This window comes from Pseudomonas sp. BF-R-01 (genome assembly GCF_019946615.1).
Lineage (GTDB): Bacteria > Pseudomonadota > Gammaproteobacteria > Pseudomonadales > Pseudomonadaceae > Aquipseudomonas > Aquipseudomonas migulae.
Genome location: NZ_JAGYFX010000002.1, coordinates 1 through 185,926, shown reverse-complemented (window position 1 = coordinate 185,926; position 185,926 = coordinate 1). Strand labels below are relative to the sequence as shown.

Genomic DNA, 185,926 nt, shown 5'->3' with positions numbered 1-185,926 from the left:
GCCTCGCTCCTACAGGGGGGTGCGCAATTCCTGTAGGAGCGAGGCTTGCCCGCGAAGGCGATCTGGAAATCAACGCATGACGCGAATGGATTAACCCAGGTTTTGCTCAGTCAACCGCTGCACCGCCAACCGCCGATAGTGCGACGGCGTCATGCCTTTCAACTGCTGAAAACGCCGATTGAAATTGGAGATATTGTTGAAGCCCGACTCGAAACACACATCGGTCACCGGCTTGTCGCCGTCGGCCAGCAGTTCACAGGATTTGCTGATGCGCAGCCGGTTGACGAACTCGATGAAGCAGCGCCCGGTGGCTTGTTTGAACACGCGACTGAAATAGGTCGGCTTCATGCCCAGGTGCTCGGCGACTTCCTCCAGCGGCAGTTCACGGGCGTAGTGGGCAAAGATGTAATCCACCGCGCGGTTGGTGCGATCGATATTGTGTTCATCCGCCAGTTGCGGCGTTGTGGCACCGGACAGCAGTTGGTAGTCGTCGGTGGCTGCGAGCAACTCCAGCAAAATGAAAAAGTGCCCGAGGCGGGTCATGCCTTTGGTGTCGGCGATCCGCTGCATCAAGGTCATCGCCTGGCGGATGGTGTGCTTGCAGCGAAACTCGATGCCGTACTGCGCGCGCTCCAGCAAGGGCGCCAGTGTCTTGAGTTCGGCAAACACCTGGTGGCCGCTCTCGAACAGCTCGTCGGTGAAGTTGACCAGCATGTCCCGCTTGGGCACCACTTCGTCCTCGGCGACCTGGCTGATCCAGTTGTGGGGCAGGTTGGGGCCGGTGAGGAAGAGAGTTTCCGGATAGAAGTTGCCGATGTAGTCGCCAATGAACACCTTGCCGGAGCTGGCGACGATCAGGTGCAGTTCGTATTCCTTGTGAAAATGCCAGCGCACCAAGGGGCAGGGGAAACCGTGCTGGCGATAGATGATCGACAACCCGTTATGGTCGTCCATCAGTTCGTAGGAAGGATCGGTGACTCTGGCAGTCCGGGTCATATCAGGGCGCTTTTATTGTTATTGCGCCCTGATCATGCCTCTTTACCGGCCGACATTGCCAGCCTGGGGCATGTCGACCGACGTCATGCGCCCGGTTACGGATGCAGGGCGCTGCCATAAACCGCCTTCATGCTCGACGCGCTCCAGCAGTAACGCACGATGTCTGACTCATCGAAAAAGTCGGTGCTGACAATGCTGCATCGCGTCACCCAGTCCCGGGTCGGGTTGAACCAGGCGTTGATCTGGTTCTTGATGTCCTGAGGCCCGCCCAGAAAACCGTAGCTGGTGGCCGACAACGACCAGAGAAAGCTCTCGAACGGTGCGTCTTGCAGCTCGTTGGCAATGTGGCGTTCCAGTTCCGCCGTGTCGGTGAAGGTTTCGCCGCTCCATTTGTGCGGGATGCGCGGCCAGAAGTAATCATCGTCCAGCCCCCGCACAACGTGCGCTGCCAGCACCAGCCTGCGGCGGGTGCTCATGCGTTTGAGTTGGCCCACCGTTTTCGACGCGTCGTAGGACGGTATGACTCGGTGCCCGAGTCGACTCACCAGCAGGTCATTGAGTTTCTTGTGGTCAAAACGCTTGGCACCGTCGCCCATTTGGTGGAAGTCGAAGACGATGAACTCGTCCGGGTTTTGATCAAGAAACGCGGTTGTCGCGTCGATCAGCTCATCAAGGACACGATGAGACTGAAAGCCATTGTGATGAAAGTAGAAGATCGATTGATCGCGCCCCTCGGTGTAACCAAGTCGGATATCAAATGCCCGTGCACCATTGGCCAGTTGCCACGCAAATGAGTCGTTTTGGCACGTGGTCCAGTTACCAATGACAACATCATAGTTAGGGGCTTTTTTGTCCATGCCGCTGTTGTGAGTGCCTGGCCAGATCAAGTCGGTCAACTTCAGGCGGTCGACGTCGAGCACATTACTCATCCATTTCTTTTTGTCGAACGTACCTTGTAAAGATTGGGTCATTGTCATTCCTGATAGTGGCTTCAGCCCATCCGTGGGATGAAGTGGATATATGTAGTTTCAAGCATAGGGGTGCGTTCCAGCATTGCCAGTGACGGAAACATCTGCACAAATTAATAGTGTCAGGCGTTGGCTTTGATCAGATTGGCCATCCGGCAATGGCTGACCAGATTCGATGTTTCAAAAAAGTCCGCGTTGATAATGCTGCACCTTAGAATCCACTCGCTGACGGCCGGGTCAAACCATTGATCAAGCTGCTCGCCGATGTTCACCGGACCGCCCACGGCGTGGTAACTGGTGGCGGAGAGCGACCATGGCATGTCGCTGGTTGGCGGGTATCGCATGACCTGCGAGATATGCGCGTTCAGCTCACTGATGCTGGTCGTCCCGATTCCGCTCCATTCGTGCGGAATGTACCGGCAAAACAAGGTGGCATCGAAGCTCGGGTGATATTCGGCGGCAACCAGCACACGCCGGGCATGACTGGCCCGTTTCAATTGACCGAGTGTCAGGCCTGCATTCCTGTAAGGAATTATCCGGTCACCCAAATGAGTCATCAGCAGGCGGTTGAACTCCCGATGGTCAAAGGCCTGGTTGCCTGCATTCAACTGATGAAAATCCAGCACGATGAACTCATCGGGGTTTTCCTGCAGAAACCGGATCACGCTCGTGATCAGGTCTTCCAGGGAGCGGGAGGAGCGAAAACCGTTGTGCTGGCACCAGAAGGTTCCGACGCCATTGCGACCGATTTCATACTCCAGCCTGACATCGAGCGCGCGGGCGCCTTGGGTCAATTGATAGTAGAACGTATGGGTCTGGCAAGCGGCCCAGTGACTGATGCCCGGTGCCGCATACGAGGCCTTTTTGTCCACGCCGGCATTATGCGCGCCAGGTAAAACCAGTTCCGCAAGCGAGAGTGAATCAATGACCGGAAGTTGGGTCATCCAGCGATGGGTGGTAAATGATTGGTTGTTGTAGAGGAAGTTAAGCTTAGTTGCTGTTAGATCGTTATTCATCGTGCGTCCTTGCACAGTAGGTTAATCGTCAGAGGAGACGATTCTAACGATCAAGTGTCATCTTTAGTTCTGTTTTTCGCTTCAATCCATTGCGCCATGTATTGAGTGCTTTTATGTTGGTGGTGGCGCAGCATGCTGCCGGTAAAGTTGTCCCGTCTTAGTGTCCGCAAGTGCTGTTGGCAATACTCTAGTTTTGCAATCAACGCCGGGCCGTGGGTGTGCAGCTGATAACGTTCGGCCAGCAGTTCCAGGCCAACAGCCTGGGCGTTCGACCATTGGGCCTGGTCTTTATAGAGTTGCACCGCGCAATCGGCAAACTCGCGTGCCGTGCGGGTCACGGCGCCCGGCCAGGGGCCTTGGCCATACATGGCTTCGGCACCGATCGGCGTGGTGACATTCGGTGTACCGCAAATCATCGCATCGACGATTTTGCCCTTGATGCCCGCACCGAAACGCAACGGCGCCAGGCATACGCGAGCGGCCGACATCACTTGCAACGCATCTTCTGCCCAGTTCATTACATGGAAACCTTGCGCCGCATTGTGCAGCGCGGTCGCCTTGGGTGGCGTGTAGGCCCCGTAGATGAGCAAGCGAGCGGTGGGCAATTGCTCGCGAATCAGTGGCCAAATGGTGGTTTTCATCCAGAGCACCGCATCCCAGTTGGGCGCGTGACGGAAGTTGCCGATACTAAGGAAGTCCGCGCGCTCCTCAAAACCCGCCAGCGGCGCGCTCGGTGGATCGACCATCAACGGGCACCAGTGCAGCAGGCTGCGTGGCACCTTGAACTGCTCGACCAGCAACTCGATTTCCGTTTCGGAAATCATCAGGTTCAAGTCGCAGCGATACAACGCAGCGATTTCCCGTTTCGCCAGGTCGGTGTCGGCCATCAGTTCGAACTCTTCACGCAAGGCCGGTGCGAACAGCCCGCTGAAGTCATTGTCGTCGTCGCTGGCCTTCAACCGGTCCTTGAGCCGTTGATGCCGGGCATGGCGCAGGCTTTGCAAATCCTGCGTTCCGAGCACGCGCAAGGCATCGGGGCAGTGCTTCTCGACACGCCAGCCGAACTGTTCTTCCATCATGAATTGCTCGAACAGCACGATGTCCGGCGCCAGTTCGCGGACAAACACATCGAAACTGCTGTTGTTCAGTTCGATCGGCACTTCACGAATGCCCAGCGCCGTCAGGTCTTCCTGATGTTCGCCAGCACCGGCGGGGCTGCTGAAGGTCACGTCCCAGCCTTGTTGCAGAAACGTCCCGAGCAGTTGCATCACATACCCACCCGCCGCGGAGGAGCGTGGCTCGGGCCAGACGTAGCCGATAACCAGGACTTTGGTGGCGCGGGGCAGACTCATGCAGGGAGATTCCTTGAAGCGGGCAGGGGAATAAAAGCGGGGCGCAATTAAACCACAGCCGAGGACGATTCCTCAGCCCGCTCAACGACGGCTAGGCATTACCGAGAATGCCTTTGACCTTGTCGCGCAATTGATCAATGGAAAACGGTTTGCCGATCACATGCATTCCGGCGGGCACCTCAATATTTTCTGCGTAGCCGCTGGCAAACAGGACGGGCAGTTCCGGGCGAACCATGCGCGCCTGCGTGGCCAGTTCGCGGCCATCCATGACCGGCAAACCGACGTCGGTCATCATCAGATCGATGTATTGATCTTCATCATTGAGAAATTCCAGCGCCTGCTCGCATCCGTTCGCCTCCAGAACCTTGAATTCCAGCTCCTCCAGCACATCGACGATCAGCATGCGCACAATGTCGTCGTCTTCAACGACCAGGATGATGGATTGTTCAGCGGACATATTGGGGGTTCTCAACAGTTGAATTCGCAGTGACCGGCCGATCAAAAACGCCGGGCTCTAGCATGAGTAAGTAACGGACCCCGACAAGTTCCCGACCCCACTGGAAAAAGAATAGCCGTACCAGGGCGGACAAGGATAACCGCTCCTTTGCGCTGGGGCAGTTGAATGTAGGATTTAGCGCACAATCACGTCAGAAAATTGGATCAATGCGGCAGATTTGAGGCAGACTCCCTGGATTCCAACAGTTCGACAAGGCCCTCCCATGACCACTGCGTCTTCGGTTGACGAGCAACGATTTCGTAAACTCCTGAGCCGCAACGTCAGCCTGCCGTTGGGTGTCGGTGTGCTCAGTGCGGTGTTCTTTGTCTCGCTGATCACCTATCTGCTGTCGGTGATCCAGTGGGTCCAGCACACCGACCGGGTGATCAATAACGCCAATGAAGCGGTCAAGCTGACCGTCGATCTGGAGACCGGCATGCGCGGTTTCCTGCTCAGTGGCGACGAGAGATTTCTTGAACCCTACGAAACCGCCAAGCCGAGAGTCGCGGTAGCGGTCAAGACCTTGCTTGAACTGACGGCGGACAACCCGGTGCAAACCGACCGCCTGCAACGGCTCCAGGCCCTGCAGGATGAATGGGCGACTTACGCGCAGAACATGATCGACTTGCAGCATGCGGGCGGTGACTACCGCAGCGCCATCAAGGCCGGGCGCGGCAAACGCCTGACTGATGAAATCCGCAAGCAATTCGAAGACGTGATCGACATGGAGCAGCAGTTACGCGCCACGCGTAACGAAGAAGTGCGCCGCAGCACGATCTGGAGCATCAGCCTTTATCTGCTGTTCATTGTCGGCATCAGCGGGTTGCTCGCCTACATTGGCCGTCGGGATCTGCTCAACCTTTCGCAAAGCTACAGCGCCAACCTGGCCGCGCAGCAGGCCAGTGCCCATCGTCTGGAACAGCAAGCCTGGCTGCGCAATGGCCAGACCGAGCTGGCCGAGCAAGTGCTGGGGCAACTGTCGCTCAATCTGCTGGGGCGCAACATTCTGCAGTTTTGCGCGCAATACCTCGGCACGGCGGTGGCGGCTATTTATGTACGTGAGGAGCATGGCGGCCTCAAGCGCATTGCCTCTTACGGTTTTTCCCGTGAGCAGGAAGCCCTTGAACAACAGATTTACAGCGACGAAGGGATTGTCGGGCAAGTGGCGCAACAGGCGAAGCTGATACGCCTCGACAACGTGCCAAGCAACTATTTCAAGGTCAGTTCCGGCCTTGGTGAAGGCTTGCCGCACAGCGTGCTGGTGGTGCCGACCAGCGATGACGATCGGGTCAACGGGGTCATCGAACTCGGCTTCCTGCGCCCGTTGAACGACCGCGACATCGAACTGCTCGAACTGATTGCCGGCAACATCGGCACTTCCATCGAGGCCGCGCGCTATCGTCAACGCTTGCAGGAAGTGCTGGCCGAAACCCAGCAACTCAACGAAGAACTGCAAGTTCAGCAAGAAGAACTCAAGACCGCCAACGAAGAGCTTGAAGAGCAATCAAGGGTTCTCAAGGAGTCCCAGGCGCATCTGGAAACCCAGCAGGTCGAGCTGGAGCAGACCAACGAACAACTTGCCGAACAAGCCCTGACTCTGGCCGAGCAACGCGATGCCATGGACCTGAAGAACACCGAACTCAATCAGGCCCAGGCCCAGCTCGAAGAGCGCGCCGAAGAGTTGCAGCGCTCTAGCAAGTACAAGTCCGAATTCCTCGCCAACATGTCCCACGAATTGCGCACGCCGCTGAACAGTTCGTTGATCCTGGCCAAGTTGCTGGCGGAAAACCCGCAGGAAAACCTCAGCGCCGAACAGGTCAAATTCGCCGAGTCGATCTATTCGGCCGGTAATGATTTGCTGAACTTGATCAACGACATTCTCGACATCTCCAAGGTCGAGGCCGGCAAGCTGGATATGCGTCCGGAAAACACCAGCGTCGCCCGCCTGGTGGACGGTTTGCGCGGGATGTTCCAGCCACTGGCGACGGACAAGCAGCTGGATTTCCAGGTCGATGTGCAGCCCGGCGCACCGATGATGATTTTCACCGACCGCCAGCGTCTGGAGCAGGTGGTGAAGAATCTGCTGTCCAACGCGGTGAAATTCACCGAGAAAGGCACGGTCAGCCTGACCGTCGCCAGCCAGCCCGGCGACGGCATTGCCTTTATCGTCCGCGATTCCGGGATCGGTATCGCACAAGAGCAGCAGGAAAGCATTTTCGAAGCGTTCCGCCAGGCCGACGGCACCACCAATCGCCGTTACGGCGGCACCGGGCTGGGCCTGTCGATTTCCCGTGATCTGGCGGCATTGCTCGGCGGTTCCATCAGTGTCACCAGCGAACCGGGGCAGGGCAGTGTGTTCACCCTGGTCTTGCCGCAGCAATACGTTGAACCGGGCGAGACGCCGGTCGAGCCGATGCAGGCCTCACCGGTTGCGCTGACGCCGAGAGCACCGGCACCTGCCCTGGTGCCGCTGATCGCCGAAGTCGATATCCCGCGTTTCGACGACGATCGAGGCAAGGCTCCTTTCACCACTCGCTGCATTCTGGTGGTGGAAGATGAGTCAAACTTCGCGCACATCCTCTACGATCTGGCCCACGAACTGGGTTATCAGTGCCTGGTGGCCCACGGCGCCGACGAAGGTTATGACCTGGCGAAGGAATACATTCCCGACGCCATCCTGCTGGACATGCGCCTGCCGGACCACTCTGGCCTGACCGTGTTGCAGCGCCTGAAGGAACACGCGGAAACCCGACACATCCCGGTGCACGTCATCTCGGTCGAAGACCGGGTCGAAGCCGCGATGCACATGGGCGCCATTGGTTACGCGGTCAAGCCGACCACCCGTGAAGAACTCAAGGACGTGTTTGCCCGCCTCGAAGCCAAGCTGACCCAGAAGGTCAAACGCGTGCTGTTGGTGGAAGACGATGACTTGCAGCGCGACAGCATTGCCCGGTTGATCGGCGACGATGACATTGAGATCACTGCGGTCGGCCTCGCGCAGGATGCACTGGACCTGCTGCGCACCACAGTGTTCGACTGCATGATCATCGACCTGAAACTGCCGGACATGTTGGGCAATGATCTGCTCAAGCGCATGTCCACCGAGGACATCTGTTCGTTCCCGCCGGTGATCGTCTACACCGGGCGCAACCTCACTCGCGACGAAGAGACCGAACTGCGCAAGTATTCGCGCTCGATCATCATCAAGGGTGCACGCTCGCCGGAGCGTCTGCTGGATGAGGTCACACTCTTTTTGCACAAAGTCGAATCGCGGTTGTCCCATGAACGGCAAACGATGCTCAAGACCGCGCGCAGCCGCGACAAGGTCTTCGAGGGTCGCAAAGTGCTGTTGGTGGACGACGATGTGCGCAACATCTTCGCCCTCACCAGCGCGCTGGAGCAAAAGGGCGCAATCGTGGTCATTGGCCGGAACGGTCGTGAGGCGATTGAAACCCTGAATGAAGTGGAGGACATCGATCTGGTGTTGATGGACGTGATGATGCCGGAGATGGACGGTTTCGAGGCGACGAGCCTGATCCGTCAGGACCCGCGCTGGCGCAAGCTGCCGATCATTGCGGTGACGGCCAAGGCCATGAAGGACGATCAGGAGCGCTGCCTGCAGGCCGGCTCCAACGATTACCTGGCCAAGCCCATCGACCTGGATCGCCTGTTCTCGCTGATTCGCGTGTGGTTACCGAAGATGGAACGCATTTAGTGGAACGCAATTATTCAGTGGAGCGAAGTAGCGAAATCGAATTGCGGTTGTTGATCGAGGCGATCTACCTCAAATACAGCTACGACTTTCGTGATTATTCCGGCGCGTCGATCAAACGCCGCGTCCAGCATGCGTTGAGCCAGTTCGAGTGCGCGACCATTTCGGCGCTGCAGGAAAAGGTGCTGCACGATCCAACCGCGTTCATGCAGTTGCTGCAATTGCTGACGATCCCGGTCAGCGAGATGTTCCGCGACCCTTCGCACTTCCTTGCCATTCGCCAGGAAGTGGTGCCGCTGCTCAAGACCTACCCCTCGATCAAGATCTGGATCGCCGGTTGCAGCACCGGAGAAGAGGTGTACTCGATGGCGATTCTGCTGCGCGAGGAAGGTTTGCTCGATCGCACCATCATCTATGCCACCGACATCAATCCGCGCTCGCTGGACAAGGCCAAGCAGGGGATTTTCTCCATGGAGAATGTCCGGGCCTACACTCATAACTACCAGCAGGCAGGTGGCCAGCGTTCATTCGCCGACTACTACACGGCGGCGTATGGCTACGCGATTTTCGACAAGAGTTTGTGTGAGAACGTGACCTTCGCCGACCACAGCCTGGCGACCGATAGTGTCTTCTCGGAAACTCAGTTAATTTCGTGCCGTAATGTTTTGATTTATTTCAATAAAAAACTTCAGGACAGGGCGTTCGGGTTGTTCCACGAATCCCTTTGTCATCGCGGTTTTCTGGTGCTCGGCAGCAAGGAAACCCCGGATTTTTCGGCCTTCGGCAACCAGTTCGAGCCGTTGGTCAAACAAGAACGGATCTACCGTAAATCATGAACAGTGCAGCGAAATTGCCTTCTGTGGAGGCTATCGTGATCGGGGCTTCGGCCGGTGGCGTGGAGGCGTTGCTGAGCATCCTCAGCCCTCTGCGCGAAGGCTTCGTGCTGCCGATCATCGTGGTGCTGCACCTGCCGGACGAGCGTCGCAGCCATCTCGCCGACGTGTTTTCCCGAAGAGTCGCCATGCGCGTTGTCGAGGCGCATGACAAGACGCTGATTGAAGCGGGCACGCTGTATTTCGCCACGCCGGGCTATCACTTGTCGGTGGAACAGGACCGCAGCTTTTCCCTGAGCCTGGAAGACCGCGTGCATTATTCGCGGCCCGCCATCGACTTTCTGTTCTCGTCGGCGGCGGATGCCTACGGTCCCGCCCTGGCCGCCGTGCTGTTGACCGGCGCCAACCGCGATGGCGCCAGCGGTCTGGCCGAAGTCAAACAGCGTGGTGGTCTGACCATCGTCCAGGATCCGAAAGAAGCCCAAGTCGCGACCATGCCCCTGGCGGCGCTGGATGTTCACCAGCCAGACCATGTTCTCCCTATCAACGGCATCGGCCGTCTGCTTGTCGAGCTGGAACGAATAGCATGCTAAGTAACATCCAAGCCAAACTGCTGATTGTCGACGATCTGCCGGAGAACCTGTTGGCGCTCGAAGCGCTGATCAAACGCGAAGACCGCATCGTCTACAAAGCCTTGTCCGCCGACGAAGCCTTGTCGCTGCTGCTGCAACACGAATTCGCCATGGCCATTCTCGACGTGCAGATGCCTGGCATGAATGGCTTCGAACTGGCCGAGTTGATGCGCGGCACGGAAAAAACCAAGAACATCCCGATTGTGTTTGTCAGTGCCGCCGGCCGTGAGCTGAACTATGCGTTCAAGGGCTACGAAAGCGGCGCCGTGGACTTCCTGCACAAGCCGCTGGATATCCACGCGGTCAAGAGCAAGGTCAACGTGTTCGTCGATCTGTTCCGCCAGAGCAAGGCCATGAAACAACAGGTCGAAGCGCTGGAGCAGAGCCGCCGCGAGCAGGAAGCGCTGCTTAAACAGTTGCAGAGCACCCAGCAGGAACTGGAGCAGGCGGTGCGCATGCGCGATGACTTCATGTCCATCGTCGCCCACGAAGTGCGTACGCCGCTCAACGGCCTGATCCTCGAAACCCAGCTGCGCAAGATGCACCTGGCGCGCGACAACGCCGCAGCGTTCACCCTGGAAAAGATGCACGCGATGGTCGACCGCGACGAGCGGCAGATCAAAAGCCTGATTCGCCTGATCGAAGACATGCTCGATGTGTCGCGCATTCGCACTGGGAAGCTGTCGATCCGACCGACACGCTTCGATCTGTCGGCGCTGGTGCGCAACTTGTTACAAAATTTCGCCCCACAGATCGATGCCGCCGAATCCTCGGTCACCCTGGACGCCGAGCATCCTGTGGAGGGCAATTGGGACGAATTTCGTATAGAACAGGTGATTTCCAACCTGCTGACCAACGCCTTGCGATACGGCGCGAAGAGCCCGATCACCGTGAAGGTGTACAGTGAGAGCGGTCAGGCGCGGGTGGACGTACGCGATCAGGGGATCGGCATTGGTGAAGAAAACCAGAAGCGTATTTTCCAGCAGTTCGAACGGGTTTCGGCCAAACACGCCGTCGCCGGGCTGGGCCTGGGGTTGTTTATTTCAGAACAGATTGTGACCGCCCATGGCGGTACCATTACCGTCGAGAGCCGGATTGGCGAAGGCGCCTTGTTTCGCGTTTGTCTGCCGCTGTAGGAAAACAGCCATTTAAACGCAACCTCTGATCGACCTCACGGTCGTATCAGCAGCTATTGACCGAACAAAGGCTACCCATGAGTGAAGATGCACAAGATGTCGTACTGATCGTCGAAGATGACCCCTCCATCCTGATGGTGCTGTCGGCCTACCTGTCGGGTGAGGGTTACCGGGTTTTGCAGGCCGAAAACGGCGAGCAGGCCTTCGAGATTCTGGCGAGCAAGCCGCATCTGGACATGATGATCACCGACTTCCGACTGCCGGGCGGGATCTCCGGCGTGCAGATCGCCGAACCCGCCGTGAAACTGCGACCGGAGCTCAAGGTGATTTTCATCAGCGGCTACCCGCAGGAAATCCGCGAGACCGACAGTCCGATCACGCGCACGGCGCCGATTCTGGGTAAGCCGTTTGATCTGGATGTGTTGCAGGAAATAATGCAGGACATGCTGTCCTGAGCATGGCTCGACAGGTTGTCCCAGACCTGTAGGAGCCGGCTTGCTGGCGATGGCGTAAGTTCTGACACTGCGCGTTATCGTTCTTCGCGGGCGAGCCTCGCTCCTACAATGCTGCGTCGTGTTGCCCCGATCCTGTAGGAGCCAGCTTGCTGGCGATGGCGACCGCAAGATCAGCGATGATTTAAAGCCCTTGCTGCAGGGCCGGATCGTCGGGATTGAGCTGTTCGAGTTGTGCCAACAGAATCTGCACGTTTTGCAGTTGCCCGCTTTCTTTCCAGTAGTTGATCAACAACACCCGTGCCTTGCGGTCGGCCGGATGGCGCTGGACGATTTCCTGCAACTGTTTCTGCGCCGCTTCCAGCTCTTGTTCGCCGTGTAGCGTGGTGGCGAGGTCGTAGCGGTAATCCTTGTTGTCCGGTTCCAGCTCCACGGCTTTGGACAGGCCGAGCAGGGCGAACTCACTTTGCCCGTGATGCAGCAACCAGAGCCCCAAGGCATGTTGCAGGTAGGCAGAATCGGGTTGAGCCTTCAACTGTTTGGCCAATAGCAGCCGGGCGGCTTCGCCTTGGCCCTGTTTGTCCAGCACCTCGATCTGCATCACCAGTGCCGGCAGATTGTCAGGCGCAAGGCGCAAGGTGTTCTCCAGCGCCTGTTGCGCCGCCTTGAATTCGCCGTTGTGCAGATGCAGCCGGGCCAGCTGGTACTGGTTGTCCGCGCTGTCGGGCGCACTCGTGAGCACTTGCTCCCACGCGTCGATCGCCTGTTGCAACGGCCCAAAGTACAAACCAAGGTCGTCCGGCGACAGTCCAAGCAATGCGTTCACGGCGGTAAACCGCACGCTTTGTTCGCTGTCATCGAGCAACGGGCCCAACAGCAGGCTGCGCTGCCCGCTGGGGACTAAACCGCTGATGCTCTTGATCGCAGCGATGCGCACCTCGGCCGCCGGGTGTTGCAGGTCTGCGTCTGCCAGTTTCAGGGCGAGCGGGCTGGGATAATTGGGCAGTTCGGCATGCAGCCAGACACGGCGTTTGGGCGAAATGTCAGGGCGCCCCAATTGCTGGTACAAAACCCGCGCTGCGCCCGGTTGCCCGGCCCGCGCCTGGGCCAGCGCTTCGCTGAAACCGCGCTTGATCGCCTCCGGCACCACGGGCGTTGTGCTGCGCAGCAACAGCCACGCAAGGCCGATGGCAAACAGGACACAGAGGCTGATGATCAGGTAACGGCGGGACTGGGGCATGCAGGAATCCGGTAGCAGGCAAGCTTTTGCAAGGTTGCCAGCTTCGGTCAGGCCGGGCTGTGAGTCAAACCCTGAGGCCATTGCGCGGCGAATAGTCAGTATTTTTCCTACAAGTGCTGTCGACACTGAAACCCTGTCGAGCCGCCGAAGCAGTGACTACGCTTGCTGGAGATGACCCGATGAGCGCTCCCATGCAACCGCTGCTTCAATACTTCAAGGCAATACTCAACCCTGGCCCAGGGGTGGTGTTGTTCGCCTTGAGAACCATTGCGGCCGGGCTGTTGACGCTGTACCTGGCGTTCCTGTTCGACCTCGACCAACCCAAGTGGTCGATCATGGCGGTGGTCATCGTCAGTCAACCATTGGGCGGAATGGCCCTGGCCCGCAGTTTCGGTCAGGTCATCGGCACCACACTCGGGGCCGTCGTCGCGGTGGTGATCATGGCCATTTTCCCCCAGGCGCCGTTGCCTTTCATCGTGACCCTGGCCTTGTGGCTGGCGTTGTGTACCGCCGGCGGCACCTTGTTGCGCTACACCAGTTCCCAGGCATTTGTCCTGAGCGGCTACACGGCGGTGGTCGTGGCACTGCTGGCAGTACCTGATCAGGACGGCACGTTCCTGTTGGCCGTGACCCGCGTCACCGAAACCTTGTTGGCGGTGGCCTGCGTGTGTGTGGTCAGCCTGCTCACCGCGCGCCCGGAAACCGTGGCCCGGGACTATTTCGCCAAAATCGATCAAGTCATCAAGCTGCTGGCAACCCATGCCGCTGCGGTCATTCGCACCGAAGAAAGCGAGGCTGACTTTCACCGTCGGCAGATGCAACTGTTGGGGGAAATCAGCGCGCTCGAAGGCGTGCGCCGGCATTTGTATTTCGACGCGCCACGGTTACGCAGCGCCAATGGTCTCGTACAGCTACTGGGTAATCAGCTCGTGTTGCTGACCTCGCGTCTGACGGCGCTGCGTCACCAGCGAGAACTGCTGACCGAGCGTTGGCAAGGGGCATTGCCCGAGGAAATCCAGCGTTTGCGCGCCGAAGAGCTGGCCTTCCTCGATCAACTGGCCCTGCAAGGGCGCTCGCTGTCGAGCGAGGCGCGGCACCATTTCGCGGCGCTGCAACAGCGTTTCGATGATCAAGCCTACAAGGCTGAACAACTCACCGAGACGATGCCTGCCACGTTGCGTTCCCTGGCCTGGGCACTGCGTTGGGAGCAGGCCCGGATGCTGGAGCAACTGGGACAGATGTTGGAACTGAGTGACGCAATCCAGGAAGAGCGGGCGGCCAGTAGCGTATTCCGCGGCCAGGAAAATCCGTTGCATCTGGACTATACGCTGGCGGCAATGAACGCAATCCGCGCCTTTACTGCATTGGTGGTGGCCGGGTTCATCTGGATCGAGACCGGTTGGGACGGGGCTCGGGGCGGGATGATTGTGGTGGGGATTCTCTGTTCGCTGATGGCGACTTTCCCTCGGCCATTACTGGCCAGCCAAAGCTTTGCCAGGGGGTTGGGTCTGTCGTTGGTGGTGTCGGCGCTTTACCTGTTTTTGCTGATTCCGATGATCAATGGCTTCGAGCTGCTGGCCTTGCTGCTCGCTCCGTTGCTGTATGCCGTCGCGGTGGGGCTGTCGAGCCCGCCAACCACGGGCACCGGCATCGGCCTCGGATTGACGACGATGCTGTTGCTGGGCCCGCAAAACGTCGGCGTCGGGCAAAACACCGCGATTCAGTGGTTCGAGTTTGCCGGCGCCTACATCAGTGCCACCGCACTTGCACTCAGTGTCTATGCCTTGATCTTCCCGTTCCGACCCGTCTTGCGGATGCGTCGGCTGTTCAATGAGAACTGCCAGCAGGTCTACGCTTTGCTGAAGACCCCGGCCACCGACGAGCAACAATTTGCGTTTGAAAGCCGCATGGTCGACCGCCTGACCATGATGTTGGGGTTGTTGCCGGCGATCAGTGACAAGCATTCCAGAGACCTGTTTGAAGTCAGCCTCGGGTGCATGGCACTGGGCGTGGCGTTGAATCAGCTCAGGCAACAGGCGCAAGACAACACGTTGCTCAGTACCGATCAATTGAACCGTTTGCTGGCGGCGGTCCGCGAAACAGGGCGATTGATTGCCGGGCGCGTCGGGATCGACCTTGAACGGTTGCTGGAGAACCTGCATGTCCTGGGTGATGAAATGGACGACTTGCATCTGGACGTTCATGAACACCTGTGGTCGGTGTTCAGGATGCGCGTGGCGCTATTGATTGTGGTGTCGTTTTTGGAGCGATACCGCGCCTGGTTTCAACCCGCCGAACAGGAAGGAGACCCCATCCTTGCCCATTGACCTGGAAGTAGGCGGCGTCTATTTGCCGCCGATCGCGCAGGCGCTGTTGCTGGCCTTGCCGATTTTCCTGCTACTGGACTGGACCTTGCGCCGCCTCGGTGTATTGCGGTTCGTCTGGCACGAAGCCTTGTTCGAAGGTGCGTTGTACGCCTGCGTTTGCGCGACGCTGATTCTGGTGATGGGAGCCTGATGCCTTGAAGAAGATCCTTGCCCGGCTCACAACGGTGGCGGTGGTGCTGCTGGCCTTTGTGCTCGGCTGGTTCGCCTGGGAGCATTACACCCGCGCCCCCTGGACTCGCGATGCACGGGTGCGGGCTGATGTGGTGACCTTGTCCGCCGATGTATCGGGTCGGATTGTCGCGCTGAGGGTTCAGGACAATCAGCATGTCGACAAGGGCCAGTTACTGCTGGAGATCGACCCGGCTCGCTACATCCTCGCAGTGGAGCATGCCAAGCGTTCGGTGGAGGTTTCGAAGGCCACTCTCGGCCAATCCGAAGCAACGATTGTCGCCAGCGAAGCGCTGCTGCGCCAGCGTCAGAGTGAAGAGCGCCGTCGGCGAACACTCAAGCAACGCTTCGCGATTTCGGGCGAAGAATGGGAAAAGTCCAGCACAGAGGTGGCGGTAGCACAGGCCGAGTTGCTGCGTAACCAGGCCAACCTGGGGCTGGCGCAGGCCAATGTGCAATTGGCTGTCGCGGCCTTGACCCAGGCGGAACTGGATCTGCAGCGTACCCGGGTCGAAGCGCCCGTCAGCGGCTACGTCACCAACCTGCTGACCCGACAGGGCGACTATGCCGCGGCCGGGGGCGCATTGTTGGCGTTGGTGGACAGCGATTCGTTTTATGTCAGCGGTTATTTCGAAGAAACCAAACTGCCGAGAATCGGGGAGGGGGATCGGGTCAGGATCGAGTTGATGAGCGGCGAAACCTTCGGCGGCAAGGTGCAGAGCATTGCCTTCGCCATCGCCGACCGCGAGAACCTGCCCGGCGGCCGTCTGCTGGCCAACATCAACCCCAGTTACACCTGGGTCAAACTGGCGCAACGGGTGCCGGTGCGGATCAGGATTGACCCCGACTATGCCGGCAAGGACAAACTGAGGGCGGGGACAACGGCCACCGTGACAGTGCAGGAAACCCGCAATTCTCAAGATCACCGCTAATCCCTTGTGGGAGCGGGCTTGCCCGCGATAGCGGTGGATCAGTCACCACTCATGTTGAATGTGCGGCCGTCATCGCGGGCAAGCCCGCTCCCACAGGGACTCTGGTAATTTCACTAATTGTGCAGGCAAAAAAAAGCCCCGCGACCGAATGAGGCGCAGGGCTAAAAAATTGGTTGGTTGCGACCAGCCAAAAGAGCTCTATAACGTGTTACTTGCTGGCGACCGTCTCTGGTTGCCAACCGCCACCCAGGGCCTTGTAGATCGCGACGATGCCGCGATACAGATCGACTTCGGCCTGGGCCTGAGTGTCTTCCGCCGCCAGACGTTCGCGTTGGGCATCGAGCAGGACAAGGAAGTCCGCCGTGCCTTCGCGGTAGCGAATTTCAGCCAGGTCGGCTGCCGCGCGGCTTGATTCACTCTGACGAATCAGCGAAATCAGGCGTTGCTGGCGTTTGCCGTAATCACTGAAGGCGTTTTCCGATTCTTCAAGGGCCAGCAGCACTTGTTGCTCGTAGGTCGCCAAGGCGCCTTCGGCATCCGCGTCGGCGCCGCGGATACGGGCTCGAACACTGCCCAGGTCAAACGCCGCCCAAGTGATACTTGGGCCCAGTGCCCAGGCGTTGGCCGCCGAGGATCCGATCTGCGAACCACGTCCGGCGGTCCAGCCGAGGAAGCCGCTGAGGCTGACCCGCGGGAACAGGTCCGCCTTGGCCACGCCAATACGCGCCGTGGCCGAAGCCAGTTTGCGCTCGGCGCTGAGAACGTCCGGACGACGTTGCAGCAGTTCTCCCGGATTACCGATCGGCAGTGCCTTGGCAATCGCCGGCAAGTCTTTCGGGCTCAAGTCGACGGTCAGTTTGTCCGGACGTTCACCCAACAAGGTGGCGATACGGTTTTTCTGCCGAACCTGTTCGGCCTGCAATTGCGGCACGCTGGCTTCGACAGACGCCAGGCGTGCATCGGCGCGGACCACATCGAGCTGATCGCCGACGCCGGCATCGCGCAGGCTTTCGGTGATCTTGCGCGACTCCTGCTGGTTGTTCAGGTTGGCCAGGGCAATTTTTTCCCGCAGTTGCGCACCGCGCAGCTGACCGTAGGCGTCCACCAGTTCGGCAATCATGGTGACTTGCAGTTGGTACAGATCCGCTTCGGCCGCTTGCTGTTCGGCGTCGCTGGATTCCAGGTTGCGCTGGATGCGACCAAACAGGTCCAGTTCCCAGGCCATGTCCAGACCCAGGTCATAGCGTTCGCTATTGACCCGTTTGGTGGTCTCGCCCGGAATCTGGCCTTTGCCAAGATCACTGCTGACGCGGCTGGTGATGGTCGGCATGGCGTCATTGCTGACGTCATCGCGGATCGCCCGGGCCGCCTTCCAGCGAGCGAAGGCGACGCGCAAGTCACGGTTGCCTTGCAGCGATTGCGTCACCAACTGGTTGAGGGTCGGGTCTTCAAACTGCTGCCACCAGATGCCTTCGAAACGTGAGCGGTCGAAGTTTTTCTGACCCGCAGCGCCATCGGTGGCGGTGGTGATGTTGGCCGGTTCGGTGGCCGGGGTCTTGTAGTCCGGGCCGACGGCACAGGCGCTCAGGGCCAGTACCAGCAGGCTCGGCAGGAAGGCTTTCAGGCTCATTGTTGCGCCTCCAGTTTCAGGGCCTTGGCCGCTTTGCGTTGTTCACCGCGCTCCACAAAGTTACGAATCAACACGTAGAACACTGGCGTCAGCAACAGGCCGAAGAAGGTCACCCCGAGCATCCCGGAGAACACGGCCACACCCATGGCGTGACGCATTTCGGCACCGGCACCGCTGGAGAACACCAGTGGCACCACACCCATGATGAACGCGAAGGAGGTCATCAGGATCGGCCGCAGACGCAGGCGGCAAGCTTCAAGCACCGCAGCCAGCGGGTTCATGCCTTCTTCCTGTTTGTCCTTGGCAAACTCGACGATCAGAATCGCGTTCTTGCAGGCAAGTCCCACCAATACGATCAAGCCGATCTGGGTGAAGATGTTGTTGTCGCCTCCCGAAGCAATCACACCGGTGATGGCCGACAGCAGGGTCATCGGTACGATCAGGATCACCGCCAGTGGCAGGCTCCAGCTTTCGTACTGCGCCGCGAGTACCAGGAACGCCAGCAATACGCAGAGCGGGAACACGAACAGTGCGGTGTTGCCGGACAGAATCTGCTGGTAGGTCAGGTCGGTCCATTCGTAGGTCATGCCGTTCGGAAGTTCTTCCTTGAGTAGTTTCTCGATGGCTTTTTCGGCCTGGCCGGAGCTGTAGCCTGGGGCTGCCGCACCGTTGATTTCAGCGGTGATAAAGCCGTTGTAGTGCATGACGCGGTCCGGGCCCGAGGTGTCGCTGACCTTGATGAAGGTCGCCAGCGGGATCATCTCGCCTTTGTTGTTACGCACTTTCAGCTGACCGATCTGGTCCGGTTCGAGGCGGAACTGCTGCTCGGCCTGGACGTTGACCTGATAGGTACGACCGAAGCGGTTGAAGTCGTTGGCATACAGCGAACCCAGGTAGATCTGCAGGGTGTCGAAGATGTCGCTGACGGCCACGCCGTGAGTCTTGGCTTTTTCCCGGTCGATGGCGGCATCGACTTGCGGCACGTTCACCGTGTAGCTGGTGAACAGGCCTGCCAGTTCCGGCACACCGTGGCTCTTGGTAATGATGTTCATGGTTTCTTTGTACAGCTCGTCGTAGCCCAGGTTGCCCCGGTCTTCGATCTGCAGGCGGAAACCACCGATGGTGCCAAGGCCTTGTACCGGCGGCGGTGGGAAGATCGCCATGTAGGCTTCCTGAATCCCGGCGAACTGGCCGTTCAATGCACCGGCAATCGCACCGGCGGACATGCTCGGGTCTTTACGCTCGTCGAACGGTTTCAGGGTCACGAACACGATGCCGGCGTTAGGGCTGTTGGTGAAGCCGTTGATCGACAGGCCCGGGAACGCTACCGCACTTTCCACGCCAGGCTGTTTCAGGGCCAGGTCGGACATGCGTTTGATCACGTCTTCGGTACGGTCCAGGCTGGAAGCGTCCGGCAGTTGCGCGAAGGCCACCAGGTATTGCTTGTCCTGGCCAGGTACGAAACCGGTCGGGGTGTGGGCGAAACCGAAGAAGGTCAGCACCATCAGGCCTGCGTACAACAGCAGGGCAATACCGCTGCTGCGGATAACCCGGGCTACGGTGCCGACATAGCCATGGCTGGCGCGTTCGAAGAACCGGTTGAACGGACGGAACAGCCAGCCGCCCAATAGTTTATCGAGCACTTTGGTAAAGCGATCTTTCGGCGCACTGTGGCTCTTGAGCAGCACGGCGGCCAGGGCAGGGGACAGTGTCAGCGAGTTGAACGCCGAGATCACGGTCGAGATGGCAATGGTCAGGGCAAACTGTTTGTAGAACTGGCCGGTGAGTCCGGAAATGAACGCCGCCGGGATAAATACCGCACACAGCACCAGCGCCGTCGCGATGATCGGCCCGGTCACCTCTCGCATGGCTTTCTTGGTGGCTTCTACGGGCGTTTCTCCCAGCTCGATGTGCCTTTCCACGTTCTCCACCACCACGATGGCGTCGTCCACCACGATACCGATGGCCAATACCAGGCCGAACAGTGACAAGGCGTTCAGCGAGAAGCCGAACAAGTGCATCACCGCAAACGTACCGATCAACGAAACCGGCACCGCCACCAACGGAATGATCGAGGCACGCCAGGTTTGCAGGAACAGGATCACGACCAGAACCACCAGGATCAGTGCTTCGAAGAGGGTGTGAACCACCGCTTCGATGGAACCGCGCACGAAGATCGTCGGGTCATAGACGATGCTGAAGTCCATGCCTTCCGGGAAGCTCTTCTTCAGCTCCGCCATCTTGTCGCGCACTTCGTTGGAGATTTCGATCGCGTTGGAACCAGGACGCTGGAAGATCGGGATCGCCACCGCCGGCTGGTTATTCAGCAAGGAACGCAGGGCGTATTGGCTGGAACCCAGCTCGACGCGCGCGATGTCTTTCAGGCGGGTAATTTCACCGTTGTCGCCGGAGCGAATGATGATGTTCTCGAACTCTTCTTCGGAAACCAGACGACCCTGAGTGTTTACCGACAGCTGGAACGCGGTGGCATTCGGCGCAGGCGGGGCACCCAAGGCACCGGCAGCGACTTGACGGTTTTGTTCGCGGATCGCGGTTACCACGTCGGTCGCGGTCAGATTGCGCGAAGCGGTCTTGTTCGGATCAAGCCATACCCGCAACGAGTAGTCGCCCATACCAAACAGCTGCACATCACCGACACCGCCCAGGCGCGCCAGCTCATCTTTGATGTTGAGCAAGGCGTAGTTGGACAGGTAGAGCATGTCGTAGCGTTTGTCCGGCGAGGTCAAGTGCACGACCATGGTCAGGTCGGGCGATGCCTTGTCCACGGTAATACCGATGCGCGTCACTTCTTCTGGAAGTTTCGGCTCGGTCCGGGTCACGCGGTTCTGCACCTGCACCTGGGCGTTGTCCAGGTCGGTGCCCAGCGCGAAGGTGATGGTCAGGGTGATCTTGCCGTCAGCGGTGGACTGCGAGGACATGTACAGCATGTTCTCGACGCCGGTGATGGCTTGCTCCAGAGGAGCGGCCACGGTTTCACCGATGACTTTTGGGTTGGCGCCCGGGAAGTTGGCACGGACCACAACGGTCGGTGGCACGACTTCCGGGTATTCGCTGATCGGCAACTGGAACAGCGAGATGGCACCGGCGATCAGGATCAGCAGCGACAGCACCGCTGCAAAGATCGGCCGTGAAATGAAGAATTGGGAAAAATTCATCGGAGTCGTTATCCCTTAACCGCGTGGGGTTGCAGCAGCCAGTTTCACAACCGAACCCGGCGCGACCTTGGCAGGTGCGACTTGGGGCAGGTTGCTGGCTTCCAGCGCTTGTCGTTGTTGTGCGAGTGCCGCGAGGGTTTGCTCGCTGGCCATCGGGATCACTTCAGGGGTGACTGGCGAACCAGGACGTACCCGTTGCAGGCCCTTGACGATGATCGTGTCGTCCTTGTTCAGGCCGTTGCGCACGATGCGCAGCCCTTCGATTTTCGGACCCAGCTCGACCGCGCGGTAGGCGGTTTTGTTGTCGGCATCCATCACCAGCACGAACTTTTTACCGAGGTCGGTACCGACCGCTTCATCGTTGATCAACACGGCGGAGTAGGTGCCGCTGCCGACCAGTTTCAGGCGCGCATAAAGGCCCGGGGTGTAAGCGCCGTCGCTGTTGTCGAACACGGCGCGGCCACGGATGGTGCCGGTTTTCGGGTTGACCTGGTTGTCGACGAAGTTCATCACGCCCTGGTGCGGGTTGCCGTCTTCGTTGGACAGGCCGAGGTAAACGGGAGTGGTTGCACCACGTTTGCCCTGGCGAGCGAGTTGGGTGTATTTGAGGAACACACGCTCGTCAGCGTCGAAGTAGGCGTAGACCTTGTCGGTAGACACGACGCTGGTCAGCGCGGTGGTATCGGCGGTCACCAGGTTGCCGGCGGTGATTTCGGCACGGCTGACACGGCCGCTGATCGGTGCGGTGACGCGGGTGAAGCTCAGGTTCAGTTTCGCCAGGTCCAGTTGTGCCTGAAGGGCACCGACTGCAGCGCGGGCTTCTTGTGCAGCACTCGTGCGCGAATCGGCCAGCTCGGCGGAAATCGCGTTGCTGGTACGCAGACGCTCACCGCGTTGGGCTTCATTTTCGCTGCGGGTCGCGTTGGCGCGCGACTGAGCGACCAGCGCTTCGAGACGGCGGACCTCGGCCTGGAAGGGACGCGGGTCGATCTGGAACAGCAAGTCGCCTTTCTTGACCAGCGCGCCTTCGGTGAAGGCAACGTCATCGATCTGACCGGAGACCCGTGGACGAATCTCTACCGTTTCCGGCGCTTCAAGGCGCCCGGTGAATTCGTCCCACTCATTGACCGGTTGTTCCAGCACCTTGGCGACGCTGACTTTCGCCGCAGGCATGGTCGCGGCAGACTCCGGAGCCTTGCCGCAAGCGCTCATCACCACTACGGCCAGCAGGGCCAACGGGAAGCGCAAATGTTTGAGTGACTGTTCCATGGATGCATCCGCCAATGTATTGAGATGGGCGGATGATGCTCGGCGGGTTGGTGTCGCACGAATCGAATGAAGCGAAGGTAACTATCATTCGGAATGATATAAGTGCCGGGCGAGCCCTCTAGCATGCACCTCGGGTTGGAACGCGATCAATGTGTTTGACGGCAATTCTGTGTTGCGGGGAATGCAAGGAATCGGCATGAGACCGAGTCGCTCCCTTCGCGGGCAAGTCGGATCGCCGCACCGCTTGCTCCTACAGGCAGTTGCGTATTCCTGTAGGAGCGAGGCTTGCCCGCGAAGAGGCCATCAGCGCCAACAGAAGATCAGGATCAGGCCAGACTGTCCGGATCCCCAAAGAACATCTGAATCCGCGACCTCAACCAACGCTCACCCGGATCATTGTCCTGCGACCCACGCCACGCCATGTGCAATTCAAAGCTGCGCACCGGCAACGGCGGATCTTCCGCCCGCACGCCGCCGGCTGCCGTCAATGCGTCAGCCGTGTAATCCGGCACCGTCGCGACGATATCCGTCCCGCTGAGGAGCGTGCTGAGCCCGTTGAACTGCGGCACCGCGAGTACCACGTGACGTTTGCGTCCGAGCTTTTCCAGCTCTTCATCTATAAAGCCGCTCAAGTCACCGGCGAACGACACCAGCGCATGGGGGCGGGCGCAGAAATCATCCAGGCTCAACGGGCCCGGCACTGTATCGGCACGCAACAGTTTGGGCATGCTGCGGCGCAGCACTTTACGCTTGGCGTTGGCCGGCAGGTCGGCGGTGTAGCTGACGCCGATTGAAATCTCGCCCGAGGCCAGCAGGCTTGGCATCAGGATGTAGTTGGCCCGCCGCACCACCAGCACAATCCCGGGCGATTCGGCGCGCAGGCGTTTGAGCAGCATCGGCAACAAAGCGAACTCGACATCGTCCGACAGGCCGATGCGGAACACCGCCGTACTGGTCGCCGGGTCGAACTCCGCTGCGCGGCTGACAGCCGTGGAAATCGAGTCCAGGGCCGGGGAGAGCAGGGCGAAGATCTCCACCGCCCGCGCGGACGGTTCCATGCTGCGCCCGGTTCGCACGAACAATGGATCATCGAACAGCCCGCGCAGGCGCGAGAGCGCCGCACTGATCGCCGGCTGACCGAGGAACAATTTCTCCGCAGCGCGGGTCACACTGCGTTCGTGCATCAGTGTTTCGAAAACGATCAACAGGTTCAGGTCGACACGACGCAGGTCATTACGATTCATCTGGAGTCCTGGCAGAGTCATCAAGCTTGACGGGAGCAGCCATATGAGAACAATGGCCGGCATGAATATTACGGGGAAAGGCTGCTACTCTGCACCGAGTAATTCAGTTTTCCTACAAAGGCTGCTTCGGTTTCTTACGACATTTGAAGATGTCGCCGGCGCTGCGGAATCAATGACAGGCATGTCGACTATTAATAGCCACTGATAGTCTTGGGTAGAAAGCCCAGATAGAGTTCAGGGCATTAGAGGTTTCTTTGACGAGGTTTGCGATGTCCCGCACGATCCGTTTTCACAAGTTTGGTCCAGCCGAGGTGCTCAAATGCGAAGAGCATGCGGCCGCTCTCCCTGCACCGGGCGAAGTGCAGGTGCGCGTCGAGGCGATTGGCATCAGCTGGTACGACATACTCTGGCGCCAGAACCTGGCGTCCTCCCATGCTCGCTTGCCTTCAGGCCTTGGCCATGAAATGTCCGGCGTCGTGACGGCGGTTGGCGATGGTGTCGATGACCTGGCGGTTGGCGACAAGGTCGCCAGTTTCCCGGCTGAAAGTCCGAACGACTATCCCGTCTATGGCGAGCAAATCGTTCTGCCGCGCTCGGCACTGACCCGTTATCCGGACGTGCTGAGCCCGATTGAAGCGGCGGTGCATTACACGCCGCTGTTGATTGCTTACTTTGGTTATGCCGATCTGGCACGGGTCAAGCCTGGGCAATTTGCCCTGGTGACTGACGCGAGCCACTGCGCCGGGCCTTCATTCGTCCAATTGGGTAAAGCCTTGGGTGTACGGGTGATTGCCGCCACGAAAACGGCCGAAGAGCGTGAATACCTGCTGTCGCTGGGTGCCGAGAAAGTCATCGTCACCGAGGAAGAAGATCTGCTTATGCGGATCAACAAGATCACCGATAACCGCGGTGTCGATGTGGTGTTCGATGGCCTGGGCGGCCCGCAGATGTCGCTGCTCGGCGATGTGCTCGCGCCTCGCGGCAGCCTGGTGCTGTATGGCCTGCAAGGGGGTAACCAGACGCCATTCCCGGCCTGCGCAGCGTTCCAGAAGAACATTCAGTTCTTTGTACACTGCATCGGCAATTTCACCGGCAAGCCGGAGTTGGGCATCATTCAGGACCAGGTCGCACTGCAACGAGCCTTGCGCGACATCAACCAGATGACCGCCGATCGCGTGCTGCTGCCGCTCAAGACTCGGGTCTTCCCGTTTTCCGAGTTTGTCGAAGCACACCGTTACATGGACGAATGCCCATGCCGCGAGCGGGTCGCCCTTCAGGTCGAACCTGCGTAACAGCCCCTGAAAAAGTCCGTGCCTGCACGGACTTTTTTATTGCCCCTCGCAAAACATTGAGACGTCTCATCGATCTGTCGATGGGTCAGTTCAGCAACTGAACTGGTTTTTGCTCTCGATCTGTATCTTCTAATCAGCATCTAAGCCTTGATAATTGAATGATTACTTTCATCTCAAGGAATGAGTCATGTCTGGGTGTCAGGCTGATACTTTTCAACGCACATTGTTAATAGATATCCGACCAACAGTAATTCTTTGCGCAGCTTTCAAAAAGACATGTGCGGCTTCTATCTTTATTTCTTGTGCTACCTATCTGTGGGACGTTGTCGGACATTTCCTAGGATGTTCTGTTAAGTCGCCAGATGCCGGTGGTACGGGGCTTTTGTGCCATCCGGCTTCGACGGATACAGCGTCGGCGATCAACTATTTCAAATAATTACCAAAAGTATAAGTGCTAGCCTTTGACAATAATGTCCAGCACTTCATCCGTGTCAGACAATCCGCTGTGCAGTGCATATCGCTGTTTATGCAGTACTGAACTTACGAGCATCAGGTAAATAAAGATGACCCATATCCATGATCAGGCGATGAACTATGTCTATCAGCAAATGCTGCAACGCTTGCTGAGTTTTTTCTCTCGGGCCGAACGCACGGCATTGCAACTGATGATCCAGCGTCTGGTGGTCGCCGCGGGGGGCATGGAGCGCATTGGCGATTACAAGGTGCTGGCCATCCAGTCCGGCTCGCGGGACAGTTGCTACACCCTGGCGCTGCTGCGCGCCGCACAACTGAGCATTGCCGGCCGGGCGCCTGCCACGTTCCAGTTGCGCGTGGCCTCCCTGCGAATGAACGGTGCCAGCTCGATGGCCCAGGAAAACATCCATCGCAGCTACAGTTCGTTGTTTCTCTACGACGATCCGCGGGTCGAAGTGCTGATGGTGGATAACCGCGAAGTGTTGCCGTTCAGCCACCCGGCACCGATCTCCGACGCCGGTCGAGAAGCCAATCGGCTCAATTTGCTGATGGTGGGCCACCGTCGAACCTGGAACGGGCCAATCGATCTGTGGGACGACGGCTATCTGGCGACCGGCGAGTTCTATGGGCAGATCGCGCGCTGGGACGGTGGCGTCGATGCCTTGGTCAGCAGTGACACGTCACGTCAGCAAAAGCAGTTTCTCGAAGGCTTGAAGCGGGCGGCGGCCAAGGCCGGGCTCAAGACCTCAAGTCCTGTTGAAACAGGCTTTGATGAACTGTTCGCCTTGCTCGATGAGATCGGCAGTGACTGCTATCGCGCGTTTTATGCCGAACAGGGGCAGGCGGCATGGCGGCCGGCCGAGCGCTTCGAGGCCTGTCGCCGTACCACGTTCATCGACATTCAAGACATGCTGGTCAGCAACCTCGAAGAGCGCTGGCCGCTGCTCACCGAGTTTCTCGGTTTTCAACCTGACGAACTGGCGGCTCAGATCAGCGACAACGAATTCGTCAGCCTTTCGATATCCGCACACGTGCGGGGGCTGCAAGCGTGCTTTGTGCACGGTCGCAGCTATGAGGCGGGTGTCGCCGAATACTTGCAACGGGCGTTGGTGATGATGCGCCGCAAGCGACTGCCGGAGCGTTTGTGCGAGCAGGCAGTGGCGGTCTTCGGTAACCCGGCGAGGCTGTCCGAACAACGTGGGCTGGCCGCGGCCGAGGCGCAAAAAAGCCTCGGTTTGACCGAGGCTCAGCTGGTGTGCCTGCTCTTCGCACCCTTTGTCGAAAACGGTGCTGCCCTTGAGCGCTTTCTGCGTCAGTGTCATCCCGGAATGCTGGTGGCGATGCCTGATCTGCACCGGGCAATGCAGGGCAATCCGGTGTCGGAGCAGATTCTGCAATGGATGGTCGACGTCAGCGGGCTGCCCGTCGGCCTGCTCGGCACACTTTACCGGATGGGGCCGGTGCCAGGGGTCGAGGGCAGGGTGGCTGACCCGGATGCTGATGGCGTGGACCTGCCATCGGAAGGCGCCAACTTTGGCGATGATGCCGCGGTGGCGGGTGAAGGGTCAGCGGGACATTGAAAGGACCACGCGAGACTGACTTTGCTTATCAGGCGGTGTACCGATACCTGACGCACCTGATCAATGAACCGGTCAGCGACACGCGCGTGCGCCTGCCGTCGTTGCGTCAGTTGGCGGATCGTTTGAGCGTGTCGATCTCGACGATTCAGTACGCGTATTCGTTGCTTGAGAAAGAAGGGCGCGTGTATTCGGTCGCCAAGTCCGGTTATTACGCGTTGCCGGTGTCCGCCATCAATGCGCCCGGCAATGGCAATGACCTGCTCGAAAGCGTTTATTTCAGTGCCAGGTGCCCAGGCATGCTGGTGTTGAGCGCCGATGAGCCGGCATTGTTGCAGCCCCTCGACAGTCCGTTATTGCTGCTGGAACGGGAACTGCTGCGCCAGTATCCGCGCCAGCCGCAACCGCCTTCGCAGCCCTGCGGCGAACTGGAACTGCGTACCGCCCTGGCGGCGCGTTACACCACCACGCCGATACGTTGCTGGCATGCCGATGACGTTTACATTGGCGCCGACTTGCGCGGCGTCCTGGAAATACTGATCGCCGTGTTGAGCCTCAAAGACGCCGCGGTAGTCCTTGAGTCTCCGTGTGACTGGGCGATTCTGCGCTTGCTTCAGGCCGCCGATGTCCAGGTGATCGAGTTGCCGCTGCAAGCCGATGGCGGGCTAGACGTCGAACAGCTCAAGAAGCTGCTGGAGACCCACCCGGTGCGGTTGGTCGTGCTGTCATCCGCTTTGAACATGCCGCAAGGCAGCCTTGCAGATGACGACAACCGACGAGCCATTGCGCAGCTCCTCGAACGGCATGGCAGCTGGGTGCTGGAAAACGATTGCTACGGTGAACTCGAATTCGAACCGGGCGGCTTGCGGTTTCGTGACCTGCTCGACCCTGACCGGCTGATCGTGTTTTCCACGTTCGAGAAAATCATCGGCCCGGAAGCGCCCTACGGCTTTCTGTTGTCACGGCATTTCAGCGCCGAATTGCAGCGGCACTTTTTGCTGCGTGCCTTTCGCCTGTCGCCGATTCGCCAGAAAGCCATCGCCCGTTTGTACGGTAACGGACGGATCGACCAGCACCTTCATGTGCTGCGCAGGTTGCTCAAGGACCGCAAGGTGCAGATGACGCAGTTGTTGCAGGAGCGCCTGGGCGATGCCTTGCATTTTGTCGAGCCTCGGGGTGGGGCAACGATCTGGGTGCGCTCCCTGCGTCAGGTTGATGTGCGGCGGGTGTTTCAGCGCCTGCTCAAGCATCAGGTGGTGATTGCGCCGGGCGAGCTGTTCAGTTTGCAGGGCCTGCACACGCAACACTTGCGTCTCAGTCATAGCTTTGGCGGTGATCATGATCTGGCCGCTGCACTGAGCCTGCTCGGCGATGCCTTGCGCCTGGAATCGGTAGACTGAGCATGTTCGCAAAACATCCTTTGCGTCCGTGGATCGATCCCATCGCGTTGCGGTCAAACTGCCAGTAAACTGCGTCCCTATTCCTGAACCACTCTATTCAGAGGTTTTGCATGACACTCAGTCCTTTTGCGGGCAAACCGGCACCGGCAGAGTTGTTGGTCGACATCCCGCGACTGGTAACGGCTTATTACACCGGCCAGCCCGATGCCGCGATCTCCACCCAGCGTGTCGCTTTCGGCACGTCCGGGCACCGAGGTAGCTCGTTCGACTTGAGTTTCAACGAATGGCACGTTCTGGCGATCAGCCAGGCGATCTGCCTGTACCGCGAAGCCCAGGGCATCGATGGTCCGCTGTTCGTCGGCATCGACACCCACGCGCTGTCCACCCCGGCGGGCGCCAGCGCCCTCGAAGTGCTGGCCGCCAACGGCGTGACGGTGATGATTGCCGAGGGTGACGAGTACACCCCGACACCAGCGATTTCCCACGCGATTCTCTGCTACAACCGTGGCCGCACCTCGGGCCTGGCAGACGGCATCGTCATCACGCCGTCCCATAACCCGCCGCAAAGCGGTGGCTACAAATACAACCCCACCAACGGTGGCCCGGCCGATACCCACATCACCAAGTGGATCGAAGCCAAGGCCAACGAGCTGCTGGGCAACAAGCTCGCCGGCGTCAAGCGCATCAGCTACGAGCAGGCGCTGAAGGCCAGCACCACGCACCGTCACGATTACCTCAATACCTATGTCGCCGACCTGATCAACGTGATCGACTTTGACGCCATTCGCGACGCCAAACTGCGTCTGGGTGTCGATCCGCTGGGCGGAGCAGGGGTGCGTTACTGGTCGGCGATTGCCGAGCATTACAAGCTGGATCTGGACGTGGTGAACACGCAGGTCGATCCGACCTTCCGCTTCATGACGGTCGACTGGGATGGCCAGATTCGTATGGACCCTTCGTCCAGCCACGCCATGCAAGGCCTGATCGGCCTGAAAGAGCGTTTTGACGTCGCGTTCGCCTGCGACCCGGATCACGATCGCCATGGCATCGTGACGCCGTCCGGTGGTTTGCTCGCGCCGAACAGCTATCTGGCAGTGTCCATCGACTACCTGTTCCAGAACCGCCCGCAATGGCGCGCCGATGCAGCCGTGGGTAAAACCGTGGTCAGCAGTGGCTTGATCGATCGCGTGGCCAAGCGTTTGGGCCGTCGTTTGTACGAAGTGCCGGTCGGTTTCAAATGGTTTGCGGACGGTCTGTTCGACGGCTCGCTGGGTTTTGGCGGCGAAGAAAGTGCCGGCGCCTCGTTCCTGCGCAAGGACGGTGGTGTGTGGAGCACAGACAAGGACGGCTTGATCCCGGCGCTGCTGGCCGCGGAAATGACCGCCCGCACCGGTCGCGACCCGAGCCAGGCGTATCGCGCGTTGACCGATGAACTGGGCGAACCGTTCTCGGTGCGGGTCGATGCCAAGGCCAATCCGCAACAGAAAGCCTTGCTGAGCAAGCTGTCACCGGAGCAGGTCACCTCGACCCAGCTTGCGGGCGAAGCGATCCAGAGCATCCTCAGCCACGCGCCGGGTAATGACCAGGCGATCGGCGGTTTGAAAGTCATGACCGAAAACGGCTGGTTCGCGGCGCGTCCGTCGGGTACCGAAGACATCTACAAGATCTACGCCGAGAGTTTCGTCAGTGACGAACACCTCAAGCAGTTGGTTGCCGAAGCTCAAACATTGGTGGATGGCGCTATTTCTGCGAAGTAAGTGAGGGCCCCTTCGCGGGCAAGCCTCGCTCCTACAAAAACGATGTCGTACGGTTCAATGTGGTCGGCGTAAACCTGTAGGAGCGAGGCTTGCCCGCGAAGGCGTCAGTAAAGCCATCGGCAAAAAAAGGGCGACTATGACAGTCGCCCCTTTTTTTGCCCGGCATTTACCCAATCAAGCCAGGTCCACCAAAACAATCTCACTGTCTTCAATGGCCGTCACGCGCAACACCTGCTCATCAGCCACCGCAACACCATCTCGAGCTTGTGCTCGCAAGCCATTGACTTCAATCACGCCCGTCGCCGGAACCAGGTAAGCACGGCGGCCATTGTCCAGACGATACTCCGCAGACTCGCCAGCCTTCAGGTTCGCCGCAACCAGGCGTGCATCCGCACGGATCCGCAGGCTTTGATCGTCGCCGGCCTTGCCGCTGGCCAGGGTCACGAAGCCTTCGCGCTGGCCTTTAGGGAACGGTTTTGCGCCCCAGGACGGTGCCAGGCCTGTTTCGTTCGGGATGATCCAGATCTGGAAGATCCTGGTTTCAGTCGCTTCCAGGTTGTACTCACTGTGAGCGATCCCGGTGCCGGCGCTCATGACCTGCACATCGCCCGCTTCGGTGCGGCCCTTGTTGCCGAGGTTGTCCTCGTGGGTAATCGCACCTTCACGGACATACGTGATGATTTCCATGTCTCGGTGCGGGTGTTTCGGGAAACCGGTACCCGAGGCGATCACGTCGTCGTTCCACACCCGAAGGTTGCCCCAGTTCATGCGTTTAGGGTCGTAGTATTCGGCGAACGAAAAGTGGTGATGAGCATCCAGCCAGCCATGGTGGGCGCCGCCCAGGGAGTTGAAGGGTCTGAGTTCGAGCATGATCGTCTCCTGAAAGGGGTGGTGAATGGCGAGCATCATCTATCAGGCACTGATCGATAAAAAGCGTAAAAAATGCCTCAATACAATCGAATAAATTGATATCAAATCACCTCGAAACATTCTCATCCAGCCTTCACTTCATCGCATAAGCCAATGACCTGTAAGCATTTCACTAGAACTGAACGGCAAATGCAGACACCATAGCCCTCAACAGCCTCACACCCTGGAGTCAGCCCGCGTGCCGCAACACACCCCCGATCTTCCTCCTGAACTTCGTCCCCTGGCCGAGATGCCGCTGCTCAAGCGCCTGGCCGCCCGATTCTTTGGCCATGGGCTGACGCGTCTGCGTGCACAACATCGGGCGTCATGGCTGCATGGCCAGGCCGACGGTTTTCGCAGCGGTCACAGCGCCGGGGTGGATTACGGCTATAAGGAAGGCAGGCTCGAAGGGTTGGAGGAAGGTCGGCAGGTGTTGCTGATTCGTGACTCGCGCTCCACCGAGCACCGGCCCCCCAACGTCGATGACAACCTGTTCGACGACTGGCGCCTGCCATTGAGCGCCGAGCTGAAGAAGCGCATGAAGGCCGATGTCGCTCGTTTGCTCGCGCCGCACGCTCAACCCAGCGCCGCGCAGTGGAAAATGATCTTCAGCGATACGCCATCGACGTCGGTCATTGCCGGCGCGGGGGCGGGCAAGTCGACCACCCTGGTACTGCGTATTTTGCTGCTGACCCACTATCTGGGCTTTGAGCTGAGCTCAATGACCGTCGTGACCTTTACACGGGAGTCGCGCAAGGACTTCATCAACAAACTGATCGAGATGTTTGCGCTCTGGGGGCGGCCGCTCGGTTTCAAGGAGGCGCGGGACCTGGTGCGCACCTTCCATTCGCGAATCCTGCCCATGGTTCGCAGCCTGCCGGGCTTCGAGCGGCTGCAAGCGTTCGAAAACCTCAGCAACCGTGTGCAAGGTGCTGATGAGGAGGCCGATAGCAATCCTTTCGACTTACGCATCAACGACGCCCAGCGTCAGCAGCTCAACGCCTGCTATCACAACCTGCACACGCGTGATGAGCGCTTTCGCGAACTGATCAAGCCGTTGTCGCGCCATGCCTTGCAGCTCAAGGAGCTGGAGCGCGATCACCCGGACGTGCAAAAACGCATGGCCGTGACCGAACTGGCCGCCAAGCGTGATGAAGAACTGTGCGACTTGATTGAAGATTTGTGGTTTCGCGCGGGTGCCTGGCCCATCAAAGGCATCGAGCCCAATCGCCAGTCGTTTGATATCAATGGCTCGACCTTTCATTGTCATGGCTATATCCCGAGCCTGGACGCGTGGGTCGTGCTGGGTTTCGATCCTCGGGAAAACCCGCAGGTCAGCCGCCCGAATGCCAAGCTCAGCGTCCGCGCGGAATGGGCGGTAAAGCGAACCCTGTTTCAAGCTTTCTGTCGTAAGCCTTTGATATGGTTAGATAGTTATGAAGCTTCAAAGCGTGTTTTGGCCTCCCTTGCGGGCGATGCCAGCGCCGGGCCGGGGTTTGATTACAAGGTCAAGGGCGAGCTCGGTTCCGCGCCGTTGCTGGACTGTTTTGTCGCGGCGGCCGGGTTTATCGAAAACCTGGGCCTGGATGTTCCGAATGCCGTGGGCCAGATGAGCTTCGCCAAGGACGACCCGGACCGGTTTTTCTTCGAGGCCTTGAGCCTGTTCTGGCGAGCCCTGGAAGATCATCTGCTGGATCAGAAGCCCCCGGTGATGACCTACAACCGCATGTTCGCCTTGTTCAGCGAGCATTCCCCGGAAAACCAGAAACTGTTGAGCGATGAACTACTGCGACCGTTGTCGCACCTGATGATCGACGAGTTTCAGGACGTATCGCCGCAGATTGTTTCCTGGATTCGTGCCAGCCTCGCCGAGATTCGCAGTCGCGGCCCGGCCATGCACGTGGGGCGCGGCGCTCAGCGTTCGTCGCTGCTGTGCGTGGGTGATGACTGGCAGTCCATTTATGGATGGCGCGGCAGTTCGCCGACGTATTTCATGGAGTTCAACAAGGAGTTCCCGTCGCCGAGCACGACCAAGGTCATGCTCAGCGACAACTATCGCAGCCATCAACACATCATCGATGCCGCCGAACACATCGTACGCGCCGCGCCGGCCATCGCCGGCAAGAAGGCCAAAGCCAGTGGCGAGTCGAAGGCTTTGTTGCCAGTCAACGTGCTCGATCGGGATGATCAAGGCTTGGCCAAGCGGTTGATGGAACACTACAGGCAGGGCGATACAATCTTGATGCTTTATCGAAAAAGCAGCGATAAGTCATTGATAGAAGAGCATATTCAGCCTGTAGTTAATGTTGATTCTAGCTTGCCGTACGAGTCACGACGACTGAAGCAGTTGACCTATCACAGCGCCAAGGGCCTTCAGGCCGACGCGGTGTTTCTGCTGGGAGACTGCCAGCACCTGACCAGTTCGCCCTACAAGAATCAGGTCTACTGCATGGCGGGTCTGGGCAAGGCTGGCGACAACGAAGCTTACGATAACGCGCAAAAAGACGAGATTCTGCGACTGGCCTATGTCGGCATCACCCGGGCGGTCAGCCATTGCTACTGGTATGTCGATGGCCAGGACACCCAAGCGGCGAACATGCCCAAGGCCTCCGACCGGATCGGCAAGGGCAAGGCGTTTTTTGCCGATCACCGGGGCAAGACATCGGCGTAAACCCGTACTCACAAAAAAGCCCACAAGATGTGGGCTTTTTATTAGGGCAATTGCGCTTCAACCTTCAGGCATAACTCCTGAGGGCCACCGGAGGAATGAAAGAATTGATCTCATCCTCCACCGCTTCAATGATTCGTTCTACGTCCGCTGCGTTCATGACAGTGGCGCACGGAATGCCGGCAATGGCGATCATGGTCTCGCCTGTTGCACGGTCAAAAAGACGGGCAATCATGCTGCCCGGTGCGTCCATGCTCGCCTCAAAACCCATGGGATGAAAATGCCAGCGCATCAGCTGGCAGGCGTTTGGAAAGGTGACTTTACTGAACCCTTTATTCATATGTTGCCCGCCTGATTCATCGAGCGCTTCCGTTAGCTCATGTTAGGAGGGAAGAGCCTTCATTGGCTCAACCGTTGACTGTCTTTAAAAGTAGCATCCGCATGTGAAAATAATGTGGATTTTTCAGGCCGATTGGCAATTGGTTGCTTTTTTTTGATTCGGGTCAAAGCGCTGTGACCTTTCAGCAAAAGGCCAGCACTGCTTGCTCATTGAAGCCGGTACGGAATTTCGGCAAGCTCGCCTTTTTCTCGTCGAGTCCTTTATGCATGCCGATGATGATGGTCCGCTGCAAACCCAGGCCACGAGCGAGACGGTCATGCGCTATCACCTGCGCTGGAAGCACCGCGACCTGGACGGTGTCATGGCGTTGTATCACCCGGACATCCAGTACAGCGACTTCTTCCAGAACCGCGTGATGGGGCTGGACGAGTTGCGCGAGTACGTGCGCAGCAGCATGCCGCGCGATCCGGATGAAGCGCTGGAGCACTCGGACCGCATCCGTCTGGACGGCAACACCGCGTTCATTCAGTACCGCATTACTCTGCGCGGTGGTGAAGGGTTGGTGTCATTTCGGGCCAGCGAGGCGATTACCGTCCGCGACGGTCTGATCTGGCGAGTCAACGAATACGCCTCGTTGGTGCATGAGCAGCCCGTCAGCAAAACCGCAAACAGTGCACGCCCGGCCGTCAGCCGGCTCGGGTTGTCGCCGCGTCAATTGAGTTTCATGGCGCAGGACCTGCAACAGTACTTCCAGCACCAGCAACCCTATCTGGACCCGGAGCTCGATTTGCAACGGGTGGCGAAGGCGTGCGGGTACAGCCGCAATCAGATGTCCTATCTGCTCAACCAGGTGCTGGGCCAGAGTTTCTACCGCTACGTTAACCAGGCGCGCTTGCAACATGTGCTCGCCGCGCTGGAGAACGCCGCGCCGCCACTGCGTATCGACGATCTGGCATTTGCCGCCGGCTTCAATTCGCTCTCGGCGTTCTACAGCTGTTTCCGCCAGCACACCGGTCTGTCGCCCAAGGCCTACGTCAAACAAATTTCTTTGCGTGCACGCGCGCAAGACAGCCTCTGAGCCCACGCACTAGGATCAACGCCATCGAAGTTTGAGTGGCGGAGTCTTGCATGCCGGCGTGGCGCACTATCAGTTTGTGGATGGATCAACTCGACGAGCCGTTGTTGGCGCGTCCGGCGCTGGAACACGATCTTGACGTCGATGTCGCCATCATCGGCGCGGGGTACACCGGGCTCTGGACCGCGTACTACCTCAAGCGCCTGGCGCCGGGCCTGAACATTGCCATCGTTGAAGCGCAGACCGCCGGTTTTGGCGCCTCCGGGCGTAATGGCGGCTGGTTGATGGGCAACCTCCTGGGGGAAGACCGTTTGCTCGCCGATTTACCGGCCGAGCGGCGGCGGGCGTCGTATGACCTGCTGCATAGCATTCCCGATGAAGTCGAAGTTGTCCTCGAACGTGAAGGCATCCACTGCGATTACCGTAAAGGCGGGGCGCTGTATTGCGCGGCGCGGTATCCGGAACAGGAAACCAGCCTGCGACAGTATCTGGACAAACTGTATGGCCAGGGCCTGACGGAAAGCCATTACCGCTGGCTCAGCCCCGAGCAGTTGGCGCAACAGATCAGAATTGCCAAGCCTTATGGCGGTATCTATGCACCGCACGTGGCGACCCTGCACCCGGCAAAGTTGGTGCGAGGTCTGGCCCGGACGGTCGAACGCATGGGCGTCAGGATTTACGAAAACAGTCCGGTCACCCACTGGCAATCGGGCAGCCTGCGCACGGCGAAGGCCATGGTGCGCAGCCGCTGGATCGTTCCGGCGGTAGAAGGGTACGCGACCACGCTGCCTCCGCTGGGGCGCTATCAGTTGCCGGTGCAAAGCTTGATCGTCGCCACCGAACCGCTGTCCGCCGCCACTTGGGACGAAATCGGCCTGAGCCACGGGCAGGCGTTCGGCGAAAGCAGTCGCCAGGTGACTTACGGTCAGCGTACGGCGGATAACCGCCTGGTGTTCGGCGCGCGGGGTGGCTATCAGTTTGCCGGCAAGCTGCGCCATGACTTCGACCTGACCGCCAGTGAAGTCGACTTGCGGCGTTACCTGTTCGGCGAACTTTTCCCGCAACTCAAGAACGTACGTATTACCCATGGCTGGGGCGGCAACCTCGGCATGTCGCGGCGGTTCAAGCCGCACATGCTGTGCGATCAAGCGAGCGGCATTGCGATTTCCGGCGGTTATGGCGGGGAGGGCGTTGGTGCCAGCAACCTGGGTGGACGGACCTTGGCCGACTTGATCCTGCAACGCGATACCGAGCTGGTTCGCCAGCCATGGGTCATTCCTCAGGGCGGTCTCGATGCACTGAAACCCTGGGAGCCGGAACCCTGCCGCTGGCTCGGCTACAACGCGATCATCCGCAGCTTCGTCCATGAAGACCAGACCCTGGCCAACCCGGCTACCGCGCCTTGGCGACGCAAACTGGCCAGCGGGGTCGCCGGGTTCATGGAAGGTTTCATGCAGTAATCGGCGCTTTCTCCATAGACAGGTACTCCCATGGGCATCACGCAGTTCAAGAACACCGCAACCCTGAAGCTGGACGAATCAAACCCGGTCGCCGTGCCGTTGGGAACTCCCGTGGCGGTGGCATCCACCACGAGTGTCGAACGCGACGACGGTGTCGAAACCGGCGTCTGGGAATGCACCCCTGGCCGTTGGCGTCGGCAGATCGTGGCCCAGGAGTTCTGTCATTTCATCCAGGGGCGCTGCACCTTCACCCCGGATGACGGTGAAACCCTCCACATAGAAGCCGGCGACGCACTGATGTTGCCAGCCAACAGCCTCGGTATCTGGGACATCCAGGAAACCGTACGCAAGACCTACGTTTTGATTTTTTGATCCTCTGATTGCCTGCCAACAAAAACTCACACAGGAATCCACTCATGATCCGAAAGACCCTGGCACTCGCTCCCCTGGCGCTCGTCGTGAGCCTCAGTCACGCTGCCGACACCGTGAAGATCTACAACTGGTCGGACTACATCGCCCCGGACACCACCAAAGACTTCCAGAAAGAAACCGGCATCGGCTTCAGCTATGACGTGTACGACAGCAACGAAACCCTCGACGGCAAGTTGATGACCGGCAAATCCGGTTACGACGTGGTGTTCCCGTCCAACCACTTCATGGCGCGGCAGATTGAGGGCGGGGCGCTGAAGAAGCTCGACAAGAGCCAGTTGCCGAACTGGAAGAACCTCAACACGGTACTGCTCAAAGCCCTGCAAACCAACGACCCGGGCAACGAGCATGGCTTCCCGTACCTGTGGGGCAGCACCGGCATCGGCTACAACATTGCCAAGGTCAAAGCGGTGCTGGGCGATAACGCGCCCGTGGATTCCTGGGACCTGATCTTCAAACCCGAAAACATGGCAAAGCTGCAGAAGTGCGGCGTGGCTATCCTCGACAACGGGCCCGAGCTGCTGCCGGCCGCGCTGAACTACCTGGGGCTGCCGCATCACAGCAAGAACCCGGAAGACTACAAGAAGGCTGAAGCGCTGCTGATGAAAGTCCGGCCTTACGTCAGCTATTTCCACTCGTCCAAGTACACCAGCGACCTCGCCAACGGCGACATCTGCGTGGCGGTCGGTTTCTCCGGCGACATCCTGCAGGCCGAAAATCGCGCCAGGGAAGCCAAGAACGGCGTGGACATCGGCTATGCGATTCCCAAGGAAGGCGCGGCCATCTGGTTCGACATGGTCGCCATGCCCGCCGACGCCCCGGACGAAAAAGCCGGCTACGCCTTCATGGACTACCTGTTGCGCCCGGCCGTCATGGCCAGCATCAGCAACTACGTGCACTACGCCAATGGCAACGAACAGGCTGACAGCCTGATCGACCCGGCAATCAAGAACGACACCAAGGTTTATCCGAGCCCGGAAATGATGGGAAAACTGTTCGCGCTGGAAGCGATGCCGCTGAACATCGACCGGATACGGACGCGGGTGTGGAACAAGATTCGCACGGGCAGCTGACAGGTTGCACCAACGCATCGGGACAGGATGTCCCGTTGCGCAATCAGCCGACCGGCTCGACCGCGCAACTCATTTGCCCCGAGCCGGGTATCTGGAACAAGGCATCGCTGCCGTTCTGCAAGAAGCTGTAGCTCCCCCGGTAATCCTTGCCGTTGAATTGGGTTGCGGAATCATTTGGCACCTGGATAAGGGTGGCAGAGGTATTCGCCCATTTCAGGTACACGACACGCGGCTCGACATTGAAGTAAGTGACGGCAATCAGCGCGTTGAGCCCGGTGCAACGAAAGGCTACCGGGCCGTCGGTGAGCCTGCTCGGATCCTTGGTTCGTGCAATCACCGAGCCTTGGCGAAGCTGATGCGCACGCTCGGCATAACTGCGGATCGTACAGGCCTTGGGTTCCGCCTCGGCAGAGCAGCGATTGCGGGCGTCCACCCAGAACCGTTGTTCGATCTCGACTTTGTCAGGCCGCGGCACGGAATGATCGTCTGTGAGCGCGAGGCGATAAAGGCGCGTCAGTTCAATGTCCATCTGCTTCAGTTGTGGGGTGCGGCAGATCAGCTTCTCGATGGCAGCGCTGGCCCTGGCGCAGTCGAAGCTGGTTGCCAGGACCGTAGAAGTCCCGGCATTCGCGCACAGGCTCGTTGCCGCACACGCACTGGCGGTAATGAGCCTGACCCACAAGGGCGTGACCCTTTTCATCTCGACTTCACCCGGATCATTTCATGAGGTCCGCGAAGAAAGTTAACCCGGTATTCAGTGTGGTCTCATTCTTCGAAAAGTCTAATTTTTACCCATGGAAGTGCGCGAATCAAAACGCCAATAGTCGGACGATTTTGATCCCGGCAACTTACTTTTATTTAATATTTAAATTGTAGATTGTCCGACAATAACGCTGGCTCACTATTTTAAATACGCCGACTTCTAATCGCGCCTATTGTTTTCGGGCATATTCTGAAGTGCGCAAACTTGACGCCAAAAAAGTAGTGGACGATTGATTTCAAATTGTGTCAGTTTTCTTTCGCCTTCATTGGGCGAGTGATAGGACGATCTCGCCAGAGATTGTTGCTATCTAAAAAAACTGTTCCATAGCAAAACAAGGAAGTGTGTTTATGTCGAAAGTAAAAGACAGCGCTATTGATTCCGCTGAACAGGCATTCCAGCCATTTCAAGCCTTGGCGGCTCCCAGTTCTGCGTTCAACCAGATCAATAGTTTCAGCCATCAGTATGACCGTGGCGGCAATCTGACGGTCAATGGCAAACCCTCGTTTTCCGTCGATCAGGCAGCCACCCAATTGCTGCGCGACGGAGCTGCCTACCAGGACAAGGACGGCAGCGGCAAAATCGAACTGACCTACACGTTCCTGACCTCGGCCTCGTCGAGCACCATGAACAAGCACGGGATTACCGGGTTCAGTCAGTTCAGTGCCCAGCAGAAAGGCCAGACCGTGCTCGCCCTGCAATCCTGGGCCGACGTCGCCAATGTCACCTTCACGGAAAAGGCCACCGGCGGCGACGGTCACATGACTTTCGGCAACTACAGCGGCGGCCAGGACGGCGCAGCGGCATTCGCTTATTTGCCTGGCACGGGCGCAGGTTACGACGGGACTTCCTGGTACCTGATCAACAGCAGCTACACGCCCAACAAGACCCCGGACCTGAACAACTACGGCCGGCAAACCCTGACCCACGAAATCGGGCACACCCTTGGTCTGGCTCACCCCGGCGACTACAACGCCGGTGAAGGCGCACCGACCTACAATGACGCGTCCTACGGGCAAGACACCCGCGGCTACAGCGTCATGAGTTACTGGAGTGAAAGCAACACCAGCCAGAACTTCAGCAAGGGCGGCGTCGAAGCTTATGCGTCGGGCCCGTTGATCGACGATATCGCGGCCATCCAGAAACTCTACGGCGCCAACACCACCACTCGCACCGGTGACACCACTTACGGCTTCAACTCCAACACCGGTCGCGATTTCCTGAGCGCGTCTTCGTCGGCGGACAAGGTCGTGTTTTCGGTGTGGGACGCGGGCGGCAAGGACACCCTGGATTTCTCCGGGTTTACCCAAAACCAGAAGATCAACCTCAATGAGACCTCGTTCTCCGACGTTGGCGGCCTGGTGGGTAACGTGTCCATCGCCAAGGGCGTCACCGTCGAAAACGCCATTGGCGGTTCGGGCAATGATTTGCTGATCGGTAACGGCGTCTCCAACGAGCTGAAGGGCGGTGCCGGCAACGACATCCTTTACGGCGCGGGCGGTGCGGACAAGTTGTGGGGCGGCACCGGTTCGGACACCTTCGTGTTCGCCGCCAGCAGCGACTCCAAACCGGGTGCAGTCGACCAGATCCTCGATTTTGTCAGCGGCCTCGACAAGATCGACCTGACCGGCATCACCAACGGTGCAGGCCTGCATTTCGTGAGCGCATTCACGGGTGCGGCGGGCGATGCCGTGCTGACGACCTCCGGTGGTAACAGCCTGCTGTCGGTGGATTTCTCCGGGCATGGCGTGGCGGACTTCCTGGTCAGCACCGTCGGCCAGGCGGCGTACTCGGACATCGTGGCCTGATTCAAGGCAAAAGGAGGGCGGCGCCGATGCGCCGCCCTTTGTCACTTGAGCCACGACCCTGAGTGAAACGCCTATGATTTGTAACGCTTTTACCTGCAAAACAAACGTGTGGCTGTTAGCCGCGCTCATGATGTTTTTTGGAGATGTAGCCATGGCAAGCAGCCTGAAGTTGGCAGACCCGTCGGAGCTGGCGGGAAAATGGCGGGTGACGCAGCAAGACAACCCGTCGATCGTTTGCCCCCTCGAATTCAAAGCCAACCAGACGTTGGGCGACGGCACAGAGTGCCTCGTCGAATGGCTGGAGGAGCAACCGGTCGGCTGGTTCCCGGAGCCCGACGGCATCGCGCTCACCGGCAAGGAAGGGTCGAAGATTGTGTTTTTCAGTCGTCAGCGCGACGGGCTGTATCGAGGCACTTCAAAGTCCGGGCTGATCATAATACTTGAGCATCCGCTTGATTAATCGAGATGCGCCAAGTTGTTATTAAAGTGTAAGTAACGACCTCGTCAGGCAGGCGAGGGATAACACCTCAGGAAGAGCCCATGAAGATGGCGAATAACCCGGTTTCCACGCCGTTAATAAGGGCGCTGGGTGATTACAAGAGCATTCTGATCAGCGTCGGTTGTTTTACGGCGCTAATCAACATTCTGATGTTAGTGCCCTCTATATATATGCTCCAGGTCTATGACCGGGTGCTGTCATCGCAAAATGAAACCACGCTGGCCATGTTGTCGCTGATGGTCGTGGGGTTCTTTGCGTTTATTGGCTTGCTGGAGATTATTCGCAGTTTTATCGTCATTCGTATCGGCAGCCAACTGGAGCGCCGCTTCAACCTGCGGGTTTATCAGGCCGCTTTCGAGCGCAATTTGTTCAGGGGCGAAGGCAACGCCGGGCAGTCGCTGGGGGATTTGACTCACATTCGCCAGTTCGTGACCGGCCCGGCGCTGTTCGCCTTCTTCGATGCCCCCTGGTTCCCGGTGTACCTGCTCGTGATCTATCTGTTCAACGTCTGGCTCGGCGTGTTTGCCACAGCGGGCGCGGTAGTGCTGATCGGGCTGGCGTGCCTCAATGAGGCCATGACCAAAAAGCCTTTGGGAGACGCGGCGGTTTTCTCCCAGAAGTCCAGCCAGATGGCCACCAGTCACCTGCATAACGCTGAAACCATTCAAGCCATGGGCATGCTCGGCGCCTTGCGTCATCGCTGGTTCCAGGTGCATTCGCGTTTCCTCGGCCAGCAGAACAAGGCCAGCGACACCGGCGCGGTCATCAGCTCCCTGAGCAAAACCTTGCGTCTGTGCCTGCAATCCCTGGTATTGGGTCTGGGCGCGCTGCTGGTGATCAAGGGCGACATGACCGCCGGGATGATGATTGCCGGTTCGATCCTGATGGGCCGCGTCCTGAGCCCCATCGATCAACTGATCGCGGTCTGGAAACAGTGGAGCGGCGCCAAACTCGCTTACCGCCGTCTCGATGCTTTGCTGCAAGCCTTCCCGCCGGCCGACGACGTCATGGCGCTGCCGGCGCCGAAGGGCCACATCCGTTTTGAACAGGTCAGCGCCGGTCCTCCGGGGCAGCGTGGTGCGACGTTGCACCTGGTCGATTTCAGCCTCGATGCCGGCGAAGTGCTCGGCGTGCTGGGCGCTTCCGGTTCCGGCAAATCGACCCTGGCCCGAGTGCTGGTCGGCGTCTGGCCGACCCTTGGTGGCACGGTGCGCCTCGACGGTGCCGATATCCATCGCTGGAATCGCGACGAACTCGGTCCCTACATCGGTTATCTGCCGCAAGACATCGAACTGTTCAGCGGCAGCATCGCGCAAAACATCGCCCGGTTCCGTGAGGCCGATCCGCAAACCGTCGTCGCAGCTGCGCAACAGGCGGGTGTGCATGAACTGATCCTGCGCATGCCTCAGGGTTACGACACGCTGCTCGGCGAGGACGGCAGTGGTTTGTCCGGCGGTCAGAAGCAGCGCGTGGCACTGGCACGTGCCTTGTACGGCAAGCCGAGCCTGGTGGTGCTGGACGAACCGAACTCCAACCTCGACACCGTGGGTGAAGCGGCGCTGGCTAGCGCCATCGCGCACATGAAAGCCCAGGGCACCAGCGTGATCCTGGTGACTCACCGCTCTTCGGCACTGGCCCAGGCCGACAAGTTGCTGGTGCTCAACGACGGTCGTTTGCAAGCGTTCGGCCCGAGCCAGGACGTGCTCAAGGCGCTTTCCGGCGCCCAGGAACAAAAGCCTGCGCAGGCACCGGGTGGGTTGAGCATGAGCCGGCAGTATCAGCCCTCGACAAGGAGTTCGGGTGTATGAGCAACCTCAACGAAGCCAGCATGGAACACGACTACATCGCCGAACGCCCCGAGCGCGATGCGCGGTTTTTTGCGCGCATGGGCTGGATTCTGGCCATCGTCGGCGCCGGCAGTTTCTTCACTTGGGCCAGCCTGGCGCCGCTCGACCAAGGCATCCCGGTGCAAGGCACCGTGGTGGTCTCGGGCAAGCGCAAAGCGGTGCAATCGATGAGCAGCGGGGTGGTCAGCCGGATTCTGGTGCGCGAGGGGCAAGCGGTGAAGCTGGGTCAGCCGCTGTTTCAACTCGACCAGACCCAAGTCGCCGCCGACGTGCAATCCCTGCAAGCGCAATACCGCATGGCCTGGGCCAGCCTGGCGCGCTGGCAAAGCGAACGGGACAACCTCAAACAAGTGAGTTTTCCCGCCGAACTGAGTAACGATCCCGACCCGCGTCTGGCGCTGGTACTGGAAGGCCAGCGCCAGTTGTTCAGCAGCCGCCGTGAAGCGTTTTCCCGCGAGCAGGCTGCCTTGCGCGCCAGCATCGAAGGCGCTGGCGCGCAACTGGCCGGGATGCGCCGCGCACGCTCGGACTTGACCGCCCAGGCCAGTTCCCTGCAACAGCAACTGAGCAACCTTCAGCCGCTGGCGGATAACGGCTACATCCCGCGCAATCGGTTGATGGAGTACCAGCGCCAACTGTCGCAGGTGCAACAACAGTTGGCAGAAAACACCGGCGAAAGCGGCCGGGTGGAGCAGGGCATCCTCGAATCGCGGCTGAAACTGCAACAACACATCGAGGAGTACCAGAAAGAAGTCCGCACCCAGCTGGCCGACGCGCAGCTCAAAAGCGTGACGCTGGAGGAGCAACTGACCTCCGCCGGTTTCGACTTGCAGCACAGCGAAATCATCGCCACCGCCGACGGCATCGCGGTCAACCTCGGGGTGCATACCGAAGGTGCGGTGGTGCGCCAGGGCGAAACCCTGCTGGAAATCGTTCCGCAGGGCACTCGCCTGGAAGTCGAAGGGCATCTGCCGATCAACCTGATCGACAAGGTCGGTACGCACTTGCCGGTGGACATTTTGTTCACCGCGTTCAACCAGAGTCGCACGCCACGGGTTCCCGGCGAAGTCAGCCTGATTTCCGCCGACCAGATGGTCGATGAGAAAACCGGCGCTCCGTATTACGTACTGCGCAGCAGCGTCAGCGAACACGCCATGGAAAAACTCAACGGCCTGGTGATCAAGCCCGGCATGCCCGCGGAAATGTTCGTGCGCACTGGCGAGCGTTCGCTCCTCAACTATCTGTTCAAGCCGCTGCTCGACCGGGCAGGTTCCGCGTTGACCGAGGAATAAGGATGTTGCGCTGTATGAATAAGCTGTCTGTGTTTGCGGCGAGCCTTGTGCTGCTGACCTGTAAGCCGACCATGGCCATGGGACCGTTCGACCTTTACGAGCAAGCGTTGCGCAATGATCCGGTGTTCCTCGGCGCGATCAAGGAGCGCGACGCCGGCCTTGAAAACCGCGCGATCGGCCGCGCCGGGCTGCTGCCGAAACTGGGTTACAACTACAACAAGGGCCGCAACACCTCCAAGGTCACTTACCTCAACGAGCGCGGGCAAAACCAGAGCGATGACCGCAACTACAGCAGTTACGGTTCGTCGTTGACCCTGCAACAACCGCTGCTGGATTACGAGGCCTACGCGACGTACCGCAAAGGCGTGGCGCAGTCGCTGTTCGCCGATGAGAACTTTCGTGGCAAGAGTCAGCAATTGCTGGTGCGGGTGCTGGAGAACTACACCCAGGCGCTGTTCGCCCAGGACCAGATCGACATCGCCCAGGCCAGGAAGAAAGCCTTCGAGCAACAGTTCCGGCAGAACGAGCAATTGTTCCGTCAGGGCGAGGGCACGCGCACCGACATCCTCGAAGCCGAGTCACGCTACGAGCTGGCAATCGCCGAAGAAATCGAAGCCCGCAACGAACAGGACGCGTCCCTGCGAGAACTGGGCGCGCTGATCGGCGTGCCGGCCGTCGACATCAGCGATCTCGCGCCGCTGGATCAGCAGTTCCAGACCTTCACCCTGCAACCGGCCAATTACGACACCTGGCATGAGATGGCGGTCGCCAACAATCCGGCCCTGGCCTCGCAACGTCAGGCGCTGGAAGTGGCGCGCTACGAGGTGGAGCGCAATCGCGCCGGGCACCTGCCCAAAGTCAGCGCCTACGCAACGGTGCGCCAGAACGAATCGGAAAGCGGCAACACCTACAACCAGCGCTACGACACCAACACCATCGGCATCGAGGTCAACGTCCCGCTGTACGCCGGTGGCGGTGTCTCGGCGTCGACCCGTCAGGCCAGCCGCGCCATGGAACAGGCCGAATACGAACTGGACGGCAAGACGCGGGAAACCCTGATCGAGTTGCGTCGCCAGTTCAGCGCGTGCCTGTCGGGGGTGAACAAGCTGCGGGCCTATCAGAAAGCACTGACGTCCGCCGAAGCGCTGGTGGTGTCGACCCGGCAAAGCATTCTCGGCGGTGAGCGGGTCAACCTCGACGCGCTGAACGCCGAACAGCAGCTCTACACCACACGCCGCGATCTCGCGCAGAGCCGCTACGACTATTTGATGGCATGGACCAAGTTGCATTACTACGCCGGCACCTTGAACGAGCAAGACCTGGCCAAGGTTGACGAAGCATTTGGGCAAGGCCCGAAGGAACGCCGGAAAGATCTCTGACAATTCCAACAAAAGAGAGGCTTTACCATGGGTGTGTACGATTACAAAAACTTCGGCACAGCAGATTCGAAGGCGTTGTTCACTGACGCTATGGCAATCACGCTGTACTCCTATCACAACCTCGATAACGGCTTTGCCACCGGTTATCAGCACAATGGTTTCGGCCTGGGTTTACCGGCGACGCTGGTGACTGCGTTGATTGGCGGTACTGACTCCCAGGGTGTGATTCCCGGCGTGCCGTGGAACCCGGATTCGGAAAAAGCCGCGCTGGCGGCGGTGCAGAAAGCCGGCTGGACGCCGATCACCGCTGCGCAGCTGGGTTACGACGGCAAGGTTGATGCACGCGGTACGTTCTTCGGCGAAAAGGCCGGGTACGCCAGCGCCCAAGTGGAGATCCTCGGAAAGTACGATGCGCAGGGCCATCTCAGCGAAATCGGCGTGGCCTTTCGCGGCACCAGTGGACCTCGGGAAAGCCTGATCAGCGATTCGATCGCCGACGTGATCAACGACGTGCTGGCAGCGTTGGGCCCCAAGGATTACGCGAAAAACTACGTGGGCGAGGCCTTCGGCGACTTGCTTGCCGATGTTGCCGCGTTTGCCCGGGCCAATGGCTTGTCGGGCAAGGACGTGCTGGTCAGTGGCCACAGCCTTGGCGGCCTGGCGGTCAATAGCCTGGCGGACCTGAGCAACGACAAGTGGGCCGGGTTCTACAAGGATGCCAACTACATCGCCTACGCCTCACCGACGCAAAGCAGCACCGATAAAGTGCTGAACGTCGGTTATGAGAATGACCCGGTGTTCCGCGCACTCGACGGCTCGTCCTTCAACTTGTCGTCGCTGGGCGTGCACGATGCGCATCAGGACTCGGCGACCAACAACATTGTCAGCTTCAACGATCATTACGCCTCGACGGCGTGGAATGTGCTGCCGTATTCCATCCTCAATATTCCGACCTGGATTTCCCACCTGCCCACGGGGTATGGCGATGGCATGACGCGGGTGCTGGAGTCGAAGTTCTACGACCTCACCAGCAAGGACTCGACCGTCATTGTTGCCAACCTCTCTGACCCGGCGCGCAGCAGCACCTGGGTTCAGGACCTCAATCGCAACGCCGAAACCCACAAGGGCAGCACCTTCATCATTGGCAGCGACGGCAACGACCTGATCCAGGGCGGCAAGGGTAATGATTACCTGGAAGGCCGCGACGGCAACGACACCTTCCGCGACGGCGGCGGCTACAACATCGTGCTGGGTGGCAAGGGCAGTAACGTGCTGGATCTGCAGCAGTCAGTGAAAAACTTCGATTTCGCCAATGACGGCGCGGGGAACCTGTACATCCGCGATGCGCAGGGCGGCATCAGCATCACCCGCGACATCGGCAGCATTGTCACGAAGGAGCCGGGGTTCCTCTGGGGGCTGTTCAAGGATGACGTGACCCACAAGGTCACCGCCAATGGCCTTGCGGTGGGCAATGACCTGACGCAGTACGCGTCCACGCTGAAGGGCGGAGCGGGGGCCGATACGTTGAAGGCGCATCCCGGCGGTGATTGGTTGTTTGGTCTGGATGGCAACGACCATCTGGTGGGCGGCCAAGGCAACGACGTGTTGGTGGGCGGGGCAGGAAATGACCTGATGGAGGCGGGTGGCGGGATCGATACGTTCCTGTTCAGTGGCGCGTTTGGCCAGGATCGGATCGTGGGTTATCAGGCGAACGACAAACTGGTGTTTCTCGGGGTTCAGGGGGTGGCGCCGAATGATGACGTACGCGCCCATGCCACGGTTGTGGGGCAAGACACGGTGCTGACGTTTGGCAGTGATTCGGTAACGTTGGTCGGGGTTGGGCTGGATAGCCTGGCCAATGTCGTCATCGCTTGAAGGTGATGTGGCGCCTGTAAGGGCCTCTTCGCCGGCAAGCCGGCTCCTACAGGTTATCGGTGTTTTCATGAACGACGCATGACCTGTAGGAGCCGGCTTGCCGGCGATGAACGATAACGCGGTCTTCAGTCTTCCTTGCGAACCGTGGCCACGTCATTAACCTTGACCTTCACTTTCGCCCCGGAAATATCTTCGAACTCGTAAAAGCCTTCTTTGGTATTGGCTTTTGGCATGTCCTTGGTCAAATATTGAGTGCCGTTCTGCAGTGTCACCACCGTTGGCGTCGAGCAACCGGCCAGGGCCAGAAGGGCTGCCGCTACCAGTGGCAAACCCAGTGTCTTGAATTTCATAACCACCTCTCATCCTCCAAAAATCAGCGCGACTGCTTCAAATCCTTCAATCGCCGCTGCACTTCTACCGCCGTTGGTGCGACGGATCCCCAGAAAGTTCGATGGGCCACCCAAAAAAAACGGATCGCGCCGCCGCTTATCCTTTTCCGTTTGCACCAGACGGGTCGTAGCTGGTATCTGTACGCATAACCAGTATTCGCTCGCCATGGCCCTGTTTCCCTGTGACCACAAATCCCCTCGACGATCCGTTCTATTACTTGAACAACTTCATGCAAGTGCTTGATTGGCTTGAACATCGTTATGCCGATGTATTGAGTGTCGAGGAGCAATGCTTCATCCGTGAGTTCAATCGACTGCCCCGGGAACCCCGTGCGCTCCTGGTCCGGATGGTCATGCGCAAGGGCGTTCACTTCCGGGCGAGCAAACTGCATTACGTCGAGATCGGCGACATTGCCATGGCCGCGGAGCCGTTGTTGGCCCAGGGTTGGATCGATGAGCAGGCGCCGCTGCCGCTCGACGTGGTGTTCGAGGCGTTGCTCAAGGCCGAAATCCTTCAATGTTTTGGTGCCGCCATCGATCAGCCCAAAGGGAAAAAGTCCGACTGGCTGCCTGCATTGAGCGAACGGTTTCCCGAGGTTCAACCCTTCAATCAGTGGTGCGCGCCACTGAATGATCGGTTGTTCAGCCTGACTATCATGGGCTTGTGTGATCGCCTGCGCCTGATGTTTTTCGGCAACCTTTACCAGGACTGGTCGGAGTTCGTGCTTGCCGACCTTGGCATTTTTACCTATGAAAAAGTCGAGTTCTGCGCCGAATCCCGCGGCTTGCGCAGTCGCGAGGACGTGGACGCCTGCCTGTTTCTCCATGACTGTCAGCAGCAGTTCGAGGCCGGTGAAGCGGTGGAGGCGGTTGTCGAGCAGATCAACGGGCTGGCGCTGAGCAATCCCTGGCTGCAAAAACGGCGCAGCAAATTGCTGTTCCAGATCGGTCAGCACTGCGAGCGCGTGGCGGATTTCGCCAATGCCCTGGGCATATACCGCGAGTGCGCCTGGCCTGGCGCACGGTCGCGATTGATTCGTGTGCTGGAGCGCTGCGGCGAGTATCAGTTGGCCATGGACCTGGCCGTTGCTGCCGGGCAATCGCCGGAAAGCGCCGCCGAACAACAGCAATTACTGCGAGTGGTGCCCAGGCTGCGGCGCAAACTCGGCGGGCCGGCAGTGAAACGACCCTCTCCACGGGAAATGCAGCGTCTCGATCTGCAACTGCCCAGAACCGACCCGACGCTGTCGGTGGAGTTTTACGTTCAGGCGCATCTGGCGGAGGATTCGGCGCCGGTGCATTACGTCGAAAACAGCCTGATCAATTCATTGTTCGGGTTGCTGTGCTGGCCGGCAATCTTTGCGCCGTTACCGGGGGCGTTTTTCCACCCGTTCCAGCGCGGGCCGGCGGATTTGCTCAATGAAGACTTCCAGGCGCGCCGGGCCGACCTGTTTCAGGCCTGCCTCGCCGAGCTGGATGACGGACGTTACCGCCAGACCATCCGTGAGCGCTACGCCGCCAAGTGGGGCGTGCAGTCGCCTTTCGTGTTCTGGGGCGCGTTGAGCGAACCACTGCTTGAACAGGCCCTCGATTGCCTGCCCGCCGAGCACCTCAAACACTGGTTCAACCGCCTGCTGCTGGACATCAAGGCCAATCGCGCCGGCATGCCGGACCTGATTCAGTTCTGGCCGCAGCACAAGACCTACCGCATGATCGAAGTCAAAGGCCCGGGTGATCGCCTGCAGGACAACCAGTTGCGCTGGCTCGAGTTCTGCCATGAACACCAGATGCCGATTGCTGTTTGCTACGTGCAGTGGGCGGAGCAGGGCGCTTGAGCTACAGCATCGCGGTGCGGGCGTTGTGTGAATTCACCGCCAAGGTCGGGGACCTCGACCTGCGCTTCACGCCCTCGCCGACGGCACTGGAGGGGATCGTCGGCCACCGTACGGTGGCGTCCCGGCGTAGCGAGGGTTACCAGAGTGAGGTCGCGCTTGAAGGTCTGTACCAGACGTTGAAGGTCAAGGGCAGGGCGGACGGCTACGACCCGGCGCAAAACTGCCTGGAAGAAGTCAAAACCTATCGCGGGGACTTGAGCAAACAGCCGGCTAACCATCGTCAACTGCATTGGGCGCAGGCCAAGGTCTATGGCTGGTTGATGTGCCAGAAACTGGGCCTGGCACAGATCAACCTGGCGCTGGTGTATTTCGACATCGTCAGCGAAAAGGAAACCTGTCTGGTCGAGGCCTTCAGCGCTGGAGAATTGCAGGAGTTCTTCGAGCAGCATTGCCGACTGTTCCTGCATTGGGCCGAACAGGAAATGGCCCATCGCGAGGCGCGCAACGGCGCGGCGCAGCAACTGGCGTTTCCCCACGCAGGCTTTCGTCCGGGCCAACGGCATTTGGCCGAGTCGGTGTTCAAGGCGGTCAGCATCGGCCGGTGCCTGATGGCGCAGGCGCCGACCGGCATCGGCAAGACGCTTGGCACGCTGTTTCCGATGCTCAAGGCGCTGGCGCCGCAGCAACTGGACAAGGTGTTCTTTCTTACGGCAAAAACGCCGGGGCGCAAACTGGCGCTCGATGCTGCGCAGGTGATCCTCGACAGCGCGGATGCGCCGCCGCTGCGGGTTCTGGAGATGATCGCCCGGGACAAGGCCTGCGAACATCCGGACAAAGCCTGCCACGGCGAATCCTGCCCATTGGCCCAAGGCTTCTATGATCGCTTGCCGGCCGCGCGCCAGGCCGCCAGCGAGCTGTCACTGTTGAACCAGAATGCCTTGCGCGAGGTGGCCGTGAAACATGCGGTGTGCCCGTATTACCTGAGCCAGGAAATGGCACGCTGGTCAGACGTGGTGGTCGCCGACTACAACTATTATTTCGATTTCAGTGCGCTGCTGTTCGGGCTGGCCCAGGCCAATAACTGGAAAGTTGCGGTGCTGGTGGACGAAGCCCACAACCTTGTGGAGCGCGGCCGGCAGATGTACAGCGCCAGTCTCGACCAGTCGGCCCTCAACGGCGTGCGTAAAACCGCGCCCGAGCCGTTGAAAAAATCCCTGCAACGGGTCAATCGTGAGTGGAACGCCCTGCATAACCTGCAACTTGGTGCGTATCAGGCCTACGATAAGCCTCCGGAAAAATTGCTTCAGGCGCTGTCCTCGTGCAGTGCGAGCATTGGCGATTACCTCAATGATCACCCGCAGGGCCTGGACAGTGCATTGCAGACGTTTTATTTCGACATGCTGCAATTCTGCCGCGTTGCCGAACTCTTCGATGAACAGTTTCTGTTCGACATCAGCAAGCGGGACCTCGAGCGCAAAAAGTCGCTCTCGCAACTGTGCCTGCGCAACGTGGTGCCTGCCGGTTTCATCCGCCCGCGCCTGACGGCCGCACGCAGTACCGTGCTGTTTTCCGCGACGTTGAGCCCGCGTCATTACTATGGGGATCTCCTCGGGACGCCGGCGAACACGGTGTGGATCGATGTCGAATCACCGTTTCACGCTGACCAGTTGAAGGTCCATATCGTCAATCAGATATCCACGCGGTTCGTTCATCGGCAATCGTCCCTGGCGCCGATCGTCGAGCTGATTGCCCGGCAGTTCAGTCAACGCCCCGGCAACTACCTGGCGTTTTTCAGCAGCTTCGATTACTTGCAGCAAGTGGCGCAGTTGCTGGCCGAAAAACACCCGCACATCACTGTGTGGGCGCAATCGCGGGGCATGGGAGAAGCCCGGCGACAGGATTTTCTCGATCAATTCACCGCGCACAGCCAGGGAGTCGGCTTCGCTGTGCTGGGCGGGGCATTTGGCGAAGGCATCGACTTGCCCGGCGCGCGGCTGATCGGTGCATTTATCGCCACCTTGGGCCTGGCGCAACTCAACCCGGTCAATGAACAGTTGAAACATCGCATGGCCGCGATTTTCGGTGCCGGTTACGACTACACCTACCTGTTTCCCGGCGTGCAGAAAGTGGTGCAGGCCGCAGGGCGAGTGATCCGCACCCAGCAGGATGAGGGGGTGGTGATGTTGATCGATGACCGGTTTGGCGACAGCAAGGTCAAGCAACTGCTGCCGCGCTGGTGGTCGGTTGCTCCGGCGATTTCGCTCTCGGCGGAGTAGGATTTTTTACCTTAAAAAACATCGACATACCTTGAAAAACACAGACATTTGAACAAGTGGCGAATGCCCGCTTTATTCATAGAGGCAATCATCACTTTCAAGCCAGTCTTTGATAAGGAAATCAAGGTATGTCAGCAGCACCGAACTATACGTACACCCAAGAGCAGGTCACGGCCGCATTCGATGAAATAAAAGCGACGCTGTTCAGCGGCATTACGGCCGAGGCAACCCCGAAAATGCTGATCGTTGCCGGCCTGCAGGGATCTGGCAAAACGTATCTGCTTGAAAAAAGTCTTCTGCCTTCGGGCCGCTACAAAAACTACGTGCGCCTGTACCTGCCCGAATACCGGAAAAAACACCCTCACTACACCGAGATGATCAAGCTTGGCGTTCTGCATGCGTATGAGCATACAGAGGCGTTTGTACGTGAGGTCAGCGCGATGATCTTTACGCAGGCATTTGTCGGCAAATACAACATCGTCATGGAGTGCGCATTCGACAGCCTCGATTTCGCGTCTTTTCCGCCGACGGCAACTGCCGCCGGTTATCAATTCGAGACTCATATCGTTGGCTGCACCCAAGAGTTCGCTCATGTGTCGAGCATCAAGAGAGCACTCAACAGCCTCGAAAACCAGGAAATGGAAAGATTTCTGACGGGATCAACACTGGCTGCCAGCATGGGGTATGCACAAGCGATCATCCTGGCCATCGAGACAGCTTCAAAGGCGATCAGCGGTTCGCAAATCACTGTGTACGAACGCGGATTCGGCGTGTTGAAAGAACGGGCGATACGGGCTCAGAGCACTTACACCGTGGATGCCGACGGTTCGCTGACCAAAACGACAACCCTGAGGCATTTTGAGCACATCGTTTACTCGCGGATTATTGATAACCCTGTTTTTGCGGTGAATGGTCACCACGAAATCATCAAGGAGTGCCATCTGGCGCTGCTCAAGATCGCGGGTCATACCCAGCAGGTTCCGAGTTTCGTATACAACGATTTGTATGCCTGCATTGTCAGATACACAAACCGATAAGACTTTGCGTCGAGCGGGGCATTTCGGCTTTCCAAACCCCGGGTTTGTCGCATACTCCTCAAAAAACAATCACGACGTGAGGGCTCAATGAACGAAGATCGAGGCAAAGCCAGCACCATCGAGGACGGGCGCTTTCGCCTGTTGATCGATGCGGTGATTGACTATGCGATCTACATGATTGATCCCGACGGCATCATTACCAGTTGGAATGCCGGCGCTCGACGTTTCAAAGGGTATGAAGAAGCGGAAATCCTCGGCCAGCATTTTTCGCGGTTCTACACCGAGGAGGACCGTCTCAAGGGGATGCCCCAACGAGCCCTGGACACCGCCATTCGGGAAGGGCGATTCGAGGGGGAAGGCTGGCGGGTGCGCAAGGACGGTACGCATTTCTGGTGCCATGTGGTGATCGATCCGATCCTCGATTCGACGGGCAAGTTGCTGGGGTTTGCCAAGATCACCCGGGACCTGACCGACCGCAAAATGGCTGAAGAAGTGCTCAAGCAAAGCGAACAGCAGTTCCGGCTGCTGGTGCAAAGTGTCACGGACTACGCCATCTACATGCTCGACGCTGACGGACGGCTGACCAACTGGAACCCTGGTGCCCAGCGCATCAAGGGTTACTTGCCCGAAGAAGTGATCGGTCAGCATTTTTCGATGTTTTACACCCCGGAAGACCGCGCAGCCGGCGAACCGAAGCGCACGCTGGACATTGCCATCCGTGAGGGGCGATTCGAGAACAAAGGCTGGCGAGTGCGCAAGGACGGCACGCGGTTCCTGGCGCATGTCGTGGTCGATCCGATCTGGGGCGATACCGGGACGTTGCTCGGTTTCGCCAAGATCACCCGGGATATTACTGAAGCGACCCGCGCTCAGCAGGCGCTCGAACAAACCCGTGAGGCGCTTTTCCAGGCGCAGAAAATGCAAGCCATCGGGCAATTGAGCGGGGGGATTGCCCATGACTTCAACAATTTGTTGACGGTGATCCTTGGCAATCTGGAAATCGTGCGCAAGCGAATCGGGGACGATTCGAAGATCACCCGATTGCTGGACAACGCCACTCAAGGCGCCTTGCGCGGAGTGGCGCTGACCCAGCGCATGCTGGCCTTTGCCAGGCGACAGGAACTGAAGACCGAGTCCGTCGAGATACCGACGCTGGTGGAGGGCATCACCGGCCTGTTGCGCAGTTCCCTCGGGCCCTCCGTAGTCCTCGAAACCCGTTTTACGGAAACAATCGAGCCTGTTTGGGCCGACAAAAACCAGCTCGAACTGGCAGTCCTGAACCTGGCGACCAATGCCCGCGACGCCATGCCCCATGGTGGCAAGCTCCTGATCAGCGCGCGCCCTGAAGACGCCGGCGATCACTCCTCGCTCACGCCAATGACAGGTCGTTATGTTTGCCTGAGCATCAATGACACCGGGGAGGGCATGGACGACGCCACACTCGCCGTGGCGATGGACCCGTTCTTCACCACCAAAGGGGTCGGCAAAGGTACGGGGCTGGGATTGTCGATGGTGCATGGCTTCATCGAACAATTGGGCGGGCGATTCATTCTAAAGAGCCAGAAAGGCAAGGGCACCACGGCCGAACTGTGGATTCCCGTCGCCACGCAAGGTTCGATCGCCAAACCTGCCCAGGAGGAAGCCGCACCGCCGGTGCCTCGTCTGTGCGTGCTGGTGGTGGATGACGACAGCCTGGTGCTGACCAGTACCTGTCTGTTGCTCGAAGATCTGGGCCATCAGGTGATCAGTGCGGTATCCGGGGCTCAAGCGCTGACAGTGCTCGACAGCGAACAGGTCATCGACCTGGTCATTACCGACATGGCCATGCCGCAAATGAACGGTGCGCAACTGGCGCAGGCGATCCGAAGCATCAGGCCCGACCTGCCGATCATCCTCGCCACCGGTTACGCCGAGCGGCTGGAAGGCTTTGCGACCAGGCTCCCACGCCTGTCCAAACCATTCACGCAACTCAACCTGGTGGAAATCATCGCCTCGACATTACGGTAATAAACCGCCCGGCTCTTCAAGCGTACGCGCTTATTCTCCCGCGCCCGTAGGAGCCGGCTTGCTGGCGATTGGCCCCTGAGCCCTGCGCTGACCTTTCGGACGTCATCGCCGGCAAGCCAGCTCCTACAAGGTACGAGGTGGCTGGCATGGATGTGTGCCGCGACAAATTCCTGTAGGAGCCGGCTTGCCGGCGATTGGCCCCTGAGCCCTGCGCTGACCTTTCGGACGTCATCGCCGGCAAGCCAGCTCCTACAAGGTGCGAGGTGGCTGGCAGTGATGTGTGTCGCGACAAATTCCTGTAGGAGCCGGCTTGCCGGCGATTGGCCCCTGAGCCCTGCGCTGACCTTGCGGACGTCATCGCTAGCAAGCCAGCTCCTACAAGGCACGAGGTGGCTGGCATGGATGTGTGCCGCGACAAATTCCTGTAGGAGCCGGCTTGCCGGCGATTGGCCCTTGAACCGTGCGGTGATCATGCGGACGTCATCGCCAGCAAGCCGGCTCCTACAAGGTGCGATGTGGCTGGCAGTAATGTGTGCCGCGACAAAATCCTGTAGGAGCCGGCTTGCTGGCGATTGGCCCTTGAACCCTGCGGTGACCTTGCGGATGTCATCGCCGGCAAGGGGGGCTTGTTAGCGGTCGCGCAAACTGCGCTCCATCCGTGCGATGCCTTCCTCCAGCAACGCACGCGGGCAGCCGAAGTTCAGGCGCACGAACTGTTGGCTGTCATCGCCGAAATCCAGGCCAGGACTAAGCCCGACCTTCGCCTTTTCAAGGAAGAATTGCTGCGGGTTCTCCAACCCCAGCGCCGAGCAGTCGAGCCAGGCCAGGTAGGTACTCTGAGGCACATTCATGCTGATGCCGGGCAAGCGCGTGCGAACGGCATCCACCAGATAATCGCGGTTTCTTTGCAGGTAGTCCTTGAGCGCGGCCAGCCACGGCGCACCTTCGGTGTAAGCAACACGTGTCGCTTCCATGCCCAGCGGATTGACGCTGTCGACCATGCCGCAGCGCGCATGGTTGACGCGCTCGCGCAGGGCGCGGTCCTGAATGATCATGAACGAAGTCTTCAGGCCAGCGATGTTGTAGGCCTTGCTCGCCGACATCAGCGTGATGGTGCGCCGGGCGATTTCCGGGCTCAACGAGGCGGTTGGAATGTGTTGGCGGCCATCGAAGCACAGTTCGGCATGGATTTCGTCGGAAATGATCCAGGCGCCCTGCGCCACGCAGATATCGGCCACCGCTTGCAGTTCTTCCCTTGGGAACGCTTTGCCCAACGGGTTGTGCGGATTGCTCAGCAGCAGAGCACCGCCGCCTTCCAGCGACTGGCGCAAGGCCTGAAGCGGCGTGGCGTACGTGCCATCAGCCATCGCCTCGAAATTCAGTTCAACCTTGTTCAGCCCCCAATGCCCCGGTGCATGACGCAGCGGTGGGTAGTTGGGCGTTTGCACCACGACATTCTGTTGCGGCTGGACCAGCGCATTCAGGGCCATGTTGAAACCCGATTCCACGCCCGGCAGGAAAACCAGCTCCTGCGGCTCGACGCGCCAGGCGTACTTGTTCCAGAGGTCGGTCACGATGGCATTGCGCAAGTCATCCTGCGCTACGCTGTAGCCGAGCAACGGGTGTTCCAGACGTTTTTGCAGGGCCTGGATGATCACCGGTGGCGCGGCAAAATCCATGTCGGCAACCCACATCGGCAATACGTCGGCCGGGTAGCGGCTCCACTTGGTACTGCCGGTGTTGTGGCGGTCGAACACCTGATCAAAATCGAAGGTCATGCTCATTCTCATACAAGGCAGGGTTGTTTTCGGCGGTCATGATAAACGCCAACCCCTGTGGGAGCGAGCCTGCTTGAGAGTGCGAGCACGCCGGCTGACCATTATCAGAAACGGCCGAAACTCAGCGGGTACTCGATAACGACATAAACCCTGTCGATATCATCGCCCGCCTGGGCGCTGTTGGCCCGGTGCGAGACATGGGACAGTTGCAGCGACAAGCCCTTGGCCGATCCAGACTGCACGATGTAACGCAAGTCGATGTCTCGCTCCCAATGCCGTCCATCATTACCTTGCAGCGGCCTGTACGCACCGACCGACTCATCGAGCGGGTTGTAGGCGCCGCCCTTGGGGGCGTGCGTACCGTCGATCTGGCTGCCTGTGACATAACGGGTCATGAATTTCAGCCCGGGAATGCCATAGAGGCCCAGATCAAGGTCGTAGCGAGCTTGCCAGGACTGCTCGTGGGCACCGTTGAAGTCGGCGTATTTGATCGAGTTGGCGAGGTAGATCGAGTCGCCACCGACGAAGTCGAACGGGGTATCGCCGTTGACCTTTTGATAGGCCAACGTGAAGGCATGGGCATCGACAGTGTATTTGCCTGACAGGCTGAACGCTGTGTTGTCGATAGCACCGGCCAGCGCCTGGCCTTTGTCCTGCGTGCGATAGAGATTGGCGTCGAGGAACCAGCCGGACTGTTTCAGGTGCAGATTGGCGTAGTACTGATGCCAGGTGTCGGTCAGCTCTGAAGCATAGAGGGCCGCGCCGAACGGACTTTGCGTAAACAGGTCGGCACCCAGAATAGAAATGCCGCCCGCTTCAGTGTTGGCGCCGTAGCCGTAAAAGTTGTCCTTGCCCGAAGCACCGTCCTGATTCTTGAACGCCGTGAAGTGGCCGGCGATCAGATTCATTCCCTCAATCTCGTGGCTGTTCACCAGAAAACCGCTGGCGTACTCGGGTTGCAGGCGTTTATCCGCGGTGTCGAACACTGGGGTTTCGACCATCATTTCACCGAAGGCCAACGTGGTTTTCGATGCCTTGATTTTCAACGCGCCGCCAGCACTGGAATAGTTGTCTTCGCTGCGACCGTCGCTGTCCAGCGGCAATAATCCTGTCCCGGAATGGCCCTTGCCACCGTCCAGTTTCAATCCTAGAAACCCGTGGGCATCGAGTCCGAATCCGAGGGTGCCGGGGGTGAAACCGGATTCAAAAGAGCTGATAAAGCCCTGAGCCCATTCGGCTTTGTAGCTTTTGCCTGCCGGCGTCGGGGATCGATAGTCGTTGTTGAGATAGAAATTTCGGCTCAGCACTTCAAGCTTCGCGCCGGCCAGCAAGCCCTGCGATTCATCTGCCAGGACCATGCCTGATAACAGCGCCGGCAAACACAGGCACAACCCGCGACTGAGGTCTCGTGAGGAAAACGTCATCGATCAGTCCACCGCGAAGGGAAGCGGCTCCGGAACCCCGGAGCCGCGTTGTTACTTAATGACCTTCGGAGGCGCCGAACATGGTCTTGGCGTAGATCAGGCCCAGACCGTAAGAACCGCCGTTGGCAATCGAGGTTTTCACGGTTTCGTCGTAGGTCTCGGTACGTGCCCAGTCGCGCTGCAATTCAAGCAGGTATTGCAACGAAGTCATCGGCCGCGCGCCGATCTGGATCATGCGCTGCATCGCCATTTCATGGGCTTCGGTGGTGACGTCGCCACAGGCGTCGGCAATCACGTACACCTCAAAACCCTGGTCGATGGCCGACAGCGCCGGGCCGACGATGCAAACGGAGGTCCACAGGCCGGCGAGGACGATTTTCTGTTTGCCGAACTTATTCACTTCAACGGCAATGCGCTCGTCTTCCCAGGTGTTCATGCTGGTGCGGTCAATGACGTTGTGTTCCGGGAACACCGATTTGATTTCGTCGAAGATCGGGCCGGAGAAGCTCTTTTCGGCAACGGTGGTGAGGATGGTCGAGACCTTGAAGCCGCGCGCCGCCTTGGCCACCAGCGCGGCATTGTTGCGCAGGGTCACGGCGTCGATCGACTTGGTCGCAAAGGACATTTGCGACTGGTGATCGATCATGATCAGCGTGTGGTCGGTTGGGGTCAGCAGGGTTTTGCCGGGTACTGCTTTTGCGATAGCCATGGCGATGTCCTTACGGGGTGAGTGAGGAGGCCATGGTGGCGTAGAGTCGGACGGGGATATTGAACCGATGTGCTGTGTTTTGACTTTCTTGCGGGGGAGGCTAGCCAGTTCCTACAGGATCGGGGTGTACGCCCCCCCCCTGTAGGAGCCGGCTTGCTGGCGAAACAATGGTGGCCGTTATACCGCCTTACCAGATCGGCAACGTGTAACTGACGATCAACCGGTTTTCATCCAGATCACTGCCAAAATTTGTCGAGCGCACTGTCGCATTGCGCCATTTCACTCCGACGTTTTTCAGCGGTCCGCTCTGCACGACATACCCGATATCGGTATCGCGCTCCCATTCCTTGCCTTCAGGGCGGTTGTTACCCAGGTCTATATCGGTACCGTTGATGTAGCGGGTCATGAACGTCAGGCCGGGAATGCCGAGGGCGGCAAAGTTGTAGTCGTAACGGGCCTGCCAGGATTTTTCGTCCTTGCTGGCAAAGTCGCCGATCTGGACGAAGTTCACCAGGAACGCATCGGTGCCATTGATGTAGGCATACCCGGTGTCGCCGCTCATGCCTTGATAGCCCAGGCCGAACGCATGCCCACCGAAGTTGTAGGTGAACATGGCGCCAATTGCCTTGTTGTCGACATTACTGCCGCCATCATCGATGGAGCGTGCGAACCGCAGATCAGTCTTCAACGATTGACCGACGGTGACCGGCAACACGTAGGTCAGGTTGACCAGGTGCTGGCTGTAGAAATTGTCGAGGTGGCCGTAGCTATAACCAGTGGCGAGGTTACTGGTCCATTTGTAGTTCAGGCTGGCGAAATCGAAGCTGTCGCTGTCCAAATGGCGGCTGGTGATGCCCTTGGCGCCGGTTCGGGTGATGCCCATGTCCTCATAGTCCGAGGAGTCGCGCTGGTTGACCTGCGTCAGCCGTCCGGTATCCACGGTCAGGCCTTCGACTTCCAGCGAAGTCAGCTGGCCGCCCTTGAAGGTTTGCGGCAACAGCCGTGAATCGTTGGCCAATACCGTCGGCAGCTTGGGCAGCAATGTGCCCAGTTTCAATGTGCTTTTGGACGCACGCAGTTTGGCGGTCAGGCCCAGTTCACCGTATTCGTCCTGCGCGCCTTTGCGCGTGTCGCGATGGCGCTGGAGCACGCCGGAGCCGGCGCGATCCGGGCTGGAGTCGAGTTTGACGCCTACCAGGCCGATCGCATCGAAACCGACCCCGATCAGCCCCTCGGTAAAGCCGGATTCGTAGCGCAACAGGAAGCCCTGCGCCCATTCCTCCTGTTTCGATTGCGCCGCGTTGGTCTGACGATAGTCACGGTTGAAGTAGAAGTTGCGTAGCTCAAGGCTGGCCTTGCTGTCCTTGATAAAGTCAGCAGCGGCGGGGGCCGAGAGGCTGATGACGCCGCCGGCCAGCAACAGTCGTGTAGCGAGAGTGCGGGTGTTGCGATCCATGTGAAGCCCCTTTGTTTTTATTATGAAATGACGGCTTGCGCGACCCTCGCCAACCGGGCGAGGGCTTACCAAGAAAAAACGCGAGCGCCGAAAAGAGAGGAGCGTGGCGCCGCGTGCGGTTCAATCGTTAGAACTGCTCGGCGCTCAGACCGAACAACGAGGCACTGCCGGCGCGAATCGATTGTTCGAGGCTCAAAATGCGCGGCAGCAGGCGATGGAAGTAGAAGTCGGCGGTGGCGATCTTCGCACCGTAAAAGCCTTCGTCGTCGCTTAGCTTTTGCCGGGCAACCTGCGCCATGCGCGCCCACAGCCAGGCGTAGGCCACATACCCGAACAGGTGCAAATACTCCACGGAAGCGGCGCCGACTTCGTTGCGGTTGGTCGCTGCCCGGTCCTGCAACCAGTCGCTCAGGTCTTCCAGGCGCTGCACGGCATCGAACAGTTGCGCGCTGTAGGGCGCGTCAGGCTGGTGGGCGAAATGCCGAATCTGGCCGGTGAACTGACGCAACGCGAAACCGTTATCGGCCAGCACTTTGCGCCCGAGCAGGTCCAGCGCCTGAATACCGTTGGTGCCTTCGTAGATCTGCGCGATGCGCACGTCGCGGACCAATTGTTCCTGGCCCCATTCGCGGATGTAGCCATGGCCGCCGAACACTTGCTGGCCGTTGATGCAGCTCTCCAGACCGGTGTCGGTGAAGAAGGCCTTGGCAATCGGCGTCAGCAGCGCGACCAGGCTCTGGGCGCTCTCGCGTTCTTGCGCATCGTCGGAGAACTTCGCCAGATCGAGCTGCTGTCCGACATAACTGGCGAACGCGCGGCCACCTTCAGTCATGGCTTTCATGCTGAGCAGCATGCGGCGTACATCGGGGTGGACGATGATCGGATCGGCGACTTTGTCCGCGGCCACGGTGCCGGTCGGGGCGCGGCTCTGAATGCGTTCACGGGCGTAGGCCACCGCACTCTGATAGGACGCTTCGGCGCAGCCAATGCCCTGAATACCGATGGACAGGCGTTCGTAGTTCATCATGGTGAACATCGCTGCGAGGCCTTTGTTGGCTTCGCCCACCAGCCAGCCGCTGGCACCGTCGAAATTCATCACACAGGTGGCCGAGGCCTTGATGCCCATCTTGTGTTCGATCGAACCGCAACTTACGGCGTTGGCCGCGCCAAGGGAACCGTCGGCATTGACCAGCACTTTGGGCACCACAAACAGCGAGATGCCTTTTGGTCCGGCCGGCGCGTCGGGCAGTTTTGCCAACACCAGATGGACGATGTTTTCGGTCAGGTCCTGATCGCCGCCGGTGATGAATATCTTGCTGCCGCTGATGCTGAAACTGCCATCCGCCCGAGGTTCGGCGCGGGTGCGGATGATCCCCAGGTCGGTGCCGGCATGGGCTTCGGTCAGGCACATGGAGCCGGCCCAGCGACCTTCATACATCGGCGGCAGGTACAGGTCTTTCAAGGTGTCGCTGGCGTGGGCATCCAGCGCCAGGCACGCACCGGAACTCAATGCCGAATACAGCGCGAAACTGGAATTAGCGCCGTAGAGCATTTCTTCAAACTGCACGGTGAGCATTTTCGGCATGCCCATGCCGCCGTACTCGGGATTACCGGACAGGCCGACCCAGCCACCCTCGATGTACGTGGCATAAGCCTGTTTGAAGCCGATGGGCGTGGTCACCTGACCTTCATGCCACTGTGCGCCTTCTTCGTCGCCGCTGCGGTTCAAGGGTGCGATCAGGTGCGCGGTGACTTTTCCCGCTTCCTCAAGGATTGCGTCGGCGATGCCGGCATCGATGTTGTCAGCCAGGGCAGGCAGGCGTGCCCACAGGGCCGGGGCGTCGAACACCTCATGCAGGACGAAGCGCAGATCGCGCAGGGGGGCTTTGAATTCGGGCATAACGTGAACCTCGACAGGACGGTTGTGCACGGCGCCGCAACCGGGCGCCGTGCCTTTCAATCAATGACTGGAAGCGCTGGCAGCACCGAGACCGGTCTGGGCGCGCACGAACTGGTCGGCGTAGGCGTCACGTTCCTTGTCGGCCCGCACACTGCGGTCGAGTCGGGACACGACGACAATCACCAGGAACGCCAGCGGCATGGAAAACAGTGCCGGGTGGTCGTACGGGAAGATGGCGTGAGCATGACCGAGCACGGTCACCCACACGGCCGGGGACAGGATCACTAGCACCAGCGCGCAGATCAGGCCGGCAAAACCGCCGATGATCGCGCCTTTGGTGGTCAGGCCTTTCCAGTACATGGCCATGATCAGTACCGGGAAGTTGGTCGAGGCGGCGATGCCGAAGGTCAGGCCGACCAGGAACGCGACGTTCATCTTCTCGAACAGAATGCCCAGCAGAATCGCGATGATGCCCAGGCCTACGGTGGCCATGCGGGTGACGCGCATTTCCTGTTTCTGGGTGGCGTTGCCTTTCTTGAAGACGGTGGCGTAGAGGTCGTGGGAAATCGCCGACGCACCGGCCAGGGCCAGCCCGGAGACCACAGCAAGGATGGTGGCGAACGCCACGGCCGAGAGGAACCCGAGGAACAGGTTGCCGCCTACCGCTTTGGCCAAGTGCATCGCGACCATGTTGCCGCCGCCAATCAAGGCGCCGCCCACTTCACCGTTGACGTAGTACTGCGGATCGGTGCCGATGATCACCATCGCGGCGAAGCCCAGGGTGCAGACCACGAGGAAGAAGAAACCGATGAAACCGGTGGCGTAGAACACCGATTTACGCGCTTCCCTGGCGTTGGGTACGGTGAAGAAGCGCATCAGAATGTGCGGCAGACCGGCAATGCCGAATACCAGGCCGAGAGACATTGACGCGGTGTTGATCGGGTCGGCGAGCATGGAGCCGGGGCCCATGATATTCCAGCCGCTGGCATGCGCTTCGACCGCTTTGGTGGCCAGGGTTTCGTAGCTGAAACCGAACTGCGACATGGCCATGCCCGCGAGAGTCGTGCCGCCGGCCAGCAGCAACACAGCCTTGATGATTTGCACCCAGGTCGTTGCGATCATGCCGCCGAAGATCACATACACCAGCATCAACGCGCCGACGATCACCACCGCTACCGGGTAGTCGAGGCCGAACAGCAATTTGATTAACTGGCCGGCACCGACCATCTGCACGATCAGGTAGCAACACACCACCGTCAACGAACCGAATGCAGCGAAGATCCGCACTTTGTTCTGGTCCAGTCGGTAGGAGACGATGTCGGCAAAGGTGTAGCGCCCCAGATTGCGCAGCCGCTCGGCCATCAGGAAGGTGATGATCGGCCAACCGACAAAGAAGCCGATGGTGTAGATGAAACCGTCGTAACCCTTGGCGAACACCAGGCTGGACAGCCCCAGCAGCGTAGCGGCGGACATGTAGTCGCCGGCAATCGCCAAGCCGTTCTGAAACCCGGTAATGCCACCGCCGGCAGTGTAGAAGTCCGAGGTGGATTTGGTCTGGCGCGCGGCCCACCAGGTGATGGCCAGCGTGCCGAGGACGAACACGAAGAACATGCCGATCGCATGCAGGTTCAGCGGTTGTTTTTCGATGGCACCCAACGCGGGTGCAGCGAATACAACGGAGGTCGGCAACAGGCAGGCTGCGGCGAGGATGAGTTTACGCATCACTTGCTCTCCTCAAGAATGGCCGAACCCAGCGCATCGAAGCGCGTGTTGGCGCTGTAGACGTACCAACCGGTCAGCAACCAGGAAAAAACAATGATCGCCGCGCCAACCGGCATGCCGAGGGTCAACATCCGGTGCTCGCCGAGCGGCGCGTGCAGCCATTGCGGGGCAAACGCCACCACGAACATGAACAGGTAATAAGTGCCCAGCACCGCAGCACTCAACGACCAGGCCAGGCGCGAGCGACTGCTGACCAGTTGCAGGAATTTCGGGTTGGTCCGAATACGTTCACAGCGTTGGGTATCGGTTGCATGGATGTCGATCATGATGCGCTCCACATTGTTGTTGTTATCGGTGTGTGGGGGCAGGGCAGGCCGAATTCGGCCTGCACGAGCCCGAGGCGGCAGGTAAGAGACCTGCCGCCTGATAGGTGAAACGTCGGTGAGGGTTAGAGGGCCTTGGCCCTGTCGCGCAGCACGTACTTCTGGATCTTGCCGGTGGATGTCTTCGGCAGCAGGGTGAAAATCACCGTGCGCGGGACTTTGAAACCGGCCAGATGCTCGCGGCAGAAACTGATGATGTCGGCCTCGCGAACGTCCTGGTGATCAGCCTTCAAGGTGATGAAGGCGCAGGGCGTTTCGCCCCATTTTTCATCGGGGCGGGCGACCACGGCGGCTTCCATCACCCCCGGATGGCGATAGAGCACGCCTTCGAGTTCGATGGTAGAAATGTTCTCGCCACCGGAAATGATGATGTCTTTGAGGCGGTCTTTGATCTCGACATAACCGTCGGGGTGACACACCGCCAGGTCGCCAGTGTGAAACCAGCCACCCTCGAATGCTTCGGCGGTGGCCGTCGGGTTTTTCAGGTAGCCCTTCATCACGGTGTTGCCGCGCATGAACACTTCACCGATGGTCTGGCCATCGCGCGGGGTCGGTTCCAGCGTCTTCGAATCGCCGACCATCACACCTTCGAGCGTCGGGTAGCGCACGCCCTGACGGGATTTGATCTGCGCCCGTTCTTCCAGTGGCAGTTCGTCCCATTCGGCATGCCAGGCGCAGAGGGTCACCGGACCATAGGTTTCCGTCAGGCCGTAGACGTGGGTGACCTTGATGCCCATTTCCTCCACGGCGCCGATGACTTTGGCCGGCGGCGCAGCACCGGCGACCATGGCGTTGACCGGGTGATCGATGGCCGCCTTCGCCGATTCCGGCATGTTGACCAGCGCGTTGAGCACGATCGGCGCGCCGCACAGGTGCGTGACCTGATGTTCGCGAATCAGCGTGAGGATTTTCTGCGGATCGACCCGGCGCAGGAACACGTGAACACCGGCGAGCGCGGTGATGGTCCACGGGTAGCACCAGCCGTTGCAATGGAACATCGGCAGGGTCCAGAGGTACACCGGATGGTTGCCCATGGCCCAGGTCATCTGGTTGCCCAAGGCATTCAAATAAGCGCCGCGGTGGTGATAGACCACGCCTTTCGGATTGCCGGTGGTGCCGGAGGTGTAGTTCAGCGAGATGGCTTGCCACTCGTTGGCTGGCCATTGCCAGGCGAACGCCGGGTCGCCTTCCGCCAGCAACGCTTCATAGTCCAGATCGCTGACGGCCTGGCCTTCACCGTATTCCGGGTCGTTGACGTCGATGACCAGAGGCGGGTGATCAAGCATGCCGATAGCGGCGTGAATCACGTTATGGAACTCGCGGTCGGTGATCAGCACCTTGGCCTCGCCATGCTGGAGCATGAACGCAATGGCTTCAGCATCCAGGCGCACGTTGAGCGGGTTGAGCACGGCGCCGATCATCGGCACGCCAAAATGCACTTCCAGCATTTCCGGGATATTGGGCAGCATCACCGCCACGGTGTCGTCTTTGCCGATGCCGCGACCAGCCAGCGCCGAGGCCAGGCGTCGGCAACGGGTGTAGGTCTGCGCCCAGGTACGGCGAATCGAGCCGTGGATGACGGCGGGGTAGTCGGGGTAAACATTGGCCGTGCGCTCAAGGAAGCTGAGCGGAGACAAGGCGATGTGATTGACAGCCGAAGGGCCTAGCCCTTGTTCATAGATCGACATGTGCGGTACTCGGTGGCTGATTGTTAGCTCTATCGGTGGCCTTTCAGCGTCGCCGCTGAGGTCACCTTTATATGTCCGGTGTGCTTTATATAACAATCCTCCATCGATATGGAAGTACAACCTATGGCGTATGGTATATGTACTATATTTGATTCGTGCTGAACTAAATGACTACCGTTAAATCGCCAAGGCCGGTATATCCTTGGCTTCCCCAACGAAGCGGACCCGTGATGACCCTGACTCCCGTTCGATTGCACAGCTGGTTGCGCCTGCAGCGTGAGGCCGTGCCTCTGGCCGCCCGGGCCGATGCGTTGTGCCGGGCCTTGCAGGATTGCCCTGAGGTGCGTCGCGCGGTTTACCTGAGCTGGCAACCCCAGGCGCGGATCTACAGCCATGAAGGTGCCGCCCAGCATTTTCCCCCGGGCCAGGGCGACCCTTCGCTGGCCAGCGATCAGTTGCTGTTCGAGCGTTTGCTGGAAGCCGGGCGCCTCGACCTGGCGCAAGTGCGGCAACTGGATTGCTGGTTGGCCGGTCGACTGCGCCGCGCCGCCATCAGCCATGGCCAAGTGTTCGATCTGGCGTTGACGCCTGGGCAGGCCGGGTTGTTGCTGGTGGAAGTCTGCGAAGGCGTGAGTTTCGATTGGCTGGGGTGGGTGCAGGATTTGCTCACGACTTTGCTCAGCAGCGTCAACGGCATGCTGCGTGGCTCGCCACTGTTGGGCCACGATCCGCAACCGAGCCTGTTGCTCGACGCGCAGGGACGGCCGCAGGAATTCAACGCGGCGTTGCTGGCGTTGCTGGCGGAAAAGCCGCTGAGCGACGTATTCGGTTTTCTGCCGGTCAACCATCGGGTACTGGTGCGCGCTTGCCTGGACCAGCAGCGTGCCATTGAAGGGGTCGAAGCCCAGCTCGAAACGCAGATTCTGATCTGGACATTCATTCCCGATCCCCAGGACAACCGTGTGCTCGCCCGTTGCCGCGACGCCACCGCGCAAGTGCTGGCCGAGCGCGAAGCGGCTCAGGCGCGGCGGTTGTACCGGCTGATCATCGAGAACACCACCGACTTGATTTCCCGTCACACACCCGACGGCTGTTTTCTCGATGCCTCCCCCGCGTCATGGACGTTGCTCGGCTATTGGCCGGAAGAACTGCGCGGGCAAATGGCCCAGGGCCTGTTCCATGGCCAGGACCTGGCAAGCCTGGTGCAGCGTGCCCGCGATGCGCTGGAGCAGGACGGTTATCACACCATGACCTATCGCATTCGCCATCGGAACGGGCATTACCTGTGGTTCGAAACCGCCAGTCGGGCGATTCGTGAAACCTATACCGGCACGGTGGTCGAGGTGGTCAGCGTCTCCCGGGACATTACTGCCAGAGTGCAGGCCGAAGAGAACAAGCGGCGCCTGGCCGAAGTCGTCGAGGTCAACACCGATCCGGTGCTGTTTATCGACCCCGAGGGGCAGGTCACTTACCTCAACCCGGCGGCACGCCGCATCCTCGGCATAGGCGAGCAACAGCCGATGCCGGTCCTGGCACAACTGTTCGCCAGCGCAGACCTGACGCGTCTGCAACGTGACGGCTGGAGCGGCGCCGAGCGCGACGGCGTCTGGAGCACCGATGCGCGCTTGCATCCACCGGGCGGTGGCGCGTCGGTGCCGGTGTCGCTGGTGCTGTTGGCGCATCGTTCGGCCGGTGGCGAGCGCTACTATTCACTGGTGGCGCGGGACATGACCGAACGTGAACTGCGCGAAGTGCAGCAGCGCCGCCATCAGGATGAACTGGCGCACACCGCGCGCCTGGTCACCCTCGGTGAACTGGCCTCGGGCATCGCCCACGAAATCAATCAGCCGCTGGCCGCGGTGGTCAATTACGCCAACGCCAGCCAGCGTTATTTGCAGACCGTGGATTCCAATCCCCAGGCGGCCGCCCGGGTTGCGCAAGGGCTGGAACGCATCACCCATCACGCCACGCACGCCTCGGAAGTGATCCGCCGTTTGCGCGCGTTTCTGCGCAAAGGCCAGCGCCGCATGCAGGCGCTGAACGTCACCGATGTCGCCCGCGAAGCCGTGCGTTTGTGTGCCTGGGAAGCGAGTAATTGCCAAGTGACAATCGAGGATCGTCTGCCGGATAATCTGCCGCCCGTTTATGCCGATCGAGTGTTGCTGGAACAAGTCCTGCTCAATCTGTTGCGCAATGCCATCGATGCCAACCGCGAACAACATCCCGGCCAGCCCTCGCTGATTATGATGACCGCCGGGCAGGGCAGTGCCGCCACCGTGGACATCACGGTGCAGGACCAGGGGCCCGGCGTGAGCGAGCCCGAACTGGAGCAGATTTTTACCCCGTTCTATACCAGCAAGGCCGATGGCCTGGGGCTCGGTTTGTCCATGAGCCGCAGCATCATCGAAGGTTTCGGCGGCGAATTGCAGGCCCGCCGCCAACCGGTCGGGCTGCTGATGTGCTGTCGCTTGCCGCTTGCCGGTCCAACAAAACAACAACAGGAATAATGCAATGGCGGGTGTGACGGAGCACGTGGTGTATGTGGTCGATGACGATCAAGGCATGCTCGATTCAACGGTCTGGTTACTGGAATCAGTCGGCCTCAAGGCGTTGCCGTTTACCAGCGGTGTTGAGTTCCTCAATGCCTGCGATGCCAGCCTGGCAGCCTGTGTGCTGCTGGATGTACGCATGCCCGGCATGGGCGGCTTGAACGTGCAGGAAGAAATGCGATTGCGCGAACTGAACCTGCCAATCATCTTCGTCAGCGGTCACGCCGATGTGCCGATCGTGGTGCGTGCGTTCAAGGCCGGCGCTCACGACTTCATTGAAAAGCCCTACAACGAACAACTGCTGCTGGACAGCGTGCAACAGGCCCTGAGCACTTGCGCGACCCACCGTTCGGGTAATCAAGGGCATGAAGCGTTGCAGGCGCGTTTGCTCACGCTGACCCCACGGGAACGCGACGTCTTGTTGCCGCTGGTGCAGGGTTACACCACCCGCGAAATCGCCGAGCAACTGGGGGTGAGCGCAAAAACCGTCGACCTCTACCGCTCACGCGTGATGAAACGCATGCAGGCCAATACCCTGCCGGACCTGGTCGGCATGGCCATTGCCGCCGGAATGGTTGATCCATTGAAGTTGCGTTGAATCCACGCGTTTTCCGCCGAACGACTATGCTGGGCTAACCGATCCCGTACCGTTGCAGTGATCAGGAGGCCTCCATGGAGCCCACTTCGTTCTCCGAAAAAACGCTGACGCGCACGCTGCTCGATGTCCTTATCCGGGCTGGGTTGATCGCGGTTCTGGTGCTGTTCTGCTTTGAAATCTTCAGCCCGTTCCGTGACCTGATGCTGTGGTCGCTGATCCTGGCGATTACCCTTTACCCGTTGCAGGCGCGTCTGAAAGGGCCCTTGGGGCAGAATGACGGGCGCATTGCGACGCTGATTATCCTGATCGCCATCGTCATCCTGGTGTTGCCGATTTACTTTCTGGGCACCTCGATAGCCGACTCGGTCGACCGTGTGATGGAAGTGGTCAAGGGCGGCGACTTTCACCTGCCACCCCCCGCCGAATCCATTGCCAGTTGGCCATTGGTGGGGCAGCCGCTGTTTGACTTGTGGCTTGAAGCCTCAACCAATCTTCCCGACCTGACCGCCAAATACCTCCCGCAGATCAAGCACTTCAGCCTGTCCCTTTTGAGCAAATTGGCCGGCGTCGGCATGGGCTTCCTGACCTTCATTTTCGCCTTGATCATCGCCGGTATTTTCATGGCCTATGGCGAGAGCTGCAGTCGCAGCGCGGTGCAGATTGCCTCGCGGGTCAGCGACCCGGCCAAAGGACCGAAAATTGCCGCGCTGTGCACCGCAACGATCCGTGCGGTCGCGCTGGGCGTGGTCGGGATCGCGTTCATCCAGATGCTGCTGGTGGGGCTCGGGTTTGTCTTCAAGGGCATTCCCGGCGCCGGTTTGCTGGCCCTTGGGGTGCTGTTGCTCGGCATCATGCAATTGCCGGCGACGCTGATCACGGTTCCGGTGATTGCCTTTGTGTTCGCCACCGAAGGCGCCAACACTGTGACGATCGTGTTTGCCATCTTCGTCTTCGTTGCCGGCCTGGTGGACAACGTGCTCAAACCGCTGCTGCTGGGGCGCGGTGTTGATGTGCCGATGCCGGTGGTGCTGATCGGCGCGCTTGGCGGGATGGTCACGAGCGGCATCATCGGGTTGTTCATCGGTCCGGTGGTGCTGGCGGTCGGGTATCAATTATTCTGGCAATGGGTTCGGGATCAGCCTTCGGAGGGAGGAGGGCCGCCACTATGAATGCACCGGGTGATGAACTGCTCAATAGCGTACTGATCGCCCATGGTGGTCTGGAGCGCTGGAGCAGTTTCAACCAGGTACGCGCCACTATCGTGACCGGGGGCTCGCTCTGGGCCATGAAAGGGCTGACCCAGGACAGCGCGCCACGGCAGATGACCGTCTGGCTGCATGAGCAGCGGGCCTCGGTGACGCCCTTTGGTGGGGCCGACCAATTCACCGCCTACACCCCGAATCGAATCGCCATCGAAAATACCGCCGGCAAGGTAATCGCCGAGCGATCGAAACCCAGAGAATCCTTTCGCGACCATGGGGAAAACAGTCCCTGGGATCCCCTGCACCGAGCGTACTTCAACGGTTACGCGCTTTGGTCGTACCTGACCATGCCTTTCCAGTTCACCTGGCCGGGTGTCGTGACCGAGGAAGTCGAGCCCTGGCACGAGGGCTCGGAGCGCTGGCGTCGTTTGCGGGTGACCTTCCCCGAGACAATCGCCACGCACTGCGCGGTGCAGGATTTCTACTTCGGTGCAGACTTTCTGTTACGTCGTCACGACTACAACGTGGATGTCAGCGGTGGCCTGGCTGCCGCGCAGTACGTTCATGGCTATGTTGAAACCGACGGCTTGCGCATGCCCGGCAAGCGGCGCGCCTATCGACGCAAGGCCGACGGCCAGGCGGATGAGCACGCCTTGCTGGTGGCGATCGATCTCAGCGACATCGGCTATTCGTAATGCACTGCGGAGGAATGAATCATGACCCTGCATGCCTGGGAAAAACTCTATCTCGATGACCTGAGTCTGGGTCAGGAGTTTGAAAGCGACCCTGTTCGCGTCCATCAGGAAGCGATGTTGGCGTTTGCTCGCGAATACGACCCGCAACCTTTCCATTTGAGTGCCGAAGAGGCCGAGTTGAGTCTGTTCGGCGGTCTGGCGGCCAGCGGTTGGAACACTGCGGCCCTGACCATGAAGATGCTGGTGGCCAGCGTCCCCCTGGCGGACGGCATCATTGGCCTGGGCATCGAGCTGAGCTGGCCGACACCGACTTATCCGGATGACGTGTTACGCCTGTTCAGCAAGGTGCAGGCCATTGAACCGTCGGCCTCCAAACCGGATCGGGGCGTGGTGACGCTGTTCATGGAAACGCTGAATCAGAATGACAAGGTGGTGCAGCGTGCAACCGGGAAGCTGCTGGTGTTCAGAAAACCCCCAGAGGATTGAAGCGCTGCCGGCGTTCGCCATTTCTCGACGTCGCTGACGACAGATCCCCAAACAAGCTGCCCGGGGGCCGCGGTCCGGCAAAGGAACCGCGGCGACCGATCAATCAGGCGGCAGGCAGCAGGCCTTTCTGTTTGGCGACATGAGTCGCCATTGCGTCCATCAAATCCGGGGACAGGCAGTCATAGGGCTCCAGGCCGATAGAGCGCAGGCGCTCACGGATGGCTTTCATTTGCGCTGGTGGTGTGCCGGTTTCGATGATGGAGGACACGAACGCCGCGAAGCCTGGCGCAGCCCATCCTCGTTGGGGAGAGAGCTCGGTGTGGACGAAGTCCAGGCCATAAAACGGATGGTCCTTGTTCTCGATGCGCCCAAAGAGATGGGCGTGGCACTGCTTGCAGGCATGGCGCTGGATGGTGGCTTTTTCGTCGACAATGGCCAGTTTTTCGCCGTGGGCAGTGACGCTGACCTTGTCCCGAGGCACCACGGCAATGACGGCGAATATCGCGTTTTGCGGTTTCCAGCATTTGCTGCAGCCGCACGCGTGGTTATGCAGGGTTTGCGCGTCGATCCGGACCTCGACTTTGTCGTTCGCACACAGGCATTGCAGGGTGCCTCCGGTGAAATTCGCGTCGGCGGGTTGGATACCATTGTCCAGGGCAGGATGAAGTTTCAAGGTACTCACGTTGGCGTCTCCCTTTGAGTGGGCCAGACAAACAGCGGCAGGGTGTGAGTGACGAAAGCTCGCCATTTAAATCCTAGACTATCTTCGGTAACCGGGTGCGCCCCCGTCATAACCTTCAAACTCCGTTGGCTGGTTTGACGGGGGGCATGCACTTTAGAAGCTGAACCGCTGCAGAATAACCCCCAGTCCGTCGGACATTGCCTTGAGTTCCTGGGTTGTGCGCACGATCCCGCCTTGGGCGGTGGCGTTCTCTTCCACACTTTGCGCTACTTTCTCGACGTTGCAGGCGACCTGTTCACTGGCGGCGCGTTGCTCCTGGAGCGACACCGAAATGAAACTGACGGCCGCAAGGGATTCGTCCAGTACACCCTTGATCCTGCCCATGGAATGGCCCGCGCTTTCGACCAGTTTCTGACCATGAGTCACGCGCTCACAGCCGGCGGCCATGCTGTCTTTGGCTTTGATCATGCCGCTTTGTATGGCATTGACCAAGGCAACGATTTCCGTGGTGGATTGGGCTGTGCGGGCGGCCAGGCTGCGCACTTCATCGGCGACCACGGCGAAGCCGCGACCTTGCTCGCCCGCGCGTGCCGCTTCAATGGCGGCATTGAGGGCCAGGAGATTGGTCTGTTCGGCGATGCCCCGAATCACACCGACAATCAGGCTGATGTCGTTGGACTGAATCGCCAGTTGATCGATGTCCGATGAGCTTTGTGTCACCAGATCGGCAATCTGGCCCATTTCCTGGATGGAGGCCTGCATGACCTCCATGCCTTCGCTGGTGATTTCGCCTGCTTTCTGTGCGGTGCTCTGGGCCTGTCGAGCATTGTCGGCGATGTGAGTGATGCTGACGGAAAGCTCTTCTACCGTGGCCGCCATGGAGGAGGCTGTCTCGCTTTGCAGTGCGGCGCTGCTCAATCCTTGTTCGGAGGACGCAGACAATTGCAGCGTGGCACCTTCTATCTGCCCGGAGGCCTGGCTGATCTTGCCGATCATCTCGCTCAGGCTGTGGCGCATCGCCTGGACGGAGTGCAGCACCCCCGTCGACTGTTGCTGATCAAACTGTGTAGCGGCGAGTTTCCCTTGGGCGATGTTCGAACTGATGGCCGCCAGTTCTGCCGGTTCGGCACCGAGCTGGCGGCTCAACAGGCGGGAGAACAAGACCGTGTAGGCCACGCCCGCGATCAGGGCCAATGCCAGAATCAACAGGCTGAGCTGGAGACTGGAAGTATAGGCGCTCTGGTTTTGCTCGAACTGGTTCTTGGCCTCCACCAGTTGAACTTCGATCAACTCGGAAAACTTGGCTGACAAGGGATCGATCAGTGGATACAGCTGATCTGTCGCGAAACGCGCGAGACCGGCGGCGTCATTCTGGCGCAGCAGGCCCTGCAAGTTTTGCAATGGACCGTGGGTCGCTTCCATCAGCGGGTCGATTTGCGCGATCAAACGGGTTTCTGCGGGGATCAGTTCCGTTGATTTGTACGCGCGCCACGTCTGATCGATTTCCCTCTGCGCTTGCTCTATCCGGGTCAATGATTCGGCGTTGGTGAAGTTGCCATTGCGTGCCTTGTGGGTGGCATCGACGATGTCCACGGCGTACAGGTCGGCGATTTTTTTCAAGTCCCGCAGCGGCACGACCCGATCGAGGTACACAGTCTCCAGACTGCGTACCGCGGATTGCATTCCCAAGAGTCCAAGCCCGCCGACACACAACAAACCCAGAAGCAAAGTGCTGGTAAGCACAAGCAGATGAGTCCTGATTTTCCAGCTTCCCATAGTCCGTAATTCCTGAGTCAGCTAATAGATGGCGATCAAGAGGTCAGCGTTAGGTGCAATAAAGGCACATTGGCATCATTGGCTGAGACCCAGGAGAAAAAACATCGTGTGATCGGCGAGAATTTATGAATTTGCGACACGGGGAGACACGCTATTGGAGTCGGTGCGGTCGACGATGAGTGTGCAGGTTGCCTGGTCCATCGTTGAATTTTTCACTCACTACTGAGCAAGATCGCAGACTTGACCCAGAATGAATCTACCGCACGCTGTTTGTTATCCCTGAGGGCTAAAGTCCCATGAGCGATTCGGATGCTCCGCCACCCGCTCCCGAACCGGGCCGGATTACGCACAGGCATACTGGCGATCAAACCGGCTTGAGCCGTTGGCTGCCGGGGCTGCGGACGTTGAGCCGCTACAAGATGGCATGGTTGCGGCGCGACATTGTGGCCGGACTCGTGCTCACCACCATGCTGGTGCCCGTCGGCATCGCCTACGCGGTGGCGTCGGGGGTGCCCGGCATTTATGGCCTTTACGCGACCATCGTTCCATTGCTCGCTTATGCGTTGTTCGGCCCCAGCCGAATCCTGGTGCTGGGGCCGGATTCCTCATTGGCAGCCATCATTCTCGCCGTAGTCTTGCCGCTGTCCGGCGGTGACCCGCATCGCGCGATCGCCCTTGCCGGCATGATGGCGATCGTCTCGGGGGTGGTGTGCATTCTGGCGGGTGTCGCACGGCTGGGCTTTGTCACCGAACTGCTATCCAAACCGATCCGCTATGGCTACATGAACGGCATCGCGCTGACGGTATTGATCAGTCAGCTACCCAAGTTTTTCGGCTTTTCGATTGAATCCGACGGACCGCTGCGCAACCTGTGGGCCATTACCACCTCGGTGATGGATGGGAAAACCAACTGGACCACCTTCATGATCGGTGCAGCCACCGTGGCGGTCATCTTGTTGCTCAAGGACAAAAAGCGCGTGCCGGGGATTCTGATCGCCGTGGCAGGCGCCACCATCGCCGTTGGCGTGCTTGACCTTACAACCCACAATGTCGCGGTCCTCGGTTTGCTGCCCCAAGGCTTGCCGGCGTTTGCCATCCCTTGGATCAGCCGTGCCGATATCGTTCCTGTAGTGATCGGAGGTTGCGCCGTTGCGCTTGTCTCGTTCGCCGACACCAGTGTGCTCTCGCGCGTTTATGCGGCGCGGACCAAGACCTATGTCGACCCAAACCAGGAGATGGTAGGGCTCGGCGTGGCCAACCTTGCCGGCGGTTTGTTCCAGGGGTTTCCAATCAGCAGCAGCTCGTCACGCACACCTGTGGCCGAGGCGGCGGGGGCCCAAACCCAACTTGCCGGCGTGGTTGGAGCGCTGTCTGTTGCCTTATTGCTGGTGTATGCCCCGGATTTGCTGAAAAACCTGCCCACCAGCGCACTGGCGGCGGTGGTCATCGCTTCGGCTATCGGCCTGATCGAGGTCGCCGATCTGCGACGGATCTATCGTATCCAGCGCTGGGAATTCTGGTTATCGATCGTTTGTACGCTCGGTGTGGCCGTATTCGGCGCCATCGAGGGCATTGGCCTGGCCATCGTTGTCGCGGTGATCGAGTTTCTATGGGATGGCTGGCGGCCGTATTCTGCGGTGTTGGGTCGCGCCAAAGGCGTCCAGGGCTATCACGACATCACGCGTTATCCGGATGCGCGCCTTATTCCCGGCCTGGTGCTGTTTCGCTGGGATGCGCCGTTGTTTTTTGCCAACGCAGAACTGTTCCATGACCGAGTGCTGGACGCCGTGGCGACATCACCCACGCCGGTTCGTTGGCTGGTGGTAGCAGCCGAACCGGTCACCAGCGTGGATGTGACTTCCGCCGACATGCTGGCTGAACTGGACCAAACCTTGAACGAAGCTGGCATCACGTTGTGCGTGGCCGAGATGAAGGACCCTGTCAAAGACAAGTTGAAGCGCTTCGGACTATTCGAGCGGTTTGGCGAAGCTGCGTTTTTTCCGACTTTAGGCGTCGCCGTCAGCAGCTATCTCAAGGTCCATCCCGAGGAATGGAGGGAAGGGCAGGATGAGGATCGCGATTAGACAATAGTGCCGGCACGCTATCGGGGGCGGCGCGGTAGCCGACCCCGATCCCGGTTACTTGCGCACGTTTTGGTACAACATCAACCTGGACGTTTCATGCATGCCGCGGGTCAGTTGCACCAGGCGCTTGAACTCTTCAGGGTTTTGCCCGGCTACGTTGTCCAGCGGCGTCGCTGAGGCCAGATCGTGCAGCGTCGGCGAGCTGCCGTCGTGCTCCATCTGCACCATGTAGTGTTGAGTGACGCCCGCAATCAACGGGAACGTACCTTCACGCAACACCAACGGCACTACGCGTTCACCCTCGGGCGCAGGCTGCTGGATGTCACGCCCCAGGCCGCTGTTGCGAAACTCAAGGCCGGCCATGCCCGCCACGGTTGGCAGCAAGTCCACCAGGCCGACAGCTTCCTTGACGGTCCGCGTGCCGAGCAGACCCGGTGCATGGATGATCATGGGCACCGCGTTACTTTCCAGGCCCAGTTGCTCATACGCCGGTGCCAGGAAAGGGATCTGGGCGATACGGGTGTTGTGGTCGCCAAACAGCACGAAAATGGTGTTGTCGTAGTAACCGCCTGCTTTGGCAATTTCCATCAAGCGTCCGATGTTGAAGTCCAGCAGGCGCACGGCGTTGTACTGCTCGACACTGCGCGATCCCGCAGCCTGAACTTCAGCGAGGGTAGGGTGCTTGACCTCGAATCCGTCATTGCTCTTGGGAATCGTGAAGGGACGATGGTTACCGGCCGTCTGCACATAGGCAAAGAACGGTTTGTCCTTGGGCAGCGCTTGCAGGATCTTGTCGGTTTCCTTGAACAGATCCAGATCTGAAATCCCCCAGACATCCACTACCGGGGATTTCCAGTCCCGCTCTTCGAACAGACGAACCCCATCGATACTTTGCCGGATCAAGGCATTCATGTTGGCCCAACCGGAGTTGCCGCCAATGGTGTAGATCTTCTCGTAACCGGTGAAGGCATTGATCAATGTGTGCTGCTTGGTGATCAGCGGATTACGCGTCGCGGTTTCCTGTCGAGTGACGTCTGGAACCCCGCTAATGCTGGCCCAAACGGTTTTTGCGGTCCCGGTGACCGGAACATAGAAGTGCTCGAAGAACCAGCTCTGTGTGGCCAGGCGATCGATGTTGGGTGTCGGATTGATCGGGTTGCCATAGGCGCCGACGGCACTGGTACCCAGCGACTCGAGCATGACAAACATCACGTTCGGCGCCCGTGTGCTCGATACCTTGTAGGGTTGTGGCGCCTGGTGACGGACGAAGTTCAGGGTTTGTGGATCGGGCTGATCCACGCCCAGGTACTTGGCAATCACGGCGTAGTGTTCACGCACCTGCGCTTCGTCATAGCGCGACTGGCCGACCTTGACCGTATCGTAGAGGAAAATCACCGGGTTCAAGCCCAGCGCAGCGACCTGGTTATTGCCGGAGAAGAACGCATCGCTCCAGCGCAACGGGACAGGGTTTTCCAGGTTCATGTTCTCGACACGACCCAAAATACCCAACAGCACCAACACGACCATCAACGCGCTACCCCAAGTGGCGGAGAGCGGGTGAATGGCTTTACGGGGGCGGTCCAGCGTCACGCGTTCCAGGCGCACCAAGGCCAACGTCACCAGGGCGACCGTTGCCAGCCACCCCAGTGAAATCCAGATAACCGGGTAGGTTTGCCAAACCATGTCACGGGATATTTGCGCGTCGTCTATGAAGCGCAGCACGGTGGCATTGATCCGTACGCCCAGATAGGCGTAATGGCCAAAATCGACGATATAGATCAGCAGCAGGGCGCCCAGGGCGACTGACAGATACACGCGTGCCAATCGGCGAAGCAGGCGGCTGCTGACAAGATTCCAACGAGGAATCCAGGCCAGCAACGCCAGTGGCAACATCACCAGGATGGCCAGACGCAGATCGAAACGAAAGCCGATGCCCAGGGTTTCCAGGACAGCATGATCGTCGCTCAATGCTCGGGCGTCGAAACCGGAGAAACCGAAAAAGAACACCACCCGCAGCAATGCAAACAGCACAAACACAATCGCTGTTGCGCCTAGCCAATAATGCAAACGTCTCGATTGCAGCCAACCCATCCCTGTACCCCTGTTAAAAATTTCGTTGGATCTCAAATGGATCTGGAGTCTTTCACTGAGCCAAACCGCGTGTTCAGCCAACCGTACGTCCAGCGCACCGCGAGCATCAGCAATGCCGCGCAGCAATACAGCCCCAGCAGCGGATCAACCAGGTAATCCCAATAGTTATGCGAAGGTTTTACCCCGGCGATGAAGGCCAAGGTCGCACTGGCCAGCATCACGACGGCCAGGTAGCTGCGCAGGTAAAACAGACCTGCGGTGAGCAGAGCGAAGAAGATCAGCATCGGGCGCGGGCTGAAGCCAAACCGGTAAGGGTCCAGATGACTCAACCCCAGCGTTGCCGGATACAACGCCAGCGCCAGCGCAGCGAAGATAATCAATACGCGGGTTTTATCCTGCTGAGCAGCCGGCAGGAAACCCAGTCGACGCAAACAGCCCCACGCCATGAACACCAAGGTCGTCATCGCAAGGTCATCAATGTGGCTGCGCAGGTAAGCCGCCAAGGACAAGCCGTCCAGCGGTATAAAACTAGCGGCCAGCAATGCAACCAGCAGCACGATCTGCGCGGCTCGCTTTAAGCCGAAAGAAGGCAGCAACAGAAAGATGATCATTGTGAAACTGAGATGTGCTTGCCAAAGGTTGATCATTTGGCACGCTCCGACAGCCATGCATCGTTGAAGGTGACGTGCTTGATGAAGGTGTTGTTCCAGGAATAAACCAGGTGATACATACCGTCGGGACTGCGGATGAAGTACGGGTATTCATATTCGAAACTGCAGGCTTGTTCCTTGCAGACCCGGCTGTCCAGGTTGTTCAGGAACTGCGCTTCCAGCGGTTGGCGAAGTGCGCCACTGGATCCGCGAAACTCTCTGCCGATGATTTCCTTGTAGGCCTCGGGTGAAAACGTATCGCCCTCTGGATCAGGCGATTTGTCGAGGTCGCGCAGCGAGCGCCAATCGTCCATTTTTGCGTCGGTGCCATAAAGACTCAGTTTGAAGCGCCCCTCTTGCAGGTCATTGAGTGCCACCAGCAGCCCATGTTCGGGCGTCGCTATGGCCGCCAACGAAGAATTGGGGTTCGAGGGATCGAGCGGATAAGGCTCGCTCCAGGTTTGCCCGGCGTCTTCAGTTCGGGTCGCCAGTACTCGATGGTGGGTGTTGCCGGCATAGCGCAGCAAGGCGATGCCGCGCTGTCCATCCAGCGGAACGACCGTGGGTTGCAATGAGTTATTGCCATGGCTGATGCGGAATTTATCGATCACCTCACCGTCTGCGCTCAAGTACAGGTACTCGGAAAACTTGCCCAGAAATTCGTGGTAGACCGGTAAGCCGATGGAACCGTCGGCGTGAAACACCGGGGCCGACCGTACCAGGGTGCTGATATTCAAGAAGGGTGAGGTGATCAATTGGCGCGGCGCCGACCATTGGCGTCCATAGTCTTCAGAGACCATTACATTGACCGCACTACCGGCCCAGCCCCCCATGGACACGGACACGTAGAACAACCAGAGCCGGTTGTCCGGTGCGAGCGCAACGACCGGGTTACCCAGTTTTCGAATGTATTTTCCAGTGCCCAGTTGGGTCGACTGTCGAGTCGCCAATACCTGTTCCGCACCCCATTCGCCGGTTTGCGCGTCGAAGCGGGCAGAGCGCACCTGCACATCGGCTGCGCCTTCACGCGTACCCGCGAACCAGACGGTCATCAGGCTACCGTCAGGCAAGGCGGTTACCGCCGAGGAATGCACGAAGTCCACCAGCCCGGATGAGGCAAAACGGCTGGTATAAATGGGTTTGGCTACTTGCTCAGCCACAGCCCTCACCGGGTTCATCAGGGCAAAGGAAGAATGCACAGGGGCAGGGTGGGTGAACCATGCGGCCGCAAACAGGCAGGAAAGTGCAACATAAGCCAAGAAGGCAGGGAGGGAGGGTAGGTGGATGCGCATAATCGAGGCTGTGCATCTTATGGCCGATTCAGGCAGCTCAACCTATCACTTGTAGTAGCAGACTCGGGCTTTAGCGAGCCGCTGCTTTGTAAGCAAATGTTTGTAGCGCGATATTCGGGCCTTGAAATCATAAAAACACATTATTTATCAATTACTTAAAGATGCTGATGGCCGCCAGGCCGTTAATCGAAAAACTGCTCTCGAAGGCGGAAGAATAGACTGAAATTCACAAAAACCCATTTAGCGGGCCGAGCGTCGCGGCCTGTTCGGCCGCCAACGCTGCCGTCGTGCACTGAAAGCCGATCCGTTACTGATCTACCTGCGCCTTAATTGCCAAAACATTGCAGGGCACCTTATACAACACGTGCTCTGTAGTACTGCCAATCAGCTTGTGCAGCCCTTTACGGTGCGTATCGCCCATGATGATCACATCGGCTCGGGTGTGGGCCGCGAAGTCGGACATCACTTTGGTGGGCGGCCCTTCAATGAAGTGTTGTCGTTCAGAGGGCACGCGGTAGTTTTCAGCCAGCGTAATGAAGGACTTGTTCAGTGACCGGCGTACATCGGTGCTGAAGCCCGGCATCGTCACGGCGCCGGCACCGGCGTCAGAGATATGTGTCAGCGATGGATCGAAGGCGTGCAGCAGGTGCAGCTCTGCATCGCACTGCATGGCCATCCGCTGCGCAGCCACGATGATCCGGTCATTGAGGTCGTTAATCTGGTGTTCTGGATGCGACAAATCCACTGCCGCCACAATCACCCGCGGAAGTGGACACCTGACTTCGCTGACCAGATGAACAGCAACCGGGCAATCGCGCAGCAGATGCCAATCCAGCGGCGTGACGAATACGCGTTTGAGTGCTGATTCGTGGTGTACGTCCTTGATAACCAGGTCCGGTTGCAAGTCTTTCACATGCTGAAGGATTTCTTGAAGTACGTCCCGAGCCAATACAACTTCGGTGGTCACCGCAATGCCATTGCCACGTATCAGTTGGGCTTCATCTTGCAGCCACTTCTGGTTCTCTTGCTGACAGATCTCGCGAAATTGCTCATTCCCGCTCATCAACCCCAAGATGTCGACGTCTTCAATGAACACCGCGATATGCAGCACTGCGTCAGTGGCTTTGGCAAGTGCGACTGCCCGCTCCATCGCCGGCGTGTGACGCATGGTTGGACCGACAATCAGAAAGAGGCGTTGATATTGGCTCATGTCGCACCTCCAGCATTCCGGGTTATCCGTTGGTTTTTGCCAGCACTCTCATCCTCTACACCATTGGCGACCCCTACGGCCTCAACTTCCTGGATCGCCAATACCAATATACGCCTGCATTCAGTGAGCGCGCGCGGGACGAGTTGCCCTATGCACTTATTAAAGCAGGCAGGACGAGAGGGGTCATTGCTCCCACTGTTCCAGCAGTATCGAGACGAATTTTTCCGCTGCCGGAGAGAGTGAGGCGCCTCTTCGGTAAACCAGTCCCAGCGATCGGTTCACGACAGGCTCTATCAAGGGGACGCTCACCAAGGTTGGATGATCCACCGCCGGCATTGCGAGGCTCGGCATTGCCGAAACGCCTAGGCCAGCTTCTACCAAGCCCAGCGAAGTAGACAGGTGTTGTACCTCATAGAACCACTGTGGACGCCAGCTCAAACCCGACAACGCGTGGTCCAGCAACATGCGGTTGCCGCTCAGGCGACCGACCCCGATAAGGCGGTAATTGCTCAGTTCAGACCAGGTGACCGAACTGCGCCCGGCCAGCTCATGATCGCGTCGACACGCCAAAACAAAAGGCTCGTTGACCAACGGCACAAACTCAATGTCCGGGTGCTGGCCGCTCATCATGTTGATGCCAAAGTCGGCTTCGCCACGCAGAACAGCCTCCAGTCCTTCGTTCGCACTGAGATCAAGCAAACGAATGCGGATTTGCGGATAGCGCTCGTTGTAGAGGCGGATGACCGAAGGGAGGAAGTAGAAGGCTGCGGTGGGGATGCAGGCGAGGGTGACGCGACCGCTCTGCCGCTCCGCCAGCTCGCGGATGTTAAGTATCGAGTCGTCGAAGTCATCCAGTAGGCGTCGTGCCTTGGGCAGGAAGTCTCGCCCAACGCTGGTGAGGCTTACCCTTCTTGTCGTGCGATCAAGAAGCGCTGTTCCCAATCCCTCTTCAAGCTTTTTCATTCTCCGACTCAACGCAGGTTGAGAGAGATGCAATGCATCGGCAGCTTCGTGGAAGCTTCCAAGTTCCGCGATCTTCACGAAAGATCGGATGTCATTGAGCTCATAATTCACTTTTTTTATCTCGGCAGACGAGCGTTGTTCAGCCTGGTCATCCTAGATTCGTCATGCGCTAAACGCAATAATCAGGCTGATATTTGCATTGGAAACAATTTTTAAAGCCTGCGACTCTTGCTCACAAGACATCAATAACCCCCATTGATCAACAAGAGTCAGTATTCATGCAACGAATTCCCTGTGTGCTAATGCGCGGTGGTACTTCCAAGGGCCCGGTATTTCTCGCCTGGGATCTACCTGTTGCGATCGAAGACCGTGATGAGCTGCTGCTCAACCTTATGGGTTCTGGCCATGAGCTGGAAATTGACGGCATCGGTGGCGGTAGTCCACAAACCAGCAAGGTGGCGATCGTCAGCCCGTCGCTGCATCCTGACGCGGATGTCGACTACCTGTTCGTTCAAGTCATGGTCTCCCAGCGTCGAGTCGACACCGCGCCCAATTGCGGCAACATGCTTTGCGCCGTTGGCCCGTTCGCCATCGAGCAGGGGCTGGTAAAAGGCACTAAAGACCTGACCCGTGTGCGTATTCGCAACCTCAACACGGGGACTTTTGTGAACGCCGAGGTACAGACCCCGGGTGGAAAGGTCAGCTATGAAGGCGACACCGCCATCGATGGTGTGCCGGGTACCGCCGCTCCTGTACAACTGACCTTCCTGGATGCGGCGGGCAGCAAGACGGGCAAGCTTTTCCCGACCGGGCAAACGCAGGATCTGATCGACGGTATTGCAGTGACCTGCATCGACATGGCGATGCCGATGATGATCGTCGAAGCTGGCCAGTTGGGTAAGCGCGGTGATGAAAGTCCTGCTGAGCTGGATGCCGACAAAGAGTTCCTGCGTCGCCTGGAGTCCTTGCGACTGCAAGCTGGCCTGGCAATGGGCCTGGGTGATGTCAGCGACAAAGTGATCCCCAAGCCTGTACTGGTTTCACCGGCCAAGGCTGGCGGAACAATCCAGGTGCGCTACTTCATGCCACACAATTGCCACCGGGCCTTGGCGATCACCGGCTCCATCGGCCTGGCCACTGCTTGTGTCACTGAAGGCAGTGTGGTCGCGCAATTGCTCGGCGGGGTTAGCGAGCCGCGCTTGCAGCAAGTACGCATTGAACACCCAAGTGGTGGAATAGATGTCGTATTGTCCTACACCGGCGCTCAGGGTGAGACCATTCGTGCTTCGGTAGTGCGTACATCGCGCAGGCTGTTCTCTGGTTTTGTCTACGCCGCGGCTTCCCAACGACTCGCCGGATAACGTCCCCTAGTCATTGCCGTTTTTGCATCAGCACAATTCTAAAAATGGGTGATGCCATGAAAGTTGTAAAATCGCTCTACTTTCAGATTCTCTGCGCCGTGCTGTTGGGCGTACTGGTCGGACATTTTTGGTCGCAGCAGGCCATCGCCTTGAAGCCGCTGGGTGATGCCTTCATCAAACTGATCAAGATGATGATCGCTCCGGTGGTGTTCTGCACCATCGTCACGGGTATCGCGGGTATGAGCGATAAACGCTCCCTCGGACGCCTGTTGAGCAAGACCATGCTGCTGTTCCTGGCGTTGACCGTGATCAGCCTGATTATTGGCCTGGTGTCGGTCTACCTGTTCAAACCCGGTGTGGGCATGAACATCGACCCCACCCAGTTGAGCACCAAGGGCTTGTCGCAGTACACCGATTCGGCCGCGAAGCTGGGAGTGGTCGAGTTTTTCATGCACATCATCCCCGACACGTTCATCGGTGCCTTCAATAAAGGTGAAGTACTGCCGGTGTTGTTCATCGCGGTGCTTTGCGGTTTCGCGCTGTCGGCCATAGGCGAGCGTGGCAAGCCGGTGCTGGATGTACTGGAATCCGCCTCGCATATGGTGTTCAAGATCTTCTCCTACCTGATGCGCTTCGCTCCGATCGGTGCCTTTGGCGCCTTGGCGTTCACCGTGGGCCAGTACGGTATTACATCGCTGGGCTCGTTGGCCAAGCTGATCATGACGTTGTACGTCGCCTGCGCCTTCTTCGTCTTTGTGGTGCTGGGGAGCATTTGCCGGGCGAATGGCTTCAGTCTGTGGAAGTTGCTGCGCTACTTCCGCGAAGAATTCCTGGTGGTGCTCGGGACTTCCTCCACTGAGCCGGTGATGCCGCGGATGCTGGAAAAGCTGCAAGCCCTGGGTTGCAAGAAAGGCGTGGTGGGGCTGGTGTTGCCAACGGGTTATTCGTTCAACCTCGACGGTACGGCCATCTACCTCTCGCTGGCAGCGGTATTCATTGCTCAGGCCTGCAACATCGAACTGAGCCTGACACAGACCGTGACCATGCTGGCAATCATGCTGTTGTCCTCCAAGGGTGCCGCGGGCGTCACCGGCGCCGGTTTTGTCGCACTGGCTTCGACGCTGACAGTGATCCATGACATTCCCTTGGCCGGCCTTGCCTTGCTGATCGGTATCGACCGTTTCATGTCGGAAGCCCGGGCTTTGACCAGTCTGGCAAGCAACGCCGTGGCTACCGTGGTGATGTCCATCTCGGAGAACGCCTGTGATCGCGAAACACTGATGCGGACTCTGGACGGTAAACCTTCGCCCGCTGCACCCCCAGCCCAAGTCCAGAACCCCGACTGGGATGGCCTGAAGGTCACCGAACACGCTTGACCGCTCAAGGCTGAATCCAGCCCCTTAAATACCTCAATGAATAACTCCCGCCAGGCACCGTTGATCGTGCCGTCTGGCGGGGACGGGGTCGCGCGCCTGTGCGTCGGCCACGCTACTCATAAGAACAAGAGAACTGACCTATGCTCGCATTGCTTGGATTGGCCATGGTGGTGGTCTTCACCGTCCTGATAATGACCAAACGGTTATCGCCGATTGTCGCGCTGACGGTGGTGCCGATTGTGTTTGCCGTCATTGGCGGTTTCGGTGGCACTACCGGCAAGATGATGCTCGACGGCTTGAAAATGGTCGCTCCTTCGGCCGCGCTCCTGCTGTTCGCGATCTTGTTTTTCGGCTTGATGATCGACGCCGGTCTGTTTGACCCGCTGATTCGCAAGATCCTCAAACGCGTCAACGGCGACCCGATGAAAATCGCTGTCGGCACAGCGTTGCTGTCGCTGCTGGTGGCCCTGGACGGTGATGGCACCACCACCTACATGATCACCTGTGCGGCAATGCTGCCCCTGTACAAACGTATCGGGATGAACCCGATGATTCTGGCGACCATCGCCATGCTTTCTCTGAGCATCATGAGTGGCATGACGCCTTGGGGAGGGCCGGCGACCCGAGCGATCGCGGCGCTGGGCCTGGATGCCGGTGAATACTTCGTACCGTTGCTGCCGACCATGATTGGCGGCGCCATGTGGGTGGTGTTCACCGCGTTTCTGCTGGGCCGTGCCGAGCGCAAACGGATCGGCAATATCCAGTTGGAAAGCGGCGGGGGAGATTGCTACATCAAGGCGATTCTTGAAGACACGCCACACAAGCGACCGAAACTGGCCTACGTCAATCTGCTGTTGGTGATCGCGGTGATGGTCGCACTGGTGATGGGGATCATGCATTCCGCGATCCTGTTCCTGATCGGCTTCGTACTGGCGCTGATGATCAACTATCCGCAACTGGATATTCAGAAGGAACGCATCCTCGCCCATTCGGGCAACGCCATGACTGTCGTACTGTTGGTGTTTGCCGCCGGCATCTTTGCCGGGATTTTCTCCGGCACCAAGATGGTCGACTCCCTGGCGCAAACCCTGGTTGACTGGATTCCGCCGTCCTGGGGGCATCTGTTCCCGCTGGTGGTGGCGATTACCAGCATGCCGCTGACGTTCGTTCTGTCCAACGATGCTTATTACTTTGGCGTGGTGCCCATTCTGGCGAATGCCGCTGCGGCGTATGGCATTGATCCGGTGGAAATCGCCCGCGCGTCGATTCTCGGGCAGCCAGTACACCTGATGAGTCCGCTGGTCGCCTCAACCCTGTTGCTGGTGGGGATGGTCGATCGCGATATCGGCGACTTCCAGAAAGCCACCGTCAAATGGGCGGTACTCACTTCACTGGTCATCACCGCGCTAGCCCTGCTGACCGGGGCGATCAGTCTCTTCACCTGACTCACCCAAGCCACCTGTTTTCTCCCAAGGCGCCTCGCCAGCGAGGCGCGCGCTGTTCTGCACCCCAAATAACAACAATGAGTAGTTTTCCATGACCACTTTGCATACCCAACGGGCGCTGTTTTCACTTCTTGGTTTTTTGCCGCTGGCCAGTGCCAGCGCAGAAGGATTTATCGATGACAGCAAGCTCAAACTGCAATTGCGCAACGTCTATTTCAATGAAAACTTCCGCGACGAGCATGGCTTGAGTGCCAAGTCGGCAAGGACGGCGAAGAGCGAACGAACCGAATGGGCCCAGGGATTTCTGTTGGATTACCAGTCGGGATTTACCCCCGGCACCCTCGGGTTTGGTGTTGATGCCCTTGGCCTGGTCGGGGTCAAGCTCGACTCCGGCCGTGGCCGCAGCGGTACGGGTTTGCTGCCCGTCCATGATGACGGTCGTGCGGCAGACGAGTTTGCAAGCCTGGGGATGACTGCCAAGGCCCAACTGGCCAAGACCACAGTCAAATACGGCACCTTGTTACCCAAGACTCCGGTGCTGATCTACAACGACGCGCGTCTGTTGCCGCAAACGTACCAAGGCACGCAGATCAGTAGCATCGACATCGAAAACCTCACCCTCACCGGGGGCTACCTGGATCGATTCAAACTGCGCGATTCCACCGACAGCATGCCGATTGTGCCCGACGGTTACGGTGGAGATAAATCAGGGGACTTCAGCTATGCAGGGGCCGAATACAAGCTGGGGAAGAGCGTTCGTTTGAGTTACTTCTACGGTGAGCTGGAAAACTTTTACCGTCAGAATTTTGCAGGTATCCAGCACGATCTACCCTTGGGCGGCGGCGTGCTGACCAGTGACTTGCGCTACTTCAACAGTGTCGATACCGGCTCGGCCTACGGTGGCAAGATCGACAACAACATGCTGAGCGGGCAACTGTCCTACGCCATTTCCGGCCATACATTCGGCGGCGGCTATCAGACCCTCAGTGGTGATGCAGGGCTGCCCTTTATCAGTGGCGCAACGGTTTATTCGTTCAGCAACGCCGGGATAGGCAAGTTCATCGAGGAAGATGAAAAAACCTGGATGCTTAATTACGGCTATAACTTTGCCGCCCTCGGCGTGCCGGGCCTGACGTTCTCTACTCGCTATCTGAGCGGCAACGACGGTAAGTCCAACACCACGGTAAAAGAGTGGGAACGTGACGCCGAACTGGCTTATGTCGTGCAACAAGGCACCTTCAAGGGCTTGGGTGTGCGGTTGCGCAACTATGTTTATCGCTCTGATTATTCCCGTGGCCGAGACAGCAACCGGATCTACTTTACCTACGACATCGCGCTCTGGTGATTCCCTGATCGCGGCCTCGCGATATTCGCAGGCCGCCTTTTCAGCCTCGGCCTCACAGGATTGGGTGAAGGATTTCAACGATGTCGTTTAAAACCAAAATACTGTTGCTGACCTTGTTTCCGGTAATGCTGTTTGCCCTGGTTTCAGGTTTGAGCACCCGCGGCACTTTGCAGTCCCAGGCCGAACAAGAAGTCGCTCAGACCCGCGAGCGACTGCTTGAAGAGAGCCGCACTCGGCTCAAGGATTACGCGAGCATTGCTCGCACTTCCATAGCCGAACTTTATGATCGGGCTGCTGCCGGGGATCCGTCCAGCCGAGCCTTGGCGATCAGCCGCTTGTCGAAAATGAAGTATGGCGATGACGGCTATTTCATCGGTTATGACAGCCAGGTTGTACGCCTGTTTCGCGGTGACAGCAGCGAAGGCGTCGGTGCCAACATGAGTGATCGCAAAGACATCAACGGGAAATACTTGAACCGCGAAATGGTCGCTGCGGCAAAAAATGAGACTCACTTCGTCACCTATTCAGGAGGGCTGGTCAACACCGATAAGGTGGTGGCGAAGCTCGCGTACAGTTTTTATTTGCCCAAGTGGGACATGGTCGTGGTCACGGCGATCAACCTGGACAGTATCGACGTTCAGGTCGCCAAGGTGCGGGCGGATGTTGATGCGCGGGTGCACAGCTTGATGTTCAGCATCGCCATCATTGCTTGTGTGCTGGTTGGCATTATCGGTGTGTTGGCTTTACTGCTGGTCAAGCGCAGTTTGCGTCCCTTGACCCTGATCCGGGCCCACCTTGATGAAATCGCTGCGGGCGAGGGCGATCTGACGCGGCGTCTGCCCGTGGTCAGTCGAGATGAGCTTGGGCAACTTGCCGGTTCGTTCAATGCGTTTATCGATCAGATTCACAGCCTCGTCAGCCAGATCGTCGCCATGAGCGAGCAGTTGAATGGATCTGTGAGCCATGTGGCCGAGCAGAGCAGACATATTGACCGTGCCATGGATAAGCAGCGCCACGAAACCGACCAGGTGGCCGCGGCGATAAATGAGATGTCATCGGCGGCACAGGAAGTATCGGTCAGCGCACAAAACGCTGCCGACGCCGCCGTCGAAACTGACAGGCAGTCCCGGCACGCGAGGCAAATCGTCAATGGCAGCATGACTCGAATTCAGGCACTCACCGTGGAGCTTGATGAGAGTGGTCTCGCCATGAAGAGCCTTCAAAGCGATGTGACTTCTATCGTCACCGTGCTGGATGTGATCCGCTCGATTGCCGAGCAGACCAACCTCCTGGCACTCAATGCGGCTATCGAAGCCGCTCGTGCCGGTGCTGCCGGGCGAGGGTTTGCGGTGGTTGCCGATGAAGTGCGCGCGTTGGCCAGCCGTACTCAGCGCAGCACCCAGGAAATCCAGGCGATGGTTGAGCGACTCAAGGGCACGACTGATGGCGTGGTCAGTGCAATGCATCAATCCACCAAAGCGGCTCAAGGCGCTAACGCTCAGGCCGATCAGGCGGGCGAGTTCCTGGGCAACACAGTCGAACTGATCGCGACCATCAACGCGATGAACGCACAAATCGCGAGCGCTGCGGAGGAACAGACTTCGGTGGCTGAAGAAATCAACCGCGGGGTGCATCAGATCGCGCGGGCCATTGACTCCGTTGCCAACCAGACCAAGAGCGGGGTCAAGACCGTCGATGAGCTGTATATGATCGGTAATCGTCTGCAAAGCTTGCTCGGACAGTTCAAAATTTGATGCCGAGGGAGCAGGGCGGTTAGACAGGGCGACAGGTCATTCACATTACTCAATGCTCATGGGCATGTGAATGGAGGGTCAGGGCCCCCGGTACCTTGGTGTGCTCGAGCCCCCCACGTTCCAGCCACCGAAGAGTCTGCACATAGGCACGCTGCAGCAAAGACTCGGTCTGGTCAAAGTTGAACACCGAGACATCCACAGGGCACAACGGCGGGACGATGTGCAGGCTGGTGACAGCGCGGAAGTGTTCGATGTCGCTCACCAGTTGACGCATGCTCATCAGGTTGACGGTGTGCAGGGCCAAGGCGACCAGGCCCCGGGGCGGTTGTGTCAGGGCGCAACTCACGCCGGTGGGGATGACCACGACGTTGGTGGCTCCCAAGGCTACGGCCGTCGAAATAGGTGTATTGCTTGCCACGCCGCCATCAACCAGGAACTGATCGGCGATTTGCACGCAGGGGAACACCAGCGGAATGGCAGCGCTGGCCAACAACGCCTGCTCGAGGTCGCCACTGGACAGAACCGTCTCGGCACCACTGAGCAGGTCGGTGGTGACAATGTGCAGAGGCAGCGTCGCTTCTTCGATGCGATGAATGGGAAGTGCCTGTCCCAGCAATCGGTGTAACGCCGCCGGCTGCAATAAAAAGCCACGCCGTTTGATCAGTCCTTTGCAGGTGTCGATCCAGGAGAGGGGAAAGATGTCAGTTTTACTCAGCCCACGCCAAAATCCGGCGAGCGCCTCGACACCCTCGGAATCGGGCCTTGCGGCAAAGTAGGCACCGTTGATAGCGCCTACCGAAGCGCCGACGACCATGTCGAATCGAACATCGGCCTCGACCAGGGCCCGCAACATTCCCACCTGCACCGCACCCAAACTGCCGCCGCCAGCGAATACGATTGCGGTTTTGGTGACCATGGTCGAAGTCTCTGTGCGGAGATGTATCGAATGAGTGTAGCTGACGGGGTGGCGCTGAATTCCGTGAAGGCAGACTACGGAGTCATCCTCTCCAACCGATGCGCCTGCACCGGTTGGATGGAACGTGCCTATAGAAGAGGGATCAGCTGTTGGCTACCTTCGTCGAGGTAGTAAATCGGTAATGGATTGTCACGCTGGCGCATGTCGATATCAGACTCACAGGTGGCGCGCTCGGGCTACTTGCGTTGAAGACTGGACGCGTAAGGTGACGCGTCATTTAATGGCTGTGCAGTCACGATGACTGATGGGAAATGCTCAGAAGCGTTGAGGTTCGCCGCTTTCGATAAGGGGCAACAGGAAGAAATGATGATCGCCTGACCCTCAGTCAGCACGCTCTAACGTCGATCACCAGAGAACAAAAAAAAACAATGAATAGCCTGAACTCTAAAGATTCGAACGGTCAGTTGGCACAGGGTTTCAAGCCGCGCCACGTCACTATGCTTTCCATCGCGGGGATTATCGGAGCAGGTTTGTTTGTCGGGTCGGGACATGCCATCGCTGCCGCCGGTCCGGCGGTATTGCTGGCGTATCTGTTCTCCGGCCTTTTAGTCGTTCTGGTCATGCGCATGCTGGGCGAAATGGCGGTTGCCAACCCGGACACCGGATCCTTTTCCACCTATGCAGACCAGGCCATCGGGCGTTGGGCTGGCTTCACCATCGGCTGGCTGTATTGGTGGTTCTGGGTGCTGGTGATCCCCATCGAGGCGCTCGCGGCCGGGCATGTATTGAACCAATGGTTCCCACAGATCGATACCTGGTTGTTTGCCTTGCTGTCGATCATCCTGCTGGTCGTGACCAATCTCTTCAGCGTGTCCAAATACGGCGAGTTCGAATTCTGGTTTGCGATGGCCAAGGTCGTGGCGATCATCGGGTTTATCGGCCTTGGTTTTGCGGTGCTGATGGGGTGGATTCCCGAGCGGGAAGCCAGCGGGTTGAGTCGACTCATGGACGAATATGGCGGGTTTGCGCCCAACGGTTTGTCAGCGGTCGTCGGCGCATTCATCACCATCATGTTCAGCTTCATCGGTACGGAAGCGGTGACCATTGCGGCCGCCGAATCCAGCAACCCTGCTCAGAACATCGCCAAAGCCACACGCTCGGTGATCTGGCGCATCGGGGTGTTCTACTTGCTGTCCATTTTCGTGGTCATTTCCGTGGTGCCCTGGAATGATCCGTTGCTGGCGTCTGTCGGCTCTTACCAGCGGGCACTGGAGCTGATGAACATTCCCCATGCCAAGTTGCTGGTAGATGTGGTGGTGTTGATTGCCGTGGCCAGTTGCATGAACTCGTCGATCTATATTTCCTCGCGCATGTTGTTTTCGCTGGGTAAGCGCGGTGATGCACCGAAACCATTGAAGGTGACGTCGTCGGCGGGTGTGCCGAGGGCTGCGGTAATCGCCAGCACTGTGCTGGGTGCCGGGGTGACCTTGTTCAGCTACTTCATGCCTGCCGGTTTATTCCAGTTTCTGCTCGCCAGCTCTGGCGCCATTGCGTTGCTGGTGTACCTGGTTATCGCCGTGTCGCAATTGCGCATGCGCAGGATTCTGCGTCGGCAGAACGTCACGCTGACCTTCAAGATGTGGTTGTTTCCCTGGCTGACCTGGTTCGTCATCGCCTTCATCAGCGCAGCGTTGGCGGTGATGATGGTGACGCCCGAGCACCGTATGGAGGTTTCTTCGACCATCGTCCTGGCGCTGGTGATTTCCTTTATCGGCCTTGTGACCACGCGTCACCACGGGCAGCCGCAGAGGGTGGTGGCGGCGGAAAGTGCATAGCCGCTTCAGCGTAAACCTGCTTGCGATCTTATAAGTACGCGAGCAGTGGTGGGGCGGTAAAACCGCCCGCGCCACGGGCCATTACCGCTCACTGGGAGAATAATCTTCGATGGCATATGACACCCCCAGGGCCGTTTCTCCCCAAACCATTGGTTTTTTGCTGCTGGACCAATTCACTTTGATTTCTCTGGCCTCTGCTGTAGAGCCGCTACGAATGGCCAACCAGCTGACCGGTCAGGAGCTGTATCGCTGGCACACTTTCAGTTTGGGAGGCGAGCAGGTATGGGCAAGCGACGGCATGCCGATCACTCCGGATGCATCGATCAATAACGCACCGATGCTTGATACCGTGATTGTCTGCGGAGGCATCGGCATTCAAAGCACCGTGACCCGGGAGCACGTTGTCTGGTTGCGAGCCCAGGCGCGACGCTCGAAGCGGATCGGGGGCGTGTGCACAGGCAGTTGGGCCTTGGCCCAGGCAGGCTTGCTCGACGGGTTCGATTGCAGCGTGCACTGGGAATTTCTGGCCGCCATGCAGGAAGCTTTTCCGCGCGTGAACCTCAGCTCCAGTTTATTCACTCTCGACCGGGACCGCTTCACCAGCTCCGGTGGAACCGCGCCAATGGACATGATGCTGCACCTGATCAGTCGCGATCATGGTCATGAACTGTCAGCGGCCATTTCCGAGATGTTCGTCTACGAGCGAATCCGCACCGAGCAGGATCACCAACGAGTGCCCCTCAAGCACATGCTCGGCACCCATCAACCGAAGTTGCAGGAAATCGTCGCCTTGATGGACGCCAATCTGGAAGAGCCGATCGAGCTCGACGAACTGGCGAGTTATGTTGGCTTGTCCCGTCGACAGCTCGAGCGGTTGTTTCAGAAATATCTACATTCCTCGCCGTCGCGGTATTACCTCAAATTGCGCCTGATCCGCGCACGTCAGTTGCTCAAGCAAACGCCGATCTCCATCGTAGAGTTGTCGGTGGTGTGCGGCTTTGTGTCCACCCCCCATTTCTCAAAGTGCTATCGCGAGTGTTTCGGCATTCCACCCAGCGATGAGCGCCTGGTGGCGCAACCGCAAGTGGCAGCAAGTCCGACTCTGCAAGTACTTCCGCCGACAAGGCCGATGAATTTGCTGGATCAGGCGCGTGATGAGTCAACGTTCGCAAGTATCAAGATTATGAAATCCTGAACAAGCGGGCTTGTGTCATTTCATGTCTCTGGCCTGTACCCACAGCACCGCGTCTTGCGACAGGGGTTTGCCCTTATGGGTTTTCGTTGCACCGATGTCGAGCGCTGCAATGCCCCACCAGCCAGCCCGGGGCAGGCCGATGGTCACGATGCCTTCGGAATCCGCATACGTGCTCAGGGCTTTGAATGAAGCTTGAGGTGCCGTTACATAGTCTTGCTGGCCGAAGGCGTTTTTCTCGATATCGACGGAATGGTTGACGTATTCGATTTCGATCTCGGCGAACGGCACGGGCTTGCCGTCAGCCAGCACCAAGGCGCGAAACACTCCGCCCGTCCAGTTTGCATAAGGCTTGCTCAGTGGCTGGATCTCAACCGGCAACCCCTGTGGTTCTGCCCAGTTGCCGGGCACTCCGCCCACGTTCACGATCAGCTTGGTGAACTGTTGGATGTAGGCATCTTCCTCGGTTTCCAGGTACGGCTCGGGTTCGAGTACGAAGATATGGTCACCCAGTGAGCGCACCAACTCCCGTGGAATCGACGCACGATAGGCGCTCGTTCGGTTATCGCGACTCTGCCACTGGACAGGGCGCAAGTATTTGCGCAGATCGATTTTTTCCCCGCCGTGGGAGCTGATGTGACTGAAGGCGCGAGGTTCATCCATGGCCATGGTGGGGCCGCCGGAGAAGGGGTGCGTGAACACTAGCGCGAACTCCAGGCTGTCCGCGCGCGGCAACGCCGTTTCCTCGACGTAGAGCATCTGGAAATGGGCCTGTGCTGCGCCGGTCAAACAGCCGAATGTAGCAGCGGCAAGGGCTTGGAGCAGTCGTCGTTTGATCGGCATGGTCGATTTCACCTTGAAATGTCGGAGGACTGAATCGTGGCTTGATGGTTGTCGCCGCCCATGAACACAACGGAGTATTGTCCAGCGGGTGGCTGGAATGTGTAGGTGTTGTCTTGACCGACGATTCCGTCGAGCAACACCTTGTTGCTTGCGTCCTGAACATGGATTTTTCTGCCGGCGGCCGAGCTGCCGTCGGTGTAACCCGCCTCGCACTTCACCAGGTCATCACTCTCGATGTAGCAGTCGAAGACCGGGCCATGGGCGAAGGCTGCCTGGCAGAACACCAGTGCGCCGACTATCAGTATCCGATGTGCTGAACCTAGGGTTTTCATAAGGTCTTCGATTTCCAGGGTCGAGGTTGATCATTGGAGCGTCGATTTGTCATCGACTCTCGTGTTGTTGCCAGCCGGCGCAAAGGCCGCCAGCAAGGCATCCAGGTTCGAACTCAGGAGTGCTTCGTACCTGTTGGTCGCGTCGGCAAGCATTCCCGGGTTGCCCGCATCCAGTATCAGCAACCGTGCGCCGCCATCCTCGATGGCCTTGGCGATCCTGGCGTCCGGAGCCCACTTGTGGACCACCATGTGGATGTCACGCTCGCGCAGGTATCGGGTCAGTGCGGTGCGGTCGGCGTCGCTCCAGTCGATGTCTTGTCGGACGAACCAGCCGTCGACAAAAATGCCGAACTCGCCGAACAGGTAGGTGAACTCTTCGGCCAGCGACAGCACGCGCAAATCCGCCACTGTCACCAGCCGGGCACCGTAGTTGGCCTTGAGCTGGCGCAATCGGCCTTCGAGTGCGGCGAGGTTGCGCTCGATCCGAGGCGCATCGGAGGGTGACAGGCGTGCCAGGTCGGCAGCGATAAGCGCCGACATGCGCATGGCGTTGACGGGGCCGAGCCAGGCGTACGGCGACAGGCCCCTATCGACATCGCGCGCGGCGGCCCAGGGAACGTCGTTCGACGGCACGCGGGTCACGGCGACGCCGGGCTTGACGGTGTCCCATGAGCGCGAGGCATCGATTTCGACGATCCGCAGATTGTGGCGACGTGCAGTCGCATAAAGCGGATCAGCGCGCCAGAGACTGCCCAGGGTAACCACGGCGGTGGCCTGCCGGAACACGGCGGGCTCCACGCGCGACAACGCGTTGGCCTGGCTTTCCATGGGCACGGCAGCATCTGCCGGAAGACGGACGACCTCGAGGGTCGTGCCGTCGCTGAGTGTCGAGGTGAGCGCGTACACCGCCGGCAGTGCGACAAGCACCTGCTGCCTGTCGGTATCCGCGAAGGCAGAAAGCGGATTGCCCAGCAGCAGCACCAGCATCGCTAGCCAGGGTCGAGGTGACATGCAAAGCCATTTCATACGCTGGCACCTCTGAACCGGGACGCGGTAGCGCGGATGACGGTGGTGACGACGAACACCAACGCGGCGACGATCACGATTGCGCCGCCCGTCGGTACGGGTATGTGGAATTGCATGGGGGCCAGGATGCCAACCACGCAGGAAAAGGTCGCGATCAGGATGGCGCGCGCGACCAGCCCCGGGAGCGAACGGCTGATGTTGCGTGCTGCCGCTGCGGGTATGAGCAGAAGGGCTTCGACGAGCACTGCGCCGATGATTTTCAGGCAGGCTACCGTCACCAGGGTGACCAGTACGACAAACAGGTACTCGACGCTTCGCACTCGCACGCCGCGAGCATGCGCCAGGCTCGGATTGAGGCTGGCCAACAGCATGCCGTTGGACAGTGGCAGGCCAACCAGAGCACAGGTCGCCGTGACGGCAAGCAGCACGTTCATGTCGGTGTGATCGACCGCCAGGATGGAACCGAACAGCACGCTTTCCATCACGTGCGTGTTGATCTTCGCCGACACGAACAGCAACAACGAGGCCCCGACCGCCAGCGAGATGGACAAGAACACGCCGATCAGCGTGTCATTGGCCAGCGTGGTGCGGTGCTGCGTGTACTTAAGCGTCAGGGCGAACAGCAGGCAGAAGCCGAACATTGAGAAGTAGGGGGAGGTGTAGGACTCGCCGATCAACACGCCGATGGCAACGCCGGTCATCGCCGCATTGCCGACGGACTGACTGAAGAACGCCATGCGCTTGATCATCACCATCGAGCCCAGCACACCCAGCAGCGGCCCGATGAGCACTGCGCAGAGCAGCGCATTGATCACGAATTCGTACTCGAACGGTTGCGGCAGGATGCCACTCGCGGCGAGCGCCTGGAGCTGGTTGCGAATCAATTCGTACAGGGCACTCATTGAGTCGCCTCCAGTGGGTAGGCGACCTGGTCGGGCGGACCATGAAACAGCACTCGCCGGTTGATAACGGTCACCGATTGCGCGATGCGCCTGACCTGTTCCAGGTCATGGTTGATCCAGAGGATGGTGACGCCGAGTCCGTGCAGCTCGGCCACCAGCGCCTCCACCAGGCGCACACCCGGTTCGTCGATGCCGGCAGTCGGTTCGTCGAGGATCAGCAACCAGGGCGCCGGGCTGATCGCCTGGGCCAGCAGCACTCGCTGACGCTGGCCACCGGACAGGCTGCCAAAGGGTTTTTCACCCATTCCGGCCACGCCGGTACGCTCCAGGGCTTGGGCATTGGCCGCCCTGGCGGATCGGCTTGAGCCGAGGAAGGCCGGCCTGCGTTGACCGAGAAGGGCCATGATATTGTTGACCGTCATCGGCACGTTGCGGTCGAAGTCCGGCAATTGCGGGACATACCCCATGGGGGTCGTGACCTGGCCCTCGAACCGGACCGTCCCCGAATGCGGCATCTGGCCCAGCAGCGAGCGCACGAGTGAAGTCTTGCCGCCGCCGTTTGGGCCTACCAGGCAGTGCAGCGCACCGGCTTCTACGCGGAAGCTCACCTCGTCGAGCACTTGCGTACCTCCCAGTTGCAGGGAGACGTTATCGAACACTATGGCGGGGCCGCGCATCGCTTGTTCCTCATTCATCGCGTTCATCGCTGCGTAAACTCAACGGCTTCGGCCAAGGTCTCGAGGTTTTCGCGCATGGCCACCTCGAATTCGTCCGCGCTATAGGTATTGCCGGTGATGTGAGACAGCGCGAAGACCTTCACGCCGGTGGCTGCCTCGATAGGCTTTGCGAGGTCGAGGGAGAAATTCTTCTCGGCGAAAAGCACACGTACATTGGCCTTCCTGATCGCGTCGATGGTGTTGGCCAATTGGCGTGCAGTCGGCGCAACGCCGTGACGGGGTTCGATTACGGCGCTCACAAAAAGGCCGAACTCCTGCATCAGGTAGTCGTAGCCCGCGTGCGTTGTTGCGCACCGGAACGAAGACAAATCCAGCGCGGCGAAGCGGGTCATGAAGCCGGCCCGTAGCTCCCGGATGCGCGCGGCATAGGCCAGGGCGTTTTGTCGATAGGCTGCAGCGTTGTCCGGGTCCAGCTCCCCCAATCGGCGAGTGATCTCGAAGACCTGTTGTATCGCTGCCGTGGTGGATACGAAGGTATGCGGATTGACCACCTTGGCGCCGCCCTGATCGCCACCGATGGGAATGAGGGCAACCGAGGCATTGGACTGGATAATCGGCAGGTTTGCCTCGCGACCGGCGGCCTTGATGATTTGAAAGGCCCATTCATCGTGTCCGATGCCGTTGACCACCAGAACATCGATATTCATCGCGCGGGTGATGTCATCGGGCTGCGGCTGGTAGTTGTGCGGATTCGCCTCAGCCGGGATGAGCGCAACGACCTCCGCCCGATCACCGACGATGTTTGCCACGAAGCTGTAGTAGGGATGCAGTGTGATGCCGATTTTGAGCCTCTTGCCCGAAGAGGGTGTGGTGCCTGCGAGAGCGATGGCGGGTATCAGCAGCAACAGCGCGATGCATCGGCGCCACCGTGCGCGGTGTTTCGTAGAAACGGTCATGGCTGAGTTCCTTTTACGCGTTCGACTTCGCTGGCACCGTTGTAAGGGATGACCTGGCGCCAGCCTTCGCCGACCAGCGATTCGGGCTTGACGATGCCGGGGTAGGGCGCGTTCGGGTTGTGGTGGACCCAGATCGCCGCTTGGTTGGCCCACATGACACCGGCATGTGCGTGACCGATGACGAGCAGGTAGGCGCTTTGGCCCGGCGCGCGCCCGGCGGAGCCGTAGTAGACGGTAGCGCCCTGGCCCTGGGTGGCTTGCGATACCTTGTTGGCGGTCTGGTCTGCAGGGGGGACAGCGTCGGCGGAAACCGCATGGGCCTGGTGGGTGCCGGGCAGAATCAATTGCCAGTGCACCTCGCCATTGGTCTTCCAGAACCCGAGAAACCGATTACTGAAGGGTATTGCTGATGGCGTCAAAGGCGACCATGTCGTCGATAACCTCACCACCGGTGGGTTTGGTCTGTGCTTGCCACACTACAATCACCACATTTTTGGTCGGGTTGATGTAGAGGTACTGACCAAAAGTGCCTGCAGCAGTAAAGGCTTTATCGGCCTTGGAAGCATCGGTCCAGCCTGGCCACCACATGTTGGCAAAGTCACCGTAGGCCGCATCTGTGCCAGTGGTCGCGCTGGCGAAGCTCATCCAGTCTTCAGGCAGCACTTGCTGTGCACCGGCCTTGCCGCCGCTGAGGAAAAACTGGCCAAAACGCCCGTAATCTTCAAGGGTTGCACTGATTCCGCTGCCGCCCACTTCATTGCCATTGGGGCCGTCGAGCCACCATTTGGCATCGGTTTGCATGCCATAGGGAACCCAGATCTTTTCGCTCAGGTATTGCGTCAGTGGCTTGCCCACGGCGGCGCTGACCAGTTGTCCCAAGACTTGCGTTTCACCGGTGCTGTAGTTGGTGCGAGTGCCAGGAGGTGCAGCGGTAGGCAGGCTTGCCATGAACTTGAGGAGCGATCCAGGCACTTGTTCGATTCGCAGCTTGATCAACTGTCGTTCGTCTGATGTTGGATCAGTGTATTTCTCGTTCCATTTGATTCCGGAGCGCATGGACAGAATTTGACGTACGGTGACCTGGTCGTATCCGCTACCGGCCAGCGCGGGTAAATAGTGGGTGACTTTGTCATCGAGGCTTTTGATGGCGCCGTCCTGCAATGCAGCGCCCACGAGGGTAGAGGTGATAGATTTCGCCACCGACATCGACATCCAGCGGGTGCCGGCGGTATTACCTTTTTCGTATCGCTCAGTCACGATTTTACCGTCCTTGAGCACCAACAGGCCTGTTACCCGATTCAGCGCAACGTAGTCATCGAGACTGTAGCGCTTGCCTTTATAGTCAAAGGCAACCGGGCCGAGTGGCGTGCCGCTGCGCGGTAACGGGAAAGGGTGGCTGCCCGCCTTGATGGCCCGCACAGGAAACAAACGATCAGTATTGCGAAAGGTAGTGACGGCCAGGTCCTCGCTGAGATTGCCGTCATAAATGGCCTGCACTTCGCCAATCGGCTCCAGCGCAGGTTGTTGGTAGGACTTCGTGGGACCAGGAGTGGCCGCCCAGGCGGTCAACGATAGCGCGAGTGTCGAAACACACACCACCACTTGAAGATGGCTGCGCTTAACGAGCGATGGATGGCGAGGGAGCATTGGCATAAACACCTTCCTATTGTTTCTTGTTGTTTTGTCAGGGGGAAGTTTGCAAGGTGGAAATTTTTTGGGCGCGTGGGATCGGGCCTGATCACGCGCAGAATCGGGCCATGGATAAGAGGCAAGCGTCGACATTGGCTCCCAGGCCGCAGTCGCGCTGAGGAATGTGCCACCTCAACGCGAGAGCTTTCATGGTTGATTGATTGGCCTGGTGAGAAAGCGCTCTAACGCACTGCCGCCACCAGTTCCAACTCCAGCAATCCGCTGCCTGGAAGCCCGGCGACGCCCAGTGCAGAGCGCGCGTGTTGCCCGCGCTCGCCAAACAACTCGATCAGCAAACGCGAAGCTTCGTCGAGAATTTTTGAGTATTCCTGGTAACCGTCCTCGGCATAGACAAATCCGCGTACGAACAGAATCCGCTCGACGCATTCCAGATCACCGATCGCTTGCTCAAGCGCACTCAAAGCCCGCAACACACAGGTGCGAGCAGCCAGGATCAAGGTTTTTGCAGGCATGTCTGCCCGAGCCGGACCTTTGATTACACTGTCGGCCAGTCGACACACCTGCCCGCTGACATAGGCCACACCACTGTGGATCACCACCGGCACGTAGTCACCTTTGGGGGCAGGGGCATCGGGCAATTGCAGGCCCAACAGCGTCAGTCTCTCTCGAATGCTCATGGGTTCACCTGCGCAAAACTCACCGGCCCGCCGAGCCACAATCCCTGGATCTGCTCCTGAGCATCCCGGCGAAAGCGCAACGATATCTCCGAAGGGCGGCCCATAGCCCGGCCCTGACGAACACGCACCGGGCGCTCATCAGCACTCACCAGGCCGTTTTCCAGCAACCCAAAGGCCAAGGCAGCGGCCGCAATACCGGTGGCCGCATCTTCGGGATAGCCGGAGGATTTTGGAAACTGTCGTGCGTCGAATTGTCGAGTGGCGAGGTCCAGTGCTGCGTAGGGGTACAAACCGGTTGAGCCGATGCGCTCGCACAATTGCTCAACCCGTCGGAAGTCGGGTTTCAGTCCATCCAGCACCGCTACGCTCTTGAGCGGGATCAGGGTTTTCACCCGGCTGGTGGCCGCGTTCTGGATGGGTAGCGGAGCCAACTCATTGGAGCTGATGCCCAGCACCGAGAGGATTTCCGCTTCGATGTCCGGGGACGAGAGCGTTTCGACCTGACCTATGGGCTGGGTGATTTCGATCTGTACGCCACCATCCCCATCGCGCGTGACCCGCGCGTCCACGCGTCCACTCAAGGTCCAGATCGACAGTTGATCCTTAGGCAACATCCCCAGTCGGTCCAGCAGCCAGACGGCGCCGACCGAGGCATGTCCACACATCTCCATTTCGTGGTTCGGCACCCAGAAACGGAAGCTGAAGTCATAGTCGGTTCCGGCCGGTGGCGAACAGACGAAGCCGCATTCGTGACCATAAGCCTGGGCCACTGCCTGCATGTCGGCAGCGCTCATACCGTCGGCGCGAGCAACGGTTGGTGCCGGGTTGCCGCCGTTTTCCGCAGCAGGGAATACATTGACCAGATGAACTTGCGGGGTCATTTCTGCGCTCCTTGAGCGTCCGATAAAACGGGTGCAACTGCATCGACGATGGCATTGGTAAATACTGTGTGCGGATCAAGGCTGACCGGTTCCGCTTCAACAGCGTTCATGAAACTGATGTTCTTCTGGACGCCCGACAACTCGACCCTTGGCGTGGCCGGGTAAGAGGGCAGTGACGCTGCCCATGCCGAATCGAAAATCGGCGCGGCGGTGTGAGCGAAGTACGGCCGCACGGCTTCCCGAGCCTTGTCCGGATCGGTGGCGATCAGTTGCTCGGCGCGCCACAGAGCCTTCACCATTTTTCGTGCGGTGTCGGTGTTACTGGCCAGCCAGTCTTCCCGAGCAATCATCGCTGTAAAGAGGAAACCGTTGAGCGGCGGATATTCACCCTTGGCCAGGTCCATCAGCACAAATCCCCCTTGCTGTTCGGCGGTGGTGATAGTCGGTGGTGACAGCGAAAAACCATTGATGCTGCCCTGGGAAAACGCCGCCAGCATGTTCGGCGCGCCGCCAATCGGCATGATGGTCAGGTCTTTGTCCGGACTCAGGCCTGCGTCCTTGGCCAGATAGCGAACCAGTATATCGGTGGTGCTGCCGGGACCGGTGACACCGATTTTCAATCCTTTCAAGGCTTGTGCCCGGGCAGTCAGCGGTGACGCCGCGGATACGCCCGCATTCTTGGCAGATGCCGCATCGATCACCACCGTGCTGCCGAACTGGGTTTGCACTGAGGCGAATGCCTGGACATTCTGGCCCTTGGTGCGGGCACGAATCGCCACGGCAGGCAGGCCGACATAGGCGTCGGCATCACGTCCGAGCACAGCGGTAAGCGCCGCAGAACCGCCTTTTTGGAAGACGATGACTTCGATGTCGAGCCCTTCTTCGGCGAAATAGCCGAGCTTCTGCGCGACATAGATCGGCACATACAAGAAGCCTTCACTGGGAAACGCCAGTTTGACCTTGGTCAACTCGGCGGCCTGAGTCGCGAACCCACAGAGCAATACGCTGGCGAACGCGGTCGCCGTTACTAGACGTTTGAACATGATGGAACTCCGGATAATCAAATCGTAGGTGTGCTCAAACCGCCACTTCACGTTCGGCGTCGTTGGCTTTCCACGGCATCAAACGGCGTTCGGCCAGCTTGACCGCGGTATTGAGGATCAGCGCCAGGGCAATGATGCCCACCAGCGCGGCGAACACACCGGCAGTGTCAAACTGCGAAGCCGCGTCGGAGAGCAAGTAGCCGAGCCCGCGATTGGCAGCGATGATTTCACCCACCAGTGCGCCGATCAGTGCGTACGGCACCGACAGGCGCAACCCGGTAAACACCCAGGTGAACGCGGAGGGAATGACCACCATGCTCAACAAATCACGCTCGCGGGCGCCCATCAGGCGCAGGATGGTCAACTGCTCGCGGGACACGTTGCGCACACCGCTGTAGGTATTGAGGAACACCAGGAAGAACACCACTGCTGCGGTCAGTATGACTTTCATCGGCAAGCCGATGCCGAACCAGAGGATAAACAATGGCGCGAGAGCGACCTTCGGCAAGCTGTAGAACGCGGTGAGGAAGGGGTCGAGGATGTCGGCCAGGACTTTGGCCCGTCCTAACAGCAGACCAGCAGCGAGACCGGCGACCGAGCCGAAGAAGAATCCGAGTACGGCTTCCAGCGTGGTAATCCCTGCGTGGTAGAAAAACACGCCGTTGAGCAGGATCTTCCACAAACTGGCCGCCACGGCAGAAGGCCGGCTGATGAAAAACTCGACGCCGAACCAACGGGAAATGCCTTCCCACAGCACCAGCAGAAACACCAGGAACAGCAAGCGATAGACCTGAATCATAGGGCCTCCAGAGAGTGAGCCAGCGAGGAAGGATCGGCGGCGCCGGCGATGTCTGGGGCCAGGCGCTGCCAAAGGGCGGCGCAGAGTTCGACGTAGTGCGGATCGGAACGCAGTTGCACCAGATTGCGTGGCTGCGCCAGTGACACCTCAAGGATGTGATCGATGGTGCCGGGACGTCCGGCAAAGACCACGCAGCGATCGGCGAGGGCGATGGCTTCGTCGACATCGTGGGTGACGAACAGCACGGTTTTTTTCAGTTTCTTGCACAGTCGCAACAGTTCGGTTTGCAGCGAGAGGCGCATCTGCGCGTCGAGGGCTCCAAACGGTTCGTCCATCAGCAAGGTCTCAGGATCGCTGGCCAGCAATCGGGCCATCGCAGCACGTTTTCGCATGCCACCGGACAGTTGGTTCGGGTAGCTGGCACCGAAACCGGTCAGCCCGACCAGCGCCAACAGTTCCTCGACTCGCACGTCGATTTCACGCTTGCCCATGCGCCGGATCTGCAACGGTACGGCGATGTTGCCGGCGACTGTGCGCCACGGCAGCAAGTGGTCAGCCTGGGTCATGTAGCCGACGCGGGTGTTGACGCCTTTGACTTCGGCGCCGTCGTAATGAACCCGACCTTCGGTAGGACCGAACAGCCCCGCGGTCATGTTCAACAACGTCGATTTGCCGCACCCGGACGGGCCGACCAACGTAATGATTTCGCCGCGCTGGATCTCAAGCGATACATTGCGCACGGCCACAAACTGGCGCCCATCGACCTTAAAACTCTTCTGCACATCAGCGAAACTGATAAAGGGTTCTTGCCTCACGGCCCCATCCTCTTGTTGTTTTATCAGGGCTCAGGATGCAGGGCGGAGGAATTCCGGGCGCACGGGATCGGGCCTCATCATGCGCGAGATCGGGCCATGGATAATCGGGATGGTTTACCGGTTGGTGTTACGGCGAAACTCGTCAGGCGAGCAGCCCTGCGCGCGTCGGAAAACCTGGGCCAGGTGGGAAGGGGACTCGTAGCCGACGCTGTTGGCAATCTCCAGCACCGACATGCGCGTGTGCTGCAGCAGGTTCTTCACTCGCTCCAGGCGCATGCGCTGAACGCAGGCCAACACGGATTCGCCAGTGTGTTGGGCAAACAAGCGGGTGAGGTGGCGTCGTGAAACATGAAAGGCTTCAGCGATCTCGTCCAGTCCCGGAGACTGTTCAAGGTTGCCATCCAGATAGCGCTGAACATCACGCACCAATGCCGCACCATGACGTTCGGTCGAAGAACGTTGCAGGCTTGGCTGGCTCAGGGAAATCGCCAGGCATTCCAGGAGCAGCAAGTGGTCGGTCTGGGTGATTTGCCGACGCCGATCCACGTAGCGATCCGGTTGACTGAAGGCCTTTTTCGCCAGCAACAGATGATGAAACGGTGCCGAGGCGTGCCAGATACCCAACGTCGGTACTCGCAACAAACGATTGGCATCACCGGACAGATCACGCAGCGCATAGCTCATGTAATCCGGGTCGACATAGAACGCAACATGTCCCTGGCTCACTGTCATTGACGATGAGGAATGGCTCCACTGGGGTGGGACCAATACGAACTGTCGGTCAACTATCGACGTCGAACGGCCGCTTTGTTCGTCCTTGAATCGCAACAAACCATGTTCCGGCACCATGATCATGAATTCATCATGCTCATGGGCAGCGGTTTCATAGGCTCCATTGGAGTTGAAGACGCTGTAGATTTCACGCATTGGCCGCACCGGATCGCGTCAGTCAGGTGCAAATACTAATACGCGGCGGAGGGAGAAATCTCAAGATTGGAAAAAACCAGCAATTACTACCCGCCCGTCTCAGAAGGATTTGCGATCCCCTGCAACGAAGAGGTCGCGGTCTTCCATGCTTTCTCACTCGTGGCGCTGTGCAACATCCCCGCCCGTCACCCCCAACAACCCGGCCCGCACTAACCCGAGGTTGCGTTGTCAGTATTTCACGCCTAGCGACGAGGATCGTCTCTGATTAGCGGCACGTCAGACTACGTCTATTTTTTTCCAATGCCTGAGGGCAAAAAGCTCGCGATGGATTGCGTCCTGGACCGACTATTCCTTTTGCGGGCGACACTCTATGGGTTTGCTTCTCGATCCACGGCATGACATTGATGCCGCGTTATTAAGCTATCGCCGTGTGTTCTGGTCGTTGGCGCTGTTCAGTGGTGTGATCAACCTGCTGGTGCTGGTGCCGTCGCTCTACATGATGCAGGTGTACGACCGGGTCCTGACCAGTCGCAACGAAACCACCTTATTCATGCTCACCTTGATCGCCCTGGGACTGTTCATGTTCAGCGCCCTGATCGAGTGGGCACGCGGCGAGGTGATGATTCGCATGAGCGCCGGGCTGGACGAAGCCCTGGGCGAGCGGATTTTCGATGCCGCCTTCGCCCGCAGCCTGCGTGAGCACAACGCGAACCCGGCGCAGGTGCTCACCGATCTGGCGACGCTACGGCAGTTAATCACCGGCCAGGGCCTGATCGCCTTGCTGGATGCACCGTGGTTGCCCATCTTCGTGCTGGTGGCGTTCATCTTTCATCCTTGGTTCGGCGTGCTGACGCTGGTTCTCGCGCTGGTACTGATCGGCCTGGCGCTGTGGGGCGAGTTAGCGACGCGCACACGCCTGGACGAAGCCAATCGCCTGGGCGTGCAGTCGTCGATCTATGTAAACAGCACGCTACAAAATGCCGAAGTCATCCGGGCTCTGGGCATGCTCGGGCCGTTGCGCCAGCGCTGGAGTCTGCTGCAGCAACGCATCATTGCCGCCCAGTCCCATGCCAGCGACCGCGGCGCGCGTATCACCGCGACGACCCGCTTCGTGCGCATCTCCGGACAGTCGCTGGCCCTGGGCCTGGGGGCGCTGCTGGTACTGGAAGGCCAATTGTCTGCGGGCATGATGATTGCGATGTCGCTGCTGCTGGGGCGTGCCCTGGCTCCCGTGGAAATCGCCATTGGTTCGTGGAAGCAATTCAACTCTGGACGCCAGAGTTACCAGCGCCTGAGCCAACTGCTTGCTCAGCAACCGCGCGAGCGCCTGCGCATGCCGTTGCCACCGCCCACCGGCGCGCTGCGCCTGGATCAGGTGTATGTCGGCCCGCCCGGCGCCTCGCAACCGATCCTGAGGGGCATCAATTTCAGCCTGACCAAAGGTGAAGTGCTCGCCGTCGTTGGCCCCAGCGCCAGTGGTAAATCAACGCTGGCCAAGGCGCTGGTCGGGGTATGGCCGGCCATGGGCGGGTCGGTGCGCCTGGACGACGCCGAGATCAGTCAATGGTCCCACGACGCCCTGGGCCCGCACCTTGGATACCTGCCGCAGGACATCGAGCTGTTCGACGGCAGTGTGGCCGACAACATTGCCCGCTTCGGCGAGCAGGACGCCGACAAGATCATCGCCGCAGGGTGTCACGCCGGCATTCACGAGATGATCCTCAAATTCCCCAAGGGTTACGATACGCCGCTGGGCCCCGGAGGGCTTGGCTTGTCCGGTGGACAAAAGCAACGCCTCGGCCTGGCTCGCGCGCTCTATGGGCACCCTTCGCTGATCGTGCTCGATGAACCCAACTCCAATCTCGATGAAGCCGGAGAGGTGGCGCTGGTGCAGGCCATCAATGCGCTCAAGGCTACTGGCAGCACCGTGGTGCTGATTACCCACCGGCCGAATGTGCTGGCAGTGGTTGATCACATCCTGGTGCTCAAGGACGGTACTCAACATGCATTCGGTCCAAGGGATCGGTTGCTCAAGGCATTGAGACCGGGGCCAAGACCGGCCGCGGTCAGGGAGGCTGGCGGAGATGCGTGATCTGACCCCAGAGGCACAAACGTACAGCGAGCATGGGCTGAGTGCGCGCGGCACCACAGTGCAGCCACGCGCCAGCACCGACGCCGGGGGCGCGGCACGCTATGGTGTGGGTTTCCTGGTCCTGACACTGGGCGGTTTCCTGCTCTGGGCCTGTCTGGCGCCACTCGACCAGGGTGTCGTGGGCAGCGGCACCGTGGTGGTGGCGGGCGAACGCAAGGCTGTGCAGTCGTTGGTCGGTGGGGTGGTAGAAAAGCTGCTGGTCAGCGATGGCGAGCGCGTCACCCAGGGACAGTTGCTGGTCCAGCTCAATACGGTGCAGGCGCAGGCGCAACTGGACGTGACTTTGGGCAAGTTGCTCAATGATCGTAGCGTCGAGGCGCGGTTGATCGCCGAGCGCCTGGGTTCAGCCGAGATCCAATGGCCCATTGAACTGCTGGAGCGTGCCGACGAGCCGCGGGTCAAGGCCGCCATGGCCTTACAGAGCCAGCTGTTTCTGACCCGCCGTGCAGAACTGGGCAGCCGTTTGCAGATCATCGAACACGAAGCCGCGGCCTTGCAGCAGCAATTGCTCGGCTACGAGGGCGTCAAGCGCAACTACGACGCGCAGATGCACTTCCAGCAGCAGGAGCTGGAAGGCCTGCGCAATCTTGCCCGTGAAGGTTACATTCCGCGTAACAAACTGCTCGAGGCCGAGCGCAATGCAGCCCAATTGGCTGGACAGATTTCCTCCGGAGTGGGCGATGTTGGCAGGACCCGCCAGGCGATCAGCGAAAGCCGGCTCAAGGCCTTGCAGGTGCAGCAGGAATTTCGCCGCGATGCCGAAACGCAGCTCAGCGAAGTCTCTGCCGAGGCGGCCGGTTATGCCGATCAGATTCATGCCTTGCAGTTTGAAGTCGACAACGGCGCGATCCGTGCGCCGGTATCCGGACAGGTCATGGACGTGAGCATTCACACGGTCGGGGGCGTTGCGCAGGCTGGCCAAACCCTGATGCAGGTGGTACCGCTGGATGCGCCGATGGCGATCACCGCGCGTTTCGAGCCGCTGATGGCCAATAAGCTACGCCCGGGTTTGCCGGTGCATGTGCATTTCACTGCCCTGCAACGGGTGGATACGCCGACGGTCACCGGCACTGTGACTACGGTGTCGGCGGACCAGTTGATCAATGAACAGACCCACCAGCCGTACTTTTCCGCCAAGGTTGAAATTCCCGCCGACACCGTCGCCTCGCTGCAGGCCGCTGGTCTGCTGGTGCGCCCCGGCATGCTCGCCGATGTCACGGTGGTGACGGGGGAACGCACCTTGATGAATTACCTGATGAAACCTTTGCGTGAGCGCTTGCTTGCGGCCTTCAAAGAGGAATGAGCGTGAAGCCAGTCCTGCACTGGCAGCGCGACTGGCCGTGGTGAATTGTGGCGAGGGGATAAATCCCCTCGCCACATTAGTCTGTGTTGGTCTTTGATTTTCAGGCACCGAAAAAACCCTGCGGGAGCGAGCCTGCTCGCGATGACGGCGGTACGTTCAGCATGGAAGCTGATTGACCGACCGCTATCGCGAGCAGGCTCCCTCACATCAGGTCAGGCTGTGAAATCGCTGGCCTGCAGCTCCTTGACGCCCACCATCTCGAATTCGAACTCGGGGGTGACGTCGGCGTTGACGCTGCCGGAGAGGATGCCGTCGGCAAAGCGTAGTTGGCCAGTGGCGTTGGTGGGGTCGAAGGCGTTGCTGCCAATGAACATGAATGCGTCGACGGTGGCGGTCAGCGGGTTGGCGTCCAGGCTGGTGAAATCCAGATGATCACCCTCAGTGGTCTTGAAACCGCTAATCACATCGCGTAAAGCCCCGACGCCCATGTCCGACAGCGCTCCAAACGCGTAGGTGTCCGCGCCAGTGCCGCCGGTGAGGTTGTCGGTGCCTGCGCCGCCGATCAGTCGGTCATCGCCCGAACGACCCACCAGGGTGTCGTTACCGGCACCACCGTTCAGGATATTCGCGGCGCTGTTGCCCGACAGACTGTCGGCGTTGGCGCTTCCCGTCACGTTTTCGAGGAATTTCAAGGTGTCGAGCCCCGACCCCGCGGTGTTTTGTTGTGCGGACGTTGATAGGTTTACAGTAACGCCCGCCAGGGCCCGCTCGAAGGACACTGTGTCGTTGCCATCGCGTCCGTCCAGCACATTGTTGCCGGCACCGGCGAACAGCGTGTTGTCCAGCGCATTGCCTGTCCCATTGGCGGCTCCAGCGCTATCGACATACAGATTCTCGACGTTGCTGCCGAGGGTATAGGCCGCCAGGCTGCTGTGCACGTTGTCGACTCCTCCAGGCACCGCATTGCTGTTGGTCTCGATCGCGGTGTCGTCGACATTGTCGACATAGTAGGTGTCGTCACCATCGCCACCGCTCATGCTGTCGGCCCCTGCGGCACCATCGAGCACGTTGTCGGCAGCATTGCCGGTGATGAAGTTACGCCGCTCATTGCCGGTGCCGTCGATTTCCGACACGCCGGTGAGCACCAGATTCTCGAGATTGGCGCCCAGCGTCCAGCTGACCGAGGCCTGCACGGTATCAATCTGCGCGGTCGAGGTGTTGGTTTCCTCCACACTGTCGAACGCGTTATCGACCACGTAGATGTCGTTGCCATCGCCACCGGTCATTGTGTCGGCGCCCAAGTCGCCATCCAGTGTGTCGTTGCCCGAGCTGCCCACCAAGGTATCCGCTTGATCAGTGCCGGCAATCATCCCGCCCTGGTTCTGAGCGTTGTCGAAAATGGCCTGCACGCTGTTGTTGTCGGTGGGATTGCCCTGGAAGCCCAGGTCATTGGCAATGTAATCGGCCAGGCGTTGGCCAACGATTTCCGCTGATTCCTCGTGCAGGTGCCAGACGTCATCGGGATAGACCAGCGGATCGACTTCGTAGCGCAAGGGCAGGTCGGTGTAGTCCACCGCAAGCTTGACGTCGGCGCGCTCGGCGGCGATGGCCTCCTGGGTGGCGCGGACATAGCCAACCCCCGCAACGATTGAGGCAATCTTCTCTTCCGAATAACCACGGGCACGCGCAGCGTCCTGCTCGTAGTGACCGGTTTCCATCATGTACACGCTGAAGTTGCCGAACTGGGCATGCAGGTAATCAAACACATTCAGGGTCGCGGCCTTGTAGGCCGATGCTGCTGCGGCTTTGTCCGTGGAGCGGCCAATCTCCTGAGCGGCTTCCTCGCCCTGGCCCCAGATGATGCCCATGGTGACGTTATCGATGGATTTGAGTTCGGTGAGCTGGTCCTGCAGCAACGCCACGGCACGCAACAGTGCAGGCCCGGGTTGGTTAGTGTCGGTCAGCCACCAGCACAACTTGAGTTCCTCGGCGCCCAAGGTCGACAGGCCATTGACCGTGCTGCCACCCACCGCGATGTCGATGCCATTGCCATCGGCGTCGGTGAACTGGCTGCGCACGTCATAGGGGGTGTAGCGGTCCAGGTCTTTTACCAGCATCGAGGTGCCGGATTCATCGTCGTCCTCCGTCATGCGCAAAAGGCGCGCATTGGATTGGCCGAGAGTGGGCAGGTAGAGGATGTCTTGCTGGGCGCGCTCGCCGAACACGAAATCACTGGCGGTCAGGGTGTCGAGGTAGTTGCCGTTGAGGGCGATTTCAAAGCGATTGCCATCGGTGTCGGCCTCGGCGGATTTGATGTAGGTCTTGTCGCCGGCCGCGTTGAGAGTCATGTACAGCGTGCCATTGCTGCCATCGCCGAGGCCGAGAAAACCCAGCGCTGAAACGTCGATCTTGTCGACGCCCGCGGTGAAGTCGTAGACCGTGTCGGTCGCCGTGACACCACCGGCGTCGTAGTCGCGGTAACTGTCGAGTACGTCGGTGTAGCGGAAGGCGTCGGCCCCGTCGCCGCCGTACAGCGAATCGCGTCCGCCGCCGCCGTCGACGATGTCCGCTCCTGTGCCGGCCTTGATGGTGTCGTTGCCACCGAGGCCGAGGATCAGGTCGGCGCCCGCCGTGCCGTCGAGGCTTTCGGCGTTGTTGCTGCCAGTGATGGTGTTGGCGGGCGCATCGGCCACCACCAGGGCGAAGCTGTCGCTGACCGACGCACCAGAAGGATCGGTGGCCTTGACCAGGACGTTGTAATTGCCCGACGCCGTGCTGATCGGCGTGCCGGAGAACGCCAGGCTGGTGGCGTTGAAACTCAGCCAAGCGGGCAGGGCGCTGCCGTCGGCGAGGGTCGCAGTGTAGGTCAGCACATCCTGGTTGGCGTCGGTGAAACTGTCGTGGGTTACGGTGTAGTTGAACGGCGAACTTTCGGTGGCGTTCTGGTCGAGAAGGGGGATGGCCACCACCGGCGCAACATTGCTGGGAGTGTTCTGGTCCGCGAAGACAAAATGATTGGCCGTCAGGCTGTTCACCAGGTTGCCCGCCAGCGACACTTCGAAACGGTTGCCATTGGCGTCGGCGGTGAGATCCTTGAGGTAGGTGCGGTTGCTCGAAGCGCTGTAGGTCACTTGCAGCGTGCCGTTCAGGCCATTGCCCAAGGCCGTGTAGCCGAGCGCCGAGACATCGATTTTGTCGGCGGTCACGTCGAAATCGAGGATCTGGTCACTGGCGCTGGTGGAAGCGGTGCGGTAGCTGTCGAGTTTTGAGGTGTAGCGGAATACATCGGCGCCCGCGCCGCCGGTGAGTTTGTCCGCGCCGGTGCCGCCGACCAGGATATCGTTGCCGGCGCCGCCATTAAGGGTGTCGTTACCAGCGCCACCGAACAGTTGTTCGTTGGCAGCGGTGCCCGTCAGCGTGTCGTTGTTCGGTGTGCCATTAATCACAGTGGGTGCAGCGGGTACGTCCTGTACAGCCAGCGTAAAACTGTCGCTGACGGTTGCGTTGCTGCCATCGGATGCAGTGACCTTGATGGAGTAATTGCCCGATGCCGTGTCGTTGGGCGTGCCGCTGAAACTACGGGTAGCGGTGTCGAAGGTCAGCCAACCGGGCAGGGCGCTGCCATCGGCCAGTTGGGCGGTGTAGCTGAGGCTGTCGTTATCCGCATCGGTAAAACTGGTGGCCGGCACGACGTAGCTGAACGGGGTGTTTTCGGTGGCGCTCTGATCCAGCAACGCCGTTGCCACCACCGGCGCGTGGTTGACCGTTGGCGAAGTGGCAAAGACAAAATTGGCGCTGGTCAGCTTGTCGAGATAATTGCCGTCCAGCGCTACCTCGAAACGGTTGCCATTGGCGTCGGCGGTCAGGGTTTTGATGTAAGTCTTGGTACCGGCAGTGTTGAGCACCAGGTACACGGTGTTGTTTTTGCCGTCACCCAGGCCGGTGAAACCCATGGCCGAGAGATCGATCTTATCGGCGGCGATATTGAAGTCAGTGATCAGGTCTCCAAGGTTGGCGCCGCCGGTGTTGTAGTTGCGGTAACTGTCCAGGCGGTTGGAGAACACAAAGGTGTCCGCCCCGGCGCCACCGGTAAGGGTATCCATGCCGGCGCCGCCGTCAATTTTGTCGTCGCCTGCACCGCCGCTGAGGCTGTCGTTGCCCGCCAGACCGAGCAGGGTGTCGGCCGAATCGCTACCCAACAGCGAATCGCTGCCGCTAGTGCCGGTGACCACCCGATTGAAAATGAAGTTGCTGGCGGTAAGGGTGCTCGCCAGGTTGCCCGACAGAATCAACTCGAAGCGATTGCCGCTGACGTCGGCATCGTAGTCCTTGATGTAGGTGCGGTCGTTGCCAGCGCTGTAGCTGACCTGCAAGGTGCCACCACGGCCATTGCCCAGGCCGGTGAAACCGAGGCCGGCGAGGTCGATCTTGTCCTGGGTGACGTCGAAGTCGGTGATGGTGTCATCGAAGCTTGCGGTTGCGTTGCGGTAACTGTCGGACTGGGCGACGAAACGAAACGTATCGGCACCCGTGCCGCCGGTGAGTTTGTCGATGCCCGCACCGCCCACTAGAATGTCGCCACCGGCCCCGCCATTGATAGTGTCGTTGCCGGCTGCGCCATAGAAAATTTCGCTGGCCGCGCTGCCCAGCAGAGTGTCGTTGCCAGCCGTGCCCTGCACGGTAGTCATTGGCACCGTGGCGCTGACGTAACTGCCGTCACCATAGACCAGTGTGGCGCCTTTGCTGGTATGGCTGATGGTGTTGCCGATGATGGCGTTGCGATCGGTGCCGTCTTCATTGCGCTCTGCAACACCGTAGGTCGACAGGTTGCTGCCGCTGATGATATTGCCCTGGATTGTGTTGTCGCTGCCGTTGAAGTACTTGCCGGACACGCCCAGCGTGTCGTCGTAGGACTGGATGATGATTTCCGGTACGGGGGCGCCCAGAGAGTTGTTGTTGAGTGTGTTGTCGATGATCTCGACATGGTTACTGCCGTAGATGCGGATCCCGGCGCTGGCGTTGTCGTGAATATCGACACCACTGACGGTTACATCGCTGGACAGCTTGACCAGCACGCCTTCAGCGCCGTTGCCGTACACCTCACCACCGGTGATGGTGATGTTGCTGGGGGAGGGGATGTCCTCGCTGCCGCGCTGCACCACGATGCCACTTCCGCCATTGTTGTAGGCAACATTGTTGGTGAGGGTGAAGTCGTGGGTGCTGGTGACGACGTTGAAACCGTGGCGGTCATTGTCGTAGGCGACGTTGTTTTCGAAGGTGCTGTCGCTGAGAAAGTCCGCAACGAAGCCGTCCAGGCCATTGCCGTGGGACACACTGTTCTTGATGACCATGTTGACGGTTTGCTCGTGGGGGTCGAAACCGTACCCGGAGCAATCCTTGATCTCGACGCTGTCGAGGGTGACGTTGGAGTCGTAACCTTCCTGACCGGGAATGTAGCCATTGAACCAGCCGTCGATCTTGCCGGTGGTGTTGTCGCGGTTACCGTCGATAGTGAGGTTGCTGACGCCAAAGTCATGGGTTTCTTCGCCATAGGCCGAGCGGATGACCCCCGTGATTTTGGTGTCGGAGCCGTCAGCCACCTTAACGGTCGTATCGCCCATGCCGTCGCCGTACAGATAGACGTTGCTCTTGAGCATCAGGCAGCCGTCGGAGGGTTCCTCACCTCCCGAAACAATATATGTCCCGGTCGGCATATACACCTGCCCACCGCCTGCAGCGGCCGCCGCATCAATCGCACTTTGTATCGCTGCCGTGTCGTCTGTGATGCCATCTCCTTTGGCGCCATAATTTTGCACATTGAAAATCATCAGCTTATCTCCGTATCGGGTAAGAACCTCGCTAGACGCCAATATTCCATCGACGACCACCGTGTTAGGACCCAGCGGAGTGCAAAAGTTGTGACCGCATATCGGGAGAGTGTCAAAAATCAGGTTTTACTGATCTACGGTTGTGAGGTGTTTCAAAAAAGTAACGCTTTGTTGACGCTTGCGCAGATTGCGAGCGATGCCTTTTGGGAGCGACTTGCTTGCGGTGTTCATAAGCGGCTGGCCCCCTGGATTCTGAGACCCGTTAGCCGGAAACCGGGTTAAAGTGTTCATCAATCTCTGTTCATAAGAACCCTCCACTCGATTTGCGTAGTCGCGCCAAGCGGTTCCAGCGAACGAACCGGGCCAAAAAACCGTATATCAATCGTTATGTGAAGAATGAATCGTCCGCTATTTGTTTCTCTAGATGGGCCCAAGGGAACCGGCAAAACCACACTGTTGGAGGCCGTTACGAAAGTACTGAGGGCAGACAACAAGAAGGTGATCCGACTTTGCGAGAAAAAAAGCGATCCCTTTAGGGGTGAAACAATGACCCTGGTTAACAAACTCGCCAGAAATCCCAGCAGGGATTTGGAGTTGGCGGTTTGTGAGCGCTTTGCTGATAGCCGTACCTGGATTTCCCGGCACGTGCTGACTAAACAGCCGCCAGGCAGCATCATCTTGATCGATCGCTGGTACCCGTCAGATGCCGCGTTTCGCCGGACAGTCCCGTTTGCAGAGATTCTACAGTTGAACATTGATCGAAACGTGCAAGTGCCAGACCTGCATGTCGGGGTTGTCACCGCGCCTGATATTTCATGGGCGAGAGCAGCGGCACGACAGCGTGGGCTGAGCAGTACTGTGATCCATAAGCTGGAAGAACATGCCGCTTGTACCAAATCGTTCGAGCGAGCAATTGCAGATCACGGCTGGGTTTTATGCCGTAATGAAGGAACGATCGAAGACGCAACGATGCAGGTAGTTTCTGAGATCTATAGAGTCCTTCGATGCCCGTAGGCGAAGTTCGCTGAGAGGCCCTTGGAAGAAGTTCCATCCAGACACATCATTTAACATAATATACATTACACGTAACAATGTGTTTCGGGATCAGCCCGGTTGCACGCAGATTTTGAAGCACTGATTCCCCCTCGATCCTCAATCTCTCGTCAGTTGCTCAATCAACCCTCCATGCTCTGGAAATTTGTCACTGAGCTTTTTCCTGTCGCCCATTTCCATGTCCGCAAAATGAAACTCTGGTGTTACCGCTTCACTGATCAAACCGAATCCCGTCGATCCCTTCATCAACCGCGAAGCTTTCCAGATGCCGCCTGGTACATGCAGCTGCAAACATTCTCCGGCCAAAACGTCGCTGCCCATCACGACAGTTTTTAATGTGCCGTCCGGGAAAATCAGGCTGTACTCAATGGCGTCGCCCAGGTGGTAGTAATGCATGATGTCGGATCGGTTCAGGTGAAACTGGCCGACGGGCGAATCTGTGGTCAACAGGTAATAGATGGAGCTCATCGTGTAACGTGGACCACCAATCGTCTCGACCAAAGGCTGTTGATCAGCCTGATAGGTTCTTCGGTAGTAACCACCCTCGACATGCGGTTCAAGATTAAGCGCGGTCACGAGTGCTTCACTGTTTAGCTGCAATGGCTGCTCCGAATGCCATGATGGCAAATAGCTATACTAAATAGCCCTTTAGTTAAGTTAATCAATAATCACACTGCACTGGTGTTCACCACTCGCGCGGTTCGAATGAACAATGCACGCACTTTTTCCCAGAAGTTTCCCCCCAGTACAAAAAAGCTGCCGATCAACATCAAGTCGCCCAACGCCTGGAGCTGCCAGATGTTTGGCCTGAGTCCGGGCCAGATACTGTCTACGTAGGGTTCCAGAAATGCCGAAATCAGCGGCAGACAAAACATCACGACACCGATCCAATGACGCCATGGCCCAACTTCGGTGTCGGTTGCCGGTGCCAGTTTAGACACGTAGCCAAATACAGTGCTTTTAAGCTGCTGAAACCCCGCCTTGCCCATGACAGCAATGACGATAATCAACAGCACTTTGTTACTGATAAACAGGACGCCGGTCAGCGCGGCGATCTTGGAACCCGGCATGTCGGTTGCCGCCATGATCGGCACCAACAGCCAGGAGCCGAGCATCAGACAAATGATCGCGATGCCCAGTTTGAATCGCCATCCAGCGGTATGGGGTGCATTCATGGCTGTCGTACCTGTTAAAAGGGTCAGATGTTTGGACAGCTTAGCAGTCAGTTGATCATTTGGACGTCTATGCTCCTGTGAACTTCCTTGGCTGGAAAACATGCATGCATCTGACGCGATCGGGACAACTGTTGCTGCTGGGTGTGCTCGGCTTGAGTGGCTGCGTACGTCTGGGGCCGGATTTTCAGTCGCCGAAGCCCACGTGGATCGAGCACTGGAGCTCCCCTGCCCTTGAGCAATCCAGTCAACGCAGCCTGAACCCGGATTTGCGTCAGTGGTGGCAAGTCTTCGGTGATCCCGTCCTCGATCGTCTGATTGCCGAAGCGGATACGAACAATTCGGATCTGAAAATCGCTGGTCTACGGGTCATGGAGGCTCGTGCGCAATTGGGGATTGCCCAAAGCGGACGCTATCCGCAACTGCAGCAAGCCAGCGCCGACAGTCTGTACTTCAACCGCCGACAATCCGGCGGGAACAATCCTCAGGACAGCCATTTCTGGCAGCACAGTGCCGGGTTCGACATTGGCTGGGAGCTGGACTTCTGGGGGCGTTTCAGCCGAGCGATCGAGTCGGCCGATGCCAGTTACTTCGCCGCCCATGCCAACTATGAAGACGTGCTCGTGCTGCTGCGCGCGCAGCTGGCGGATACGTACTTCTTGTTGCGCACCACCGAGGCACGCTTGCGGGTTGCAAGGGAAAACGCCAAACAGCAAAAGCGTAATTTCGAGATCACCGAAAAGCTGTTCAACAGCGGCCAACAAGCCGAACTCGACTTGCAGCAAGCCAGGACACAATACCTGGGCACCCTGAGCACCATCCCCAGCTTCGAGGATCAGTTGCTGCGCACGCGCAATGCGTTGGCGGTGTTGATTGGCCAGCCGCCCGGTGCGCTACCGCAACTCATCGACAATGAAGGACTGATCCCGCTGGTCGACCGCGCCGTGCTGCAGGACGTCCCGGCCAATCTGCTGCTGCGACGCCCCGATGTACGCGCCGCTGAACTGAATGTCGCGGCCCAATCGGCCTTGATCGGTGTGGCCGAAAGCGATTTCTACCCGTCGCTGACCTTATTGGGCAGCATCGTCTGGTCGGCCGACACGCTCAATGGCACCTCGAGAAGTCTGGACCTGATCGGTGGCCCCAGCCTGCGCTGGAACCTGTTCGACCATGGCCAGATCAGCAACAACGTGCGCGTGCAGGATGCGCGGTTGCAGCAGTTGATCGAGGCTTACCGCGACAAGGTTCGCCAGGCGGCTCGCGAGGCAGATGACGCCGCCAATGGGCTGATCAAATCCCTGGAGCGCGAAAGCATCCTGCGTGAGGCTGAAGTCGCCGCCAAACGTTCGTTGGTGCTGGCGAGCGCCCAGTATCGCGAAGGCTATTCCGACTTTCAGCGGGTGCTGGACGCGCAACGCGCATTGCTGGAGCAACAGGACAATTACCTGGTCAGCCGCAGCAATGCCGTGAGCAATGTGATCGCGCTGTATAAGGCGCTGGGCGGCGGTTGGTACAGCGCCCAGCCGATCGTTGATCCGGCCACCCGCCAGGACATGAAAAAACGCACGGACTGGGGCGATTTACTGGATGAGCCCGCAGCCGCCAAAAAAGGTAACGGACCATGAGTGATGCCGCGCAACCCTCCCCTGAGGCGCCCTCCTCCAAGGCGCCGGAACCGCCTGCCGACCCGGCGAAAAAAGGGCTCAAGTGGGTGCTGCTGTTGATCCTCCTGAGCCTGGCCTGGTATCTGTTGGCCGACCGATACACGCCTTATACGCAACAGGCTCGGGTCGGTGCCTTTGTCATTCCGGTGGCCGCGGAAGTGGCCGGTCGGGTCATTCGCGTCAACGTGCGCAACAATCAGGACGTGAAGGCGGGAGACGTGCTGTTCGAGGTCGATCCTCAGCCTTATCAGATCGCCGTCGACCGTGCGCGCGCAGACCTTGAGTCGACACGTCGCCAGATCGGCGCCAGTACCGCCGGCATTGCCTCGGCCCAGGCCAATTTGCGCGCCGCGCAAGCCAACGAACTCAAGGCTCGCCAGGACAATCAGCGCCTTGAGGGTTTGTACCGCGACGACCCCGGGACCATTTCCGTGCGCCTGCTCGAAGTGTCTCGGGCCAACCGCGAACAAGCGGTCAGCCAGGTCGCCGCTGCGCGTGCCGAAGTCCAGCGCGCGCGTGAGCAGGAAGGTGGCAGCGAGGAAGAGAACGCCTTGCTGCGCAGCGCAGCCACCGCGTTGTCGAAAGCCGAACTGGATCTGGCCAATACGCAGATTCGTGCGCGGTCGGCCGGGTTGATCACCGACCTGCGCACTGATGCCGGGCAGTTCGCTGCCGTTGGCACTCCGGTGATGACACTGATCGCGATCCACGATGTCTGGATCAGCGCGGACATGACCGAAAATAACCTCGGCCGGGTCAGGGTCGATACGCCGGTGGCAATCGTTCTGGATGCGCTGCCGGGCGAGGTGTTCGACGGGCGCGTGCGCAGTGTCGGTTACGGCGTCAGTGTCGGTCAGACGCCGCCACCCGGTACGTTGCCCACTGTGCAGAACAGCCGTGACTGGCTGCGCCCGGCGCAACGCTTTCCGGTGATCATCGAGTTTTCCGAAGACTCGATGGCCAAACTGCAAGACAGTCGCGCCATTCGTACCGGCGGCCAGGCTGAAGTCATGGCGTTCCCCACCGAGGGCAATCCTTTGAATCCACTCGGCCGCTTGTTTGTGGGCCTGATGAGCTGGCTGTCGTATGCCTACTGAGCGCACACCCCGGGAGCAGCGCGCATTGCGCCTGGCCACCGGCACCGCGATGTGCCTGGCGGCCAGTTTCGGTTTGGGATTGCCGATTCCGTTCATCGCGCCGGTGCTGGCGTTGTTGTTGCTCGCCAGCGTCAATCGTCCGCTGCCGTTTAAGGCTGGACTGGCGCTCGCGCTGATCGCAATGTTGACCACTGGTGTCGGCCTGTTGCTGATTCCGATCCTGCGTTATTACCCGGTCAGCGGCGTACTGTTGATCGGCGTGTGCCTGTTTATGGTGTTTCGTTTTGGGCTGCGCGGCGGCAACAATTTGATCGTCACGTTCCTGGTGATCGGCCTGACCATGATTTCCTCGGCCGGCGTTGCCGAGTTCGACCTCGCGGCGACGGTTATCGGGGCACTGGTCAAAGGATTGCTGCTGGCCGTAATGGTAGTCGGGCTGAGTCATTGGCTGTTTCCTGAACCTGCCAACGCACCGTCGCCGCCGGTCGCGCCGCCGATGCCGGCCGAAGAAGTCAGCCGCGTGGCGCTGCGTGCAACCCTGATTGTGCTGCCGGCGTTTTTACTGGCATTGATCGATCCGGCAAGCTATCTGCCGATCATCCTGAAGGCGGTCGGCCTGGGTCAGCAGAGTTCCACCACAGCCCGCAACGCCGGTCGCGAACTGGTCGGTTCGACCCTGCTCGCCGGTGTGTTGGCGGTGCTGTTCTGGAGTGCACTCAGCTTGTTTGTGCACCTCTGGATGTTTTTTCTGTGGATGCTGCTGTTCGGTCTGATCATTGCGCGCAAGCTCTACGCGCTGAGCCCGACAAGTTTAACCCCGGGGTTCTGGCTCAACAGCCTGATCACGATGATCATTCTGCTGGGCCAGTCGGTGCAGGACAGCATCGCAGGCAAGGACGTCTACACCGCATTCGCCGTGCGCATGGGACTGTTCATTCTGGTGACGCTGTATGCCTGCCTGATGGTGTATCTGCTGGATCAGCGACCGCCAAAACTCGCTCAGGGATTGACCTGATACCCCTTACCTTGCAGGCAACTGGTATAGGCCGTCGAGCTGGTCGAAGCGGCGGTTTTCTGCTGCTCCCGGCGCTCCTGGCGTTGACGCGAGCCACCGACCACCGCGCCTGCCGCTGCCGTTTCTTTGGCGCGATTCTGCCGATAATCCTGCTTTACATCGTCATCGACGCGGTCATAAAACTCGTCGTGCTGGCGCCCGCGAACCTGAGCTCCAGCGGCTCCTGCAGCGGCACCGACCGCCGCGCCTTTCAGGCGGCCACCGGATGTTGGCTGCGTCGATGAACTCTGACTGGCGGCCACGTTGTGGCACTCATTGATGTCCAGCTGTGTCTGTTGCGAGTTCTGCCCTTTCATCGGCACAACCGTTTCTGCCCGACTCTGAGTAGCGACAACCGACAGCGCGAGACACAGGCCAATGCAAGACAACCTGTTCATGAAAACCTCCTGGCATTTTTCTCAGCCATCAAGAGTGTAGATCACCCCCGCTCCCCCTCCTCCGACGGGTGACTGACGGCCCTCACTACACAGCGGTTTCGGAGTCATGCACGCCGAGAATTTGTGCGCCCCGCACTGATATGTTTATTTTCACACGGTTGCAATATGAAATAAAACGTGTCAATTATAGCTGCACACATTTCAGGGACTGCGACATCGCCAGATCGGACGGCTTCTACCCGAACCACCCAAACGCCCCTTCAAGGAGTCAACAAAATGAACAAAAGAGCACTTCTAGGCGCCATGGCACTGTGCGCAACAAGCTTCCTGGCGCATGCCGACGAAGACAGCCTGCGTATCGGTATCGAAGCCGCTTACCCTCCCTTCTCCTTCAAGACACCGGAGGGCAACGTCAGCGGTTTCGACTACGACATCGGCAATGCCCTGTGCGAAGAAATGAAGATCAAATGCGAGTGGGTCATCCAGGAATTCGACGGCATGATCCCGTCACTCAAGGTGCGCAAGATCGACGCCGTGCTGTCGTCGATGTCGATTACCGAAGACCGGATGAAGTCGGTCGACTTCAGCAAAAAGTACTACCACACGCCGGGCAAGTTCGCGATGAAGGCCGGCAACGTGATCAACGACCCGCTGATTGATCTCAAAGGCAAGAAAGTCGGCGTGCAACGCGCCTCGACTTACGACCGTTTCGCCACCGAACAGCTGGCGGAACGCGGGATCGAGGTGGTGCGCTATTCCTCGCAGAATGAGGCGTTCCTCGACCTGGCGTCGGGCCGTCTGGACGCGACGCTGGCCGACATCGTCAACACCAACGAAAGCTTTATCAAAACCGCGGCGGGCAAGGATTTCGCCCTGGTAGGGCCGGACATCAACGACCCGAAATATTTCGGTCGGGGCGCCGGGATCGCGGTGCGTAAAGGTGACAGTGCCAACGTTGCCCGCCTGAGTGCCGCCATTGACGCCATCCGCGAAAATGGCAAGTACCAGCAAGTGATGAGCAAGTACTTCGCGTTCGATATCTACGGCGAATAAGCCTTCACCCGCCACTCTGGCGCCGGCCCCCGGGCAGGCGTCGCTTTGGGCTTGTTTGCGCGCCTCACCGCGCTCGCTTGAGGAACTTCATCATGCTTCACGGCTACGGATCGAGCATTCTCGATGGCGCCTGGCTGACCGTTAACCTGGCCCTGACTTCCATGGCCATGGCGATAGCATTGGGTCTGCTGGGAGCGGCCTTTCGTTTGTCGCCACTGAAATGGCTGGCGATGCTGGGCGAAAGTTATACCACCCTGATTCGGGGCATTCCCGACCTGGTGTTGATCCTGCTGATTTTCTACGGCGGCCAGGATCTGGTGAACCGCGTCGCTCTTGCGCTCGGTTACACCCGCTATATCGATATCAATCCCTTTATCGCCGGTGTCTGCACCATGGGTTTCATTTTTGGTGCCTACCTGTCGGAAACCTTTCGCGGCGCGTTTATGGCGATCCCTAAAGGCCAGGCCGAGGCTGGAGCCGCTTATGGCATGAGGGGCACGCAAGTGTTCTGGCGAATTCTGGTGCCGCAGATGATTCGTTTCGCCCTTCCCGGCTTCACCAACAACTGGCTGGTGCTGACCAAATCCACCGCGCTGATCTCGGTCATCGGCTTGCAGGACATGATGTTCAAAGCCAAGAACGCTGCGGACGCCACCCACCAGCCGTTTACCTTTTTTCTCGCGGTAGCGGCGCTCTATCTGATGCTGACCAGCCTGTCATTGCTGGTGCTGCGCTATCTGGAAAAACACTACTCGGTCGGCATCAAAGCCGCCGAACTGTGATGGGGAGCAACCAATGATGCTCGACTACAACCTGATCTGGGAAAACCTGCCGCTGTATTTCAACGGCATCCTGGTGACGCTGAAAGTGCTGCTGATCTCCCTGGCCTTCGGCCTGGTCCTGGCCGTTCCGCTGGCGCTGATGCGGGTGTCTCGATCGCCGCTGATCAACTTTCCGGCCTGGCTTTATACCTACGTGATCCGCGGCACACCCATGCTGGTGCAGTTGTTCCTGATCTATTACGGCCTGGCGCAATTCGAATCGGTACGCCAAAGCGCGCTCTGGCCCTACCTGTCCAGTGCCACCTTTTGCGCGTGCCTGGCCTTCGCGATCAACACCAGTGCCTACAGCGCAGAGTTACTGGCCGGCAGTTTGAAGGCCACGGCTCATGGCGAGATCGAAGCGGCCAAAGCCATGGGCATGTCGCGCGTGACGTTGTACCGCCGCATTCTGCTGCCGTCGGCCTTGCGCCGGGCGCTGCCGCAGTACAGCAACGAAGTGCTGATGATGCTGCAAACCACCAGCCTGGCGTCGATCGTCACTCTGGTGGATATCACTGGGGCCGCGCGAACAGTCAGTTCGCGGTTCTACCTGCCGTTCGAGGCGTTCATCACTGCCGGCCTTATCTACCTGGCCTTGACCTTCATCCTGGTTCGTCTGTTCAAGTTGGCCGAGCGCCGCTGGCTGGCATACCTGGCACCGCGCAAGCATTAAGGAGCTGTTATGGAGCACATTGAATACCTGTTGCCGTGGAGTGCTTCGGGCACCGAGCGGCGCCTGTCACTGTTTCGCTTTGGCAGCGGGCCGCGCAAGGCTTACATCCAGGCCTCCCTGCATGCCGACGAGTTGCCGGGGATGCGCGTGGCGGTGGAACTCAAACGTCGTCTGCGAGTGCTGGAAGATCAAGGTCGCCTGAACGGGGTCGTCGAGTTGGTGCCGATGTCCAACCCCATCGGCATCGCCCAGATGTTCCAGGCGACCCATCAAGGTCGCTTCGAGTTCTCCAGCGGCAAGAATTTCAATCGTGATTTTCCGGAGTTGACCGAAGCTGTGGCTGCATTGGTGAAAGGCCAACTGGGCGCCGACGCCGACGTCAACACTGCGCTGATCCGTCGTGCCATGGCCGATGTCCTCGCCGACATACCGCCAGCCACTTCGGAACTCGATGGCCTGCGTCGCCTGCTGTTGCAGCATGCGTGTGACGCCGACGTGGTGCTGGACCTGCACTGCGACTTCGAATCAATCATGCTGCTTTATGCCATGCCGCAACACTGGCCACGTTTGCGCTCATTGGCCGCACGCCTGGGCGCCGGTGCCGCCCTGCTGGCCGAAGATGCTGGCGGCAGCGCCTTCGATGAAGCCTGTGCGATCCCTTGGTTACGCCTGGCCGAGCTGTTTCCCGAAGCGGCTATCCCAATGGCGTGCGTCGCCACAACCATCGAATTGCGTGGCATGGCCGACACCGAGCGCGAGCAATGTGTCGACAGCGCCGAGGCCATTCTTGGCTATCTCGCCGAACAAGGGCTGATCAGCGGGGACTGGCCCCAGGCCCCGATATCCGCTTGTGAAGCAACGCCATTCGCCGGGACGCAATATGCCTACGCGCCGCACCCTGGTGTGGTGAGTTTCCTGCAACCGCTGGGCGCCCGGGTCAAGGTTGGCGATCCACTGTTTGAAGTGCTTGACCCGCTGAACGATCGCCACAGCATCGTGCGCGCCAGCACCGACGGCATCCTTTATGCCCGCGAACGTCTGCGTTTTGCCCAACCCGGTTTGTGGCTGGCCAAAGTCGCCGGCACCCGCCTGATTCGCCAGGGCCGCTTACTCAGCGACTGACACCAGAGAGTGAACAGAATGTACAAACTTGAAATCCAGAACCTGCACAAAAGCTACGGCGCCCACGAAGTGCTCAAGGGCGTATCCCTGGAAGCGAAAGCGGGCGACGTCATCAGCATCATCGGTTCCAGCGGCTCAGGCAAAAGCACCTTCCTGCGCTGCATCAACCTGCTGGAACAGCCGAACGCGGGCAACATCGTGCTCAATGGCGAGCAGCTCAAACTGGTGAACAACAAACTCGGTGGCCTGAAGGCTGCCGAACCCCGGCAGTTGCAGCGCATGCGTTCGCGACTGTCGATGGTGTTTCAGCACTTCAATCTCTGGTCGCACATGAGTGCCCTTGAAAACGTCATGGAAGCCCCGGTGCATGTGCAGGGGCTGGGCAAGAAAGAAGCGCGGGAAAAGGCCGAGCATTACTTGAACAAAGTCGGCGTGGCGCACCGCATGAACGCGTGGCCGGCGCATATGTCGGGTGGCGAGCAGCAGCGCGTGGCGATCGCACGTGCGTTGGCCATGGAACCGGAAGTGATGCTGTTTGATGAACCAACGTCGGCACTCGACCCCGAGCTGGTCGGCGAAGTGCTGAAGGTCATGCAGGACCTCGCTCAGGAAGGCCGCACCATGGTGGTGGTGACCCACGAAATGGGTTTTGCCCGGGAAGTCTCCAATCAACTGGTGTTCCTGCATAAGGGCCTGGTCGAAGAGCGCGGTGATCCGCGTGAGGTGCTGGTAAAACCACAGTCCGAACGGCTGCAACAGTTTTTGGCCGGCAGCTTGAAGTAATCCGCGCGTTTGCGTCACCGACCCTCGCCCTTGCGCTGCACGCCGAGGGTCGGCTTCGGATACACTCGCGCCAACCTCATGCCAGGCCTTCTCTAATTCTCAGGAAATGTTGAGCCGGATATGCCGACCCCATCGAAAGACACCACGGTCTATGCCGCGCCGGTCATGCGCAAACTGGCGGAAACCGTTTCCGAATTGCCGCCGTCACTGCGCAAGGTGGCCGACTTCATTCTGCGCCACCCGCTGAAGGCGGCGACGCTGACCATTGAAGAGATGGCTCACGTCACGTCCACCTCACCCGCAGCGGTAAACCGCCTGGCCAAAGCCCTGAACCTCGGCGGCTACACCGGCATGAAGGCCGAGCTGGTGGCGACGTTGCAGCAAATGGTCTCGCCCGTCGACAAGCTGCGCAACGAACTGGCACATCGCCCCGACGGCGCGTTTGGGCTGCAGGAACAAATCCAGAGCGCCACCAGTAACCTGGCGACGGCGGCGACCAACAACCATGAAGACACGTTTGAAGCGTTCGTCACCAGCCTGATCAACGCACGCAAAATCTACATTCTGGGGTTTGGCAACAGCGTCTATTTTGCCGGCCTCGCCGCCTCGACGCTGATGCCGTTCTGTGCGGACGCCACCGCTATCAGCATGGAGGGCGGTAACGAAAACGCCGCTTACCGTCTGGCCGCGATTACCGACCAGGACGTCTTGCTGGCGATTGCCCTGCCGCGTTACTCGCTCGACACCCTGCAACTCGCCCGTTTCGCCCATGAACGCGGGGCCAAGGTGCTGGCAATCACCGATTCGCCTGCGTCGCCGCTGACCAGCGTTGCCGATCACGTTCTGTTCGCCCCGGCCGATCACCCGGTCATGACCAGTTCCAACATCGCCGTACTTGCCTTGATCGAAGGGTTGGTCGCTGGGGTGATGGCGCGCAACAAGGAAGCCGTCAAACTGGCGACCGAGTTGACCGAAAGCGTTATGGCTTACCTGCACATCCCCGGCAGCACTAAATCGCCCAAAGCCACCAAGCCACGCTGAGCAGTGATCGGCTCAGCGGCTTGATGCCCGACCGGTTTTGCGCGCGAGGGTCTGACTGGGAAGCTCTTTGAACAACGCTCGGTAGCTGCTGGAAAACCGCCCCAAATGCCAGAACGACCACTGCATCGCCACTTCGGCCACGGTGGTTTCCATCGGCGAGCGATTGAGCAGTTCGCGGTGGGCGCTATTGAGTCGGCGCAGACGCAGCCAATGGGTCGGTGTCATGCCAGTGTACGCCTTGAACGCGTGCTGCAACTGACGCAATGACACCCCGGCAACCCGGGAAAGCTCCAGCAGGTTCAGGGTTTCTTCCGGGGAATCGGCCGCCCATTCACCAATGCGCTTCATCACCGCCCGCTCATCAGCGCGGCGCTGCAAACCGCCGCGATCCAGGCAGACCGAGGCGTTGTCGAGGATGTACAGGCAGTCTTCCAGCAACTGCTGGGTCAAGGCCTCTTTGCTCGGCGGATCGAGGGTTTGCGCCAACCGGGTCAAGGTCCCGCTGAGCCAGCGGCTGAACAGCGCGTTCTGCCCCGAATTCAGCGGCGCCATGAACAAACCTTCGAGCCTGGCGACATTCAGACCGTGACGCTGAACGAACTCCGGCCCGAACACCACGGCGATTTCCTGGTAGTTCTCCGGCGTGATCCAGATGTTGCGGCTTTCTTCATTCAGCACGTACAGCGCGTTGTCACTGCGATCGAAACAGAACGCCAGTGCACCCTCGGGCGCGCTGAAATTCTGCTCGACCCGGGTGTTCATGTGTTCCTCGTAAATCTCTACGCCCTGCAGGTCGAGGTAACGCACCCGCCCGGCGAAATGCCCCGGAGACATCTGCTGGTAATGCTGGACCCAACCGGGGGTGGCGCGGATTTGCTCGGCGACATCGGCGGTATCGAACGCTTGGACCTGTAATGGATTGCACGCTGTCATGGGTGACCTTACGCACTCGTTTGGTGCGTTTTGGTGCTGCTGAAAGTGGATAGATGGAACGTCAAGGCTCGCCCAAGATAGTCGTCAACGCGTCCCAGGGGAAGTGTGTGGCGGATGAAACCACCCTCCCCGGCGTTAATAAAACCAATAACGAGGTCTTTATGAATGTCCCTTTCGATCAGCTGCTCACGTGGCTGAAAGATCACAAGATTACCGAAGTCGAGTGTGTCGTCAGCGACCTGACCGGCATTGCACGCGGCAAAATTGCGCCCACCAACAAGTTCCTGCATGAGCGAGGCATGCGCCTGCCGGAAAGTGTGCTGTTGCAAACGGTAACCGGGGACTTTGTCGACGATGACATCTACTACGACCTGCTCGACCCGGCCGACATCGACATGGTGTGCAAGCCGGTTTCCGATGCGGTGTACGTGATCCCGTGGGCCATCGAGCCCACAGCAATCGTGATCCACGACACCTTCGACAAGTTCGGCAACCCGATCGAACTGTCGCCGCGCAACGTGCTGAAGAAAGTCTTGCAGTTGTACACCGACAAAGGCTGGAAGCCGATTGTCGCGCCGGAAATGGAGTTTTACCTGACCCAGCGCTGCGAAGACCCGGACTTGCCGCTCAAGGCGCCGATGGGCCGTTCGGGCCGTGCGGAAAGTGGGCGTCAGTCGTTTTCCATCGACGCTGCCAACGAATTCGACCCGCTGTTTGAAGACGTCTACGACTGGTGCGAATTGCAAGGCCTGGACCTCGACACGCTGATCCACGAAGACGGCCCGGCGCAGATGGAAATCAATTTCCGTCATGGCGACGCGCTGGACCTGGCCGACCAGATCACCGTGTTCAAACGCACCATGCGCGAGGCAGCGCTCAAGCACAATGTTGCGGCGACGTTCATGGCCAAGCCGATTGGCGACGAGCCGGGCAGCGCCATGCACATTCACCAGAGTGTGGTGGACATCGCCACCGGCCAGCCGATCTTCGCCAATGCCGACGGGCAGATGAGCGAGCTGTTCCTGCATTACATCGGCGGCCTGCAGAAATACATCCCCAAAGTGCTGCCGATGTTCGCACCCAACGTGAACTCGTTCCGCCGCTTCCTGCCGGATACCTCGGCGCCGGTGAACGTTGAATGGGGCGAAGAAAACCGCACCGTGGGCTTGCGTGTGCCGACCTCCAGCCCTGAGGCGATGCGCGTGGAAAACCGCTTGCCCGGCGCCGATGCCAACCCGTATCTGGCCATCGCCGCCAGCCTGTTGTGCGGTTACCTCGGCATGGTCGAGCGCATCGAGCCGAGCGCTGCGGTACAGGGCCGAGCCTACGAACGACGCAACCTGCGCCTGCCGATCACCATCGAGGACGCGCTGACGCAGATGGAAGAATGCGAAACCATCGAGCGTTATCTGGGCAGCAAGTTTGTCCGCGGTTACGTCGCGGTCAAGCGAGCGGAGCACGAGAACTTCAAGCGCGTGATCAGCTCGTGGGAGCGGGAGTTTTTGCTTCTTAGTGTCTGAAAACCACACGAGATCACACATTCGTGTAGGAGCGAGGCTTGCCCGCGAAGAGTCCAGCACATTCAACATCGCCGTTGGCTGGCAGTCCGCCTTCGCGGGCAAGCCTCGCTCCTACAAGAATCCAACAACTCCAAGAGGTGTCGATATGCGTCTATTGAAATCCGTGGTCCCGGTCGCGCTGGCCCTGTTGTTCAGCGCTGTTGCCCAGGCTCAACCACAGGTCAGCGTCTACAACTGGACCGATTACATCGGCGAAACCACCCTCGCCGACTTCCAGGCCAAATCCGGAATCAAGGTGATCTACGACGTTTTCGATTCCAACGAAACCCTGGAGGGCAAACTGCTCGCCGGTCGTACCGGGTATGACGTGGTGGTGCCGTCCAACCACTTCCTCGCGCGCCAGGTGAAGGCCGGCGCGTTCCTCAAGCTGGATCGCGCACAGCTGCCGAACTTCAAGAACCTCGACCCGAAACTGCTGGCGCTACTGGAGAAAAACGATCCGGGCAACGAGCATTCGGTGCCTTACCTGTGGGGCACCAATGGCATCGGCTACAACGTCGACAAGGTCAAACAAGTGCTGGGCATCGATCACATCGACTCCTGGGCCGTGCTGTTCGAACCGGAAAATATCAAGAAGCTCAGCCAGTGCGGCGTGTCGATGATGGACTCGGCGGATGAAGTCTTCCCCGCGATCCTCAATTACATGGGCATGGACCCGCGCAGCGAAAATCCCGAGGACTACAAGAAGGCCGAAGCCAAGTTGCTGAGCATCCGGCCTTACATCACTTACTTCCACTCATCCAAGTACGTGTCGGACCTGGCCAACGGCGACATCTGCGTGGCGTTCGGTTATTCCGGCGACGTGTTCCAGGCTGCCAACCGCGCCAAGGAAGCCAAGAACGGCGTGAACATCGCCTACGCGATTCCGAAGGAAGGCAGCAACCTGTGGTTCGATTTGCTGGCGATTCCTGCCGACGCCAGCAACACGAAAGAGGCGCACGCCTTCATCAACTACCTGCTCGACCCACAAGTGATCGCCAAGGTCAGCGCCTCGGTCGGTTACGCCAACCCCAACCCGGCCGCCAAGCAATTCATGGACCCTGAGTTGGTGAACAATCCCGAGGTTTACCCGCCTCAGGAAGTGCTCGACAAGCTCTACATCTCGACCACCCCGCCCCAGGCGATCATGCGGCTGATGACCCGTTCCTGGAGCAAAGTGAAGTCCAACAAATGAATCAGTACAACCACGAACATGCGCGCTCCTATTACGCGGCATCGGCTCATACGCTGACGCCCTTCCCTGCGCTGGAAGATGACCTTGTCGCCGATGTCTGCGTGATCGGCGGCGGGTTTACCGGGGTCAACACGGCTATCGAACTGGCTCAGCGCGGGCTCTCGGTTATTTTGCTGGAAGCCCGGCGGATCGGCTGGGGCGCCAGCGGGCGCAACGGTGGCCAGTTGATCCGCGGCATTGGCCATGACGTCAGCGGTTTCGCCCGGCACATCGGTGTAGAAGGCGTGCGTTACCTGGAGCGCGCGGGGACCGAATCGGTCGAGCTGGTGGGCAAGCGCATCCGCGAGCACGGCATCGATTGCGACCTGCGCTGGGGTTTTTGCGAACTGGCCAACACCAAGGCACAGTTCGCGGCGTTCAAGGCTGAGCAGGAAGGCCTTGTCGAGTCGGGTTACGCCCATGAAACGCGATTGGTCGGGCCGGAGCAGATCCGTGAACACGTAGTGAATTCAGGCGTGTATGCCGGTGGCCTGGTGGACATGGGTTCGGGGCATTTGCACCCGCTCAATCTGGTGCTCGGCGAAGCGCGACTGGCGCGGTCGCTTGGGGTGCAGATCTTCGAACAGAGCCCGGTGCTGGAGTTGATTCATGGCAATACCGTGCAGGTGCGTTGTGCCGGGGGCACGGTGCGCGCCGGCAGCCTGGTGCTGGCGTGTAACGCGCACCTGGACGAACTCGAACCGAAGCTCAGCGGCAAGGTGCTTCCGGCGGGCAGCTACATCATCGCCACCGAGCCTTTGGCGCCTGACGTCGCAACGCAGTTGATCCCGCAGAACCTGGCGCTGTGCGACCAGAAAGTCGGCCTGGATTACTACCGGCTCTCGGCGGACCGGCGTTTGCTGTTCGGCGGTGCCTGCCATTATTCCGGGCGTGATCCGGCAGACATCGCCGCCTACATGCGCCCGCAAATGCTCAAGGTGTTCCCGCAACTGGCCGATGTGCGCATTGATTTTCAATGGGGCGGCAAGATTGGTATCACCGCCAATCGCTTCCCGCAGGTCGGGCGCTTGAACCAGCATCCGAACGTGTTCTACGCACAGGGTTATTCCGGTCACGGCCTGAACGTGACCCACTGGTGCGCCAAACTGCTGGGCGAAGCGATTCATGCCGGGCACAGCCAAGGCTTTGACGTATTCAGCGCCGTGCCCCACATGACCTTCCCCGGCGGCCCGAAACTGCGCTCACCGCTGCTGGCCCTCGGCATGTTCTGGTATCGCCTGCGCGAAATCCTCGGCTAAAACCCCCACCCCTTGCTGGCGATGGCGCCCTCAAGATAACCGCAAGCCTCAAGACCCGATCGCCGGCAAGCCGGCTCCTACAATGGCCGTGCGCAGCCGATCCACCGGGTAAACACCAAACCCTGTAGGAGCCAGCTTGCTGGCGATGGCGCCCTCAACATAACCGCAAGCCTCAAGGCCCAATCGCCGGCAAGCCGGCTCCTACAATGGCCGTGCGCAGCCGATCAACGGGGTGAACACAAAACCCTGTAGGAGCCAGCTTGCTGGCGATGGCGTCCTCAAGATAATCGCAAGCCTCAAGGCCCAATCGCCGGCAAGCCGGCTCCTACAATGGCCGTGCGCAGCCAATCAACGGGGTGAACACAAAACCCTGTAGGAGCCAGCTTGCTGGCGATGGCGTCCTCAACATAACCGCAAGCCTCAAGGCCCGATCGCCAGCAAGCCGGCTCCTACAATATCCGTGCGCAGCCGATCCACGGGGTGAACACAAAACCCTGTAGGAGCCGGCTTGCTGGCGATGGCGCCCTCAACATCACCGCAAGCCTCAAGGCCCCATCGCCGGCAAGCCGGCTCCTACAATGGCCGTGCGCAGCCGATCCACCGGGTAAACACCAAACCCTGTAGGAGCCGGCTTGCTGGCGATGGCGGCCGCAAGATCAGTGCAGGACTCGAGGCCCGATCACCAGCAAGTCAGCTTTAAGTCCGCCTTTTAATTTGCTCAATCGCAAGGCACTTCTATATTGAGGATGTGCTCTGACTTTCCTGCCTCCTGGCGAGTGCGGCCTATGGCTACGACTGACCAACTGATCATCTGCGAGCACTGCGACTGCGTGTATCAAAAAGTCACGCTCGCCAAACATCAGAAAACCCTCTGTACGCGCTGCGGCGGCGTGCTTCAGCGCTATAACGGCCTGACGGTGGAGCAGCGGCTGGCGCTGACCGTCACCGCGCTGATGCTGTGGATTTTCGCCAATTTCTACCCGGTCATGAGCATCAGCCTGCAAGGCCTGAAAAACAGCGCGACGCTGTGGGATTCGGTACAGGCCCTGAGTCTGGGCCCGATTACCTTCATCGCGATGGTGGCGGCAATCGCCATGATCATCGCGCCGATTTTCCAGTTGCTGCTGCTGATCTGGGTCCTGAGTTTTGCCCTCGCCTCCCGTCGTTCGCCGGGTTTCAGATTCTGTATGCGCTGGCTGGAAACCCTGCGGCCCTGGAGCATGCTGGAAGTCTGCCTGCTGGGGGCGATGGTCGCGGTGATCAAGCTCGCCGGGTTGCTCGACGTCCTGCCTGGTATCGGCCTGTTCGCCCTGGCCATTCTCAGCCTGATGATGATCCGCATCGCCGGGCGCGATGTCCGTGAACTGTGGGATGTCTTATGACTACGCCACCAGTCGCCAGCGAACTCAACCTGTGTCTCTGCCACAGCTGCGGCCTGGCCTGTGACATGACCGGCGACCCCCACGAATGCGAACGCTGCGGTGCGCCGCTGCATCGGCGCAAAACCAACGCCCTGACCCGAACCTGGGCCTACTTGATCACGTCATTGGTGTTTTACATCCCGGCCAATGTGTTGCCGGTGATGAACACCAAAATGGTCGGCAGCGGCGCGGACAGCACAATCATGGGTGGTGTGCTGGATTTCTGGCAGCACGGCGCCTGGGACATCGCCCTGATCATTTTCATTGCCAGCATCGCGGTGCCGGGCATCAAGTTCGTCGCCCTGTCGTTATTGCTGGTGACCGTTCAGCGCGACAGTGATTGGGCGCGCAAGGAGCGCTCAAAAATGTACCGTTTCGTCGAGCTCATCGGTTATTGGTCGATGCTCGACGTGATCGTGGTCGCCCTGGTGGCTTCGTTGGTGAAGTTCCAGGCGCTGGCCGATATCGAACCGCGCGCGGGCATTCTGTTTTTTGGTCTGGTGGTGGTGTTCACCATGCTGTCGGCGATGAGTTTCGACCCACGTCTGATCTGGGATCAGCAACATTCCGAAAACGAGGAGGTCATGGATGAAGTCTCAAGCCGCTGACGGGCCGCAAGCTCCCGGGCAGGCCCCCATCAAGACCCGCCGCTACAGCGTTTCATTGGTGTGGATCGTGCCGATTGTCGCGGTGCTGGTGGGTATTTCGCTGGTGGTTCACAGCATTTTGCAGGAAGGACCGACCATCACCGTCACGTTCAAGACCGGTAGCGGCCTGACCGCCAACAAGACCGAGGTCAAATACCGCAACGTGGTGATCGGGCATGTCTCCGACGTGGAATTGAGCGGCGACCAGAAAAGCGTCAACGCCACCATCAAACTGTCCAAGCAGGCGGAAAGTTTCACCCGCGAAGACTCGCAATTCTGGGTGGTACGGCCCCGCATCGGTGCTGGCGGCGTGTCGGGCATCGATACACTGCTGTCCGGGGACTACATTGGCGCCGACATCGGCCAGGCCAATGCCCGGTCGAAGAATTTCACCGGGCTGGAAAATCCGCCCCCCATTACCTATGGCGAACCCGGAAAGCGCTTTACGCTGCACACCCAGGACCTGGGCTCGCTCGACATTGGTTCTCCCGTCTACTACCGCAAAATTCCGGTCGGCCAAGTGGTCGCCTATGCCCTGGATGCAGACGGCAAAGGGGTAAACCTCGAAGTCTTCATCCATTCGCCCAACGATGCCTTCGTCACCGATAACACCCGGTTCTGGAATGCCAGCGGCATTGATGTCAACGTCGGCGCCAACGGTTTTTCGGTGAAGACCGAGTCGCTCTCGTCCATCTTGGTGGGCGGCATCGCGTTCAGGGCGCCGGAATACAGCCCCAACGATAAACCGGCGCTAGAGGACAAAGGCTTCGAGCTGTTCGAAGACCAGCAAACCGCCCTCGCCCCACCCAGCGGCAAGGCGCAGTTCCTGAGTTTGCGTTTCGACCAGGCATTGCGCGGGTTGAAAGTCGGTGCGCCGGTGGAGTTCCTTGGCATCGAGTTTGGCAGGGTCGTGTCAGTCAATCTGGATTTCGACCCGAAAAAACGCAGCTTTCCGGTCAACGTCGGCATCGTGATCTACCCGCAACGCCTCGGCCAGGCCCACGCCAGAATGCTTGAAGCGTTGAAGCATGACCCCAATGACGAAGCCGCCGGCGTACGGTTGATGGGCAGCTTCATCGAAAACGGTCTGCGGGCCCAGGCCCGCAGCGGCAATCTGTTGACCGGCCAGTTGTACATCGCACTCGACTTCTACCCCAAAGCGGAGAAAGTCGTGTTCGACCCGACCGCCCGCCCCGTCAGCATTCCCACCATTCCTGGCAGCCTCGAACAGTTGCAGGAAAAACTCGAAGGCATGGTCACCAAGATCAACCAACTGCCCATCGAGCGCATCGCCGGCAACCTCGACAGCAACCTCGTAGAGCTGCGCAAGGGCCTCGCGCAATTCAACGCCAAGACCCTGCCTGGCGTGCAAACCACCCTGGCAGACGTCAGCAAAACCCTGCAATCGGCCAGCTCGACCCTCGCCGAAGACTCGCCGCAACGCGAGCAATTGACCCAGACCCTGGAAGAACTCGGGCGCATGTCGCGCTCCCTGCGTGAGCTCTCGGATTACCTGGGCCGGCATCCAGAGTCGCTGATTCGCGGTCGTCCCAATAACGCAGCACCGACGGACCTACAGGGCCCACCGCGCAACTGACCACAGGAGCAACACCCATGGCTTTTCCGCTGAAGATTACCTTGGTCACTGCGTGTCTACTGCTCGCCGCCTGCCGCAGTGACCCGATTCAGTTCCACACCCTGACCCCAGCACAATTGAGCGGCACCGCACGAGGCAACGGCGGGGAAATCCAGATCGAAAGCCTCAGCGTACCGGCCCAGGTCGATCGTCCGCAGATCGTCATTCGTCAGGGCAACAGCGGCGTGGCAATTCTCGAAACCCAATGGTGGGCTGCGAGTCTGGTGGACGAGTTGCGCAGTGCTCTGGTGGATCAACTGGCCAGCAGCAGTCCGAAGCGAAGAGTGTCAGTACGCCTGGAGGTGCAACGCTTCGACTCGATTCCCGGGCAGTACGGTTTGATCGACGTCAAATGGCGCCTGCGCAATCCTGGCGAAGGAGATAACACGCTGATTACCTGCCGCAGCACCTTGCAGACGCCTTCAGGCCCCTCCATTGATGACTTGGTGGTGGCCCAGCAAAACAACGTCAAACGCCTGGCCGCGTTGATCAGCCAGGCGGCAACCACTGCGCAGCGAGGCTGTCCGCCTGCCAACTGACACCGATACAGAACGCCCGATATGGTTTTCCCTCGATGGCAAAGCACGTAGGATGCCGGCCAACCACCGAGGCTGACCGATGTTCCATTCAGGCACTTTTCAGGGTTCCAGCGTCAGAATCCTGATTTATCTTCTGTTCACGATCCAGCTCATCTCCATGGGTGCGATGGAAATGAGCGGCCCGTTCTGGCCGGTCTACCTGCGTGGGCTGACCACGTCGGAATCGCTGTTCAGTTTCGCCAGCATCGCCGTGTACGTCGGCCCGATGCTGGGCATCATGCTGACCAGTGCCTTCTGGGGCCGGATCGGCGACCGTTATGGCCACAAGTTGATGATGATTCGTGCCTTGGCCGGTTTGTCGTTGACTCAGTTGGGGTTGGCACTGTGCAGCGATATCTGGGTGATTCTGCTGCTGCGCTTCCTGCAAGGCGCCTTTGCCGGGTATATCGCGCCAGCCCAGGCTTACGGGGTCAGTATCGAGGCGCCCTCACGGCGGGCCCGCCTGTTTGCGATCCTGCAAATCTCCACCAACGTCGGCTCGTTGCTCGGCGCAGTGGTCGGCGGTCTGATTCTCGATTACGCGACTTTTTTCTGGATCAATCTCATCGCTTCGGCGCTCTGCGCGGTGTGCACCGTGGTGGCGGCCGTGACGTTGCCGGATGTGCCTCCCGTGAAAAAAACGCCGGTGGTGGATGCTGCGCCGCAGCCGGGTCGGGCACGCGGCGTGTGGCAGGGCTCGCCCCTGATGTCGCTGTTGGGCGTCATGGGCATTCTGCTGTTGGCGCGGATGCTGCCGCAGACATCATTTTCGTTGTACGTCAGCTCGGTGTTTGAGGTCGGCAATTCGGTCACGGGCCTGTGTTACGGCTTGCTGGCACTGGGCTTCATCCTTTCGGCGACACGCTGGGCGCGCTACTTCGAACACCGGACGCAACAGCAAACCCTGCAGCGAATGTCCTGGGTTGTCATTGGCTGCATCGGCCTGACCGGCGTCGCCGGCCTGACCCGAAACCCGGCCGTGTTTGTCATGGCCTACTTCCTGTGGGGCGTGCTGCTGGGCGCCACGACGCCGGTGCTGATGGCGCTGATTTCCAAAACGGTCGACAGTTCACAACAGGGTTACGTACTGGGTGTGGCTCAGAGCACGGCGCAACTGGCCTCCATCGCAGGTATTTCCCTGGGCGGTTTGCTCAGCCAGGTCTACGGCCTGCAATACACCTATCTGATCGTTTGCCTCGCCTACGCAATGGCCTTGGTGCTCATTGTTGCTTTGCGTTATCGATCAGTACTGTTGCAACCGGACGAAGCGCCACGCTGCGACTGATCAGCCTCCCCCTTGCGCCGCAGGGGTGCAGTCACTTAGGATTGGGAATACCTCTCAATCGCTAAAAATTATCATCCATGAGCGATACCCTGCCCGCGACTCATCACAATCACCTGCGCGCGATCGAGGCTCTCTATACCGGCCATCACGGCTGGTTGTACGCCACGCTGCGCAAAAAACTGGGCAACGCCATGGATGCGGCGGACCTGGCGCAAGACACCTTCACACGCATACTGGCTTCCAGGGTCGCAGTCATTGAACAACCCCGGGCCTACCTGAGCTGTGTGGCCAAGGGCATTCTGGTCAATTGGTATCAGCGCAAGGCGCTTGAACGCGCCTATCTGGATGCCCTCGCGCTGTTGCCTGCCCCTGAAGCGCCCTCGCCCGAATTGCGTTTCATCGTGCTGGAAACCCTGCACGAAATCGACGCGATGCTCGACGCCCTGCCGCCGCTGGTCAAACGCGCATTCCTGCTGTCGCAGATCAGCGGGCTGAAATACGACGACATCGCCACGCAACTGGACGTGTCGCTGATCACCGTGAAGCGCTACATGAAACAGGCCTTCGTTCAATGCCTGATGCTGGTGGAATGAATGTCGACCTACGCCACGCCCACTCAGATTGATCCACAAGTACTCGATGAAGCGGCCGAGTGGCTGATGCGCATCAGCGAAGGCGACCTTGACGATACCGAGCGCGCCGAGTGGGAATGCTGGCGCGTCAGCAGCCCTGAACGCAGCCGCGCCTGGGGCCGGGCACAACTGCTGCAAAGCAAACTGGGCGGCCTGCCCCCGTCATTGGCGATGTCGGCGCTGGATCGCCCGAGCAATCCCGAGCGCCGCGTGGCCCTCGGCAAACTGGCGATGATACTGGCCGTGTTACCCGCCGGTTGGGGCAGTTGGAAGCTGGTTGAATCCCAGCAATGGTCGGCCGACTACCGGACCGCCGTGGGCCAGCAACGCGAGTTGACTCTGGCCGATGGCTCGCGCATTACACTCAATACCGATTCGGCGATCGATGTGCTGTTCGACGCCCGTCAACGGCTGATCAATTTGCGTGAAGGTGAAATCCTGGTGCAGACCGCACCGGATGTAGCCCCCCAGTCCCGACCGTTTCTGGTGACCACCCGTCAGGGGCGAATGCAGGCATTGGGCACGCGGTTTACGGTGCGCGAACTGCAAACCCGCACTCAGCTCGCAGTACTGGACGGCGCTGTCAGGGTTGAACTGCCTGGTGGCAACGGCGTAACGCCCTTGATCGTCAATGCCGGGCAACGCACCGACTTTTCATCGCAGGCTTTCGGCCTGTTGAACCCGGTGGACCGCTCCGTCAGCGCCTGGACCCAAGGCATGCTGATGGCCGACAACATGCGTCTGGCCGACTTCATCGCGGAACTGGCGCGTTATCGCAAAGGCTTCGTGCGTTGTGATCCGGCCATTGCCGATCTGCGCATTTCTGGCGCGTTCCCCCTCAGCGATACCCAACGCACCTTGAACATGCTGGTGCAAACCTACCCGGTGCTCGCCACCGGCCACTTGAGCGGTTATTGGGTGACGCTCTCCCCCGCCTGAACCTCGCGCAAAAAAAATGGCTGAGCGGGTGATACTTTTTTTGATCTCGACTGGCAAGGAAAGGAAGAACTTCTCAACCTCGTCGAAAGGGTCATCACTCCATGTTCGTTGCACGCCCTCTGCGTTCGGATCGCTCACTCAAGCTGGCTATCCGCAGCGCGTTGCTAAGCCTTGCCCTGACCGGCGTCGCCTGCCCCGTTGCCCTTGCCGCGCCAGCGTCACTGGATGCCACTGCGACCCGCGCCTACAGCATTGCCCCCGGCCCGCTGGGGGCAACCTTGTCGAAGTTCGCTGTGGACGCCGGCATTGCGCTGTCATTCCAGCCATCAATGACCGAGGGCCTGATGAGCCCGGGGCTTTCCGGCACGTACTCGACCCAGGAAGCGATCACCCGACTGTTGTCCGGCAGCGGCCTGCAAATAGTGCCGCGCACTGATGGCAGCTACACCCTGGCGCCGGTCCCGGCCAACAGCGAGGGGGATCTGACCCTTGCCGAAACCACGATCAACGGCACCGACGGTCGCAAGGGCAGCTTGCCGCCAGCCTACCCGGGCGGTCAGGTCGCCCGTGGCGGGCGTCTCGGCATGCTGGGCAACAAGGACGTGATGGACGCGCCGTTCAGCGTCAGCAACTACACCTCGACATTAATGAAAGATCAGCAGGCCGTGACAGTGGCCGATGTGCTGGAGCGCGACTCCTCGGTACGCTCCACTGGCCAGACCGGCGGCATTGTCGATTCCTTCTTCATTCGCGGCTTCCCGGTGGGCGAAGGCAACCTCGGCGAACTGGCGTTCGACGGGGTGTACGGCGTTGCGCCCAACTACCGGGTCTTCACCGAATACGCCGAGCGTATCGAAGTGATCAAGGGCCCCGGCGCCCTGCTGTACGGCATGTCGCCCAACAGCGGTGTCGGTGGCGTGATCAACGTAGTCCCCAAGCGTTCCCTCGATGAGGACCTGACCCGTTTCACCGCCAGCTACGCCATGGATTCGCAGATCGGCGGCCACGTCGATGTCAGCCGGCGCTTCGGCGAAGAACGCCGCTTCGGTGTGCGCGTCAACGGCAGCACCCAGCAAGGTGACACGGCCATCGACGATCAATCCCGGGACGTCGACATCGGCGCCATCTCCCTGGACTATCAGGGTGATCGCCTGCGAACCACCCTGGACCTGATCAGCCAGAAAGAACAATTCGACGCCGCGTCCCGTCCGTTCCTCATCGCCTCGGGCGTGGAAATTCCCTCCGCCGCCAACGGCCGCACCAACGTGAGCCAGGACTGGGGATGGGCCGAAACCCGCGATAAATCGGCCCTGCTCGGTGCCGAGTACGACCTCAACGACGCCTTGACCGTGTTCGCCCACGCCGGTGGCGGCCGGTCGGACGTGAAGCGGATGTCTGATCAGACCCCGACCATTCTCAACAACGCGGGTGACACCTCTTCAATCCCGGGCTACTACAAATTCGAAGTCGAGCGCTACACCGTCGACGCCGGTGCCCGCCTGCGCTTCGACACCGGCCCGATCAGCCACAGCACCACGTTGCAGGTCACCCGTTATCGCGACGAACTGAAACGCGGCATCATTTCCGGCCCAGCCGTGCTGTCGAACATGTACCACCCGATCGACCGTCCGAAACCGTCCATTGCCGAACCGGATGCCCTCAAGGTCTCCGAGACAGAACTGTCGGGCGTGGCGTTGGCCGACACCCTTTCGGTACTGGATGAGCGCTTGCAGGTCACTGTCGGCCTGCGCAAGCAGAACATCGAATCCGATAACTTCAACGCGGCCGGCGCCGTCACCACGTCGTACGACGAAAGCGAAACCACGCCGCTGTTCGGGGTGGTGGTCAAGCCCTGGGACCACGTGTCGTTCTACTACAACTACATCGAAGGCCTGAGCAAGGGCGACATTGCCCCGGCCACTGCGTCGAACTCCGGCGAGATCTTCGCGCCATACATTTCCCGCCAGCAAGAAGTCGGGGTCAAGGTCGACTACGGCACCTTCACCTCTACGCTCAGCCTGTTCCAGATCAAGAAGCCCAGCGGCGAGCTGGCCTCCGGTGTGTTCTCGGTACAAGGTGAACAGCGCAATCGGGGCGTGGAGTTGAACGTGTTTGGCGAGATCGCCCAAGGCACTCGCCTGCTCGGTGGCGTCACCGTCCTCGACGCTGAACTGACCAAGACCGGAACCGTTGCCAATCGCGGCAACAAACCGGTGGGCGTGCCCGAGGTCCAGGCCAACTTGTGGGCCGAGTGGGATACGCCGTGGATCGAAGGTTTGACGCTGACCAGCGGCGCGATCTACACCGGCAGCCAATACGTCAACCAGGCCAACACCCAGGAACTCGACCCCTGGACCCGCTTCGATGTTGGCGCACGTTACGCCACGCGCATCGCGGAGCGTCCGACCACATTCCGGACCACGGTGCAGAACGTTTTCGACCGTGAGTACTGGTCCGGTGTCGCGTCCTATGGCGCCTTCTCACAAGGTTCGCCGCGCACCCTGCAACTGTCGGCCACCGTCGACTTCTGAAACGTTCAGCCCCGGGCAACGGCCTGAGCCGTTGCCCGGTCTGGCTACCTGTAAAGGTTTCAACCATGGCATCTGTTCATCCACGCCGCCACGCCTTCGCGGCCCTGCTATTGGCGGGACTGCTGGGCGTGTTGGGGTTTTCTCTGGCGCCACGCACCGCGCTCGCGGCGAATCCGGATCCCGCCGCCGTCACGGTCACTGACTTGCTGGGCCGCAAGGTCAAGGTTCACATACCGGTCAGACGGGTGATACTCGGCGAAGGTCGCCAGTTGTACCTGGTCGCCGCGCTGGACACGCAAAACCCCATCGAGCGCATCGTCGGTTGGCGCAAGGACTTGATTCAGTCCGACCCGGATACTTACGGCGCCTACCTGCGCAAGTTCCCCAACATTGCCAGGATTCCCACCTTCGGCGGCTTCGAAGACGGCACCTTCGACATCGAGCAAGCGATCTCGCAACAACCGGACGTCATCGTCCTGAACATCGAAGCGCAGCACGCCACCGAAGATGCGCGCTACATCGAGAAGCTCGACGCGCTGGGGATCCCGGTGGTCTACGTCGATTTTCGCAACAACCCGATGCAAAACACCGAGCCGACCATGCGCCTGTTCGGCCAGTTGTTTGGCAAGGAAGAGCGCGCCGAGGCGTTTATCGATTTTCGCAATCAACAGATCCGTCGTGTTACCGACGTCATTGAGGCCAAACACCCCGCGCGGCCCACGGTGTTCATCGAGCGAATCGGTGGGTACACCGACGATTGTTGCCTGAGTTTCGGCAACGAGAATTTCGGCCTGTTTGTCGACATGGCCGGTGGCAACAACATCGCCAAAAGCATCATTGCGAACACCTTTGGCCAGTTGAACCCCGAACAGGTGATCGTCGCCAACCCGGACCAAGTGGTCGTCACCAGCGCCAACTGGCAAGCCTTTGCGCCCGGCGGTCGCTGGGTGGGCGTCGGGCCGGGCGCGGACCTGACACAAGCGCGGCACAAACTGGCCTGGTACACCCAACGCCCGGCCTACGCCGGCATCAAGGCGCAGAACGATCAAGCGTTTCATGCCATCTGGCACCAGTTCTATAACAGCCCCTACCAGTTTGTGGCCATCCAGCAATTGGCCAAGTGGTTTCATCCGGCGCTGTTTGCCGATCTGGATCCCGACGCCGCGTTTCGCGAACTCCACGAGCGCTTCCTGCCCGTGCCCTACCAGCCGGGCTACTTCGTCAGCCTTGAGAAAACCGGGGGCAAGCCATGAGTTCGCTAGGTGAACTGCCTATTGCGCAGAGCGCGACGTACCGTCAACGGGTCCTGCGAAAACGGCTGATCCTGGTTGCGCTTGCGGTGTTGCTGGTGTTCAGCGTGTTGCTCGATCTGGCGCTGGGGCCGGCCAGTTACAGCCTGAGGGAGGTGCTTGGCGCCCTGTTTTCACCGGACACGGCGTCGGCGCAAGTGCGGGTGGTGATGTGGGACATCCGCTTGCCGGTCGCGCTGATGGCGGTTGCGGTCGGCGCGGCGCTGTCGCTGGCCGGTGCGCAGATGCAGACAATCCTCAACAACCCGCTGGCCAGTCCGTTCACCCTGGGCCTTTCTGCTGCCGCCAGTTTTGGCGCGGCAATGGGACTGGCTTTCGGGGTGGCGCTGTTTCCACTGGCGGCGCAGTACATGGTGCCGCTGAACGCGTTCATCATGGCCATGCTCTGCGCGCTGCTGATCCACTTTCTGAGCATGCGTCGCGGCGTAACCGCCGAAACCATCGTGCTGCTCGGCATTGCCCTGGTGTTTACGTTTAACGCGTTGTTGGCACTGGTGCAGTTCTTTGCCACCGAGCAAGCGGTGGCGGCCGTGGTGTTCTGGACCATGGGCAGCCTGACCAAAGCCACTTGGCCAAAACTCGGGGTGATTTGCGCGGTGATTCTCATCACCCTGCCGATCTTCGCCAAACGGGCCTGGGCCCTGACGGCCCTGCGCTTAGGCGATGACAAAGCCGCGAGTTTCGGGATCAACGTGCGCAGCCTGCGCTTCCAGACGCTGATCATGGTCAGCCTGCTCGCCTCGTTTCCGGTGGCCTTCGTCGGCACCATCGGTTTTATCGGGCTGGTCGGCCCGCACATTGCCCGGATGCTGATTGGTGAAGATCAACGGTTCTTTTTGCCGGCGTCATTGCTGACCGGTGCGCTGATTCTGTCCGCCAGTTCGGTGGTCAGCAAAACCCTGATCCCTGGCGCGATTTTCCCTATTGGCGTGGTCACTTCGCTGATCGGCGTGCCGTTCTTCATCTCTTTGATCCTTGGCGGGAAGAAAAACACATGGTGAAGCTCCAGCTTGAAAACCTTGGCGCCCGCTATGGCCAGCGCGAAATCATTAGCGGCGTGACTACGGCAACGTTTATCGGTGGCCAGGTGGTCGCGGTGGTCGGGCCCAATGCAGCGGGTAAATCCACCCTGTTCAAACGCATGGCCGGGCTGATCGACGGCCCGGGACAGGTCAACTTGCAGGGCTCGAAAAAGGGGCCGCAGGGCATCAGCTACATGCCTCAGGGCTTGAACGCCAGTGCCCGGTTGACCGTCTATGAGTCCGTGCTGCTGGCCCGCAAACAACTGACGCCGGGGTGGGTCGTTCACGACGACGAGCTGAAACTGGTGGACCAGATTCTCGACGCGCTTGGCATCACCGAACTATCCTTTCGCAACCTCGGCGAACTCAGTGGCGGGCAGCAGCAATTGGTATCGATCGCACAAACGCTGGTGCGCGAACCGGAAATCCTGCTGATGGACGAACCGACCAGCGCGCTGGACATGCATCGGCAGGTTCAAGTGCTGAACTTCATGCGCGCACTGGCACGCAAACGCGAAGTCATTGTATTTATTGCCATTCATGACCTGAATCAAGCGCTACGCTTTGCCGATCAGGTATTGGTGATTGCCAATGGAACGTCCCGGGGGAGCGGCCCCAGCGATGAAGTGATCACCGAACAGATGCTGCGCGAGGTCTACGAGGTCGAAGCCAGAATCGAGATTTGCAGCCGTGGCCAGCGCCATATCCTGATCGACGACATCGTTTGAATCAGATCGACCGCGCAAGGGGCTGAGTCACTGCTAATCTGAATGAAAATGACATGTATTAACGGTTTATTTAACGTTTTTTTCTCATTGTACCCACTACATTCCAGCGATCCGAAACATGCAAATGATTCGCATTGGTTGACCCGCGAAATCCTGCGCATGACGCCCAAAAAAACAGGAGCTGCCCGAAGCATGAATCGCCATATCCCCTCTTTCCTGAAAAAAGCCTTGCTGGCCACTGCCCTGCTGAGCGCCGGCCACGTCTACGCCGCCGATGCCGACGGTATCGTGGTCTACAACGCCCAGCACGAAAGCCTGACCAAAGCCTGGGTCGAAGGTTTTACCAAGGAAACCGGGATCAAGGTCACGATACGCAATGGCGACGACACGGAAATGGGCAATCAGATCGTGCAGGAAGGCGCGGCCTCCCCGGCTGATGTGTTCCTGACCGAAAACTCCCCGGCCATGGTGCTGGTGGACAACGCCGGTCTGTTTGCGCCAGTGGCGCCGACCACCCTGGAGCAAGTCGACGCAGCCTACCGTCCGGCCCATGGCAAATGGGTCGGGATCGCTGCACGCTCCACGGTGTTTGTCTATAACCCGGGCAAACTGCCCGAAGCCGAATTGCCGAAGTCGCTGATGGACCTCGCCGACGCCAAGTGGAAAGGCCGTTGGGCGGCCTCCCCGGCTGGTGCCGACTTCCAGGCGATTGTCGCCGCCGTGCTGGAGCTCAAGGGCGAAGCCGCCACGCTCGAGTGGCTGAAGGGCATGAAAAACAACTTTACCGCGTACCGGGGCAACAGCTCGGTGCTCAAAGCGGTCAACGCCGGGCAAATTGACAGCGGCGTGATTTATCACTATTACCGCTTCGGTGATCAGGCCAAGACCGGCGAGAACAGCAAGAACACCGCCCTGCACTACTTCAAGCACAAAGACCCGGGCGCGTTTGTGAGTATTTCCGGTGGCGGTGTCCTGGCGTCCAGCCAACACAAGGATCAAGCCCAGGCGTTCCTGAAGTGGGTCACCGGCAAAGACGGCCAGGCGATCCTCAAGACCGGTAACTCCTATGAATATGCTGTAGGCAAGAACGCTGAATCCAACCCCAAACTGGTGCCGCTGCAGCAGCTCGACGCGCCGAAAGTCGACGCCTCGAAACTCGACAGTAAAAAAGCCGTGGAGCTGATGACTCAGGCCGGACTGCTCTAATTGATACCTGAAACATTACCCGCGGGCGTCGCTGAGGCGATTCCCGCACCTTTACGCCGCCGCTCCCGCGGATTGTTCGTGGGTCGCGGCGGTGCGTGGGTGATCGGTTTGTCGGTGCTGGTTTCTCTGCTCGCGCTGCTGCCCATCGCCTTTGTCATCGGCGTGTCCGTACAAACTGGCTGGTCGACCTTGCTGGCACTGGTGTTCCGGCCACGGGTTGGCGAGCTGTTGATCAATACGGTGTTGCTGGTGTTGATCACGATCCCCTTGTGCATCGCGCTGGGCGTGACACTGGCCTGGCTGACCGAGCGCAGCGATCTGCCGGGGCGACGCTGGTGGTCGTTGCTGGCGACCGCGCCGCTGGCGGTCCCGGCATTCGTCCACAGCTATGCCTGGGTCAGCCTGGTGCCGCCGATTCACGGGCTGTTTGCCGGGGTTCTGGTGTCGGTCATCGCCTACTTCCCCTTCCTCTACTTGCCGATTGCGGCGACTTTGCGTCGGCTCGATCCGGCCATTGAAGATGTCGCGCAATCAATGGGGCTCAAGCCCTGGGCCGTATTTTTTCGCGTCGTGCTGCCGCAGTTGCGCCTGGCCATTTGCGGCGGCGCCTTGCTGGTGGGGCTGCACCTGCTGGCCGAATATGGCCTGTACGCGATGATCCGCTTCGACACCTTCACCACGGCGATCTTCGATCAGTTCAAATCCACCTTCAACGGACCTGCCGCGAACATGCTGGCCAGTGTTCTCGCGCTGTGCTGCCTGGCGATGCTCACTGTTGAATCGACAGCGCGTGGCAATGCGCGTTATGCCCGCGTGGGTTCCGGAAGCGCCCGGGAGCAACAGCTCGTGCGCCTGAAAAAGATGCCCATGGTGCTCGCGCTGACCTTGCAAATCGTGACCTGCGCCCTCGCGCTCGGGGTGCCGTTGATCACCTTGGGCAAGTGGCTGATCGCCGGTGGTGTGCACGTCTGGCAGATGGATGACTTGATGCCGGCACTGCAACAGACGCTGCTGCTCGGGATTGCGGGTGCGGCCCTCACCACCTGCGCGGCGATCCCGATTGCCTGGCTGTCGATCCGCTCGCCGGGGCGGCTGCAACGGGTCCTCGAAAGCTGCAACTACATCACCAGCTCATTGCCGGGCATTGTGGTCGCCCTGGCTTTGGTGACCGTCACGGTACATTTCGCCCGGCCGATTTATCAGACCACGATCACCGTGCTGCTGGCGTATCTGCTGATGTTTTTACCCCGTGCTCTGGTCAGCTTGCGGGCCGGCATCGCCCAGGCGCCGGTGGAGCTGGAGAACATCGCGCGCAGTCTGGGGCGCTCGCCCGGCCGCGCACTGTGGCTGATTACCCTGCGCCTCGCCGCGCCCGGTGCAGCCGCGGGTGCCGCGCTGGTGTTTCTGGCGATCACCAATGAATTGACCGCCACCTTGCTGCTCGCGCCGAACGGCACGCGCACGCTGGCGACCGGGTTCTGGGCGTTGACCAGCGAGATCGACTACGCCGCTGCCGCGCCATATGCCTTGCTGATGATCCTGCTGTCACTTCCGTTGACCGGGCTCCTCTATCACCAATCCAAAAAAACGGCTGGCCGATGAACGCTCTTGAACTGCATTCGATCTGCAAATCCTATGGCTCGCAACGCGCCCTGGAAAACATCAGCCTGTCGGTGCCGACGGGCAGCCGCACGGTGATCGTCGGGCCTTCCGGTTCGGGCAAAACCACCTTGTTGCGCATGATCGCCGGTTTCGAGTTTCCGGACTGGGGTCGCCTGACACTCAACGGCCAGACGTTGGTGGACGACACTCACGAAGTCCCGGCGCACCAACGCCAGATAGGTTATGTCCCGCAGGACGGCGCCTTGTTCCCGCACATGACCGTGGCCGCCAACATCGGTTTCGGCTTGTCGACCAAGGGTGCGCAAAAACAGGAGCGTATTGCTGAGCTGATGGACAGCGTCGCACTGGATTCCAGCATGGCCAATCGTTGGCCCCACGAGCTTTCCGGCGGCCAGCAACAACGTGTGGCTCTGGCGCGGGCACTGGCGCAACAGCCACGCCTGATGTTGCTTGATGAGCCGTTTTCCGCGCTCGACACCGGATTACGAGCGGCCATGCGCAAACTGGTCGCGCGGTTGCTGGCAGACGCCGGGGTCACCACCATCCTGGTGACCCATGACCAGAGTGAGGCGCTGTCGTTTGCCGATCAACTGGCGGTCATGCGCGATGGCCAACTGGTGCAGTCAGGTCATCCACTGGACCTCTACCGCTACCCCGGTGACGAACAAACCGCGCTGTTTCTCGGCGATGCGGTGGTCATGCCCGCCAGGATCGAGGCTGGCTGGGCGCATTGTGATCTGGGGCGGATTCCGGTCAACAACCATCGCAACAACCGTTGCGCGCAGATCATGCTGCGGCCCGAGCAGCTGCAAGTGGTCGGCATCGTGCCGAGCGCGGTGGAGGCCACTGGGTGCCGCGCGGTGGTGACCGAACGGGATTTCAGCGGCAATACCTGCACCTTGACCGTGGAACTGGAGTCGCCGCCATCCGCCGAACAGCCCGGTCGCACACTCATGGTGCGCAGTTCGGGCCTCTACGCGCCACCCACCGGCAGTGCGGTGCACGTCTCGACCATCGGTCACGCCCACGTGTTGAGCGAAGCTTAAAGGTCGAAACGATCCACGGCCCGTCGCCGCTCGTTGTCATCCCGCACGTCGTAGTTGGCGGTTGTCTGGATATTGCTGTGATGGGCGAGTTTCTGCGCGATCGACAAGTCGTGTTCCTCGATCACCCGGGTAATGAACGAGCGGCGAAAATCGTGGGGCATGATCTTCACCCCGACCTGCGCGCCGCGCTGGCGGGCGATGTAATAGATCGCGTGCTTGGTGATGCGCTCACGGGTGATGTGGCTGCCACGGCGAATGCGATTGAACAGGAACGGATCGTCCACTTCGCCTTCCTTGAGCTGCGAACGGCGCAGCTCCAGCCAGGCATCCAGTTTGGCGAATGCCCAGGCCGGTGCGTATTTGATCAATTGCTTGTTGCCTTTGGCGGTCACCCGCAGGCTGCGCTCGGTGAAATCCACCTGATCGAGGTCCAGGTTCACCGATTCCGATTTACGCATGCCCGAGCCATACAGAATCCCGATGATCGCCGCGTCTCGCAGGCCTTGTGGCCGTGGGTCCGCGGCACAGACCGCCATCATTTCCTGAATCAGCGAGCGTCGCAGGTTGCGCCCCTGGGACAGCCGCGTTCCGGCAATTCCTTTGACCGAACGCATTTTCAGCAAGTGTTCCTGGCTGATCAGGCTCATGCGCCACGCTTCGTTCATCACCCCGCGCACAGCGTTGACGTACAGCGACGACGTATTCGGCGCGTAGCCATCCTCACGCAGTGCCGCGACCAGCGCGATCACATCCTCGGGCTGAAGCTCGTGCCAGGGAATTTCCTCGACGTTCATGTCTTCGAAGCCCAGACGGTCGGCGGCATCCTGCAACACATAACGCATGGTCAGTTGGCTGGACGGCGCCAGTCGCGCCAGATACACGGTCATCGGACTCTTTGCAGCAGTTGAATCAGCAACAGGTAAGTCAATCAAAACAAAACGGCCTTGAGTGGAAACAGATCATTAAAACAACTAAGGATTGAAACATCCTTCATATAAAGCGGAACACTTCTGTAGGACCTTTCTACTAAAAACGCGATGAACGGCAGTAGCCTGAACACGGGCTTAATAGCTGTCAGAAAAACGATTCGCCGACTGGTTTTTCATGTTCCTTTCACAAAAACGCGCCTAACCTCTTATGAATACGGTGAGCCGCAAGGGGCTCCCAACCTGCCGGTCCAGGCAGGAAAAGTCAATGAAAGCGGATTGTCAGCATGATGAGTCAACTCATTGATGCAGCTTTAGATTATTCGGCTACGCTTTTATTGGATCCAATAATTATCTAGAGCCACACCACTAAGCCAACAGCCTTGAGGTGCCCATGAGTCAGGCTTTTCTCCCCTTCTCCCGCCCCAGTATCGGCGATGAAGAAATGGCTGCCGTAGAGCAAGTATTGCGCTCCGGCTGGATCACTACCGGACCGAAAAACCAGCAACTGGAAGAACACTTCGCCAACTACGTGGGCTGCCGTCATGCCGTGGCACTTTCCTCGGCGACCGGTGCCATGCACGTCACATTACTGGCCTTGGGCATTGGTCCCGGCGATGAAGTGATCACCCCGTCCCAGACCTGGGTCTCCACCGCCAACATGATCTGCCTGCTGGGCGCGACACCGGTGTTCGTCGACGTTGACCGCGACACGCTGATGAGCAACATGGAGCACATTGAAGCGGCCATCACCCCGCGCACCCGGGCAATCATTCCGGTGCATTATGCCGGTGCCGCCTTCGATCTCGACCCGCTCTATGCGTTGGCCGACAAACACGGCATCCCCGTTGTTGAAGACGCCGCCCACGCCGCCGGAACCCTCTACAGAAATCGTCACGTCGGCGCGAAAGGCACGGCGATCTTCTCGTTCCATGCGATCAAGAACATGACCTGCGCCGAGGGCGCGATGTTCGTCACGGATGATGAAGCGCTGGCCAACCGGGTGCGCATGCTCAAGTTTCACGGCCTCGGCGTCGATGCCTACGACCGCCTGACCCACGGCCGCAAACCCCAGGCCCAAGTGATCGAGCCGGGGTTCAAATACAACCTGGCCGACATCAATGCCGCCATTGCTTTGGTGCAACTGGAGCGCCTGGACCAGATCAACGCCAAGCGCACCGAACTGGCCAAGACTTACCTGCAACGGCTGGAAGGCTCACCGGTGCAACCGCTGGCGATTCCGGCCTACCCGCAGCAGCACGCCTGGCACCTGTTCATCCTGCGCATCGATGCCGAACGCTGCGGGCTGGACCGTGAGGCGTTCATGAAAGCCCTGCAGGAACAAAACATCGGCACCGGCATTCACTTCATCGCCACTCACCTGCACACCTACTACCGCCGGCGATTCCCCAACATCTACCTGCCCAACACCGAATGGAACTCGGCGCGCCTGTGTTCGATCCCGTTGTTCCCCGACATGACCCACGACGACGTCGACCGTGTGGTCAGCGCCATCGAAAACACTGTGGACAGACGCCTGTGAAACCTTATCCGATCCGTTGTGTGTCAATTGTCATCCCGGTCTACAACGAACAGGACAGCCTGCCCGAACTGCTCAGGCGCACCGAGGCGGCGTGCCAGCAATTGCACCATGACTATGAAATCGTATTGGTCGACGACGGCAGCCGCGACCACTCGGCGCAGATACTTGAAGAAGCCGCCAGTCGCGAGTGCAGCCCGGTGGTGGCGGTCATTCTCAACCGTAATTACGGCCAGCACGCGGCAATCATGGCCGGTTTCGAGCAGTGCAAGGGCGATGTCGTCATCACCCTCGATGCCGATCTGCAAAACCCGCCCGAAGAAATTCCACGGTTGGTGGCACAGGCCGAACTCGGCTATGACGTGGTCGCCACGGTGCGCAACAACCGCCAGGACTCGGCCCTGCGCCGTTGGCCGTCGAAGCTGATCAACCTCGCCGTGCAGCGCTCCACGGGCGTCGCCATGAGCGACTACGGCTGCATGCTCCGGGCTTACCGCCGGACCATTGTCGACGCCATGCTCGCCTGCCGTGAACGCAGCACGTTCATTCCGATCCTGGCCAACAGCTTTGCCCGGCACACCACGGAAATCCTGGTGACCCACGCCGAGCGCGAACACGGCGAATCGAAGTACAGCCCCATGCGCCTGGTCAATCTGATGTTCGACCTGATCACGTGCATGACCACCACGCCGCTGCGGTTGCTGAGCATTGTCGGCTTCGCCATGGCCGGACTGGGCGTGGCATTCGCCATGGCGCTGATCGTCCTGCGACTGGTGTTCGGCGCCAGTTGGGCCGGTGACGGTACGTTCGTGCTGTTCGCCGTGCTGTTCGTGTTCACCGGCGGGCAATTCATCGGCATGGGTCTTTTGGGTGAATACCTCGGGCGCATGTACAGCGACGTTCGCGCCCGTCCGCGGTTCTTCATCGAAAAAGTCCTGCGCGGCCAGCCGGCCACCCCGGCGCCTGTGGTCACCGTCGACGGCCTCACTTCCACCTCTTCAGATCAGGTTCTCTCATGAGCGCAAAAGCTGTTGTCTTCGCCTATCACGATATTGGCTGTGCCGGCATCGAAACCCTGCTCGCCAGCGGTTACGAGATTGCCGCCGTGTTCACCCATGCCGATGATCCGCAGGAAAACGCCTTCTACGGCTCGGTTGCGCAACTGTGCGCCCGTCAGGGGATCCCGGTGCACGCGCCGGAAGACGTCAATCATCCGCTGTGGATCGAACGCATCGCCAAGCTCAACCCCGATTACCTGTTCTCGTTTTATTACCGCCACCTGCTCAGCGAGCCGTTGCTGGCCACGGCCACTAAGGGCGCGTTCAACCTGCACGGTTCGTTGCTGCCGCGCTATCGCGGTCGTGCGCCGGCCAACTGGGTGCTGGTCAATGGCGAAAGTGAAACCGGCGTGACCCTGCACCGCATGGTCAAACGGGCCGATGCCGGCGCGATCCTCGCCCAGAAAAAAGTCGCGATAGAGCGCAGCGACACCGCGCTGAGCCTGCACGGCAAGTTGCGCGTGGCCGCCACCGACCTGCTGCGCGACACGCTGCCAGCGTTGCTCGCCGGGAAAGTCAGCGAGACCCCGCAGGACGAATCGAAAGCCACGGTGTTTAGTCGCCGCACGCCTGCCGACGGCAAGTTGATGTGGCAAAAACCGGCCGAAGAACTGTTCAATCTGGTACGCGCCGTGACCCAGCCTTATCCCGGCGCGTTCTGCGCGGTGGGTGAGCACAAACTGATTGTGTGGAGCGCCGAAGTCGCCCAGGGCAACGAAGGTCAGGCACCGGGCCGGGTCATCAGCGTCGATCCGCTGCGCATTGCCTGCGGCGAAGATTCCCTGGTGATCACTGCCGGCCAACGCAACGACAACGGTTTGTACCTGAGCGGCCCGCAACTGGCCAACGAACTGGGGCTGGTCGACGGTTCCGTGCTGCGCGGTGCCGAGTCCGGGCGCGCGCCACGTCGCACCCGCGTGCTGATCCTCGGCGTCAACGGTTTCATCGGCAATCACTTGTCCGAACGTTTGCTGCGTGACGACCGCTACGAGGTCTACGGGCTGGATATCGGCTCGGACGCCATCGAACGCTTGCGCAGTCATCCGCATTTCCACTTCGTCGAAGGCGACATCAGCATCCATTCCGAGTGGATCGAATACCACATCAAGAAGTGCGACGTGGTCCTGCCGCTGGTGGCGATCGCCACGCCGATCGAGTACACCCGCAACCCGCTGCGCGTGTTCGAACTGGACTTTGAAGAAAACCTGAAACTGGTTCGCTACTGCGTCAAATACAACAAGCGCGTGATCTTCCCCTCGACCTCGGAAGTCTACGGCATGTGCCAGGACGCCAAATTCGACGAAGACACCTCCAACTTCGTGGTCGGGCCGATCAACAAGCAGCGCTGGATCTACTCGACCTCCAAGCAATTGCTCGACCGCGTGATCTGGGCGTACGGCCAGAAAGGCCTGAACTTCACCCTGTTCCGCCCCTTCAACTGGATGGGCCCGCGCCTCGACCGACTGGACTCGGCACGCATCGGCAGCTCCCGGGCGATCACGCAACTGATCCTCAATCTGGTGGAAGGCACGCCGATTCGCCTGTTCGATGGTGGTGAGCAAAAACGCTGCTTCACCGACATCGCAGACGGCGTCGAAGCGTTGGCGCGGATCATCGATAACGACAACGATGCCTGCAACGGCCAGATCATCAACATCGGCAACCCGGACAACGAAGCCAGCATCCGTCAGTTGGGCGAGGAACTGCTGCGCCAGTTCGAAGCGCACCCGCTGCGCGACAACTTCCCGCCGTTCGCCGGCTTCCGCGACGTCGAAAGCAAGGCGTTCTACGGCACCGGTTACCAGGACGTGTCCCACCGCAAACCGAGCATCGACAACGCCAAGCGCCTTTTGGACTGGGCGCCGACCGTGCAGATGAGCGAAACCATCGGCAACACCCTGGATTTCTTCTTGCGTGAAGCGATGCTCGAAATCGCGGACAAACACTGATGCAGGCAGGCCTTCGGATTGATGTCGACACCTACCGGGGTACTCGGGAAGGAGTGCCCCGGCTGCTGGAGATGCTCGATGAAGCCCAGGTCAAAGCGACGTTTTTCTTCAGCGTCGGGCCGGACAACATGGGGCGCCACTTGTGGCGCCTGATCCGTCCGCAGTTCCTGTGGAAGATGCTGCGTTCCAACGCCGCCGGGCTCTACGGCTGGGACATCCTGCTGGCCGGCACCGCATGGCCGGGCAAACCCATTGGCCGCGACCTCGGGCACTTGATGCGCCAGGCCCGGGATGCAGGTCATGAAGTCGGCCTGCATGCCTGGGATCACCACGGCTGGCAGGCCAATGCCGGGCGCTGGAGCGACGCACAGTTGATCGAGCAGATTCGCCAGGGCGTGGACACGCTCGGCGACATCCTCGGGCAAAAAATCGAGTGTTCGGCAGCCGCCGGTTGGCGGGCGGACGAGCGCGTGATCGAGGCCAAGCAGGCTTTCGGCTTTCGCTACAACAGCGATTGCCGTGGCCACAGCCTGTTCCGCCCGATATTGGCCGAGGGTGATCTGGGCGCGCCGCAGATTCCGGTCGACCTGCCGACCTTCGATGAAGTGGTTGGCCCAACGGTCGCGGCCAAGGACTTCAACGGGTTCATTCTCGATCGATTCTCCCCGGAAAAACTCAACGTCTATACGATCCACGCCGAAGTAGAAGGGATTCTGATGGCCAACGATTTTCGTCAACTGCTGGCCGCTGCGCGCCAGCGAGGTATCCATTTTCAACCCTTGGGCGAATGGCTGCCCGAGGCGCCAGGCACCTTGCCGACCGGTCGCGTACTGCGCGGCACGCTCGACGGCCGTGAAGGCTGGCTGGGAGTGCAAGGTGCATGAGTAAACGCTGGGTACTTCCGCTGCTGCTGGGACTTTTCCTGCTGGGCTACCTGCTGCCAATGGGCACCCACGGTCTGTGGATTCCCGATGAAACCCGTTACGCGCAGATCAGCCAGGACATGCTCTTGAGCGGCAATTGGATCTCGCCGCATTTCATGAGCCTGCGCTATTTCGAAAAACCGGTGGCCGGGTACTGGATGATCGCCCTTGGCCAGGCACTGTTTGGCGACAATCTGTTCGGGGTGCGGATTGCTTCGGCCATCAGTACCGGGCTCAGTGTGATGTTGTGTTACTTGATCGCTCGCCGGCTGTGGAACGAGCCACGCAAAAGCTTTGCCTGCGCGTTGCTGTACATGAGTTTCATCGTGGTCGCCGGGCAAGCCGGCTACGCCAATCTCGATCCGCAGTTCACTTTCTGGGTCAACCTGAGCCTGGTCGCCTTGTGGTTTGCGTTGGACAGCGCCACCCGCGCCCGACGCCTGATTGCCTGGGCAACACTGGGCCTGGCCTGTGGCATGGGCTTCCTGACCAAGGGCTTTCTCGCCTGGCTGCTGCCGGTGCTGATCGCCCTGCCCTGGATGCTCTGGCAAAAACGCTGGCGTGAACTGTTGATCTACGGCCCGCTGGCAATTGCCGTGGCCATCGCCGTGAGCCTGCCCTGGGCCTTGGCGGTGCACGCGCAGGAGCCCGATTACTGGCGGTTTTTCTTCTGGCACGAGCACATCCGTCGGTTCGCCAGTGAGGACGCGCAGCATGACGCGCCGTGGTGGTTTTATTTGCCGTTGCTGGTGGCGTTCAGTCTGCCGTGGGTGGTGCTGCTGCCGTCTGCACTTCGTCAGGCATGGCAAACCCGCAGGCAGGCAAACATCGCGTTCCTGCTGTTGTGGTTACTGATGCCGCTGCTGTTTTTCAGCCTGAGCAACGGCAAGCTGCCCACCTACATCATGCCGTGCCTGTTGCCACTGGCCTTGCTGCTGGGGCATGCGCTGGCGGATCGCTTGCGGCTGGAGCAAGGCCGGGTACTGGGCCTCAATGGTTTGCTCAATCTCATGCTGGGCCTGACCACCCTCTTCACGCTGGTGTACCTGCAACTGAAAAAACCGCTGTACGACCACGAGTTGCACAACCTGGTGCTGGTGTTCATCGGCCTGATCGGCTGGATCATGGCCAACCTGCTGCAAGCGTTCCGGCCCTTGCAATGCTGGGCGGCGCCGGCCTTCGGCAGCCTGCTGCTGGTCGGGGTCTTGCCGGCGGCCATACCCGAATCGGTGGTGGCGAACAAAATGCCCGACCAGTTTGTCCTTGAGCATGCCCGGGAACTCGGCGAGACCGCCAGTTTGTTGAGTAACGATCTGGGCGCCGCTTCGGCCCTGGCCTGGCGCCTGAAACGCCCGGACGTGGCGTTGTACAACACGATAGGCGAACTGAAATATGGCCTCGCTTATCCTGACGGCGTGTCGCAACGCGTCGACCCTGATCGCGTGCAACAGTGGATGCACGACGCCCGTCAGCGTGGCTCGGTAGGCGTGCTGATGCGGGTCAAGGGTGAAGACGAGCTGCGTGAAATCGACCGCTTGCCCAAGGATGGCAAACGCTATGAACAAGGCAACCTTGTGATTTTGATATTCCCTCAGGGTGCGTCATGAGCCTGTTGCTGGTATTGGCGGCCTGCCTGCTGACCTGCCTGGGCCAGATCGCCCAGAAATACGCCGTGGAGAACTGGCGCGGCAAGACGTCGGGCTGGGGCGAGAAATTGCGCTCGCCATGGCTGTGGCTGGCCCTCGCCGCGTTGGGCGCTGGTTTGCTGGTGTGGCTGCTGGTGTTGCAGCGACTTGAAGTCGGCGTCGCCTATCCGATGTTGAGCCTCAATTTTGTGCTGATCACCCTGATCGCTCGCTTTGTCTTCCACGAAACCATCGACCGCCGCCACGGGTTGGGCGTGGCGCTGGTGATCGGCGGCGTGATTTTGCTGGGGTTGAACGCATGAGCCTGCGTCGGGGCATCGCTTTCGCCCTGGGCAGCGTGCTGCTCGGCAGTGCCGCGCAGTTGGGCATGCGCTGGAGCATGACGCGCCTGCCGTCACCGGAGCACTTGCTGACCGCCAGCCTCGACCCGAGCGCCGTCGCCGTGGTGCTGGCCGCCATCCTCGCTTATGCCCTGTCGATGCTCAGCTGGCTCGTGGCCCTGCGCGATGTGCCACTGGGCCGGGCTTACTCGCTGCTGAGCATCAGCTACGCGCTGGTGTACCTGCTGGCCGCCGTCCTGCCGGTGTTCAACGAAGACTTCAGCCTTTCCAAAAGCCTCGGGGTGGCCCTGGTCATTCTGGGCGTCATCACCATCAACGCTCGACCTGCTCACGCGTCCACACTCAGGGGTGACCTATGAAAATCAGTGTATTTGGTAGCGGTTACGTCGGCCTGGTGCAGGCCGCTGTTCTGGCTGAAGTCGGCCACGATGTGGTTTGCATGGACATCGACGAGAAAAAAGTCGAGTTGCTGCAGCAAGGCCACGTGAGCATTTTCGAGCCGGGGCTGGCCAGCCTCGTGCGCGAAAGCCTGGAGGCCAAGCGGTTGCAGTTCACCACTGATGAAAAATTCGCGGTGCAACACGGCCAGGTGTTGTTCATTGCGGTGGGCACGCCGTCCCGGGACGATGGTTCGGCGGATTTGCGCTACGTGCTGTCGGTGGGTGAAGCGGTGGCCCGCCACCGCGAGCAGCCGGTGATTCTGGTGGAGAAATCCACCGTTCCCGTGGGCACCGGCGATACCTTGCGCACGCACATCGACAAGTGCCTGATCAAGGTCGGCCGGTTACTGCAGTTCGATATCGTCTCCAATCCGGAGTTCTTGAAAGAAGGTTCGGCCGTCGCCGATTGTCGGCGCCCGGACCGTATCATTATCGGTTGCGAAAACGATGACGTGCGCGATGTCATGCGCGACCTCTACGCACCGTTCAACCGCAACCATGACCGGATCATGTTCATGGACCTGCGCAGCGCCGAGCTGACCAAGTACGCCGCCAACTGCATGCTGGCGACCAAGATCAGCTTCATCAACCAGATCGCCGAACTGGCCGAACACCTCGGCGCCGACATCGAATCTGTGCGGCTGGGCATCGGCGCCGATTCGCGCATCGGCTACCACTTCATCTACCCCGGCTGCGGTTATGGCGGCTCGTGTTTCCCCAAGGACATGCGCGCCCTGATCCACAGCGCCGAGGAAGCGCATTGCTCCAGCGACCTGCTGCAAGCGGTGGAAGCCATCAACCAGCGGCAGAAACACAAGCTGTTCGAGCGCATCAACGCGTTCTACAAAGGCGATTTGCGCGGCAAGACGTTTGCTGTGTGGGGCCTGGCGTTCAAGCCCAACACCGACGACATGCGCGATGCGCCGAGTCGGGTACTCCTGGAATCGCTGTGGGCCGCCGGTGCCAGCGTGCGGGCGTTCGACCCGGAGGCGATGCAGGAAACCCAGCATTTGTATCCAGACGAAGCGAAGCTGATGCTCATGGGCACCCCGGAATCGGTGCTGGCCGGCGCCGATGCGTTGATCATCTGCACCGAATGGCAGCAATTCAAGGCGCCGGATTTCAATCTGATCCAGCAACGATTGAAAGCGCCGGTGATATTCGATGGACGCAATCTGTATGACGCAGACCGGTTGGCGCGCAGCGGGTTTATGTACTTTCCGATGGGGCGAGGCGACTCGCGCAAGTTACCGATTCCGCATCAACAATGGCCGGTGGCTTCGGTTGTTGCGTGATTGACAGAGGCCTACTCAAAACACTGTAGGAGCCGGCTTGCCGGCGATGAGGACCTTGGACTTTGTGGTGATCTTTTGATTGCTATCGCTGGCAAGCCAGCTCCTACAGTTTGATGGTTTCAGTAAAGTTTGATTAACAAACAGGCACCTTCAAATCAACGCCCAACGCCTGGGCAAACGCCTTCACCAACGGACTGCGCACGGTGTTGTGACGCAGGATCAGATTGAACGGTGTGCTGATGTGAATGAGGTCCGGCCGCACCGCGCGAAATTGCCCTTGGGCGACCATCGACGCGGCGTAATGCTGCGGTAGAAAACCCACGAAACGCCCGGTCTTGATCAGCAGCGCCACGGCTTCCACCTGGGTCGCCGAGGCGGAAAAACTGTCGTACCGGGCAAAATTCAGTTTGTCGCGATGGATCGCGTAGCGGTGGTTGATGCACTCGTAATCCTTGAGTACGTTGCTGCCGATTTCTGCGTCCGGCACCGAGAACAACGGGTGGCCGATCGCGCAGTAAACCTCCGAGCGTTCTTCATACAGCGTGTAATAGTCGAACTCTTCGCGTTTCTGATAAACCGGCACGATACCGGCCACCAGGCGTCCCTCTACGACCCCTCTTTCAATTTCATCCAGTTGTGACGCCTGAAGTTGAAATCTTACTTTCGGTGACTCTTCATTTATCCGTCTTAGCGCTGCAACTAACGGCGAATTATGGTCGGAAATAGTGTTATCAATAACCCCCACGCCCAAGTCGCCAATAAGTTCGTTCTGTGCCGAACTAAGCCGGTCGCGAAAGTTGTCGACCGAGGCAAATAAATCAATCGATGCCTGATACACCAGGCGGCCTTCTTCAGTCAGATGAAAGCCCTCGCGACCTCGGGTGCACAAGCGCATGCCGATACGAATTTCAAGGTCGGAGATCTGTTTGCTGATGGCCGCCAGCCCCACATTCAGCTCGTTCTGCGCCGCACTGAAACCGCCGGCCTCGACCACGGCCTTGAACACTTTGAGCAGTTTGAAATCCAGCCCGCTGAGGGCCAGTGGCGCTCGATGCGCCGTTTTTGGCGCCGGGTTTCCGGAATTGGAAAGTGGGGTTTCCATAATGCTTATTTACCTCTGGCGCGCTATTCAACAACCTGTGCCCAACAACAAAAACATAGCTGGCCAATAATAATGAACACAGAAAACCAGGCTTGGCAACCGCTAATAATCCCCGTACTTCAGTGCCAACTCACTGATTTCGAACTACTAAAAGCTGACACTTCGATCAGCTCTCGCAACGCTGCAACTGCCCTCTTGAAAACTGCTTAGGCCGAACCACGCCCGAATTATTTCCGGCGGGTCTTCCCGGCTCTGCGCATCAATTTCAGTTCGCTTTACCGACGAGGAAAACAACAATGTCTCAAACCACCGACCGTCTCTGGGGTGCCCGCTTCAAAAGCGGCCCATCCGAAGCCCTGGCGGCCCTGTCCCGTTGCCCTGAGCGCTACTTTCGCCTGACCCCGTACGACCTCGCCGGTTCCAAGGCCCATGCCCGTGAACTGCAGCGCGCCGGGCTGTTGAGCGAGCAGGAAACCCACACCATGCTGGCCGCGCTGGAAGGTATCGGCGCTGACTTTAAGGCCGGCAGCATCGCGCCAACGCTGGATGACGAAGACGTCCACACCTTCATCGAACGCCTGCTGACCGAGCGCCTCGGCCCATTGGGCGGCAAGCTGCGCGCCGGCCGTTCGCGCAACGACCAGACCGCCAACGACCTGCGTCTGTTCCTGCGGGACCACGTGCGCACCCTGGCCGTCGAAGTGCTGGCCTTGCAGCAAGCGCTGGTCGACCAGGCCGAACAACACATCGAAAGCATCTGCCCCGGTTTCACTCACCTGCAACAGGCGCAACCGATCGTCTTTGCTCACCACTTGCTCGCTCACGCCCAATCGATGCTGCGTGACGTGCAACGGCTGGTGGACTGGGATATCCGCACCTCGCTGTCGCCACTCGGCGCCGCCGCCATGGCCGGTTCCGCCATCGCGCGCCTGCCACAACAGTCGGCCAAGGAAATGGGTTACAGCGGCGTGTGCGAAAACTCCATCGACGCCGTGGCCAGCCGCGATCACGTCGCCGAGTTCCTGTTTATCGCCAGCATGCTCGGGATCAACATTTCGCGCCTCGCGGAAGAATTCTGCCTGTGGTCCTCGCGGCAATTTCGCTGGGTCGCACTGGACGATGCTTACGCCACCGGCAGCTCGATCATGCCGCAGAAGAAAAACCCGGACATTGCCGAGCTGGCCCGGGGCAAGGCGGGTCGCCTGATCGGCAACCTCACCGGCCTGCTCTCCACCCTGAAATCCCTGCCGCTGTCGTATAACCGCGACTTGAGCGAAGACAAGAACGGCGTGCTCGACAGCGTCGACACCTTGCTGCTGGTGCTGCCCGCCATGGCCGGGATGGTCGCGACCATGAAGGTCAACGTTGAAGAGCTGCGCCGTCAGGCACCGCTCGGGTTCACCCTCGCGACCGAAGTGGCCGACTGGCTGGCAGTGCGCGGCGTACCGTTCAAGGAAGCCCATGAAATCACCGGCGCATTGGTTCAGGCCTGTGAGAAACACGACATCGAGTTGTGGGAAGCCTCGCCGGCACTGTTGGCCGAGATCGATCCGCGCCTGACCCCGGAAGTGCGCGATAGCCTGACGCTGGAAGCCGCCATCGCCGCCCGTAGTGGTTGGGGGGGTACGGCGCCGCAGCAGGTACGCGAGCAGATCGGCCGGTTGAAGACCGCCCTCGCCGCGCAACACGAATGGACCGAGAACTATCAGGGCTTCCGCCTCTGATAGACAACGCAAAACCCTTGTAGGAGCCAGCTTGCTGGCGATGGAGTGTCAGCCGACACCGTTTTAGCTGACACACCATCGCCGGCAAGCCGGCTCCTACAAAGGGAATGTAATACCAGTGTTCGGAGAAACAACATGAGCCAGACTCAGGCAGAACGACTCCAGGCGGAGCGCAAACTGGCGGAAAACCAGTTCGATATCACCCAGTACGATCACGTGCCACGGCGTTACTACGGGCGGATCTTTTTCGCCACGGTCATCGTCATCGCGATCATCGGCCTGGTGCGGGCCTTCGCCGAGGGCAAGATCGAGTGGTCGTACATCGGCCAGTTCCTCACGTCCCAGGCGATCATGTGGGGCTTGCTCAATACCATCGTCATGGCCGTGCTGGCGATGGGGCTGGGCATTGTGTTCGGGGTGATCACGGCGATCATGCGCATGTCGGCCAACCCGATCCTGCGCTACGTGGCGGTGACCTACACCTGGCTGTTCCGTGGCACGCCGCTGATCCTGCAACTGCTGTTGTGGTTCAACCTGGCGCTGATCTTCCCCACCATCGGGATCCCCGGCGTGTTCGAAATGGACACCGTGAGCCTGATGACGCCGTTCGTGGCCGCCCTCCTCGGCTTGAGCATCAACCAGGGCGCCTACACCGCTGAAGTGGTGCGCGCCGGCCTGCTGTCGGTGGACACCGGGCAGTACGAAGCCGCCAAGTCGATCGGCATGCCACGCCTGCAAGCGCTGCGCCGGATCATCCTGCCGCAGGCCATGCGGATCATCATTCCACCGGTCGGCAACGAGTTTATCGGCATGGTGAAAATGACCTCGCTGGCGAGCGTCATCCAGTACTCGGAGCTGCTCTACAACGCACAGAACATCTACTACGCCAACGCCCGGGTGATGGAGCTGCTGATCGTCGCGGGTATCTGGTACCTGGCCACGGTCACCGTGCTGTCCTTTGGTCAAAGCCGTCTGGAGCGTCGTTTCGCTCGCGGCGCCGGCAAGCGTTCTTGAGGAGTTGAACATGAGAAGCATCGTCAAGGCCGTGAGCCTGAACAAGTATTACGACCATTTCCACGCCCTCAAGGACATCAACATCGAAGTCGAGCAAGGCGAAGTGCTGTGCATCATCGGCCCGTCCGGCTCCGGCAAAAGCACCTTGCTGCGTTGCGTCAACCAGCTGGAAAAGATCGACAAGGGCGGCCTGTGGGTCGACGGAGAGCTGGTGGGTTACCGCATCGTCGGCAACAAACTGCACGAACTCAACGAGTCGCAGATCGCCCGTCAACGCCTGGCCACCGGCATGGTGTTCCAGCGTTTCAACCTGTTTCCGCACATGACTGTGCTGCAAAACATCATCGAAGGGCCGTGCCAGGTGCTCAAGCGTTCGCCCAAGGAGGCGCACGAAGAAGCTTTGGAACTGCTCGCCCGCGTCGGCCTGGCCGACAAGCGCAACAGCTACCCGATCGAGCTTTCGGGTGGTCAGCAACAACGTGTCGCCATTGCTCGCGCATTGGCCATGCGGCCCAAGCTGATGCTGTTCGATGAACCCACTTCGGCACTCGACCCGGAACTGGTCGGTGAGGTGCTGTCGGTGATGCGCGATCTCGCGCAATCCGGCATGACCATGATCGTCGTCACCCATGAACTGGGCTTCGCTCGCGAAGTATCCAACCGCATGGTGTTCATGGACGGCGGGCAGATCGTGGAGGCAGGAAGCCCCGAAGAAATACTAATAAGTCCGCAAAACCCGCGCACCCAAAGCTTCATTTCTGCCGTTCGAACCTAAGCGCCGGCTGGCGTAACAACACACATAAGAGAACGACCATGAAGAACATCGTAATCCCAGCAGTACTCGCAGGCCTGATGGCATCCAGCGTCAGCTTCGCCGCCGAATTGCCGGCCAGCATCAAGGAAAAAGGCGAGATCGTCGTCGCGATCATGCCGAACTACCCGCCGATGGATTTCAAGGATCCGGCCACCAACACCCTCACCGGTGTGGACGTTGATCTGGGCAACGCCCTGGCCGAACGTCTGGGCGTGAAGATCAAATGGCAGGAAACCGGCTTCGAGCAAATGATCAACGCCCTGACCACCGACCGCGTGGATATGGTGCTGTCGGGCATGACCGACACCAAAGAGCGTCAGGCCAGCGTGACCTTCGTCGACTACTTCACCAGCGGTCCGCAGTTCTACACCCTGCAGAAGAACAAGGACTTCAACGAAATCACCGACCTGTGCGGCAAGAAAGTCGGCACCAGCCGCCGGACCACGTTCCCGGCGGAAATCGCTGAATACAGCAAGGCCAACTGCGAAGCCGCCGGCAAACCGGCCATCGTGGTGATCGGCACCGAAGGCTCGGCGGATGCCCGTGCGCAACTGCGTCAGAGCCGTATCGATGCCGCGATGCAAGGCAGCGAGACCTTGTCGTACCTGAAGACTCAGGAAAAGGACATGTACAAAACGGTCGGCCAGCCGATTTCCGTGCAGTTCTCCGGCATGGGCCTGAGCAACAAAAAGCCTGAGCTGAGCGAAGCGGTGAAGGTTGCGTTGCAGAGCATGATCGATGACGGCAGCTATCAGACCATCCTGAAAAAATGGGACCTGGAGCTGGGCGCAATCAAGACGGCAACCATCAACGCCGGCAAGTAATGCTTGCCCTGTAGGAGCCAGCTTGCTGGCGATAGCGGTGGATCAGTCGCTATGAATGTTGACTGACACACCGCCATCGCCGGCAAGCCGGCTCCTACAGGTTTGGTTGCGTTTCGACTATTGAGAACGGAGCACCAACGATGTCGTCCTCCCCAACCTGGCCCGACCAGCACAAGGCCTGCCTTGCCCTGGCCTTCGACCTCGACGGCCCCACCGGCGATGCGATGCTCAACGGCTCGATCTGGCACAAGCCCGAGTACTTCGGTTTTGGTGGTTACGGCCCCTACCGGGCGCTGCCACGGATTCTCGACCTGCTCGACGACTTCCGCATCCCGACCACGTTTTTCGTTCCGGCCTGGGTCGTGGAGAACTGGCCGAAACAGTGCCAGGCGATTGTCGAGCGCGGGCATGAAGTGGCGTACCACGGCTACAAACACGAATCCTTTTACGCCCTGACGCTGGACCAGCAAAAGGACGTGATGAAGAAATCCCGCGAGGTGTTCTGGAAACACCTGAACATCCGCGCCGAAGGTTTCCGCACGCCGTCCGGCGACTGGCGCGCCGAGACCCCGGCGATGCTGGTGGAAGCCGGCGTGACCTACTCCAGCAGCATGCGCGGCGACGACCGGCCGTACCTGGTGAACGTGCCGGGGTTCGACACGCCACTGGTGGAAATACCCGGGCGCTGGGAAATGGACGACTACGCCTCCCTCGCCTACACCCGCGCGCCGGACTTTCCTTCGGGACTGGACCGCACGGCCAGCTACGAGCTGACTCTGGACAACTGGTGCCGCGAGTACGACGGCGCCATGAGTGAGGGGTTGTGCCTGACCACCCTGTTCCACCCCAAGATCACCGGCAAACCGGGACGCATCCTGCTGCTGGAAAAACTGTTCGAACACATGCGTCAGCGCGACGACGTGTGGTTTGCCACTTGCCGCGACGTCGCCCAGTGGTGGCTGAAGGAGCATCACCATGGCTGATTCCATCGTCTGGCCCGACGGCTATCGCTGCGCCGTGGTACTGACCGTCGATTACAACGATATTCACGGGATTCTCACCCAGGCGCCGGAAGTCGCCGGGCGCGACAAGACACTGTCTGTATGGCGTTACGGCAGCCAGCGCGGCGTCGAGCGTCTGCTGGGTTTGTTCAAGGAGCTGGGGGTTCGCAGCAGCTGGTTTGTCCCCGGCATCGTCGCCGAAGAAAACCCCGAACACCTTCAGGCGATTCAGGCCGGTGGGCATGAAATTGCCTGCGCCGGGTATCGCCATCAAAACTACGACACCCTCGATCTGGCGCAGCAGAGCGCCGAAATTGCCGCCGGCTGCGAGGCTCTGCAAGCATTGACCGGCCAGCGTCCGACGGGGTTTCGCATCCCCGCCGGCAATGGCGCGCCGGGGTTCATCGAGGCGCTGAGGGATCAAGGCATTCATTGGTCATCCTCCTGGCGCGGCGATGATTTGCCGTTCGCACATCCCACTGCGCCGCAGGTGATTGAACTGCCCTTGCACTACGAGCTGGAAGACGAACCCTACTTCGCGTTCAACCTGAGCCCGGCGGTGCCGCCGGCGCAATCGCGGATCGCTTCCTACAGCCACACCCTGGGCAACCTGCAAATGGACTTTGCAGGGTTTCACCGCTTCGGGCTGTGTTACGTGCTGCGTTTGCACCCGGAGATCATTGCCACGCCGGGACGGATCGGCGTGTTGCGCGAATTGCTGCAGGGCATTCAGCAACACAACGACGTGTGGATCGCCACCGGAGCCGAAGTCGCTCAGTGGTGGGCCGATTCTGCGACGCCTGTGACCGAGGATCACCCGGCGTCAGTGTACGAACGGCATTATCGGGACTACCTCCTATGACCGAGCGTTTGCAACGACTGGCGCAGTTTTGCGTCGACACACGATTTGAAGACTTGCCCCCGGCACTGGTTGCACAAGCCAAACGGCACATTCTCGACACCTTTGGCGCGACGCTGGCCGGGGCTGATAGCGATGTGGCGAAACAGGCGCGCCTGGTGTTCGCGGGCGAAACCGGCGGCACGCTGGTCTGGGGCGCGGACCTGCGGGTCGGTGCCGCTCAGGCTGCGATGCTCAACGGCGTCGCCGCGCATGCGCTGGAACTGGATGACACCGGTGGCTGTGACCATTCCGGCGCAGTGGTGCTGCCGGCGGTGATGGCCGCTGTTTCGATGTCCACGCGGCCTGTCAGTGGTCGCGAGTTCATCACGGCGGTGGTCATCGGTTACGAAGTCGGCCGCCGCGTGCTCGAAGCCTGTGGTGGTTATTCGGCGCACAACGGTGCCGGCTGGCATTCCACCGCCACCTGCGGCGTGTTTGGCGCGGCGGCGGCAAGTGCACGCATCCTGGGTTTGAACGCCGGACAAATGCTCTCGGCACTGGGCATTGCCGGCAGTTTCAGCGGCGGCTTGTGGGCCTTCATCCACGACGGCTCGCAGAGTAAAAAACTGCACAGCGGGCGCGCCGCCGAAGGTGGATTGCTGGCAGCACGGTTTGCGCAGCAAGGCATCACCGGGCCGTCGAAGCTGTTCGATGATGTCTGGGGCGGTTTCCTGAAAACCCTGGCCGGCGAGACGGCACAACCAGAGGCACTGGATGCCGACCTGGGCGTCGTGTGGAAGCTCGCCCGCTGTTCGATCAAGCCGTACGCCTCGTGCCGTGGCACGCATTCGGCCATCGACGCGTTGGGGTTGTTGCTGGATCAACTGCAGGTGGATGTCGATCAGGTTGAAGACCTTGAGGTTTCGCTGTGCGGGTTTCTGCAGGACATGTGCGGCGCTCAGGAAGTGAGCAGCCTCGCGGCGGCGCAGATGAGCTTGCCGTACGCCCTCGCCGCACGCTTGGTTCATGGGCATTGCCGGCTGGAGGCGTATGACGACGAGCAACGGCGTGTTCCGCAGATTGCGCTGTGGATGTCGCGCATTCGTCTTGTAGTGGACCCGCAACTGTCAGAGGATGGCGAGCCCGTGGTGAGCGTGCGGACGGTGGACGGTCGGCAGGCGAGCCTGTGCGTCGACCCGCCACTGGGTGCGCCGGGTAATCCGTTGAGTGATGAAGCGTTGGAACAGAAGTTTTTCAGTCTGGCGGTGCGGGTGATGCCGAGGTTGCAGGCAGAGGAACTGATCGGGCAGTTGTGGCGGTTGGAAGCATTGGAATCGGTTGCTGCGCTGGATCGGTGGTTGAGTTGAATTTTGCGTTGCCTGTGCGGGCCTCTTCGCGGGCAAGCCTCGCTCCTACAGGGGCAGCGCAACCGTGTAGGAGCGAGGCTTGCCCGCGAATGGCGCGACACGGTACACCGTCGAACACCCTGAAATCTGAATAAGGACATTTGCCCCACCGTGGCCACTTACTCGCTTGTTATCCGCCGGTTGATGATCGTATCGCTGACCATCGTCGTCAGCCGCGCCATCACCAGCCCGTTGCTCACGTTGTTCCTGAGCAACAAACTGGGCCTCAACCAACAGGACGTTGGCTTGCTGCTGGGCATCGCGGTGTTCATCGCCACCCTGCTCGCGCTCTACGGCGGCTACATCATCGACCGCCTCGAAAAGCGCCGGCTGCTGATCCTCGCCATGCTCTCCAGTGCCATCGGTTTCGTGCTGCTGACCTTCGCCGAAAACCTCTATTTGACCACCCTGACCCTGGTGATCACCGAAACCGCTTCGGCGCTGTTCCTGATCGGCTCGAAGGCGATCCTCAGCGAAAACCTGCCCATGGGCCAGCGTGCCAAGGCCTTTTCCCTGCGCTACACCCTGACCAACATCGGTTACGCCACGGGGCCGATGCTCGGCGTGGTCATCGCCGGTGTCTACCCGATTGCGCCATTCCTGATTGCCGGCGGCATTGCGTTTTTCAGCATCTTTTTGATGAGCGGGATCCCGAAAGATTCGAGCCAGACACCGGCGATTGGGCAGCCGCAAAGCTTTCTGAAAACCCTGATCACCCTGAAAAACGACCGCACGCTGATCATGTTCACTTGCGGCTGTCTGCTCAGCACCGTGGTCCATGGGCGCTTCACCCTGTACCTGTCGCAATACCTGCTGGTGACCCAGGACTCCAAACGCGCCCTGGAAACCATGGCCGCCCTGCTCGCCTGCAACGCCATCAGCGTGATCCTGCTGCAATACCAGATCGGCCGTTTCCTCAAGCGTGAACAACTGCGCTACTGGATTGCCGGTGGCACCAGCCTGTTCATCCTCGGCCTGATCGGCTTCAGCCTGGCGGACAGCCTGGTGTCGTGGTGCATCGCGATGTTCATCTTCACCCTCGGCGAAATGATCATTTACCCCGCCGAGTTCCTGTTCGTCGACACCCTGGCCCCGGAAGAACTGCGCGGCAGTTACTACGGCGCGCAAAACCTGGCGGCCCTGGGCGGTGCCCTGAGCCCGGTGATTTGCGGTTTCCTGTTGATGCACACCCCGGCGCCGACGATGTTTTATGCCCTGAGCGCGCTGACCGCCATGGGCGGTTTCCTGTGTTTCATGAGCGGACGCCGGGTGGCTTTACAGCAAAATTAATGCACTGAAACTGCATTAATATGAATTTGTCTCCGTCTGGAATGAGCGGCACACTGTGCCTCGTTCCTCCCCCAATAGTTGGAACGACTTCAAGGGCTTTCTGGGTATCCCAGCTAAGCCTTTTTTTTGCCTCGACTTTTGCAACGGACCGTTCACCTCATGTTTGCTCGCTGGTTCCCCGCCGCCATCAATACCCGACCTTCTGAATGGAGCCGTGCCGCCATCGGCATGGCCCTCGGTACGATGTTCAGCGTCTGGCTGTGCTCACAGGTTTTCGGCATCGAAGTGGCGCAGCACCTGATCGGTCCGCTGGGCGCCTCGGCAGTGCTGTTGTTCGCGGTGTCCTCCGGCGCATTGGCACAACCCTGGTCGATTCTCGGCGGTTACTTGAGCGCAGGAGTGGTCGCATTGTTGGTCGCCCACGTGCTCGGACGAACCCTTGGCAGTGCTTGCCTGGCCGCAGGCATGTCACTGATTTTGATGTGCTGGCTGCGTTGCCTGCATCCGCCGGCCGGTGCCTTGGCGTTGCTGCTGGTATTGGCAGACCCGGCGACCATCGCGCTGGACTGGAAAGCTCTCGGCCCGGTAATGCTCGGCGCCTCGACGATGTTGCTCAGCGCGCTGGCATACAACAACCTGACGCGCATTCGTTACCCAAGACGCGCCAGTGAACCGGTGGCGATGGTGCCGGCCGATCACCCGCCGATCGACAGCCAGGCGATCACTGCCCAGGATCTGAAACGGGCGCTGGCGGACATGGAAGCTTTCTTTGATGTCACGCCCGAAGACCTTGAACAGTTGATTCAAGCCAGTGAGTTGCATGCCAAACGGCGCAGTATCACTGAAGTCCTTAGCCGCAGAACCTGACACCCTACAGAACCCTTCAGGAGCGAGCAGTCTCGCTCCTGAAGGTTCGAGTCAAGCCGCAGATAATTGCTTGGCCGGTACTGCCAGACTCACTGCCCGCACCGATGCACCGGCACTCAACCCCAGCGTTTTTGCAGTCTGCGCATCGACAATCAACGTGCCCGCCGCTACCCGCGCCGGTGCTGCGGTAATCCGGCACTCGGCAAACTGGCGGTTGTGAATCAGGTAAGTCGCCGCCTGTTCTCCGGGGGTGCCAATGCTCAATTGCAGTACCTGACTGTCACGCACCGCGCGGATGTCGGCGGTGGCGCATTCAATCAGCGGCCCGCCATCGAAAATGTCGATGTAGTCGCGGTGTTCGAATCCTTCCGCCTGAAGCATGCCCAGCGCCGGCTCGGTGTTGGGATGGACGCGGCCAATCACCGAGCGCGCTGCTTCCGGCAACAGGCAGGTCGGCAGCGGAAACTTGGGCATCAGTTCCGCGATGAAGGTCTTGTTGCCCAGGCCGGTGAGGTAATCGGCATCGGCAAAGTCCATCTTGAAAAAGTGCCGCCCCAGCCCTTCCCAGAACGGTGAAATGCCCGCTTCGTCCGAGTAGCCGCGCATCTCTGCAATGACCTTGTCGCCGAAGTGCTGACGGAACTCTGCGAGAAACAGGAACCGCGCCTTCGACAACAAGCGCCCGTTCAGGCCGCTGCGATGATCGGCGTGCAGGAACAGTGAGCACAACTCCGATTGCCCGGTCATGTCGTTACCCAGGAACAACGTCGGCAGTTGTTGATTGATCCCGAGGTTTTTCGACGCCGCGACAAACAAGCCCATTCGATAGTTGTACCAGGGCTCGCGCAGGCCGACGGCACCGGCCAATGCGCAAATACCGATCGCTTCTTGGTGGTCGTTCTCCAGCACAAACAGGTAGTCGGCATCGGCACGCTCGGCGTCGCCGGCAAAGGTTTTCGCGGCCCATTCCAGACGCTGGCGCAAACGCGGCGCATCGGCAGGCAAGGTGGTCAAACCGGTCCCGGCGCTATGAGCCAGGGCCAGGAGTGCCGGCAGGTCAGCCGGTGTGGCGGGACGGACGATCATCGCACTTGCTCCTTGGCAGTCAGGTGTTTGGGCAGGAATACTTCGGCCAACATGCAGCGGGCGCTGCCGCCGCCGATGCGTTCGATGGTGTCGATGTTCACCGGCAGCGGCGTGGTGTGGGCCTCGATCAACCGACGCTGGCGGGTGTCCAACGCTTGCCAGGCGGTACGTGACATCACCAGCACGGGGTCGCCCGCACTGCTTTGAACTTCCAGCATGTTGCCGGCAAAGGATTCCAGCTGGCTCCAGTTCAGCGCGATGACTTGCTTGCCGCTGTCTTCCAGCCGCGAGCGCAGGGCCAGGCGTTCGCTCGGGTTCGTGACCGATGCCAGGCAGGCAATGGCCAGCCGCGTACCGACGCTCATCATCACGTTAGTGTGGTAAATCGCGACGCCCTGACGGTCCTGCGCCGTGAACGCGCACAGCTCGTAACCCAGATGGTTGACCACCTCATCCAGCGCCCGGGCGTGGGTGCGGGTGGAGTAGCCGGCGTAGCAAATCCGCTGCTGACGATCCAGCACCATGCTGCCGGTGCCTTCCAGGAAGACTTCCTGCTGTTCGAGGCTGGAAAGGTCCAGCAACTGCTCGACCCGGTATTCGTCGCGCAGCCAGTCGAGCACACCTTTATCCCGCTCCAGGCGCCGGTTGTGGCCCTGCATCGGGTACAGCACCAACGTGCCGTCGGGGTGGCTGCTCCACCAGTTGTTGGGAAAGATCGAGTCTGGCGTGTGCGGGGCCTCAAGGTCGTTGTGCACAAGGACCTCGACGCCTTGCCCGCGCAGTGCGGCAACGTAGCCGTCGAATTCTTGCAGGGCCTTGAGCTGAACGTCTTCGGACACGGCGGCCGGGCGCTGAAAACGGTTGTTCGCCGCCGTGTCCTGATTGAAAGAGAAACGTGTCGGGCGAATCATCAAAACGGTATTGGTGGTTTGCATGGGCACAGATTCAATGAGGGTTGAGAGAGGCTCATTGTCTGTTTCGGGAGCGGGAAAACCCGGTTGATAAGGGTTTTTAAGGTGATGGAAACGGCTGAAGATTCCGGCCCCTCCAGCCGATTCGGCAAACACCAAAAACCACTGTGGGAGCGAGCCTGCTCGCGATAGCGGCGTACCAGTCGACATCAATGCCGGATGACACACCGCTATCGCCGGCAAGCCGGTCTCGCTCCCACAGGGAACTGCGGTGTTCACTACTCCATCGTGGTCTTGACCATCGCCAGTTCCGGGTGGCTGACCAGTTTGTCGATGTGCAGCTCCGGGTCGTCGAACCAGACTTCGGTCAGCACCCGGTAATGTTCCATGTCGCGGCAACGCATGCGCAGGCTGTAGTCGAACGCGCCGCTGATCAAGCGACACTCCAGCACCTGCGGGCAAGCACGGACCTTGGCTTCGAAGGCTTTTTGCGCCGCCCGCCCGCTCTGGTTCGACAGCGCAACCAACACCAGCAAAGACAGCCCCGGTGTCAGTTTTTTCTCATCGAGGATCGCCCCGTAACCGCGAATGACCCCGAGCTGTTCAAGCTTGCGCACCCGTTCCAGGCATGGCCTGGGGGTCAGGTGCACGCGCTCCGAAAGCTTTTGGTAAGTGATGCGCCCTTCATGGCGCAGCACTTCAATGATTGCCTGATCGATACGATCAAGCACGATCGACAGATCGCGGATATCCGCCATGTACGTCTTGCCTCACTTCAAACGACCCGATAGGAATTGCTGCAAACGTTCACTGTTTGGCCGGTCGAGGATCGTCGCATCACCCTGCTCCTCGACCCGCCCCTGATGCAAGAACAACACCTGGCTCGACACCTGCCGGGCAAAGCCCATTTCGTGGGTCACCATCAACATGGTCCGGCCTTCTTCCGCCAGTGCCTGAATCACCTTGAGCACTTCGCCGACCAATTCCGGATCAAGGGCCGAGGTCGGCTCGTCGAACAACAGAATTTCCGGCTCCACCGCCAGCGCCCGGGCAATCGCCACCCGTTGTTGCTGCCCACCGGACAGAAACGCCGGGTATTGATCGGCGACTCGCTGCGGCAAGCCGACCTTGTCCAGATAAGCCCGTGCACTTTCCTCTGCCGCCTTGCGGCTGATGCCCAGCACCCGGCACGGCGCCAGCACGATGTTTTCCAGGACGGTCAGGTGACTCCACAAATTGAAATGCTGGAACACCATCGCCAGGCGCGTGCGCAAGCGCTGCAACTGTGCCGGATGGGCGACGCGCATGCCACCCGCACCCGGGCGAGTGATGACCCGTTCGCCGTCGAGTTCGATGGCGCCTTCGTCCGCCCGTTCCAGAAAATTGATGCAACGCAGCATGGTGCTTTTGCCTGAACCGCTGGCGCCGATCATGCTCACCACGTCCCCTGCCCGCGCATTCAACGAGACGCCCTTGAGCACTTCATTGTCACCAAAACGTTTATACAGATTTTCAACCGTGAGTTTGTACATGCAGACACCCCTGCAGCAGCACCCGATTCGGCGCTGCTCTGGATAAATGGATTAATGAGTCGGCCCGAGAAAGCTCAGCCAGCGCTTTTCCGCGAGGCGAAATGCGCCGACCAGGCCAAACGACAACGCGAGGTACAGCAGGCCGGCAATGCCGAACGCCTGAAAGGTCATGAAGGTCGCAGCGTTAGCGTCGCGGGCGACTTTGAGAATGTCTGGAATGGTTGCGGTGAACGCCACCGAAGTCGCGTGCAGCATCAGGATCACTTCGTTGCTGTAATACGGCAGCGCCCGGCGCAGCGCCGAGGGCAGGATCAGTCGCAGGTACAGGCGCCAGCCGCTCAAGCCATAAGCGTGGGCTGCCTCGATTTCACCGTAGGGAATGCTGCGGATCGCCCCGGCGAAAATTTCCACGGTATAGGCGCAAGTGTTGAGGGTGAACGCGAGCAGCGTGCAATTCATCGCGTCGCGAAAGAACGCTTCGAGCAGCGGCTGCGAGCGCACCACTGCGATGCCGTAGATCCCGCTGTAGCAAATCAGCAGCTGGATATACAGCGGCGTACCGCGAAACACGTAGGTAAACAGCTGAACCGGCCAGCGCAGCAAGCCCCAGCGCGAGGTGCGCAGGATCGCCAACGGCAACGACAGGACAAAGCCCATCGCGATGCTCGCCACCAGCAACCACAGGGTCATCGCCAGGCCAGTGAGGGTCTCGCCGTCGCTGAACAGAAAGGGTTTCCAGTATTCGGCAATCAACTCGATCATCGCGCCATCCCCCGTACGCCCTGGTTGTAACGTCGCTCCAACACACGCAAGGCGTAGTTCGACGCGCTGGTGATCAGCAGATAAAGCGCCGCCGCCATCAGCAGGAAATCGAGCATGTTGAAGGTGCTTTTACCGGCCTCCTGCGCGACCTTTACCAGGTCCGACAGGCCGATGATCGACACCAGCGCCGTGGCCTTGAGCAACACCAGCCAGTTGTTGCCCAGGCTCGGCAAGGCGAAACGCATCATTTGCGGAAACACCACGAAACGAAACCGCTGCCAGCGGTTCAAACCGAAACACGCCGCGGCTTCCTGCTGTCCACGCGGCACGCTGAGGATCGCCCCGCGAAAGGTCTCGGTGAAATACGCGCCATAGATAAACCCGAGGGTGATAATCCCGGCCACGAACGGGTCGATTTCCATGTACGGCCAGCCCATCGCTTCGGTCAGGCTGCTCAGCCAGCCTTGCAGGCTGTAGAAAATCAGCAGCATCAACACCAGGTCCGGCACACCGCGAATCAAGGTGGTGTAGAAGGTTGCCGGCAGGTTCAACAGCTTCAGCGGCGACAGCTTTGCCGCCGCGCCGAGCAGCCCCAGCGCCATGCTCACCAGCAGCGAGAGCGCCGACAGTTTCAGCGTGACCCAGGTGCCGTGCAGCAACAATGGGCCATAGCCTTGCAGGGCCGAAACATCGAGCCCGATCAGATTCAGGAAGGAATTCACGCCAGTCACCTGTCTTGAGGCGCCCACGATGAAACACTGTGCCGGTTCACGGCACAGTGTCTTGGGGCGCGAGGATCAGTTGTTGTAGAGGTCCAGATCGCCGAAATGCTTCTGCTGGATCTGTGCGTAGATGCCCTTGTCGTGCAGGGCCTTGATGGCGGCATTGAGCATGCCTTTGAGTTCTTCGTTGTCCTTGCGCACGCCGATGGCGATTTCCGACGGCACCAACGGGTCGCTGATGCCTTCGCTGTTCTGGAAGTCAGCCCCTTGTGGGGATGTGAGGAAGCTCATCTGCGCTTGCAGCTTGTCCTGGATCGACGCATCGAGACGGCCATAAACCAGGTCGGCGTATACCTGATCCTGATTCTGATAAGCGCGCAGCTTCACGCCGCCCGGCCCCAGTTTGGCCTTGGCGTAGGTTTCCTGAATCGTGCCCTGCATGTAACCGATGGTCTTGCCCCGCAGCGACTCGGCGTTGGGCAGCAGCCCGGAGTCCTTGCGGGTGACGATGGCGGTCGGCCCGGCGTACAGACGGTCGGTGAAGTCGATCTGCTTTTTGCGCGGCTCGGTCACGGTCATCGACGATTCGATGGCGTCGAACTTGCCGGCCTTGAGGGCTGGAATCAGCCCGTCGAAATCATTGCTGACCCACACGCAGGTCAGTTTCAGCTCGGCACAGATCGCGTTGCCCAGGTCCACGCCAAAGCCCTGCACGCCGCCATCGGCGGTGGTTGACTCAAAAGGCGGGTAGCTTGGGTTGACGCCGAATCGCAGCTCTTTCCATTCCTTGGCATGGGCGCCGGTGGTGCAGCACAGCAGCGCGAGTGTCGGCAAAGTCAGCCATTTGATATTCATCTTCTTGAGTCCCGATTTGTTTGGAGTTATCGCGGCCTGGCGAACCGGACCGCCTTTTTGGGCAGGAACAGAGAGTCGGTGCGGCGCGAGCCGCAACAGCGTTCTTATTGTTTTGTTCGAGGGGCCGCACGTTGCGGCCTCCAGCCTGAAACCCTCGACACAGACGGCTTCAAAAGCACGGCCAGAATGCCAACAGATAACCTGTTGCAGGTGTCGTAAGGGCCGCTCCAGACGCCCCGATTGCGCTGATAAGGCTGTTTTCACAGCCGATTCGGTCGTGAGCGCGGCCCGCGGTGGTCTTGAGAGGGAGATCCTTCAGCGCTATTACAAAAATGCACACGAGACCTGCACATATCCGGGTTGTACTAGGCAAATTTGCACTGTTACGATCCAGCATCGCTCGCGCGCGAGCTTCTCTATAAAGAACAATAAAAGCAGGGAGTTAGTGATGACTGCTCAGGTTTCATCGAAGTGGACTTCGTCCATGGATGCCACGCAAAACGACGTGCTGGCCGAGGTTCGCAACCATATCGGTCACCTGACCCTCAACCGCCCCGCCGGCCTCAACGCCATTACCCTCGACATGGTGCGCAATCTGCAGCGTCAGCTCGACGCCTGGGCGCAGGATTCGAACATTCACGCGGTGGTCTTGCGCGGTGCCGGCGAAAAAGCCTTTTGTGCCGGCGGCGACATCCGCTCGCTGTATGACAGCTTCAAAAACGGCGACACCCTGCACGAAGACTTCTTCGTCGAGGAATACGCCCTCGACCTCGCGATTCACCATTACCGCAAACCGGTTCTCGCCCTGATGGACGGCTTCGTCTTGGGCGGCGGCATGGGCCTGGTGCAAGGCGCCGATTTACGCGTGGTCACCGAGAAAAGCCGCCTGGCGATGCCGGAAGTGGCCATCGGTTATTTCCCGGACGTCGGTGGCAGCTACTTCCTGCCGCGCATCCCCGGTGAACTGGGGATCTACCTGGGCGTCAGCGGCGTGCAGATCCGTGCGGCGGATGCGCTCTATTGCGGCCTGGCCGACTGGTATCTGGACAGCAGCAAACTGGCCACGCTGGACGAAAAACTCGATCAGCTGGAATGGCACGACACGCCGCTCAAGGACCTGCAAGGCCTGCTGGCCCGACTCGCCGTGCAGCAACTGCCGGACGCGCCATTGGAAGCGCTGCGCCCGGCTATCGATCACTTCTTCGCCCTGCCCGATGTGCCGGGTATTGTTGAACAACTGCGCAACGTCACGGTTGCCGACAGCCATGAATGGGCGACCACCACCGCCGACCTGCTGCAAAGCCGTTCACCGCTGGCCATGGGCGTGACCCTGGAAATGCTGCGGCGCGGTCGGCACCTGAGTCTGGAAGACTGTTTTGCCCTGGAGCTGCACCTGGACCGTCAGTGGTTCGAGCGCGGCGACCTGATCGAAGGCGTGCGCGCCTTGCTGATCGACAAAGACAAGACCCCGCGCTGGAACCCGCCGACCTTGCAGGCGCTGGACGCCGCACACGTCGCGAGTTTTTTCACAGGGTTTGACCGGAGCGGGAGCTGAGCCATGCACGATATCGAATTGAGCGAAGAGCAAGTCATGATCCGCGACATGGCCCGGGACTTTGCCCGTGGCGAAATCGCGCCCCACGCGCAAGCCTGGGAAAAGGCCGGCTGGATCGACGACGGTCTGGTGGCGAAGATGGGCGAACTGGGTCTGCTGGGCATGGTGGTGCCCGAGGAATGGGGCGGCACTTATGTCGATTACGTCGCCTACGCCCTGGCGGTGGAAGAGATTTCCGCCGGCGACGGCGCCACGGGCGCACTGATGAGCATCCACAACTCCGTGGGTTGCGGGCCGGTCATGAACTACGGCACCGACGAACAGAAACAGACCTGGTTGCCGGATCTGGCCAGCGGCAAGGCCATTGGCTGCTTCTGCCTGACCGAGCCGCAAGCCGGTTCCGAGGCGCATAACCTGCGCACCCGCGCCGAACTGCGCGACGGCCAGTGGGTGATCAACGGCGCCAAGCAATTCGTCAGCAACGGTAAACGGGCGAAACTGGCGATTGTGTTTGCCGTGACCGATCCGGACCTGGGCAAGCGTGGTATCTCGGCGTTTCTGGTGCCGACCGATACCGCCGGTTTCATCGTTGATCGCACCGAACACAAGATGGGCATTCGCGCCTCCGATACCTGCGCAGTCACCCTGAGCAACTGCACCATCCCCGAAGCCAATCTGTTGGGTGAGCGCGGTAAAGGCCTGGCCATCGCCCTCTCCAACCTCGAAGGCGGACGCATCGGCATCGCCGCGCAGGCCTTGGGTATCGCGCGTGCCGCTTTCGAAGCGGCGCTGGCCTACTCCCGTGATCGCGTGCAGTTCGCCAAGCCGATCATCGAGCACCAGAGCATCGCCAACATGCTGGCCGACATGCACATGCAACTCAACGCTGCACGGTTGATGATCCTGCACGCCGCGCGGTTGCGCAGTGCCGGCAAGCCGTGTCTGTCGGAGGCTTCGCAGGCCAAGCTGTTTGCCTCGGAAATGGCGGAGAAGGTCTGCTCCTCAGCGATGCAGATCCATGGCGGGTACGGGTATCTGGAGGATTACCCGGTGGAGCGTTATTACCGGGATGCGCGGATCACGCAGATTTATGAAGGGTCGAGCGAGATTCAGCGGATGGTGATTGCCCGAGAGTTGAAGAATTATCTGGTGTGAACCTTAAAAAGCTTCGCGGGCAAGCCTCGCTCCTACAGGTTATCGGTGTTCGCATGAACAACACATAACCCGTAGGAGCGAGGCTTGCCCGCGAAGACGTCCGTGAGAACGCTACATCACTTACCGACGAACTCCGCCTCACGCTTGGCAATAAACGCCGCCATCCCTTCCTTCTGATCCTGCGTCGCAAACGCCGCATGGAACACCCGACGCTCAAAGCGCACGCCTTCCGACAGGCTCACTTCGAAGGCGCGGTTGACGCTTTCCTTGACCATCATCGCAATCGGCAACGATTTCTTGGCGATCAGTGCGGCGACTTTCAGCGCTTCTTCCAGCAATTCATCCGCTGGCACGATTCGCGCCACGATCCCGCAACGCTCCGCTTCAACCGCATCGATCAAACGCCCGCTCAGGCACATTTCCATCGCCTTGGCTTTACCGACCGCGCGAGTCAGGCGCTGGGTGCCGCCCATGCCCGGCAACACGCCGAGGTTGATTTCCGGTTGGCCGAACTTCGCGTTGTCCCCGGCGAGGATGAAGTCGCACATCAGCGCCAGTTCACAACCACCGCCCAGGGCAAAACCGTTCACGGCAGCGATGATCGGCTTGCGGCGGTTGGCCACGCGGTCGCTGTCGCTGAACAGATCGTCGAGGTAGATCTGCGGGTAGGTCAGCTCAGCCATTTCCTTGATGTCGGCACCTGCGGCGAAGGCTTTTTTCGAGCCGGTCAGCACGATGCAACCGATGTTCGAATCGGCTTCCAGGCCATCGAGGGCGTGGTTCAGTTCGCTGACGATCTGCGCGTTCAACGCGTTCAGCGCCTGCGGACGGTTCAGGGTGATCAGGCCGACACGGCCGTGGGTTTCCAGCAAAATCGTTTCGTAACTCACAATGGACTCCTTCTTAAAGACTGCGCGAAATGACCATGCGCTGAATATCGCTGGTGCCTTCGTAGATCTGGCACACCCGCACGTCGCGGTAGATCCGCTCCAGCGGGAAGTCGTTCAGATAACCGTAACCGCCGAGGGTTTGCAATGCGGCAGAGCAGACCTTTTCGGCCATTTCCGAGGCAAACAGCTTGGCCATGGACGCTTCGACCAACGCCGGTTTGCCGCTGTCACGCAGCGCGGCGGCGTAATGCACCATTTGCCGGGCGACGGCGATCTGGGTCGCCATGTCCGCGAGGCGGAACGCGACGGCCTGATGCTCGATGATCGGTTTGCCGAAGCTCTCGCGCTCACGGGCGTAATCCCGCGCCGCTTCAAACGCGGCTCGGGCCATGCCCACCGATTGCGAAGCGATGCCGACGCGGCCGCCTTCGAGGTTGGCCAGGGCAATTCGATAGCCTTCACCCTCCTCGCCCAAGCGGTTGGCCACCGGCACTTTGACGTCTTCGAACAGAATCTGGCAGGTGTCGGACGCATGCTGGCCGAGTTTGTCTTCGACGCGGGCGACTTTGTAGCCCGGTGAATCGGTCGGCACGATCAGTGCGGTGATCCCGCGTTTGCCGGCGCTCGGGTCCGTCACTGCAAACACGATCACCACGCCGGCGTTTTGCCCGGAGGTGATGAACTGTTTGCAACCGTTCAGGACGTAATGATCACCTTCCAGGCGCGCACGGGTTTTCAGGCCGCTGGCATCGGAGCCGGCCTGCGGTTCGGTCAGGGCGAAGGCGCCGAGCATTGCACCGCTGGCCAACGGTTTGAGAAAGCGTTCTTTCTGGTCGTCGTTGCCGTAGTTCAGGATCGGCACGCAGCCGACCGAGTTGTGCACGCTCATGATGGTCGAGCAGGCGCCGTCGCCGGCGGCGATTTCTTCCAGGGCCATGGCGTAGGCCAGGTAACCGGTGTCGCACCCGCCCCACTGTTCGGGCACCAGCATGCCGAAGAAGCCCAGTTCAGCCATTTCACCGATGGCTTCCTTGGGGAAGCGGTGCTCACGGTCCCATTCGGCGGCGAACGGTTTCAGCCGTTCCTGGGCAAACTGCCGGGCCGCTTCGCTGATCTGCAGTTGTTCGTCATTGGGAATCATGGCAAATCCTTAAAATCCGGGGTACGACACAGAACTCTGTGGGAGCCAGCCTGCTGGCGATGGCGTCGTGTCAGTCACTGTCTGCTTTTATGACATACCGCATCGCCAGCAGGCTGGCTCCCACAGGGGTGAGGTTGGCCTAGTACAGGCATTCCACGGCCATCGCCGTGGCTTCGCCGCCGCCGATGCAGATCGCCGCAACGCCGCGTTTCAGGCCTTTCTGGCGCAGGGCCGAGAGCAGGGTCACGAGGATCCGCGCGCCGGACGCACCGATCGGGTGGCCCAAGGCGCACGCGCCGCCGTGCACGTTGAGTTTCTCGTGGGGGATTTCCAGATGGGTCATCGCAGCCATGCCGACCACCGCGAAGGCTTCATTGACTTCCACCAGGTCCACGTCATTCAACGACCAGCCGGTTTTCTTCATCAGCCGCTTGATCGCGCCGATCGGTGCCACCGGGAACAGGCCCGGCGTGTCGGCGAATGCCGCGTGGCCATGGATCACCGCCAGCGGTTTGAGGCCGCGCTTGTCCGCTTCGGAACGACGCATCAGCACCAGCGCCGCCGCACCGTCGGAAATCGAGCTGGAGTTGGCCGCCGTCACCGTGCCGCCTTCGCGGAAGGCCGGTTTCAGCGAGGCAATCTTGTCCAGTTTGGCTTTCGGCGGCTGCTCATCGTTGCTGATGACGACTTGCTCTTTGCCGACGGTCACGGTCAGCGGCACGATCTCGTCCTTGAAGCTGCCGTCCTCGATCGCCTGCTGCGCGCGGGTGGTCGAAGCGATGGCAAAGGCATCCTGGGCTTCGCGGCTGAAGCCGTTGGTTTCAGCGCAATCTTCCGCGAAAGTGCCCATCAGGCGGCCCTTGTCGTAGGCGTCTTCCAGGCCGTCGAGGAACATGGAGTCGAGCACACGGCCATGGCCCATGCGATAACCGCTGCGGGCGCGGTCCAGCAGGTATGGCGCGTTGGACATGCTTTCCATGCCGCCCGCCACCACCACATCGGCACTGCCGGCGAGCAGCATGTCATGGGCCAGGATGGCCGCTTCCATACCGGAACCGCACATCTTGTTCAGGGTGGTGCAGCGGGTCGATTTATCCAGCCCGGCGCCCAGTGCAGCCTGGCGCGCAGGGGCCTGGCCGAGGCCGGCGGGCAGCACGCAGCCAAACAGCACTTCTTCAACCGCGTCCGGCGCAACACCGGCGCGTTCAACCGCGGCGCGAATCGCGGCGGCACCCAATTGCGGTGCAGTCAGGCTTTTCAGTTCGCCCTGGAAACCGCCCATCGGGGTACGGACGGCGCTGACGATAACGATTGGATCGTGGGAAAGGGTCATGACAAATCCTCCTTACTTGGCGGCCATGCGCAAGGCACCGTCGAGACGGATCACCTCGCCATTGAGCATGCTGTTATCAATGATATGCCTGACCAGCTGCGCGTACTCGGCCGGTTTGCCCAAACGTGGTGGAAACGGCACGCCAGCGGCAAGGGAATCGCGGACTTCCGGGGTCATGCCGGCCATCATCGGCGTCTCGAAAATCCCTGGGGCGATGGTCATCACACGGATACCGAAGCGCGCCAGTTCACGAGCCGCCGGCAAGGTCAGGCTGACAATCGCGCCTTTCGATGCCGCATAAGCCGCCTGGCCGATCTGGCCGTCATAGGCCGCGGCGGATGCGGTGTTGATGATCACACCGCGCTCGCCATCGGCATCCGGCTCGGTTTCGGCGATGGCCGCCGACGCCAGACGCAGCATGTTGAAGCTGCCGATCAGGTTGACGTTGATCACCTGGCTGAAACTGGCCAGTGCATGCGGACCGTTTTTGCCGAGGATCTTCTCGCCACGCACGATGCCGGCGCAGTTGACCAGACCGTTCAGGCCACCGAAGGCTTTGACCGTGGCCTGCACTGCCGCTTCCGCCGCCGCTTCATTGCTGATGTCCGCGACCACGCTTTGCGCGCCGAGACGTTCAGCCTGGGCCGCGACCGCTTCGGCGTTCATGTCCACCAGCATCACTTTGGCGCCGGCAGCGACCAGCATTTCAGCGGTGGCCGCACCGAGCCCGGAGGCACCGCCGGTGACGAGAAAAACCTTGTTTTCGATCTGCATCATTGTTTCCTTGGATTCAAGCTGAAACGTTCTTCGCTGCGGCCTCTTGAGCCTTGGCGATTTCCTGGTTGCGCAAGATAAAGCGCTGCAATTTGCCGCTTGGGGTTTTCGGCAACTCGCTGACAAATTCGATTTCACGTGGGTAAGAGTGCGCGGCCAGACGTTTGCGCACATGTTGGCGCAGTTCTTCGGCCAACTCCGGCGCGGCGCGGTATTGCGCGCTGAGCACGACGAAGGCTTTGACCAGTTCGGTGCGCTCCGGATCGGGTTTGCCCACCACGGCGGCTTCGACGACGGCCGGGTGTTCGATCAACGCACTTTCCACGTCGAACGGGCCGACACGGTAGCCGGAGGTGGTGATTACGTCGTCACTGCGGCCGACGAAACTGATGCTGCCGTCCGGGTTCCACTCGACGGTATCGCCGCTCAGGTAATAGTTGCCGACGAAGGCTTTGGTCGGTGCGCCTTCGTAGCCGTTGAACCAGCACATTGGCGATTGAGTGCGGTCGATGGCGAGGATGCCGGGTTGGCCGACACCCAGTTCCTTGTACTCCTCGTCCAGCACCACGATACGGTGGCCCGGCGAAGCAAAACCGGCGGCGCCCATGTGGATCGGATGATCGAGGCCGTGGTGGTTGCACAGGACCATGCCCAATTCGGTCTGGCCGTAATGGTCGTGAATGACCACGCCGAGGTTGTCGGCGAACCAGCGGATCACTTCCGGGTTCAACGGCTCGCCGGCGCTGCTGACGATGCGCAACTTGCCTTTGATCGACTTAGCGAACTCATCGCCACCGGCGATCAAAAGACGATAGGCGGTTGGTGAGCCAGTGAGGTTGGTGATCCCGTACTTGTTGATCACCCGGCAGGTGCTTTCGAGGGTGAACGGGCCATCGTAAAAGGTGATCGGATGCCCCATCGCCATTGGCCCGGTGACGCCGAAATAGATGCCGTAGGCCCAACCCGGATCGGCGACGTTCCAGAACGCGTCTTCAGGGCGCAGGTCCACGGCGTCGCGGGTGTAACTCTCGAACGCGACGATTGCCTTGAGCGGCACCGACAACGCTTTCGACGGGCCGGTGGTGCCGGAGGTGAACATCAGCAGGAACGGGTCTTCGCCGGTCAGCAGCACCGGTTCGCAGTCAGCGGAATAGTTGGCCAGTTCGGCCCAGAAACTGAAATCGCCACGGACGATGCCCTGGCCTTTTGCACCACCGACGGTGACGATGGTCGGGCAGTCGGCGACTTCAGCGAGTTTCGAGCGATTGACCGCGTCGGTCACCACCACTTTGGCGCCGGAGCTGCTCAAGCGGTGTTCGATGGCCTTGGGGCCGAACGCGGTGAACAGCGGCTGATACACCGCGCCGATGCGCCAGGTGGCGAACACGGTGATCAACAATTCGATATTGCGCGGCAGCAGGCCGGCGACCTTGTCGCCTTTTTTTACGCCCTGCGCCAGCAGGAAATTGGCGAAACGTGCAGCCTTGTCCTGCAAGTCGCTGAAGGTGTACGTAGAGCTGGAACCGTCGCGACCTTCCCAGAACAGCGCGATGCGACCTGGTAACGCATGCCGGTCGCAACACTCGACACAGGCATTGAGGGCCGTCAGGTTCCCCGCGAGTGCGGCGTCGACGGTGTGCTGATAATTGAACTGTGACGTGGCAGACAAGTAATCGCGCATTGCCAGAATCCCTCGGTATTTTTATTAGGTTGGGGGAAGCGTAACCAACAGCGAAATACTCGCTCTGCGCGGGGGGGGGGGCAATGGTCAAAGCTATCAAGTTGTCTGACTGGTTTGGCCAAGATCCAACAGATGTGGCGCCCGGTTTGACGCGTTCGCGGGCAAGCCTCGCTCCTACAGGGGATCGCATTTCTCTGTAGGAGCGAGGCTTGCCCGCGAAGAGGCCCGCCCAATCACCACAAAACCCGGATCAGCTCGCTTCGGTCAGAATCAAACTCCGATAATGCCCCGGATTCGACCCCGACCATTTGCGAAACGCCTTGTAGAACGAGCTCGCATCGGCAAACCCCAGCCGTGTGGCGATTTCGGCGAAGCTGATACTTGGCTCCGCCAGCCAGACAATGGCCAGTTCCTTGCGCACGCTGTCCTTGAGGCCTTGATAGGTCTGCCCCTCCTCCGCAAGCCGCCGCCGCAAGGTCGAGGCCGACATGCACAGTTGCTGTGCCAGAGGTTCGGTTTCCGGCCACTGTTCGGCGGGCAATTGCCGCAAATCGTGCTTGATCCGACTCGCCAGACTCTCCGGGTCGCGGTACTTGACCAGAATATTGGCCGGCGCATGGGCCAGGAAGCGCTTGAGTTCTTCCGCGCTGCGCTTGATCGGCAGGTCCAGGCAATCGGCCGAAAAAATCATTCGAGTGCGCGGCCGGTCGAAACGCAGGTTCTCGGAAAACATCACCTGATAGTCATCACAGAAATCCGGTTCCGGGCAGCGCAACTCGATGGCCAGAATCGGAATCCGCCGCCCGGCCAGCCAACACGCAACACCGTGAACGATCATCCAGTAGGTGAAATAGGTGAACGCGCGGCGAGGGTCCTGGTCGTCTTCCAGCAGGACGATTTCCGCGAGACTTTGCTGACGAACCAGCTGCGCGGGCAGGTGTTCGAGCATCAACGACAGAAACCCCAGCCCCGAAGTCAGGCCGGCAGCAAGGCTCGACTGGACCATCGAGCAGCGGCACAGGAACTCCAGGCTGCCGGATTTGAGCTTGCGCGGGTCCATGCCAAAAAACTCATCGTCGCCACGTCGGGCCAGCAACCGCCACAAACGCGCATAGGCCGTGGCCGGGACGCGGGCAACGGCGGACTCCAGCAGCGCCGGATCGATACCGACCTTGTTCAACACCTCATCGGTGGCCGCGCCAGGGGCGCAACTTTGCAACAGCGCTTCACGCACCAGTTGAATGGAAATGGTGTCTTTTTCCGACATTGCGCGGGGTGTGCCCTGTTGTTTGAGTGGAGGGCATAGTAGCGCACAGCGACACAGTTCCGTAGGAGCGAAGCTTGCTCGCGAAAGCAGTGTGTCATTCAACATCCACAGTGACTGACATGGCCTCTTCGCGGGCAAGTCGGATCGCCGCACCGCTCGCTCCTACAGGGGGTACTTGGGCGATGTTGAGGGTTGTTCAGGTTAGGTTCAGGTAAATGTCAACTATTGGCATTTGGGAATGAGTGTCATTATGTTACAAATTAGCACCCTATCTAATTCCACGACGGTGCTGAATGCTTGTTCCTTTTCTGATCATGCTGCGCGAAGGCATCGAGGCCGCATTGATCGTCGGCATCATCGCCAGTTACCTCAAGCAAACCGGTCGTGGCCAGTGGATGCCGGCCGTTTGGATTGGTGTGTTTCTCGCTGCGGCACTGGCCCTGCTGGTGGGCGGTGGTCTGGAACTGGTCAGCGCTGAGTTCCCGCAGAAACAACAGGAACTGTTTGAAGGTGTGGTCGGCCTGGTGGCGGTCGGCATCCTCAGTTCCATGGTGTTCTGGATGCGCAAGGTGGCGCGTTCGATCAAGCATTCGCTGCACGTCTCCCTCGATCAGGCGCTGGCTGGCTCTAAACATCAGGTCACGGCGCTGATTGCCATGGTGTTTTTCGCCGTCGCCCGGGAAGGCCTGGAAACGGTGTTTTTCCTGCTCGCGGTGTTCCAGCAAAGCGAAGGCCCGGCGGCCCCGATTGGCGCCCTGCTCGGCCTGATTCTGGCGATCATCGTTGGCTTCCTCATTTACACCGGCAGCATGCGCCTGAACCTCGGCGCGTTCTTTCGCTGGACAGGGCTGTTCATCCTCGTGGTGGCCGCCGGCATTCTCGCCAACTCGGTACAGGCGCTGCATGAAGCCGGGGTCTGGAATCACCTGCAAACCGTGCTGTTCGACTTCAGCGCCACGCTGCCAATGGACGGCCCGTTGGGCTCGGTGCTGGCCGGGATGTTCGGCTACCAGGACGCGCCCACCGTCAGCACCCTCGGCGCTTATCTGATTTACCTGGTGGTGGCGCTGGTGATGTTTTTTCTCCCGGCGCCACCTGCCCTCCGTAGGAGCGAGCCCGCTCGCGATGGTCGTTAACGATAACGCGTAAAACCAGATGCCCAGCGGCGCCTGTGGCTTTTTCGCGAGCAGGCTCGCTCCCACAGGGTGGGCGTACGCCAATGCATTTTTTCCAGTCAGTAAGGGCACCCATGTCAAATCAAGCCCCTCCCC

General features: G+C 59.8%; 154 protein-coding genes and 1 pseudogene. 90 read left to right on the top strand and 65 right to left on the bottom strand.

The window, feature by feature from the left end:
• Positions 1-90 precede the first annotated feature (90 nt).
• The 5 genes from KGB27_RS02345 to KGB27_RS02325 all read right to left on the bottom strand — a co-directional run bounded on the left by KGB27_RS02345 (position 91) and on the right by KGB27_RS02325 (position 4,789).
• Positions 91-996: an AraC family transcriptional regulator gene (locus KGB27_RS02345; RefSeq protein ID WP_008026553.1), complete on the bottom strand. Its 906-nt coding sequence runs from the start codon at positions 994-996 to the stop codon at positions 91-93.
• A 95-nt stretch (positions 997-1,091) separates the two neighbouring features.
• Positions 1,092-1,967 (bottom strand): phospholipase, encoded by an 876-nt coding sequence (locus KGB27_RS02340; RefSeq protein WP_223552998.1) that lies wholly within the window; start codon positions 1,965-1,967, stop codon positions 1,092-1,094.
• Between the two features lie 119 nt (positions 1,968-2,086).
• Positions 2,087-2,980, bottom strand: a complete 894-nt coding sequence (locus tag KGB27_RS02335; RefSeq protein WP_223552996.1) for a phospholipase — start codon at positions 2,978-2,980, stop codon at positions 2,087-2,089.
• A gap of 50 nt (positions 2,981-3,030) precedes the next feature.
• Positions 3,031-4,332 (bottom strand): glycosyltransferase, encoded by a 1,302-nt coding sequence (locus KGB27_RS02330; RefSeq protein WP_223552994.1) that lies wholly within the window; start codon positions 4,330-4,332, stop codon positions 3,031-3,033.
• Positions 4,333-4,423: 91 nt separating this feature from the next.
• Entirely contained in the window at positions 4,424-4,789 is a 366-nt protein-coding gene (locus KGB27_RS02325; RefSeq protein WP_223552993.1) for a response regulator, read from the bottom strand.
• A 262-nt stretch (positions 4,790-5,051) separates the two neighbouring features.
• On the opposite strand from KGB27_RS02325, the gene KGB27_RS02320 reads away from it, so the two are divergent.
• The 5 genes from KGB27_RS02320 (at position 5,052) to KGB27_RS02300 (ending at position 11,596) form a co-directional block, all read left to right on the top strand.
• On the top strand, positions 5,052-8,543 hold the full coding sequence (locus KGB27_RS02320) for a response regulator (protein ID WP_223552989.1): 3,492 nt from the start codon (positions 5,052-5,054) through the stop codon (positions 8,541-8,543).
• Positions 8,543-9,376, top strand: coding sequence for a CheR family methyltransferase (locus tag KGB27_RS02315; RefSeq protein ID WP_008044275.1), 834 nt, complete (start codon positions 8,543-8,545; stop codon positions 9,374-9,376). Before KGB27_RS02320 ends, KGB27_RS02315 begins: the two co-directional genes overlap by 1 nt.
• Positions 9,373-9,966 (top strand): chemotaxis protein CheB, encoded by a 594-nt coding sequence (locus KGB27_RS02310; RefSeq protein ID WP_223552981.1) that lies wholly within the window; start codon positions 9,373-9,375, stop codon positions 9,964-9,966. Before KGB27_RS02315 ends, KGB27_RS02310 begins: the two co-directional genes overlap by 4 nt.
• The gene (locus tag KGB27_RS02305) at positions 9,960-11,141 is read left to right on the top strand and encodes a hybrid sensor histidine kinase/response regulator (protein WP_192227134.1); all 1,182 of its coding nucleotides are present in this window, start codon (positions 9,960-9,962) and stop codon (positions 11,139-11,141) included. Before KGB27_RS02310 ends, KGB27_RS02305 begins: the two co-directional genes overlap by 7 nt.
• A 77-nt stretch (positions 11,142-11,218) precedes the next feature.
• Positions 11,219-11,596 carry a response regulator gene (locus KGB27_RS02300; protein ID WP_008026542.1) on the top strand — a complete coding sequence of 126 codons (378 nt, stop codon included), beginning with the start codon at positions 11,219-11,221 and terminating at the stop codon, positions 11,594-11,596.
• A gap of 181 nt (positions 11,597-11,777) precedes the next feature.
• Here KGB27_RS02300 and KGB27_RS02295 read toward each other — a convergent pair whose 3' ends face one another.
• A complete protein-coding gene (locus tag KGB27_RS02295) occupies positions 11,778-12,833 on the bottom strand; it encodes a tetratricopeptide repeat protein (RefSeq protein WP_223451559.1) in 1,056 nt (351 codons plus the stop codon).
• A 179-nt stretch (positions 12,834-13,012) separates the two neighbouring features.
• Here KGB27_RS02295 and KGB27_RS02290 point away from each other — a divergent pair, with 179 nt between their 5' ends.
• Genes KGB27_RS02290 through KGB27_RS02280 form a run of 3 tightly spaced genes read left to right on the top strand, consistent with a single transcriptional unit; the run spans position 13,013 to position 16,320 of the window.
• A complete protein-coding gene (locus KGB27_RS02290) occupies positions 13,013-15,160 on the top strand; it encodes an FUSC family protein (protein ID WP_223552978.1) in 2,148 nt (715 codons plus the stop codon).
• The gene (locus tag KGB27_RS02285; RefSeq protein ID WP_008026537.1) at positions 15,150-15,350 is read left to right on the top strand and encodes a DUF1656 domain-containing protein; all 201 of its coding nucleotides are present in this window, start codon (positions 15,150-15,152) and stop codon (positions 15,348-15,350) included. The genes KGB27_RS02290 and KGB27_RS02285 overlap by 11 nt, the downstream gene beginning before the upstream one ends.
• 4 nt (positions 15,351-15,354) lie before the next feature.
• Entirely contained in the window at positions 15,355-16,320 is a 966-nt protein-coding gene (locus tag KGB27_RS02280; RefSeq protein ID WP_223552976.1) for an HlyD family secretion protein, read from the top strand.
• 208 nt (positions 16,321-16,528) lie between these two features.
• Here the strand turns inward: KGB27_RS02280 and KGB27_RS02275 are convergent, their stop codons facing one another.
• From KGB27_RS02275 to KGB27_RS02260, 4 genes are all read right to left on the bottom strand, one after another.
• On the bottom strand, positions 16,529-17,950 hold the full coding sequence (locus tag KGB27_RS02275; RefSeq protein ID WP_207284355.1) for an efflux transporter outer membrane subunit: 1,422 nt from the start codon (positions 17,948-17,950) through the stop codon (positions 16,529-16,531).
• Positions 17,947-21,126 carry an efflux RND transporter permease subunit gene (locus tag KGB27_RS02270; protein ID WP_008044286.1) on the bottom strand — a complete coding sequence of 1,060 codons (3,180 nt, stop codon included), beginning with the start codon at positions 21,124-21,126 and terminating at the stop codon, positions 17,947-17,949. The genes KGB27_RS02275 and KGB27_RS02270 overlap by 4 nt, the downstream gene beginning before the upstream one ends.
• Positions 21,127-21,141: 15 nt before the next feature.
• Positions 21,142-22,395: a multidrug efflux RND transporter periplasmic adaptor subunit MexE gene (mexE, locus tag KGB27_RS02265; RefSeq protein WP_008026285.1), complete on the bottom strand. Its 1,254-nt coding sequence runs from the start codon at positions 22,393-22,395 to the stop codon at positions 21,142-21,144.
• Between the two features lie 326 nt (positions 22,396-22,721).
• Positions 22,722-23,639 (bottom strand): LysR family transcriptional regulator, encoded by a 918-nt coding sequence (locus KGB27_RS02260; RefSeq protein WP_008026287.1) that lies wholly within the window; start codon positions 23,637-23,639, stop codon positions 22,722-22,724.
• 269 nt (positions 23,640-23,908) lie between these two features.
• On the opposite strand from KGB27_RS02260, the gene KGB27_RS02255 reads away from it, so the two are divergent.
• From KGB27_RS02255 to pgm, 4 genes are all read left to right on the top strand, one after another.
• A complete protein-coding gene (locus KGB27_RS02255; protein WP_008044290.1) occupies positions 23,909-24,931 on the top strand; it encodes a zinc-dependent alcohol dehydrogenase family protein in 1,023 nt (340 codons plus the stop codon).
• A 563-nt stretch (positions 24,932-25,494) separates the two neighbouring features.
• Entirely contained in the window at positions 25,495-26,985 is a 1,491-nt protein-coding gene (locus tag KGB27_RS02250; RefSeq protein WP_223552974.1) for a hypothetical protein, read from the top strand.
• Positions 26,982-28,382: a PLP-dependent aminotransferase family protein gene (locus KGB27_RS02245; protein ID WP_223552972.1), complete on the top strand. Its 1,401-nt coding sequence runs from the start codon at positions 26,982-26,984 to the stop codon at positions 28,380-28,382. Before KGB27_RS02250 ends, KGB27_RS02245 begins: the two co-directional genes overlap by 4 nt.
• 110 nt (positions 28,383-28,492) lie before the next feature.
• Positions 28,493-30,139 (top strand): phosphoglucomutase (alpha-D-glucose-1,6-bisphosphate-dependent), encoded by a 1,647-nt coding sequence (gene pgm, locus KGB27_RS02240; RefSeq protein WP_192416332.1) that lies wholly within the window; start codon positions 28,493-28,495, stop codon positions 30,137-30,139.
• Positions 30,140-30,313: 174 nt separating this feature from the next.
• Here the strand turns inward: pgm and KGB27_RS02235 are convergent, their stop codons facing one another.
• Complete coding sequence (locus KGB27_RS02235) at positions 30,314-31,009, bottom strand: pirin family protein (RefSeq protein ID WP_008044296.1); 696 nt, start codon at positions 31,007-31,009, stop codon at positions 30,314-30,316.
• A 238-nt stretch (positions 31,010-31,247) separates the two neighbouring features.
• Between KGB27_RS02235 and KGB27_RS02230 the strand changes: the two genes are divergently transcribed.
• Positions 31,248-33,719, top strand: a complete 2,472-nt coding sequence (locus tag KGB27_RS02230) for a UvrD-helicase domain-containing protein (RefSeq protein WP_223552970.1) — start codon at positions 31,248-31,250, stop codon at positions 33,717-33,719.
• A gap of 64 nt (positions 33,720-33,783) precedes the next feature.
• Here KGB27_RS02230 and KGB27_RS02225 read toward each other — a convergent pair whose 3' ends face one another.
• Complete coding sequence (locus tag KGB27_RS02225) at positions 33,784-34,056, bottom strand: DUF1652 domain-containing protein (RefSeq protein WP_223552961.1); 273 nt, start codon at positions 34,054-34,056, stop codon at positions 33,784-33,786.
• A 262-nt stretch (positions 34,057-34,318) separates the two neighbouring features.
• Between KGB27_RS02225 and KGB27_RS02220 the strand changes: the two genes are divergently transcribed.
• From KGB27_RS02220 to KGB27_RS02205, 4 genes are read left to right on the top strand one after another with little or no spacing between them, the layout of a single operon-like run.
• Complete coding sequence (locus KGB27_RS02220; RefSeq protein ID WP_008026304.1) at positions 34,319-35,134, top strand: helix-turn-helix transcriptional regulator; 816 nt, start codon at positions 34,319-34,321, stop codon at positions 35,132-35,134.
• A 50-nt stretch (positions 35,135-35,184) separates the two neighbouring features.
• A complete protein-coding gene (locus KGB27_RS02215; RefSeq protein WP_223552959.1) occupies positions 35,185-36,591 on the top strand; it encodes an NAD(P)/FAD-dependent oxidoreductase in 1,407 nt (468 codons plus the stop codon).
• Positions 36,592-36,621: 30 nt separating this feature from the next.
• A complete protein-coding gene (locus tag KGB27_RS02210; RefSeq protein WP_008026311.1) occupies positions 36,622-36,963 on the top strand; it encodes a cupin domain-containing protein in 342 nt (113 codons plus the stop codon).
• A 44-nt stretch (positions 36,964-37,007) separates the two neighbouring features.
• On the top strand, positions 37,008-38,093 hold the full coding sequence (locus KGB27_RS02205; RefSeq protein ID WP_223552957.1) for a polyamine ABC transporter substrate-binding protein: 1,086 nt from the start codon (positions 37,008-37,010) through the stop codon (positions 38,091-38,093).
• A 43-nt stretch (positions 38,094-38,136) separates the two neighbouring features.
• Here KGB27_RS02205 and KGB27_RS02200 read toward each other — a convergent pair whose 3' ends face one another.
• The gene (locus KGB27_RS02200) at positions 38,137-38,793 is read right to left on the bottom strand and encodes a hypothetical protein (protein WP_223552955.1); all 657 of its coding nucleotides are present in this window, start codon (positions 38,791-38,793) and stop codon (positions 38,137-38,139) included.
• A gap of 410 nt (positions 38,794-39,203) precedes the next feature.
• Here KGB27_RS02200 and KGB27_RS02195 point away from each other — a divergent pair, with 410 nt between their 5' ends.
• From KGB27_RS02195 to KGB27_RS02170, 6 genes are all read left to right on the top strand, one after another.
• The gene (locus KGB27_RS02195; protein ID WP_223434323.1) at positions 39,204-40,661 is read left to right on the top strand and encodes a serralysin family metalloprotease; all 1,458 of its coding nucleotides are present in this window, start codon (positions 39,204-39,206) and stop codon (positions 40,659-40,661) included.
• 73 nt (positions 40,662-40,734) lie between these two features.
• Positions 40,735-41,121, top strand: coding sequence for an AprI/Inh family metalloprotease inhibitor (locus KGB27_RS02190; protein ID WP_207284344.1), 387 nt, complete (start codon positions 40,735-40,737; stop codon positions 41,119-41,121).
• Between the two features lie 80 nt (positions 41,122-41,201).
• Entirely contained in the window at positions 41,202-42,968 is a 1,767-nt protein-coding gene (locus tag KGB27_RS02185) for a type I secretion system permease/ATPase (protein ID WP_223552953.1), read from the top strand.
• Positions 42,965-44,299 carry an HlyD family type I secretion periplasmic adaptor subunit gene (locus KGB27_RS02180; protein WP_223552951.1) on the top strand — a complete coding sequence of 445 codons (1,335 nt, stop codon included), beginning with the start codon at positions 42,965-42,967 and terminating at the stop codon, positions 44,297-44,299. The genes KGB27_RS02185 and KGB27_RS02180 overlap by 4 nt, the downstream gene beginning before the upstream one ends.
• 2 nt (positions 44,300-44,301) lie before the next feature.
• Positions 44,302-45,678, top strand: a complete 1,377-nt coding sequence (locus KGB27_RS02175; RefSeq protein ID WP_223552948.1) for a TolC family outer membrane protein — start codon at positions 44,302-44,304, stop codon at positions 45,676-45,678.
• Between the two features lie 27 nt (positions 45,679-45,705).
• The gene (locus KGB27_RS02170) at positions 45,706-47,553 is read left to right on the top strand and encodes a polyurethanase (protein WP_223552946.1); all 1,848 of its coding nucleotides are present in this window, start codon (positions 45,706-45,708) and stop codon (positions 47,551-47,553) included.
• 125 nt (positions 47,554-47,678) lie between these two features.
• On the opposite strand, the gene KGB27_RS02165 is transcribed toward KGB27_RS02170, so the two are convergent.
• Positions 47,679-47,903: a YgdI/YgdR family lipoprotein gene (locus tag KGB27_RS02165; protein ID WP_223552945.1), complete on the bottom strand. Its 225-nt coding sequence runs from the start codon at positions 47,901-47,903 to the stop codon at positions 47,679-47,681.
• A gap of 9 nt (positions 47,904-47,912) precedes the next feature.
• Complete coding sequence (locus KGB27_RS02160) at positions 47,913-48,110, bottom strand: hypothetical protein (RefSeq protein ID WP_223552944.1); 198 nt, start codon at positions 48,108-48,110, stop codon at positions 47,913-47,915.
• Positions 48,111-48,124: 14 nt separating this feature from the next.
• Here KGB27_RS02160 and KGB27_RS02155 point away from each other — a divergent pair, with 14 nt between their 5' ends.
• The 4 genes from KGB27_RS02155 (at position 48,125) to KGB27_RS02140 (ending at position 55,097) form a co-directional block, all read left to right on the top strand.
• On the top strand, positions 48,125-49,777 hold the full coding sequence (locus KGB27_RS02155; RefSeq protein WP_411736693.1) for a VRR-NUC domain-containing protein: 1,653 nt from the start codon (positions 48,125-48,127) through the stop codon (positions 49,775-49,777).
• Complete coding sequence (locus KGB27_RS02150; protein WP_223552943.1) at positions 49,774-52,053, top strand: ATP-dependent DNA helicase; 2,280 nt, start codon at positions 49,774-49,776, stop codon at positions 52,051-52,053. Before KGB27_RS02155 ends, KGB27_RS02150 begins: the two co-directional genes overlap by 4 nt.
• A gap of 128 nt (positions 52,054-52,181) precedes the next feature.
• Positions 52,182-53,090, top strand: coding sequence for a zeta toxin family protein (locus KGB27_RS02145; RefSeq protein WP_223552942.1), 909 nt, complete (start codon positions 52,182-52,184; stop codon positions 53,088-53,090).
• Between the two features lie 87 nt (positions 53,091-53,177).
• On the top strand, positions 53,178-55,097 hold the full coding sequence (locus KGB27_RS02140) for a PAS domain-containing sensor histidine kinase (RefSeq protein WP_223552940.1): 1,920 nt from the start codon (positions 53,178-53,180) through the stop codon (positions 55,095-55,097).
• Positions 55,098-55,726: 629 nt separating this feature from the next.
• On the opposite strand, the gene KGB27_RS02135 is transcribed toward KGB27_RS02140, so the two are convergent.
• The 8 genes from KGB27_RS02135 to KGB27_RS02100 all read right to left on the bottom strand — a co-directional run bounded on the left by KGB27_RS02135 (position 55,727) and on the right by KGB27_RS02100 (position 66,157).
• Positions 55,727-56,875 carry a MalY/PatB family protein gene (locus KGB27_RS02135; RefSeq protein WP_008041480.1) on the bottom strand — a complete coding sequence of 383 codons (1,149 nt, stop codon included), beginning with the start codon at positions 56,873-56,875 and terminating at the stop codon, positions 55,727-55,729.
• Positions 56,876-56,979: 104 nt separating this feature from the next.
• Entirely contained in the window at positions 56,980-58,299 is a 1,320-nt protein-coding gene (locus tag KGB27_RS02130) for an OprD family porin (RefSeq protein ID WP_223552939.1), read from the bottom strand.
• A 55-nt stretch (positions 58,300-58,354) separates the two neighbouring features.
• On the bottom strand, positions 58,355-59,008 hold the full coding sequence (locus KGB27_RS02125) for a hydrolase (RefSeq protein ID WP_008041483.1): 654 nt from the start codon (positions 59,006-59,008) through the stop codon (positions 58,355-58,357).
• A gap of 187 nt (positions 59,009-59,195) precedes the next feature.
• A complete protein-coding gene (locus KGB27_RS02120; protein ID WP_223552938.1) occupies positions 59,196-60,464 on the bottom strand; it encodes an OprD family porin in 1,269 nt (422 codons plus the stop codon).
• Positions 60,465-60,591: 127 nt separating this feature from the next.
• The gene (locus KGB27_RS02115) at positions 60,592-62,364 is read right to left on the bottom strand and encodes an acyl-CoA dehydrogenase C-terminal domain-containing protein (RefSeq protein ID WP_223552935.1); all 1,773 of its coding nucleotides are present in this window, start codon (positions 62,362-62,364) and stop codon (positions 60,592-60,594) included.
• Positions 62,365-62,424: 60 nt separating this feature from the next.
• Entirely contained in the window at positions 62,425-64,086 is a 1,662-nt protein-coding gene (locus tag KGB27_RS02110) for a cation acetate symporter (RefSeq protein WP_008041486.1), read from the bottom strand.
• Positions 64,086-64,412: a DUF485 domain-containing protein gene (locus tag KGB27_RS02105; RefSeq protein ID WP_008041492.1), complete on the bottom strand. Its 327-nt coding sequence runs from the start codon at positions 64,410-64,412 to the stop codon at positions 64,086-64,088. The genes KGB27_RS02110 and KGB27_RS02105 overlap by 1 nt, the downstream gene beginning before the upstream one ends.
• Before the next feature lie 122 nt (positions 64,413-64,534).
• Positions 64,535-66,157, bottom strand: a complete 1,623-nt coding sequence (locus tag KGB27_RS02100; protein ID WP_008041494.1) for an acyl-CoA synthetase — start codon at positions 66,155-66,157, stop codon at positions 64,535-64,537.
• A gap of 230 nt (positions 66,158-66,387) precedes the next feature.
• Between KGB27_RS02100 and KGB27_RS02095 the strand changes: the two genes are divergently transcribed.
• From KGB27_RS02095 to KGB27_RS02075, 5 genes are all read left to right on the top strand, one after another.
• Positions 66,388-68,664 carry a PAS domain S-box protein gene (locus tag KGB27_RS02095; protein WP_223480014.1) on the top strand — a complete coding sequence of 759 codons (2,277 nt, stop codon included), beginning with the start codon at positions 66,388-66,390 and terminating at the stop codon, positions 68,662-68,664.
• Between the two features lie 4 nt (positions 68,665-68,668).
• Complete coding sequence (locus KGB27_RS02090) at positions 68,669-69,304, top strand: response regulator transcription factor (RefSeq protein WP_008026356.1); 636 nt, start codon at positions 68,669-68,671, stop codon at positions 69,302-69,304.
• 74 nt (positions 69,305-69,378) lie between these two features.
• Entirely contained in the window at positions 69,379-70,473 is a 1,095-nt protein-coding gene (locus tag KGB27_RS02085) for an AI-2E family transporter (RefSeq protein ID WP_223552933.1), read from the top strand.
• Positions 70,470-71,201 carry a hypothetical protein gene (locus KGB27_RS02080; RefSeq protein ID WP_223434311.1) on the top strand — a complete coding sequence of 244 codons (732 nt, stop codon included), beginning with the start codon at positions 70,470-70,472 and terminating at the stop codon, positions 71,199-71,201. The genes KGB27_RS02085 and KGB27_RS02080 overlap by 4 nt, the downstream gene beginning before the upstream one ends.
• Before the next feature lie 21 nt (positions 71,202-71,222).
• Entirely contained in the window at positions 71,223-71,687 is a 465-nt protein-coding gene (locus KGB27_RS02075) for a MaoC family dehydratase (protein ID WP_008026361.1), read from the top strand.
• A 103-nt stretch (positions 71,688-71,790) separates the two neighbouring features.
• Here KGB27_RS02075 and gfa read toward each other — a convergent pair whose 3' ends face one another.
• Positions 71,791-72,369 carry an S-(hydroxymethyl)glutathione synthase gene (gene gfa, locus KGB27_RS02070; protein ID WP_192227174.1) on the bottom strand — a complete coding sequence of 193 codons (579 nt, stop codon included), beginning with the start codon at positions 72,367-72,369 and terminating at the stop codon, positions 71,791-71,793.
• A 153-nt stretch (positions 72,370-72,522) separates the two neighbouring features.
• On the bottom strand, positions 72,523-74,145 hold the full coding sequence (locus KGB27_RS02065; RefSeq protein WP_223552931.1) for a methyl-accepting chemotaxis protein: 1,623 nt from the start codon (positions 74,143-74,145) through the stop codon (positions 72,523-72,525).
• Positions 74,146-74,441: 296 nt separating this feature from the next.
• On the opposite strand from KGB27_RS02065, the gene KGB27_RS02060 reads away from it, so the two are divergent.
• Entirely contained in the window at positions 74,442-76,229 is a 1,788-nt protein-coding gene (locus KGB27_RS02060) for a SulP family inorganic anion transporter (protein WP_223552930.1), read from the top strand.
• Positions 76,230-76,283: 54 nt separating this feature from the next.
• Here KGB27_RS02060 and KGB27_RS02055 read toward each other — a convergent pair whose 3' ends face one another.
• From KGB27_RS02055 to KGB27_RS02035, 5 genes are all read right to left on the bottom strand, one after another.
• Positions 76,284-78,320 (bottom strand): LTA synthase family protein, encoded by a 2,037-nt coding sequence (locus KGB27_RS02055; protein ID WP_223552926.1) that lies wholly within the window; start codon positions 78,318-78,320, stop codon positions 76,284-76,286.
• Positions 78,321-78,352: 32 nt separating this feature from the next.
• Complete coding sequence (locus tag KGB27_RS02050; protein WP_223552924.1) at positions 78,353-78,967, bottom strand: hypothetical protein; 615 nt, start codon at positions 78,965-78,967, stop codon at positions 78,353-78,355.
• Positions 78,964-80,262: a sialidase family protein gene (locus KGB27_RS02045; RefSeq protein ID WP_008041507.1), complete on the bottom strand. Its 1,299-nt coding sequence runs from the start codon at positions 80,260-80,262 to the stop codon at positions 78,964-78,966. The genes KGB27_RS02050 and KGB27_RS02045 overlap by 4 nt, the downstream gene beginning before the upstream one ends.
• Positions 80,263-80,569: 307 nt before the next feature.
• A complete protein-coding gene (locus KGB27_RS02040; RefSeq protein WP_192227180.1) occupies positions 80,570-81,472 on the bottom strand; it encodes a universal stress protein in 903 nt (300 codons plus the stop codon).
• A 183-nt stretch (positions 81,473-81,655) separates the two neighbouring features.
• On the bottom strand, positions 81,656-82,546 hold the full coding sequence (locus tag KGB27_RS02035; protein WP_032832639.1) for a LysR family transcriptional regulator: 891 nt from the start codon (positions 82,544-82,546) through the stop codon (positions 81,656-81,658).
• Between the two features lie 167 nt (positions 82,547-82,713).
• On the opposite strand from KGB27_RS02035, the gene KGB27_RS02030 reads away from it, so the two are divergent.
• From KGB27_RS02030 to KGB27_RS31500, 6 genes and pseudogenes are all read left to right on the top strand, one after another.
• Positions 82,714-83,796 carry a 4-oxalomesaconate tautomerase gene (locus KGB27_RS02030; protein ID WP_223480008.1) on the top strand — a complete coding sequence of 361 codons (1,083 nt, stop codon included), beginning with the start codon at positions 82,714-82,716 and terminating at the stop codon, positions 83,794-83,796.
• A gap of 44 nt (positions 83,797-83,840) precedes the next feature.
• On the top strand, positions 83,841-85,172 hold the full coding sequence (locus KGB27_RS02025) for a dicarboxylate/amino acid:cation symporter (protein ID WP_192227181.1): 1,332 nt from the start codon (positions 83,841-83,843) through the stop codon (positions 85,170-85,172).
• A gap of 140 nt (positions 85,173-85,312) precedes the next feature.
• On the top strand, positions 85,313-86,617 hold the full coding sequence (locus tag KGB27_RS02020; protein WP_008041516.1) for a CitMHS family transporter: 1,305 nt from the start codon (positions 85,313-85,315) through the stop codon (positions 86,615-86,617).
• A gap of 91 nt (positions 86,618-86,708) precedes the next feature.
• On the top strand, positions 86,709-87,962 hold the full coding sequence (locus tag KGB27_RS02015; RefSeq protein WP_223552921.1) for an OprD family porin: 1,254 nt from the start codon (positions 86,709-86,711) through the stop codon (positions 87,960-87,962).
• 80 nt (positions 87,963-88,042) lie between these two features.
• Positions 88,043-88,858, top strand: a pseudogene (locus KGB27_RS31505) (cache domain-containing protein); the annotation flags it as partial.
• A 36-nt stretch (positions 88,859-88,894) separates the two neighbouring features.
• Positions 88,895-89,716, top strand: coding sequence for a methyl-accepting chemotaxis protein (locus tag KGB27_RS31500; protein WP_411736694.1), 822 nt, complete (start codon positions 88,895-88,897; stop codon positions 89,714-89,716).
• A 49-nt stretch (positions 89,717-89,765) separates the two neighbouring features.
• Here KGB27_RS31500 and KGB27_RS02005 read toward each other — a convergent pair whose 3' ends face one another.
• The gene (locus KGB27_RS02005) at positions 89,766-90,632 is read right to left on the bottom strand and encodes a patatin-like phospholipase family protein (RefSeq protein WP_223552915.1); all 867 of its coding nucleotides are present in this window, start codon (positions 90,630-90,632) and stop codon (positions 89,766-89,768) included.
• A gap of 428 nt (positions 90,633-91,060) precedes the next feature.
• Between KGB27_RS02005 and gabP the strand changes: the two genes are divergently transcribed.
• Together gabP and KGB27_RS01995 are read left to right on the top strand one after the other, a co-directional pair.
• Positions 91,061-92,467, top strand: coding sequence for a GABA permease (gene gabP, locus KGB27_RS02000; RefSeq protein WP_207284318.1), 1,407 nt, complete (start codon positions 91,061-91,063; stop codon positions 92,465-92,467).
• 109 nt (positions 92,468-92,576) lie between these two features.
• Entirely contained in the window at positions 92,577-93,662 is a 1,086-nt protein-coding gene (locus KGB27_RS01995) for a GlxA family transcriptional regulator (protein ID WP_223552914.1), read from the top strand.
• 15 nt (positions 93,663-93,677) lie between these two features.
• Here the strand turns inward: KGB27_RS01995 and KGB27_RS01990 are convergent, their stop codons facing one another.
• The 14 genes from KGB27_RS01990 to KGB27_RS01925 all read right to left on the bottom strand — a co-directional run bounded on the left by KGB27_RS01990 (position 93,678) and on the right by KGB27_RS01925 (position 105,187).
• Positions 93,678-94,502 (bottom strand): DUF4198 domain-containing protein, encoded by an 825-nt coding sequence (locus tag KGB27_RS01990; protein WP_223552913.1) that lies wholly within the window; start codon positions 94,500-94,502, stop codon positions 93,678-93,680.
• 8 nt (positions 94,503-94,510) lie between these two features.
• A complete protein-coding gene (locus KGB27_RS01985; protein WP_223552911.1) occupies positions 94,511-94,834 on the bottom strand; it encodes a hypothetical protein in 324 nt (107 codons plus the stop codon).
• A 30-nt stretch (positions 94,835-94,864) separates the two neighbouring features.
• The gene (locus KGB27_RS01980) at positions 94,865-95,821 is read right to left on the bottom strand and encodes a metal ABC transporter solute-binding protein, Zn/Mn family (protein WP_223552909.1); all 957 of its coding nucleotides are present in this window, start codon (positions 95,819-95,821) and stop codon (positions 94,865-94,867) included.
• 35 nt (positions 95,822-95,856) lie between these two features.
• Positions 95,857-96,762 (bottom strand): metal ABC transporter permease, encoded by a 906-nt coding sequence (locus KGB27_RS01975; protein WP_223552907.1) that lies wholly within the window; start codon positions 96,760-96,762, stop codon positions 95,857-95,859.
• Positions 96,759-97,466: a metal ABC transporter ATP-binding protein gene (locus tag KGB27_RS01970; protein WP_411736692.1), complete on the bottom strand. Its 708-nt coding sequence runs from the start codon at positions 97,464-97,466 to the stop codon at positions 96,759-96,761. The genes KGB27_RS01975 and KGB27_RS01970 overlap by 4 nt, the downstream gene beginning before the upstream one ends.
• Positions 97,463-98,395, bottom strand: a complete 933-nt coding sequence (locus tag KGB27_RS01965; protein ID WP_223552903.1) for a metal ABC transporter solute-binding protein, Zn/Mn family — start codon at positions 98,393-98,395, stop codon at positions 97,463-97,465. The genes KGB27_RS01970 and KGB27_RS01965 overlap by 4 nt, the downstream gene beginning before the upstream one ends.
• Positions 98,392-98,814 (bottom strand): hypothetical protein, encoded by a 423-nt coding sequence (locus KGB27_RS01960; protein WP_223552893.1) that lies wholly within the window; start codon positions 98,812-98,814, stop codon positions 98,392-98,394. The genes KGB27_RS01965 and KGB27_RS01960 overlap by 4 nt, the downstream gene beginning before the upstream one ends.
• On the bottom strand, positions 98,786-100,048 hold the full coding sequence (locus KGB27_RS01955; RefSeq protein ID WP_223552891.1) for a serine hydrolase domain-containing protein: 1,263 nt from the start codon (positions 100,046-100,048) through the stop codon (positions 98,786-98,788). The genes KGB27_RS01960 and KGB27_RS01955 overlap by 29 nt, the downstream gene beginning before the upstream one ends.
• Positions 100,049-100,266: 218 nt before the next feature.
• Complete coding sequence (locus KGB27_RS01950; protein WP_223552889.1) at positions 100,267-100,722, bottom strand: RidA family protein; 456 nt, start codon at positions 100,720-100,722, stop codon at positions 100,267-100,269.
• A complete protein-coding gene (locus tag KGB27_RS01945; protein WP_192227190.1) occupies positions 100,719-101,603 on the bottom strand; it encodes a PhzF family phenazine biosynthesis protein in 885 nt (294 codons plus the stop codon). Before KGB27_RS01945 ends, KGB27_RS01950 begins: the two co-directional genes overlap by 4 nt.
• Positions 101,600-102,646 carry an ABC transporter substrate-binding protein gene (locus tag KGB27_RS01940; RefSeq protein ID WP_223552887.1) on the bottom strand — a complete coding sequence of 349 codons (1,047 nt, stop codon included), beginning with the start codon at positions 102,644-102,646 and terminating at the stop codon, positions 101,600-101,602. The genes KGB27_RS01945 and KGB27_RS01940 overlap by 4 nt, the downstream gene beginning before the upstream one ends.
• Positions 102,647-102,680: 34 nt before the next feature.
• A complete protein-coding gene (locus KGB27_RS01935; protein WP_008041534.1) occupies positions 102,681-103,445 on the bottom strand; it encodes an ABC transporter permease in 765 nt (254 codons plus the stop codon).
• Complete coding sequence (locus tag KGB27_RS01930; RefSeq protein WP_223552885.1) at positions 103,442-104,260, bottom strand: ABC transporter ATP-binding protein; 819 nt, start codon at positions 104,258-104,260, stop codon at positions 103,442-103,444. Before KGB27_RS01930 ends, KGB27_RS01935 begins: the two co-directional genes overlap by 4 nt.
• A 114-nt stretch (positions 104,261-104,374) precedes the next feature.
• Complete coding sequence (locus KGB27_RS01925; protein WP_008041536.1) at positions 104,375-105,187, bottom strand: helix-turn-helix domain-containing protein; 813 nt, start codon at positions 105,185-105,187, stop codon at positions 104,375-104,377.
• 370 nt (positions 105,188-105,557) lie between these two features.
• On the opposite strand from KGB27_RS01925, the gene KGB27_RS01920 reads away from it, so the two are divergent.
• Together KGB27_RS01920 and KGB27_RS01915 are read left to right on the top strand one after the other, a co-directional pair.
• Entirely contained in the window at positions 105,558-107,279 is a 1,722-nt protein-coding gene (locus KGB27_RS01920) for a type I secretion system permease/ATPase (RefSeq protein WP_223451440.1), read from the top strand.
• The gene (locus KGB27_RS01915) at positions 107,272-108,642 is read left to right on the top strand and encodes an HlyD family type I secretion periplasmic adaptor subunit (RefSeq protein WP_223552882.1); all 1,371 of its coding nucleotides are present in this window, start codon (positions 107,272-107,274) and stop codon (positions 108,640-108,642) included. Before KGB27_RS01920 ends, KGB27_RS01915 begins: the two co-directional genes overlap by 8 nt.
• A gap of 212 nt (positions 108,643-108,854) precedes the next feature.
• Here the strand turns inward: KGB27_RS01915 and KGB27_RS01910 are convergent, their stop codons facing one another.
• Positions 108,855-114,470, bottom strand: a complete 5,616-nt coding sequence (locus KGB27_RS01910) for a putative Ig domain-containing protein (RefSeq protein WP_223552870.1) — start codon at positions 114,468-114,470, stop codon at positions 108,855-108,857.
• Positions 114,471-114,866: 396 nt separating this feature from the next.
• On the opposite strand from KGB27_RS01910, the gene KGB27_RS01905 reads away from it, so the two are divergent.
• Positions 114,867-115,484, top strand: a complete 618-nt coding sequence (locus KGB27_RS01905) for a dTMP kinase (RefSeq protein ID WP_223552863.1) — start codon at positions 114,867-114,869, stop codon at positions 115,482-115,484.
• A gap of 138 nt (positions 115,485-115,622) precedes the next feature.
• Here the strand turns inward: KGB27_RS01905 and KGB27_RS01900 are convergent, their stop codons facing one another.
• The gene (locus tag KGB27_RS01900; protein ID WP_223552861.1) at positions 115,623-116,123 is read right to left on the bottom strand and encodes a cupin domain-containing protein; all 501 of its coding nucleotides are present in this window, start codon (positions 116,121-116,123) and stop codon (positions 115,623-115,625) included.
• Between the two features lie 68 nt (positions 116,124-116,191).
• The gene (locus tag KGB27_RS01895; RefSeq protein ID WP_008041543.1) at positions 116,192-116,698 is read right to left on the bottom strand and encodes a transporter suffix domain-containing protein; all 507 of its coding nucleotides are present in this window, start codon (positions 116,696-116,698) and stop codon (positions 116,192-116,194) included.
• Positions 116,699-116,802: 104 nt separating this feature from the next.
• On the opposite strand from KGB27_RS01895, the gene KGB27_RS01890 reads away from it, so the two are divergent.
• The 3 genes from KGB27_RS01890 to KGB27_RS01880 are packed head-to-tail and all read left to right on the top strand — an operon-like array spanning position 116,803 to position 120,471.
• Positions 116,803-118,320 (top strand): efflux transporter outer membrane subunit, encoded by a 1,518-nt coding sequence (locus KGB27_RS01890; RefSeq protein ID WP_192227201.1) that lies wholly within the window; start codon positions 116,803-116,805, stop codon positions 118,318-118,320.
• Complete coding sequence (locus tag KGB27_RS01885; protein WP_192227202.1) at positions 118,317-119,456, top strand: HlyD family secretion protein; 1,140 nt, start codon at positions 118,317-118,319, stop codon at positions 119,454-119,456. Before KGB27_RS01890 ends, KGB27_RS01885 begins: the two co-directional genes overlap by 4 nt.
• Positions 119,446-120,471 (top strand): DUF2955 domain-containing protein, encoded by a 1,026-nt coding sequence (locus KGB27_RS01880; protein ID WP_223552859.1) that lies wholly within the window; start codon positions 119,446-119,448, stop codon positions 120,469-120,471. Before KGB27_RS01885 ends, KGB27_RS01880 begins: the two co-directional genes overlap by 11 nt.
• On the opposite strand, the gene KGB27_RS01875 is transcribed toward KGB27_RS01880, so the two are convergent.
• Entirely contained in the window at positions 120,456-120,908 is a 453-nt protein-coding gene (locus KGB27_RS01875; protein WP_223552857.1) for a YMGG-like glycine zipper-containing protein, read from the bottom strand. The genes KGB27_RS01880 and KGB27_RS01875 overlap by 16 nt on opposite strands.
• A 276-nt stretch (positions 120,909-121,184) precedes the next feature.
• Here KGB27_RS01875 and KGB27_RS01870 point away from each other — a divergent pair, with 276 nt between their 5' ends.
• From KGB27_RS01870 to KGB27_RS01845, 6 genes are all read left to right on the top strand, one after another.
• Positions 121,185-121,961 carry an ABC transporter substrate-binding protein gene (locus KGB27_RS01870; protein ID WP_008026411.1) on the top strand — a complete coding sequence of 259 codons (777 nt, stop codon included), beginning with the start codon at positions 121,185-121,187 and terminating at the stop codon, positions 121,959-121,961.
• A gap of 92 nt (positions 121,962-122,053) precedes the next feature.
• Positions 122,054-122,743, top strand: coding sequence for an ABC transporter permease (locus KGB27_RS01865; RefSeq protein WP_008041551.1), 690 nt, complete (start codon positions 122,054-122,056; stop codon positions 122,741-122,743).
• 13 nt (positions 122,744-122,756) lie between these two features.
• Entirely contained in the window at positions 122,757-123,455 is a 699-nt protein-coding gene (locus KGB27_RS01860; protein WP_008026413.1) for an ABC transporter permease, read from the top strand.
• Positions 123,456-123,464: 9 nt separating this feature from the next.
• Complete coding sequence (locus KGB27_RS01855) at positions 123,465-124,577, top strand: succinylglutamate desuccinylase/aspartoacylase family protein (RefSeq protein ID WP_223552855.1); 1,113 nt, start codon at positions 123,465-123,467, stop codon at positions 124,575-124,577.
• An 18-nt stretch (positions 124,578-124,595) separates the two neighbouring features.
• Positions 124,596-125,360, top strand: a complete 765-nt coding sequence (locus KGB27_RS01850; protein WP_207284309.1) for an ABC transporter ATP-binding protein — start codon at positions 124,596-124,598, stop codon at positions 125,358-125,360.
• Positions 125,361-125,480: 120 nt separating this feature from the next.
• Positions 125,481-126,401 carry a MurR/RpiR family transcriptional regulator gene (locus tag KGB27_RS01845; RefSeq protein WP_008041565.1) on the top strand — a complete coding sequence of 307 codons (921 nt, stop codon included), beginning with the start codon at positions 125,481-125,483 and terminating at the stop codon, positions 126,399-126,401.
• A 12-nt stretch (positions 126,402-126,413) separates the two neighbouring features.
• Here KGB27_RS01845 and KGB27_RS01840 read toward each other — a convergent pair whose 3' ends face one another.
• Positions 126,414-127,334, bottom strand: a complete 921-nt coding sequence (locus KGB27_RS01840; protein WP_223552852.1) for a helix-turn-helix domain-containing protein — start codon at positions 127,332-127,334, stop codon at positions 126,414-126,416.
• Positions 127,335-127,495: 161 nt separating this feature from the next.
• On the opposite strand from KGB27_RS01840, the gene KGB27_RS01835 reads away from it, so the two are divergent.
• The 17 genes from KGB27_RS01835 (at position 127,496) to KGB27_RS01755 (ending at position 147,990) form a co-directional block, all read left to right on the top strand.
• Positions 127,496-128,854, top strand: coding sequence for a glutamine synthetase family protein (locus tag KGB27_RS01835; protein WP_008026421.1), 1,359 nt, complete (start codon positions 127,496-127,498; stop codon positions 128,852-128,854).
• Between the two features lie 145 nt (positions 128,855-128,999).
• A complete protein-coding gene (locus tag KGB27_RS01830) occupies positions 129,000-130,088 on the top strand; it encodes a polyamine ABC transporter substrate-binding protein (protein ID WP_008026423.1) in 1,089 nt (362 codons plus the stop codon).
• On the top strand, positions 130,085-131,386 hold the full coding sequence (locus KGB27_RS01825; RefSeq protein ID WP_223552848.1) for an NAD(P)/FAD-dependent oxidoreductase: 1,302 nt from the start codon (positions 130,085-130,087) through the stop codon (positions 131,384-131,386). Before KGB27_RS01830 ends, KGB27_RS01825 begins: the two co-directional genes overlap by 4 nt.
• 785 nt (positions 131,387-132,171) lie before the next feature.
• Positions 132,172-132,768 (top strand): paraquat-inducible protein A, encoded by a 597-nt coding sequence (locus KGB27_RS01820; RefSeq protein WP_192227209.1) that lies wholly within the window; start codon positions 132,172-132,174, stop codon positions 132,766-132,768.
• Positions 132,765-133,415 carry a paraquat-inducible protein A gene (locus tag KGB27_RS01815; protein ID WP_008038428.1) on the top strand — a complete coding sequence of 217 codons (651 nt, stop codon included), beginning with the start codon at positions 132,765-132,767 and terminating at the stop codon, positions 133,413-133,415. The genes KGB27_RS01820 and KGB27_RS01815 overlap by 4 nt, the downstream gene beginning before the upstream one ends.
• The gene (locus KGB27_RS01810; protein ID WP_008038427.1) at positions 133,396-135,051 is read left to right on the top strand and encodes an intermembrane transport protein PqiB; all 1,656 of its coding nucleotides are present in this window, start codon (positions 133,396-133,398) and stop codon (positions 135,049-135,051) included. Before KGB27_RS01815 ends, KGB27_RS01810 begins: the two co-directional genes overlap by 20 nt.
• 17 nt (positions 135,052-135,068) lie before the next feature.
• The gene (locus KGB27_RS01805; protein WP_223552845.1) at positions 135,069-135,629 is read left to right on the top strand and encodes a membrane integrity-associated transporter subunit PqiC; all 561 of its coding nucleotides are present in this window, start codon (positions 135,069-135,071) and stop codon (positions 135,627-135,629) included.
• A gap of 79 nt (positions 135,630-135,708) precedes the next feature.
• Positions 135,709-136,953 carry an MFS transporter gene (locus KGB27_RS01800; RefSeq protein ID WP_223552843.1) on the top strand — a complete coding sequence of 415 codons (1,245 nt, stop codon included), beginning with the start codon at positions 135,709-135,711 and terminating at the stop codon, positions 136,951-136,953.
• A gap of 77 nt (positions 136,954-137,030) precedes the next feature.
• The gene (locus tag KGB27_RS01795; protein WP_008026436.1) at positions 137,031-137,546 is read left to right on the top strand and encodes a sigma-70 family RNA polymerase sigma factor; all 516 of its coding nucleotides are present in this window, start codon (positions 137,031-137,033) and stop codon (positions 137,544-137,546) included.
• Positions 137,547-138,524 carry a FecR domain-containing protein gene (locus KGB27_RS01790; RefSeq protein WP_223552832.1) on the top strand — a complete coding sequence of 326 codons (978 nt, stop codon included), beginning with the start codon at positions 137,547-137,549 and terminating at the stop codon, positions 138,522-138,524. It abuts the gene before it with no gap.
• A 101-nt stretch (positions 138,525-138,625) separates the two neighbouring features.
• Complete coding sequence (locus KGB27_RS01785; protein WP_223552830.1) at positions 138,626-141,055, top strand: TonB-dependent receptor; 2,430 nt, start codon at positions 138,626-138,628, stop codon at positions 141,053-141,055.
• Positions 141,056-141,120: 65 nt separating this feature from the next.
• Positions 141,121-142,308, top strand: a complete 1,188-nt coding sequence (locus tag KGB27_RS01780) for an ABC transporter substrate-binding protein (protein ID WP_223552825.1) — start codon at positions 141,121-141,123, stop codon at positions 142,306-142,308.
• Positions 142,305-143,366, top strand: coding sequence for a FecCD family ABC transporter permease (locus tag KGB27_RS01775; protein ID WP_223552815.1), 1,062 nt, complete (start codon positions 142,305-142,307; stop codon positions 143,364-143,366). The genes KGB27_RS01780 and KGB27_RS01775 overlap by 4 nt, the downstream gene beginning before the upstream one ends.
• A complete protein-coding gene (locus KGB27_RS01770) occupies positions 143,360-144,115 on the top strand; it encodes an ABC transporter ATP-binding protein (RefSeq protein ID WP_192227217.1) in 756 nt (251 codons plus the stop codon). Before KGB27_RS01775 ends, KGB27_RS01770 begins: the two co-directional genes overlap by 7 nt.
• 192 nt (positions 144,116-144,307) lie before the next feature.
• Positions 144,308-145,321: an iron ABC transporter substrate-binding protein gene (locus KGB27_RS01765; RefSeq protein WP_008026448.1), complete on the top strand. Its 1,014-nt coding sequence runs from the start codon at positions 144,308-144,310 to the stop codon at positions 145,319-145,321.
• Positions 145,322-145,324: 3 nt separating this feature from the next.
• Positions 145,325-146,923: an ABC transporter permease gene (locus KGB27_RS01760; protein ID WP_223553001.1), complete on the top strand. Its 1,599-nt coding sequence runs from the start codon at positions 145,325-145,327 to the stop codon at positions 146,921-146,923.
• Complete coding sequence (locus KGB27_RS01755; RefSeq protein WP_207284299.1) at positions 146,920-147,990, top strand: ABC transporter ATP-binding protein; 1,071 nt, start codon at positions 146,920-146,922, stop codon at positions 147,988-147,990. The genes KGB27_RS01760 and KGB27_RS01755 overlap by 4 nt, the downstream gene beginning before the upstream one ends.
• Here KGB27_RS01755 and xerC read toward each other — a convergent pair.
• Positions 147,987-148,877, bottom strand: coding sequence for a tyrosine recombinase XerC (gene xerC, locus KGB27_RS01750; RefSeq protein ID WP_008038408.1), 891 nt, complete (start codon positions 148,875-148,877; stop codon positions 147,987-147,989). The genes KGB27_RS01755 and xerC overlap by 4 nt on opposite strands.
• A 433-nt stretch (positions 148,878-149,310) precedes the next feature.
• Here xerC and arnB point away from each other — a divergent pair, with 433 nt between their 5' ends.
• From arnB to KGB27_RS01710, 8 genes are read left to right on the top strand one after another with little or no spacing between them, the layout of a single operon-like run.
• Positions 149,311-150,459: a UDP-4-amino-4-deoxy-L-arabinose aminotransferase gene (gene arnB / locus KGB27_RS01745; RefSeq protein WP_223552814.1), complete on the top strand. Its 1,149-nt coding sequence runs from the start codon at positions 149,311-149,313 to the stop codon at positions 150,457-150,459.
• Positions 150,456-151,475 (top strand): undecaprenyl-phosphate 4-deoxy-4-formamido-L-arabinose transferase, encoded by a 1,020-nt coding sequence (gene arnC, locus KGB27_RS01740; protein ID WP_008026458.1) that lies wholly within the window; start codon positions 150,456-150,458, stop codon positions 151,473-151,475. Before arnB ends, arnC begins: the two co-directional genes overlap by 4 nt.
• Positions 151,472-153,463: a bifunctional UDP-4-amino-4-deoxy-L-arabinose formyltransferase/UDP-glucuronic acid oxidase ArnA gene (gene arnA / locus KGB27_RS01735; RefSeq protein WP_223552813.1), complete on the top strand. Its 1,992-nt coding sequence runs from the start codon at positions 151,472-151,474 to the stop codon at positions 153,461-153,463. Before arnC ends, arnA begins: the two co-directional genes overlap by 4 nt.
• Complete coding sequence (arnD, locus tag KGB27_RS01730; RefSeq protein ID WP_223552807.1) at positions 153,463-154,347, top strand: 4-deoxy-4-formamido-L-arabinose-phosphoundecaprenol deformylase; 885 nt, start codon at positions 153,463-153,465, stop codon at positions 154,345-154,347. The genes arnA and arnD overlap by 1 nt, the downstream gene beginning before the upstream one ends.
• On the top strand, positions 154,344-155,993 hold the full coding sequence (arnT, locus tag KGB27_RS01725) for a lipid IV(A) 4-amino-4-deoxy-L-arabinosyltransferase (RefSeq protein WP_223552804.1): 1,650 nt from the start codon (positions 154,344-154,346) through the stop codon (positions 155,991-155,993). The genes arnD and arnT overlap by 4 nt, the downstream gene beginning before the upstream one ends.
• Positions 155,990-156,334 (top strand): 4-amino-4-deoxy-L-arabinose-phosphoundecaprenol flippase subunit ArnE, encoded by a 345-nt coding sequence (arnE, locus tag KGB27_RS01720; protein WP_008026468.1) that lies wholly within the window; start codon positions 155,990-155,992, stop codon positions 156,332-156,334. Before arnT ends, arnE begins: the two co-directional genes overlap by 4 nt.
• Entirely contained in the window at positions 156,331-156,732 is a 402-nt protein-coding gene (arnF, locus tag KGB27_RS01715) for a 4-amino-4-deoxy-L-arabinose-phosphoundecaprenol flippase subunit ArnF (RefSeq protein ID WP_223552803.1), read from the top strand. Before arnE ends, arnF begins: the two co-directional genes overlap by 4 nt.
• Positions 156,729-158,108 (top strand): UDP-glucose dehydrogenase family protein, encoded by a 1,380-nt coding sequence (locus KGB27_RS01710; protein WP_008038398.1) that lies wholly within the window; start codon positions 156,729-156,731, stop codon positions 158,106-158,108. The genes arnF and KGB27_RS01710 overlap by 4 nt, the downstream gene beginning before the upstream one ends.
• Positions 158,109-158,241: 133 nt before the next feature.
• Here KGB27_RS01710 and KGB27_RS01705 read toward each other — a convergent pair whose 3' ends face one another.
• Positions 158,242-159,210 carry a LysR family transcriptional regulator gene (locus tag KGB27_RS01705; protein WP_223552802.1) on the bottom strand — a complete coding sequence of 323 codons (969 nt, stop codon included), beginning with the start codon at positions 159,208-159,210 and terminating at the stop codon, positions 158,242-158,244.
• Between the two features lie 296 nt (positions 159,211-159,506).
• On the opposite strand from KGB27_RS01705, the gene argH reads away from it, so the two are divergent.
• The 9 genes from argH (at position 159,507) to KGB27_RS01660 (ending at position 168,991) form a co-directional block, all read left to right on the top strand.
• Positions 159,507-160,934 carry an argininosuccinate lyase gene (argH, locus tag KGB27_RS01700; protein WP_223434211.1) on the top strand — a complete coding sequence of 476 codons (1,428 nt, stop codon included), beginning with the start codon at positions 159,507-159,509 and terminating at the stop codon, positions 160,932-160,934.
• 135 nt (positions 160,935-161,069) lie between these two features.
• On the top strand, positions 161,070-161,948 hold the full coding sequence (locus tag KGB27_RS01695; protein ID WP_008026479.1) for an amino acid ABC transporter permease: 879 nt from the start codon (positions 161,070-161,072) through the stop codon (positions 161,946-161,948).
• A gap of 10 nt (positions 161,949-161,958) precedes the next feature.
• A complete protein-coding gene (locus tag KGB27_RS01690) occupies positions 161,959-162,723 on the top strand; it encodes an amino acid ABC transporter ATP-binding protein (RefSeq protein WP_008026481.1) in 765 nt (254 codons plus the stop codon).
• Positions 162,724-162,761: 38 nt separating this feature from the next.
• A complete protein-coding gene (locus tag KGB27_RS01685) occupies positions 162,762-163,586 on the top strand; it encodes an ABC transporter substrate-binding protein (protein ID WP_008026483.1) in 825 nt (274 codons plus the stop codon).
• A 140-nt stretch (positions 163,587-163,726) separates the two neighbouring features.
• Entirely contained in the window at positions 163,727-164,569 is an 843-nt protein-coding gene (locus KGB27_RS01680; RefSeq protein WP_223552801.1) for a polysaccharide deacetylase family protein, read from the top strand.
• Complete coding sequence (locus KGB27_RS01675) at positions 164,562-165,449, top strand: polysaccharide deacetylase family protein (RefSeq protein WP_207284293.1); 888 nt, start codon at positions 164,562-164,564, stop codon at positions 165,447-165,449. Before KGB27_RS01680 ends, KGB27_RS01675 begins: the two co-directional genes overlap by 8 nt.
• Positions 165,446-166,795: an MmgE/PrpD family protein gene (locus KGB27_RS01670; protein WP_223552799.1), complete on the top strand. Its 1,350-nt coding sequence runs from the start codon at positions 165,446-165,448 to the stop codon at positions 166,793-166,795. The genes KGB27_RS01675 and KGB27_RS01670 overlap by 4 nt, the downstream gene beginning before the upstream one ends.
• A 150-nt stretch (positions 166,796-166,945) precedes the next feature.
• Entirely contained in the window at positions 166,946-168,124 is a 1,179-nt protein-coding gene (locus KGB27_RS01665) for an MFS transporter (protein WP_008026490.1), read from the top strand.
• Between the two features lie 159 nt (positions 168,125-168,283).
• Entirely contained in the window at positions 168,284-168,991 is a 708-nt protein-coding gene (locus tag KGB27_RS01660; protein WP_008026493.1) for an HPP family protein, read from the top strand.
• Positions 168,992-169,042: 51 nt separating this feature from the next.
• Here KGB27_RS01660 and astA read toward each other — a convergent pair whose 3' ends face one another.
• The 7 genes from astA to KGB27_RS01625 form a co-directional block, all read right to left on the bottom strand.
• Positions 169,043-170,077, bottom strand: coding sequence for an arginine N-succinyltransferase (gene astA, locus KGB27_RS01655; protein WP_223552797.1), 1,035 nt, complete (start codon positions 170,075-170,077; stop codon positions 169,043-169,045).
• The gene (gene ctlX, locus KGB27_RS01650; protein WP_008038378.1) at positions 170,074-171,012 is read right to left on the bottom strand and encodes a citrulline utilization hydrolase CtlX; all 939 of its coding nucleotides are present in this window, start codon (positions 171,010-171,012) and stop codon (positions 170,074-170,076) included. Before ctlX ends, astA begins: the two co-directional genes overlap by 4 nt.
• A 254-nt stretch (positions 171,013-171,266) precedes the next feature.
• Entirely contained in the window at positions 171,267-171,746 is a 480-nt protein-coding gene (locus tag KGB27_RS01645; RefSeq protein WP_008026500.1) for an Lrp/AsnC family transcriptional regulator, read from the bottom strand.
• A 12-nt stretch (positions 171,747-171,758) separates the two neighbouring features.
• Complete coding sequence (locus tag KGB27_RS01640) at positions 171,759-172,520, bottom strand: ABC transporter ATP-binding protein (RefSeq protein ID WP_008038375.1); 762 nt, start codon at positions 172,518-172,520, stop codon at positions 171,759-171,761.
• Between the two features lie 51 nt (positions 172,521-172,571).
• Positions 172,572-173,282 (bottom strand): ABC transporter permease, encoded by a 711-nt coding sequence (locus tag KGB27_RS01635; protein ID WP_008026504.1) that lies wholly within the window; start codon positions 173,280-173,282, stop codon positions 172,572-172,574.
• On the bottom strand, positions 173,279-174,004 hold the full coding sequence (locus tag KGB27_RS01630; RefSeq protein WP_008038374.1) for an ABC transporter permease: 726 nt from the start codon (positions 174,002-174,004) through the stop codon (positions 173,279-173,281). Before KGB27_RS01630 ends, KGB27_RS01635 begins: the two co-directional genes overlap by 4 nt.
• 75 nt (positions 174,005-174,079) lie before the next feature.
• A complete protein-coding gene (locus KGB27_RS01625) occupies positions 174,080-174,859 on the bottom strand; it encodes a transporter substrate-binding domain-containing protein (protein WP_223552795.1) in 780 nt (259 codons plus the stop codon).
• A 448-nt stretch (positions 174,860-175,307) separates the two neighbouring features.
• On the opposite strand from KGB27_RS01625, the gene KGB27_RS01620 reads away from it, so the two are divergent.
• Positions 175,308-176,414 carry an enoyl-CoA hydratase/isomerase family protein gene (locus KGB27_RS01620; protein ID WP_008038371.1) on the top strand — a complete coding sequence of 369 codons (1,107 nt, stop codon included), beginning with the start codon at positions 175,308-175,310 and terminating at the stop codon, positions 176,412-176,414.
• 3 nt (positions 176,415-176,417) lie between these two features.
• Entirely contained in the window at positions 176,418-177,569 is a 1,152-nt protein-coding gene (locus tag KGB27_RS01615) for an acyl-CoA dehydrogenase family protein (protein WP_008026512.1), read from the top strand.
• Between the two features lie 116 nt (positions 177,570-177,685).
• Here KGB27_RS01615 and KGB27_RS01610 read toward each other — a convergent pair whose 3' ends face one another.
• The 6 genes from KGB27_RS01610 to KGB27_RS01585 all read right to left on the bottom strand — a co-directional run bounded on the left by KGB27_RS01610 (position 177,686) and on the right by KGB27_RS01585 (position 184,655).
• Positions 177,686-178,459 (bottom strand): enoyl-CoA hydratase, encoded by a 774-nt coding sequence (locus KGB27_RS01610; protein WP_008038367.1) that lies wholly within the window; start codon positions 178,457-178,459, stop codon positions 177,686-177,688.
• A gap of 13 nt (positions 178,460-178,472) precedes the next feature.
• Positions 178,473-179,600 (bottom strand): acyl-CoA dehydrogenase, encoded by a 1,128-nt coding sequence (locus KGB27_RS01605; RefSeq protein ID WP_008026517.1) that lies wholly within the window; start codon positions 179,598-179,600, stop codon positions 178,473-178,475.
• A gap of 139 nt (positions 179,601-179,739) precedes the next feature.
• Positions 179,740-180,933 carry an acetyl-CoA C-acyltransferase gene (locus tag KGB27_RS01600; protein WP_223552791.1) on the bottom strand — a complete coding sequence of 398 codons (1,194 nt, stop codon included), beginning with the start codon at positions 180,931-180,933 and terminating at the stop codon, positions 179,740-179,742.
• A gap of 12 nt (positions 180,934-180,945) precedes the next feature.
• Positions 180,946-181,707 carry an SDR family NAD(P)-dependent oxidoreductase gene (locus KGB27_RS01595; RefSeq protein ID WP_008026522.1) on the bottom strand — a complete coding sequence of 254 codons (762 nt, stop codon included), beginning with the start codon at positions 181,705-181,707 and terminating at the stop codon, positions 180,946-180,948.
• 16 nt (positions 181,708-181,723) lie between these two features.
• Positions 181,724-183,388: an AMP-binding protein gene (locus KGB27_RS01590; RefSeq protein ID WP_008026523.1), complete on the bottom strand. Its 1,665-nt coding sequence runs from the start codon at positions 183,386-183,388 to the stop codon at positions 181,724-181,726.
• A gap of 250 nt (positions 183,389-183,638) precedes the next feature.
• A complete protein-coding gene (locus tag KGB27_RS01585) occupies positions 183,639-184,655 on the bottom strand; it encodes an AraC family transcriptional regulator (RefSeq protein ID WP_223552789.1) in 1,017 nt (338 codons plus the stop codon).
• A 293-nt stretch (positions 184,656-184,948) separates the two neighbouring features.
• Here KGB27_RS01585 and efeU point away from each other — a divergent pair, with 293 nt between their 5' ends.
• Positions 184,949-185,791, top strand: a complete 843-nt coding sequence (gene efeU / locus KGB27_RS01580; RefSeq protein WP_223552787.1) for an iron uptake transporter permease EfeU — start codon at positions 184,949-184,951, stop codon at positions 185,789-185,791.
• The last annotated feature ends 135 nt before the right edge of the window (positions 185,792-185,926 follow it).

Coding starts and splice junctions, on each gene's coding strand:
- KGB27_RS02345 (WP_008026553.1), bottom strand. CDS start 996: ATGACCCGGACTGCCAGAGTCACCGATCCTTCCTACGAACTGATGGAC.
- KGB27_RS02340 (WP_223552998.1), bottom strand. CDS start 1,967: ATGACCCAATCTTTACAAGGTACGTTCGACAAAAAGAAATGGATGAGT.
- KGB27_RS02335 (WP_223552996.1), bottom strand. CDS start 2,980: ATGAATAACGATCTAACAGCAACTAAGCTTAACTTCCTCTACAACAAC.
- KGB27_RS02330 (WP_223552994.1), bottom strand. CDS start 4,332: ATGAGTCTGCCCCGCGCCACCAAAGTCCTGGTTATCGGCTACGTCTGG.
- KGB27_RS02325 (WP_223552993.1), bottom strand. CDS start 4,789: ATGTCCGCTGAACAATCCATCATCCTGGTCGTTGAAGACGACGACATT.
- KGB27_RS02320 (WP_223552989.1), top strand. CDS start 5,052: ATGACCACTGCGTCTTCGGTTGACGAGCAACGATTTCGTAAACTCCTG.
- KGB27_RS02310 (WP_223552981.1), top strand. CDS start 9,373: ATGAACAGTGCAGCGAAATTGCCTTCTGTGGAGGCTATCGTGATCGGG.
- KGB27_RS02305 (WP_192227134.1), top strand. CDS start 9,960: ATGCTAAGTAACATCCAAGCCAAACTGCTGATTGTCGACGATCTGCCG.
- KGB27_RS02300 (WP_008026542.1), top strand. CDS start 11,219: ATGAGTGAAGATGCACAAGATGTCGTACTGATCGTCGAAGATGACCCC.
- KGB27_RS02295 (WP_223451559.1), bottom strand. CDS start 12,833: ATGCCCCAGTCCCGCCGTTACCTGATCATCAGCCTCTGTGTCCTGTTT.
- KGB27_RS02290 (WP_223552978.1), top strand. CDS start 13,013: ATGAGCGCTCCCATGCAACCGCTGCTTCAATACTTCAAGGCAATACTC.
- KGB27_RS02275 (WP_207284355.1), bottom strand. CDS start 17,950: ATGAGCCTGAAAGCCTTCCTGCCGAGCCTGCTGGTACTGGCCCTGAGC.
- KGB27_RS02270 (WP_008044286.1), bottom strand. CDS start 21,126: ATGAATTTTTCCCAATTCTTCATTTCACGGCCGATCTTTGCAGCGGTG.
- mexE (WP_008026285.1), bottom strand. CDS start 22,395: ATGGAACAGTCACTCAAACATTTGCGCTTCCCGTTGGCCCTGCTGGCC.
- KGB27_RS02260 (WP_008026287.1), bottom strand. CDS start 23,639: ATGAATCGTAATGACCTGCGTCGTGTCGACCTGAACCTGTTGATCGTT.
- KGB27_RS02255 (WP_008044290.1), top strand. CDS start 23,909: ATGTCCCGCACGATCCGTTTTCACAAGTTTGGTCCAGCCGAGGTGCTC.
- KGB27_RS02250 (WP_223552974.1), top strand. CDS start 25,495: ATGACCCATATCCATGATCAGGCGATGAACTATGTCTATCAGCAAATG.
- pgm (WP_192416332.1), top strand. CDS start 28,493: ATGACACTCAGTCCTTTTGCGGGCAAACCGGCACCGGCAGAGTTGTTG.
- KGB27_RS02235 (WP_008044296.1), bottom strand. CDS start 31,009: ATGCTCGAACTCAGACCCTTCAACTCCCTGGGCGGCGCCCACCATGGC.
- KGB27_RS02225 (WP_223552961.1), bottom strand. CDS start 34,056: ATGAATAAAGGGTTCAGTAAAGTCACCTTTCCAAACGCCTGCCAGCTG.
- KGB27_RS02220 (WP_008026304.1), top strand. CDS start 34,319: ATGCATGCCGATGATGATGGTCCGCTGCAAACCCAGGCCACGAGCGAG.
- KGB27_RS02215 (WP_223552959.1), top strand. CDS start 35,185: ATGCCGGCGTGGCGCACTATCAGTTTGTGGATGGATCAACTCGACGAG.
- KGB27_RS02210 (WP_008026311.1), top strand. CDS start 36,622: ATGGGCATCACGCAGTTCAAGAACACCGCAACCCTGAAGCTGGACGAA.
- KGB27_RS02205 (WP_223552957.1), top strand. CDS start 37,008: ATGATCCGAAAGACCCTGGCACTCGCTCCCCTGGCGCTCGTCGTGAGC.
- KGB27_RS02200 (WP_223552955.1), bottom strand. CDS start 38,793: ATGAAAAGGGTCACGCCCTTGTGGGTCAGGCTCATTACCGCCAGTGCG.
- KGB27_RS02195 (WP_223434323.1), top strand. CDS start 39,204: ATGTCGAAAGTAAAAGACAGCGCTATTGATTCCGCTGAACAGGCATTC.
- KGB27_RS02190 (WP_207284344.1), top strand. CDS start 40,735: ATGATTTGTAACGCTTTTACCTGCAAAACAAACGTGTGGCTGTTAGCC.
- KGB27_RS02185 (WP_223552953.1), top strand. CDS start 41,202: ATGAAGATGGCGAATAACCCGGTTTCCACGCCGTTAATAAGGGCGCTG.
- KGB27_RS02180 (WP_223552951.1), top strand. CDS start 42,965: ATGAGCAACCTCAACGAAGCCAGCATGGAACACGACTACATCGCCGAA.
- KGB27_RS02175 (WP_223552948.1), top strand. CDS start 44,302: ATGTTGCGCTGTATGAATAAGCTGTCTGTGTTTGCGGCGAGCCTTGTG.
- KGB27_RS02170 (WP_223552946.1), top strand. CDS start 45,706: ATGGGTGTGTACGATTACAAAAACTTCGGCACAGCAGATTCGAAGGCG.
- KGB27_RS02165 (WP_223552945.1), bottom strand. CDS start 47,903: ATGAAATTCAAGACACTGGGTTTGCCACTGGTAGCGGCAGCCCTTCTG.
- KGB27_RS02160 (WP_223552944.1), bottom strand. CDS start 48,110: ATGGCGAGCGAATACTGGTTATGCGTACAGATACCAGCTACGACCCGT.
- KGB27_RS02145 (WP_223552942.1), top strand. CDS start 52,182: ATGTCAGCAGCACCGAACTATACGTACACCCAAGAGCAGGTCACGGCC.
- KGB27_RS02140 (WP_223552940.1), top strand. CDS start 53,178: ATGAACGAAGATCGAGGCAAAGCCAGCACCATCGAGGACGGGCGCTTT.
- KGB27_RS02135 (WP_008041480.1), bottom strand. CDS start 56,875: ATGACCTTCGATTTTGATCAGGTGTTCGACCGCCACAACACCGGCAGT.
- KGB27_RS02130 (WP_223552939.1), bottom strand. CDS start 58,299: ATGACGTTTTCCTCACGAGACCTCAGTCGCGGGTTGTGCCTGTGTTTG.
- KGB27_RS02125 (WP_008041483.1), bottom strand. CDS start 59,008: ATGGCTATCGCAAAAGCAGTACCCGGCAAAACCCTGCTGACCCCAACC.
- KGB27_RS02120 (WP_223552938.1), bottom strand. CDS start 60,464: ATGGATCGCAACACCCGCACTCTCGCTACACGACTGTTGCTGGCCGGC.
- KGB27_RS02115 (WP_223552935.1), bottom strand. CDS start 62,364: ATGCCCGAATTCAAAGCCCCCCTGCGCGATCTGCGCTTCGTCCTGCAT.
- KGB27_RS02110 (WP_008041486.1), bottom strand. CDS start 64,086: ATGCGTAAACTCATCCTCGCCGCAGCCTGCCTGTTGCCGACCTCCGTT.
- KGB27_RS02105 (WP_008041492.1), bottom strand. CDS start 64,412: ATGATCGACATCCATGCAACCGATACCCAACGCTGTGAACGTATTCGG.
- KGB27_RS02100 (WP_008041494.1), bottom strand. CDS start 66,157: ATGTCGATCTATGAACAAGGGCTAGGCCCTTCGGCTGTCAATCACATC.
- KGB27_RS02095 (WP_223480014.1), top strand. CDS start 66,388: ATGACCCTGACTCCCGTTCGATTGCACAGCTGGTTGCGCCTGCAGCGT.
- KGB27_RS02090 (WP_008026356.1), top strand. CDS start 68,669: ATGGCGGGTGTGACGGAGCACGTGGTGTATGTGGTCGATGACGATCAA.
- KGB27_RS02085 (WP_223552933.1), top strand. CDS start 69,379: ATGGAGCCCACTTCGTTCTCCGAAAAAACGCTGACGCGCACGCTGCTC.
- KGB27_RS02080 (WP_223434311.1), top strand. CDS start 70,470: ATGAATGCACCGGGTGATGAACTGCTCAATAGCGTACTGATCGCCCAT.
- KGB27_RS02075 (WP_008026361.1), top strand. CDS start 71,223: ATGACCCTGCATGCCTGGGAAAAACTCTATCTCGATGACCTGAGTCTG.
- KGB27_RS02065 (WP_223552931.1), bottom strand. CDS start 74,145: ATGGGAAGCTGGAAAATCAGGACTCATCTGCTTGTGCTTACCAGCACT.
- KGB27_RS02060 (WP_223552930.1), top strand. CDS start 74,442: ATGAGCGATTCGGATGCTCCGCCACCCGCTCCCGAACCGGGCCGGATT.
- KGB27_RS02055 (WP_223552926.1), bottom strand. CDS start 78,320: ATGGGTTGGCTGCAATCGAGACGTTTGCATTATTGGCTAGGCGCAACA.
- KGB27_RS02050 (WP_223552924.1), bottom strand. CDS start 78,967: ATGATCAACCTTTGGCAAGCACATCTCAGTTTCACAATGATCATCTTT.
- KGB27_RS02045 (WP_008041507.1), bottom strand. CDS start 80,262: ATGCGCATCCACCTACCCTCCCTCCCTGCCTTCTTGGCTTATGTTGCA.
- KGB27_RS02040 (WP_192227180.1), bottom strand. CDS start 81,472: ATGAGCCAATATCAACGCCTCTTTCTGATTGTCGGTCCAACCATGCGT.
- KGB27_RS02030 (WP_223480008.1), top strand. CDS start 82,714: ATGCAACGAATTCCCTGTGTGCTAATGCGCGGTGGTACTTCCAAGGGC.
- KGB27_RS02025 (WP_192227181.1), top strand. CDS start 83,841: ATGGGTGATGCCATGAAAGTTGTAAAATCGCTCTACTTTCAGATTCTC.
- KGB27_RS02020 (WP_008041516.1), top strand. CDS start 85,313: ATGCTCGCATTGCTTGGATTGGCCATGGTGGTGGTCTTCACCGTCCTG.
- KGB27_RS02015 (WP_223552921.1), top strand. CDS start 86,709: ATGACCACTTTGCATACCCAACGGGCGCTGTTTTCACTTCTTGGTTTT.
- KGB27_RS31500 (WP_411736694.1), top strand. CDS start 88,895: ATGAGCGAGCAGTTGAATGGATCTGTGAGCCATGTGGCCGAGCAGAGC.
- KGB27_RS02005 (WP_223552915.1), bottom strand. CDS start 90,632: ATGGTCACCAAAACCGCAATCGTATTCGCTGGCGGCGGCAGTTTGGGT.
- gabP (WP_207284318.1), top strand. CDS start 91,061: ATGAATAGCCTGAACTCTAAAGATTCGAACGGTCAGTTGGCACAGGGT.
- KGB27_RS01995 (WP_223552914.1), top strand. CDS start 92,577: ATGGCATATGACACCCCCAGGGCCGTTTCTCCCCAAACCATTGGTTTT.
- KGB27_RS01990 (WP_223552913.1), bottom strand. CDS start 94,502: ATGCCGATCAAACGACGACTGCTCCAAGCCCTTGCCGCTGCTACATTC.
- KGB27_RS01985 (WP_223552911.1), bottom strand. CDS start 94,834: ATGAAAACCCTAGGTTCAGCACATCGGATACTGATAGTCGGCGCACTG.
- KGB27_RS01980 (WP_223552909.1), bottom strand. CDS start 95,821: ATGCTGGTGCTGCTGCTGGGCAATCCGCTTTCTGCCTTCGCGGATACC.
- KGB27_RS01975 (WP_223552907.1), bottom strand. CDS start 96,762: ATGAGTGCCCTGTACGAATTGATTCGCAACCAGCTCCAGGCGCTCGCC.
- KGB27_RS01970 (WP_411736692.1), bottom strand. CDS start 97,466: ATGAACGCGATGAATGAGGAACAAGCGATGCGCGGCCCCGCCATAGTG.
- KGB27_RS01965 (WP_223552903.1), bottom strand. CDS start 98,395: ATGACCGTTTCTACGAAACACCGCGCACGGTGGCGCCGATGCATCGCG.
- KGB27_RS01955 (WP_223552891.1), bottom strand. CDS start 100,048: ATGCCAATGCTCCCTCGCCATCCATCGCTCGTTAAGCGCAGCCATCTT.
- KGB27_RS01950 (WP_223552889.1), bottom strand. CDS start 100,722: ATGAGCATTCGAGAGAGACTGACGCTGTTGGGCCTGCAATTGCCCGAT.
- KGB27_RS01945 (WP_192227190.1), bottom strand. CDS start 101,603: ATGACCCCGCAAGTTCATCTGGTCAATGTATTCCCTGCTGCGGAAAAC.
- KGB27_RS01940 (WP_223552887.1), bottom strand. CDS start 102,646: ATGTTCAAACGTCTAGTAACGGCGACCGCGTTCGCCAGCGTATTGCTC.
- KGB27_RS01935 (WP_008041534.1), bottom strand. CDS start 103,445: ATGATTCAGGTCTATCGCTTGCTGTTCCTGGTGTTTCTGCTGGTGCTG.
- KGB27_RS01925 (WP_008041536.1), bottom strand. CDS start 105,187: ATGCGTGAAATCTACAGCGTCTTCAACTCCAATGGAGCCTATGAAACC.
- KGB27_RS01920 (WP_223451440.1), top strand. CDS start 105,558: ATGGGTTTGCTTCTCGATCCACGGCATGACATTGATGCCGCGTTATTA.
- KGB27_RS01915 (WP_223552882.1), top strand. CDS start 107,272: ATGCGTGATCTGACCCCAGAGGCACAAACGTACAGCGAGCATGGGCTG.
- KGB27_RS01910 (WP_223552870.1), bottom strand. CDS start 114,470: ATGATTTTCAATGTGCAAAATTATGGCGCCAAAGGAGATGGCATCACA.
- KGB27_RS01905 (WP_223552863.1), top strand. CDS start 114,867: ATGAATCGTCCGCTATTTGTTTCTCTAGATGGGCCCAAGGGAACCGGC.
- KGB27_RS01895 (WP_008041543.1), bottom strand. CDS start 116,698: ATGAATGCACCCCATACCGCTGGATGGCGATTCAAACTGGGCATCGCG.
- KGB27_RS01890 (WP_192227201.1), top strand. CDS start 116,803: ATGCATCTGACGCGATCGGGACAACTGTTGCTGCTGGGTGTGCTCGGC.
- KGB27_RS01885 (WP_192227202.1), top strand. CDS start 118,317: ATGAGTGATGCCGCGCAACCCTCCCCTGAGGCGCCCTCCTCCAAGGCG.
- KGB27_RS01880 (WP_223552859.1), top strand. CDS start 119,446: ATGCCTACTGAGCGCACACCCCGGGAGCAGCGCGCATTGCGCCTGGCC.
- KGB27_RS01875 (WP_223552857.1), bottom strand. CDS start 120,908: ATGAACAGGTTGTCTTGCATTGGCCTGTGTCTCGCGCTGTCGGTTGTC.
- KGB27_RS01870 (WP_008026411.1), top strand. CDS start 121,185: ATGAACAAAAGAGCACTTCTAGGCGCCATGGCACTGTGCGCAACAAGC.
- KGB27_RS01865 (WP_008041551.1), top strand. CDS start 122,054: ATGCTTCACGGCTACGGATCGAGCATTCTCGATGGCGCCTGGCTGACC.
- KGB27_RS01860 (WP_008026413.1), top strand. CDS start 122,757: ATGATGCTCGACTACAACCTGATCTGGGAAAACCTGCCGCTGTATTTC.
- KGB27_RS01855 (WP_223552855.1), top strand. CDS start 123,465: ATGGAGCACATTGAATACCTGTTGCCGTGGAGTGCTTCGGGCACCGAG.
- KGB27_RS01850 (WP_207284309.1), top strand. CDS start 124,596: ATGTACAAACTTGAAATCCAGAACCTGCACAAAAGCTACGGCGCCCAC.
- KGB27_RS01845 (WP_008041565.1), top strand. CDS start 125,481: ATGCCGACCCCATCGAAAGACACCACGGTCTATGCCGCGCCGGTCATG.
- KGB27_RS01840 (WP_223552852.1), bottom strand. CDS start 127,334: ATGACAGCGTGCAATCCATTACAGGTCCAAGCGTTCGATACCGCCGAT.
- KGB27_RS01835 (WP_008026421.1), top strand. CDS start 127,496: ATGAATGTCCCTTTCGATCAGCTGCTCACGTGGCTGAAAGATCACAAG.
- KGB27_RS01830 (WP_008026423.1), top strand. CDS start 129,000: ATGCGTCTATTGAAATCCGTGGTCCCGGTCGCGCTGGCCCTGTTGTTC.
- KGB27_RS01825 (WP_223552848.1), top strand. CDS start 130,085: ATGAATCAGTACAACCACGAACATGCGCGCTCCTATTACGCGGCATCG.
- KGB27_RS01820 (WP_192227209.1), top strand. CDS start 132,172: ATGGCTACGACTGACCAACTGATCATCTGCGAGCACTGCGACTGCGTG.
- KGB27_RS01815 (WP_008038428.1), top strand. CDS start 132,765: ATGACTACGCCACCAGTCGCCAGCGAACTCAACCTGTGTCTCTGCCAC.
- KGB27_RS01810 (WP_008038427.1), top strand. CDS start 133,396: ATGAAGTCTCAAGCCGCTGACGGGCCGCAAGCTCCCGGGCAGGCCCCC.
- KGB27_RS01805 (WP_223552845.1), top strand. CDS start 135,069: ATGGCTTTTCCGCTGAAGATTACCTTGGTCACTGCGTGTCTACTGCTC.
- KGB27_RS01800 (WP_223552843.1), top strand. CDS start 135,709: ATGTTCCATTCAGGCACTTTTCAGGGTTCCAGCGTCAGAATCCTGATT.
- KGB27_RS01795 (WP_008026436.1), top strand. CDS start 137,031: ATGAGCGATACCCTGCCCGCGACTCATCACAATCACCTGCGCGCGATC.
- KGB27_RS01790 (WP_223552832.1), top strand. CDS start 137,547: ATGTCGACCTACGCCACGCCCACTCAGATTGATCCACAAGTACTCGAT.
- KGB27_RS01785 (WP_223552830.1), top strand. CDS start 138,626: ATGTTCGTTGCACGCCCTCTGCGTTCGGATCGCTCACTCAAGCTGGCT.
- KGB27_RS01780 (WP_223552825.1), top strand. CDS start 141,121: ATGGCATCTGTTCATCCACGCCGCCACGCCTTCGCGGCCCTGCTATTG.
- KGB27_RS01775 (WP_223552815.1), top strand. CDS start 142,305: ATGAGTTCGCTAGGTGAACTGCCTATTGCGCAGAGCGCGACGTACCGT.
- KGB27_RS01770 (WP_192227217.1), top strand. CDS start 143,360: ATGGTGAAGCTCCAGCTTGAAAACCTTGGCGCCCGCTATGGCCAGCGC.
- KGB27_RS01765 (WP_008026448.1), top strand. CDS start 144,308: ATGAATCGCCATATCCCCTCTTTCCTGAAAAAAGCCTTGCTGGCCACT.
- KGB27_RS01755 (WP_207284299.1), top strand. CDS start 146,920: ATGAACGCTCTTGAACTGCATTCGATCTGCAAATCCTATGGCTCGCAA.
- xerC (WP_008038408.1), bottom strand. CDS start 148,877: ATGACCGTGTATCTGGCGCGACTGGCGCCGTCCAGCCAACTGACCATG.
- arnB (WP_223552814.1), top strand. CDS start 149,311: ATGAGTCAGGCTTTTCTCCCCTTCTCCCGCCCCAGTATCGGCGATGAA.
- arnA (WP_223552813.1), top strand. CDS start 151,472: ATGAGCGCAAAAGCTGTTGTCTTCGCCTATCACGATATTGGCTGTGCC.
- arnD (WP_223552807.1), top strand. CDS start 153,463: ATGCAGGCAGGCCTTCGGATTGATGTCGACACCTACCGGGGTACTCGG.
- arnT (WP_223552804.1), top strand. CDS start 154,344: ATGAGTAAACGCTGGGTACTTCCGCTGCTGCTGGGACTTTTCCTGCTG.
- arnE (WP_008026468.1), top strand. CDS start 155,990: ATGAGCCTGTTGCTGGTATTGGCGGCCTGCCTGCTGACCTGCCTGGGC.
- arnF (WP_223552803.1), top strand. CDS start 156,331: ATGAGCCTGCGTCGGGGCATCGCTTTCGCCCTGGGCAGCGTGCTGCTC.
- KGB27_RS01710 (WP_008038398.1), top strand. CDS start 156,729: ATGAAAATCAGTGTATTTGGTAGCGGTTACGTCGGCCTGGTGCAGGCC.
- KGB27_RS01705 (WP_223552802.1), bottom strand. CDS start 159,210: ATGGAAACCCCACTTTCCAATTCCGGAAACCCGGCGCCAAAAACGGCG.
- argH (WP_223434211.1), top strand. CDS start 159,507: ATGTCTCAAACCACCGACCGTCTCTGGGGTGCCCGCTTCAAAAGCGGC.
- KGB27_RS01695 (WP_008026479.1), top strand. CDS start 161,070: ATGAGCCAGACTCAGGCAGAACGACTCCAGGCGGAGCGCAAACTGGCG.
- KGB27_RS01690 (WP_008026481.1), top strand. CDS start 161,959: ATGAGAAGCATCGTCAAGGCCGTGAGCCTGAACAAGTATTACGACCAT.
- KGB27_RS01685 (WP_008026483.1), top strand. CDS start 162,762: ATGAAGAACATCGTAATCCCAGCAGTACTCGCAGGCCTGATGGCATCC.
- KGB27_RS01680 (WP_223552801.1), top strand. CDS start 163,727: ATGTCGTCCTCCCCAACCTGGCCCGACCAGCACAAGGCCTGCCTTGCC.
- KGB27_RS01675 (WP_207284293.1), top strand. CDS start 164,562: ATGGCTGATTCCATCGTCTGGCCCGACGGCTATCGCTGCGCCGTGGTA.
- KGB27_RS01670 (WP_223552799.1), top strand. CDS start 165,446: ATGACCGAGCGTTTGCAACGACTGGCGCAGTTTTGCGTCGACACACGA.
- KGB27_RS01660 (WP_008026493.1), top strand. CDS start 168,284: ATGTTTGCTCGCTGGTTCCCCGCCGCCATCAATACCCGACCTTCTGAA.
- astA (WP_223552797.1), bottom strand. CDS start 170,077: ATGATCGTCCGTCCCGCCACACCGGCTGACCTGCCGGCACTCCTGGCC.
- ctlX (WP_008038378.1), bottom strand. CDS start 171,012: ATGCAAACCACCAATACCGTTTTGATGATTCGCCCGACACGTTTCTCT.
- KGB27_RS01645 (WP_008026500.1), bottom strand. CDS start 171,746: ATGGCGGATATCCGCGATCTGTCGATCGTGCTTGATCGTATCGATCAG.
- KGB27_RS01640 (WP_008038375.1), bottom strand. CDS start 172,520: ATGTACAAACTCACGGTTGAAAATCTGTATAAACGTTTTGGTGACAAT.
- KGB27_RS01635 (WP_008026504.1), bottom strand. CDS start 173,282: ATGATCGAGTTGATTGCCGAATACTGGAAACCCTTTCTGTTCAGCGAC.
- KGB27_RS01625 (WP_223552795.1), bottom strand. CDS start 174,859: ATGAATATCAAATGGCTGACTTTGCCGACACTCGCGCTGCTGTGCTGC.
- KGB27_RS01620 (WP_008038371.1), top strand. CDS start 175,308: ATGACTGCTCAGGTTTCATCGAAGTGGACTTCGTCCATGGATGCCACG.
- KGB27_RS01615 (WP_008026512.1), top strand. CDS start 176,418: ATGCACGATATCGAATTGAGCGAAGAGCAAGTCATGATCCGCGACATG.
- KGB27_RS01605 (WP_008026517.1), bottom strand. CDS start 179,600: ATGATTCCCAATGACGAACAACTGCAGATCAGCGAAGCGGCCCGGCAG.
- KGB27_RS01600 (WP_223552791.1), bottom strand. CDS start 180,933: ATGACCCTTTCCCACGATCCAATCGTTATCGTCAGCGCCGTCCGTACC.
- KGB27_RS01595 (WP_008026522.1), bottom strand. CDS start 181,707: ATGCAGATCGAAAACAAGGTTTTTCTCGTCACCGGCGGTGCCTCCGGG.
- KGB27_RS01590 (WP_008026523.1), bottom strand. CDS start 183,388: ATGCGCGATTACTTGTCTGCCACGTCACAGTTCAATTATCAGCACACC.
- KGB27_RS01585 (WP_223552789.1), bottom strand. CDS start 184,655: ATGTCGGAAAAAGACACCATTTCCATTCAACTGGTGCGTGAAGCGCTG.
- efeU (WP_223552787.1), top strand. CDS start 184,949: ATGCTTGTTCCTTTTCTGATCATGCTGCGCGAAGGCATCGAGGCCGCA.